General features: G+C 59.0%; 230 protein-coding genes, 13 tRNA genes, 2 pseudogenes and 2 riboswitches (2 of these 247 only partly in view). Of the genes and pseudogenes, 42 read left to right on the top strand and 203 right to left on the bottom strand.

Annotated features, from left to right (window positions below; genetic code table 11):
• The 12 genes from CVV65_RS08245 to glnA form a co-directional block, all read left to right on the top strand.
• Nucleotides 1-587, top strand: partial view of a branched-chain amino acid ABC transporter permease gene (locus CVV65_RS08245; RefSeq protein WP_100667715.1) — the 3' portion only. Its footprint begins 409 nt before the window's first position; only the last 587 of its 996 coding nucleotides appear in the window; its start codon lies off the left edge, out of view; the stop codon is at nt 585-587.
• The gene (locus CVV65_RS08240) at nt 557-2107 is read left to right on the top strand and encodes an ATP-binding cassette domain-containing protein (RefSeq protein ID WP_100667714.1); all 1551 of its coding nucleotides are present in this window, start codon (nt 557-559) and stop codon (nt 2105-2107) included. The genes CVV65_RS08245 and CVV65_RS08240 overlap by 31 nt, the downstream gene beginning before the upstream one ends.
• 179 nt (nt 2108-2286) lie before the next feature.
• Nucleotides 2287-3282: an LLM class flavin-dependent oxidoreductase gene (locus CVV65_RS08235; RefSeq protein WP_100669316.1), complete on the top strand. Its 996-nt coding sequence runs from the start codon at nt 2287-2289 to the stop codon at nt 3280-3282.
• Between the two features lie 26 nt (nt 3283-3308).
• Complete coding sequence (locus CVV65_RS08230) at nt 3309-3941, top strand: flavin reductase family protein (protein WP_100667713.1); 633 nt, start codon at nt 3309-3311, stop codon at nt 3939-3941.
• The gene (locus CVV65_RS08225) at nt 3938-4951 is read left to right on the top strand and encodes a fumarylacetoacetate hydrolase family protein (protein ID WP_198592175.1); all 1014 of its coding nucleotides are present in this window, start codon (nt 3938-3940) and stop codon (nt 4949-4951) included. Before CVV65_RS08230 ends, CVV65_RS08225 begins: the two co-directional genes overlap by 4 nt.
• 37 nt (nt 4952-4988) lie before the next feature.
• Nucleotides 4989-6146, top strand: a complete 1158-nt coding sequence (locus CVV65_RS08220; RefSeq protein WP_100667712.1) for a homogentisate 1,2-dioxygenase — start codon at nt 4989-4991, stop codon at nt 6144-6146.
• 95 nt (nt 6147-6241) lie between these two features.
• Nucleotides 6242-7030, top strand: coding sequence for a metal-dependent hydrolase (locus CVV65_RS08215; protein ID WP_157935440.1), 789 nt, complete (start codon nt 6242-6244; stop codon nt 7028-7030).
• 116 nt (nt 7031-7146) lie between these two features.
• The gene (locus tag CVV65_RS08210; protein WP_198592174.1) at nt 7147-8220 is read left to right on the top strand and encodes an AAA family ATPase; all 1074 of its coding nucleotides are present in this window, start codon (nt 7147-7149) and stop codon (nt 8218-8220) included.
• Nucleotides 8217-8834 carry a GTPase domain-containing protein gene (locus tag CVV65_RS08205; RefSeq protein ID WP_100667710.1) on the top strand — a complete coding sequence of 206 codons (618 nt, stop codon included), beginning with the start codon at nt 8217-8219 and terminating at the stop codon, nt 8832-8834. Before CVV65_RS08210 ends, CVV65_RS08205 begins: the two co-directional genes overlap by 4 nt.
• Before the next feature lie 53 nt (nt 8835-8887).
• Nucleotides 8888-10240, top strand: coding sequence for a methionine gamma-lyase family protein (locus CVV65_RS08200; protein WP_232796737.1), 1353 nt, complete (start codon nt 8888-8890; stop codon nt 10238-10240).
• A 137-nt stretch (nt 10241-10377) separates the two neighbouring features.
• On the top strand, nt 10378-10797 hold the full coding sequence (locus tag CVV65_RS08195; protein WP_013075637.1) for a MerR family transcriptional regulator: 420 nt from the start codon (nt 10378-10380) through the stop codon (nt 10795-10797).
• Between the two features lie 77 nt (nt 10798-10874).
• Nucleotides 10875-12215, top strand: a complete 1341-nt coding sequence (gene glnA / locus CVV65_RS08190; RefSeq protein WP_100667708.1) for a type I glutamate--ammonia ligase — start codon at nt 10875-10877, stop codon at nt 12213-12215.
• A gap of 113 nt (nt 12216-12328) precedes the next feature.
• Here glnA and CVV65_RS08185 read toward each other — a convergent pair whose 3' ends face one another.
• The 3 genes from CVV65_RS08185 to CVV65_RS08175 form a co-directional block, all read right to left on the bottom strand.
• Entirely contained in the window at nt 12329-12736 is a 408-nt protein-coding gene (locus CVV65_RS08185; RefSeq protein WP_232059657.1) for a c-type cytochrome, read from the bottom strand.
• Between the two features lie 57 nt (nt 12737-12793).
• Nucleotides 12794-13408 (bottom strand): transcriptional repressor LexA, encoded by a 615-nt coding sequence (lexA, locus tag CVV65_RS08180; RefSeq protein WP_100667707.1) that lies wholly within the window; start codon nt 13406-13408, stop codon nt 12794-12796.
• Between the two features lie 212 nt (nt 13409-13620).
• Nucleotides 13621-13923, bottom strand: coding sequence for a helix-turn-helix domain-containing protein (locus tag CVV65_RS08175; protein WP_232796736.1), 303 nt, complete (start codon nt 13921-13923; stop codon nt 13621-13623).
• Nucleotides 13924-14238: 315 nt separating this feature from the next.
• Between CVV65_RS08175 and CVV65_RS17150 the strand changes: the two genes are divergently transcribed.
• Entirely contained in the window at nt 14239-14649 is a 411-nt protein-coding gene (locus CVV65_RS17150; RefSeq protein ID WP_100667706.1) for a LysM peptidoglycan-binding domain-containing protein, read from the top strand.
• Nucleotides 14650-14710: 61 nt separating this feature from the next.
• Here the strand turns inward: CVV65_RS17150 and CVV65_RS08165 are convergent, their stop codons facing one another.
• The 15 genes from CVV65_RS08165 to nifB form a co-directional block, all read right to left on the bottom strand.
• Nucleotides 14711-15316, bottom strand: coding sequence for a DsbA family oxidoreductase (locus CVV65_RS08165; RefSeq protein WP_100667705.1), 606 nt, complete (start codon nt 15314-15316; stop codon nt 14711-14713).
• Nucleotides 15317-16385: 1069 nt separating this feature from the next.
• Nucleotides 16386-16640, bottom strand: a complete 255-nt coding sequence (locus CVV65_RS08155; protein WP_100667703.1) for a nitrogen fixation protein NifZ — start codon at nt 16638-16640, stop codon at nt 16386-16388.
• 97 nt (nt 16641-16737) lie between these two features.
• Complete coding sequence (locus tag CVV65_RS08150; RefSeq protein ID WP_100667702.1) at nt 16738-17082, bottom strand: nitrogenase-stabilizing/protective protein NifW; 345 nt, start codon at nt 17080-17082, stop codon at nt 16738-16740.
• 137 nt (nt 17083-17219) lie between these two features.
• On the bottom strand, nt 17220-18023 hold the full coding sequence (locus CVV65_RS08145) for a HesA/MoeB/ThiF family protein (RefSeq protein WP_100667701.1): 804 nt from the start codon (nt 18021-18023) through the stop codon (nt 17220-17222).
• On the bottom strand, nt 17981-18451 hold the full coding sequence (locus CVV65_RS08140) for a DUF269 domain-containing protein (protein WP_100667700.1): 471 nt from the start codon (nt 18449-18451) through the stop codon (nt 17981-17983). The genes CVV65_RS08145 and CVV65_RS08140 overlap by 43 nt, the downstream gene beginning before the upstream one ends.
• Nucleotides 18452-18558: 107 nt before the next feature.
• Nucleotides 18559-18945 carry a nitrogen fixation protein NifX gene (nifX, locus tag CVV65_RS08135; RefSeq protein WP_100669310.1) on the bottom strand — a complete coding sequence of 129 codons (387 nt, stop codon included), beginning with the start codon at nt 18943-18945 and terminating at the stop codon, nt 18559-18561.
• A gap of 44 nt (nt 18946-18989) precedes the next feature.
• The gene (gene nifN / locus CVV65_RS08130; RefSeq protein ID WP_157935439.1) at nt 18990-20318 is read right to left on the bottom strand and encodes a nitrogenase iron-molybdenum cofactor biosynthesis protein NifN; all 1329 of its coding nucleotides are present in this window, start codon (nt 20316-20318) and stop codon (nt 18990-18992) included.
• Nucleotides 20306-21709 carry a nitrogenase iron-molybdenum cofactor biosynthesis protein NifE gene (nifE, locus tag CVV65_RS08125; RefSeq protein WP_100667698.1) on the bottom strand — a complete coding sequence of 468 codons (1404 nt, stop codon included), beginning with the start codon at nt 21707-21709 and terminating at the stop codon, nt 20306-20308. Before nifE ends, nifN begins: the two co-directional genes overlap by 13 nt.
• A 33-nt stretch (nt 21710-21742) precedes the next feature.
• Nucleotides 21743-23314, bottom strand: coding sequence for a nitrogenase molybdenum-iron protein subunit beta (gene nifK / locus CVV65_RS08120; RefSeq protein ID WP_100667697.1), 1572 nt, complete (start codon nt 23312-23314; stop codon nt 21743-21745).
• A gap of 11 nt (nt 23315-23325) precedes the next feature.
• A complete protein-coding gene (gene nifD / locus CVV65_RS08115; protein ID WP_100667696.1) occupies nt 23326-24765 on the bottom strand; it encodes a nitrogenase molybdenum-iron protein alpha chain in 1440 nt (479 codons plus the stop codon).
• Nucleotides 24766-24815: 50 nt separating this feature from the next.
• Nucleotides 24816-25727 (bottom strand): nitrogenase iron protein, encoded by a 912-nt coding sequence (gene nifH, locus CVV65_RS08110; protein WP_100667695.1) that lies wholly within the window; start codon nt 25725-25727, stop codon nt 24816-24818.
• Nucleotides 25728-25851: 124 nt separating this feature from the next.
• Nucleotides 25852-26604, bottom strand: coding sequence for a winged helix family transcriptional regulator (locus tag CVV65_RS08105; protein WP_133121263.1), 753 nt, complete (start codon nt 26602-26604; stop codon nt 25852-25854).
• Between the two features lie 46 nt (nt 26605-26650).
• Nucleotides 26651-27817, bottom strand: a complete 1167-nt coding sequence (locus CVV65_RS08100) for a cysteine desulfurase family protein (protein ID WP_100667693.1) — start codon at nt 27815-27817, stop codon at nt 26651-26653.
• A 26-nt stretch (nt 27818-27843) separates the two neighbouring features.
• A complete protein-coding gene (locus tag CVV65_RS08095; protein ID WP_157935438.1) occupies nt 27844-29019 on the bottom strand; it encodes a homocitrate synthase/isopropylmalate synthase family protein in 1176 nt (391 codons plus the stop codon).
• 62 nt (nt 29020-29081) lie between these two features.
• Nucleotides 29082-30509, bottom strand: a complete 1428-nt coding sequence (gene nifB / locus CVV65_RS08090; RefSeq protein ID WP_198592173.1) for a nitrogenase cofactor biosynthesis protein NifB — start codon at nt 30507-30509, stop codon at nt 29082-29084.
• Between the two features lie 364 nt (nt 30510-30873).
• Here nifB and CVV65_RS08085 point away from each other — a divergent pair, with 364 nt between their 5' ends.
• Together CVV65_RS08085 and CVV65_RS16945 are read left to right on the top strand one after the other, a co-directional pair.
• Complete coding sequence (locus tag CVV65_RS08085) at nt 30874-32295, top strand: NAD(P)/FAD-dependent oxidoreductase (RefSeq protein ID WP_100667691.1); 1422 nt, start codon at nt 30874-30876, stop codon at nt 32293-32295.
• 36 nt (nt 32296-32331) lie between these two features.
• Nucleotides 32332-32469, top strand: a complete 138-nt coding sequence (locus tag CVV65_RS16945; RefSeq protein WP_198592172.1) for a hypothetical protein — start codon at nt 32332-32334, stop codon at nt 32467-32469.
• A 13-nt stretch (nt 32470-32482) separates the two neighbouring features.
• On the opposite strand, the gene CVV65_RS08080 is transcribed toward CVV65_RS16945, so the two are convergent.
• From CVV65_RS08080 to CVV65_RS08065, 4 genes are read right to left on the bottom strand one after another with little or no spacing between them, the layout of a single operon-like run.
• Entirely contained in the window at nt 32483-33187 is a 705-nt protein-coding gene (locus CVV65_RS08080; protein WP_100667690.1) for an ATP-binding cassette domain-containing protein, read from the bottom strand.
• 48 nt (nt 33188-33235) lie between these two features.
• Nucleotides 33236-34123: an ABC transporter permease gene (locus CVV65_RS08075; protein WP_100667689.1), complete on the bottom strand. Its 888-nt coding sequence runs from the start codon at nt 34121-34123 to the stop codon at nt 33236-33238.
• A 35-nt stretch (nt 34124-34158) separates the two neighbouring features.
• Nucleotides 34159-35001, bottom strand: a complete 843-nt coding sequence (gene modA, locus CVV65_RS08070) for a molybdate ABC transporter substrate-binding protein (RefSeq protein ID WP_100667688.1) — start codon at nt 34999-35001, stop codon at nt 34159-34161.
• Nucleotides 34998-36176: an XRE family transcriptional regulator gene (locus CVV65_RS08065; protein ID WP_198592171.1), complete on the bottom strand. Its 1179-nt coding sequence runs from the start codon at nt 36174-36176 to the stop codon at nt 34998-35000. The genes modA and CVV65_RS08065 overlap by 4 nt, the downstream gene beginning before the upstream one ends.
• A gap of 265 nt (nt 36177-36441) precedes the next feature.
• On the opposite strand from CVV65_RS08065, the gene CVV65_RS08060 reads away from it, so the two are divergent.
• Nucleotides 36442-36678 carry a ferredoxin family protein gene (locus CVV65_RS08060; RefSeq protein ID WP_013075670.1) on the top strand — a complete coding sequence of 79 codons (237 nt, stop codon included), beginning with the start codon at nt 36442-36444 and terminating at the stop codon, nt 36676-36678.
• Between the two features lie 208 nt (nt 36679-36886).
• On the opposite strand, the gene CVV65_RS08055 is transcribed toward CVV65_RS08060, so the two are convergent.
• The 19 genes from CVV65_RS08055 to CVV65_RS07965 form a co-directional block, all read right to left on the bottom strand.
• Nucleotides 36887-37684, bottom strand: a complete 798-nt coding sequence (locus tag CVV65_RS08055; protein ID WP_157935436.1) for a DnaD domain-containing protein — start codon at nt 37682-37684, stop codon at nt 36887-36889.
• A 175-nt stretch (nt 37685-37859) separates the two neighbouring features.
• Nucleotides 37860-39341, bottom strand: a complete 1482-nt coding sequence (locus tag CVV65_RS08050; RefSeq protein WP_100669306.1) for an AAA family ATPase — start codon at nt 39339-39341, stop codon at nt 37860-37862.
• Nucleotides 39342-39350: 9 nt separating this feature from the next.
• On the bottom strand, nt 39351-39890 hold the full coding sequence (locus CVV65_RS08045) for a molecular chaperone TorD family protein (RefSeq protein ID WP_100667685.1): 540 nt from the start codon (nt 39888-39890) through the stop codon (nt 39351-39353).
• A 135-nt stretch (nt 39891-40025) separates the two neighbouring features.
• Nucleotides 40026-40556 carry a hypothetical protein gene (locus tag CVV65_RS08040; RefSeq protein ID WP_100667684.1) on the bottom strand — a complete coding sequence of 177 codons (531 nt, stop codon included), beginning with the start codon at nt 40554-40556 and terminating at the stop codon, nt 40026-40028.
• Nucleotides 40553-40726, bottom strand: a complete 174-nt coding sequence (locus tag CVV65_RS08035; protein ID WP_100667683.1) for a YpmA family protein — start codon at nt 40724-40726, stop codon at nt 40553-40555. The genes CVV65_RS08040 and CVV65_RS08035 overlap by 4 nt, the downstream gene beginning before the upstream one ends.
• A gap of 341 nt (nt 40727-41067) precedes the next feature.
• Nucleotides 41068-42366 carry an amidohydrolase gene (locus tag CVV65_RS08030; RefSeq protein ID WP_232796735.1) on the bottom strand — a complete coding sequence of 433 codons (1299 nt, stop codon included), beginning with the start codon at nt 42364-42366 and terminating at the stop codon, nt 41068-41070.
• Between the two features lie 72 nt (nt 42367-42438).
• Nucleotides 42439-43470 carry an S-methyl-5-thioribose-1-phosphate isomerase gene (gene mtnA / locus CVV65_RS08025; RefSeq protein ID WP_100667682.1) on the bottom strand — a complete coding sequence of 344 codons (1032 nt, stop codon included), beginning with the start codon at nt 43468-43470 and terminating at the stop codon, nt 42439-42441.
• A 91-nt stretch (nt 43471-43561) separates the two neighbouring features.
• The gene (locus CVV65_RS08020) at nt 43562-44452 is read right to left on the bottom strand and encodes a beta-1,2-mannobiose phosphorylase (protein ID WP_100667681.1); all 891 of its coding nucleotides are present in this window, start codon (nt 44450-44452) and stop codon (nt 43562-43564) included.
• Nucleotides 44453-44524: 72 nt separating this feature from the next.
• A complete protein-coding gene (gene ligD, locus CVV65_RS08015) occupies nt 44525-45403 on the bottom strand; it encodes a non-homologous end-joining DNA ligase (RefSeq protein ID WP_157935435.1) in 879 nt (292 codons plus the stop codon).
• 45 nt (nt 45404-45448) lie between these two features.
• A complete protein-coding gene (locus CVV65_RS08010; RefSeq protein ID WP_198592169.1) occupies nt 45449-46345 on the bottom strand; it encodes an ATP-dependent DNA ligase in 897 nt (298 codons plus the stop codon).
• Between the two features lie 77 nt (nt 46346-46422).
• On the bottom strand, nt 46423-47052 hold the full coding sequence (locus CVV65_RS08005; RefSeq protein ID WP_100667678.1) for a redox-sensing transcriptional repressor Rex: 630 nt from the start codon (nt 47050-47052) through the stop codon (nt 46423-46425).
• Nucleotides 47053-47191: 139 nt separating this feature from the next.
• The gene (locus CVV65_RS08000; protein WP_100667677.1) at nt 47192-48499 is read right to left on the bottom strand and encodes a tetratricopeptide repeat protein; all 1308 of its coding nucleotides are present in this window, start codon (nt 48497-48499) and stop codon (nt 47192-47194) included.
• A 74-nt stretch (nt 48500-48573) separates the two neighbouring features.
• Nucleotides 48574-48969, bottom strand: coding sequence for an aspartate 1-decarboxylase (panD, locus tag CVV65_RS07995; RefSeq protein WP_100667676.1), 396 nt, complete (start codon nt 48967-48969; stop codon nt 48574-48576).
• Nucleotides 48944-49825: a pantoate--beta-alanine ligase gene (gene panC, locus CVV65_RS07990; protein ID WP_100667675.1), complete on the bottom strand. Its 882-nt coding sequence runs from the start codon at nt 49823-49825 to the stop codon at nt 48944-48946. Before panC ends, panD begins: the two co-directional genes overlap by 26 nt.
• On the bottom strand, nt 49822-50640 hold the full coding sequence (panB, locus tag CVV65_RS07985) for a 3-methyl-2-oxobutanoate hydroxymethyltransferase (RefSeq protein WP_100667674.1): 819 nt from the start codon (nt 50638-50640) through the stop codon (nt 49822-49824). The genes panC and panB overlap by 4 nt, the downstream gene beginning before the upstream one ends.
• A gap of 247 nt (nt 50641-50887) precedes the next feature.
• Nucleotides 50888-51874, bottom strand: coding sequence for a biotin--[acetyl-CoA-carboxylase] ligase (locus tag CVV65_RS07980; protein ID WP_198592168.1), 987 nt, complete (start codon nt 51872-51874; stop codon nt 50888-50890).
• Nucleotides 51871-53139, bottom strand: coding sequence for a CCA tRNA nucleotidyltransferase (locus CVV65_RS07975; protein ID WP_157935434.1), 1269 nt, complete (start codon nt 53137-53139; stop codon nt 51871-51873). The genes CVV65_RS07980 and CVV65_RS07975 overlap by 4 nt, the downstream gene beginning before the upstream one ends.
• Nucleotides 53140-53209: 70 nt before the next feature.
• A complete protein-coding gene (gene dapB, locus CVV65_RS07970) occupies nt 53210-54013 on the bottom strand; it encodes a 4-hydroxy-tetrahydrodipicolinate reductase (protein WP_100667671.1) in 804 nt (267 codons plus the stop codon).
• Nucleotides 54010-54360 (bottom strand): nucleotide pyrophosphohydrolase, encoded by a 351-nt coding sequence (locus CVV65_RS07965; RefSeq protein WP_170086863.1) that lies wholly within the window; start codon nt 54358-54360, stop codon nt 54010-54012. Before CVV65_RS07965 ends, dapB begins: the two co-directional genes overlap by 4 nt.
• Nucleotides 54361-54515: 155 nt before the next feature.
• Here CVV65_RS07965 and ylbJ point away from each other — a divergent pair, with 155 nt between their 5' ends.
• Nucleotides 54516-55772, top strand: coding sequence for a sporulation integral membrane protein YlbJ (gene ylbJ / locus CVV65_RS07960; RefSeq protein WP_100667669.1), 1257 nt, complete (start codon nt 54516-54518; stop codon nt 55770-55772).
• A gap of 47 nt (nt 55773-55819) precedes the next feature.
• On the opposite strand, the gene CVV65_RS07955 is transcribed toward ylbJ, so the two are convergent.
• Nucleotides 55820-56584, bottom strand: a complete 765-nt coding sequence (locus CVV65_RS07955) for an undecaprenyl-diphosphate phosphatase (RefSeq protein ID WP_232059831.1) — start codon at nt 56582-56584, stop codon at nt 55820-55822.
• A 148-nt stretch (nt 56585-56732) separates the two neighbouring features.
• Between CVV65_RS07955 and CVV65_RS07950 the strand changes: the two genes are divergently transcribed.
• Nucleotides 56733-57773 (top strand): YkvI family membrane protein, encoded by a 1041-nt coding sequence (locus tag CVV65_RS07950; RefSeq protein ID WP_100667667.1) that lies wholly within the window; start codon nt 56733-56735, stop codon nt 57771-57773.
• Nucleotides 57774-57858: 85 nt separating this feature from the next.
• On the top strand, nt 57859-58686 hold the full coding sequence (locus CVV65_RS07945; protein ID WP_232070064.1) for a YitT family protein: 828 nt from the start codon (nt 57859-57861) through the stop codon (nt 58684-58686).
• An 82-nt stretch (nt 58687-58768) separates the two neighbouring features.
• On the opposite strand, the gene CVV65_RS07940 is transcribed toward CVV65_RS07945, so the two are convergent.
• The 7 genes from CVV65_RS07940 to CVV65_RS07910 all read right to left on the bottom strand — a co-directional run bounded on the left by CVV65_RS07940 (nt 58769) and on the right by CVV65_RS07910 (nt 65416).
• Entirely contained in the window at nt 58769-59548 is a 780-nt protein-coding gene (locus tag CVV65_RS07940) for a c-type cytochrome (RefSeq protein ID WP_100667665.1), read from the bottom strand.
• 42 nt (nt 59549-59590) lie between these two features.
• Nucleotides 59591-60262 (bottom strand): menaquinol-cytochrome c reductase cytochrome b subunit, encoded by a 672-nt coding sequence (gene qcrB / locus CVV65_RS07935; RefSeq protein ID WP_013075693.1) that lies wholly within the window; start codon nt 60260-60262, stop codon nt 59591-59593.
• 3 nt (nt 60263-60265) lie between these two features.
• Nucleotides 60266-60811, bottom strand: coding sequence for a Rieske (2Fe-2S) protein (locus tag CVV65_RS07930; protein ID WP_100667664.1), 546 nt, complete (start codon nt 60809-60811; stop codon nt 60266-60268).
• 247 nt (nt 60812-61058) lie between these two features.
• Nucleotides 61059-61535 carry a hypothetical protein gene (locus CVV65_RS07925; RefSeq protein ID WP_133121258.1) on the bottom strand — a complete coding sequence of 159 codons (477 nt, stop codon included), beginning with the start codon at nt 61533-61535 and terminating at the stop codon, nt 61059-61061.
• A 173-nt stretch (nt 61536-61708) separates the two neighbouring features.
• Nucleotides 61709-62290, bottom strand: a complete 582-nt coding sequence (locus tag CVV65_RS07920; protein ID WP_157935433.1) for a YpiB family protein — start codon at nt 62288-62290, stop codon at nt 61709-61711.
• 134 nt (nt 62291-62424) lie between these two features.
• Nucleotides 62425-63780, bottom strand: a complete 1356-nt coding sequence (locus CVV65_RS07915; RefSeq protein ID WP_157935432.1) for a helicase-associated domain-containing protein — start codon at nt 63778-63780, stop codon at nt 62425-62427.
• Nucleotides 63755-65416, bottom strand: coding sequence for a DNA repair helicase XPB (locus tag CVV65_RS07910; protein ID WP_100667660.1), 1662 nt, complete (start codon nt 65414-65416; stop codon nt 63755-63757). The genes CVV65_RS07915 and CVV65_RS07910 overlap by 26 nt, the downstream gene beginning before the upstream one ends.
• A gap of 230 nt (nt 65417-65646) precedes the next feature.
• Between CVV65_RS07910 and CVV65_RS07905 the strand changes: the two genes are divergently transcribed.
• The 5 genes from CVV65_RS07905 (at nt 65647) to CVV65_RS07885 (ending at nt 70224) form a co-directional block, all read left to right on the top strand.
• The gene (locus CVV65_RS07905) at nt 65647-66822 is read left to right on the top strand and encodes an ABC transporter substrate-binding protein (RefSeq protein ID WP_100667659.1); all 1176 of its coding nucleotides are present in this window, start codon (nt 65647-65649) and stop codon (nt 66820-66822) included.
• Nucleotides 66823-66906: 84 nt separating this feature from the next.
• Complete coding sequence (locus CVV65_RS07900) at nt 66907-67785, top strand: branched-chain amino acid ABC transporter permease (RefSeq protein WP_100667658.1); 879 nt, start codon at nt 66907-66909, stop codon at nt 67783-67785.
• A 9-nt stretch (nt 67786-67794) separates the two neighbouring features.
• Nucleotides 67795-68766: a branched-chain amino acid ABC transporter permease gene (locus CVV65_RS07895; RefSeq protein WP_100669302.1), complete on the top strand. Its 972-nt coding sequence runs from the start codon at nt 67795-67797 to the stop codon at nt 68764-68766.
• Nucleotides 68753-69520, top strand: coding sequence for an ABC transporter ATP-binding protein (locus tag CVV65_RS07890; protein ID WP_100667657.1), 768 nt, complete (start codon nt 68753-68755; stop codon nt 69518-69520). Before CVV65_RS07895 ends, CVV65_RS07890 begins: the two co-directional genes overlap by 14 nt.
• Nucleotides 69520-70224, top strand: coding sequence for an ABC transporter ATP-binding protein (locus CVV65_RS07885; RefSeq protein WP_100667656.1), 705 nt, complete (start codon nt 69520-69522; stop codon nt 70222-70224). Before CVV65_RS07890 ends, CVV65_RS07885 begins: the two co-directional genes overlap by 1 nt.
• Before the next feature lie 58 nt (nt 70225-70282).
• On the opposite strand, the gene aroA is transcribed toward CVV65_RS07885, so the two are convergent.
• From aroA to aroC, 9 genes are all read right to left on the bottom strand, one after another.
• The gene (gene aroA / locus CVV65_RS07880) at nt 70283-71584 is read right to left on the bottom strand and encodes a 3-phosphoshikimate 1-carboxyvinyltransferase (RefSeq protein ID WP_100667655.1); all 1302 of its coding nucleotides are present in this window, start codon (nt 71582-71584) and stop codon (nt 70283-70285) included.
• 66 nt (nt 71585-71650) lie between these two features.
• Nucleotides 71651-72769: a prephenate dehydrogenase gene (locus tag CVV65_RS07875; RefSeq protein WP_100667654.1), complete on the bottom strand. Its 1119-nt coding sequence runs from the start codon at nt 72767-72769 to the stop codon at nt 71651-71653.
• Nucleotides 72770-72782: 13 nt separating this feature from the next.
• Nucleotides 72783-73604: a tryptophan synthase subunit alpha gene (gene trpA, locus CVV65_RS07870; RefSeq protein WP_100667653.1), complete on the bottom strand. Its 822-nt coding sequence runs from the start codon at nt 73602-73604 to the stop codon at nt 72783-72785.
• Nucleotides 73601-74803: a tryptophan synthase subunit beta gene (trpB, locus tag CVV65_RS07865; protein ID WP_100667652.1), complete on the bottom strand. Its 1203-nt coding sequence runs from the start codon at nt 74801-74803 to the stop codon at nt 73601-73603. The genes trpA and trpB overlap by 4 nt, the downstream gene beginning before the upstream one ends.
• The gene (locus CVV65_RS07860; RefSeq protein ID WP_100667651.1) at nt 74787-75428 is read right to left on the bottom strand and encodes a phosphoribosylanthranilate isomerase; all 642 of its coding nucleotides are present in this window, start codon (nt 75426-75428) and stop codon (nt 74787-74789) included. The genes trpB and CVV65_RS07860 overlap by 17 nt, the downstream gene beginning before the upstream one ends.
• Complete coding sequence (gene trpC / locus CVV65_RS07855; protein ID WP_100667650.1) at nt 75425-76222, bottom strand: indole-3-glycerol phosphate synthase TrpC; 798 nt, start codon at nt 76220-76222, stop codon at nt 75425-75427. Before trpC ends, CVV65_RS07860 begins: the two co-directional genes overlap by 4 nt.
• Nucleotides 76219-77283, bottom strand: a complete 1065-nt coding sequence (trpD, locus tag CVV65_RS07850; RefSeq protein WP_100667649.1) for an anthranilate phosphoribosyltransferase — start codon at nt 77281-77283, stop codon at nt 76219-76221. Before trpD ends, trpC begins: the two co-directional genes overlap by 4 nt.
• 136 nt (nt 77284-77419) lie before the next feature.
• The gene (gene aroB / locus CVV65_RS07845; RefSeq protein ID WP_100667648.1) at nt 77420-78553 is read right to left on the bottom strand and encodes a 3-dehydroquinate synthase; all 1134 of its coding nucleotides are present in this window, start codon (nt 78551-78553) and stop codon (nt 77420-77422) included.
• Nucleotides 78550-79710 (bottom strand): chorismate synthase, encoded by a 1161-nt coding sequence (gene aroC / locus CVV65_RS07840; protein ID WP_100667647.1) that lies wholly within the window; start codon nt 79708-79710, stop codon nt 78550-78552. The genes aroB and aroC overlap by 4 nt, the downstream gene beginning before the upstream one ends.
• 466 nt (nt 79711-80176) lie before the next feature.
• Between aroC and CVV65_RS07835 the strand changes: the two genes are divergently transcribed.
• Entirely contained in the window at nt 80177-81595 is a 1419-nt protein-coding gene (locus tag CVV65_RS07835) for an RluA family pseudouridine synthase (protein WP_133121257.1), read from the top strand.
• Here CVV65_RS07835 and CVV65_RS07830 read toward each other — a convergent pair.
• From CVV65_RS07830 to CVV65_RS07785, 10 genes are all read right to left on the bottom strand, one after another.
• The gene (locus CVV65_RS07830) at nt 81555-82700 is read right to left on the bottom strand and encodes an acyl-CoA dehydrogenase family protein (protein ID WP_100669298.1); all 1146 of its coding nucleotides are present in this window, start codon (nt 82698-82700) and stop codon (nt 81555-81557) included. The genes CVV65_RS07835 and CVV65_RS07830 overlap by 41 nt on opposite strands.
• A gap of 23 nt (nt 82701-82723) precedes the next feature.
• Complete coding sequence (locus CVV65_RS07825; RefSeq protein ID WP_232796734.1) at nt 82724-83881, bottom strand: acyl-CoA dehydrogenase family protein; 1158 nt, start codon at nt 83879-83881, stop codon at nt 82724-82726.
• Between the two features lie 232 nt (nt 83882-84113).
• On the bottom strand, nt 84114-85700 hold the full coding sequence (locus CVV65_RS07820) for an AMP-binding protein (protein ID WP_100667645.1): 1587 nt from the start codon (nt 85698-85700) through the stop codon (nt 84114-84116).
• Nucleotide 85701: 1 nt separating this feature from the next.
• Complete coding sequence (locus CVV65_RS07815; protein WP_198592167.1) at nt 85702-86496, bottom strand: class I adenylate-forming enzyme family protein; 795 nt, start codon at nt 86494-86496, stop codon at nt 85702-85704.
• Nucleotides 86497-86545: 49 nt separating this feature from the next.
• Entirely contained in the window at nt 86546-88075 is a 1530-nt protein-coding gene (locus CVV65_RS07810) for an acyl-CoA carboxylase subunit beta (protein WP_100667643.1), read from the bottom strand.
• Between the two features lie 124 nt (nt 88076-88199).
• Nucleotides 88200-88634 (bottom strand): MaoC/PaaZ C-terminal domain-containing protein, encoded by a 435-nt coding sequence (locus CVV65_RS07805; protein ID WP_170085532.1) that lies wholly within the window; start codon nt 88632-88634, stop codon nt 88200-88202.
• Complete coding sequence (locus CVV65_RS07800; protein ID WP_100667642.1) at nt 88621-88983, bottom strand: AtuA-related protein; 363 nt, start codon at nt 88981-88983, stop codon at nt 88621-88623. Before CVV65_RS07800 ends, CVV65_RS07805 begins: the two co-directional genes overlap by 14 nt.
• A gap of 3 nt (nt 88984-88986) precedes the next feature.
• Entirely contained in the window at nt 88987-90345 is a 1359-nt protein-coding gene (locus tag CVV65_RS07795; RefSeq protein WP_232796773.1) for an acyclic terpene utilization AtuA family protein, read from the bottom strand.
• A gap of 25 nt (nt 90346-90370) precedes the next feature.
• A complete protein-coding gene (locus CVV65_RS07790; protein WP_100667640.1) occupies nt 90371-91156 on the bottom strand; it encodes an enoyl-CoA hydratase/isomerase family protein in 786 nt (261 codons plus the stop codon).
• 268 nt (nt 91157-91424) lie between these two features.
• The gene (locus tag CVV65_RS07785) at nt 91425-92057 is read right to left on the bottom strand and encodes a stalk domain-containing protein (RefSeq protein ID WP_157935431.1); all 633 of its coding nucleotides are present in this window, start codon (nt 92055-92057) and stop codon (nt 91425-91427) included.
• A 241-nt stretch (nt 92058-92298) separates the two neighbouring features.
• Here CVV65_RS07785 and CVV65_RS07780 point away from each other — a divergent pair, with 241 nt between their 5' ends.
• Nucleotides 92299-92901 (top strand): MFS transporter, encoded by a 603-nt coding sequence (locus tag CVV65_RS07780; protein WP_157935430.1) that lies wholly within the window; start codon nt 92299-92301, stop codon nt 92899-92901.
• On the opposite strand, the gene CVV65_RS07775 is transcribed toward CVV65_RS07780, so the two are convergent.
• Nucleotides 92835-93731, bottom strand: a complete 897-nt coding sequence (locus tag CVV65_RS07775; RefSeq protein ID WP_133121255.1) for a thermonuclease family protein — start codon at nt 93729-93731, stop codon at nt 92835-92837. The genes CVV65_RS07780 and CVV65_RS07775 overlap by 67 nt on opposite strands.
• A gap of 292 nt (nt 93732-94023) precedes the next feature.
• On the opposite strand from CVV65_RS07775, the gene CVV65_RS07770 reads away from it, so the two are divergent.
• Nucleotides 94024-94395 carry a DUF1664 domain-containing protein gene (locus CVV65_RS07770; RefSeq protein WP_100667636.1) on the top strand — a complete coding sequence of 124 codons (372 nt, stop codon included), beginning with the start codon at nt 94024-94026 and terminating at the stop codon, nt 94393-94395.
• Nucleotides 94396-94633: 238 nt separating this feature from the next.
• Here CVV65_RS07770 and CVV65_RS07765 read toward each other — a convergent pair.
• Together CVV65_RS07765 and CVV65_RS07760 are read right to left on the bottom strand one after the other, a co-directional pair.
• Nucleotides 94634-94709 (bottom strand) — tRNA-Gly (locus CVV65_RS07765).
• Between the two features lie 47 nt (nt 94710-94756).
• Nucleotides 94757-95554, bottom strand: a pseudogene (locus CVV65_RS07760) (CheR family methyltransferase); the annotation flags it as partial.
• Between the two features lie 64 nt (nt 95555-95618).
• Here CVV65_RS07760 and CVV65_RS07755 point away from each other — a divergent pair.
• Nucleotides 95619-96554: a patatin-like phospholipase family protein gene (locus tag CVV65_RS07755; protein WP_100667634.1), complete on the top strand. Its 936-nt coding sequence runs from the start codon at nt 95619-95621 to the stop codon at nt 96552-96554.
• A 2-nt stretch (nt 96555-96556) separates the two neighbouring features.
• On the opposite strand, the gene ndk is transcribed toward CVV65_RS07755, so the two are convergent.
• The 24 genes from ndk to CVV65_RS07635 form a co-directional block, all read right to left on the bottom strand.
• Complete coding sequence (gene ndk / locus CVV65_RS07750) at nt 96557-97000, bottom strand: nucleoside-diphosphate kinase (RefSeq protein WP_100669294.1); 444 nt, start codon at nt 96998-97000, stop codon at nt 96557-96559.
• A 176-nt stretch (nt 97001-97176) separates the two neighbouring features.
• A complete protein-coding gene (locus CVV65_RS07745; protein WP_013075740.1) occupies nt 97177-98160 on the bottom strand; it encodes a polyprenyl synthetase family protein in 984 nt (327 codons plus the stop codon).
• An 81-nt stretch (nt 98161-98241) separates the two neighbouring features.
• Complete coding sequence (gene mqnC / locus CVV65_RS07740; protein WP_100667633.1) at nt 98242-99321, bottom strand: cyclic dehypoxanthinyl futalosine synthase; 1080 nt, start codon at nt 99319-99321, stop codon at nt 98242-98244.
• A complete protein-coding gene (locus tag CVV65_RS07735) occupies nt 99321-100139 on the bottom strand; it encodes a menaquinone biosynthetic enzyme MqnA/MqnD family protein (RefSeq protein WP_100667632.1) in 819 nt (272 codons plus the stop codon). The genes mqnC and CVV65_RS07735 overlap by 1 nt, the downstream gene beginning before the upstream one ends.
• A complete protein-coding gene (locus tag CVV65_RS07730) occupies nt 100139-101107 on the bottom strand; it encodes a hypothetical protein (RefSeq protein ID WP_100667631.1) in 969 nt (322 codons plus the stop codon). The genes CVV65_RS07735 and CVV65_RS07730 overlap by 1 nt, the downstream gene beginning before the upstream one ends.
• Nucleotides 101094-101741, bottom strand: coding sequence for a UbiX family flavin prenyltransferase (locus CVV65_RS07725; protein ID WP_100669292.1), 648 nt, complete (start codon nt 101739-101741; stop codon nt 101094-101096). The genes CVV65_RS07730 and CVV65_RS07725 overlap by 14 nt, the downstream gene beginning before the upstream one ends.
• 70 nt (nt 101742-101811) lie before the next feature.
• Nucleotides 101812-102597, bottom strand: a complete 786-nt coding sequence (locus tag CVV65_RS07720; protein ID WP_100667630.1) for a demethylmenaquinone methyltransferase — start codon at nt 102595-102597, stop codon at nt 101812-101814.
• Between the two features lie 3 nt (nt 102598-102600).
• Entirely contained in the window at nt 102601-103440 is an 840-nt protein-coding gene (locus CVV65_RS07715; protein ID WP_133121253.1) for a heptaprenyl diphosphate synthase component 1, read from the bottom strand.
• A gap of 169 nt (nt 103441-103609) precedes the next feature.
• Nucleotides 103610-104071 (bottom strand): hypothetical protein, encoded by a 462-nt coding sequence (locus tag CVV65_RS07710; RefSeq protein ID WP_100667628.1) that lies wholly within the window; start codon nt 104069-104071, stop codon nt 103610-103612.
• Between the two features lie 63 nt (nt 104072-104134).
• Nucleotides 104135-104380 (bottom strand): trp RNA-binding attenuation protein MtrB, encoded by a 246-nt coding sequence (mtrB, locus tag CVV65_RS07705; RefSeq protein ID WP_100667627.1) that lies wholly within the window; start codon nt 104378-104380, stop codon nt 104135-104137.
• A 147-nt stretch (nt 104381-104527) separates the two neighbouring features.
• Nucleotides 104528-106111 (bottom strand): acetate--CoA ligase, encoded by a 1584-nt coding sequence (locus CVV65_RS07700; protein ID WP_100667626.1) that lies wholly within the window; start codon nt 106109-106111, stop codon nt 104528-104530.
• 162 nt (nt 106112-106273) lie between these two features.
• Nucleotides 106274-107752, bottom strand: coding sequence for a stage IV sporulation protein A (gene spoIVA, locus CVV65_RS07695; RefSeq protein ID WP_100667625.1), 1479 nt, complete (start codon nt 107750-107752; stop codon nt 106274-106276).
• Between the two features lie 141 nt (nt 107753-107893).
• A complete protein-coding gene (locus CVV65_RS07690; protein ID WP_157935429.1) occupies nt 107894-108724 on the bottom strand; it encodes a lipoate--protein ligase family protein in 831 nt (276 codons plus the stop codon).
• Between the two features lie 7 nt (nt 108725-108731).
• On the bottom strand, nt 108732-109115 hold the full coding sequence (gcvH, locus tag CVV65_RS07685) for a glycine cleavage system protein GcvH (protein ID WP_100667623.1): 384 nt from the start codon (nt 109113-109115) through the stop codon (nt 108732-108734).
• Nucleotides 109116-109175: 60 nt separating this feature from the next.
• Nucleotides 109176-110225 carry an NAD(P)H-dependent glycerol-3-phosphate dehydrogenase gene (locus CVV65_RS07680; protein ID WP_100667622.1) on the bottom strand — a complete coding sequence of 350 codons (1050 nt, stop codon included), beginning with the start codon at nt 110223-110225 and terminating at the stop codon, nt 109176-109178.
• Nucleotides 110226-110237: 12 nt separating this feature from the next.
• Nucleotides 110238-110846, bottom strand: coding sequence for a glycerol-3-phosphate 1-O-acyltransferase PlsY (gene plsY / locus CVV65_RS07675; RefSeq protein WP_100667621.1), 609 nt, complete (start codon nt 110844-110846; stop codon nt 110238-110240).
• A 39-nt stretch (nt 110847-110885) separates the two neighbouring features.
• Nucleotides 110886-112220, bottom strand: coding sequence for a ribosome biogenesis GTPase Der (gene der / locus CVV65_RS07670; protein ID WP_100669290.1), 1335 nt, complete (start codon nt 112218-112220; stop codon nt 110886-110888).
• Between the two features lie 36 nt (nt 112221-112256).
• Nucleotides 112257-112799, bottom strand: coding sequence for a DUF3189 family protein (locus CVV65_RS07665; protein WP_100667620.1), 543 nt, complete (start codon nt 112797-112799; stop codon nt 112257-112259).
• Nucleotides 112753-113235: a hypothetical protein gene (locus tag CVV65_RS07660; RefSeq protein WP_133121252.1), complete on the bottom strand. Its 483-nt coding sequence runs from the start codon at nt 113233-113235 to the stop codon at nt 112753-112755. Before CVV65_RS07660 ends, CVV65_RS07665 begins: the two co-directional genes overlap by 47 nt.
• Nucleotides 113192-113824, bottom strand: coding sequence for a hypothetical protein (locus CVV65_RS07655; protein WP_100667618.1), 633 nt, complete (start codon nt 113822-113824; stop codon nt 113192-113194). Before CVV65_RS07655 ends, CVV65_RS07660 begins: the two co-directional genes overlap by 44 nt.
• Before the next feature lie 150 nt (nt 113825-113974).
• Nucleotides 113975-115126 (bottom strand): 30S ribosomal protein S1, encoded by a 1152-nt coding sequence (rpsA, locus tag CVV65_RS07650; RefSeq protein ID WP_100667617.1) that lies wholly within the window; start codon nt 115124-115126, stop codon nt 113975-113977.
• Nucleotides 115127-115303: 177 nt separating this feature from the next.
• Nucleotides 115304-115927, bottom strand: coding sequence for a lysophospholipid acyltransferase family protein (locus CVV65_RS07645; protein ID WP_100667616.1), 624 nt, complete (start codon nt 115925-115927; stop codon nt 115304-115306).
• A gap of 3 nt (nt 115928-115930) precedes the next feature.
• Nucleotides 115931-116614, bottom strand: a complete 684-nt coding sequence (gene cmk / locus CVV65_RS07640; protein WP_100667615.1) for a (d)CMP kinase — start codon at nt 116612-116614, stop codon at nt 115931-115933.
• Between the two features lie 239 nt (nt 116615-116853).
• Nucleotides 116854-117342, bottom strand: a complete 489-nt coding sequence (locus tag CVV65_RS07635) for a hypothetical protein (RefSeq protein WP_100667614.1) — start codon at nt 117340-117342, stop codon at nt 116854-116856.
• A 126-nt stretch (nt 117343-117468) separates the two neighbouring features.
• On the opposite strand from CVV65_RS07635, the gene CVV65_RS07630 reads away from it, so the two are divergent.
• A complete protein-coding gene (locus CVV65_RS07630; RefSeq protein ID WP_100667613.1) occupies nt 117469-118203 on the top strand; it encodes an N-acetylmuramoyl-L-alanine amidase family protein in 735 nt (244 codons plus the stop codon).
• A gap of 26 nt (nt 118204-118229) precedes the next feature.
• Here CVV65_RS07630 and ypeB read toward each other — a convergent pair whose 3' ends face one another.
• The 3 genes from ypeB to CVV65_RS07610 all read right to left on the bottom strand — a co-directional run bounded on the left by ypeB (nt 118230) and on the right by CVV65_RS07610 (nt 121997).
• Nucleotides 118230-119585 (bottom strand): germination protein YpeB, encoded by a 1356-nt coding sequence (gene ypeB / locus CVV65_RS07625; RefSeq protein WP_100667612.1) that lies wholly within the window; start codon nt 119583-119585, stop codon nt 118230-118232.
• A 27-nt stretch (nt 119586-119612) separates the two neighbouring features.
• Nucleotides 119613-120338, bottom strand: coding sequence for a spore cortex-lytic enzyme (gene sleB, locus CVV65_RS07620; protein WP_100667611.1), 726 nt, complete (start codon nt 120336-120338; stop codon nt 119613-119615).
• Nucleotides 120339-120767: 429 nt separating this feature from the next.
• The gene (locus CVV65_RS07610) at nt 120768-121997 is read right to left on the bottom strand and encodes a Glu/Leu/Phe/Val family dehydrogenase (protein ID WP_100667609.1); all 1230 of its coding nucleotides are present in this window, start codon (nt 121995-121997) and stop codon (nt 120768-120770) included.
• Nucleotides 121998-122204: 207 nt separating this feature from the next.
• Here CVV65_RS07610 and CVV65_RS07605 point away from each other — a divergent pair, with 207 nt between their 5' ends.
• The 3 genes from CVV65_RS07605 (at nt 122205) to CVV65_RS07595 (ending at nt 124953) form a co-directional block, all read left to right on the top strand.
• Nucleotides 122205-123464 carry an MFS transporter gene (locus tag CVV65_RS07605; protein ID WP_100667608.1) on the top strand — a complete coding sequence of 420 codons (1260 nt, stop codon included), beginning with the start codon at nt 122205-122207 and terminating at the stop codon, nt 123462-123464.
• A gap of 52 nt (nt 123465-123516) precedes the next feature.
• Nucleotides 123517-124347: a phosphosulfolactate synthase gene (comA, locus tag CVV65_RS07600; protein WP_198592166.1), complete on the top strand. Its 831-nt coding sequence runs from the start codon at nt 123517-123519 to the stop codon at nt 124345-124347.
• A 138-nt stretch (nt 124348-124485) separates the two neighbouring features.
• Entirely contained in the window at nt 124486-124953 is a 468-nt protein-coding gene (locus tag CVV65_RS07595; RefSeq protein WP_100667607.1) for a DUF441 domain-containing protein, read from the top strand.
• A 60-nt stretch (nt 124954-125013) separates the two neighbouring features.
• Here CVV65_RS07595 and CVV65_RS07590 read toward each other — a convergent pair whose 3' ends face one another.
• From CVV65_RS07590 to CVV65_RS07525, 13 genes are all read right to left on the bottom strand, one after another.
• Nucleotides 125014-125610 carry an adaptor protein MecA gene (locus CVV65_RS07590; RefSeq protein WP_100667606.1) on the bottom strand — a complete coding sequence of 199 codons (597 nt, stop codon included), beginning with the start codon at nt 125608-125610 and terminating at the stop codon, nt 125014-125016.
• Between the two features lie 176 nt (nt 125611-125786).
• Nucleotides 125787-125861, bottom strand: a tRNA-Gly gene (locus CVV65_RS07585).
• 71 nt (nt 125862-125932) lie between these two features.
• A tRNA-Thr gene (locus CVV65_RS07580) sits at nt 125933-126008 on the bottom strand.
• 3 nt (nt 126009-126011) lie between these two features.
• Nucleotides 126012-126087 (bottom strand) — tRNA-Ala (locus CVV65_RS07575).
• 13 nt (nt 126088-126100) lie between these two features.
• A tRNA-Pro gene (locus CVV65_RS07570) sits at nt 126101-126177 on the bottom strand.
• Nucleotides 126178-126180: 3 nt separating this feature from the next.
• Nucleotides 126181-126257 (bottom strand) — tRNA-Arg (locus CVV65_RS07565).
• 1205 nt (nt 126258-127462) lie between these two features.
• Nucleotides 127463-128014, bottom strand: coding sequence for a hypothetical protein (locus CVV65_RS07555; protein WP_133121251.1), 552 nt, complete (start codon nt 128012-128014; stop codon nt 127463-127465).
• 111 nt (nt 128015-128125) lie between these two features.
• A complete protein-coding gene (locus CVV65_RS07550; RefSeq protein ID WP_100667603.1) occupies nt 128126-128752 on the bottom strand; it encodes a hypothetical protein in 627 nt (208 codons plus the stop codon).
• A 376-nt stretch (nt 128753-129128) separates the two neighbouring features.
• Nucleotides 129129-130610, bottom strand: coding sequence for an IS5 family transposase (locus CVV65_RS07545; RefSeq protein WP_100667602.1), 1482 nt, complete (start codon nt 130608-130610; stop codon nt 129129-129131).
• A 226-nt stretch (nt 130611-130836) separates the two neighbouring features.
• Nucleotides 130837-132951 carry a phage/plasmid primase, P4 family gene (locus CVV65_RS07540; RefSeq protein WP_198592165.1) on the bottom strand — a complete coding sequence of 705 codons (2115 nt, stop codon included), beginning with the start codon at nt 132949-132951 and terminating at the stop codon, nt 130837-130839.
• Nucleotides 132952-132980: 29 nt separating this feature from the next.
• On the bottom strand, nt 132981-133325 hold the full coding sequence (locus CVV65_RS07535) for a hypothetical protein (protein ID WP_100667600.1): 345 nt from the start codon (nt 133323-133325) through the stop codon (nt 132981-132983).
• Nucleotides 133326-133418: 93 nt separating this feature from the next.
• Nucleotides 133419-133655 carry a helix-turn-helix domain-containing protein gene (locus tag CVV65_RS17440; protein ID WP_100667599.1) on the bottom strand — a complete coding sequence of 79 codons (237 nt, stop codon included), beginning with the start codon at nt 133653-133655 and terminating at the stop codon, nt 133419-133421.
• An 817-nt stretch (nt 133656-134472) separates the two neighbouring features.
• Nucleotides 134473-134694, bottom strand: coding sequence for a hypothetical protein (locus tag CVV65_RS07525; protein WP_100667598.1), 222 nt, complete (start codon nt 134692-134694; stop codon nt 134473-134475).
• Between the two features lie 432 nt (nt 134695-135126).
• Here CVV65_RS07525 and istA point away from each other — a divergent pair, with 432 nt between their 5' ends.
• The gene (gene istA, locus CVV65_RS07520) at nt 135127-136581 is read left to right on the top strand and encodes an IS21 family transposase (RefSeq protein WP_157935348.1); all 1455 of its coding nucleotides are present in this window, start codon (nt 135127-135129) and stop codon (nt 136579-136581) included.
• A 15-nt stretch (nt 136582-136596) separates the two neighbouring features.
• Entirely contained in the window at nt 136597-137355 is a 759-nt protein-coding gene (gene istB, locus CVV65_RS07515; protein WP_100666831.1) for an IS21-like element helper ATPase IstB, read from the top strand.
• 257 nt (nt 137356-137612) lie between these two features.
• On the opposite strand, the gene CVV65_RS07510 is transcribed toward istB, so the two are convergent.
• From CVV65_RS07510 to CVV65_RS07460, 11 genes are all read right to left on the bottom strand, one after another.
• Nucleotides 137613-138455 carry a tyrosine-type recombinase/integrase gene (locus CVV65_RS07510; RefSeq protein ID WP_100667597.1) on the bottom strand — a complete coding sequence of 281 codons (843 nt, stop codon included), beginning with the start codon at nt 138453-138455 and terminating at the stop codon, nt 137613-137615.
• Nucleotides 138456-138601: 146 nt separating this feature from the next.
• Nucleotides 138602-138684, bottom strand: a tRNA-Leu gene (locus tag CVV65_RS07505).
• 7 nt (nt 138685-138691) lie between these two features.
• A tRNA-Lys gene (locus CVV65_RS07500) sits at nt 138692-138767 on the bottom strand.
• Between the two features lie 3 nt (nt 138768-138770).
• Nucleotides 138771-138845 (bottom strand) — tRNA-Gln (locus CVV65_RS07495).
• 4 nt (nt 138846-138849) lie between these two features.
• A tRNA-His gene (locus CVV65_RS07490) sits at nt 138850-138925 on the bottom strand.
• 5 nt (nt 138926-138930) lie between these two features.
• Nucleotides 138931-139006 (bottom strand) — tRNA-Trp (locus tag CVV65_RS07485).
• A 48-nt stretch (nt 139007-139054) separates the two neighbouring features.
• A tRNA-Tyr gene (locus CVV65_RS07480) sits at nt 139055-139139 on the bottom strand.
• 6 nt (nt 139140-139145) lie between these two features.
• Nucleotides 139146-139221 (bottom strand) — tRNA-Thr (locus tag CVV65_RS07475).
• A 141-nt stretch (nt 139222-139362) separates the two neighbouring features.
• Nucleotides 139363-140775, bottom strand: a complete 1413-nt coding sequence (locus CVV65_RS07470) for a UvrD-helicase domain-containing protein (RefSeq protein WP_100667596.1) — start codon at nt 140773-140775, stop codon at nt 139363-139365.
• Nucleotides 140768-141004, bottom strand: a complete 237-nt coding sequence (locus CVV65_RS07465) for a hypothetical protein (RefSeq protein ID WP_100667595.1) — start codon at nt 141002-141004, stop codon at nt 140768-140770. Before CVV65_RS07465 ends, CVV65_RS07470 begins: the two co-directional genes overlap by 8 nt.
• Before the next feature lie 15 nt (nt 141005-141019).
• Nucleotides 141020-141766, bottom strand: a complete 747-nt coding sequence (locus CVV65_RS07460) for a hypothetical protein (protein WP_100667594.1) — start codon at nt 141764-141766, stop codon at nt 141020-141022.
• Between the two features lie 145 nt (nt 141767-141911).
• Between CVV65_RS07460 and CVV65_RS07455 the strand changes: the two genes are divergently transcribed.
• Nucleotides 141912-142607, top strand: coding sequence for a metallophosphoesterase (locus CVV65_RS07455; protein WP_100667593.1), 696 nt, complete (start codon nt 141912-141914; stop codon nt 142605-142607).
• 47 nt (nt 142608-142654) lie between these two features.
• Here the strand turns inward: CVV65_RS07455 and folE are convergent, their stop codons facing one another.
• From folE to CVV65_RS07410, 9 genes are all read right to left on the bottom strand, one after another.
• Nucleotides 142655-143221 (bottom strand): GTP cyclohydrolase I FolE, encoded by a 567-nt coding sequence (gene folE, locus CVV65_RS07450; protein WP_100667592.1) that lies wholly within the window; start codon nt 143219-143221, stop codon nt 142655-142657.
• 185 nt (nt 143222-143406) lie between these two features.
• The gene (locus CVV65_RS07445; RefSeq protein ID WP_100667591.1) at nt 143407-145836 is read right to left on the bottom strand and encodes a transglycosylase domain-containing protein; all 2430 of its coding nucleotides are present in this window, start codon (nt 145834-145836) and stop codon (nt 143407-143409) included.
• Nucleotides 145837-146141: 305 nt separating this feature from the next.
• Nucleotides 146142-146339 carry a cold shock domain-containing protein gene (locus CVV65_RS07440; RefSeq protein WP_100667590.1) on the bottom strand — a complete coding sequence of 66 codons (198 nt, stop codon included), beginning with the start codon at nt 146337-146339 and terminating at the stop codon, nt 146142-146144.
• Nucleotides 146340-146474: 135 nt separating this feature from the next.
• Nucleotides 146475-151043 (bottom strand): glutamate synthase-related protein, encoded by a 4569-nt coding sequence (locus tag CVV65_RS07435; protein WP_100667589.1) that lies wholly within the window; start codon nt 151041-151043, stop codon nt 146475-146477.
• A gap of 454 nt (nt 151044-151497) precedes the next feature.
• Nucleotides 151498-152208 carry a S1C family serine protease gene (locus CVV65_RS07430; protein ID WP_232059650.1) on the bottom strand — a complete coding sequence of 237 codons (711 nt, stop codon included), beginning with the start codon at nt 152206-152208 and terminating at the stop codon, nt 151498-151500.
• A gap of 132 nt (nt 152209-152340) precedes the next feature.
• Complete coding sequence (locus tag CVV65_RS07425; protein WP_100669286.1) at nt 152341-152652, bottom strand: YuzB family protein; 312 nt, start codon at nt 152650-152652, stop codon at nt 152341-152343.
• Between the two features lie 53 nt (nt 152653-152705).
• Nucleotides 152706-153098 (bottom strand): sirohydrochlorin chelatase, encoded by a 393-nt coding sequence (locus tag CVV65_RS07420; protein WP_100667587.1) that lies wholly within the window; start codon nt 153096-153098, stop codon nt 152706-152708.
• 33 nt (nt 153099-153131) lie between these two features.
• On the bottom strand, nt 153132-153485 hold the full coding sequence (locus CVV65_RS07415) for a hypothetical protein (RefSeq protein ID WP_100667586.1): 354 nt from the start codon (nt 153483-153485) through the stop codon (nt 153132-153134).
• 70 nt (nt 153486-153555) lie between these two features.
• Nucleotides 153556-154986 (bottom strand): leucyl aminopeptidase, encoded by a 1431-nt coding sequence (locus CVV65_RS07410; RefSeq protein ID WP_100667585.1) that lies wholly within the window; start codon nt 154984-154986, stop codon nt 153556-153558.
• A gap of 206 nt (nt 154987-155192) precedes the next feature.
• Here CVV65_RS07410 and CVV65_RS16940 point away from each other — a divergent pair, with 206 nt between their 5' ends.
• Nucleotides 155193-155360, top strand: a complete 168-nt coding sequence (locus CVV65_RS16940; protein ID WP_013075787.1) for a hypothetical protein — start codon at nt 155193-155195, stop codon at nt 155358-155360.
• Nucleotides 155361-155394: 34 nt separating this feature from the next.
• Here CVV65_RS16940 and CVV65_RS07405 read toward each other — a convergent pair whose 3' ends face one another.
• The 3 genes from CVV65_RS07405 to CVV65_RS07395 all read right to left on the bottom strand — a co-directional run bounded on the left by CVV65_RS07405 (nt 155395) and on the right by CVV65_RS07395 (nt 158505).
• Nucleotides 155395-156078 (bottom strand): SIR2 family NAD-dependent protein deacylase, encoded by a 684-nt coding sequence (locus CVV65_RS07405; RefSeq protein WP_157935428.1) that lies wholly within the window; start codon nt 156076-156078, stop codon nt 155395-155397.
• A 105-nt stretch (nt 156079-156183) separates the two neighbouring features.
• A complete protein-coding gene (locus tag CVV65_RS07400) occupies nt 156184-156381 on the bottom strand; it encodes a YbdD/YjiX family protein (RefSeq protein WP_100667583.1) in 198 nt (65 codons plus the stop codon).
• Between the two features lie 66 nt (nt 156382-156447).
• Complete coding sequence (locus tag CVV65_RS07395; protein ID WP_100667582.1) at nt 156448-158505, bottom strand: carbon starvation CstA family protein; 2058 nt, start codon at nt 158503-158505, stop codon at nt 156448-156450.
• Nucleotides 158506-159056: 551 nt separating this feature from the next.
• Between CVV65_RS07395 and serA the strand changes: the two genes are divergently transcribed.
• Entirely contained in the window at nt 159057-160640 is a 1584-nt protein-coding gene (gene serA / locus CVV65_RS07385) for a phosphoglycerate dehydrogenase (protein ID WP_100667580.1), read from the top strand.
• Nucleotides 160641-160706: 66 nt separating this feature from the next.
• Here the strand turns inward: serA and CVV65_RS07380 are convergent, their stop codons facing one another.
• The 4 genes from CVV65_RS07380 to CVV65_RS07365 form a co-directional block, all read right to left on the bottom strand.
• The gene (locus CVV65_RS07380) at nt 160707-161498 is read right to left on the bottom strand and encodes a thiazole synthase (RefSeq protein ID WP_100667579.1); all 792 of its coding nucleotides are present in this window, start codon (nt 161496-161498) and stop codon (nt 160707-160709) included.
• 20 nt (nt 161499-161518) lie between these two features.
• Nucleotides 161519-161719: a sulfur carrier protein ThiS gene (gene thiS, locus CVV65_RS07375; protein WP_100667578.1), complete on the bottom strand. Its 201-nt coding sequence runs from the start codon at nt 161717-161719 to the stop codon at nt 161519-161521.
• Entirely contained in the window at nt 161716-162366 is a 651-nt protein-coding gene (thiE, locus tag CVV65_RS07370; RefSeq protein ID WP_100667577.1) for a thiamine phosphate synthase, read from the bottom strand. Before thiE ends, thiS begins: the two co-directional genes overlap by 4 nt.
• 263 nt (nt 162367-162629) lie before the next feature.
• Nucleotides 162630-163055 carry a CoA-binding protein gene (locus CVV65_RS07365; RefSeq protein WP_100667576.1) on the bottom strand — a complete coding sequence of 142 codons (426 nt, stop codon included), beginning with the start codon at nt 163053-163055 and terminating at the stop codon, nt 162630-162632.
• 401 nt (nt 163056-163456) lie between these two features.
• On the opposite strand from CVV65_RS07365, the gene CVV65_RS07355 reads away from it, so the two are divergent.
• Complete coding sequence (locus CVV65_RS07355) at nt 163457-164032, top strand: YhcN/YlaJ family sporulation lipoprotein (RefSeq protein WP_100667575.1); 576 nt, start codon at nt 163457-163459, stop codon at nt 164030-164032.
• On the opposite strand, the gene CVV65_RS07350 is transcribed toward CVV65_RS07355, so the two are convergent.
• From CVV65_RS07350 to ribD, 15 genes are all read right to left on the bottom strand, one after another.
• Entirely contained in the window at nt 164029-165801 is a 1773-nt protein-coding gene (locus CVV65_RS07350) for a sensor histidine kinase (protein WP_100667574.1), read from the bottom strand. The genes CVV65_RS07355 and CVV65_RS07350 overlap by 4 nt on opposite strands.
• Nucleotides 165798-166499 carry a response regulator transcription factor gene (locus CVV65_RS07345; RefSeq protein ID WP_013075799.1) on the bottom strand — a complete coding sequence of 234 codons (702 nt, stop codon included), beginning with the start codon at nt 166497-166499 and terminating at the stop codon, nt 165798-165800. The genes CVV65_RS07350 and CVV65_RS07345 overlap by 4 nt, the downstream gene beginning before the upstream one ends.
• A 158-nt stretch (nt 166500-166657) precedes the next feature.
• Entirely contained in the window at nt 166658-167395 is a 738-nt protein-coding gene (locus CVV65_RS07340; protein WP_100667573.1) for a pseudouridine synthase, read from the bottom strand.
• Nucleotides 167396-167495: 100 nt separating this feature from the next.
• The gene (locus CVV65_RS07335) at nt 167496-168002 is read right to left on the bottom strand and encodes a spore maturation protein (protein WP_133121353.1); all 507 of its coding nucleotides are present in this window, start codon (nt 168000-168002) and stop codon (nt 167496-167498) included.
• 26 nt (nt 168003-168028) lie between these two features.
• Nucleotides 168029-168631 carry a nucleoside recognition domain-containing protein gene (locus tag CVV65_RS07330; RefSeq protein ID WP_100667571.1) on the bottom strand — a complete coding sequence of 201 codons (603 nt, stop codon included), beginning with the start codon at nt 168629-168631 and terminating at the stop codon, nt 168029-168031.
• 87 nt (nt 168632-168718) lie between these two features.
• Nucleotides 168719-169819 (bottom strand): D-alanyl-D-alanine carboxypeptidase family protein, encoded by a 1101-nt coding sequence (locus tag CVV65_RS07325; protein ID WP_100667570.1) that lies wholly within the window; start codon nt 169817-169819, stop codon nt 168719-168721.
• 93 nt (nt 169820-169912) lie between these two features.
• Entirely contained in the window at nt 169913-170368 is a 456-nt protein-coding gene (ytfJ, locus tag CVV65_RS07320; protein ID WP_100667569.1) for a GerW family sporulation protein, read from the bottom strand.
• Nucleotides 170341-171030, bottom strand: coding sequence for a DUF2953 domain-containing protein (locus CVV65_RS07315; RefSeq protein ID WP_100667568.1), 690 nt, complete (start codon nt 171028-171030; stop codon nt 170341-170343). Before CVV65_RS07315 ends, ytfJ begins: the two co-directional genes overlap by 28 nt.
• Nucleotides 171031-171076: 46 nt before the next feature.
• Nucleotides 171077-171646, bottom strand: coding sequence for an SMC-Scp complex subunit ScpB (gene scpB, locus CVV65_RS07310; RefSeq protein ID WP_100667567.1), 570 nt, complete (start codon nt 171644-171646; stop codon nt 171077-171079).
• Nucleotides 171639-172397 carry a segregation and condensation protein A gene (locus tag CVV65_RS07305; RefSeq protein ID WP_157935426.1) on the bottom strand — a complete coding sequence of 253 codons (759 nt, stop codon included), beginning with the start codon at nt 172395-172397 and terminating at the stop codon, nt 171639-171641. Before CVV65_RS07305 ends, scpB begins: the two co-directional genes overlap by 8 nt.
• A gap of 25 nt (nt 172398-172422) precedes the next feature.
• A complete protein-coding gene (locus CVV65_RS07300; protein WP_197945582.1) occupies nt 172423-173058 on the bottom strand; it encodes a site-2 protease family protein in 636 nt (211 codons plus the stop codon).
• On the bottom strand, nt 173042-173548 hold the full coding sequence (ribH, locus tag CVV65_RS07295) for a 6,7-dimethyl-8-ribityllumazine synthase (protein ID WP_100669280.1): 507 nt from the start codon (nt 173546-173548) through the stop codon (nt 173042-173044). Before ribH ends, CVV65_RS07300 begins: the two co-directional genes overlap by 17 nt.
• A gap of 74 nt (nt 173549-173622) precedes the next feature.
• Nucleotides 173623-174834, bottom strand: coding sequence for a bifunctional 3,4-dihydroxy-2-butanone-4-phosphate synthase/GTP cyclohydrolase II (locus CVV65_RS07290; RefSeq protein ID WP_269148844.1), 1212 nt, complete (start codon nt 174832-174834; stop codon nt 173623-173625).
• 42 nt (nt 174835-174876) lie between these two features.
• Nucleotides 174877-175479, bottom strand: coding sequence for a riboflavin synthase (locus CVV65_RS07285; protein WP_100667564.1), 603 nt, complete (start codon nt 175477-175479; stop codon nt 174877-174879).
• Between the two features lie 6 nt (nt 175480-175485).
• Entirely contained in the window at nt 175486-176607 is a 1122-nt protein-coding gene (gene ribD / locus CVV65_RS07280; RefSeq protein ID WP_407928396.1) for a bifunctional diaminohydroxyphosphoribosylaminopyrimidine deaminase/5-amino-6-(5-phosphoribosylamino)uracil reductase RibD, read from the bottom strand.
• Between the two features lie 95 nt (nt 176608-176702).
• Nucleotides 176703-176845, bottom strand: a riboswitch (FMN riboswitch).
• A gap of 210 nt (nt 176846-177055) precedes the next feature.
• On the opposite strand from ribD, the gene CVV65_RS07275 reads away from it, so the two are divergent.
• On the top strand, nt 177056-178267 hold the full coding sequence (locus CVV65_RS07275; protein ID WP_100667563.1) for a D-alanyl-D-alanine carboxypeptidase family protein: 1212 nt from the start codon (nt 177056-177058) through the stop codon (nt 178265-178267).
• An 83-nt stretch (nt 178268-178350) separates the two neighbouring features.
• Here the strand turns inward: CVV65_RS07275 and lysA are convergent, their stop codons facing one another.
• The 43 genes from lysA to CVV65_RS07060 form a co-directional block, all read right to left on the bottom strand.
• A complete protein-coding gene (gene lysA, locus CVV65_RS07270) occupies nt 178351-179685 on the bottom strand; it encodes a diaminopimelate decarboxylase (protein WP_100669276.1) in 1335 nt (444 codons plus the stop codon).
• A 167-nt stretch (nt 179686-179852) separates the two neighbouring features.
• Nucleotides 179853-180203, bottom strand: a complete 351-nt coding sequence (gene spoVAE / locus CVV65_RS07265; protein WP_100667562.1) for a stage V sporulation protein AE — start codon at nt 180201-180203, stop codon at nt 179853-179855.
• Nucleotides 180204-180264: 61 nt separating this feature from the next.
• Nucleotides 180265-181287 (bottom strand): stage V sporulation protein AD, encoded by a 1023-nt coding sequence (locus CVV65_RS07260; protein WP_100667561.1) that lies wholly within the window; start codon nt 181285-181287, stop codon nt 180265-180267.
• Between the two features lie 93 nt (nt 181288-181380).
• Nucleotides 181381-181854 carry a stage V sporulation protein AC gene (spoVAC, locus tag CVV65_RS07255; protein WP_100669274.1) on the bottom strand — a complete coding sequence of 158 codons (474 nt, stop codon included), beginning with the start codon at nt 181852-181854 and terminating at the stop codon, nt 181381-181383.
• Nucleotides 181855-181924: 70 nt separating this feature from the next.
• Complete coding sequence (locus tag CVV65_RS07250) at nt 181925-182347, bottom strand: stage V sporulation protein AB (protein ID WP_133121249.1); 423 nt, start codon at nt 182345-182347, stop codon at nt 181925-181927.
• Nucleotides 182337-183002: a stage V sporulation protein AA gene (locus tag CVV65_RS07245; protein ID WP_100667559.1), complete on the bottom strand. Its 666-nt coding sequence runs from the start codon at nt 183000-183002 to the stop codon at nt 182337-182339. The genes CVV65_RS07250 and CVV65_RS07245 overlap by 11 nt, the downstream gene beginning before the upstream one ends.
• A 130-nt stretch (nt 183003-183132) precedes the next feature.
• The gene (sigF, locus tag CVV65_RS07240; protein ID WP_100667558.1) at nt 183133-183903 is read right to left on the bottom strand and encodes an RNA polymerase sporulation sigma factor SigF; all 771 of its coding nucleotides are present in this window, start codon (nt 183901-183903) and stop codon (nt 183133-183135) included.
• Between the two features lie 8 nt (nt 183904-183911).
• Nucleotides 183912-184358: an anti-sigma F factor gene (gene spoIIAB, locus CVV65_RS07235; RefSeq protein ID WP_100667557.1), complete on the bottom strand. Its 447-nt coding sequence runs from the start codon at nt 184356-184358 to the stop codon at nt 183912-183914.
• A 1-nt stretch (nt 184359) separates the two neighbouring features.
• Entirely contained in the window at nt 184360-184710 is a 351-nt protein-coding gene (spoIIAA, locus tag CVV65_RS07230) for an anti-sigma F factor antagonist (protein WP_100667556.1), read from the bottom strand.
• 108 nt (nt 184711-184818) lie between these two features.
• Nucleotides 184819-186102, bottom strand: a complete 1284-nt coding sequence (locus CVV65_RS07225; RefSeq protein WP_100667555.1) for an ABC transporter ATP-binding protein — start codon at nt 186100-186102, stop codon at nt 184819-184821.
• Nucleotides 186103-186116: 14 nt separating this feature from the next.
• On the bottom strand, nt 186117-187826 hold the full coding sequence (locus CVV65_RS07220; RefSeq protein WP_100667554.1) for an ABC transporter permease: 1710 nt from the start codon (nt 187824-187826) through the stop codon (nt 186117-186119).
• 85 nt (nt 187827-187911) lie between these two features.
• Nucleotides 187912-188079: riboswitch (M-box (ykoK) riboswitch) on the bottom strand.
• Nucleotides 188080-188115: 36 nt separating this feature from the next.
• Nucleotides 188116-190902 carry an isoleucine--tRNA ligase gene (gene ileS / locus CVV65_RS07215; RefSeq protein ID WP_100667553.1) on the bottom strand — a complete coding sequence of 929 codons (2787 nt, stop codon included), beginning with the start codon at nt 190900-190902 and terminating at the stop codon, nt 188116-188118.
• A gap of 180 nt (nt 190903-191082) precedes the next feature.
• Nucleotides 191083-191589, bottom strand: a complete 507-nt coding sequence (locus CVV65_RS07210) for a DivIVA domain-containing protein (protein ID WP_013075826.1) — start codon at nt 191587-191589, stop codon at nt 191083-191085.
• 75 nt (nt 191590-191664) lie between these two features.
• Complete coding sequence (locus CVV65_RS07205; RefSeq protein WP_100667552.1) at nt 191665-192438, bottom strand: YlmH family RNA-binding protein; 774 nt, start codon at nt 192436-192438, stop codon at nt 191665-191667.
• A complete protein-coding gene (locus CVV65_RS07200; protein WP_232059649.1) occupies nt 192439-192741 on the bottom strand; it encodes a YggT family protein in 303 nt (100 codons plus the stop codon). It abuts the gene before it with no gap.
• Between the two features lie 9 nt (nt 192742-192750).
• Nucleotides 192751-193176: a cell division protein SepF gene (locus CVV65_RS07195; RefSeq protein WP_100667551.1), complete on the bottom strand. Its 426-nt coding sequence runs from the start codon at nt 193174-193176 to the stop codon at nt 192751-192753.
• Nucleotides 193177-193926, bottom strand: a complete 750-nt coding sequence (locus CVV65_RS07190; protein ID WP_100667550.1) for a YggS family pyridoxal phosphate-dependent enzyme — start codon at nt 193924-193926, stop codon at nt 193177-193179. It lies immediately after the preceding gene.
• Nucleotides 193913-194770 carry a peptidoglycan editing factor PgeF gene (gene pgeF / locus CVV65_RS07185; RefSeq protein ID WP_100667549.1) on the bottom strand — a complete coding sequence of 286 codons (858 nt, stop codon included), beginning with the start codon at nt 194768-194770 and terminating at the stop codon, nt 193913-193915. Before pgeF ends, CVV65_RS07190 begins: the two co-directional genes overlap by 14 nt.
• Nucleotides 194771-194817: 47 nt before the next feature.
• On the bottom strand, nt 194818-195108 hold the full coding sequence (locus CVV65_RS07180; RefSeq protein ID WP_100667548.1) for a YlmC/YmxH family sporulation protein: 291 nt from the start codon (nt 195106-195108) through the stop codon (nt 194818-194820).
• Between the two features lie 130 nt (nt 195109-195238).
• Nucleotides 195239-196024 carry an RNA polymerase sporulation sigma factor SigG gene (gene sigG / locus CVV65_RS07175; protein WP_100667547.1) on the bottom strand — a complete coding sequence of 262 codons (786 nt, stop codon included), beginning with the start codon at nt 196022-196024 and terminating at the stop codon, nt 195239-195241.
• Between the two features lie 75 nt (nt 196025-196099).
• Entirely contained in the window at nt 196100-196828 is a 729-nt protein-coding gene (gene sigE, locus CVV65_RS07170) for an RNA polymerase sporulation sigma factor SigE (protein WP_100667546.1), read from the bottom strand.
• Nucleotides 196829-196841: 13 nt separating this feature from the next.
• Nucleotides 196842-197783, bottom strand: a complete 942-nt coding sequence (locus CVV65_RS07165) for a sigma-E processing peptidase SpoIIGA (protein WP_232059827.1) — start codon at nt 197781-197783, stop codon at nt 196842-196844.
• A 186-nt stretch (nt 197784-197969) separates the two neighbouring features.
• The gene (gene ftsZ, locus CVV65_RS07160) at nt 197970-199043 is read right to left on the bottom strand and encodes a cell division protein FtsZ (protein WP_100667544.1); all 1074 of its coding nucleotides are present in this window, start codon (nt 199041-199043) and stop codon (nt 197970-197972) included.
• Nucleotides 199044-199059: 16 nt separating this feature from the next.
• Entirely contained in the window at nt 199060-200280 is a 1221-nt protein-coding gene (gene ftsA / locus CVV65_RS07155) for a cell division protein FtsA (RefSeq protein ID WP_100669270.1), read from the bottom strand.
• 135 nt (nt 200281-200415) lie between these two features.
• Entirely contained in the window at nt 200416-200769 is a 354-nt protein-coding gene (locus CVV65_RS07150) for a small basic family protein (protein ID WP_100667543.1), read from the bottom strand.
• Nucleotides 200766-201515: a DUF881 domain-containing protein gene (locus CVV65_RS07145; RefSeq protein ID WP_100667542.1), complete on the bottom strand. Its 750-nt coding sequence runs from the start codon at nt 201513-201515 to the stop codon at nt 200766-200768. The genes CVV65_RS07150 and CVV65_RS07145 overlap by 4 nt, the downstream gene beginning before the upstream one ends.
• Nucleotides 201516-201612: 97 nt before the next feature.
• On the bottom strand, nt 201613-202317 hold the full coding sequence (locus CVV65_RS07140) for a DUF881 domain-containing protein (protein WP_100667541.1): 705 nt from the start codon (nt 202315-202317) through the stop codon (nt 201613-201615).
• Nucleotides 202317-203072, bottom strand: coding sequence for a cell division protein FtsQ/DivIB (locus CVV65_RS07135; RefSeq protein ID WP_100667540.1), 756 nt, complete (start codon nt 203070-203072; stop codon nt 202317-202319). Before CVV65_RS07135 ends, CVV65_RS07140 begins: the two co-directional genes overlap by 1 nt.
• A 77-nt stretch (nt 203073-203149) precedes the next feature.
• Entirely contained in the window at nt 203150-204409 is a 1260-nt protein-coding gene (gene murA, locus CVV65_RS07130; protein ID WP_100669268.1) for a UDP-N-acetylglucosamine 1-carboxyvinyltransferase, read from the bottom strand.
• A gap of 5 nt (nt 204410-204414) precedes the next feature.
• Entirely contained in the window at nt 204415-205338 is a 924-nt protein-coding gene (murB, locus tag CVV65_RS07125; protein ID WP_100667539.1) for a UDP-N-acetylmuramate dehydrogenase, read from the bottom strand.
• 165 nt (nt 205339-205503) lie between these two features.
• Complete coding sequence (gene murG, locus CVV65_RS07120) at nt 205504-206634, bottom strand: undecaprenyldiphospho-muramoylpentapeptide beta-N-acetylglucosaminyltransferase (protein ID WP_100667538.1); 1131 nt, start codon at nt 206632-206634, stop codon at nt 205504-205506.
• Nucleotides 206635-206696: 62 nt separating this feature from the next.
• On the bottom strand, nt 206697-207797 hold the full coding sequence (gene spoVE, locus CVV65_RS07115) for a stage V sporulation protein E (protein ID WP_100667537.1): 1101 nt from the start codon (nt 207795-207797) through the stop codon (nt 206697-206699).
• 35 nt (nt 207798-207832) lie between these two features.
• Nucleotides 207833-209197, bottom strand: a complete 1365-nt coding sequence (gene murD / locus CVV65_RS07110) for a UDP-N-acetylmuramoyl-L-alanine--D-glutamate ligase (RefSeq protein WP_100667536.1) — start codon at nt 209195-209197, stop codon at nt 207833-207835.
• Between the two features lie 40 nt (nt 209198-209237).
• Complete coding sequence (gene mraY / locus CVV65_RS07105; protein ID WP_100667535.1) at nt 209238-210200, bottom strand: phospho-N-acetylmuramoyl-pentapeptide-transferase; 963 nt, start codon at nt 210198-210200, stop codon at nt 209238-209240.
• 17 nt (nt 210201-210217) lie between these two features.
• Nucleotides 210218-211720, bottom strand: coding sequence for a UDP-N-acetylmuramoyl-L-alanyl-D-glutamate--2,6-diaminopimelate ligase (locus CVV65_RS07100; RefSeq protein WP_100669266.1), 1503 nt, complete (start codon nt 211718-211720; stop codon nt 210218-210220).
• A gap of 95 nt (nt 211721-211815) precedes the next feature.
• Entirely contained in the window at nt 211816-213795 is a 1980-nt protein-coding gene (locus CVV65_RS07095) for a stage V sporulation protein D (protein WP_407928395.1), read from the bottom strand.
• Between the two features lie 46 nt (nt 213796-213841).
• The gene (locus CVV65_RS07090; protein ID WP_100667534.1) at nt 213842-215998 is read right to left on the bottom strand and encodes a PASTA domain-containing penicillin-binding protein; all 2157 of its coding nucleotides are present in this window, start codon (nt 215996-215998) and stop codon (nt 213842-213844) included.
• On the bottom strand, nt 215995-216375 hold the full coding sequence (locus tag CVV65_RS07085; protein WP_100667533.1) for an FtsB/FtsL family cell division protein: 381 nt from the start codon (nt 216373-216375) through the stop codon (nt 215995-215997). The genes CVV65_RS07090 and CVV65_RS07085 overlap by 4 nt, the downstream gene beginning before the upstream one ends.
• Before the next feature lie 13 nt (nt 216376-216388).
• A complete protein-coding gene (rsmH, locus tag CVV65_RS07080; protein ID WP_100667532.1) occupies nt 216389-217336 on the bottom strand; it encodes a 16S rRNA (cytosine(1402)-N(4))-methyltransferase RsmH in 948 nt (315 codons plus the stop codon).
• Nucleotides 217337-217352: 16 nt separating this feature from the next.
• On the bottom strand, nt 217353-217784 hold the full coding sequence (mraZ, locus tag CVV65_RS07075; RefSeq protein ID WP_100667531.1) for a division/cell wall cluster transcriptional repressor MraZ: 432 nt from the start codon (nt 217782-217784) through the stop codon (nt 217353-217355).
• 129 nt (nt 217785-217913) lie between these two features.
• Nucleotides 217914-218342 carry a hypothetical protein gene (locus CVV65_RS07070; RefSeq protein WP_100667530.1) on the bottom strand — a complete coding sequence of 143 codons (429 nt, stop codon included), beginning with the start codon at nt 218340-218342 and terminating at the stop codon, nt 217914-217916.
• A gap of 74 nt (nt 218343-218416) precedes the next feature.
• The gene (locus CVV65_RS07065; RefSeq protein WP_198592162.1) at nt 218417-219937 is read right to left on the bottom strand and encodes an acyl-CoA carboxylase subunit beta; all 1521 of its coding nucleotides are present in this window, start codon (nt 219935-219937) and stop codon (nt 218417-218419) included.
• Nucleotides 219938-219954: 17 nt separating this feature from the next.
• Nucleotides 219955-220899 (bottom strand): hydroxymethylglutaryl-CoA lyase, encoded by a 945-nt coding sequence (locus CVV65_RS07060; protein ID WP_100667528.1) that lies wholly within the window; start codon nt 220897-220899, stop codon nt 219955-219957.
• Between the two features lie 211 nt (nt 220900-221110).
• On the opposite strand from CVV65_RS07060, the gene ymfI reads away from it, so the two are divergent.
• Nucleotides 221111-221872: an elongation factor P 5-aminopentanone reductase gene (gene ymfI, locus CVV65_RS07055; protein ID WP_100669262.1), complete on the top strand. Its 762-nt coding sequence runs from the start codon at nt 221111-221113 to the stop codon at nt 221870-221872.
• 103 nt (nt 221873-221975) lie between these two features.
• Here ymfI and erpA read toward each other — a convergent pair whose 3' ends face one another.
• From erpA to CVV65_RS07020, 7 genes are all read right to left on the bottom strand, one after another.
• Nucleotides 221976-222332 (bottom strand): iron-sulfur cluster insertion protein ErpA, encoded by a 357-nt coding sequence (gene erpA / locus CVV65_RS07050; RefSeq protein WP_100667527.1) that lies wholly within the window; start codon nt 222330-222332, stop codon nt 221976-221978.
• An 86-nt stretch (nt 222333-222418) separates the two neighbouring features.
• Nucleotides 222419-222886, bottom strand: a complete 468-nt coding sequence (locus CVV65_RS07045) for a hypothetical protein (RefSeq protein WP_100667526.1) — start codon at nt 222884-222886, stop codon at nt 222419-222421.
• A 137-nt stretch (nt 222887-223023) separates the two neighbouring features.
• Entirely contained in the window at nt 223024-224856 is a 1833-nt protein-coding gene (gene typA / locus CVV65_RS07040) for a translational GTPase TypA (protein WP_100667525.1), read from the bottom strand.
• Nucleotides 224853-225602: an HAD family hydrolase gene (locus CVV65_RS07035; RefSeq protein WP_157935424.1), complete on the bottom strand. Its 750-nt coding sequence runs from the start codon at nt 225600-225602 to the stop codon at nt 224853-224855. Before CVV65_RS07035 ends, typA begins: the two co-directional genes overlap by 4 nt.
• 39 nt (nt 225603-225641) lie before the next feature.
• On the bottom strand, nt 225642-225878 hold the full coding sequence (locus CVV65_RS07030; protein ID WP_100667523.1) for a hypothetical protein: 237 nt from the start codon (nt 225876-225878) through the stop codon (nt 225642-225644).
• A 57-nt stretch (nt 225879-225935) separates the two neighbouring features.
• A complete protein-coding gene (locus tag CVV65_RS07025; RefSeq protein ID WP_013075862.1) occupies nt 225936-226238 on the bottom strand; it encodes a winged helix-turn-helix transcriptional regulator in 303 nt (100 codons plus the stop codon).
• Nucleotides 226239-226432: 194 nt separating this feature from the next.
• Nucleotides 226433-229249 (bottom strand): S-layer homology domain-containing protein, encoded by a 2817-nt coding sequence (locus CVV65_RS07020; RefSeq protein ID WP_198592161.1) that lies wholly within the window; start codon nt 229247-229249, stop codon nt 226433-226435.
• 536 nt (nt 229250-229785) lie between these two features.
• Between CVV65_RS07020 and CVV65_RS07015 the strand changes: the two are divergent.
• Both CVV65_RS07015 and CVV65_RS07010 read left to right on the top strand, forming a co-directional pair.
• A pseudogene (locus tag CVV65_RS07015) lies at nt 229786-230037 on the top strand (reverse transcriptase domain-containing protein); the annotation flags it as partial.
• 248 nt (nt 230038-230285) lie between these two features.
• Nucleotides 230286-230686: the 5' portion of a M48 family metalloprotease gene (locus tag CVV65_RS07010; protein WP_157935423.1), read on the top strand. The gene runs 535 nt beyond the window's last position; the window shows 401 of its 936 coding nt (coding positions 1-401); its start codon is at nt 230286-230288; the stop codon falls past the right edge of the window.

The following is a 230686-nucleotide window of genomic DNA, read 5'->3' as shown; positions in this document are numbered from 1 at the left end:
TCAGCGGAATTCCTCACCTATCTCTGGGGTCTTGGGTGATCGATTCGGACCTGCGAATGTATTATCTGGTGTGGGGAATCCTCGGGCTTGTCATGGTATTGATTTGGAACCTCCTCCATTCGCCGTGGGGGCGCACCCTTCAGGCTACCAGGGATAGTAGTACCGCAGCGTCCGCGACCGGAGTGGATGTCGGACGATTCAAGGTCCAGGCCTTCGTGGCCAGTGGTGTCCTAGCGGCTTTGTCCGGAGCCCTCTACGCTCACTACATGACCTTCGTCAGTCCAGAGTTGTTTAGTTTTAAGCAATCGATCCTCTTTCTTCTCATGGCCGTCGTGGGCGGCCCTCTCTCAATATGGGGACCGATTATTGGTGCATTGGTTCTGACCGGTCTAACCGAAGCCTTGCGCAGCGTCATGCCGATGTTCGGCACGGATGCTGTGGGACCGTTGGAAACGCTGATCTTCGGGGTGCTTCTGCTGGTGGTTATTCTGTTTCTGCCTAGCGGGGTCATGTCTCTTCCGGCCAAAGCAAAGATCGTAAGGGGGGAAGGTAAACCGTGGCGCCGATACTCGTGGCCGAGAACCTGACCAAGCGATATGGCGGGATTTACGCCCTTCGCAAGTGCAGTTTCGAGGTAAACCATGGGGAAATCATCGCGGTGATCGGACCAAACGGCTCCGGCAAATCCACCCTATTTAATTGTATTACCGGGCTTACTCGACCCGACGAGGGTGAGATCTTGTTCAACGGCCAATCGCTCATAAATATGCCACCGCATCGAATTGCCGAGCTCGGCGTTGGCCGTACCTTTCAGAACATCAATCTATTTTCAGAACTTACGGTACTTCAGAATGTCCAGATCGGGATCGCTTCATTCCGCAAGGTAAAATTCTGGAAGGCCCTTCTCACAGGTGGAAGGGGAATCAGTCGTCGAGCCGAATCTGATGCCCGATCAACTCTTCAACACTTCGAGTTAGAGTCGCTAGCCGATATACCGGCCAGGGAGTTATCGTTCGGGCAGCAGCGATTGGTGGAACTGGCGCGCGCCCTAAGCCAGAAACCAAAGTTACTGCTTTTAGACGAGCCGGCTTCCGGATTGAATCAGAGCGAACGTGAACGACTACTGGAACTGTTGGTCGACATCAGTCGTCAAGGTATCGCCGTGATTTGGATTGAACATGACCTGGGTAGCGTCATGAAAGTGGCTCACAAAGTGGTGGTTCTCGAATTCGGCGAGCAAATTTGTTACGGAGCCCCGGAAGAGGTGCAAAAGGACCCGAAGTTCATTAAGGCGTATGTAGGCACAGAAAAGGAGCCCTATTTCAATCGAACGATTGAACGTAGTTTACAACAAAAAGAACCTCTGTTGACCGCCCAAGATCTTCACACCTCCCGGGGCACGGTGCGTGCACTGAATGGGGTGAGCCTGAGGATCGGTCAAAGTGAATTGGTCGCTATCATCGGCCCAAATGGAGCCGGGAAATCCACGCTCTTAGGTACCTTGGCGGGTCAGTTTCGTCCTCATCAAGGGCAGGTTCAGTTTCGGAACATGTTGATTACCGGTCTTGCTCCGGAGTCGGTGCACCGTTTAGGAATCACCCTGGTTCCCGAACGGCGTGGCTTGTTCCCGACCATGACTGTAGAAGAAAACTTAATGCTTGGCGCTTATGTAGAAGTTGCATTTATGAGATCGCTGGGTTTGCCGCCGAAGGAGGTGATGCAACGATGTGAGAAGATATACGCGCTGTTCCCTCGATTGAAGGAACGAAGAGAACAACTGGCAGGCACCTTGAGTGGAGGGGAACAACAGATGTTGGCCGTTGGCAGAGGTCTGATGGCCGAGCCCGTGTTGCTGATGCTAGACGAACCATCTTTAGGATTGGCGGAAAAGCTTGTGGAGCAACTGTTTGAAGCCCTGCGTCGACTAGCGGACCAAGGGACAACCGTCCTTTTGGTCGAGCAGAATGCCCGAGCGGCGCTGTCTATCGCGGACCGGGTCGTCGCCCTTGATCGGGGAACCGTTCGTTTTGAGGGCTTACCGGATGAATTCGGGGAAAAGGAGATTCTCCACCTCTATAATGCACGACCGATGGAAATCGGCCTATAAACGAAATGAAGTCGCCGAAGCCGGCGATCTTAAGCTGTCTACCCACGGGGGAAGGGGGAACACCCCGACCTCGGGAAGTGGGTCGGGCGCAGCCATGGATGTTCAGACAAGGCTGTGCTTTTTTGTCGATAAAAATGAAGATCTCGCAGACTTTTGTCCGCGATTCGGGAGGGATCACTGTGAAGTTCAGTTTGTTTACCGTCTTTGACAACTATTCGGAACTTGTTCCCCGGTCGGCGGGTCAATTTTTCGACGAGGTTTTGGAACAAACCATGCAGGCGGAGCAGCTAGGATTTGATGGCGTCTGGTATGCGGAACACCATTTTTCCGAGTACGGGGTCAGCCCCTCGCCGCCCGTCCTCCTAGCTGCTGCTGCCAAAATGACCGATCGGATCCGATTGGGAGTGGCGGTATCCGTCCTGCCGCTGCGGGATCCGGTTCAAGTCGCCGAAGATTATGCGGTGGTGGATGTCCTGTCCGGGGGACGCTTGAACATGGGCCTGGGAAGCGGATATCTGACTCATGAGTTCCACGGGTTCAAGGTACCGATGGGAGACAAGGCGCTGCGGTTCAACGATGCACTGGATGTGCTGCTGAAAGCATGGAGAGGGGAGACTTTCTCCCATGAGGGGCCTTATTTCCAATATCCGGAGATCCGGTTAAACGTGGTCCCGGTTCAACGTCCGCACCCGGAATTGTGGGTGGCATCTCTTCGCCAAGAGGGAGTCAAACACATCGCTCGCATGGGACACCGGATCATGGGCATCGCGTACGTGAACAGCAATTCCCGGGAAGAGCTGGCCGAGGTCATTCGGACGTACAAAGAACATTTTCGATCCCATGGACACGGAGACCCCGAGCAATTGGAACTTCCGGTGGCCTTTCATGTCCATGTCGCGCCATCCCTGGCCGAAGCAGAAGCTAACGCAAAAGAAGCCATCAATCTGTATTTGCGCACCCGCAAATACGGAAAGAACATCCAGTACGAAGATTTGCGGGCCAGGGAACAGGCGATCTTCGGCAGCCCCGATGAAGTCGTTGAACAGATTCAGCGCTATCGGGCAATTGGGGTAAACCACTTTATGGCCCTCATGAATTTCGGCGCCCTGGAACATCGAAAAGTCATGCAATCCCTCGAATTGTTCGCAAAGCACGTCATTCCTGCCCTGCGTTAGAAGACCGTGCAGGAGGAGGTGCAGTGATGGAACTGGATCCCGCGAGGTTCGATCGCCAACACAATTACAAGCTCCTGATCGGAGCGGTGCTGCCCCGCCCGATCGCATTCGTGACCACCAGGGGAAGAGACGGCTTGGTCAACGCGGCACCGTTCAGCTTTTTCAACGTGGCAGCCTCGGATCCGCCCATGATCACCCTTTCGATCATGCGGCGGGGCGGGGTCATGAAAGATAGCGCGCGCAACATTTCAGAGACCGGAGAGTTCGTGGTCAATGCCGTACACCGGGATCTCGTCGCCGTGGCCAACGCCTGCTCCGCGGACTACCCGCCGAACGTCAGCGAGGTGGAGGTGGTGGGAATCGATCTCGTCCCGAGCCGAAAAATCAACGTGCCGGGGATTGCAAAGGCCCGAATCCGCATGGAGTGTCGATTGGAAACCATGATTCCCTTGGGGCGCGGTCCGAATGCCGATTTGATCGTGGGGGAAGTGATCCACCTCTTTGTCGACGATGCGCTGTATCGGGACGGAAAAATCGACCTGCACCGATTTGATCCCGTGGGACGCCTTGCTGGCGCTGACTATTGCCGGGTGGAATCGATTTTCTCGCTGGTGCGGCCGACTCCCCCGCAGGCTGGTGAAGGAGGTAAAGCCCGGTGAAGTTTGTCTCCTATCAAACGGCTCATTTTGCCCCCCTCCGGCCCGGGTGGATACTATCAGACCGGTGGGTGGTGGACATGGAGTTGTCCCTTTACTGGGGCAGGGAGGAAGGTATTGTGGATATTTCCCCGACCATCTTTCCGAAAACCATGTATCAGGTGCTCCAACGTTGGGACCTGTGGCTGCCGATGATCCGGACGATCGACACCCTCATGCGGGAACGCATGGCAAACTGGGGGGCGCAAGCGGAACCGGGAGAGCAGGCGCATCAGTTCCTTGGACCGCTTTTGCATTCTGCGGACACCGTCCACCTCGGCCCTCCGGTGCAACCTTCGACATTTCGCGATTTTTACGCGTTTGAAGAGCACGTGCGAAACGCCCGGGCTCGTCGGGGTCTGGACGTCGTTCCGGAGTGGTACGAATTCCCTGTCTTTTACTTCTCCAATCCGAATACCTTACTCGGGCCGGGAGAACCCGTTCGGCGTCCGCCTTATACAACCATGCTGGACTATGAACTGGAGACGGCCTGCGTCCTGGGGAAAGGGGGGATCGACGTATCTCCGGAAGAAGCCGAATCCATGATCGCGGGCTACATGATTCTCAACGATTGGAGCGCCAGAGACGTCCAGCGGGCGGAGATGAAGGTGGGGCTGGGTCCGGCCAAAGGGAAAGATTTTGCTACGTCTCTAGGCCCGTGGTTAGTCACCCCCGATGAGCTCGAACCATACCGAATCGGCGATCGCTATGATTTGGAAATGACAGCCACGGTCAACGGGGAAGTCTACTCAAAAGGGAATTTGAAAGATATTTACTTCACGTTTCCGCAAATGATTTCTCGGGCCTCGCAGGGCGTGCGCCTGGAGCCCGGAGAACTGATCGGATCGGGCACTGTAGGCTCTGGATGCATCCTGGAACTGGGTCCAGAAACGCATCCGTGGCTGCAAGTGGGGGACACCGTAATGTTGACAATTACCGGACTGGGGTCGCTGAGTAACACCGTTGTTGAATGACGGTTGATTGAAATGAAAGGAAAAGGGGAGAGCCGTGATGCCCTTTTATCACAAACTCGGTATTGTGCCGAAGAAACGCCACATCCAGTTTCGCAATCCCAAAGGAGGTCTGTACCTCGAAGAGGTGTTTGGCACCCAGGGATTTTCGGGGATTCAATCGATTCTCTATCATCTGCACACACCATCGGCAGCGAGAGATTATGAGATGATTGGCCAAGTCCCGATGGATGAAGAGGGCAGCGATCAGCCCGGACACCACCGCCATTTTCGAACGTCGGCGCTGAAACCATCGGGGGATCCGGTTGCAAGCAGGCTACCTCTGTTGTTCAACGATGATGTACGAATTTGCCTGGCGAAGCCCACCGAGCCGATGAACTATTTCTACCGGAATGCCGAAGGCGATGAACTGATCTTTGTTCACCAGGGCACCGGGGTGCTGGAATCCGTATTCGGGGAGTTGCGATTCGGCCCCGGAGACTATCTGGTCATTCCTGTCGGCACCACGTATCGGCTCAACTTGGGCGAGGGCGATAACGTACATTATGTGATCGAGGCCAAGGGTCCCATCGCACCTCCGTCGAGGTACTTGAATCAATACGGGCAGTTTATGGAAGACGCACCCTTCTGCGAAAGGGATATCCGGGTGCCGGATCGGTTGGTGACCCATGATGAGCAGAGGGATCACGAGATCCGCATTCGGCAGAAAGGGAAGATTTTCCGCGCTGTGGTACCCCATCATCCTTTGGACGTTGTCGGCTGGGACGGCTATGTGTACCCTTGGGCATTCCACATTGAAGACTTCGAACCACGAGTAGGGAAAATCCATCTTCCGCCACCGGTTCATCAGACATTTCAAGGGCCGGGCTTTGTGGTCTGTTCATTTGTCCCTCGACTGTACGACTTTCACCCCGAGGCCATTCCGGCGCCGTATTATCACAGCAACATCGACTCGGACGAGGTGTTGTATTATGTGCACGGCGAATTCATGAGCCGTAAAGGCATTGAACCCGGATCCCTAACACTCCATCCCCGGGGGGTGGTTCACGGACCCCAACCCGGAAAAATCGAGGCGAGTATTGGTCAGCGGGAAACGAACGAGCTGGCAGTCATGGTCGACACCTTCCGGCCATTGACCGTCTCTACGCATGCCCGGGAATGCGAAGATTCAGGCTATCCCTTCAGCTGGTTGGCCTGAGAAGACGTCCGACCATCTTGCTCCAGCGGGGTTATACCCCGCTTTTTGCTCTAATCATAAATGAACAGATCAACTGCGTTTTAGGAGGGGTGGTTATGAAAATCTTGCGTCTTGGCCACGCGATGTATGCCTTCGCTACACGAGGCGGAAAGCGGTATCTCATTGATCCGTTCTTCGATTTGAATCCGGGTTGCCCGGAGAAGTACACACAAACGGAATTCTTGCAAAGTGTCGATGGCGTCTTACTCACGCATGGTCACTTCGACCACGTGAGCGGATTGTCGTTACTAAAGCAGGCAAACCCCGAAGTACTTGTGGTGTGCCAATATGAACTCGGGATGATTTTGATACGGGAAGGATTTCAGAACGTTTACCCGATTAATCTTGGAGGCAGTGTGGCGTTGGAGGGTGTAACGGCAACAATGGTTCCGGCTCGCCATACCTCGTCTTACCGAGAAACGGAAGGGAACCCAATTTACGCTGGAGAGTCAGCCGGCTACGTGTTGGAATTCACCGGTGATCATACAGTCTATCATTCCGGTGACACCGCGATTACAATGGACATGAAGCTCATCCAGGATTTATACGAACCGAAAATCGCCATTCTTTCTGCATCCGGGCATTTTACGATGGGACCGAGAGAGGCCGCCTATGCGGTGCGAAACCTTTTGCGGGTCCGATACGTCATACCGAGCCACACGTTTCCGACGGAAGCAACTGCCGCCCGGAAGGACGTGTGGCAGAACCTGGTGCAAAATGTGCCGGCGGTTAACGCGATGATGGGCCGGGACGAGGAGCTCGCCGAACTCCTGCAGGATGACCCCCATACCCGGGTAGTGATTCTGGGCTACGGGGAAGAACGAGATTTCGACATGTCAGACTGACCTGCTGTCGGATCCTCTTCCGACTTCCGTCCGCGGTCCGCGACGGTGGATCTAGGCATTCACCCATCTCCAGCCTCGCGCATACACTGCAGCAACACGCGCGAGGAGGAGTTGCCGTGAACAAGACGGGAAAACGACCGAGTCCTGCCGCGGAACGAATCCTTCATCGGTATGTCCAGGGGGAGTTGGCGCTTGCCGAAGCCCTGCGACAGCTCTATGCGTTCCCGTCCCGTACCCCTGAGCACTTTCGGCCGGCCAAATCGACGACACAGGTCGTCGACCTGGGGCATTCCCGGCTTCAAACGGTGAAAACTGCGGAAGACGGGGCCAAGAGGACATCAGCGGATTCCTACGAAGATCTTTTCCGCGAGATGCTCGACGAGTTAAACCGGTTTATCGGCCTTCACCGCCTCAAAAATGTCCTTCACGAGGCCTTTGCTTTCGCCGAAATTCAAAGGCGCCGGGAGGAGCTGAACCTCAAGGCGGAACCCGTGGTCTGGCACATGATTTTCCAGGGCAATCCCGGGACGGGAAAAACGACCATGGCCAGGTTTATGGCCAAATGGCTGCATCGTTTCGGAATCCTCAGCAAGGGACAACTGGTCGAGGTAGAGCGCGCCGACTTAGTGGGTGAGTATATCGGCCACACGGCCCAAAAGACCCGGGAACAAATCCAGCGCGCCCTGGGAGGGGTACTGTTCGTGGATGAAGCCTATTCCCTGGGCCGGGGAGGCTCTAAAGATTTTGGCCGAGAGGCGGTCGACACGCTGGTGAAGGCCGCGGAGGACAACCGGACTGACCTGGTCGTGGTGCTCGCCGGATACCCTCGGGAAATGGAGGCATTCTTACGCCTGAATCCTGGGCTCCCTTCCAGGTTTCCGATCCAATTGCATTTCGACGATTACTCGGCCGACGAACTTCTCGCCATCGCCGACCGCATGTTGGCCGAACGGGAGTATCGGCTCTCTCCTGACGCCCGGCGCCGGCTCAGCGCCTGGTTGAGCGAACAAACCGCCGTCGGAACGTGTTTTGGCAACGCCCGCTTTGGCAACGCCCGCCTGGTCCGCAACGTGTTAGAACGCGCCCAGCGCCGCCAGGCCCGCCGCCTCCTCCGAGAAGGAATCCCGGACCGGGAGGCGTTGATGACTCTTCAGGCCGAGGATTTCACCTGGGAGGTGGGGGAGAGGTGAGGATACAGGGGACGGTGGTCGGCATCACTGCCGCTGGAAAAACCATGTTCTGGCTACAACTGGGGGCTCTGCTCGCCGGCCGCAAGCTGCCCATTCGCCGGATGGATCAGCAGGGACGCACCGTCAAGGAGCGGTTAGCCGCGGAAGAAGCCCGCCGGCGGCTGTGCGCCTTCGGGCGGCACAAGACCCAAGAACCGCAATGGGTGGACGCCGCGGTACGGCGCTGGCACCCTTGGATCAAATTGCGGCTTGTCGATACGGCGGGTTTGGTGGCGGATATCCATCCCGACACACAACTTCGACAACATATGGGAGAGTCTCTTCGGTGTCTGTCGGAGAGCAGGATCTGGTTTCACGTCGTCGACCTCGGGCGCACCGCGGCCCAGGGCTTTCAACTGAGTGATGTCGATCGTACGCTGATGGAAGTGGGCAGGCAAACGTCCCATTACGTCGTCATCGGGAACAAAATCGACTTGCCTGGCGCGGCCCGGGCGGCGGAGATGCTTCTGAAACACGGGGAAGATATTCCGATCTTCGTGGTGTCGTCTCTTTATCGCACGGGCTTTACACCGGTGGTACAATGGCTGCGAGAGGTCTGTAAACATTCCGCTTGACGGGCGCGAAATGCGAAGACACCTCGTCACCCGTTTATGATAGAATCCGGAACATGGGGCCCGGAATTGCGGAGTTCACGGGCCGCGTTATCAGCAATGAGGTGAGCACCATTCACACAGAAGGTCCACACAGCGATCGCCAGGAGGATTTCACGCGGATCGCAGAAGCAATCGAAGACCGGATTGCCCGGCGCCGCCGCGCCATTGAACGCACGGCCATGATGAATCAAGAGCGGGTACTGGAAGCCTTTCGGCACTACCGCGTCGCCGATGTGCACCTGCGGGGATCGACGGGATATGGGTACAACGACCGGGGTCGCGAAATCCTCGATGGCATTTATGCCCGGGTCTTCGGGGCGGAGGCCGCTTTGGTGCGCCCTCAGATCGTGTCCGGGACCCATGCGCTGGCCCTGGCACTGTATGGCGTTCTTCGCCCCGGGGATCGGTTGGTCTATGCAACCGGAGAGCCGTATGACACGTTGCGCACCGTGATCGGGGAGGAAACCGGTCAAAGTGAGGGTACATTGCTGGAGTGGGGGATAACCTATACACAGGTGGATTTGACATCGGATAACCGGGTGGACCTGGAAGCGTTAGAGAAGGTACTGTCCGCGGCCCCCGTTCGTATGGTGGTGTTGCAGCGCTCCGGGGGTTATTCGGGTCGCCGGGCGCTTTCGGTGGACGAGCTCGAACAGGCCATCTCCTTGGTCAAGAAAATCCAAGCGGATGCGGTGGTTCTCGTGGACAACTGCTACGGAGAGTTCACCGAAACCCGGGAACCCACTGAAGTTGGGGCAGACTTGGCCGCGGGCTCGTTGATCAAAAATCCTGGAGGGGGATTGGCGCCCACCGGCGGGTACGTGGTCGGGCGAAAAGATCTCGTCCATGCGGCCGCTTGCCGCTTGACAGCCCCGGGAGTGGGGGAAGAGGCCGGGCCGACGGGCGTGGAATGGCGCCTGTTTTACCAGGGATTTTTCCTCGCCCCTCACGTGGTTTCCCAGGCGCTGCAATCCGCGGTGTTCGGTGCCGCCCTTTTTGAAACTTTGGGCTTTCCAACCCGGCCCCGGTGGAATGATCCCCGAAGCGATCTGGTCCAGCAGTTCGATCTGCCCTCGGCGGAGGCCGTGCTGACGTTCTGCCAGGCCATCCAGTCCGCATCTCCGGTGGATTCCTACGTCGTCCCCGAGCCCTGGGCCATGCCCGGGTATCCCGACCCAGTGGTCATGGCCGCGGGGACCTTCGTCCAAGGCGGATCCCTGGAACTGTCTGCGGATGCCCCGATGCGCCCCCCGTACCGGGTTTTTGTCCAGGGTGGTTTAACCTACGAACACGGTAAACTTGCTTATCTGCATGCGGCTCAGGCCTTGCGTTCCTCCGGCTTTCTCCCTAAAAGTGAGCGGGCCTAACAGTTACGTTAACTCACATCGAGTTGACAACTTTGCGCCCCTGGGGGTATAATGAATAGGAAAATGAGTGCATTCCCCGTCCGTGAACCCCGTGATCAGTGGTGATCAGTATCGGAAGCCAAAGGGGATGATCGCGTATGTCAGATGATGTGCGGCGCAATTTGGCCCTCTTTCCCATCGGGATCGTACAGAAGTTGACCGAGTTGAGCGCTCGGCAGATTCGGTATTACGAACAGCAGGGATTGATTCAACCCATTCGCACCAAGGGCAATCAGCGCCTTTTTTCTTTCCGGGACGTCGAACGCCTGCTCGAGATCAAGAAACTGATCGATCAAGGTCTGAATATCGCGGGGATTAAAAAGGCCTTGGGACCGGCCGAAAAACCCACTGATGTCGAAGACCTTCCGAAGGAAGAGCGACTTGCGGTGGAAGGGAATCGCAACCTCACGGACCGGGACTTGCACGAGTTGCTGAAAAAAGAGCTCATCGCCCAATTGGAGCGACCGGGTAGGCCGGCGTCGCTGATCCAAGGCGAGCTCTCCCGGTTTTTCCGTTAAAGAGCGAGACGATTCCCTGTCAGAGGGCGGGGAATCGTTTTGTTACATATCTGTGAAGAGAAGAAAGGAGTCCATCGATGCCACGCCAGTACACACGTGAAGACATTATGCGAATGGTCAAAGAAGAGAACGTCCGTTATATTCGCCTCCAATTTACTGACTTGCTCGGTATTATCAAAAACGTCGAAATCCCGGTGAGTCAGTTGCCCAAAGCCCTGGACAACAAGATCATGTTCGACGGTTCTTCGATCGAAGGTTTCGTCCGCATCGAGGAATCGGACATGTATTTGTATCCGGATCTCAACACTTGGCTAATATTTCCCTGGATCGGGGGAGACGGAGGGCGAGTGGCCCGGCTGATTTGCGATATTTACCTTCCGGACGGCACTCCCTTCCCCGGAGATCCCCGGGGAATTCTCAAACGAGTCCTGCGCCAAGCCCAGGACATGGGTTTCTCCACCATGAACGTCGGGCCGGAACCGGAGTTTTTCTTATTTAAGATGGACGAGTCCGGAAATCCCACCACCGAAGTGAACGATCAAGGGGGATACTTTGATCTGGCTCCGGTAGACTTGGGGGAAAACTGCCGCCGGGAGATCGTATTGGCCTTGGAACAGATGGGCTTTGAAATCGAGGCCTCCCATCACGAGGTGGCGCCTGGCCAGCATGAAATCGATTTTAAATATGCCGATGCCGTATCGGCGGCGGACAATATCATGACCTTTAAGTTGGTGGTCAAGACGATCGCCCGGCAGCTCGGTCTGCACGCCACCTTCATGCCAAAACCGGTGTTCGGGATTAACGGATCCGGCATGCACACCCATCAATCCCTGTTCCAGGGGAGCGAGAATGCGTTCTACGATGAACGGGACGAGTTTGGCTTGAGTGAAACGGCGAAACAGTACCTGGCCGGAATCCTCGCCCATGCTCGGGCGTTCACCGCCATCGCCAACCCTACGGTGAACTCTTACAAGCGTTTGGTGCCAGGATACGAGGCGCCGGTTTACATCGCGTGGTCCTTCCAGAATCGGAGTCCCTTGGTGCGAGTGCCCGCTTCCCGGGGCTTGAGCACCCGGATCGAAGTGCGCAGCCCAGACCCGTCGGCCAATCCGTACCTCGCCTTGGCGGCCATGCTGGCTGCGGGACTGGATGGAATCCGCAACCGCATGCCCTTGCCGGAGCCGGTCAATCGCAACATTTACGTTATGACGGAAAGCGAACGCGTGCAGGCTGGGATTTTGACGCTGCCTGCCAGTTTGAAAGAAGCTCTGGATGAGCTGAGCCGGGATGAAGTCATCGTCAATGCCCTGGGGGAACACGCGTTTACACATTTTGTCGAGGCGAAATTGATTGAGTGGGATATGTTCCGCACCGCCGTCCATCCCTGGGAGCGGGACCAGTACTTGAACCTGTATTGATCGGTGCCGTAAAACAAAAGACGTGGAAGCTCGCCCTAAAGGAGGCGAGCCGATGGATTAAACAACCCCTGCAGCACTCTGCAGGGGTTGTTGCCTGTTGATGAAGTTCTGCGTTACTTTTGCTTCGCCAACCATGCAGCCACTTGCTTGACTTGGTCATCGGACTGGAGTCCGCCCTTGGGAGGCATAATCGGTGGATAACCGGCTACCGGCTTCGGATTGTTGATATACTCCACCAGTTGCGCCTCGTTCATCTTGCTCCCGATGCCAAGAAGCTTGGGCCCAGTCTGACCTTCCAAATTCGCTCCGTGGCAACTCGCGCAGGATTGAGAGAAAATCTGTGCGCCCGGGTCGCTCGTATCAACGGGTCCGGAGCTACCCCCTGACCCCGAACCGCTCGCCGTGGCCTCGGTCGACCGTCCCGTTTGAATGGGGAACCAGTTGGCAAATACTCCGATGATAAAAACGAGGCCGAGAACCACCGGTAGGGCAGCCAGAGTCATGCCTTGCCATCTCTTCACACTGACGTCCTCCTGTTCTTAGACTGAGCTGAAACCATCTCTCTTCATTCTACTACTTCATCGAATCGAACGGTAGAGACCGATCACGAGGCCGAGAATTGTCACATTCTTGTAATAGAGTGGGGCCATGGTGGAATTCTCCGGCTGAAGGCGAATGCGATCTTTCTCCTGGTAGAATCGCTTCACCGTGGCTTCGCCTTCATCTGTCATCGCCACAACAATATCGCCGTTTTCGGCGGTGGGTTGCTGGCGAACCACCACCAAGTCCCCGTCAAAAATCCCGGCCTCAATCATGCTGTCGCCGACCACTCGGAGCAAGAAGACGGGGTCTCCCCCGGTCCAAGACGCAGGGAGGGGAAAATAATCTTCGATGTTTTCGACAGCGGTGATCGGCAACCCCGCGGTAACCCGGCCCACCACTGGAGCCATGGTGACCGGCCCGACCGTTTGTGCATCCTCCTCCAGAATTTCAATGGCTCTGGGTTTCGTCGGATCCCGGCGGATGTACCCCATCTGCTCTAGCCGACCCAAGTGACGATGGACGGTGGCACTGGAAGACAAGTTCACTGCCTCGCCGATCTCCCGAACGGAAGGAGGATAGCCTTTCTCTCTCACTTCTTTCTTGATGAAATCGAGGATATCCTGCTGCCTTCTTGACAATTTCACGAACATCACCTCTTCTCATGGGTGGATCCTGCACGGATCTCGCAAACTGGACTCGGAACCAACGCTCACCTTTTGGGGCATGAGCTTTACAGAGTCACGGCGCCCATCTCTCAGCTGTCCCACGATCTTCGGAGGAAGATCCGTTCTGTTTCCGGGTCTCCCACCATCAAAGCGCTGCTCTCCCGTACCTGCACACCGTCGAGACGGATAATCGCGGGTCAAGCGCCTTCGTTCCAGGAACCCCGTCCCGAACCATCGGCCGGTGAATCGATGCCAGCGCGTTGCAAGGGATGTACGGGTGCACTGGCCAAAAACCCGTATTCCTCGCTGTGCCTCCACAGCGTCAGGAGTCTGGCCAACTCTCCATACGACAACAGGGGGTACCCGGCTTTCAGCCGCCTCTTCTGCAAAGTGAGCGCCTTGTTCCAGACAAACCGCGCACATTCCCGGTATCGAGTGAGACACTGGGCCTGTTCTCTTGTCGGTTCCAGTCGACAGTAAAAGGGCTTGAGAATTTTCATGTTTCTATGATACACCCAATCTGCCAAGAAAACAAACGTATATTTGCCGAAAAAAGGAGCGGTCCTGTCTCCTTGATCTGACAGATTATCGAGAGTCAGAGAACACCTGAATGCCGCGCCTTATTCTCTTCCCGACATGATTCGAAAACCCTTGACACAAACGTTTGTTCCATCTACACTAAATACGAACATTCGTTTCGTTCTCGCTGCCGCATTCGAAGCATAGAGATGAGGGGACGAGCTGGCTCTCTGGGCGATTGTCGTCCCAATATGCTGACAGAGACAACAGATACCTAGGGAGAGGGGGGCGAGGGGATGGGTACGCCTCTGAGGAGATCGGCCGAAAACGAGAAGGCGCAAGCGATCCGTTTCAGGGTGGATCAACGGAAGGCCGGGGTGCGAGCCTACCCAAGCCGCCACCGGGGCAGATTGGCGCGGGCAAACCGGGCGTGGAATCGGGCCGTGTTTGTGACGGGGCTTCTTGTTGTCATGGGGCTGGGGACAGCGGGAGGAGTTTTGCTGCACCACCATCCCAGGGCCGAAGAGGGAGAGGACAGAACCATCATGGTATACGAAGGCGACACCCTATGGAGCATCGCGTCACAGTATGCGGGACCCGATGTGGATGTGAGGGAGTGGATCTATCAGTTGCGCCAGCTCAACCACTTGACGAGGGAGGGCACCCTTTATCCGGGCATGATTCTTCACTTGCCCGCCTCGCAATGAAGAACCCGAATCGGTATCTAGGGGCCGTTGAGCGCCAAAGGCGCGGACGCCGCTGACAAAATCAACCTTCCGCTTTCGTTCCGATGAGTTGGATCCATTCGGTCAGCCCATCGGCGGTGGGCAACTGATCAAAGTGATGAACCTCCAACCGGCGGTGATCCGCTTCATAAACCGGGATGGTCCAGATTCGCGCATGTGCCGCGCGCTGGAAATCCGCCTGTAACTGTATGCGATACTTCTCATGATCTAAAGCATTCAAATAGCCATCCCCGGACAGCCCGGCGGCTTCGGCACATTCTGTCAGAACTTTGCGGTCCGACACATCCAATCCTTTCAAAAACCGGGCATCAAAGACCTGCTGGTGATACGGCTCCTCAACGCCCTGTTCCCGGGCGTAATACATACCGGTGAGGGCATCTTGGGTGTCAACTGCCCTCATGAGGCGGATGTCGAGGCCCAAATCTTCAGAAGCCGCCTGGACATAGCGCTTCACGCCCTCCCGGTAGTCATCCGGTTTTGGCGGGGGAGAAGCATCCTCGGGCATTGCCCAGGCCACCCATTCGATGGACACACCGGCCCTGTTTGCGGCCTCCCGCAGACGATATCGACCGATATAACAAAACACGCAATTATAATCGAAATAAGAAGTGATTCGCATGGTGAACATCGCACCCCCGTTTCTGGCTATGCCCCGGGTATACTTAGGGCACTTTCTTCTCGATAGCTTCACTTTACCCAAATTGCGGACGGGTGGCAAGATGGAGCGCAGTTGCCCGACAATAACAACCGGATTGGCAATCCTTGTTCTCTGGCTATTGATCCAGCGGGGGAGGGAAAGGTGAGGCTTTTTTGAAGGCCCATTTTGAGTCCGATAATGTACATTATGTAAACTAAAAAAGCGGGGCAATACGTTTCAAGGTCTTTCACCCATTTTTCGGGTGAAGCGTAAACGCGGCAGATTCGGTTGTTTGACCTTTCACCCAGGTTACATTGACCGGCACTGACCTTGTTTCCAGCGGGAAAACGAGGTCCGGTAATTTCAGCACAACCGGGGAATTGGCGCCGGCGCCTGAAGAGACTGTTAAAGAGTTATCGAAAGTCACCGTGACACCGTGAATAGCCTCGTGACCCGTATACTGGACTTGAAGATCATACCGGCCGTATTTTCCCGGTCGTTGGTCCGGGGAAACGGTCAGCTTCCATTCCGCGTTCTGGACCGTCTGCTCCCAGTCCACCCACGCTTGAGGCCCGCCTAAGAGATTGACGACCGCGGGTACGTCATGCAGCATCATCGTGAAGCAATGTACAGCCCGCTCTGGTCGATCTCACTAACGATATGCCGAACCATATTTGGATCCGTCACTTTTTTCGCACTGACCGTAGGTGAGTGGATATCATATTTTGTCACGACTACGAAAGATGGATGAGAGGGCAACGGCGTGAACGTCGGCTGAGGCCGGGGCTCTTTGATTGTTGAACACCCGGTAAACAGCGAAGCGCTAAGTACCGATAGAATTGCGTGGGCTATGCGTATAAATATTTTCAACTCAACTCCCCCCTCTTGGTCCGTTATACCGAACAACTGAATACGTCGCAACCTTTAAATCCCCCAAATATGGGGTCTGCGTATTTATTCAGAAAACTGTTTCACCGAGATCTATACCACATTTTCATCAAAACATAATGACGCGCCGCCCATCCCCTTCCTTCAGGCGAGGCCGGCGGCGCGCCGTTCTTCATGTTTGGGCTGACTCGTCGACAGCATCGATTTTCTTCAACTCCGACTCCAGGCACCCGACGATGCGTCCGGTGGATAAAAAATAAACCGCATAAACGAGTCGATCCTGCAAAAACCATCCCCGGTCCACCACCACGCCGCGGTCGCCGCGCCGGGCGAGGATCGCTCCCCGGGACTCCATGGGGTACGTCCCGTCATTCCGGATATCCCTTACGCATTCCACGACGTCTTCCAAATTCAAAACCGATCCCATGTTCCATCCCACTCCCTTTCACAGGACCGGCGTGTGATTGCCGTCATCGAATGTGTTCCCAGCGGTGGACGGAGTTCATGGGGCCTGCCCCTGGCGTCTACCGATAACACGCATTTACCGAGGAAGTGGAGCACATCTGAGAGCAGCCGGCGCAACCGGTCCCGGCCTGGGCATCTTTGAACACCGAAAAAAGCCCCGCCTCCTGGGGGGTGCGCATCTGGAGTTCCCGGTAAGCCCGGATCAATGCTTCCCGGTACACCGGCCACCTTTCTTCCCAGCAAAGCGCCGCACACTCCTTCCCCATCTCGTTGAGAAGCTCCCCGTATCGCCGAAGGATGTGCAGTCGCTTCGCCCCAAGTACATTCCGGTCGTAGGCCACATCAAAAAAGGCAAAATAGTCCTCGGCGTCTGTCAGCTGCAAAAACTCCTCTTCGGTCTTCATGGCGTCCTCCCACCTTTGCCTTCAGCTGAAACTTGGTACCTTCCACGTGTGGGGTACCTGCGGGCGTCTAAGGGGCAGAACCGCGGCCACAACGAGGTGTCCATTTTAGTCCTTCTGTTTGGGCCGCGCCTTGAGGCCTAGACCCGCACATGAGGCCGGTCCCCGCATACCGGGCAATGGGGGTTTCTGGCCACCTGGATCGCGTGGGTATCCATATAGAGTAGATGCAAGGAGAACAGCGTTCCCATAGAGAGCCCTCTCCCCCCGCCCGCCACCCGCTTTTGTGTGATCCATTTGACAGCTTCGGAAGCCGCCATGGCTCCGGCTGCCCCGGCTACCGCGCCCAGCACCGGAAACCCAAGGGGCTGCCACGCCTCGGCTGCGTCCCTCGCATGAAGGCACTCCAAACACGGTCCGAGTTTGGGAATGACCCAAAACAGGAAAATCTCCCACCCGTACATGGCCGCTTCCATCATGGGCACGCCCTGGCGGACACAAAGTTCGTTGAGTTTAAACCGTTCTTCCATATCGTACCGGGCATCGATGACCAGATCGGCCTGTTTCAACCAGGGGTCGAGACTCACCTCCCCGACCTTGCCCTGAATGGTCGTCACTTTCAAGTCGGGGTCAAAGGCTCTCAGCGTTTTCTCTGCCTCCTCCACCCTCGGCCGGCCGAGGCTTTCCCAATTCATCAAGGTCTGCCGATTCAGATCGGGCAACTGGACCACGCCATCGTGCAGGAGAATGAGATGTCCAACCCCGGCGGCCGCCAGATACAAGGCGCAGGCGCCCCCGAGCCCCCCGATCCCCGCCACGAGCACCGTACTCTCCTTCAACCTTTGTTGGCCGTCTTCACCGATCAAGGGCAACTGACGGGCGTATCGGGAAGAGGACGACGTCAGGACGGTAACAGATGAGCGATCTTCGAGCACGTCTCCCATCGCGCCAACCCCTCCTTCACGATGGACTGCCCCAAAGCTTCTAACTGGTCCAGATTGTCAAACAGGTACCTTCGCGGGACATCCCTCAACCCTTCGCTCCACACGACAAACCAATCGGTGTAGAGCACGACTTGGCCGAATCCCTCGGGATCCAACTCCATGGCTACATTGATCACCTGGCCATTCTCGATCAATCGCTCCAACCGGCTGGCCACGGCCTCATAAAACAGATGCACCCTCTGGCGAACCGCGTCCGTCGTCTCCAACGCCAATTCTGCCATCAGATCCCTTTTCCCGCCTTTTCGCACATAATCTTGCAGAATATCCGCATCGGGCTTCCCGTCCAGTACCCCGTACGTGTCCCGGGCTCGAACCAACCGAGCCAATTCCGTCACAAATGAGCCCCGCTGCTCTCTCACCACCGCCACACTCCGTCCTCCTTCCTCCTCGCCGCGTGCCGCTACACCCGTTCCCCGCGTGGATAAAGGGGCTTCTCCTCCTGGACGCGGGCAACGAAGGCTTCACTCTTGAATGCTCACGGACCGGACGAATTCGCAGCACCGGCTTCACTCATCAGGATTTTCCGCAACCAAGGCGGAGGGTTGTGGGTGAGAACCCGGTGCATGTCTGCGAGGATCGACACCAAGGGCTCGCCTTCCCGCACCTTGACCGGGTGAATCCGTGCCCGGGTCACCCGGGCTGCCGCCGCCGCCCCGATGGCGTTGACATAGAGGATTGCGCAATCCCGGATGGCCTCGATCCGTCCATCGATTCGCTGCACCTCCTCCTCCCCGTCTTCGATCATCCGCCTTTCCAAAAACCGCGAACCCTCCGTGCCGATTTCGTAAATATCAAAAGACTGTGCATGGCCAAAATGACAATTGACCGTCACGCCATCCTCGGTGGCAAAAGCCACTTTCACGTCCATCACCCCCAAAAGACCCGTTATGCCCTCTGACCCAGGCATCACTCGCTCGGATGCACTTCTTCCCTCTGCATCAACCGGGAACCGACCCGGGCGAGCCACTCCCACAGCCCTCGATACCCCACCGATGCTTCATTTGGAACTCCGAGTCGGTCCCATACCGGCAAACCGCCGGAAAGAAACGGCACCCCCGTCCTCCGGGCAACCCTGGCGCCGTGGGAATTGCTCACCCAAAGATCCACCGAACATCCTTCCCAACGGGCCACACACTCTTCCAAATCCCCGTAATCCCCCTCTGGCCACCATGCTGAATACCCAAAGGCCTTCGGATCGTCCGCCGCCACGGCGGCGACCACCGACGCCCCCATCCCGACAAAGGCCGCTTCGGTCATGCAGAGCCAATCGGGTTCTCCTGCGAGCACCACCCGGATCCCCGAAAATAGCGCGTGCACATCAAGCATGCGGTCCATCAGGCGATCCCGCTGGATCCGCATCGACTCAGGGACCTTGCCGCCGCCAATTCGCAACAGCAACTCCAAGAAATCGTCCACCGCGTCCAGAGTGTTGAGATGCGGGATATTCACATGCCTGCCCTTGGCCCGGGCCGCCACGTCCTCCCCTGCCCGCTGGGCGGTGCGGCCAAAAGAGAACGTATACGCCGACCAACTCATCCGGGCCAGGTCGGACAACGAAGTCCCCCCGTCCAGTCCGTCCAGCTCGCCATCGCCCAAATGTCCGTCCATGGACGTGGAGAGATCCGGCAGAGCGAGGGGCGAAAGCCCCATCGCCGCCACCATGTTCTTAACCTCCTCCACATCTCCCGGCCCATAGCCCGGCCCAAAAATCAAATTGACCTGTCCGGGTATCCAAGGCTGTCCGTCTCCCCGGGGCGGGACACATGCCTTTACCACCGCTTCCACCGCCGCGCGGTACCCCGTACTGAGTCCTCCGCGAAAATCCGGCGCGTGCACCACGACCACCGGCGGACCGCCCGGGCGGCTGACTCCGTATTCGATCACCGCGCCTTCCACGTCGTCCCCCGAGGTTTCCGTCAGTGCGGTGGTGATCATGCCGATCACCGAAGGGTTTTGTTTGCGAATCGTATTGTCCAGAGCTTTAAAGACCGCATCCTGGGCTCCGAGAATCACCGTCTCCTGGGACAGTGCCGTTGTCCCCAGGGGAATCGGCTCCCGAAAATGCCGGGTGAGCACATTTTTTGCAAAAGCTGCACACCCCTGAGACCCGTGCAAGATGGGCACCGCCCGGTCCATGCCGAGAAACACCAGCGCCGCTCCCAGGGGGGCGCTCATTTTCAGGGGGTCGATGGACAGCGGCTTTTTCTTCGCCTGTCCTGGACTCAAACCTTGCATATCGCCCATTCCTCCGCAGCCGATTCCGCCTCCATGCCGCCCTTGCCGAACCGCCCGTCTCCCTCGGCAATTTGACGGTACACCGGGTGGGTCAACTCCAACGCGAGATCCTGGGCGAGCCGGCGCATCCCCTCGTAACCCGCGTAGGGACGGTGGCGCTCTTGATTCACATCGATAAACGGTACCCTTCCCTTCACAGCCGTATACTGATTGCGCCCCCCGGCCAGGAGGATATGGGCCCCGCGTTCCCGCATGGTCTTCAAAATCACCTTGGGGCCACCTTCTTCCATGATCACGCCACTCTCGCCGAGGAGACTTTTCATCTTCGCCACATCGTCCATCGTACTTTTCCGGCTGGATGTGGCCACCACTTCCATCCCCAAATCCTGAAGAGCAGAAATAAACGCCCAGGATTTTACCCCACCCGTGTACAGCAGCGCTTTTTTCCCCTTCAAAATCTCCCGGTACGGCCGCAGGTCATGGTCTAGCCTCGCTTCTTCCCGCTTGATCAAGGCCTCCACCCGTTCAGGAACCTCACCGCCGAGAATCCTCCCGAAATTGCGGAGCGCCTCCCCGGTTTCCCGAATCCCATAGAAGGAGCCTTCAAAATACGGGATTCCATAGCGATCCAACAACCCCTGGGCCAGGTTGATCAGGGCCCGGCCGCAGACCACCATTGTCGCTTTGGCCCGGTGGGCAGTGCGGATGTCCCCAAACCGCCCGTCGCCGGTGATAGAGGCGAGAATCCGGATCCCCGCTTCCTCAAAAAGCGGCTTCACCTGCCAGAGTTCTCCGGCGATGTTATATTCCCCCACGAGATTGACGTCATACGGCGTGGAAACCTCCGGCTCCCGGGTGCCGATCACATACTCCAACAGCGCTTCCCCCGCCATGCGATTGCCGAGATTCTTGCTTCCAATAAAACCGGGGCTGTTCACCGGGACCACCGGGAGATCGAGCTCCCGGGACGCTTTGGCGCACACCGCTTCCAAGTCCTCTCCGATCAGCGCCGTCACGCAGGTACTGTATACAAAGACCGCCGGGGGCGCAAACTTGCGAACCGCTTCGTGAATGGCCGCCTCGAGTTTTTTCTCCCCGCCGAAAATGATCTCTTGTTCCGACAGATCGGTCATGAACCCTCTCCAGGTCATCTCCGGGCCTGCGCTCAGGCTGCCCCGGGCCTCCCAGCTGTTGGCCAGGCAGGCGGACGGCCCGTGAACCAAGTGCAAGACATCGGCGATGGGCAAAAGGGTGATTTGCGCGCCGTCAAAGGCGCACCCTCCCATGGCGCTGCCCGGTTCGGGCTTGGGACAGCCGGCATTGCGCTTTTTCCCCTTCGCCCGGTTGTGCTCACAAGCCGGCTGATCAAAAATCTCGTGAAGCGGTTTCATCCCTCTCCCTCCCCCCGGCGAAGATGTCGGTCTTCAGCGGATTACGTCAAAACTGTGGGCCGGGGCCTTGCGGTCCAACTCTTCCAGGACGGTGTTCACGATCATCTGCAGCAGATTCAAGGCCCCCCGATACCCGACGATGGGATTTCGGTGCAGATGATGCCGGTCAAAGATCGGAAACCCGACGCGCACGAGCGGAATATCGGCCTCTCTTGAGATCAGCTTGAGATAGGAATTGCCAATTAACAAATCCACGGGTTCTGTGAAAACGAGAGAGCGAAGGTGCCACATATCGTACCCGACCCACACTTTGGCGGACTGGCCGTAAGGACTCCCGGCTAAAAGACTCTCCATCTCTTCCTTAAAATCGTTGTCCCCGTTGGTACACACGATGTGAACCGGTTCTGCACCCACCTCCAACAAGAACGCCGTCACACCCAGCAACATATCCGGATCCCCGATCAAGGCCACCCGCCGCCCGTGGGTGTACGCGTGGGAATCGAGCATGGCATCCACCACGCGCCCCCGCTCTTCTTGAATCTGTTTCGGCACCCGTTTTCCGGTCAGCCGGCTCACCGTCTGCAAAAAGGCATCCGTACCCCGAACCCCGATGGGAGAACTGACCACCGCCTCCTGTTTCCAGCGGCTGCTGACCAGTTGCATCGTCCGACGGGTGCTGTATCGTTGGAGGGCAATGGTCGCTCTGGCCCTCGCAGCATTTCGCAGCTCCGGTAGCGGCGTCCCGCCGGGATACATGTGGTATTCTCCAAGGGCCGGAGAATCCAGGGCGTCCGACGTATCTCCCAGGAGCGTGTAGGGAACCTCCATGAGGTCCAGCAGACGCTTGATTTCCCGGAGATTTCCGGTATACGTGTCAAAGCCGGGTATAATATTGATCCGCTCACTGGTCTCGTCCCGTTTTCCTTTCGCTTGGTCGGCCAGAATCGCCCTCATCATGTTGTCGTACCCGATGATGTGAGAGCCCACAAAACTCGGCGTATTGGCCCAGGGCAGCGGCAGGTCTTCGGAGATCACCCCCTCTTCCCGGAAGTCCTGAATAAACGACCCCAAATCATCACCGATCACTTCTGCCATACAAGTGGTACAGATGGCGATCATGTCCGGGCGATAGAGAGCCAACGCGTTTTGCAGCGCTTCCCGCAGATTTTTCATCCCGCCGAACACCGCTGCGTCTTCCGTCATGGAAGACGAAACGGCGGGAAAGGGCTCTTTATAGTGCCTGGAAAAATGGCTTCGAAAGTACGCCACGCATCCCTGGGAGCCGTGCACCAAGGGCAAAGTGTTGCGAAAACCAAACGCCGCCAAGATTCCCCCCAGAGGCTGGCACGCCTTTGCCGGGTTAATGAGAAAATCCTTTCGCTCAAGATTCAGCTCCCGATATTCCCAACTCTTCGTCCATTCCAAAACTTCTTTGACGCGCTCCTCGGGGGTTGCATCTTCAAAATACTTTTTGTCCTCGAACAGTTGCCGGTAGTCCTCGCAACTGAACAGGGTGTTATGATCCCGCACCGCCACTGTGCCCGTTCCCGCCGGGGGAACTCCCCCGGCGGCTGAACGTTCCTGGGCCGCCTTATCTTCGTGCATTTTCGATCACCTCACGACTCAAAGGGCGTTTGGATGAGATCCCAGCTGGGATTGTTGATCGCCATGTCCATGTCCCTCGCAAAAACCGGGAAACCGTCAAATCCATGGTACGGACCGCTGTAATCCCAGGAATGCATTTGACGGAAGGGCAGGCCCATTTTGTGATAAACGTACTTTTCCTTGATGCCCGACCCCACGAGATCGATATCCAGGCGTGAAGCGAATTGTTCCAACTCGTAGGCGGTGGGATCGTCGTAGATGATGGTGGCTTCCTGAACCTCCCGGGCCGTCCGCTCGTAATCGTCTTCATGGGCGAACTCATACCCGGTGGCCACCACTTCCATCCCCAGGTCTTCGTAAGCACCGATCGTATGCCTGGGCCGGAGGCCGCCCACCAGTAACATGACTTTTTTGCCTTCCAAACGAGGACGGTATTTCTCGATGGTCGCTTGCATCATCGGTTCATAGGCTTCAATCACTTTTTCCGTCTGCTCCTGGATCTTATCGTCGAAATACGAAGCGATTTTTCGCATACTTTCCTTGATCTTGGTCGGCCCAAAGAAGTTGTACTCCACCCACGGGATGCCGTATTTTTCCTCCATGTGGCGGCAAATATAGTTCATCGACCGATAACAGTGGATGAGATTCAATTTTGCCCTGGGAGTATGAGCCAACTCCTGCATCGTCCCGTCCCCGGACCACAATGCCACCACCCGCAGACCCATTTCCCGGAAAATTTTGAGCGTCGACCACGCGTCGCCGCCAATGTTGTAATCTCCGATCACCGCCACATCGTAGGGCGTTCCTTCATCGGGAATATCCCGGGAACCGAGCACCCAGTCGCGAATCGAATCGTTTGCGATGTGGTGTCCGAGAGACTGGCTCACTCCACGAAATCCTTCGCAGCGCACGGGGACCACGGGCTTCCCGATCTGGGCGGAGGTCTCCCGGGCCACAGCCTCGATATCGTCGCCGATCAGGCCGATGGGACATTCAGACTGGATCGTAATGCCCTTGTTCAGCGGGAACAGTCGATCGAGATCCTGGATCATCTTTGTCAATTTTTTGTCGCCGCCAAACACCACATCCCGTTCTTGAAAATCGCTGGTGAACTGCATGCTGACAAAGGATGTCACGCCCAGGATCCCGTTGTAATAATTCCTTCGGGACCACCAGCTGTATTGACCGCAGCCGACTGGGCCGTGAGAAATGTGGATCACATCTTTGACCGGGCCCCATACAACCCCTTTGGATCCCGCATAAGCACACCCGCGAATGGTCATGACGCCAGGGCGCGACTTCACATTATTGGCCACGGCACAGGATCCCGCATCTTCCGGATCACTGACACCGATGTGCTTGGCTCGCTCTTCCCGCGTTTTCTTTGGATAAACCGTCAGCACTTCGTCGACGATTTTGCGCTTTTCTTCAATCGTTGTTCCACTGCTCACACTCCGCGCCCCCTTTCCCCTGCGCCTTTAGCTCCATATGGCCCGCATCGTCAGTTGGCCGCGAGTTTTTCCGCCTCTTGTTCTTCCTTCGCCGCTTGCTCCTGCTCCATCTGCTCGAGTTTGCGCAGCTGGGTCTCTTCGTCTTCGATGACGCCGAACTCCAGCAACAGTTCCTCCAGCTCATCCATGCCAATGGGTGTCGGAATCGACAGTTGACGGTTTTTGTCGATTTTCGAAGCCAACTCTTCATACACTTTTGCCTGAGGATGATCCGGCGCGTATTCCACCACCGTCATCCGGCGCAACTCGGCGTGCTGGACGATGTTGTCCCGGGGGATGAAGTGGATGACCTGGGTGTTCAGCCGACGGGCCAACTCCTCAATCAACTCCAGTTCCCGGTCGACTTTTCGGCTGTTGCAGATCAGTCCTCCCACGCGCACCCCGCCGCTGTGGGCGTATTTCAGAACGCCTTTGCAGATGTTGTTGGCGGCGTACATGGCCATCATCTCGCCGGAGGTCACGATGTAGATCTCCCGGGCTTTGTTTTGCCGGATCGGCATCGCAAACCCGCCGCACACCACGTCGCCCAACACGTCGTAGACCACGTAGTCGAGACCTTCATAGGCTCCTTGCTCTTCGAGGAAAGTGATTGACGTAATAATGCCCCGTCCGGCACATCCGACCCCGGGCTCCGGTCCGCCGGACTCCACACATTTGATATCCCGAAACCCCGTCTGCAGCACATCGTCCAGGACCAGGTCTTCCACCGAACCCCGGGCCGCCGCCAGATGCAACACCGTCTCCTGAGATTTTTGATGAAGAATCAGCCGCGTGGCGTCCGCTTTGGGGTCACATCCCACGATCATGATCTTTTTGCCCATCCCCGCCAGAGCAGCGATGGTATTCTGGGAGGTGGTGGACTTCCCGATTCCACCCTTGCCGTAAAATGCAATCTGCCTCATGGATACGACTCCTTTCCTTTCCACCCGGTGTGGTGGTTTTTCGGTCATATGATATCACCATAGTCGTTATATATCATTACATATGAGAACCTGTTTTGTCAGATTTCTATCCTTGTGCAAACAATCACGTGCCTGAAGAATGGCAGTTCTCTCGTTCCAAGACCGATCGACTGAACAGATAGCCGTGGCCATACTTGTTCTCAATCGTACAGGCCCGACCAGGATGTACATGCAATTTTTTTCTCAAGGAGCGGACCACCACGTACAGACCGTCGTATCCCCCCTTGTCGGCACCCCAAATCTCCGTCAACAACGTGTCATAATCCACGACTTGGCCCTCTCGCGCCAGGAGGCATTCCATCAACCGGTACTCCCGGGGAGAGAGATCGATCCGCAACCCGCCCGACCAGAGGCACCGGAAAGACTTGTCGAGGAGCAGCCCGGGGGACAGTTCCACCAACGTGCCCTGCACGCCCATCGCATGAGAAGTATCCGGGGAGGGTCGGCAGGACGGGGGGACAACTTTGACGTTTTCCGCGACGTGACGAACCATATCGAGAAGCTCCTGCGGATAAAACGGATCGGGCAGTACCTGCGAGCCTTGCCGGTTCAGATGCTTCCCCATCCGGGACTCCCGGGAGGGCCCGATGACCACGGTGGGAATTTTTTTCGATCGGGTCAAGATCAGGCAGCGGATGTCCGGAAAAGGACATGTCCCCGGACAGTCAAAAATCAACAAATCAAACAAGCCGTTTCGGGCACTCTTTTCAAAGACGGACCAATACCGGCTGTTGAACACCATGTGCCCGTCTTCCTCTGCCACTGCTGTTACAATCCGGGTGAGAAGACCTCTCGCGCTCAGCAATCCCACATTCACGACCGTCACCCTCGCTTCCGCAGAGATGAACCGAAGAAGGACAGGGTTAAACCCGAACGGCGTGCAAAGTGGCTGCAAATCGTTCTGCGATATCCTCTACAGCGTGACTAGATAGCTCCTGTCCGAAACTGAAGCGAATCATGCCCATCGCCGCATCTTCCGGGAACCCCATCGCCAGGAGCACCGGGGAGGGTTGCCCTTCCCCGGAGCGGCAGGCGGATCCCGAGGACACCTGTAGGCCCCTCTGACTCAAAGCGACCACCAGCCCGTCCCCATTTTCGCCGGGAACCCCCACCGCCAGGATGCCGGGATGGCTCTCCTGCTGGGGAGTGAAGCGCACCAGCCCGAGTTTGCGGATTTTCAGGGCCGACCATAGGCGTCTCCGCGTCTGTTCCAGGTGCACACCCCTGAGTTGGTATTCTCTTCGAAGTCCCCGAACGGCTTCCGCCAACCCCGCAATCCCCGGGACATTCTCGGTGCCCGGCCGTCTCCCGCGCTCTTGCCTCCCAGGACCAAAAGGAAATCGGAACGGCGTGCCCCGCCTCAGAAAGAGGATCCCTGTCCCTTGGGGGCCGTACACTTTGTGGCCAGAAATCGACAGAAGGTCAACCTCCGAACACGCGGCGGCGACATCGAAGACTGACGCGGCCGCGACGGCATCTGTGTGAAACAGCGCCCCCGCCTCTCGGGAAAGGCGTGCCAACTCCTTGATCGGTTGAACGGTTCCCACCTCGCTGTTCACCCACTGCACACTGACCAAAAACGTGTACTCAGACAGGGCTTGCGCCAACACATCGGGGGATACCCGGCCCTGGCGGTCCACCGGGAGAAACTGCACCTCATACCCTTGTTGGCGGAGGGCAGCCGCACAGGCGATGACCGAGTGGTGCTCGACGGCTGACAGCAAAATCTGTCGCCGCCGAGGGTACGCCTCCCGGGCCCGCATTCCCGACACCGTCCCCCACAGGGCCAATTGGTTAGACTCGGTTCCGCCAGATGTAAAGATCACTTCAGAGGGGCGACAGGACAACCAGCCCGCCACCTCTTCCCGGGCTTCCTCGACGATCTTTCGCGCCAGGGCACCTCGCCCGTGCTGGGAAGAGGGGTTGCCCCAGTAAGATTCCATAACCTGTGTCATTCTCTGGATCGCCGAATCGGAGGGAGGCGTGGTCGCCGCATAGTCGAGATAATAGAATACCGACGTTTCCGACATCGTCGTCACGCTCCTTCCGCCCGGGTTCACCCGGCCGTTTTTTCTTCATTCCGAAGCCGGTCGGCCACCGCTTGCCCGTCCTTGGAAGACTTGCACAGTTCGCGGTATAACCGGCACACTGCCTCTTCGCTGAGAAATCGCTTTTGGACGACGGCCAGAAGGCGGATTTCCTCAAGAAGAGCGTCGAGTTGGTCGGCGGTGGGGAGGTACCCGCGCCCTTCCAGAATTCGGCGCAGCCCATTTCGTCCCGAATGTTTCCCGAACACCACCGAGTGCGCCCGCCCGACCCACTCCGGAGGGTAGGGTTCGTAGGTTTCCGGGGATTTGAGTACGCCATCGACGTGAATGCCCGACTCGTGGGTGAATACTCGGTCACCCACCACCGGGGCCTGGAGGGGGATGTGCATCCCGGATGCTGCGGACACCTGTTCGGCCAGGCGGCGCAACAGAGGCAGCCGGATGTGCACCTCTTTGCCCAACAACCGCCGGACGGCCACAGCCACCACCTCAAAAGCCGCATTACCCGCCCTCTCCCCCAACCCGAGCACGGTGGTGCCCACCCAATCAGCCCCGGCTTCTACAGCCGCCAGGGTATTGGCCACTGCCAATCCCAAGTCGTTGTGGCCGTGAAACTCAAGGCTTTTCGCCCCTGCGTCTTTCAACCGCAAAATCAACTCCCGGGTCGAAAAGGGAGTCAGCACTCCCAAGGTGTCGGCCACCCGAAATCGAAGGATGGGGTAGGGCTCCAGGGCCCTGACTACCCGGGACAAAAACAGGGGGTCGGCCCGGGAGGCGTCTTCAAACCCCACCGAAATCTGGCTGTCCCTTGAACAAGCTTCCTCGACGACCGCCAGGAGCTGAAACAGGGCTTCCTCCCGGGACACGGACAGTTTTTTGTGCAGCATGACATCGGAGACCGGCATAGCCATATGGAGGCGGGAGGCCCCGCATCGAAGGGAAGCGGCAATATCCTCCCACCTGATCCGGTTCCAAGCCACCCGCCGCGCTCTGATGGGCAGAGAGATCAATTCTGCCAGGTCCTCTTCCTCCCGTCCGCCCATGGCGGGGACGCCCACCTCAATTTCGTCGACCCCCACTTCATCTAAAAGCTGTGCCAGGGCGATTTTTTCCGCCCGGCGAAAAGCGACTCCCGGGGCCTGTTCTCCGTCGCGCAATGTAGAGTCGCAGAAGTACACTCTCACGATACAACCCCGCCTTTCCCCTATGGCCGTCACCCGGCACCCCTTCAACAGGCCGCCGCATGCTACGCTTCTATCCCAACCTGATCCTGGGCATGCAGATCGGCCAACCGAAAGAGCTCTTGTTCCACCGGCCCGTAGCCCGTAACCACCTGAATCCCCATCTCTTCCAGAGCCGACTTCGGCCCGGGCCCGATTCGGGTACACAACACATATCGGCAATCTGCAATCATGCGAGCGATCTCGTCGATCCGCCCTTCTCCTTCCCCACAGGTTTCGATGCCCGAACAATAATTCCCGACTTTGCGAGCCGTGAGAAACTTGAGCCCCGTAGGCGAGACTTCATAAATTTGAAATTCCTTGGTATGACCGAAGTGCAGATTCACCTTGTTCCCTCCGGAGGTGGACACCGCCACCCGAAACGGCAGAAATTCATCCGTTCTGGAAATCCGCAAATTGGCAGCCGCTGCCCTGCGTGCGGCGGACATCCTTTCAATCCGGCGATCCAGCTCCATGTGCAGTTTTTTACGTTGTTCCGGATCATATTGAGCAGACATCTGACGGAATTTTTCCTTTGTAAATTCGCCGCTGAGGTCTTCTCCCAACAGCCCGACAGCATCCGCCCGGCATTGCCGGCAGTGGCGCATGAGACGATCACCGGCGCCACTCCGTTCCTGGGCCGCTGCCACATCCTCCGGCAGTGCCGCCCTGCGGCCTTCTTTTTGAAAATCGGACCCGTCAGCGATGATCAACGGCATAATGTTGTGCAGAAAAGCTCCGCGTTTCCTGACCTCCGCGGAAATGTCCGCCATATGGACATCGTTCAAACCCGGAATTAACACAGAGTTAACTTTAATGAGAATTCCGGCTTTCACCAGTTCCCTCATGCCCTCCATCTGCCGCTCCAACAGAAGCCGGGCCGCCTCAATACCTGTCAACAACTTGCCCTGCCAGGTTACGTATCGATAGATATGCTGGCCCACTTCAGGATCTACAGCATTAATGGTGATGGTCACGTGGTCGATCCCCAGCTCTCGGATGGTGTCCACGTGGTCGGGGAGCGCCAGACCGTTGGTACTGAGACACAACTTCATGTCCGGCGCCGCTTGGCGGATCAACTCGAAGGTGCGGAACGTCTGTCGGGGATTCGCCAGAGGATCCCCGGGTCCTGCAATGCCCACGACGGTGGTATTGCGGATGACCGATCCCACCGCCAATACTTTTTGCGTCGCCTCTTCCGGAGTAAGAAGTTCACTGGTGACACCCGGCCGGCTTTCGTTCATACAATCGTATTTCCTGTTGCAATATTTGCACTGAATATTGCACGCCGGAGCCACCGCCACGTGCATCCGGGCGAAAAAGTGGTGAGCTTCCTCGCTGTAACACGGGTGGCGTTTAACTTTCTCGATTATCGATTCAGACAGCCCTTCCACCGATCTCCCCCGGGACGCGCTCCCTTCCACGCCGCAGGTTGCCGAGACTGAGCTCCCCACCCTTTCGCACCCTTTCAACGTCATCACTCCCCTGAGATTGGTCTTTTCCACACCTAGTGTTATGTTCACGTTAATTATAATTACTATATCGGGAAAAATCCTTACGTTTTTATTGGCTTATGATCAGACTTACAGTACGATCGCACCAGAGGACCATGATTGTAGGAAAACATGCCAATTTCCTTCCGCCACGGCTCTGTCTCCCGGCGTGGCGGATGAGATTTTTGCTGGAGACGACACAAAAATGGGGATAATCCCTGATTTCTTTTGCCACTGCCAGAGGCTATCATCAAGTTGATGTAAAAACGTTGTTGCTGCCCGAGAGGATACATCACAGACGACAATAGGAGAGGAGGCGTTCAACATGGCCAAAGTCGTGATCCTCGGCGCGGGGTTCTCGGGTCAAACGGCCGCATTGTACCTCAAAAAAGAACTGGGCCACGAACACGACGTCACCGTGGTCAGCCCATGGCCGCGGTTCACGTATATCCCTTCCCTGGTTTGGGTGGGCATTGGACGGATGGCTCCCGAGAAAACAATGTTTGAACTCGCGCCCATGTACGACAAGCACGGCATCCATTTTCTTCAAGCCTGGGCGCGGGAGATCCATCCCGACGAACAGTACGTGCTAACCGAAGACAAGGAGGGAAACCTCGAGAAAGTCCCTTATGATTACCTGATCAATGCCACCGGCCCCCACCTTAATTTTGAAGGTACCCCGGGATTGGGACCGGACCAGGGCACCACCCAGTCTATTTGCAACATTCATCATGCCAAGCTCGCCCGGGACGCCTACCTCGAGACGGTGCAGCGGATGGAGAAAGGCGATCGGGTCAAGATTCTGGTGGGGACGGGCCACGGGACCGCCACCTGTCAGGGCGCGGCACTGGAGTATATCACGAACATTCACAATGACTTGGTCAAACGGGGTTTGCGTGATAAAGCGAAGATCATGTGGATCAGCAATGAACCCAAGCTGGGGGATCTGGGCGTAGGCGGAATCACCGCCCGAAAATACGGCTACATCATGGACTCGGAAACCTTCGCCCGCTCGCTATTTGCTGAACAAGAAATTTACTACCAGGTGCAAACCGCGGTCACCCACGTGGAGAAGGGGAAAGTTTACTGGGAGAATTACGAAGGAGAACAAGGAGAAACGGAATACGATTTTGCCATGCTGATCCCCCAGTTTCAGGGGACCAAGGTCAAATATATCGACAAAGACGGCCAAGACATCACAGCGAAGATGACCAATCCCGGCGGATTCATGTTAGTCGACGGGAACTACGGCAAGAACCCCGCCGAAGTCACCGCCGACGATTGGCCTGGCACGTATCAGTCGCCCTTGTACAAGAATGTCTTCGCCGCCGGCATCGCCTTTGCCCCTCCCGGACCGATCTCAAAGCCCTATGTCAATCGCAACGGCGTTCAGATCACCGCCTCACCGCCGCGCACGGGAATGGCGTCGGGCATCATCGGCCGGGTGGCGGCCGAGAACGTCATCGACCTCATCCGGGGCAAGGAACCTTCCCATCACGAATCAATGGCCGAGATGCCCGGGGCCTGCATCGCTTCCATCGGCAAATCCCTGTGGGACGGGTCGGCGGCCTCCATCGTGATGTATCCGGTGGTTCCCGATTACAAGCGCTACCCGGAATACGGTCGGGACCTGGACGTGAGTGTCATGGAAATCGGTTTGGCCGGCGCCTGGATCAAGCGGACTCTTCATACCCTGTTTCTCTATAAAATGAAAGGAAATCCGGGATGGAGCCTGATTCCCGAATAACAAAGGTCGGCCCACCCCGAAAGGAGACGGGCAACCATGGAACTGATCAAAACCATGAAACCGACACGACGAACCCTCTTCCTGCGAAAATGCAAGATCGTGCAGTTCATCCGATTCATCGCCCTGAACCTGCGTATTCTCAAAACGGCGTGGTTCCCGCCCCGGCGGCGGTAACCCCTCTCTGTGCTCACTCCACTCGGCGGGTAGAGGCAGGGATCCCCTGCCTCTCCCATTGTTCAACCCCACCATAAAAAATGATTCGCCCTTCATGGATCACCATCACCCGGTCCGCCAGCCGGCGCACGTCTTCCACATCGTGAGTAACCAACAAGACGGGGCAAGACGCATCACTCAACACGCCGCGAAGGAACTTCCGAACCGCCTCCCGGGTCTCTGGATCCAGGGCTGCCAAAGGTTCATCCAACAAGATATAATCGGGATCGATGACCAGTGCCCGGGCCAGGGCGACCCTCTGGGCCTCCCCGCCGGACAGGTGAGCCGGGAGGCGCCTGGCCAGATGTCCGATGCCCAGCCTGCGAAGTATCTCTTCCACCTTCACCTCTCGCCGGGCCTTGGGGACCCGCCGGGCTCGAAGCCCGTATTCGACATTGCGAAACACTGTCATTTTGGGAAAAAGGGCGTACTGCTGAGGAACATAGCCCACTCCCCGGTGTTCGGGTGGGACGAAAATCCGCCCGTTCGAAGAATACAGAATCCGCTCTCCCAAGCGAATGCGCCCCGAAACCGGGTGAGCCAGACCCGCTAAACATTGCAGCAACGTGCTTTTCCCCGCCCCGCTCGGCCCGAGGACGGCCGTGATCCCGGGATCCACCCGCCCCTCCGCGTGGAGCGTAAAGGAGGCCAACGGCATCTCCAATTCGAATTCCAACATCGTCGTCCCTCCCCTGTCTCCGGGCAATCTGGGTTCCCCGATCCCCCGTCAGGCCATTCGCTGTCCCAACCGAAACAACATCCACAACAACCCGAAGCCCACGATGACCAGAACGATCGCCATCGCCACCGCCGCGTCCATGTCTTTCTCCATCACCGTATAGATCGCCAATGGCATCGTCTGCGTCAATCCTTGCATATTGCCAGCGAATAGCATCGTGGCCCCGAACTCGCCCAAAGCCCGGGCCCAGGCCATCGCCGCCCCGGCGACCAAACCCGGCAGCGCCATGGGCAACTCCAGACGCAGCCAAGTCCTCCAAGGCCCCGCCCCCAAAGTTCGAGACACCTCCGCCAGCTGCCGATCCACTCCGGTGAAGGCCTGCCGGGCGCTCTGTACATAGAAGGCCGATCCCTCAAAAGCCTGGGCCACCACTACAGCCGCGGTGGTAAAAGGCAGTGCGATTCCCCAGTCTGCCAGCAGTCTGCCGACAAGGCCCTCCCGGCCAAAGGCCATGAGCAAGGCCAACCCCGCCACGGCAGGCGGTGTAATCCAAGGCAGTTGCAACAAAGCCTCCACTATGGCCTGGCCGAAAAACTTCCTTCCCGTCGCCAGACGATGCGCCAAGGGAGTACCAAAGAGCACTACGAGAAACAGGGCGATCACGCTGGTGCGGAAACTTAGCCCTAAAGCGTCCCTGACCACCTCCTGCCCCAAGGCGGACACAAACCGGGAAGGCGTCACAGAAAGAAACAGGCTCAGGACCGGAAGGAATAAGAACAAGACCAGGACGAGACCAAAACTGCTCTGGACTGCGGTGAGAGAAGAGATAAGCTGCGGGTTCCAGCGTCGTTTCTCCCCACCGTCCGGGGAGGCGCGCAACTGGGAGTCCGGCCCTTGTGGAGCCGAACCGCTCGACATGAATGGACTGAATTTCATCCCTTGCCCCCCTCCCCTTTTCGCACTCCATCGCGTTATGAGGCCGGAAGAAAATGATGGTTTTGCAGACTGGCCTGTCCTTCTTTCGACAAGACAAAATTGACAAATTCACCGGCCAGATCCGGGTGGGCAGACCGGGTCACCACCGCCATGGGGTAAGTGGCCGTCACGTTCACCGGGTTCGGTACCGGGATAATCTGGACCTTGGAGCCCGCCGACCCATCGACATCTGTGGCGTACACAAAAGCCGCGTCCCCCTCCCCGAGGGCAATCTTGTTCACGATTTGTTTGACATCCGTCTCTTCAGAAACGACGTGCCCAAGCACCGCATTGGAAAATCCCGGCCCGTATACCTTATCCGCTTTTTGTAAAGATTGGCGGCCATAACTCCCGGCAGGCAGATCTTTTACACCCAAAACAACACGTTTGGCTTTGGTGAGATCTTGATACTGATGGATACCGGCAGGATTTGATTTTGGCGTGATCAAGACCAAAGAATTCTTGGCGAAGATTTTGTCCCCCTGCACCAAGCCCTTGCTCTTGGCTTTTTCCATGTTCGCCATGTCTGCGCTCGCGAACACGTCCGCCGGCGCCCCTTGGGCAATCTGGGTCAACAGCGTGGGGCTGCCCCCGAAGTTGAAGTGAACCCGGGTGCCGGGATGAAGTTCTTCGAAGCGCTTTCCGATATCTTGAAACGCCGCCGTCAACGAAGCCGCGGCAAAGACGTTGAGAGCTGCGGCCTGGTTCGAACCGCTCTCCGCCGAACCCGCGGAACTGCCAGCCGGTTGCGCCGAACCGCACCCGGCTACACCGACCCATCCTAAGAGGAGAAGCACCCCTAAGACAAGGCGAATGCCCCCTCTGCCAATTCTCATCATGGACGTTCCTCCCCTGCCTCCATTTCATCCATGTCTCCCAAGTGGGAGACATCATATCCCCACAACGCTTCCATCTGCTGGCGGAACCCGCCACTGCGCAACACATCGACGAGAACGCCGATCAGTGGGTCCCGCAGCCTCGGCCGAGGTACAAGTAAATCGAAATGGTGGACCTCCACGGGGACGAAGGAAAGTCCGAAGACGTGAGCCGCAAAGGAGGTGGTGAGACCGGCATCGGCCATCCCGAAGAAGATCATTTCCGCCACCCGGAGGTGGTCTTCTGCGACCGCCGCCGTCCAGGTCACCGGCTCCCGCCGATCCTCTGTCACCCGGGCGTATACCCGTGCCACAGCAGTTCCCGCCGGCCGCCGCACCCAGCGCAGCTCCGGTCGGAACAAGTCCTCCAGCCCTTTCACCCCGCGAGGATTACCGGGTAATACTGCAATCCCAACCTCCCAGGCTGCAAATCGAATCCGGGCCCACTGACGTGTTGTTCGTAACTCGCCTCTGTGAGCTTCGGCCGATCCCGCATCCAACCCTCCTCCCGGTAAACCGACCTCATCCTGCATGCCCGGCAAGGAAAGGAGATTCCCGGTCCCGTGGGCGCCCGCCACATGCACGCGACCCCCGATAAGCGCTTGCATCGAAGGCTCGCTCCCCCAGGGCAAAGTCGCCACCCTGAGCGGGCGACCGCGATGGGCCACCCAATCCCGGAGCACGGTTAATGCCGGATCACACCCCGCTACGGCCACAGTGTGGTCCGCCGCCTCCACCCACTCCGGAGAAAACGCCTCCGCCCGGCCCGCCGGACTGATGGTGCCGTCCGCCGAAGACGCGGCCTCTCTCCCGTAAAGGGGATAGGCCACGACACGTTCATCGACCCGGGCGAACCGCACCCGGGTTCCCACAGTTGCCCGAACCTCCGGATCGCCCCACACGATATCCCCCGCCTCCTGGGGATCAAACAATGCCTCCACACTCGTGCCCAGAACCCTGGCCAACTCCAGGGCCACGGGCACAGAGGGCCAGCTTCGCCCCGCTTCCAGCGCGCCGATGAACTGGCGGCTCACCCCGAGCCGGTCCGCAAGGAATTCCTGGCTCCACCCCAAGGCTTTACGCCGCTCAGAAATTCGGCGTCCCACCCGCTCCAAATCCCAACGTTCCCTTTCCCTCACCTTTTCCCTCCCCTCCCTTCGATGCAACTATTCCTAGCATCATGGCTACCAATAATAGCATCGCCGTAATTATACTTCAACAATTCGGAGATATTCAAGGGTCCCGGTGAATTTTTGTGCTACCGTTCGGCAGTCTTCCTCAGCGAGGGCATGGGTACATGTTTCTGCAAACCCCGCGCGATAATACAGAGGAAACCCGTCGATATTCAGTCCCATTTTGCTATAATGAAGGTTGCAGTCCACTATAGATCAGGAGGGAACAGCGTTGGCATTCGTCATCACATCACCTTGCATCGACGAAAAGGCCGCCGAGTGCGTGGAGGTTTGTCCGGTGGACGCCATCCACGAAGGGGAAGATCAATATTACATCGATCCCGACACCTGCATTGACTGTGGAGCCTGTGAGCCGGTCTGCCCGGTCTCGGCGATTTATCAAGAGGACTTCGTTCCGGATGATCAGAAAGAGTTCATCCAAAAGAATCGGGATTTCTTTAAGAAGTAAGGGGTCATTGGGCAGCACCAAGAGGGTCTGGCGGGCCTTGGGATGAGGGACTGCCGTGCAGCCATAGCCGGCTCTCGGACAAGGGCATAAGGAGCGGGGAGCGGGCGAAAGGGCACGGGCAGGGGCAACCTGCCGTCACCTGTCGCCCGTTCCGATTCCGCATAAAAAAGTAGCGGCCCTTCGGCCGCCTCGTTTCTTCCCATCATCCCTACGGAGTGGAATCATGGGTATCTCGTTTATACAGCTTGTAAAACGCCTCGTATTTCGACTGATTGCTGTCTGCCCCCGGGCCGAATCCCGGTTCCGCTTTTCGCGCCGCCTTGCCCCCTTCTCTCCCGGGGCGCCGGCGCTGTTGAAACTGCTGGCGATGCAGATGCAAATCCCGGGGTGAGCGTATGTTTTTTTTCTGCCACTCTAAAAGGATCCGGTCAATGTAGCGCAGACTCAGCGTCCCCGACAACACCGCCTCCCTCAAGGCCTCCTGAATCATCCATTCCGGGTAAGCGTCCTGATCGATCCACTGGATCAATTGTTCAATTTCGATCGCAGACAACGGGCGCCCGAACTCCTCCTCAAACAGCCGGAACAATCGGCTGGCCACATCCGCCGTCGCCCACGGCCGGGGCAACTGCTCGACATGGCGCTCCAGCCACAAGCGAGCCAGGCGCATAAAGAGCGGCGACAGGTCATAACTGTCCTGCCACGTACCGGTATGCTCGTCCAGACGGTGCTGCAGATCCAACAGACCGTGACCGATCAACCGCTGCACCATCCCGGCGATCTCGTCCTCCGTGGCGGTCATGCGCCTGGCGAGTTCCGCATAAGTGGGAAATATCGTGTTCTCCCGCTCCTTCATGTAGACCAGGTGCAGGATGAGCGCCAGCTCTTGGTCGTACATGCCGATCTCTTTGTACCACGCCAGTAGATAAACGGGGATAGCCATTGCCGACTCTTGGAGCAACCGAGCGACAGCTCCTACCCCTGTTGGATCACCGCTTTGTGACACGCTGCTTGACCCCCTCTTTGTTCCGCCGCACACTCGTCGCCACTTCAGCATACGACGAAGGAAGGGGGACTGCAAAGTCGTCCCGGAGGACTGGCGGCCTCCGAACGCGGCCTACGTTGACGAATTCTGTCGAAAGGGCGCCCGTCCTCCCATTTCTCCCGGCGCCCGCCAGATGTCAGCCGACATTCGACAGATTCCCTTTTACCTCGGACAAACGTCGCCGGAACAGCTCTCCGTCCAAGTTTTCCTCCTGAACCAGGACTGTGCTCATCTCTTCCAGGATCGTTCGATAGGTCTTTAGAATCTCCCGGGTCTTTTGTTCCCTTTCCGCCAAAATCCGGCGAACTTCCTCATCCAGCAGGTTCTGGGGCAAATTCTCGGCATCCACGATCCCCAGTCCGGACAACCCGCACTCCACTTCGGTTCTTGCCAATCGGGAGGCCTGCTCGAAGTCGTTTTGCGCCCCAGTACTGCGGTTTCCGTACACCAATTCCTCCGCCACCGCCCCGGCGAGGGCCACCATGATCTGTCCATCCAGTTGATCCTTCGTATACAGATACGTATCTCCTTCCGGCACCTGACGCACATAACCCAGAGCATTTCCCCGGGGAGAAATGGTGATGTGGGACACCGAGCCCGGCCGCACCGTTTCACTGACGATGGCATGTCCCAATTCGTGTACCGACACCCGGACCAATTCCTCTCGGCTGGGAATGCGTCCCGTTCTTTCCCCCATTAACACTTTGTCTACGGCATCGCGAAAATGGCGCTGTTCCACCTCATCCCGCCCTTCTCGCAATGCCATGATCGCCGCCTCATTGGCCAAACTTTCCAACTGGGCCCCGCTGAACCCGAAGGTCTCCCGGGCCACCTGTTCGAGGTCCACCGACTTAGCGAGGGGCTTATTGCGCGTCTGAATCCGGAGAATATGCAAGCGTCCTTCTTTATCGGGCATGTCGACCTTGATGATCCGGTCAAACCGCCCGGGCCGAAGCAAAGCGGGATCGAGAATATCCACCCGGTTGGTGGCCGCCATGACCAAGACCAAAGGGTGGGCCGTCGTTTGCATCCCGTCCATCTCCGTGAGCAGTTGATTCAGGGTCTGGTCATACTCCTGGTGGCTGTGATTTCCTCGCCGACCCCCGATCACATCGATTTCGTCGATAAACACAATGGCGCTATCCTTTCCTTCCTTTCGCGCCGACTGCCGGGCCCGCCGGAACAGATCCCGAACCCGTTGTGCCCCTACACCCACGTACATTTCTACGAACTCACTTCCGGAGGCGGACACAAAGGACGAATCGGTATAAGTGGCCGCTGCCTTGGCCATCAAAGTTTTTCCTGTTCCTGGCGGACCGGTGAGCAGAATTCCCTTAAGGGGGCGAATTCCCAGTTGTCGGATCTTGTCCCGGTAGCGAAGAAAATCCAAAGCCTCCATCAGTTCCCGTTTCGCGTGCTCCTGACCGCCGATCTCATCAAAATTCACAGTATGCCGCACCGGGGCCTCCACCCGTCCTGCGGCGGTAGGCCCACGCCGATCCCACAGCAAATACGCCACACTGAGAAACACGCCCAACAGAATGATGGGCAGCACATTCACGCCCAAATACCCGAGAAAGAGAAGAAAGGCAACGCCCGCCCCAATCGCGATTTCCACCAATGTCCCTCACCCCTTTTGCACCGTAGACGGGAGAGCGGTGCCCATCATTCGGTACGGCACCACCTGATAGAGGAACGACCGCTGATCACTGACCTGCACATAAATGCGGTTCGCGTCCATCGTGACCCGGCACTGATAATGACGCCTGGCCGCACTATCCTCAAGGGCCTTTACCAGGTCCCGAAAACTCGATTTTTCGAGATCTTCGTACAGGAGGGGCTGTTGCTCGTCCCACCAACGGTCCAAGGCCGGGCTAGAATGACCCCGCACCTCCACCGTCGTCTGAACTCCGAGACGATCTGTCGCCGTCTGTTCGATCGCCCGGTACGTGGACTTTAAATCGTCCACCGCTCCCAAGGTCACCCGAACCACGGCCCCCTTCCCCTCCAGCAACACCGTCACCTGCTCCACCCCCGGAATTTCTTGCACCTGCTGTTCAACGGGTCGAATCAATCCGTAGGTTCGGTACAGATTCCACCCGGTAATAAAGATCCCGAGGGTCACGACAAAAGCAAGGCCGGCCACAAGAAAGCGAAATCTCGACATTCAGCCGTCTCCCTCATGATGGGTTCCTGGAAATCAACATAGTTAACATAAACAGTATGCCCAATTAGTATATCATATTTAGCCCGCCGCTTCATTACCAATTCGTTACATTCCAGTCCCTGTGATCGCGGCTTTCTACGATTCCAACAAATAGGTCCGCACCACGGCTCCAGTATAAAAATCCACATAAACGTACTCGTAGGCCCCTTGGCGGGTCAGGCCGAACAATTCCCAGAGCACCCGTCGCTGGGAGCTGGTTCCAGGCGGATCCCCCGGTCCAGAAGCTCCCGGCTCCGTCAGGCCAGGCACCGCATGGATCAACTGCACCAAAGGCGGTTGGGCCGCTGCGGCAGCTCGCATCGCCTGGGTCGCACTCAGCCCGTCGTTGGCGTATTGCTTCATCACCGGCTGCCCGCCTTGAACCCAGACGTAGGCCACCCGACCGCTGTCGTCAACGCCGGTATACACGTAAAAGACCGGACCCGCCGAATAATAATCCACGCGATCAATTCGAGAAAGAAGTCCTCTTTTCACCAACATGTCCCCTGCGGCGTGCACGTCGGGCTTGGCAGCCAGGGACTGCCGCTCCGCATACCACAGACCGCTCCCGATCGCCCCGGCTGCGACAATCCCCAAGGCCAGAATCACCACAACCGAGCGTTTCACGTCTCATACACCGTGATGACGAATTGTCCCGGGTGATCCCCCCGGGCCATGCCGAACACCAGTCCGCGCTCCTTAAGGGTGCGGTTGAGAAAATCCACGAATTTATACAGTTCCTCGCCCCCCTCGGTGCGAAACACCCCGATCACCTTCAGTTGGTCTTGATCCCCCATGCTTTCCGCCTCACCATCCAAGCCTGGAAATCAAAATCGACATATCCGCGTCCCAACGAGTGATACTAAACCCACCGGGAGGGGGGATGAAGAAGTGGTCCAATCACCCGTTCCGTCCTCTGAGCCGAGTGGCGCCCCTCCGGCGACCCGGGAATCCTCACAAGAGGGAACACCGGACGCCTTTGACACGTTGTCGTTACACCCGATTTATCACGGGTGGTCCTCGATCTTCGAGGTCAGCCTCCGGCCCCCGGTGCCGGGCACCGCACACCCCCATCGTTCCGATCGCGTATGACCCGCGGGTTCAACCGGGCCGCCACAAGCGGTCCGGCCCCCGTCCTTCAGCGGGTAAATCCTTCAACAATCCGACTTACATGAAACAGGATTTTATCCCGGTCCAAGGTTTGATGCTGGCGGTCGCGCAACAGCCAACGGCCGTCGCACATCACATCTGTGACATCCCCGGACTTGGCCGCGTAGACGACCTGGCTGATAGGATTGTACAGCGGCAACAGATGGGGGCCGGACCCGTCCATGAAGATCAGATCGGCCGGCGCGCCGGGTGCCAAGGTGCCCGCACCCTCTTCCAGAAATAGCGCCCGAGCCCCTTCCCGGGTCCCCAAGGCGAGAGCGGTATCTGCGTCCACCGCAATCGGATCTTCCCCGACCCCCTTATGTATCAACGCCGCCAAACGGATTTCTTCCAGGAGATCGAGATTGTTGTTGCTCGCCGCCCCATCCGTCCCCAGTCCCACCACAACGCCTCGTTGTAACAACTTCGGCAAAGGAGCCACACCGCTCCCCAATTTTAGATTCGAACCCGGGTTGTGGGCCACCCGGACATCAAAGCGCGCCATAAGGTCGATGTCCGCCTCCGTCAGATGCACGGCATGGGCCACCACGGTGGGCCGCTCGAAAAGACCGGCTTCCGCACATACGTCCACCGGGGATTTTCCATGGGAGGCCGCGATCTGCTCCACTTCCGAACGGGTCTCAGAAAGGTGAATTTGGATCCCGACACCCAGTTCCGCCGATACTTCGGCGACCTGGCGCAACACCGCCGGAGGACACGTGTAGGGAGCATGGGGACCCAGCGTCACGGTGATCCGCCCTCCCTCAGCCCCGTGCCAGCGGCTTGCAAACTCCCGGCTTTCCCGGATGGCTCCCCGACCTTCATCGGGACCGGTCCCGATAATTCCCCGGGATAACACCCCCCGAACCCCGGCTTGGGCCACGGCCTCCGCCACTCGATCCATATGAAAATACATGTCCGCAAAAGTGGTAATTCCGCCCTCAATCATCTCCAACAGTGCCAACATGGTCCCCCAGTAGATGTCTTCCCCCGTCAATCGATCCTCGATGGGCCACACCTTTTTCTGGAGCCAGTCCATGAGGGGCAAGTCATCCGCATAACCCCGCAACAACGCCATGGCGGCGTGACCGTGAGCATTCACAAAGCCTGGCAAAACGTACTTCCCCGCCGCGTTTACCACTGCCTCCCCCGGCACCGGAGAACCCTCCCCAGGGCCGACAGCTACAATTCGCCCATCCTCCACCACCACGTGCCCATTCTCATACCACAATCCCGATTCCGTGACGGGGATCACCACCCCGCCTATGATCCGGGTGCGCACCACCATTCCACCCCTTTGTCACCGATGCCCGGCGTACCGTTCACCACCATTGTACGCCCATCGCTGTTCAAATATCTATCACGTTCCGCCCCGCAACAAGCCTTGAACGGCATCAGGAATGGGTGGACGAAGCACTCCCTTTTCTGTGATCAGTGCGTCTATTAACGAATGCGGGGTCACATCGAAAGCCAAGTGCAAAGCCGACGCCCCTGGCGGAGCCATGCGGACTCCAGCCACCTGAAGGACTTCATCCGGATTCCGCTCCTCGATGGGGATGGCCCGTCCATCGGCTAGTGACCCGTCGAAAGTCGACGTCGGGGCAGCGACATAAAAGGGGATCCCATGATACCGGGCCGCGATTGCCAACCCGTAAGTCCCGATCTTATTCGCGACGTCACCGTTGGCCGCCACCCTGTCGGCCCCCACAATCACGAGATCCACCCAGCCTTTTGCCATGAGGGCTGCCGCCGTGGAGTCCGTAATGATCGTCCCTTCAATTCCTTCTTGGACTAACTCATAAGCCGTCAGCCGGGCGCCCTGAAAAAAGGGTCTCGTTTCGTCCACCCAAACCTGGACCTCTTTTCCCTCTTCTCGGGCGGCCCGAATTACCCCCAAAGCTGTTCCGTAGGCGGCCGTCGCCAAAGCTCCGGTGTTACAATGCGTCAGAATACGGGCCCGTTGGGGGATCAACTCCGCCCCCCAGCGGCCAATCCTTCGATTCACCCGCTCGTCCTCACGCATGACCGCTTCGGCCTCGCGCTCAAGCCGAGCCACGGCCTCTCGGCCTTCCCCGGCCACCTCGGCCACTTTCTCCATGCGGCTCAGGGCCCAAAAAAGATTGACAGCCGTCGGCCGGGTGGCGGCGAGCCGCGCCACCGCCTCGCGAACCGCTGCCGAGATCCTGCGACCTTGTTCCACGGCCCTTTGTGCCCCCAGCACCACGCCGAACGCCGCCGCCACTCCGATTGCCGGCGCCCCTCGAACCCGCATCCTTTCAATCGCTTCCGCCACTTCTTCGACGGTGCGACAGTGCACCCAGCGTTCCTCGAGCGGCAAGCGGGTTTGATCGAGAATCAACAGTTCTCCGTCATTCCATCCCAATGCTCGCAACCCCGGTCCCACCTATCTATGGGCATCGCCGATCAGATCCGCCTGTCGAACACATTTAATCAAGGCCACCTATAAAAGTCAAGGACGTCCCTCACGAAAAGCGGACGTCCTTCTTCGCCAATTTCGCAACCCCGATCACCGTATCCGCTCCGCCGTAATAGAAATAGTAGTCATCCGGCATCTCGGCGTGGCCACAGCTAAATACCACATTCGGTATCCATCCCCTGCATTCCCAATCCAACTCCGGTTCAAGAAGGGGGCCGTCCTGGCGGGCAATCACCCGGGTCGGATCTTTTAAATCCAACAACGCCGCCCCCAGTCGATAAACGTTTTGGTCATCCGCCGCATGGTACACCAGGAGCCATCCATGAACCGTTTTGATGGGCGGGCCCGCGACGCCCAATCGGGCCGATTCCCAGGTATGTGAAATCGGAGATAGGATCGAGACATGATCCGTCCAGTGAACCATGTCGTCCGAAAAGGCCAGCCAGATATCCGGAAAACGCCGGTGCAGCATCACATAACGGCCACCGATGCGCTCGGGAAACAAGGAAGCGTCTTTATTGGGCTCATCAAGTACCACCCCGTGGCGCTCCCAATCAATGAGATTCCGGGAAGTGGCGAGGCAGATGCGATAATCCCCTGGAAAACGCCCGCCATACCCGGTGTACATCATGTAAAATCGATCATCGAGCTTGACGATCCTCGGATCTTCCAGCCCGCGCTGCTCTTGCCCCTCTTGAGGATCCAAAATGGGTCGGTCGAACCGCCAAAATGCCAGTCCATCCCGGCTGACCGCATAACCGAGACGAGAAACGTAATCCCCATATTTTTGATGACAGGGCAGGTCTGTGGCACGATAAATGAGATGAATCAGCCCTCGGTCCACCACCACCGCGCAGTTAAACACCGCCGACCGTTCCCAGTCATGATGGGGATTCGGTTTGAGCACCGGTTCTTTGGTCAGGCGTTCGAGCTTCATCGCCATCGCCCCTCAGCTTCCACTCCCATCTCTGTTTCACCTATCATTTGTATGCAGGAGTGACGAGGTTTGTCAAGGACTTCTTTTTGATGATAACTCGTCTAAATGTTGGAGCAACGGCCGAATATCCACTCCAGGATCGAGAACCGGGGCGAATAAATCTCCCATTTTTTGTAGCCGTTTGGCCATGGTCGCGATTGTCCAGTTTTCGGGTGCCATCCCTCGTTCTACCTCTTCCCACTGAAGAGGGGCAGAAACTGCCGCAGTCGGTACGGCCCGGGGGGAATACGGAGCGATCAATGTCTTGTTCGGCGCGTGTTGAAGATAGTCGATATACACTCGATTCCCCCGTGCTCGCACCCGACGTTCTGTCGTGATCAACTCTGGGGCCCGGTGTTCGCAGTACTTGGCAATGGTTCTCATCAGTGGCCGTGTCTGCTCAAAAGTGACGGACCCGTGGATGGGAACGTATACTTGAATTCCCGTGGCTCCGGAGGTCTTGGGGTACGATGGGAGCCCGAGCCGGGTTAGAACATCCCGGATCATCAAGGCCACCCGGCAGACGGCGGCAAATCCTTCCACACTCGGGTCCAAATCAAACACCAAATAAGTCGGCCGGTCTACGGCGGGGAACCGGCTAAAGGTCACGTGGTATTCGATCGCACCGAGCTGCCCCAGCCATAGCAACGTTTCCAGGCGGTCGATAACGATGGCCTCCCCTTCCCCTATCGTTACCCGCGTCACCCAGTCCGGTGTTCCGGGGGGAGGATGTTTCTGAAAAAAACCTTCTTCTTCAATTCCATCCGGGTAGCGAATGACCGTGACCGGCCGATCCTTGAGGTGCGGGATCATAACAGTTCCCACGGTCGCCAAATATTCGAGAAGGTCCCCTTTGGTGAACACACCGGGCCACAGAACCTTGCCCAGGTTTTGAGGCAGAACCGTTTTCACGCCCGTCCACCACACCTTCTCAACATCTGTACAGATCTCCTTGAGTCAGTGACCCGACACAAACCCCTTTAAGGAGGGTTGACGCAGCCGCCCTTCCGGGGTCCATTCTGCATACTCGACGTCCGCCTGAAGCTCCGGCTCCCAAAAAATAATCCCCGGAAGATCCTTTTGGTTCACAAAAGGGGAATCCTTGCGCCACAGATGCCGGGATCCCTGGATCACCACATCGGCGTCCAAGGCCGCCAGCCCGGAGCCTACGTTGCCGATGTAATACAACCGGCCTTGCTCGTCTTTGCGTCCGATACAAAGACTGCGCACCTGTCCCTCGCGGATCACCACTCCCCCTACCCAAACCCGCAGGGTTCGCCGATGTTTCACCTTTTGCCACAAGGGGGATGCCCGGCCGGGCACATACGGACTGCCCTCTCGTTTCACGACGATGCCTTCCAATTCCCTTTGCTTCACCTCGGCCCACAGAAGCTCTGCCCCGTTCAGCCACGCCTGAGCCGGAACCACCCATGGTGACGCGGGAATATTTCTTAAATATTCAAACCTCTCTTCAATGGGTCGGTCCAACAGCCATTGACCTTCCCATCCCAGGACATCAAAAGGGATGTACTGAATCGGAATCACCGGCGCCAAGCCAGCCGCCCGTCGGGGATCCGCCAGGTCCCGGCGGATCAAAGTCGGAAAATCCGGCCGACCCGAACCGTCCGGGGCGATCAATTCCCCATCGAGGTAAAAATCCTGTGCAATCTCTTTCATGCTTTGTAGTTCCGGATAATGGGCGGTTCGATCGCACCCCTTGCGGTTATAGAGGATGACCCGGCCCTCTCGGCTGGCGGCCATGAGACGAACCCCATCGAACTTCACTTGTGCCCAGTATCCTTTCTCCTCCACCCGCGTCCTGTGAACCGGTTCCATCGGCTTGATCCAGGCCACCTGCCCCTCACCTCGTCGGCGATTCCTTGCTTTTAGTCTCGCCGACAGGCACCCAGCCATGCCTAGAAACATATGGCTCAACGAACATAATATGCGAGAGCTTGAAGCTCACTGGTCACGTCTGAATAGCGCACATGTACCGTGGGAGGAGTGCGCAATGTTGCGGGTGCAAAATTCAGAATGCCCACAATACCGGCCTCCACCATGCGGTTTGCCACAGCCTGGGCTTCCGGCGCAGGAACCGCCACGATCCCGATCCGAATCCCTTGCTCTCGAACCCGGGTTTCAAAATCGTCCATCCCCTGAACGGTCAGCCCCGCCACCGCCAGGCCGATCTTGCGGGGGTCTTTGTCAAAAATCGCAGCAATAGCAAGCTCACTCCGCCGGAGTCGGCTATAATTACTCAAAGCAATTCCAAGATGTCCGGCGCCCACCAAAGCCACCGGGAGGTTGCGATCCAACTTTAGGATCTGGCGAATCTTCTCAATCAAATAAGGAACGTGATAACCGATGCCCTTCCGTCCAAACTCGCCGAAATATGCGAGATCTTTGCGGATCTGAGCGGGATTGATATCAAGGTCCCGGCCCATTTCCTGGGAAGACACCGTATCCACTTCACGAGCCTGCAATTGTTGCAAATAACGCAAATAAATTGGCAATCTCCTGACGACTGCTTGGGATACAACCGGAGTCTTCCCTTGCAACACGTCTTTCCCTCCGATATATTGAGCAGTTTTGTGCTTTATTGTATCACAAGCTCCGAGATCTGGAATGAGCAGATTGAACCGGTGGGGGTAAAGCCCCACCGCCGTTCGAATCGGTTTGGTTTACATAATATATATTCTGTTAATACCCGTGTCCACTGGGTTTACTGTCCAGCTCCTGTGGGCCGACTTCCGCCGGCTCGTTCCGACAACTCAGAGAACCCGCCCCCTGGCCTTTGGCCTTTGCGATCCACCCCATCGCAGCATGGGCCGCATTTTTCACCGTCTCATCTTGTTCCGCTCGTTCCAGGTATCGCCAGGCTCCGATCCGGTCCCCGACTTCCAGGGCAGCCCAGCCCAAGTACAGCAAAACCTGACCCGCTTTTCCGTCCAGGGAGGCAGCTTTTTTCCAAGCCCCCCGGGCGCTGAGTCGGTCCCCTTGGCGCCAGCGGGTCCACCCCCAACCGCTCCACAAATCCGGATCCCGGGGTTGAAGCCGCAACAAACGCTTCCATATGCGGGCAGCTTCTTCCAAGCGACCAAAGTAGTCCAACAGGATCGCCAACTCTTTTCCAATTCTCCAGGAATCCGGCAACAACCGATATCCGTGAAGAGCCCAGGAGATCGCTAAGCGGAATCTCCCCAACCGTTTTAGAACGGCGATTCCCACCAACCACGCCTCTTCGTCTCGGGAATCCACTTCCAACACATTGATCAGTTCCTCAATGGCCCTCTCCCAATCGCCCACGCGAATCAAGGCCACAGCCAGATTGTAATGAAGGATCGGGACTCCCCGGCCTCCTTCCACCGCCAGAACCAGATCCTCGGCCGCTTCCCGCCACCGCCCTTGCTCGGCATACACATGAGCTCGGGCGTGACGGACGCTCGTTAGGATCCAAGGACTTTGTTCTGTGGAGAGCAGGATTTGCAAGTGAGGCTCTGCTTCGCGACCCCTCCCCCGAGCGATGTAAGCGAGGGCGAGGTACAGTCGCGCCACGGGAAAATCCCCGGTCTGCTTGAGCACTTTCTCCAGTTCTTCCGCAGCCTCCTGGTACATCCATAGATCAAAAAACCCGATTCCCTTGCGGAAAGTGCGCACGAGAGCCTCGCTGTCCAAGTGAGGTGGGATGTGCCAAACCATGGAAATCCCGTCGCTCCCCTCCGGCTTAGGGGGGTACGGTGCGGGTGAAATGGGTCCTGTCTCCGGTGCCACATTCGAAGGGACGTTCTCGTGGTTGATCGGGCTGGAATCGAGATCCAGATCGAGACCAAACCGTTCGCAGAGCTCGGCAATCCGATCTTCCAAAACGAGCCAGTTTTCCATCCACTCGTCCGCCTGGGCCCGGAGAGCCCCGAGTTCCTCGACCAACTCTGGACCCGGCCCCTCATCGGACAAACGTTGTTCGATGCGCCCTAATTCATCAAAGAGTTCCGAAAAAGACTCGGACATCACAAACCCTCCCCCGGGTGACCATGGTTCCGTAAACCTTAGTGTCGCCCGGGGGGAGGAATTTATCCGAGTCCTTATCCAAACTTCACCGGTATTTCCCCGCCCGCCTCTTCGGCGATCCGCCCCAACACCCGGTTCTCCTCGTCCAAAACGACAACCTTCGGCCGGTGCCGAGCTGCCTCTTGTTCGTCCATCCATCCGTACGCCATGATAATCACCACATCCCCGGGTTGGGCCCACCTAGCGGCGGCACCGTTCAGGCAGATATCTCCCTGGCCTCGGGGACCTGGAATGACATAAGTCTCCAAACGGGCTCCGTTGTGGTTGTTGACCACTTGGACCCTCTCTCCCGGAAGGATTCCCGCCGCGTCCATTAAATCCTCATCGATGGTGATGCTCCCCACATAGTTCAAATTCGCTTCGGTCACCCGGGCTCGGTGAAGTTTACCGATCAACATATGCCGCAACATGCTTCATCCCCTTCCCGGCCTCCAAAGCCACATTGTCGATCAGGCGGGTGTCACCTACCCGGACCGCCGCCAAGAGCCGACATGGTTCATCGATCTGATCCACCTGCCCGAGATCTTCCTCGCGCACCGCGGAGACGTACTCCACTTCCAGCCCAGCCGACGACAATTGCTGCGTCACGGATTGCACCAGTTCAGCAGCCCGGGTCGTCCCTTCCCGGCAACGACGGGCGGCATCGAACAAAGCCCTGGATAAAACGGCCGCTCTCCGACGCTCCTCCGGGCTCAAATACCGGTTGCGCGAACTCATGGCCAAGCCGTCGGCTTCCCGGACCGTGGGACAACCGATGACCTTGACCGGCAGATTCAAATCCTCCACCATGGTCTGGATGATCCTCAGTTGCTGATAATCCTTTTCCCCGAAAAAGGCTTCGTCCGGCTCAACAATGTGAAACAATTTCGCAACTACGGTCGCCACGCCGTCAAAGTGCCCAGGGCGCGACAGTCCGCACAATCGGTTGGCCAAATCCCCCACCCGAAGGGTCACCTGCAAAGCGCGGGGGTACATTTCCTCCACGGAAGGTGTGAATAAAAGATCCACCCCGGTCCCCTCAGCCAGCGCCCGGTCCCGGGCCATGTCCCTTGGGTAGCGATCATAATCTTCCCCGGGTCCGAACTGCAGCGGGTTGACAAAGATGCTCATCACCACCGCGTGGCCGGCCGCCTTCGCCTGTTTCACCAGGGACAAGTGGCCATCGTGCAGAAATCCCATGGTGGGCACCAGCCCAATGGTTCTCCCTTCGCCCCGCCGCTGATTCACCCAGGTCCTCACTTCTGAAACAGACTCCGCCACCTTCACCTGACCGTCGCCCCGCTTTCGGGATCGTAGACGTGGGCGGGATCCGGAAACTGCCTTTCCCGAACTTCTGTCGCATACTGACGCACAGCCCCCACTGCCGCTTCGGCAAAATGAGCGTAGCGCTTCACAAACTTCGGTTTCGGCCCGTAGGACCACCCCAACAGATCATGAATCACCAATACCTGTCCGTCGCAGTACGCCCCCGCTCCGATCCCGATCACCGGTATGGAGAGGGCCCGGCTAATTTTAGCCCCGAGTCCCTCGGGGACGCCTTCCACCACTAACGAAAAGCATCCCGCCTCCTCCAGACGCCGGCCATCCTCGAGCAGCTTTTCCGCGGCCGCCGGCTCCCTGCCCTGCACTTTATACCCACCTAGCTGCTGCACCGATTGGGGAGTCAGTCCAATATGGCCCATGACGGGAATGCCCGCCTCGGTCAGGGCGGCCACCCGATCCGTCACTTCACGTCCGCCCTCGAGCTTCACCGCGTCTGCCCCACCTTCCTGCAGCAGGCGCCCGGCATTGCGCAGCGTCTCTTCCAGGCTCAGCCGGTGGGCCAAAAAAGGCATGTCCACCACCAAAAGCGTATTTTGCAGCCCCCGCCTCACCGCCCGGGCGTGGTGAACCATATCGTCCATTGTCACCGGAATGGTGGACGTATACCCCAGCACTGTCATGCCGAGAGAATCGCCCACCAGGACGGCATCGACACCGGCCTCCTCCGCCACCCGGGCTGTCGGGTAGTCATAAGCTGTCACCATCACCAGGGGAACACCGCCTTTGCGTTTGCGAAATGCCATGGCCAAACCTTCCATACCTGTTCCTCCTCACCTCCGGCCGCCGACGGATCCCCCGGAACACCTCCATAAAAAAACCTTTCGGCCGAGGGCGCGAAAGGTCGTGGATCGGGAATGCCTTTGACACTTTCATCTGTCTCGGTCCGTCTCACGGCTCAGAGCAGATTATTCAGAACACACCATTGCACCGGGAAAGTACAGCCCTTTGGGGTGCCGCCTTTCCACACCCAGTATACCGGTTTACAACGAGGAAATCTATATGCTCCTACGATCCGGGATCAAAAATCACTTCTGCGCTGATAATCTTCTCCAGGTGCCCTTCATCGGTCTCCACCCACAACGCCCCGTCATCGTCAATGCGCCGGGCCCAGCCAATTTTTTGCCCGGACTGTGTCTGCACGGCGATTCTCCGGCCGAGGGAAACGTTCAGCCTCTCCCATCTTTCGCGAAAAGCACGAAAACCTTCATTTTGGTAAATCCGATAATCCGTCTCCAGCCGCCCCAGAAGTCCTTGGATGAGCGCCGTCCGGGAGATCGGGCTGCCAGGCTCTGCGAGGGACCCGGCTACCCCTCGCAGTTCTGGTGGAAAATCTTCCACCCGGCCGAAGACGTTTACTCCAATGCCGAGTACGATAAACCGGATCTCCTCGGCTTCGGCGCTCATTTCGCTCAGGATTCCGCACACCTTCCTCCCGTCCGGCAAAAGAAGATCATTGGGCCATTTGATTCCCACGGATACCCCCGCCCTTTCCCGAATCACTTCGGCGACGGACACCGCTGCCATCAAGGTCAACTGAGGGGCTCGAAAAACTGGAAAAGTCGGCCTCAGAACGACGGACATCCAGATGCCATGGCCTGGGGGAGAAAACCATGGACGTCCTCGTCGGCCCCTCCCGGCCGTTTGCCGCTCGGCCAGCACCGTATAGCCTTCCGGGGCCCCGCCCTCCGCCTCGGCGAAAGCGTAGCGGTTGGTGGAATCCACCGTTTCCAAGACCGTCATGTGCCGCCCGAAAACGTTCGTCGCCAACCCCGCCTGAATCGCCTCCGGCCGGAGCTCCTCTCCTTCTTCCCGCAATCTGTAGCCCCTGTTGCGAACCGCCTCGATCGGATATCCGACTCCCTGTAGCGCCTGAATGTGTTTCCAGACTGCGGTGCGAGAGATGCCGAATCGCTGGCCAAGCTCTTCGCCGGAAACAAAGCGGTCCCCGGCCTGGCGTAATGCCTGCAAAATCTCCCCGCGAATCTCCGTCACTGCCCACCCTCCATCTTCCGGCGCCCCCGGACCCAATGTGCGAGGTACTCCCCGAGGGCCCGGGGGTCATTCGCCACCTGACCGTTCAACAGAGCTTCTCGCAAAGCCCGCTCGGCCTCCCCCCACAGCGGACCAGGGGGGATGTGAGCCGCTCGGCACAATGTCTCGAATTCCGTTGCGAAATCCCGGCGGTCCCAAAGGGGCTGCGCCTCTACAGCCCGGCGAAACGCCTCCCGGCTCGCCATCTCTTCTTCTTCCCCGTATCCCCGAACCGCCTGCACCACCCGCAATCCCATCTCCGCTCGCTCCCGCCCGAGGTGGTACAGCCACCGGGCCCAATCCCCGGGCTCCGCCCGAAGGGGATCAAAATGGCACGCTTCCCACCACGTGATCACATCCCGTTGAAACAGGCGGCTCGCTCTCCAAGCCTTTGTCATCGCGGCCGCATGTTGCCGGGTGCAGCCCAACATCCACAGCAGCACCCCCGTCCGAAGGGCCGAATCCCGGGGGAGTCGGCGGCACGCCCGACCCCACACCGCCGCGACCTGGAGACCCCGATCCCGACCCACCGGCATTCCCGTCCACCACTCCAGAAAGCCGCACGCCGCCAACTCCCGGGCCACCTTGTCCACGTCACCCACCACCAGGCGCCGCCACTCCCCCAGCACCCGTTCCACCGCGACATAGCGAACGTCCTTCACCTGTTTGTTCAGGGCCAAAACCACCGAAGGATCGAGATCGAAAGACAACTCTGCCGCCAACCGCAGGGCCCGGACCATGCGAAGGGCGTCTTCGGCAAAACGCTGGGCAGGATCTCCCACCGCACGGATCTGTCCGGCCAATAGATCTTCGAGGCCGCCAAAGGGATCGATCAGGCGAAACCCCCGACTCATCGCCATGGCGTTAATCGTGAAATCCCGGCGACCCAAATCCTCTTCAAGTTTTGGTGTATACTCCACCTGGGACGGCCGTCGCCGATCCCGATACCCGCCTTCCCGGCGGTAGGTCGTCACTTCTACGCCAATGCCCTGTCGGGGAATGGTCACTGTCCCAAAAGCCAAACCCGTCGGAACCGCTTCCGGGAAAACCTTCATGACAGCCTCGGGCGGAGCGGCTGTGGCGATGTCCACATCCTTGGCCCCCCGTCCGAGCAAAAGATCCCGCACTCCGCCCCCGACGTAAACCGCTTCCCATCCAGCGTCGGTCAAGGCGGCGATCACCTCCTCCGCCGCCCGCCATACCCGGATCCCCGCCACGGACTGCATGTCCTTTCCTCCCCGGATCCCGGCCTCGCCGAGGCTTTCCCCAGATCCCTGGCCGCCTCCCAGCTTTTCTTCAGCCGAGCAATTGTTCCAGCCCATACATCATTCCTACATAACCCATCACACCCCGCACCGCCAGTACCACCCCGGGCATAAAGGAGACCCGATCCAAGGAATCGTGCCGCACCGTCAAGATCTGCCCCGGCCCTCCGAGGATCACCTCCTGGTGCGCCACGAGCCCCGGTAAACGCACCGAATGGACCCTCACCCCCCCGATGGCCGCCCCCCGGGCACCGGGGAAAAGCTCCCGCTCATCCGGCCTGCCGGACGACAAATCGAGCCCGGCTTCCACCAGCTCCTCCGCCGTCTTCACCGCCGTGCCCGACGGGGCATCTAACTTCCCGTCGTGGTGCATTTCTATAATCTCTACGTGGTGAAGATACCGGGCCGCCTCCCGGACAAACCGCATCATCAACACCGCGCCCACGGCAAAGTTCGGCGCGACAATGCCCCCCACGCCCCTCTCTCGGCACAACCCATCCCAGCGCTGCACCTGCTCCCGGGTGACGCCACTCGTCCCCACCACGGGACGAACCCCGAGTTCCAAAGCCTCCTGAACGTGACGCTCCACCGCATCGGGAGTTGTAAAATCCACCAGCACGTCCGGTTCCGCGCTCACGAGCGTCTCGCGTAGATTCGCCGACACCGGGATCCCCAGGGGTTCCATACCCGCCGCCACCCCGGCGTCCTCCCGGGCCCGGGAGGCCACCGCTCCCACCAAACGCAAGCCGGTCTCAGCCACCATCGTGCGGATCACTTCCCGCCCCATTTTTCCCGTAGCCCCGGATACCACCACCCGAATCTCTCCTTCGGTCATTGCGCCATCCCCTCCGATTCCGCCGTCCCCCGATCCACAGGGGTCCACCGATCTTTGTCCCGGGTCCGAAATTTTTCCATCACCGCTCTGTGGACTTCCTCCAGATCGATCTGAAGCGAATTCGCCAAACAGGTCACGACAAACAAGATATCCCCGAGCTCCAAAGCCACACTGCCATCGGCCTCCCCGGGTTTTTTGGGCTTTTGCCCAAACCGGTGATTGACCTCCCGGGCCAACTCCCCTAACTCTTCCGCCAACCGAACCACTAAAGTCATCGGATGAAAATACCCTTCTTGATACTGCGATATGTACCGATCCACATCCTCCTGCATCTCCCGCAGGGTCATCCCGGCCAAGCCGCCTCGCTCCTTCCATCGATAAGCTTGTCTCCCTCGAGGGTACCACAGGCTCTCTCCCTTTGCCCAGGGCCCGGCTCATATTCGGACAACGGCCTCATATGAATGATGGTTGAGGACGCCGGTCGAAGGAGTGAGTTGCGCGTATGGGTAAATGGTCTCCCAATCGAACCCTAACGATCATCCTGGCCATCGTGGTGATCGCTTTAACCCTGGCCCTTGTCGTGTACCCGGAACAGGGATTCAACGCCGGTGTACATGGCATGAAAATTTTCTGGGACGTTGTCTTCCCCTCCCTTCTCCCATTTTTCATCCTGTCCGAAGTCATGTTAGGCCTTGGCGTCGTCCACGCCCTAGGGGTGCTTCTTGAACCCCTCATGCGACCGCTGTTCAGCGTTCCAGGGGTGGGAGCCTTCGCCCTCTCCATGGGGTTGGCCGCAGGTTATCCGATGGACGCGGTCATTACCGCAAAATTTCGGAAGACCGGCATGTGCAGCCGAGTCGAAGGGGAGCGCCTCCTCGCCTTCACCAACACGGCGGATCCCCTGTTTATGTTCGGCGCCGTAGCCGTCGGCATGTTCCACAAACCCGCCGTCGGCGTCCTCATCGCCTTGGCTCATTACGTCGCCTCTTTTCTGGTGGGCGTATCCTTTAAATTCTACGGATTGCGGGAGGAGCGTCTCGGACCGCGGCAAATCGAACCCGCCAAGGGCAAATTGTTTCGACGGGCATTTCAGGAACTGATGCGCGCCCGCAAAGAAGACGGCCGACCGTTGGGACAGTTGCTCGGCGACGCGGTGAATGACTCCATACGCACCCTGCTGATGATTTGCGGATTCATTATTTTCTTCTCCGTTCTTTTGGAAGTGATGAAACTAGCTCAGCTGACGGCAATTCTGGCTTTGCCCATTCGAGGTCTTCTCGCCTTGCTCGGTATCGACCCGGGTCTCGTGGGCCCGGCGCTCAGCGGACTGTTCGAAATCGATATCGGAACGGCTCAGGTGGCGGCTGCCAAAGCGCCGCTCATCGACCAACTGGTGATGGCCAGCGCCATTATTGCCTGGAGCGGCTTTTCGGTTCACGCCCAGGTCGCCAGCGTGGTCACAGGTACCGATATCCGCATCGGGCCGTATTTTGCCGCCCGGGGACTCCACGCCGGTTTGGCCGCTTTGTTCACAGCGGTGTTCTGGCAGATGGGCGTCGGCCGAACCGCCGCCGCGGAATCGAACCCCGTACTTCCCGCCTTCCTCCGCACTTCCGGCAGTGCCAGGGACACCCTCCAGTTGTCATTGGAATCTATCGCCCTCTGGGTTCTCCTGATTGCGGCCGCCATCGCCCTCTCCTTGTTGATCGATTTGCTTCGGCGGATTCGGGTCGTTCTCTGGACTGCGCGTATCAAATAAAAATAAAAAGCCGCGGGGATGGCCGTGCCAACCCGCAGCTTTTTTTGTCACAAGCGGCCGTTCCACTGCAGAGCGAGGACCACCGCCCCGAGAATCCACACATACCAGGCAAAGGGTTTAAGCGATCGGGTGGCGAGAATTTTAAGCATCCAGAAAATCGCCAGGTATCCCGCGATGGCGGCTGTTCCTGCCCCCAGCACCTCCGGCAAGCCGGGCGCGTGCCCCCCCGCCGAGCTGCTCACCCACTGCTGGAGAGCCGCCCCGGCAATGGCGGGAACAGATAACAAAAAGGAGTATTTTGCCGCCTCAGTCCGATCCATTCCCCGCCAAAGGGCTCCGGCCAAGGTCAGCCCGGATCTGGACAAGGCCGGCATGACGGCAAGCCCCTGGCACACCCCCACCCACAGGGCGTCCGAAGTTCGCAGGTTTTCGATCCGCTTGTTGCCCCGGGGCAAAGATTCCGCCAAGTACAACACAATGCCCGTGATAGCAAATTCCCAGGGCAGGGAAGACCCGCTTTGAAAGAGGCTTTCCACGGGATCGTGGAGCAGGTACCCCAACACTCCGGTGGGAATCGTTCCAATGATCAACCATTTCCACACCAGGGACGTCGGATGTGCCAATAAGCTTCGTAAATCCTTCCGGTACGCGATCAGCACCGCGAGCAGAGTTCCCACGTGAAGCCAGATGTCGAAGGTCAGGTTGTCCTCCTCCACACCGAGGACCCGATGAGCCAGCACCAGATGTCCGGAACTGCTGATCGGCAGAAATTCGGTCAAACCCTGAATCGCCCCGAGAATCACGGCCTCCATGCCAGTCACTCTCATCCCTCCCTCTCTACAAACATATTGGGACAGGCAACCCGCTTATGCCCGGTCATGCCAACCGAGCTCGGCCCATAAAGTGAAGTAGGGCGTTGTCCAGACGGACGTGCGGACTTACCATCGAAGGAGCTGTCCCATGAACAGAACACAATGGCGAATGGCCCTGAGTGTGGGGTTTACCTTTATGGGCACCATCGTAGGTGCCGGATTTGCTTCGGGACAAGAAATCCTTGCATTTTTTACTCGTTTTGGGAAGGCGTCTTACGCAGCCATCGCATTGGCAATGGTCCTGTTCGGCGTCGTGGGCAGCCGGATTCTACTCCTTGGGGCCGCCCTGGACGGCCGTTCCTCCCGAAGCTTGACCCTTCATCTCCTCGGCCCCCGAATCGCCCCGGTGGTGGATGCGACCATGGGGCTCATGTTGTTCGGCGTAACAGTGGCAATGCTGGCCGGGGCCGGCGCCCTTTTTGAGGAGCGCCTTCGGCTGCCTTTTTCCCTGGGCGTCATCGTCACTGCCGTTCTGTGCTACTTGACGGTGTTATTTGGTCTCGGCGGCATCATGAAAGCGAACGATATCATCGTTCCCCTGATGATGCTCACCAGCGCATGGATCTCCTTCCATCACTTCGGCCCCCGCTCCATTGCTTTTGACCTGATCCCGCTGTCGCCCTGGTCTTCAGCGACCTCCGCCGTATCTTACGCCGCTTTTAACATCGGCCTGTCCGCCTCAGTCTTTATTCCTTTAGGGCGACAAATCCGGGATCCCCGGGTCCTTCGGGCCGGCGCGTGGATCGGCGCGGTGGGGATGGGGTTTATGCTCCTGTGCGCCAACGCCGCCTTGTCACGATACTGGCCGGGCATCGCGGATCTGGAGTTGCCCATGGGGCGATTGGCCAGTGAGCTGCACCCCGGGGTCCACGCATTTTTCATCGCGGTCCTCTGGGGTGAGATCTACTCCACCCTCATCGCCAACGTGTTTGGACTGATCCACCTGGTACAAGATTTGGGACGGCGGATCCACCCCGGAACCATCGCTGTGCTTTTGCTGGTGGCAGCCTTTTTCGTCAGCCGCGTTGGATTTTCGAATCTCGTGCACGCCTTGTACCCCTTCTTTGGCTATGTCAGTCTCCTGCTCCTGTTCCTCCTCCTCTGGCCGAGGCGATTGCCCAATTCCTGAGGGATCACACCCCCTGACGCCCGGAAACCGGCGCCCTTGTGAGGCCCCCTCCCGCTGTGATACGCTGATCCCGGGTGAGACGAGTATGCAAGCAATGACGTTCAAGTTTGCCGGCATCGCCGCGGGGGCACTGATCTTCTCCATCGGACTCAATAACTTTCTCATCGCCAACCACCTTTCCGAAGGCGGGTTCGTCGGTTTGGCCGTGATCGGCTGGTACCTCTTTCACATCCCGGTGGGGGTGACGTTTTTTCTCCTCAACGGCCCACTGCTGTGGCTGGGGGGAAGGTTGTTCGGCCGGGAATTCGTCCTCAAAACCCTTTGGGGGGTGGCCGCGGTTTCGATTTTTTCAGAACTCACCAAAGGACTTCAAACCCCGGTGGATGATAAGCTCCTCGCCGCCCTGTACGGAGGCGTACTCTCGGGGATCGGCCTGGGGATCGTCTTTCGCTTCGGTGCCACCACCGGGGGCGCCGATGTTATTGCCCGGGTTGTCAAGCATTTTTGGGGAATCAGCATGGGGAAAGTTCTTTTTTCCATCGACCTGGTGGTCATCGCCATGATCGCCGCCCTCATTGGTCGGCAAACAGCGATGTACTCCCTCGTCGCCCTTTTCGTTTCCGCCAGGGTCGTGGACTTCGTCCTGGAAGGCGTATCCGCCGCCCGGGCCGCCACCATTATTTCAAACCACAGTGACGAGATCGCTAAGCGGATTCATCGGGAACTCGAACGCGGCACCACCCTGATCCCTTCAGTCGGCGGCTTCACTGGAACCCACCGAACCATGATTTATACGGTGGTCAACCGAGATGAAGTCATCCGATTGCACCGGATTGTGAAAAGTGTAGACCCCGAAGCGTTCGTCGTCGTCAACAACGTCCACGACGTGCTCGGCGAAGGATTCACCCGCTGACACAAAAAGGCCCGGCGGACGCCGGACCTTCATACCTTTTGCCCTGGGCGGCGCCGACCGAGCCTCCTGACTGCACCTGCCATTACTTCTGCTTTTGTTTCGCCAGCCACGCTGCGACCTGCTTGACCTGATCGTCCGACTGCAAGCCACCCTTTGGCGGCATGATCTGTGGATAACCCGCCACCGGTTTCGGGTTATTGATGTAATCCACCAGTTGGGTCTCGTTCATCTTATTGCCGATTCCCAGCAATTTTGGCCCTACAGCTCCTTCGAGATTCGCTCCGTGACAGCTGGCGCAACTCTGGGAGAAGATCTGGGCACCGGGATCGTTGGGATCGACTAAGGGACCCGCCGTACCGCCGGATTGGCTGCCCGGCGTCTGGGCTTGGGGTCCTTGTTTCGCCAACTCCGCTTGATGCTCCGCTTCAGCTACGTATGTAAGCCAGATCATGAAAAATACCGTCAACACCATCGTTGCTGTGGTGATGGGCCGCTGGAACGGCCGGCGGGTTTTTCTCCGGTCCAGCCAAGGTAGCAACAACAAGCCGATGGTCGCAATGGCGGGGATCACCACCGTACCCATCACCACATATTTGCCGGGAAAATATTTTAATAGTTGGTACAGAAATAGAAAATACCAGTCGGGAACCGGGATATACGAGGTATCCTCGGGATTCGCCACCTTCTCCAACCCCACCGGGTTAAACACCACCCAGAGGATGAAAGCAACGATGAACATGGCGCCGACAATCCATTCCTTGAGGAGGAAGTTCGGAAAAAAGGGCTCCGTCCCCGTGGGAATGTCTTTGTCGCGCTTAAATCTGGGGGTTCCCGGGATGCGTTCCCGATAATTCTCTGCCATATCTGAGACCTCCTTCTTTGCAATCCCCCGCCGCGCCACTCATTATAGCGGACCGGAAATCCCCTGTTTACGGATCATGTAAAAATGGGCCGCCAACAGGATCAGCAAGAACGCCGGGAGGAAAAACACGTGAATCGCAAAGAACCGCGTCAACGTCAACGCGCCGAGGGTGTCGCCCCCCACCAAAAGCGTCCGGATATACGGCCCTAGAATCGGGACAGTAGAGGCGATGTTGGTACCGACCGCCGTCGCCCAATACGCCTTTTGGTCCCAGGGAAGCAGATAACCGGTGAACCCAAACATCATCACCACGAGAAAAATCAGGACGCCGACGATCCAGTTCAGTTCCCGCGGCGCTTTGTAGGATCCGGTGAAGAACACCCGGAGCATGTGCAGGAACATCATGATAATCACGAGGCTGGCGCCCCAGAAGTGCATGCCGCGCACAATATTGCCGAGGAGGACGTCGTTGGTTATGTAATCGACACTCTTGTACGCGTTGACGATATCGGGCACATAGTACATGGCCAGAAACATTCCAGACAGGATCTGGGTTACGATGATCAGAAAGGTGAGTCCGCCAAAGCAATACACGAACGCTGACATCTTGTTCGCCGGATTGACGTGAGCCGGTACGTCGTAATCGGCGATGTCCCGCCAAATCGGCGTCACGTTTAGGCGCTCGTCGATCCAGTCATACAGCTTTTCGAACATGCATTACACCGTCCTCTGATGGATAGGTCCCAACAAGACCTTCCCATTGTCCACTTTAACCTCATATACGTCGAGAGGTCTCTGGGGCGGCGTCGTAGGATCGTTGATCCCGTATTTTGTATAGCGGCCGCCGTGACACGGGCAGTGAAACCACCACTGGCCGTCGGTGGAAGGGACCGGATTGCCTGCGGCATCCACCGTCCCGTTTACTTGGCACCCTAAGTGGGTGCACCTCGGGGACATGGCCAAAACTTCTTGCCCTTTGAGGATCACCCAGGCCGTCATTGTCGCCTCCCCCTGGATCCAGCCATCCGCCTGGGCTACCTTAAAATGAATCTGTTTCGGCAAATCCTGGTTAAATTCCCCGATGCTACCGACCTCCACGAATCGGGAACCAGTGCTTCTGCGCAAGGGATCGAGGGAAAACGTCACCAGCGGAGCGAGAATCGAGGCCCCGATGAACGCACCCGTCCCCCCCAGGGCATAGGTCAGGAACTGGCGCCGGGTCCACTCTCGGCCCCGGTGCGAGTGCACAGCTTCATCCCGCATGCTTCTCGAACCTCCTCAGGATTCGATCCGCACGCGCAGGCTTTCCGGCACACCCACAGAAATGGTGCAATCTCCCTTTCCCATGTTACCGCCGCCGTAATCTGGGTGTCAACGCACCCTCCGGATCCACCCGACTCCTCCCTCGTCCATTATCATTGTAAACGGCGTGTTTCAATACGGGAAACAGGAGGCCGCCACAAGAATATGAACACTTTGTGCCAATCCGCCTGGCGCGCATCTGCTGTTTTCAGGATGTCAGAAACTGCCCCCATCTATGCACCACCGCCTCTGCCAAGCGGCCCTGCCACATTCCCACGGCGTGGTCGAGGCCCCCCGGAGCAGCCGTCTGGGCCAGGACCTGCTCTCCAGTCAAGGAAAGGAGAACCAGATCCCCCTCGTCCTCGGCGTTCACCCCCTCAAACCCCGGAATCTCCACCCCCACCGCCACCAAGGGGCCCGTGCAGCCGAGCCGCTGTTTCCACATTCGGGCCCGCCGCAAAAACTCGCCGCCGTGGACACCGTCTTCGAGCAACATGACCGGGAGCCGGAGCACGCGACCGGACAGACGTTGTTCCAACGCGATGACAATCTCCGACGCCACCCGGGCATAAAGCCCCACCTGCCCACGGGGATCGGTACATAGGGGAGCCCCGCCCACAGCCAGGGTATCGACGAGAGTTTTCATCTCTTCCCAACGCGCCACCTCGATGTCGCCTAAAAGCATCCCTTCCGCCTCCTTGAGTAACCTTGCTCCTTCCTCGCAGTGTACAGAAAAAAAGAGCTCGACAAAAGTCGAGCCCAAACGTTGTCCCGGCACCGGGGTCATCCCTTCTCGGTTCCCGTGGATCTTTAGGCTTCACTCGGTTGCATCACGTCCGCTTCAACCCAGTGAATCGCTCAAATGTTCTCCTCCGTCCCCACTGATCTGATGACCGCGTCCGGGTCTCCGAGGCGGCGCAACTCCCGAGCCGCCTTTTCAAACAGTTCCCGATCACCCAGCTCCAAAGCCCGATCAGCCGCCTCCATCCAGTGCCGATACAAGACCTCCCGATGGATAGCATCAAGAATCCAATAAGCCTGAAGTTCCAGAAAAAACACACTCTGCCGTTGGGTCGGTCGGATCTGTCGTTCCAACACCGCTGCGTATTCCGCGCAGGCGGAGCGATTGCGGAAAAACAGGCTGATGTAAATGTCTTCATTGGGAAACTGCCGAATGTCCCGGAACGCATCGGCGACACTGGTGGTCACCCTTCCATTCTTACAAAACCGAAAAGGGGCCGTGTCCACGCAGGTGGCGGAAATGAGCAACGTTTTCGGCAGGTTTCTCAGGTCGTCCGCAAAATGAACCCGCTGCAAAATGTGTTCCTGGTTAGACAAATACCGAAGAAGCCGCCCCGCCTCTGGACTTCGCAGTTCATAGCGTTGCAGAAACCATTGAAGAAACTGTTTTTTATCGGAGACCCGGATGACTTCCCCCATGCCGATCCCCTCCAATCCCACGGAATCCCCAGAGGACCTTGCCCCTAACACCCCGTGCCGTCCTGTCTCAAAAAGATCAAATATTCGCGCCTTGTATGAACCATTATATTCGACGAAGGCCGTCGATTTTCCTTCTACGACGGCCCTTTCGCCCATTGCAAAATTTGTGTTTCGACGTTGCCCGGAACCTCGTGGCGGCAGTGCCGCCGCAACCAGTTCACCATATCGGCCCCGCTCCACCCGCGATCAACCGCCCCCCGCACACTGCGGCGGGTCAGACGGTACACCGGAAACCCTTCTCCGCTCACGGGCTCGGCAAAGGTACCTAGATCAAGGGCCAGGCGCGCCACCCAGCGAGGCTCGACGAGGATTTCAAAATGCGGCTGAACGACGATACCCCGGCTTTCCTCCGAAACCCTTGGCTCGTCGCCGACCGTCCAGGGGCCCCCGGCCATCTCGCTTCTCCGATACACCCGCCTCCCGTCTTCCCCGGTCCCGCACTGCAAAAGTCCGAAGTGAACGAGCATGGCGTAAATCCTCCGGTGTTTCACAGTCTCGGCATCCTCATAGTAATAACCCTGTACATAAGGAACCAAAAGGGCATCGAGACGATCCTCCCGGACCCACCCCTGGGCGCAAGCTTCGGACAACCAGATCAGTGCCATAGGCAACTCCGGAATCGCCCGGCGATACAAGTGTCGCCAGAAAGAGAACATTTCTTTCCATTTTTCCCCGTCCGACCGGGCCAGCCATTCCCGGGCCCGGGCTCCCAGGGCCAAGCGCTCCGGGCCTTCTTCCACATAGCCCTTCGCGTAGCAGAAATCATAAATCATTGCAAATCGGTCGGGATAGTCGTAAAACCGCCGCCCGTATCCAAAGCGCCATGTGACCGGGGCGAGAGGTTCCTCCCGAATCTCCATCAACTGAAAGATCTGTTGTTGGTGTCTCCGGTACAGCACGCCCTCCCCGGTCAACTCTGGTTCCCGCCGGCCGACATAGGCCAAAAAGACTGCCGTATCCCGAACAATGGCCAAGCTTTCATCCTTCCACACCAGCGGTTCCGGGACATGCTCCGCTCCTTTTCGGCTCTTCTCCCGAAGCCACTGCCTCACCCCGTCCCGCACCTCATCCGGCAGATGGTACAAGACTTGAGAACGCGACGACCGCAGGGGAAACATCCAACCCCTCTCCATCACTCGGTCCGCCACTTCCCGCCATTCCACTCCTTGGCCGAATACCCGGCCCACTAGGGCCCGGAGGTCCTCCGCACTCCATACCTCCCGCTCGCAGGCCAGGGCGACCACCACGTCTTTCATCAACGGGGGAAAATCCTCAATCCGCCGGCAAATCTCTGTCCGGCGACCCATTCCGGCCACAATCCCTTGGATTAGGGACATTTTGGAGCTCGAATGAAAATCCTCTTCGTAATGCGCCGCGATCCGCTGTAACGCCCGGACATCCGATTCATTGAGACACTCCGTCAAACGCATGCTCCACCCCTGCCCGCACCGCGAAGATTCGATATTCATACCCTTGCTCTGCCAAAAACTGCTGCCGGCGAACCGCCGTTTCCACCTCCTCGGTGCCCTCGGTCACCAACATGTACAACCGCGCTTCCCCTCCGTCTTTTTTCGGACGAAGAAGGCGCCCGAGGCGTTGGGCCTCTTCCTGCCGGGAGCCAAAATTCCCGGACAACTCCACCGCCACCCGGGCATCCGGGAGGTCCACCGCCGTGTTGGCCACTCGGGACAAACAAAGGACGGGGATTTCGCCCCGGCGAAAAGCGTCATAAGTCTCCCGGCGCACCCGCTCGGGTGTATCCCCGGTGATATCTGGCGCACCGAGCCGATGGGCCAGTTCCCGGAGCTGGTCGAGATAATGTCCGATCACCAGCACCGGCGTACCCCGGTGCCGGGCCACCAACTCGGCGGCCACCTCAAGTTTTCGAGGGTTTGTCGCAGCAATTCGCCACCGTTCCCGGGATTCGGCCTGGCGGTACGCTTCCTCCGCCGCGGGGTCCAGGGGGACCCGCAATTCGTAACACTCCGCCCTGGCGATCCACCCCTCCTCTTCCACGGTGCGCCACGGCAAGTCAAAACATTTCGGGCCAATCAGGCTGAACACGTCGGCCTCCCGGCCGTCTTCCCGCACCAGGGTAGCGGTGAGCCCCAGTCGCCGGCAGTTTTGAATTCCGGCGGAAAAACGAAAGATCGGGGCGGGAACCAGATGCACCTCATCATAAATCACCAACCCCCAGGGGTGACGGGCGAGTTCCCGAAGATGCGGCATGGCCCCCCTGGGATTCTTCCACGTCATCATCGCGTAAGTGGAAATGGTCACAGGCTTGATCACCCGTTCATCCCCGGCGTAAACGCCGATCGAATCGGGGGCGATCTCACATTTGTCTTCGATCTCGCGCTTCCATTGATAAGCCGCGGTGGTGGTGGAGGTGAGAACGAGGGTCTGCTGGCGATACCGGGCCATCACCGCCAGTCCCACGATCGTTTTCCCGGACCCGCAGGGCAGGACCACGACCCCACTGCCCCCATGGCGACCCTCGTCAAAAAAGGCCTGCACCGCCTCGTCTTGATAGGGGCGAAGAATCACGGTCCCCTTCAGATCAATGTCGAGGGGTTCCCCCGGCGCGTGACCCGCCATGTCCAGCACGGGATAGCCCAGGGATAGAAGCTGCCGCTTGATTTCGCCCCTTTGTCGCGCGGGCACCATCCAGCGGCCGCCCCGCTCCAGGAGGCCGGACTGCTGAAGGGCTTGGCGCACGCCCTCGGACAGGGGTTGGCGAGCCACCAATTGATACCTGCGCCCGGATTTTTCGAGAACGAGCCCTCCCCATCGATTCATGGTGAGTACAATCCACTCCTGCACCGGATAGGGGATGGGCCCCATGGCTAAATCCCGAAGCGTGTCCAGCACTTCCCGGGACCCCCATCCCAAGGCGCAGGCGTGCCAAAGGCTGAGTTCGGTGATCCGGTACTCCCGAACCTGCAGTGGACTTTTGATCAGGTCGGCGAAAATGGCGAGGGCGTGGACAGCTTCTTTCGCCCGGGGGTGATCCATGTAACACCACACCCTGCGTTCGGTCCCAACGACCAAAGGACCCCTCCGCACCCTGATCCCCCCTCACAGTTCCCGTCTTAGGATGGCCCATCCCCGTATGGGTTATTCGAAAATGCCGAATATGGGCGTGATCCGCCGATATGGGACATAAGGCCTACCCCTTGTCTAAATTCGCCCTTTTTCTTATTCTTTCAGCCTCTTACAATGCCTGCACTTTCATCTCCTAGTGCTGTATGATTAGAAATGGTATATGTCAGTATTTCCTTCAAGGGGGTCTCATGATGAAAAAGCCATGGTCAGTGGTCACGGCGCTGCTGTTGGGCAGTGCGCTGCTGACGGCCTGCGGTTCGGGATCGGGCACGACGGGTGCCGAAAGTGGCACCATCAATCTCGGCGCCAATCTCGAACTTTCCGGCCAAGTCTCAGCCTACGGGAGCTCGGCCAAAGATGGCATGCAGTTGGCCGTAGACGAAATCAACCAGGCCGGCGGCGTCCTCGGAAAAAAGTTGAACTTGATCGCGTTGGACAACCAGTCTGACACCACCCAGTCGACCACTATTGCGCAAAAATTAATCGAACAAAAAGTCGTCGCAATCTTGGGCCCGGCCACAACGGGCAACACCATGGCGGAATTGAACGTCGCCACCGACGCCAAGATTCCGATCATCACACCGACCGGAACGGCGGCCAAGATCACCGTGGATCCGAATACGGGAAAGGTGAACGAGTACGCCTTCCGCACCTGCTTTATTGATCCTTTCCAAGGCACGGTGGGCGCTGATTTTGCGAGAAAAGACCTGAACGCGAAAACAGCCGTCCTCTATGTGGCCCAAGACAGCGATTATGCCAAAGGTCTGGCGGACGCCTTTAAGAAAGAGTTCGAGAAGCAGGGCGGCAAGGTGATCGACTCCGAGCAGTATACCTCCACCGACTCTGATTTTCGGGCGACCCTCACCCGGATCAAGAGCATGAATCCAGATCTGTTGTATATTCCAAACTATTACCAAGACGTCGGCAAGATCATCAAACAGGCCCGGGAGCTGGGCATGAACCAGCCGATCCTGGGCGGTGATGGGTATGATTCCGACACCTTGGTCCAGATCGCCGGCGCGAAAAACACCAACAACGTATTTTTCACCAACCATTACTCCTCCGATGATCCGGACCAGAAGATCCAGGATTTCGTAAAGAAATTCCAGGCTAAGTATAATCGGAAGCCGGACGGATTCGCGGCTCTGGGCTATGATACTGTGCGCCTTGTGGCAGACGCCATCAAACGGGCGGGTTCGACCGATCCCGTGAAGATTAAAGACGCCCTGGCTCAGACCAAGAATTTCGATGCCGTGACCGGCACGATGAGCATCGACGCCCAGCACAATCCGGTAAAGGCTGCGGTGGTCATTGAGATGAAAGACGGCAAACAAGTTTTCCGGACCAAGATTCAACCCACTACCTGACCAAGGCACAGCCGGTGGGCGGAATGATCGATCTCGCGCGAGGGGGGGCAATCCCCCCTTTGCCGTGTGAAGAGGGAGGGCAGTATGACCACATTTATCCAACAACTTGTCAACGGTTTATCGGTGGGTAGCATCTACGCCCTCATCGCCCTGGGATACACCATGGTCTACGGGATTATCAAGCTGATCAATTTTGCCCATGGTGACGTGTTTATGGTCGGGGCCTTTGTGGCGTATTTTTCCTATACCGTGTTGCATCTTGGATTCTTGGGGTCTCTCATCGTCTCCATGGCCGCTTGTGCCGTCCTCGGCGTGGTGATCGAGCGGTTTGCATACCGGCCGCTCCGCAAATCGACGAGAATTGCGGCGCTGATCACCGCCATCGGGGTTTCCCTGTTTCTCGAAAATGCTGGGATCATCGCGGTGGGCGCCCAGGCCCGGGGTTATCCCAGCATGTTGCCGAGTCGTTCGATCAACGTCGGCGGGGTCACGATCAGCGTGCAGCAAATCGGCATCATCGTTCTCAGCGTGGTGCTCATGGTGATTCTTCAATACATCGTGCACCGGACGAAGATGGGCAAGGCGATGCGGGCCGTCGCCTACGATGCCGAAGCTGCCCAATTGATGGGGATCGACGTCGACCGCACGATCTCTTTTACTTTCGCCATCGGTTCAGCCCTGGCGGCGGCTGCCGGGGTGATCTATGGGGCTTACTACAGTGCCATTGATCCGTTGATGGGCATCATGCCCGGACTGAAAGCGTTCATTGCCGCGGTGCTGGGCGGGATCGGCATCATCCCCGGAGCGATGGTGGGCGGCCTGGTGTTAGGGATGATCGAGACCCTGGTTCAGTCCCTGGGCTTTTCTCTGTGGCGGGACGCGGTGGCCTTTGCCCTCCTGATCCTGATCCTGCTGATCAAACCCGAAGGTCTTTTCGGCAAACACGCCAGGGAGAAAGTGTAGGTGACGCCGATGCAGGAGAAAAAACGAGGCGCTCTGGCGGGACGATGGTCGTTTTGGGCGTGGATCGGCGTCGGCCTCGTCTTGTACGCAATCATCGGCCTTCTGATCGATAACGGCATCATCGACTCGTATATGGCGCTGATCGTTTACCAGATGTGTTTGAACGTCATTCTGGCGGTCAGCCTCAATCTCATCAACGGATTTACTGGCCAATTCTCCATTGGACATGCCGGGTTTGCCGCCGTGGGCGCTTACGTGTCGGCGGTCCTGACGGCGAAGATGCAACTGCCCTTTTTCCCGGCACTCATCATCGCCGCCCTGGCCGCTGCAGTGGCGGGGCTGCTCATCGGCATCCCAACCCTTCGCCTGAAAGGCGACTACCTGGCGATCACGACCCTGGGGTTCGGACAGATCATCCAGGTTATTCTGATCAACCTGCAGTACGTGGGCGGGGCCGCGGGAATGACGGTGCACAAAGAAACGAATTTCACGTGGCTGTACTTCGCCGCGTTGATCACGGTGGTCGTCATCGCCAATTTTGTCCATTCCAGACATGGACGGGCCTGTATCGCTGTGCGGGAAAACGAAGTCGCCGCCGAAATGATGGGGATCAACGTCACGTATTATAAAGTGCTGGCGTTCTCCATCGGCGCGCTTTTCGCCGGAGTCGCCGGCGCATTGTCCGCCCACACGTTTTACTTTATTAAACCGACGTCTTATGGGTTTTTACAGAGTTTCAACATCCTGGTCATCGTGGTGCTCGGGGGCCTGGGGAGTATCACCGGATCGATCCTGGGCGCCGTGGTGTTGACGCTCATCACCGCGTTCTTACAGGACTACCCTCAATGGCAAATGGTCATTTACTCCCTGATCCTCGTCCTGATCATGATTTTCCGGCCCCAGGGGCTCATGGGAACCAAGGAATTTAGACTCTCCGCCATCGGGCTCGGACGAAGGAGGGACGAACATGCCGCTCCTTGAGCTGGACAAAGTGACGTGCGAATTCGGAGGGTTGCGGGCGGTTTCCGAGGTTTCACTGCACCTGGAGACCGGGGAATTGGTGGGACTGATCGGTCCCAATGGAGCGGGGAAAACCACGGTCTTCAATCTGTTGACAGGGGTCTATGCCCCCAGCGAAGGGCGGATCCTGTTTGACGGTGCATCTCTTGTCGGGTGGGCGCCCTGGCGGATCAATCGGGCGGGGATCGCCCGGACCTTCCAAAATATCCGCCTGTTCAGCGACATGACGGTTTTGGACAACGTCAAAATCGCCTACCACAACCACGTGCGGCACGGGGTGATGTCTTCCATTCTTCGCCTGCCCACGTATTTTCGCGGGGAGCAGGAGATCGAAGAGAAAGCGCTGGCCTTTCTGAGCTTGTTTCATTTGGAAGAGAAAAAGGACGAATTGGCCCGGAACTTGCCGTACGGGGAGCAGAGGCGGCTGGAGATCGCCCGGGCCCTGGCCACGGAACCGAGGCTCTTGCTCCTGGACGAGCCCGCAGCGGGGATGAACCCCCAGGAAACCCGGGAATTGATGGATCTCATCGCCTTTATCCGGGAGCGGTTTTCCCTGACGATCCTCTTGATCGAGCACGACATGTCCTTGGTGATGGGAATCTGCGAACGGATCTACGTCCTCGACCACGGCATGGTGATTGCCCAGGGCAGCCCCAAGGAAATCCGGTCGAATCCCAAAGTGATTGAAGCCTATCTCGGGGAGGTGACCTCGTGATGTTGATGATCCGGGATCTGAACGTGTATTACGGGGTCATTCACGCCTTGAAAAATGTGTCGCTCACCGTGGATCAAGGGGAGATCGTCACCTTGATCGGGGCGAACGGCGCCGGCAAAACGACTCTTTTGCGCACCATTTCCGGGCTCATCACCCCCAGGAGCGGAGAGGTGCTTTTTGAAGGCCGATCCCTGGTCAAGACGCCGGCGAAAGAAATCGTCCGAATGGGCGTTTCTCAAGTGCCCGAAGGCCGACGGGTATTCGCCACCATGACGGTGGAAGAGAATCTCGAGATGGGGGCGTATCTGCGCAAGGACAAAGACGGGGTTCAGAAGGACCTGGAGATGGTTTACAGCCGCTTTCCCCGCCTTCAGGAGCGGCGTCGCCAGTCTGCGGGCACTCTTTCCGGAGGCGAGCAACAGATGCTGGCCCTCGGTCGGGCGCTCATGGCTCGGCCGCGGTTGTTGCTCTTGGACGAGCCTTCAATGGGGCTGGCACCGATCCTGGTCCAGGAGATTTTCTCCATCATCCAGGAAATCAACCAAGCGGGCACGACCATCCTTCTCGTGGAACAAAACGCCCACATGGCCCTTTCCATTGCCAAGCGGGCGTATGTGCTGGAGACCGGACAGATTAAACACAGCGGACCCGCCGCTGAACTCGCCCAGAGCGACGAGGTGAAAAAAGCGTACCTCGGGGGTTAGATCCCCGGGGTACGCGGCACCTGCCCTCTCCCTTTCCAGCCGTCCCCCTCTTCGCTGCTCACTCCTCGACCCGGACCCGGGCTCCCAGTTCCCGAAGTAAATCAACGAATCCGGGGAAGGACACGTCCGCCGCCTCCCAGCCTTCCACCACCGTCTCCCCTTCGGCCACCAGGCCCGCCACGGCCATCGCCATGGCGATTCGGTGATCGCCATGACTGCGGCAGTGGGCGCCCTTCAGCGCCCGCCCCCCCTCAATAATGAGGCCGTCTTCCAATTCCGCCACCTGGACGCCGAATTTGCGGAGTTCTTCAGCCACGGTGCGAATGCGGTCCGTCTCTTTGACCCGTAGTTCCCGAGCGTCCCGAATCTCCGTGGTTCCCTCGGCCGCGGCCGCCGCCACGGCGAGAATGGGAATCTCATCAATCAGCCGCGGGATCAAAGAACCGCCGACCGTCGTCCCGACCAGGGACCCGGACCTGGCGGCGAGGCGGGCGGTGGGTTCACCGGCCTGGGGTTCCCCTTCCTCGATGTCAAACTGGGCACCCATGGCGCCAAGGACGTCGAGAATGCCCGTGCGGGTCGGGTTCACACCGACGTCTTCCAGGATCAACTCGCTCCCTGGAACGATCAGTGTCGCCACCAAGAGAAAAGCTGCGGATGATAGGTCCCCCGGGACCCGCATGTCCATCGCCTTCAACCGCGCCGGCCGACCGATCTCGGTGTAGCCGCTCCTTCTGGAAATCGGCGCCCCGAGGGCCTTGAGCATGCGCTCGGTATGGTCCCGGGATGGTGAGGGCTCTCGTACGCCGGTCACCCCGGAGGCAAACAGCCCGGCGAGGAGAATGGCCGATTTCACTTGGGCACTGGCGACGGGCATTTGATATTTAATCGAATGCAGATCTGCTCCTCGCACCGACAGGGGAGCCAGATCCCCGTCTCGGCGGCCGTCGATCCGGGCACCCATACTGAGCAATGGCCTGGCCACCCGGCCCATGGGCCTCCTGCGGATCGACGCATCACCGGTCAGGCAACTATGAAATGTCTGTCCAGACAATAGGCCCAGCAAAAGCCGAATGGTGGTACCTGAGTTGCCCACATCGAGGACATCGTCGGGCTCCTGGAGTCCATGCATGCCCACCCCGTGCACAATCACAGTCCCATCCTCTATATCCACAGGGACGCCGAGAGCGCGCATGCAAGCCACCGTACTTAAACAGTCCGCGCCGAACAAAAATCCCTCCACCCGGGACACCCCATCGGCCAGAGAGGTAAACATCACCGCCCGGTGAGAAATCGACTTGTCCCCCGGCACCCGGACTTGTCCCTTCAGCGCCCCGGCCGTTTCAACGATCAATTTCATCTAAGCCACCCCCCGTGCCGGTCCCGCCGCCCCGCCGGGGGAGGAACCTCTCATGGCTGTGCTCTCTCACATGCGCGGATCGACTTTGAATCCATGCTCTGCGAGTAGCCGAGCCGCCTGGTCCCGGCCGGCCTCGGTATCGAAGGTCAAACTGAGTTGGCCGTCCTCGTCTTCCCGGCTCTCGAGGATGGCAATGTTTCGAAGGTTAATCCCCGCCTCGCCAAGCAGGGTGGCCACCGTGCCGATGATCCCCGGCTGGTCGGGCACGTCCACCGTACATTGAAAAGCCGGCCGAATCGCCCCCCGCCCCCGCACGGGAAGGGCATCTCGCCACTGGGCGGCCTGGCGGAAAAATGTCTCTAAGGCCTCGCCGTCCCGGCGGTTGATCCATCCGAGAAGCTCCTCAATCTGATCCTTCCACCGCTCAAACAGCGGTCTAAGACGATCCCCGTTTGTCAATAGGATATCTCGCCACATCACCGGATGTCCAGACGCAATCCGCGTAACGTCCCGGAAGCCCCCGGCCGCCAGAACGGCATATAGGGGATCGTCTTCTCCCAACTCGGCTACTTGATGGACCAATTGCGCCGCCACAACGTGGGGGAGGTGACTCACCGCCGCCACCAAACTGTCGTGGTGTTCGGGATCGAGGATCAAGACCTGGGCTCCCGCTGCCTGGACCAGATCCCGAAGTCGCTGAATCATCTCCGGTTTTTCCCCCGGGTTCGGAGTGAGTACGTAAACGGCATTCTCGTACAGCCGGGGCGACGCCGCCCGGATCCCCGATTTCTCGGAACCCGCCATGGGATGGCCCCCGATGAACGATACGCCTTCTGGCAACACCCGGGTCGCTTCTTGGCAGATCGCCCGCTTTGTGCTTCCCACATCGGTGATGAGCGTCCCCGCAGCCGGACGAAAGGCGGCGATCTCCCGCAGTAGGGCCATCGATTCCTTGACCGGAGCCGCCAACACCACCAGGTCGGCCTCTTGCATGGCAGACCGAAGGGTCAGCGCCCGATCGATCGCCCCGATCTCCAAGGCGATGTCCAGGTGCTCGGCCGATACGTCCACCCCGACAATCTCCCGAGCCACCCCGGCTCGCTGCCAAGCCAACGCCAGGGAGCCCCCGATCAAACCACATCCCACCACGGCAATTCGATGAAGCGCCGGCCCCTTTTCCGTCACCGTTTCAATCCCCTCATTTCTCGGCCCTTCGCAAGGGAGCCACCAGTGTTCGGGCAAAAGTCTCCAGATCGTCCAGCACGTCGCCAGCATCTCTTCCTTCTTCGGTGATGGCGGCCAAGATGCGCACCAAGGCGCTTCCCACAATTACCGCGTCGGCCGCCTCGGCCACCGCAGCCGCCGCCTCCGGGGTTCCGATCCCGAATCCCACCCCGATCGGCAAATCGGTGCACCGCCGGATGTCGTCAATGAACCTGGAAAGGTGCTCGGGCATCCGTTTGCGGACACCCGTGACCCCCGTTGAGGACACGGCATATACGAATCCCCTGGCCGTTCTGCAAATCCGTTCGATTCGCCCGTGGCTGGTAGGTGCGACAAGCGGCACCAGTGCCACCCCCGCCCGGTCGGCGGCCTCCCGTAAAGGAGTCGCCTCTTCCATGGGCAGATCCGGCACGATCACCCCGGCATATCCCGCCTTCGCCAGGTCTTCCGCGAAGGTCTGCCATCCCCAGCGGTAGACGGGGTTTGCATAGGTAAAAGCCACCAAAGGCACCTCCCCCGCCGCCTCCCGAAGGATCGGTCCCAGCCGAAACAAATCGGGCATCTGAAACCCGCCGCGCAAAGCCCGCTCGGAAGCCGCCTGAATGGTGGGACCGTCGGCCAGGGGATCGGAATAAGGCATCCCGATCTCCACAGCGTCCGCCCCGGCCCGGACCAATCTCCGCACCGCCTCCACGGTGACCTCCATCGTGGGGTCCCCGGCGGTGATAAAGGGAATGAACCCGGTTTCCCCTCCGCGCCGTCGTCTCTCCAAGGCAACCTGCAAGGAGGTGCTCATTTCGAATCACCTCCAAGGCCGGACTGTTGCCGCATGAGGGTTTCCACATCTTTATCCCCGCGCCCGGACAGGCTGATCACAACCACCTGATCCGGATCCATCTTTCTGGCCAATTCCAGCGTATAGGCCACGGCGTGGGCGCTCTCCAGGGCAGGCAGAATCCCCTCCAACTCCGCCAATCGGTGAAAGGCATCCAGGGCCTGATCGTCTGTCACGCCCACGTACTTCACCCGGCCGGTTTCATAGAGGTAGGCGTGCTCAGGACCCACGCCGGGATAATCTAGACCCGCCGAGATGGAATGGGCCGGTTTAACCTGACCGTAGCGATCCTGCAAGAGGTACGTGAAGCACCCGTGCAGAATCCCGGGCTCCCCCCCCTCCAAAGCCGCCGCGTGAAGACCGGTGGACAACCCCTTGCCCGCCGCCTCGACGCCGAACAAACGCACACCCTCGTCTTCGAGAAACGGATAGAAAATCCCCATGGCGTTGCTACCGCCTCCGACGCAGGCGACGATGGCGTCAGGCAGGCGCCCGACCTTCTCCAGGATCTGGGCCTTGGTTTCGTCCCCGATGACCCGCTGGAAATTCCGCACCATCACCGGATACGGATGGGGCCCGCCCACGGTGCCGAGCACGTAAAAGCTGTCCTCCACATGCTCCACCCAGTGCCGGATCGCCTCGTTCATCGCGTCTTTCAGGGTGCCAGTCCCCGACGAGACCGACACCACCTCCGCCCCTAAAAGGCGCATGCGAAACACATTCAACGCCTGACGCCGGATATCCTCTTCCCCCATGAACACGGTACAAGACAAACCGAGCCGGGCCGCCACCGTCGCCGTGGCCACCCCGTGCTGACCCGCCCCGGTTTCGGCGATGACCCGCCGTTTTCCCGTATAATGGGCCAAGAGTCCTTGACCGATGGTATTGTTGATCTTGTGGGCGCCGGTGTGGGTCAAGTCTTCCCGCTTCAGCCAAATCTGCGCCCCTCCAACATGATTGGTCAACCGCTCCGCAAAATACAGCGGCGTCGGCCGTCCGGCATAATCGGTCAAGAACCGGTGCAGGTCGTTGCGAAACCGTTCGTCATCCTTCCACTTGAGATAATCTTTTTCCAGCGCCTCCAGGGCGGACATCAACGTTTCCGGGACGTACTGCCCCCCAAACCGGCCGAACCGTCCCCGCTCACCGGGTTCCGTCATCCCATTCCCTCACCTTTCGAACAAACTCTTCCATTCTCGCCACATCTTTGACACCGGGGACCCCCGTCTCGATCCCCGAGGAAACATCCACGCCATCCGGGCGGTATCCCCGAAGCAATTCCTGAACATTCTCCGGGCGTAACCCCCCGGCGATCCATAAAAAAAACCCTTCGGCACCCTTGCGCCATTCGGGAATGTCTTGCCACCGAAACGTTTGCCCCCGCCCTCCCCGCTCCCCCGGAACCCCGGCATCGACGAGCACGGCATCGACGGCGCCCTTGTACGCCGCTGCCGCCCCGGGTCTCTCCATCAGAGCCGAGAAGGCCTTGACCACAAACAATCCCTCATCCCGCAACCGCCGGCAATCCTCAGGGGATTCCACCCCGTGCAACTGCACCCCGTCAAGACCCACCCGCCGGGCCGTCTCCCTCACTTTTTCAATCCCGGCGTCGACGAACACCCCCATGCACCGCAGACGGGTGCCAGCCCGCAAACGGGCTGCCTGTTCTACCTCGACCCGTCGCTTACTCGGCGCGAACACCAAGCCAATCCAATCTACGCCCAGCCGTTCCGCCGCCGCCACATCCTCTGCCCGGGTAAATCCGCAGGCCTTGACTGTCGTCACCGGGAACCCACCAGGAACTCAATCCCTTCGATGACATCATGCCGGCGCATCAAACTCTCGCCCACGAGAATCGCCCGGGCCCCGGCTTCTCGAACCCGGCGCACGTCCTCGGGCGCCGAAATCCCGCTCTCACTTATAACGAAGGCCCCTTTCGGTGCCCGGGGCACCAACCGCTCCGTCACGCCGAGATCGACCTGAAAGGTCCGCAAATCCCGGTTGTTCACCCCGATCACATCGGCCCCCGCACCAGCTGCCCGATCCATCTCTTCCTCGGAATGCACCTCCACCAAAGGCGTCATGCCCCACCGACGGACCTCGGCAATCAACCGTTCCAACTGATCATTCGGGAGAATCGCGGTGATCAAGAGAACAGCATCAGCACCGAGGCAACGAGCCTCCCAGACCTGTCGCTCATCGATAATAAAATCTTTTCTCAGGAGGGGAACATCCGCATGTTTGCGGATCTGTTCCAAATACCCCGGGTCGCCCTGGAAAAAGGTCCGGTCAGTGAGGACGGACATACAGTCCGCCCCTCCGCGCACATAATCCTCCGCGATGGCGAGGGGATCGAAATCCTGGCGGATCACCCCTTTGGAAGGCGAGGCTTTCTTGACCTCGGCAATCAGCCCGACTCCGGCCCCCGCCACCCGGCGCATCGCCCCTTGCTCCAGTGCGGCGCGAAAATCCCTCACCGGCGGCGCGGCCGCCAAACGGGGCTCCCAGGCCGCCACGTTTGCCTCCAGGGCCGGGACCTCCTGTTTCTTTTCCTCGACAATCCGCTCGAGGATGGTCACCCCACCACCCCACCTTTCACCGCTGGGGCGCTCTCGTTCCGCCGTCCGGCCAAAGCTTTCGTGACTTCCACCAGCCGATCGAGCGTTTCCTTCGCCCGGCCTTCGTCCAACATCCGCTGGGCTAGAGTCACTCCCGCTTCCAAGGTCGGGGCAATCCCCGCCACGTGAAGGCCGGCCGCCGCGTTCAGAACAACGATGTCCCGGGCTCCACCACGTTTTCCACTCAGCACGTCCAGAATGATGGCTGCGTTTTCCCGGGCGTCGCCTCCCGCCACTTCACTGAGGGGCGACCGGTTCAATCCTGCGTCTTCGGGATTCAAGACAAAGGTGCGCACTGTCCCGTCCTTCACTTCAGCCACGAGGCTCGGCCCGCTCACGCTCAGCTCATCCAGGTGATCTTCCATCCCGTGCACCACCCAAGCGTGGTTCGCACCGAGCCGCAACAGCACCCTGGCCGTCTTTTCCACGAGATCCTGTGCAAAAGTCCCCATCACCTGCCGCCGGGCCCCGGCGGGATTCGTCAGTGGACCCAAAATGTTAAACACCGTCCGGAAACCCAATTCCTTGCGCGGCGCCATGGCGTGGCGCATCGCCCCGTGATAACTGGGCGCGAAAAGAAAACACAACCCCACTTCCTCCAGACACTGGGCCGCTTCCTCCGGGGAGAGGTCCACCTCCACCCCCAAAGCCGCCAAGACGTCCGCACTCCCGCTTCGACTGGACACGCTCCGGTTGCCGTGCTTGGCCACTTTGGCCCCGGCTGCCGCAGCCACCAACGCCGCCGCCGTCGATACGTTGAAAGTCCGGGCTCCGTCGCCGCCGGTACCGCAGGTGTCAATGACCTTATCCCCATCCACGGGAAGGGGCTGGGCAAACTTTCGCATGGCTTTGGCAAAACCTGCTATCTCTTCCACCCGTTCTCCTTTGATTCTCAGGGCAGTAAGAAACGCCCCGACCTGGGCGTTGGTCGCCTTTCCGCTCATGACCTGTTCCATGGCCGCCTGGGCCTCGGCCTCGGACAAGTCCTCCCCGCGGATCAACTGTTCGAGCACATCCCTCATCTCGTCTCCACTCTCCTTCACTTATCTCTGCTGCTCTCCCTCGGCTCACAGACGGCTCGAATCTCACGAACCTCCTGAACTTGGTTGCATTCTACTACGCCCGGGAAACCGCGTCAACCCCGGGAAAAATCCCGGTTCACCCCCGAGGGGGAAACTGCCGCCGATGCCGGTCCAGCACCTTCCGCACCGCCTCTTCCGGAATCCGGGTCACGGCCCGGGCCCGGCCCAGGGTTTCTAGCAAGACGAAAGTCAAGTGCCCCCCGATCATCTTCTTGTCCTTGTACATGGGGCCGATCAGATCATCATCGGTAAATTCAGCGGGGATCCTCACGGGCAGGCCGATTTCTTCCAATAAACAGGCAATCCTTTCGGCGGTCCCGGGTGGGGCTCCCAGCCACTCCTCAGACAGGAGGGCGGCAAACACCATGCCTACCGCCACCGCTTCACCGTGGCGATAACGGCGGTAATCTCCCAATGTCTCCAGGGAGTGCCCCAGCGTGTGGCCAAAATTCAAATGAGCCCGGACGCCGCTCTCCTTCTCGTCTTCTTCCACCACCCGGGCTTTAATCGCACAAGACCGGGCCAAGAGCCGTCCACGGTCCGAACCCGCAAGGTGCAGTAACTCTTTCCCCCGCTCCGCCAGCTCATAAAACAATTCGGCATCTCGGATGCAGGCGTGTTTCACCACTTCCGCCAATCCCGAGGCTACATCCCGAGCGGAAAGACTGTCCAGGGCCGTGGGATCGTAAAGCACCAGCCGGGGCTGGTGAAAAGCACCCACCACATTTTTCGCCTCGGGGAGATTGATCGCCACTTTCCCCCCCACCGCGGCATCGTGGGCGAGCCACGTGGTGGGCACCTGGACAAAAGCGATCCCCCGCATGTAGGTTGCAGCCACAAACCCCGCCAGATCCCCGACCATCCCGCCTCCCACGGCCCAGATGGCCGACCGCCGGTCCAATCCCGCCGCCAGGGCCGCCTCCCACAACCGGGATGCCCATTCCAAGGATTTTGTCGGCTCCCCGGCGGGGACGACCGCCGTCTCCACCCGAACCCCCTCGGCGGTCAAAGCCGCGGCCACCCGCCGGGCGTATCCCGCCCGGTCCACCGTTTCATCGGTCACAATGAGATGAACCGACCCCGGGGATAACCCCACCTCGCGCATCCATTTTCCCGCCTGGTCCATGGCACCGTCCGCAACCACGATGGGGTACCGCCGGTCCCCGAGCTCAACCCACACCACGTCCCATACGTCATCCCAAAGGCTCATCGGCGACTCACCATCTCCATGTACGCGCGGTACTGGGCTTCGACCTCTTCAAAAGAGTCCCCGGAGAACTTCTCCCGAAAGCACAAGGCCAGCACCCAGGCGACCATCGCCTCGCCCACCACCGCAGCCGCCGGCACGGCACAGGTGTCCGAGCGCTCCACACTGGCTTGAAACGACTCTTTACTGTGAATATCCACACTCCGCAGAGGCTTGTACAAAGTCGGGATCGGCTTCATCGCCGCCCGGACCACCACGGGTTGGCCATTGCTGACCCCGCCCTCAATCCCCCCCGCGTGGTTGGTGTCCCGGGTATACCCCTTCTCCGGATCGTACCCGATCTCATCGTGCACCTCGGACCCCGGCAGCCGGGCCGCCGTAAATCCCAATCCCACTTCGACGCCTTTGATCGCCTGAATGCTCATCAGTGCACCAGCCAGACGGCCATCCAACCGCCGATCCGGGTGGGCGTAACTCCCCAGCCCCGGGGGCACTCCCAAAGCCACCACCTCAAACACGCCACCCAGGGTGTTGCCCTCCCGCCGGGCTTGGTCGATGGCCTCCACCATCTTCTCCGCAGCCTCGGAGTCGGCACACCGCACTGTGGACGACTCCGCCGCATCGGGAATCTGCTCCAGGGTTTTCGGAAACTTTTTGGCTTCCACCCCGCCGATCTCCACCACATGGCTAAAAATCCGGATGCCAAAAGGCGCGAGCAATTGCCGGGCCACCGACCCCACCGCCACCAACGTTGCGGTATTGCGGGCACTGGAGCGCTCCAACACATTGCGCACGTCATCGTGGTTGTATTTGAGCACCCCGGCCAAATCCGCGTGGCCGGGCCGGGGTTTGGTGACGGGTTTCGCCTCTGGGGGCGGATCCCCTTCCACCGCCATTTTCGTTTTCCAATTCTCCCAATCTCGGTTTCGGATCCGCATCGTCAGCGGCGTGCCGAGGGTCAGGCCGAAGCGCAGACCACTGGTGATCTCCACCCGGTCGCTTTCAATGCGCATCCGTCCCCCCCGGCCATGCCCTTGCTGACGTCTTCGCAATTGTTCGTCAATCAGCGCCGACCGGATCGGCAGCCGGCTGGGTAACCCTTCAACAATCGCCGTGAGCTCCGGCCCGTGGGATTCCCCCGCCGTCAAAAAACGCAGCATCCTCAAAATCCTCTCCTTCGCGTCGGCGCGGTGGCGCGCAAACTCGTCATCGTCTCGTTTATTATATGTCGAGCTCCATAGGGCCGCAATGGCACTCCAGGACCTATCTCTCGCCAGTGTCCGGGACAAACATCGGACGCAACCGCAGGGCAGCCACCGGGTTGCCCTGGCGCCGCCGGCGTGTATATAATCCGTTACAGAATCTTTTGCAGCAAACGGAGATTTTGCGGCACTTGCCTGGGAACGCGTTCAGGCGCTCATCGGTCCGCATTTTTCCCGACCCTCGTCGACGGAGCCTTTCTACACGGGCTAGACTGGACTTTTACCGCATCGTTTTGGATGTCGCTCATCGCCGCCGTCGTTTCCTTCTTTTTGGGGAAAACCCTATGTGCATGGGGAGAAACGCCCGCGCCGGGAGACGAATTCGCCCGTCCACCCGGTTTCCCGCAGAGGCGCCACGTCAAAGGTGCAAACACAAAGGAGGGAAGCGGCACGCGACCCGCAGCTCGGACCGGTCTTCTTCGGTTTTTACCGCGGGAATCGCTGCCGCCACACAATGCTCGGGAATGATCACCCGAACATATTCCGGTACACCGCGGGTCCTGAAGACCGCGGCCACACTTTAGAAGAAGTTTTGCGCCGGGCGGGGCTGTCCGGCCGCCGGATCCGCCGGTTGGCCCGGGAACGCAAAATTCGGGTCAACGGACGCCCGAGTTTTCTCGCCAAGCCCATGAAGCCCGGGGACCGGGTGGAGGTGGATTTGCGCGAGGCGGTCCGCCGGGTCCCGGGCGGCTCGCCCGGCCCTTCCGGGGTGTCCGGCATCCACACGAAGGCATCCGGCGCCCCCGCGGGCGGGAACCAGGTCTCAGCAGGGACGCATCAAGTCTCGACTGGGACACCACAGCTCCCGGCGGGGACACCCCCCGTCCCGATCCTGTACGAAGACGAGTGGCTCCTTGTCGTGAATAAACCCGCGGGGATCGCCGTTCACCTCCCGGACAAACCGGGCCTTGCGGGTCGCGTTCCCGCCCTTACCTTGGCGGACCTCCTTCGCCGATGGGGGGCGGAGGCCAGCCCTCCTTGGGTCCCCCATTTGGTGCACCGACTGGACCGCGACACCGCCGGCGTGCTTCTCGTGGCCAAAAGCGCCCATGTCCATGCCCGGCTGGACGCGGCCCTGCGGGAGGGGCGCATTCATCGAACCTATGCGGCTTTAGTAGAAGGAGACGCCCGGGACCTGCCGGAGTACATCGACCTCCCCCTCGCCCCGGACCCCCGCCGGCCGGGACGTTTCTTGGCGGCGTCAAGATACCTTTCCCCCCAGGCCGGATCGCGAGCGGTGCCCGTATCCATCCGGGACCCCGCCCAGGAGCCCGGTCCTGGCTCAGGCCTTGGCGCCGGGGGAACTTTGAGTCAGGAACCCAACAGGCAAACCGAATCGGCCGGCGGGAACCCCCAAGCTGCAAAACCCGCGGCGACCCGGATCCTGAGAACCGTTTTCATCCCCGATGGCCGGCCAACCATGGGGTCCAGATCCACGTCGCCCGTTCCCGAGTCCTCTCCCCCGAACAGCCCCCGGGGGGTAACCTTTGTGGAGATGGAGCTCGAAACCGGGCGCACCCATCAAATCCGGGTCCACCTGTCGGCCCTCGGCCACCCGGTTCTCGGCGACCGCTGGTACCGCAGCCGCCACCCCGGGCTTTCCCTGATGCTCTTCGCCCGCCGAATCGTCTTTCCGCACCCTTCGGACGGCCGGCTGGCAGAAGTTTCGGCCCCCTTTCCCGAGGCCTGGAGGCCCTGGCTGGCCAGCGTCCCGGGGGAGAGCGACGAACGGAGGCCCGGGATCACACAATTCCCAGCCGTTTGGTCAAAATCTCATACATAATCTGGGTGGTCCCCCCGCCGATGGACATGATCCTCGCATCCCGCCAGTAGCGCTGGGCGGGATATTCCATCATGTAGCCGTTGCCCCCGTGGATCTGCAAGGCGGCGTCCGTCACCCGGTTGACCATCTCCCCGGCGTAGGCCTTGGCCATGCTGGCCGCCACCGTCACATCCTCCCCCCGGGCGCACAGATAAAGCGCCCGATAGGTCAGGCTCCTGGCCTTTTCAATATCCACCGCCATGTCCACCATTTTGTGCCGCAGCGCCTGAAACGTGCCGATGGGCCTGCCGAACTGGGTACGCTCGCGGCTGTAGCGCAAGGCGTCCTCCAGGGCTTTTTCCGCCGCCGCCACGCTGGAGAGGGCCAACATGATCCGCTCCCATTGAAAATTGATCATAATGTAGCGAAATCCTTGGTTTTCTTCGCCGATGAGGTTCTCCGCGGGCACCTGCACCCCATCCAGGACCAACTCCGCCGTGTCTGACGCCCGCCAGCCGAGTTTTTTCAGCGTCCGCCCGACGGAAAATCCGGGCGTCCCCGCCTCGACGATGAACATACTCACGCCCTGATGCCCCGCCGAGGGATCCGTTTTTGCCGCCACGCACACATAATCGGCCGACGCCCCGCCGGTGATGAACATTTTGCTGCCGGTCAAAACATAGTGATCCCCCTCCCGCCGGGCCACGGTGCGCATCGAGGCCACATCCGACCCCGCCTCGGGTTCCGTGATCCCCAAGGCGGCGATTTTCTCCCCCCGAATCGCCGGAACCAGATAACGGCGCTTCTGTTCCTCATTTCCAAACCGCCAAATAGGCGTCGCCCCGATCCCCGTCGTCGCCGTCAAAGCCGCCGCCACGCCCCCGGACCCGCAGCGGGCGATCTCCTCCACGAAGATGGCGTCGGCCAACAGGTCGTCACTGCCGCCGTACGCTTCCGGAAACTTCAGCCCGAGATACCCCAGTTCCCCGGCCCGGCGGTACATCTCCCGGGGAACCCGGCCCTCCCGCTCCCACTCCTCCACCCGGGGGGCGATTTCCTTTTCCACCCAGCGTCGGACCGCCGGCCGGAACTGCTCGTGCTCCTTGGTGAACAGCCAGTGCTCCATCTCCCATCCCTCCGGTTCAGCCGTCACAGACCCATTTCCTTGCTGATGATCTCTTTCATGATCTCGTCCGTTCCGGCCCCGATGCGATTCAGCCTCACGTCCCGCCACAGGCGCTCGATGGGATACTCGGCCATGTAGCCATTGCCCCCGAAAATCTGCAGGGCCCGGTCCACCACCCAAAAGGCTGTCTGACTGGCCGCCAGTTTGGCCATGGAGATCTCCTTGCTCGGGACCTCGCCCCGGGCAAACCGCCAGGCGACAGAATAGGTCAACTGCCGGCAGGCCTCGATCTCCACCGCCATCTCCACCAGAAGGTGCGACACCACCTGGAACCCGGCTATGGGCCGGCCGAATTGCCTACGTTCCTTCGCATAGGCCAGCGCCAGCTCATACGCGTACTGGGCGGTGGCCACGGCCCCGGCCGCGGCGATCATCCGCTCTCCCTGCAACTCCCACATGATCTGGTAAAAGCCTTTTCCTTCCTCCCCCAGCAAACGGTCCGCCGGCACCCAGACATCGTCGAACACCAACTCCGCCGTGTCCGAGGAGCGCATGCCGACTTTATCAAGCCTTCGACCCACCGAGACCCCGGGCCGGTCCATCTCCACCAAGAAGAGACTTATCCCCCGATACCCAGGCTCATCCGAGGTCCTGGCCACTAATGTGATAAAATCCGCCCGGGGGCCATTGGTGATAAACAGTTTGCGCCCCCGGATCACCCAACCGTCCCCCTCCCGGCGGGCCCGGGTCTCGATCCCCGCCACGTCCGAACCGTGGTCGGGTTCGGTGATGCCGAGGCAGGCCAGCTTCTCCCCCCGCAGGGCGGGCTCCAGAAACTGTTTTTTCTGCTCCGGGGTTCCAAACTGCAGGATCGGCGGCGTCGCCATCTCCGTCTGGACGGCGACAGCCATGGGGAACCCTCCCGCTCCGCACCGGGCCAACTCTTCGGCCATGACGATACTGGAAAAATAATCTCCCCCTTGCCCGCCCACCTCTTCGGGGTACCGCAGGCCCAGGAATCCGAGTTCCCCCATGCGGCGCAGGATCGACTTCGGGAACTCCCCCTGCTCCTCCCATTGGTCCACATAAGGTTTTACTTCTTTTTCGACAAATCGGCGCACCGATTCCCGCAGCCGGTCGTGTTCTTCTGTAAAATAGGGCGGATACGGCATCCTGTCCATCTCCTTCTCCTCGTTGCCCTGCGGCGGGGTGACCTCATCCCCGGCGCAGGATGTTCTTCAGCTCCATCTGTGATCCCCGCACACGATGGCCACTTTTTCGCCGCTGAGTTCCTCCCGCCGGGTCAACCATCGGCCGATTCCCATTGACGCCACAGTCTTTCACCCCCATCACCCGGGTGTGCCACCGCACAACCAGCACCCGGCATATGGCCCAGTTCTCATGAGGATGTTCTCACCCCTGCCCGTGAGACGGGCCTTCGGCGTACAGGTCCCGATACTGTTCCCGCAGCACGTGCTTCTGCACTTTACCGGTGGTGGTCAGCGGCAATTGGTCCACAAGGCGAATCACTTTTGGCACCTCGAAGCCACCGAGATGTTCCCGGCAGTGGGCGAGGAGTGCCTCTTCCGTCACCTGCGACCCCGGCTTTCGCACCACAAAAGCTGTTACCGCCTCGGCCCATTTCGGGTGGGGCAAACCCACCACCGCGGCGTTGGCCACCCCGGGGTGCGCCAAAAGAACGGCCTCCACCTTGATCGACGGTACATTTTCCCCGCCGGTTTTCACCATGTCTTTCTTGCGGTCGACAAAAATGAGCTGGCCGTCGGGATCCCACATGCCGAGATCCCCGGTGTGATGCCATCCGAACTTTCGACTTTCCTCCGTGGCATCGGGCTGTTTATAGTAGCCCATCATCACATTCGGTCCGCGGTGGACCACCTCCCCCACCTGTCCGGGCCCGAGAATTCGGCCCTCGTCGTCCATCACCGCCGTATCGTTGATGATGGTGGACGCTCCCCAGTACGGGCCGAACCGGCGGAGCTGTTCTTCCGGCGCGAAAATCATCGTGCCGGGGTAGATCTCGGTCTGTCCCGTTCCCAGGGCGAAATTCGGGCACAACTCTCCGATGGCCCGGCGGAGAGTCCGCTCATCCATCGGCGCCATGGCGTACAGGCAATAACGGAGGGATGACAGGTCAAACCGATTGCGCTCCGGATGATCAAGCAAGGCCCGGTACATCATGGGCAGGGCAAACACCCAGGTGATTCTCTCTCGCTGCACCGCCTCCATAAACCCCACCGGATCGAAACGCCGGATGATCACGTTGGTGGTGCCGATGTGCAAAAAGCCTGTGGTCATGACGTGCTGGGCACAGTGGAAGAGCGGCATCATCGCCGTGGCGACATCGTCCCGGCGCACGTCCATTTCTACGAGATTGCTCAATGTCGCCACGAACACCGACAGGTGCGAATGCATGACCCCTTTGGGCCGGCCGGTGGTGCCGCTGGTGTACATGATCTGGGCCAGATCCCGGTCCGCAATGTCCACGTCCGGTTCTTTGCCGGGCTGGCCGTCCAGGGTCGACTCGAAGGAAATCCCCGCTCCGCCCGGGTCCAACCCCTCGTAAGGAATCACCAGCAGCCGTTCCACATTCCCGGCGATGGCCTCCCGCCGCCGGGGGTCCGCAAGAATGAGATCATCTGCCACCGCCACCCGGGCTTCGGAGTGTTCCAGGATATACCGAAGGTCTTCCGGCCCGAGACCGGGATTGATGGGCACCCACACCATCCCCGCTTTTTGAATCCCCGAATAAGCCATCACAAAGAGATGGGAATTCTGACAAATCGTCGCCACCCGGTCCCCGGGGGACAGACCGGACGACAACAAATAATGGGCGAATTGGTTGGTCCTCTCGTCCAACTCCCGATACGTCACCCGGGTCTGCCCGTCCACCAGGGCCGCTTTGTCCGGAAACCGCCGGGCGCTCCGCCGCAGGATATCCCCCAGGGCCACCCGATTGACCACCGATACCGCGTCCATCTCACGCACCTCCCGAGTGTTCTTTCAGGAACTGCTCCTTGAGAAGGGCTTTGTGAACTTTTCCGGCCGGGGTGAGGGGAAGCTCTCTTACAAAGACAAATTGTTTGGGTACTTTAAAATCAGCCAGCCGTTCCCGACAAAACCCTATCAATTCCTCCTCATCCACACCGATGCCCGGCTTTGGTATAATGTAATACCGCCCCACCTCACCGAACACCGGATCCGGTACGCCAATCCCCGCTGCCACCAACACGCCCGGGTGAGAGGTCAATACATTTTCCACCTCGACCGGATAGACATTAAAACCGCCCTGAACGTACATTTCTTTCTTGCGACCCATGACGTAGAGGTACCCGTCCGAATCGACATACGCCATGTCACCGGTCCGCACCCATCCCGGACTCGGGAACGCCTGGCGGGTTTCCTCTTCCATCCCGTAATATCCTTTGGCCACACAGGCCCCTCCGATCATCAATTCACCGACCTGGCCTTCGGGCAGTTCATTGCCGTCGTCGTCCACGATCCGGGCCTGGAAATCCCCAATGGCCACCCCGATGCTTTTTGCAACCTTTTCCGCCCCATCTCCCAATCGGGTCAGCACACACGCCCCCGAGGTCTCACTGAGACCGTACAGGTTCGCAACCTCACATCCGGAAAACTGTAGCAGCCCGGCCGCCACCCGGTCGGACCGCTCGTCGACCTCCCGGTAGGAGATGGCTTCATCGCCGAAATATAAAAAGGTCTTGTCCGGCCACTCCGTGGCCGCATCGTGCAGTACCCCGCCTACTGTTAGCATTTTCATCCCCCCTTTCCGTCTTCGGCCCCGGTTGGTTTTTACGTCGGTCTCAAAGAATTGTCGCGTGTTTTCGGGGAGGCAGTGAAATTTTCTTGTCGGTGTAGATTTCAAAATACCGCAACAGCTCGTTCCGCAACTCCCGGGGTGGGATCAGTTCATCCACCACCATCTGCCCCGCCAGTTTGAAAATGTCATATCCCGCCCGGTATTCCTCCCGCAGACGAGCAACTAAGCGCTCCCGTTCAACCGGGTCTTCGACGGCCTGCAACTTATTGAAATAGACCGCGTTGATCGCCGCCTCGGGCCCCATGACCGCGATCTCCGCCGAGGGCAGAGCCAAAGTCAGCTCCGGATCGTAGGCCGGCCCGGACATGGCATAGATCCCCGCCCCGTAGGCCTTGCGAACCACCACGCAGATCCTGGGGACCGTGGCGCAGGACGTGGCAAAAATGAACTTGCGTCCCCGCCGGAGGATCGCATTTTTCTCCACCGCCGTTCCCACCATGAATCCCGGGGTGTCGACGAGAAACAGGAGCGGGATGTTATAAGCGTCGCACATCCACACGAATTCCGCCCCTTTATCCGAGCTCTCCGGAAAGAGCGTCCCCCCTTTCACCGCCGGCTGGTTGGCCACCACCCCGATCACCCGCCCCCCCAGGCGGGCAAAGCCCGTCACCAGTTCATCGGCGTACCCGGCCTTGACTTCAAGAAAACTGTCCTGGTCCACGACAGCATCGATCAGGCGGTGTACGTCGTAGGGGCGGTTCGGGTCGGCGGGAATGATCTCGTCAATATCTGCCGGATCGAGTGCCGGCTCCCGGAACTCCCCTGGAGGAGGCGAATTTTCACTCGAATCCGGAAGATAGGAAAAAATCCGCCGAACCAAGACCCCGGCCTCTTCTTCGCTGTCCACCACAAAATGGGCCGATCCGTTTTTCAGATGAACCTGGGCTCCACCGAGTTCCCGAGGTCCAACCTTTTGTCCGATCGCCATCTCGACCATCCGGGGCGATGCAATGGCCATGGCCGAATCGCTCATCATCACCAAAAGATCGGTGAACACCGGAGTGTACGCGGTACCCGCAAAACACGTTCCGTAGAGGACGCCTACCTGGGGCACCGATCCAGACATGATGCTGTGCATATAAAAAAGCTTCCCCGCGCTGCCCTTATCCACGTGATGGCCACCGGTCTCATCGATCCGGGCCCCGGAAGAATCCACCAAGTATAACATGGGCTTTCGCGCCCGCAGGGCCGCCTCCTGGGCGCGGACCAGTTTTTCCCCGTGGTACCGGCCGATGGACCCGGCCTTGACAGTAAAATCATTCGCGGCAAAAAAGACGGTCCGCCCGTCGATCCGGCCGGTTCCCGTGACCACCCCATCCCCCGGCAGCTCTTCGTCCGGCCAGCGGGCGAATTGACCGAACTCCGTATACGGCCCCCCGTCGTCGAAAAACAGGGCTAGCCGATCCCGAACAAACTTTTTGCCCGCTTCGGCCTGTTTCTGATGCCCCCTGGGGGGACCGCCCCGCTGGATTCGCCGCCTCTCTCGAATCACTCGCTGCTCCCGTTCACCCATGCCCTTGCTCCTTTCTCCTCCCATCTTGCCGGCAAAACTCACCTGCCAGCTCGCCGCATACTACGGGATATCAGCCGGATCCATCTCGCCCCCGGAACCCGGGGGTTCACCGGCCCAATGATCGTCACCCTTTTGCCACCAACACTTTCATCACTGCGCTCGCCACCACGTCCCCGGTCTGTTTTTTCACCTCCTGCCGGAATGTCACCACCCCGCCCCTCGCCCCTTTGTCCTCTTTTTCCACCACTTCGGCTTCCACGTGGATCGTGTCCCCGATGAAGGTCGGGTTCACGAATCTTACCCGGTCCATCCCATAAAACGCCACCACCCAACCCGGCTCAAGCCTCGCCAAGCCCGTGGCCACCGACAACACGAGCATGCCGTGGGCGATGCGCTGCTTGAAAGGCGTCTGCTTCACATATTCCACATCGGTGTGCAGGGGATACCAATCTCCCGTAAAGGCCGCAAACATCACCAGATCCGCCTCGGTAATCGTCCGGGCCCGGGACACAAAGCGCTCCCCGATTTCGAAAGCATCAAAGGGTTTATCGATCACCATTCCCCACCCCTCCGATCTCTTGCAGCATCTCGTCTTCCACCTCAATCTCCATCCGCTGGAGGTTCGTGCCAAAACACTTGCCGAGATTGTCCACCCGAATCGACCCCGCCCCCCCGCCGCCCAGAGCCTCCCGGCACACAAAATTCAGAGCCAAGAGGTTGGGCACTTCGTAACGGATTACCTCCCCCTCGATCCACCCGCGAAAATGCGCTTTGACTCGCTCGGGAGTCACTTCCCGGAGAAAGACGCGATACAGAGATTCACTCGGCGCAAATAGCGCAATATTGACGGTGTTGCCCTTATCTCCACACCGCACCTGGGAGACAGCTCTCAGCCTCACCCGGGCCATCTGTCACACCTCCTCGATACGGATCTCCACCCGGTCTTCCACCAGGTTCCGGGGTACAAGACAAGACCACATCCCGAGAAGCTCCCGGGGCGGCATCATGCCCCCGAGGCCCGCCACCGAAGGCGGTCCATCGAGGCCGAGGGGTGGAAACAGCCGCCCAAACTGCGCCGCGTCCCTCAGGGTCTTTGCCCGCACCGCCATGCGCAGGTACACTTCGTTCAATTCTTCTTTGGGTTCAGGGACTGTCGGGCCGTGAAGGGAGTTGTACCCCAGGTAATCCGCCCGCACTTCATCATAGGTCAGACCCCGGCGCTCGATCTGTTTGCGGATGATCTCCTCGGCTTTTCGGGCCTTTCTCAGGGCATCCGGCCAGGAGTACCCGAGAATCGCCTGGCCCATATAGCCGTCCCGGTAACCCATCACCACCTTGAGCGTCTCCGGCCGGGGACGCCCGGTGGCCCCGGCCACCCGCACCCGGTCCTCACCGTCAGTCTCCAGCCGGGCGGTGGTGAAATCCGCCACCACATCCGGCGTGACATAGGCGGCGGGGTCGTGAATCTCGTAAAGCATCTGCTCTTTGACCGTATCCACGCTCACCCGGCCCCCGCTGGTGGGAGTCTTGGTCAGCACGAACTCCCCGTCTTCCCGCACCTCGGCAATGGGATAGCCGATCCGGTCCATGTCGGGAATCTCCCACCATTTGCCGCTAAAATTCCCCCCTGTGGACTGGGCGGAGCATTCCATGAGATGGCCCATGAGGATCCCCTGGGCCAGCGCGTCCCACTCGTCCTCCTTCCATCCGAATTCATAGACGAGGGGGGCGAGAAACTGGGCCGTATCCGTGGTGCGTCCCGTGATCACGATGTCCGCCCCCATCTGCAGCGCCCGAACGATGGGCCGCACCCCGAGGTAGGCGTTGGCGAAAAGCAGCCGGTCGCGCACCGTCTCTAGAGCGGCCCCGGTATCCATGTGATCCAGGGACACCCCGGCGGTCCGCAGTTCGTCGATGCGATCGATCAGGTTGTCGCCGGTGACCACCGCCACCCGGATCCCCGTGACCCCCTTTTCCCGGGCCACCCGGATGACCTCCTGGGCCGCGCCTTCAGGATGGATGCCCCCCGCGTTCGTCAGGATCTTGATGCCCCTTGACTGGACATAGGGAAGAAGGGCGTTCATGTAGAGGGTGATGTCCTTGCACCACCCTTTCGAGGGATCTTTTTGCTTGTCCTTGACGAGAATGGCCATGGTGAGTTCCGCCAGACAATCAAAACAGAGATACTGAACATCCCCGTTTTTCGCAATATCCACCGACGGCTCCACCGCGTCGCCGTAAAACCCTTCCGCCGCGCCGATCCGCACCATTTTCACCGGCGTCCCCTCCCTTCTCTTACCGGCCCTTCCACTCGGGAGGCCGGCGCTCGAGAAAAGCCGTCGCTCCTTCCCTCAGATCCTCACTGAGGAACGAGACAATGCGCTGGGTGCTGAGCACATCAAAAGATTTCAGCAAGTCGATCTGCTCGGTGGTGTAAAAGGCATCCAACCCCAGCCGCACGGCCAGAGGGCTCAGGGAAGCAATCCGCCGGGCCAAGGTCAGCGCTTCTTCTTCCAGTTGATCGTGGGGGACCACCCGGTGCACGAGGCCGATCCGCTCGGCCTGTTCGGCTGTCAACACCTCCGCGGACAGCATCATCTCCAAAGCTTTGCGATGGCCCACCGCCCGCCGGACCCACGGTAGAATCACATAGGGCACCAGACCGAGCCTGAGCTCGGTGGTCCCCAGCGCCGCCCGGTCCGAGGCCAAGGCGATGTGGCACATAGCTACCAACCCGCATCCGCCCCCCAAAGCCGGACCGTTCACTGCGGCGATCAGCGGGGTCCGCACCACCGCCCCCAGTTTGAACAACTCGGTGGACCACAGGCCTTCTTCGTACAACTGAGGAGCCGATTTGTCGAGATTCGTCTTGAATTCGTTCAAATCTCCGCCGGCGCAGAACGCTTTACCCATGCCCGTCAGGACCATGGCACCCACGTCGGGATCTTCGTCCATCCGGCGGATAGCGTCGATCAGCTCCCGGGTGAGGTCCTCCGTCAGGGCATTTCGCATCTCCGGTTTATTCAGCCGGATGACCGCCACCCGGTCTTTGACCTCCGCAAGGATCGATTGATTGTCCAATTCACTCCCCCCTCTGCCCTTTCAATGCGATCAGAGAAAGCAAGTTCTATGCCAACCTCCGCCGGGACCGAAAAATCCGGTCAAGGTCGATGGCCCGGGGAAGGCTGCAACATCATCGAAGCCTCACGGACGTCGAAATCTTAGTCAATATGTACGATAATTACACATATGTTCAGTTATTCGGACACAAGGTCATACAGTGAGCAACCGGTACAGTGTGCGGCCGCACTGTCCCGCTCCCGCCGGCGGCCGCCCGACCCGTTTGCCGTTACCTCGGTGCGTTGACGACATACCAGTGTTGGTCCACCTGCTGCACCGTCACCGGGATCGAAGGGATTTTACTCCAGTCAACGGGGTTTTGAATGTCCACCGAGGTGCGCCAGTCAAATTGAACGGGGAAGGTCCGGGTGCCATCTGCGTTTTGTGTACCTTGGTCGATGCGGAACTCCTTCACCCAGGGGCTGGAGACGCCGGTGACCCAACCCACCTGTTCGAATTCAGCTTTTCTCTGCTCTCTCAGGGCCGGGGCCAGAACAGCATATTGCAGGGCGCCGTTTCGGGTTTGTACCCCCCTCGCCCAGGTTTGCACGGCCTGCTCCGCAGTGTCGGGCGCCAGGGCTTGTTCGAGGAGAGCGATCCTACGGTTCGACGCATCGGATTGAGGAGCGTCGAGGCGGACAGTCTGGGTTTGGTCGTCCCAGGTGACGGTGGCGCCGAGCACCTCGGCGACATCCCGGACCGGGGCCACCACCCGCCCATCCACCATCTGGGGAGACACGGATGGAGAGAGCACTCGGTGATTGACGATGATATGTACGCCTGATCCCGCCAGAGCCGCACCTGTAGACACACTGCTCCCGACAAACAAGGTGAAACTTAAAAGGATGAGTTTTCGATTCATTCCGACATCACACTCCATATTTCGTGTAGGTACAGCTCTAGTATACAGTGGATCGTGAACCCCCGCCACGGGGTTTCCACCTCCGCGCCTGAGGCAGACCGCACCTTATCAGATTGAGCAGAAAATTGTATCTGTCCTCCGCGCGATGATTCGGCTTGTGATTCTCCTTCGTGCCGGCCCGTGTGCTATTCTGGAATTAATCGCTGCCCGGCAGGCCGGGCGGAAAGGAGAGAAAGGCCGTGTGGGGTGGTTCTGTTTTCCAATATGGGATGTGGCGGGCCACCACGTTTGGCAACTCGTACGCTCTCTCCCGGCATGTCCAGCGATTCTCGCTTATTCTCTCGTGTTCTCCGGCGCCCTCTTGATCTTCCTTCCGTTGACCGGGCGGCTCTACGACCGGCGGGGACTCGCCGCGGTGCTCGTCCCCGTCTTGGTGATCCTGGCCGCCGGGTTCGGGGTGCTGGCGGCAGCCAAGGATTTGACGATGTTTCTCGTCGCGGCGTCGCTGACCGGCGTGGGGTATGGGGCCGTCCAACCGAGTCTACAAGCCATGGCCGTGCAGGATGTGGCCCCTGACCGCCGGGGCGCCGCCAATGCCACATTTTATACCGCCTTTGACCTCGGCATCGGGATCGGGGCCATGGGTCTCGGGCAGTTGGTGGGGCGGTTCAGTTATCCGTCGATTTATCTCGTTTCCGCCATCTTGACGCTGGTCGCCCTGGGGATCTGTGCGGTCTCCTTCAAGAGGACGCCGGGCCCCGCAGTAAAGGGCCCGGCTCATTCGCAGGCGATCCCGTCCCCATCGCGATCCAGCTGGGTCCGATACCCCGGATCCCCGCGATGAAGCGGGGCCTTCCCCGCCGCCCTCACCTGGGCGCAGTTGCGGTAGTAGACCGAGGCTGTATTGTCGTTCGGCGCTGGGGCACTGCTTCCCGCAGTGTTCCCCATTGATCCCACAGCGGCGGGATTATAACCCTCATCCGTCACATAGCCCGGAATCGACCAAATGCCGATGCCAGCGCTTTTCGCCTTTTGTTCCGCCGCCAGCAGTTCATCGTAATGTTTGTACGGCGGGTCGTATACATAGGCCACCCGGGCATAGCCCTTCTCGATCTGCATTTTGTTGAACAGTTGGTCCCCAACCCACAGATAGCAGAGGAGCCGGCCGTATTTGTCCCGCTGGGGGCCGTCGAGTTCGAGCTTCACGTCTCGACCGGCGAGAACCTGCTCGGCGTAGGCGGACGCCTCGGGACCAAAGGGCTCCACAGGAGTGTCCGGTTTGTGCGTTTCCGGCGTGTCAATCAAAAGCAAGCGGATCGTATCCTGTTTTCCGTTATACGACACATCCATGGTGTCGCCGTCCACCACTTTGGTGACATGGGCCGTGATCCATCCCTGGGCTGCCCCCGACTGCGGCGACGGAGCCGAAGTGGTCGGCGCGGCAGGTCTCGGGACGGTCGCGGCGGCAACGGGTGTCGAAGAGGTCGAAGGGGCGGAGTTGCCGGCGGCCTTCTCGGTAGACTGGGTGCCCGAGGGCGCTGCCGCGGCGCTGGGTGGTACTGTCGCAGATGGCTCGGCAGCCGGAGCGCCACAGCCGATCAAACCAATGGAAACGAATAAGGCCAACAGGGCGGAGACGAGAGCGGGATACCGTTTTTGCCACCTGTGAACCATGCTCATCCCCCACGTCCACATTTGGTCCTGCGATGATGGTTTTATTTTATTATAAAATCAAGCCTCATTAAACCCTTTAAATCTGACTGAAAGGTAAAATATGCGAGGGGAATGTCTGCCCTCGCCAGGCATTTCCTTGTACAATGGATCCGAAACGGGAGGTGTACCCCGCAGTGCATTTCGTTGTACAATGAGTCCAAGGACAGGCGGAAGGCCCGTTACCGAGGCGTTGGCATGTTCATACATCGGCCGCTGCCTGCACCCAGATGATTACGAAAGGCGGGATGGGGTCGTGGCCGATCGAACGTTGGATATGTTGTTCGACACGGTGAGGGACCTGGCAACAGCGGTGTACAATCTACGACAAGAAGTCAATGCCGGCTTCCAGCGGATGCAGGGGGAATTTGAGAACGTCAATGGAGAATTGGCACAAGTCAAAGGGGAATTGACACAATTCAAAGAAGAACTGGAACAACTCAAAAGAGAATTGGCACAACTCAAAGGAGAGTTTCAGGAAATGCGCAGCGAGCTTCGGCAAATGAACGAACGTCTCGACCGGATCGAGAAGCGGCTGGCCAAACTCGAAGGCGAGTCCAACCACGCGAAGATCCGGCTGTTCGACGTGGAACGCGAGTTGGAGGAAATCAAACGGCTGCACCTCTAACGTTCCCGACGCTATGCACGACACACCCGAGTCGGCGCGGGCCACGGTGCCACCCGCATTCCCTCATTCTTTCTTTAGACTTCCGCCGGGCTCCGCGCCGCGCTCCGCATGCCGTTCTCTCCGAGTATTGACCGATTGCGCCCGGTAGCCATGAAACGGTCAAAGGGTACACCCCTTGGCCCTCCGGCATCCCACCTCTACATACGCCTGAACGACCTTGGAGCATACCCTTCTTTTTTGGAGCGGATGACGGGACTCGAACCCGCAACATTCAGCTTGGGAAGCTGACGCTCTACCAATTGAACTACATCCGCACAGTTCCTTTACGCATTGTTTATGATACACGACTCGCCCGCCCTTGTCAACGGCCGGGCGAGGGTGAGATTTTTTCGTAAAAAAACGTATCGAACACCCGGAACCCGAACCGTTCGGGTTGAAAAATCGGCTCGGTGCTGCCCACAAACAGCACGCCCCCCGGCGCTAGGGCGTCCCGGAACTTTGGGTAGATCCGCATTTTCGCCTCTTCGGTAAAATAGATCATCACGTTCCGGCATACAATGAGGTCAAAGCCGTGATCATAAGGGTCTGCGAGGAGATTGTGCCGCCGGAATCGCACCGATTGTTTCACGATGGGCCGGATCGCCCATCGATCCTCGCCCAATTGTTCAAAATATTTGGCGGCGGTGCCCGACGGAGCGTGCTCCAGGGAGGCAGTGCGGTAAATCCCTTGTTTCGCCCGCTCCATGGCGCTCTCGTCGATGTCGGTGGCCAGGATTTCAAACCGGTTGGGGGAAAGGCCGCTCTCCATCAGCACCATGGCCAGGGTATAGGGTTCTTCTCCGGTGGAACAAGCGGCGCTCCAGCACCGCACCGGGCGGGACAGTTTGAGATACCTGGGCGCCAGCCGACGGCCCACCACCTCCCAACGCCCGGGATTGCGATAAAACTCCGAGACATTAATGGTCATTTTATCGAGGAACTCCTGGTACACCCGGGGATCCCGACGTATGAGCGCAAAAAAATCCGCCCAGTTGTCGCAGTTCCACCTCTGCCTGAGCGACGTCAGCCGCCTCTCCATCTGGGGGCGTTTGTATTCGGTCAAATCCACCCCGATCCACCGCAACACCTGAGCCGCAAACCATAGATATTCGTCTTTCTCTCTCTACCCGATGATCCTCCCCATTGCTTTCCGCCCGGTGCGATGACTGAAGGGAGGGGTGCTCATGAAGGGATACCGGCCGGTCCACCGTCCTTTTCGCCTGGGCTTGGCCTTGAGCGGTGGCAGCCTCCGTGGGGCCGGCCACCTGGGGGTATTGCAAGTCCTTGAGGAACACGGCATCGTCCCGGATATCGTTGCCGGCGTCAGCGCCGGGGCGGTGGTGGCCGCCCTGTACGCCCGGGGTATGCCCGTGGCTGAGATGATTGAAGAAGCCAAACACCTGGCCAAAGCCCGTCTCATCGACTGGGACGTCCCCCTCCGCACCGTTCTGCGTTTTCTCCTCCGATACCCGTTTTACCGCTTGGGACTCTCTCGGAACCCGAAAACCCTTCTGCCCCCGGGCTTGATCCAAGGCGCCCGCCTGGAGGCCTACCTGCACCGCCTGTTCCTTATGTATCCGCGCCGATCCCTGCCCTGCCTGATCTCCGCCACCGACCTGTACCATACCGAGACGGTGGTCCTCGGCTCCCTCCCGTCCCTCTCCCTCTCCCCGGCACATCGGTACATCCGGCTGGGGGAGCACGAATGGCCCCGGGCTGTTCGGGCCAGCTGCGCCCTTCCCGGCGTCTTTCAGCCCGCCCGCCTGCGGGAACGCCACCTGGTGGACGGCGCCGTGCGCAACACCCTGCCCGCCGACCTTTTATTCCAGGCAGGCGCCCGGCGAGTCATCGCCGTCGACCTGCACCTCGGGGAGTTGGTGGACCGGAACATGAAGACCTTTATCGACGTCATCGACCGGTCCCTCACCCTGATGTTCGCCGACCTGGCTGCCCTGCGCCTCTCCAGCTACCCGGAACTCCGGCTGGCGCCCCCCATCCCCGACATTGGGTGGACCGATTTTGCCCGCATTCCGGAATGTATCGAGGTTGGCCGCGCTTACGCTCTTCACCAATTGCCCCTTATCCGCGAGTACCTCCAGAGGCCCCGGACCCCGGCGTAACCTCAAATCCAGCGATCCATGGACCGTTCGTACTTCAGCGGGGTTTCCCCGCCGAACCACAGGGCAATCTCCCTGGCCGCGCTCTCCGGGGAGTCCGAGCCGTGCACCACGTTCATCCCGATGGACAGCGCCAGATCTCCCCGAATCGTCCCCGGCGCCGCCTCCTGGGGATTGGTTTTTCCCATCATCTGCCGGACCACGGCGATGGCTCCCTGTCCTTCCCACACCATGGCGAATACCGGCCCCGATGTGATGAAGGACACCAGTTCGCCGAAAAATGGTTTGTCCCGGTGTTCTTCATAATGTTTCTCCGCCAACTGCCGGGACACCTGCATCAATTTCGCAGCTACCAACCGCAGGCCCCGCCGCTCCAACCGATACACGATATCGCCGATGAGGCCCCGTTGGACGCCGTCGGGTTTAATCATCACAAAGGTCTGTTCCAGTGCCATGACGTTCACTCCTCATCCTGGGTTGAATATCCCCATCTTGTCCAATCTTCTGGAGTACCGCATTATGATACCAAATCGCCTCAGCGGCGGACAAGACGCACCCTCGCCCGCCGCATCCCGGATCACCAAAGGGCCCCCGCCTGAGAAGGTAGCGCCCCGTGGACCACTCCCTACCGGTCTCGGGCGGTCACAAACCCCAGCACCGCCTCCAGCGCCTCCCGTGCCCATCCATCGGGAAGAGCCGCCAAATCCCGCCGGGCCCAGGTCACGTATCGCTCCGCCACCCGCCGGGCCTCGTCGATCCCCCCGGACTCCGCCACCGCTCGCACGACCTCCGCCGCATCCTCCTGGGACATGCCGGGGTGAATCCGACCCGCCAAACGCCGACTGGCCGCCTCGTCCCCCGAGGTCCTCCCGCGCAGCGCGAAAAGTACCGGCAGCGTCAGATTTCCCTGCAGGAGATCACTCCCCACGGGTTTCCCCATAACGGCCTCATCGCCCACTAAATCCAGCACATCGTCGACAATCTGAAAGGCCATGCCCAGATGCCCCCCAAAGCGCCACAGCGCCCGGGCCGTCTCCTCGTCAGCCTCCGCCGCCCGGGCGCCCACCAGGCAGCTGACCGCCATCAGGAGGGCCGTCTTTTGCCGGATGCGACGATAATACCGGAAGAGCGGCTGGTCAATCCGGTACAAGTCGTGCATCTGTTCGAGCTCCCCTTGGCACATCCGGGCGATGGCCCAAGCCGTCACCTCGTGCAACCGCCGGTCTTCCATCTCGGACAAAAGTTCCAGAGCCCGGGCAAACAAAAAATCCCCGGTGTAAAGGGCCAACTGATCCCCCCATGCCGCTTTCACCGTGGGCCGGCCCCGTCGGGTGTCCGACCGGTCGATCACGTCGTCGTGCACCAAGGTGGCCATATGAATCATCTCCAGGGCGGCCGCCGCCCGGACCAGGGCCTCGGTGTCCCTTCGGGGGCCAAACCGGCCGGAGACCAGCACCACCAGGGGCCGCAGGCGCTTTCCCCCCGCCCGAAGAAGATACAAAGAGGCTTCCTGGAGCGCCGGTTCCCGGCTGGCCACTTCCTCTTCCAACAGGTCTTCCACCCGGCGAAGTTCACCCCGCATCGCTCCGTACAATTCCGTTACTCTCATCCCGCTCCCCTCTGTGCCAGGCCCCGCCACCCGCGGACCTTTGTTGTTCTCGCGCGGGAAGTCCCGGCCGATCCAGTCCCATCAAAAATACCGAAGGATATCGTAATAGGTATTGCGCTGGGCCGCCGTCCGCCCGGCGTCCCGGATAAGCCGCACGATGTCCTCCCGGGTCATGCGATAATGCGCTCCCGCCGCCCGTACGACATTCTCCTCAATCATGGTGCTGCCGAAATCGTTTACCCCGAATTCCAGCGACAACTGCCCGATCTTCGGCCCCATGGTCACCCAGGACGCCTGGAGGTTCGGGATATTGTCGATCACCAGCCGGGCAATCGCCACGGTCTTCAAGTATTCCGCCGCCGTGGCCCGGGTCCCCCGGAGCGCCGTGTTATCGGGCTGGTACGTCCAGGCGATAAAAGCCGTGAATCCCCCGGTTCGATCCTGGGCCTCCCGCACCCGGAGCATGTGCAACACCCGCTCCTCGTCGCTCTCCCCGAAACCCACCACCATCGTCGCCGTGGAGGGCATACCCAGCCGGTGCGCCGTGAGGTGCACCTCCATCCAGTCTTCCCAGGTTCCCTTCAATCGGCTAATCCGACGCCGGGTCCGGTTGTCCAGGATCTCCGCCCCGCCCCCGGGCAGAGAGTCCAGCCCCGCATCCCGGAGGGCCCGCACCACATCCTCCAGGGACAACCCAGAGATCTTTTTCAGATTCTGGATCTCCGCCGAGGAGAAAGAATGCATATGCACCGGGAACCTCGCCTTGATCTTCCGCAACAACTCCGTGTACCACTCCAGGGGCAGATCCGGGTGAGTTCCGCCTTGCATCAGGATCTCCGTGCCCCCGAGGCGCACCGTCTCTTCGATCTTTTGAAAAATCACCTCGTCCGGCAGGACATAGGCTTCGGGATGGCCCGGCCGCCGGTAAAAAGCGCAAAAGGTACAATACGTATCGCACACATTGGAATAATTGATGTTGCGATTCACCACAAAGGTCACGACGCCCTCCGGGTGTAGCCTCCGGGACACCTCTCGGGCCGCCCGGCCCAGGGCCACGATGTCCGCCGATTCATACAGCTGAACCCCGTCCTCCAGGGTCAACCGCTCCCCGGAAAGCGCTTTGTTCAGAATCTCCTCCGCCGCCCCCGTCCGCACCAACATCAGAGATCCCCCCATAACTGAACCCGGGCGGCTGTTGGCAAAAGCCCCAGGTCGTGCGCTTCTTGGTAGTACCGATGAAGTCCGTCCAAAAGATCCTCCCCCAGATCATAGGACAGACACCGATAATAGTCCCGCCAAAACTGCTCCTCCCCGCCGCAGCAATCGGCGGCAGCCCGGATCACCGCGTCAATCTCCCGCAGACCCCGATCCCGGGCCTCCCGAAAGGTCCGGTGCACCGAATGGAGCAACTCCGGAGCTTCCTCCGCCACCGCCCTGCGCACCGCCCACACTGCGAACACCATGCCAAGCCCTGTCCATTCCCACCACGCTTCGCCGAGATCCAACATCATCAGACCCCGGGGGTTCAAGGCTGCCTCCAGGGCATCGTCTCCGATCAAAAGAGCGGCGTCCGCCCGCTCCAACATTCGGTCTAAATCTGGATCCATCGTAACATATTTGGGAGCAATCTCAAACCGCCGGGCAAACAAGATCTTAAGTAACCGCACCGACGTGGCAGAACTGGAAGTCAGTGCCACCGTCCGGCCGTGAAGGGACGGAATCGGCAGGGTCGACACGAGAAAAATCGAACCCACCGGCCCCCGGCTGCTCACCGACAAATCCCTCAGCACCACGTAGCGCTCCGGGTGCAGCCCGTAGGCAAAACTGGACACCGGGCCCAGATCCACGGCTCCTTCTTCCAACCAAGCGTTGAGCTGACTGGGGACAGCCGGTTTAAACTCCACCCGATCATGCTCAAAGAAGTGATACACTGGCAAAATGTTCGCATACTGGATGCGACCGATCCGCAGGACCTCCATCACGCCGCCCCCTGTTTTGGACCTTTTAGGTCCCCATCTCCTGCCCACACCGGCAAAAGACCCGTCTCCCGGACCAGCCGTTCCGCCTGGCCGGGATCGCCGATCTCCGGCCCGGATAGGGGTGATGGTTCATCCCAGCACCGCCACGGGGCCCCCGACAGACTGTCCGCGCCAAAGCGCAGGGCCGTTTGGGCGAGTTTCTCATCCCCCGCTCTCCAGGACACCTCAAGATGCACGGTGGGAAAAACGAGCCGGGCTGCGGCCAACGTCAACAAATCCTCCAAACCGGTGGTCGGAGGCAGGTCCAACCGATCGCCCAAGGGCCAACGCACCGGATCCCAAGGCTCTAACCGGACCAACGCTAAGCGCCCTTCCGAAGCCCACTGCCGAAGCCGAGGCCAGGCGCGCACCCGGGCCTCCCGGGTCTCTCCAGCCCCGTAGCGTAGAACCACGTGACTTGCCATTCCCCGTTCGTGCGCCCTTCGGTGCACCTCAAACCAGTCGTCCAACGGGAGGACCCGCCGGCTCCGGCGCCAACCCTCGTCGAGGACCTCGGCATCCTCTCCCCGAAGGAAATCGATCCCCGCCTCTTTCAGGCGGCCGAGCACCTCCGTCACCCGCTGCAGATTCCCTTGTGCCCATCGCCAAACATCCCCGGCCGACGGCCCGCTGAGACTTCCCCGAAACCCAGCCATCCGAACCTCCGCCGAGCGCTTAAGAATCGCAGCCTCTTCTTCCCCGACCGAGTCGAGAACCACGCTCCTGGGGAACTCCTCCCGGCCTTCCGCCGGCACGTACCGGTTCAGTGCCGGTGTCGCTGCCGGTTCGCGCCCCGGTCCTGTGGATATCCAAAAGCGTTCCATGAGGAACACCTGGTCCCCAAATCCCTCGGTTTTGACCCGGTGGGCCTCCGCCCCGAGATCCAGGACATCCCCGTCGAAAAGTGACCATAATTCACGTTCTGTCAACTTCCCCCACCTCCTCCCCGGTACTTCCCCAGCGCCGGAACAGCCCATGCGGCAATCGAAGTTGGTCAAGAATCTTCCCCACCACAAAATCCACCAAATCCATCAAAGTTTCCGGACGGTGATAAAACCCGGGCATCGCCGGGACAATTCTGGCCCCGGCCCGGGCCGCCCGGACCATATTTTCCAGGTGGATCAGATGAAGGGGCGTTTCCCGGGGGACCAAGATGAGCGGCCGTCCCTCCTTCAGGTGGGTATCGGCCGCCCTCTCCAACAGGTTGTCCGAAGCCCCGGTGGCCACCGCCGCCAGGGTCCCCATGCTGCACGGGACGATGACCATGGCCCGGGTCAAATAGGAACCGCTCGCCACCGGAGCAGAAAAATCCCCAAGGTCGTGCACGGACACCCGGTCCGAAATAATTCCGGCCTTCTCCCGGAACAGTGGCCAGTCACCGGCTTTGACCGGCCATCCCATCTCCAGGCGCAGGACTTCCCAGGCCGCTGCGGAGATCAGAAGGTGGACCCTTTGGTTCAACCGGACCAGCTCCTGCAGCAAACGAATGGCATACACCGCGCCGCTTGCCCCGGTTATGCCCACCACCACAGGTAGATCTTCTTCCACTCGCTCCCTCGTCATCCGCATCGCTCCGATTCCCGGCTCCCACGGGGCATCTTCCCTGTCCATTCCACCGCCATCGGCGTGAAGCTCATTTCTCGACATCCGCCGCCCGGGATGGAACTGCGTCTCCCTCCGACTCAACACCCTTCGGTTTGCGCCCGATGTGAAGGGCGGCCACGCCTCCGGAGAACCTCCAGAACCGCACATCTTCAAGCCCGACCTCCCGAAACACTTGGGCCAGTTCTTCCGCCCCCGGAAAATGGGTCAGGGAATTGGGCAGGTACTGATAGGCCGGCGCTCCTTCTCCCACGAGCAGCCGGGCCACAAAGGGCATGACCTTGTAAAAATAGAAGTAATACACCGTGCGAAAAGGCTCCCAGGTGGGCTTGGACAGCTCCAAGGACACCACCAGCCCTCCAGGTTTGACCACCCGGGTCATCTCCCGCAGCACCTGGCGATAATCCTTGACATTGCGGAGCGCAAAACCGATCGTGGCAAAATCAAAGGTGTTTTCCGAATAGGGCAGTTCCATGGCGTCTCCTAAGACTAACGACGTCTGCCGGCCGACCCCTTCCCGGCTCACCTTCTCCTTGGCCACATCGAGCATCTCTCGACAAAAATCGAGCCCCACGACCCGGCCTTCGGCTCCCGCCGCTTTCGCCAAGGCCACAGTCCAATCCCCGGTACCCGCCGCCACATCCAGCACCTGGGCCCCGGGGAACACCGCCATCTGTTTCATCGTAAAGGCTCGCCACGCCTTGTGGCGCTGAAAACTGATCAAATCGTTCATCCGGTCATAGTACCGGGCGATCCGGGAAAAGATCGACTGAACCAGTTCGACTTTGCTCGGCTGTTGGTTTGACTGATTCGGCAATCGTTACCTCTCCTTCGCCACGGGCACCCAGGATGCCCAGGCCGCTTCCCACTCGGAACACATCCTCTCCAACCCCTCGGCCCCTAACCGGGGAAGGGATGCAAGCCGACTCCTAATCGAACTGCAAACCTCCGTCAACTGGTCGGTCACCCAATCCCCGGCATTGTATTTTGCGTAGAGCGCCCGTACCCGACCGGACCCCTCCGACTCCTCAAGGGCTCGCCGTTCCTCCGCTGTGGTGGAAGCCCAGACATGCAAGTCCATCAGAGAGGGCAGCGCCCCCCCGTGTCCCCATTCCCCGCCCCGGACCAGAGCAAAGCCGCGCCCGGCGGCCCGTACTATCTCTGGCCAAGGATCCCGCAAGGAAAGCCCCCTCAACAATCCGCGAACAACCCCGGTTTCGATCTCCGCGCACAAGGCCACATACCCCTCGGGATCCTCCTCCCACCGCCAGGACCGACGCCGCACCTTGAGCTCATTCACCCGCCGCACCCCGCCCGAGAGCACGCCGACCAGAGAGACCAACCCGTACTTCGCCAAGAGAAGATAATATTTACTACTGAAAAAGTCCCCTGCCAACACCGCCGTTGCCGACACTCCACCACCGCCCGGCTGAGCGCGCTCCACCTCGTGCACCTCCAGCCCCCGGTGCACCAGATACACCGCTGCGGCCACCGCCGCCCGAAGCGCCGAACCCAGTCCAGCCGACGCCCCCATGCTCCAGATCAACCAAATCAACGAGCGATCCAACGGCTCCGATGACCACTGGCGAAGCTCAGGGTGATTCATCTCCCGGGCGATCATTTTCTCAATACTGCGCATTTCCATTTCCCAGTCTGTCAACAGCACGCTCTATCCCAACTCCCTATGGTGCGGCATCTCCCGGCCGAAAAGAAAGGCCGCCGGCAAACCGGAGACTCCCATGTCCGACGGCTTTAACTTTATCATATTTATGCCCCTAGGGCTATGCATGGGTTTTCAGCGGACATGCCGAATAATTGAAGCTGAAGAATTATTGTTGATGAAAACGATGTTGTACGAAGGCCGGCACGGCGTCGGTTCCGGGCGGAGGTCCGTGGTCCAAGGCGGGGCGGTCGGCCGTATAGGTGCGCACCGTCCGGCCCGATGCGTCGATCAAGTGAATCCTGGCACGATCCACCCCTTCTGCATCCACCAAAAAGGTGTAAGCCAGCGCGTACACATCCTGCATAGCGGACCCATCCCCTCCTCCGCCGGGCTCTGCCAACTCGACGGAAACGGTACCCGGAGACCAATCTACTTTTTCCAGCCGCCCCCGAAGGACGAGCCCATCCAGACGATCCACCGCCGCCGTCAACGAATCCACCCGGCCCGGCCGATGCCACAGCACCGGAAGAGATCCGTCGGCGAATCGATCGAACGCCCGCTGGGGAATCGCCGCCAGCACCCCCGCCACGGCAAACGCCGCCACCGCGATCCACCACCAACTTCTCATCCCCCGCGTCCCTCCACCTGCCGTTTCGGGACCATATCTATGCAGGTTCCAAGAGTTTTACGATCAACCCTCTTCCAAAGGCTCGATGACGCCAAACTTTGTGTAAATCCGACATTTCCCCCTGACTTTAATCGCCGAGGTGTGTTCGGTAAACTGTGCCAGCATGACCTCTCCCCGGTCCAGGCGTTCCGTGTGGTGAAACCTGGTGTCTGTGCCCCGGGTGAGGCCGATGACCGTCACACCGTTTTCCTTTGCCTGGATGGCAAAATAATCCCCCAACACCGACGCCGCTTCATCGCTGATGATCATCCCGCAGACTTCCCTTCTTCGTGTCGATCCGTCGCCCTTCATTGTAACCGAAACGGTCGAATTTCGACACCGTGCGACGCATGTTTCAAGCCCGGGGCGGCGATTTGTCGAAAGAGGCGATTTTTTTCATTTCCGGGGCAATACCGATTACTCGCTCAACTTACGTTCTCTTTCCTGAGCCCGCAGTTCCACCCGGCGGATCTTGCCGGACGTCGTCTTCGGCAGACCGTCCACATATTCAATCTCCCGAGGATATTTATAAGGGGCCGTTGTGTTTTTCACATGCTCCTGCAGCTCCGCCGTCAACTCCGGGGATCCGGTATACCCTTCCCGGAGCACCACGAAAGCTTTGACAATGTGCCCCCGCTCGGGATCCGGGCTGGCCACCGCCGCGCACTCCGCCACCGCCGGGTGTTTCACCAAGGCATCTTCCACCTCAAAGGGCCCGATCGTGTACCCCGCACTGATGATGATGTCGTCCGCCCGCCCTTCAAACCAGAAATATCCGTCCTCGTCCATCTTCGCCTGGTCTCCGGTGATATACCACTCGCCGCGAAACGCCTTCTCCGTGCGTTCGGGATCGTCCAAATATCCCTTGAACAACGTCGCAGCATCCCGGTGAATGGCGATATCCCCCACTTGGCCCGGGGGCACTTCCCGCCCATCTTCGTCCACCACGGCGATGCGATAAGCCGGGAAGGGCCGGCCCATGGAACCCGGGCGCACCGGGGTATCCACCGTAGTCCCCACCATCAGCGAGTTCTCCGTCTGGCCGTATCCGTCCCGAACCAACACGCCGAAATGCCGTTGAAACGTGTCGATCACTTCGCGGTTCAGGGGTTCTCCGGCGCTCACTGCGCTGCGCAGTGCCCGAGGACGATAATTCTCTAGACCCTGGACCTTGGCCATCAATCGGTATTCCGTCGGGGTCGCGCAGAAAAGCCCGATGGGATACTCGGACAAAAGATCGAGATAGACCTTCGGGTCAAACCGCCCCCGGTACACGAAAGCCGTTCCCCCTTTACCGAGAATGGATACGAAGGGACTCCAGACCCACTTCGCCCATCCCGGCCCCGCCGTCGCCCAAGCGATCTCCCCCGGCCGCACGTCGAACCAATAGGTCGCCGCCACTTGTACATGGGCAGCCGGCCAAGAATGGGTATGCATCACCCCTTTTGGCCCCCCCGTGGTTCCCGAGGTGTAGGACAAAAAAGCCAATTCGTCCGACCGGGTGGGTACGGGCTCAAAGTTTCGGTCAGCCTTGACCATCTCAGCCCGAAGGTCCACCCAACCCGGGGCCTGTCCGAAAAGCAGATGCCGCTCCACCGTCGGGCACTGGTCCCGGATGGCTTCAAACTCGTTCCGAATCCCCTCAAAGGCCACCACCGCCTTGGCCCCGGCGTGTCGAATCCGGTAGGCCAGGTCCTTCGCCCGCAACATCTCCGAACCGGGCATGACCACGGCACCGACCTTCAACAACCCCAGGTACACCACGTAGGCATCCACCGAGCGAGGTAATGTCACAATCACCCGGTCCCCGCGACCGATCCCTTGGGCGGTAAGAACGTTGGCGAACCGATTCGACAGATCTTTCAGACGCCAGTACGGGACGTATTCCTCCTTACGGTCCTCGGTGACGGCGACAATGGCGATCCGGCTCCCGTCTTCTGCGTATTCATCCACCACCGCGGCAAAATTATAAATCTCCGGTATCTCGATGGACGGTTGCATCAATAGACCCCCTTCAGAAAACTTGGCCTGCTTAGATGGATTCGACACACCGCGGCCAAATTCCTTTCCTCCGGCGGGTTTGTCGATCAGTTGACATAAAAAACGGAGAAGTCCACAGACCCCCCGTTTTGCCTCTGCCCCCTCTATCCACGAGTGGCCGGCCTATAGAATGATGGCGATCAATCCCCCGCTGCCCTCGTTAATAATCCGCTCTAACGTCTCTTGAAGTTTATATTGGGCGTTTTCCGGCATCATCGCCAATTTGGCCGAAATCCCCTCCCGGACGATGGCCGCCAGGGATTTCCCAAAAATATCCGACTCCCAGATCTTCAGCGGATTCTCTTCAAAATCCTGCATGAGATAACGCACGAGTTCCTCACTTTGTTTCTCGGTTCCGACAATCGGGGCGAACTCCGACTCCACATCTACCCGGATCATGTGGATGGAAGGCGCCGTGGCTTTTAGCCGGACCCCGAATCGCGAACCCTGGCGGATGAGTTCCGGCTCATCCAGGGTCATCTCCTCCAGAATGGGCGAGGCGATCCCGTACCCCGTCGTCTTGACCATTCTCAGGGCATCCGCCACTTTGTCGTATTCCCGTTTCGCGTAAGTAAGATCTTTCATGAGTTTCAGCAGATGGTCCCGCCCCCGGATCTCCGTTCCGACGATCTCCGTCAACACTTGGTCGTACAGCTCATCCGGAGCTTCTAGATCGATATCCGCGACCCCGTGCCCCATATCCATATGGGACAAGGCTGCTCGGGTGACAAATTCGTAATTTTGAAATTGCCCCACCACCCGGTCGATGTCCCGCAGGCGCCGGACATCCCGTACACTCTCCCGAACGGCCTGCTCAAACTGGGAACGAAGCCAGTGGTCCGCATCCAACACCATCACCCAACTGGGCAAATTGACGTTGACTTCGTGGACCGGGAATTCGTACAGGGCCTCCCGAAGGATTCCCAGGATATCCTCCTGGCCCATGGTGGCACAAGAAACGGCCAGGACGGGGATATCGTATTTTTCCGCCAGGGCGGACCGCAGTGCCCCGGTCTCCGGGTGGTAGGGATGGGCGGAATTGAGAATCATCACAAAAGGTTTCCCGAGTTCCTTGAGCTCCCCCACAATGCGCTCTTCCGCTTCAATGTAGGCGCTGCGGGGAATTTCGGCGATGCTGCCGTCCGTGGTGATCACCAGGCCGATGGTAGAATGGTCCGCGATCACCTTCCGCGTCCCGATTTCCGCCGCTTCCTGGAACGGAATGGGCTCCTCAAACCAGGGGGTGCTCACCATCCGAGGGCCGCTTTCGTCCTCATATCCCCGGGCGCCATCCACCGCATATCCCACACAATCCACCAGGCGGACATTGATGTCGAGACCGTCGGCGACGGTGATTTCCACGGCCTGGTTGGGAATGAACTTCGGTTCCGTCGTCATGATCGTGCGTCCGGCGGCGCTCTGGGGCAGCTCGTCGGTGGCCCGGACGCGGTCTGCGTCGTTCTTGATGTTTGGGATGACAATCAATTCCATAAACTTCTTGATGAACGTCGATTTTCCCGTTCGAACCGGGCCGACCACGCCGAGGTAGATATCTCCGCCCGTGCGCTCGGCAATATCTTTGAACACGTCGAACTTTTCCACAGAGGTCCCTCCCTCAGGCTGCCCGTCGATAGCACGGTCTTTGGACGGTACATATTTATGAACCCGAAGGAGAAATATGACCACGAATCCGACCCGGGGCCCAAAGAAGCAAAAAAAACGGCCCGGGCAACCCGAACCGCGTCACTTCCGATAATTCCACTCGTCTCCGAGATATTTGGCCATCAACTGTTCCGCCGTCTCCCGTTCTTGCGCCGTGAGTTCGCCGGGCTCGAGACGGGCGCCCAGCGCCTCCGCAAACCCCTCGGCCAGGGCTTCTTCGACGCGCTCCGCCGAGACCGGCGCCCCTGCAAGATCCCGGAGGGACACCGCGTGCTCCTCGAAGGTCCGCCGCAGCCGTTCCCTGACCCGGTCCGAGGGAAAGCGCAAGACCGCGAAAAGCGCCTCCGGGTCCAGATCCAGAAGAATCGAGCCGTGCTGAAGGATCACTCCTCGCTGGCGAGTTTGCGCACTACCGACCAACTTCTTCCCCTCCACCACGACCTCGTACCAGGACGGGGAATCGAAACAGGCCGCCGAACTGGGAGCTGCCAACCTCTGGCGCCCCTCTTCGTCGGGCCGAGCAAAGTGGGCATCAAAGCCGAGCTTTCGCAAGCCCCGAACCAATCCTTCGCTGATCACCCGGTACGATTCGGTCACCGACCCCGGCATCTCCGGATAAGATTCGGACACGACGACACTGTAGGTGACTTCCTTGTCGTGGAGGACCGCCCGGCCTCCGGTCGGCCGACGCACAAACCCATACCCCCGGGCACTGAGGGCCTCGAAATCCACTTCTTTCCCCGCCCGCTGAAAATATCCGATGGACAAGGTCGGCGGATCCCACCCGTACAGCCGGAGGGTCGGCGGCACCTCCCCTTTGGAATGGGCGATCATCACCGCCTCGTCCACCGCCATGTTGAAAGCCGCCGAACCTTTCCCCGTATGTAGCAGTCGCCAGTTCTGCATCCTCATCGCCCCATCAGGCGTTGATATGGGCGTTGTAACCGTTCGCATCCAATAATGAGGCCACTTCCTGCGGATTCGACATTTCCACGGCGATCATCCACCCATCGCCGTAGGGGTCCTCATTCACTTTTTCCGGGGCATCTCCCAAGTTGCCGTTGACCTCCACGACTTTCCCCGAAACCGGGGCATATAGGTCCGACACGGTCTTCACCGACTCCACCGTACCGAAGGTCTCCCCCGCCTTGACCTCGGCGCCGATCGCGGGCAATTCCACGAACACAATATCCCCCAGTTCCGACTGGGCAAAATCGGTGATCCCGATAACCGCGCGGTTCCCATCAACCCGGACCCATTCGTGCTCCTTACTATACTTTAACTCCTCGGGAATCTGGCTCATTCCGCAACCTCCTCTCGTTGCCCGCACCGCATACGGACGGCGGGGTACGTCTCCATTGTATCAAAGGTCGCCGCCTCGACTCCAGTCCGAAGGTCCTTGCCAGAGGTCGGCCACCCATTCCTGTTTTGGCGTGCGGCCCATGAGTTCCTCCACCGCCCGCCGGGGATTCTCCTTTTCGAAAAGAACCGCGAAAGTGGCCTTTGCGATAGGCATCTCCACCCCGGCCTTTTCACTCAACTCCACCGCCGCCCGGGTGGTATAGACCCCTTCCACCACCATGCCCATGCCCTGCAGCACTTCATCCAAAGGCCGTCCTTCGGCCAGCATTAACCCCGCCCGCCGATTTCGGCTGTGTCGGCTGGTGCAGGTGACGATCAAATCCCCCACCCCGGCAAGTCCGGCAAACGTCAAGGGAACAGCCCCCAGGCGAAACCCGAGCCTTGCAATCTCGTGGAGACCCCGGGTCATCAACGCGGCCTTCGCGTTGTCGCCGAACCCCAGGCCATCGGACAGCCCCACGCCGATCGCGATAATATTTTTCAGACTCCCCCCCAGTTCCACCCCGACAACGTCCGAGTGAGTGTAAACCCGAAACCGTAGATTCATCAAGAGACGCTGCCACACCTCGGCCCCTTGGGGAGAAAACCCTGCCACCACCACCGTGGTCGGCAGCCGGCGGGCCACTTCCTCGGCGTGGCTGGGACCGGAAAGTACCGCCAGACGCCGGTGTTCGAGCCCCGGGCAAGCATCGAGAATCACCTCGGACATCCGCCGTCCGGTCTTGACGTCAATCCCTTTCACGGCATGAAGCACGTAGGCGTCCGGTTCCAACTGACCATTTAACTGGGTGGCGACCTCCCCCACCGTCTGGGAAGGCACCGCCAACACCACGTGGCGAACGCCGTGTACGGCTTCGCCCAGATCCGTATAAGCCTGAACGCTTTCGGGCACCGTACATCCAGGCAGGTACCGTTCGTTGGTGCGGCGCCCATTGATTTCCGCCGCCAGTTCTTTCCGGCGCGCCCACAGGTGGACCCGGTGTCCGTTGTCCGCAAGCACAAAGGACAAGGCCGTACCCCAGCTGCCGGCCCCCAGTACCGCGATGTCCACAAAAAGGCCCCCTTATAATCGACTTTTGCCCTGGCCGAGACGGTGCTCTTCACCCCGGATCAATCGACCGATATTATCCCGGTGGCGCCAGACCGCTAACGCTGCAATGGCGATCGTCAACCAGATTTCAACCGCGGGATAGTGAAACACCACCGCGAACACGGCGGTCAACAGGGTGAAAAGCAGGGAGCCCAGGGAGACATACCGGGTCAAAGCAAGGGCAATCAGGGCAATCCCCCCCGCCACCAGCGCCGGAACCGGCACAAGAGTCAACAAAACCCCAATTGCCGTAGCGATGCCCCGCCCTCCGCGAAACCCGAAAAAAATCGGCCAATTATGTCCAACGATGGCGAATAAACCCGCCACCGCCCACACTCCCGTGCGGTCGGGCGCCAGGGCCATGGCCACGGCGATGGCAATCAACCCCTTTGCAACATCTGCCACCAAAACCGCCGCTGCCGCCCGCTGTCCCAAAACCCGTAAGGTATTCGTCGCGCCGGCGTTCCCGCTCCCGTGTTGGCGAATGTCAATCCCGGCCATCCATCGACCCACCAACACACTTGAGGAGATGGAGCCGAGTAAGTAGCCGATGACCGCAGCGAGAATCCCTTGTCCAATCATATGATCAACCCCTGTATCCCAGACGTGGAGGCAAAACTCTCATCTTGGCGGCCGGGCCCCGGACTTGCGCTGTCGAATGAGGAGGCGAAGCGGTGTGCCTTCAAATCCGAAAGCTGACCTCAGTTGATTCTCCAGGTACCTGACATAGGAAAAATGCATGAGTTCTGGATCATTGACGAAAAATACGAAGGTCGGAGGCTTCACTCCCACCTGGGACGCATAGTACAAACGCAACCGGCGCCCCTTGTCGGAAGGGGGCGGAACTCGCTCGACAGCATCCTCCACCACGCGGTTGACTGTAGCTGTGGACATGCGCATGGCGTGCTGTTCGGCAATCTGTACCACCAAATCCAAGATCCGTCCCACCCGCTGCCCGGTCTTCGCTGAGACAAACACCACCGGGGCCCAGGTCATAAAGGCAAACTCCTGGCGGATCTCCTCTGTCATGCGGACCGCCGTTTTATCGTCCTTCTCCACCAAATCCCATTTGTTCACCACCACCGCCACCGCCCGGCCTGCATCCACCGCATACCCCGCCACGCGTTTGTCTTGCTCGGCGATGCCCTGTTTGCCGTCGATGACCAACAAGCACACGTCACTGCGATCGATGGCCCGCAGCGCCCGAAGAACGCTGTACTTTTCTGTACCTTCCCATACCCGTCCACGTTTTCGCAGCCCGGCGGTGTCAATGAGAATGAACGAATGGCCTTCCCGTTCGAAAAAGGTATCCACCGCATCCCGAGTGGTCCCCGGTATCTCGCTGACCAGAACCCGCTCCTCGCCGAGGAGTCGGTTGACCAGGGAAGACTTGCCCACGTTCGGGCGACCGATCACCGCCACCCGAATCGCATCATGATCCGGTTCCTCAGTATCCTCCGGAGGCAACAGGCGGACAACGGCATCGAGCAGATCGCCAATCCCCAACCCGTGTTCAGCCGAAATCGGGAAGGGCTCGCCCAGGCCCAGCCGAAAAAACTCGTAGTGGGCAGTCATTCGGTCCGGGTTGTCCAACTTGTTGACCGCAAGAACCACCGGTTTCCCGGCCCGGCGTAGCCGCCCGGCGATTTCTTCGTCCGCCGGAGTGACCCCGGAGATTCCATCCACGAGAAAAATCACCGCGTCCGCTTCTTCCAGCGCCAATTCAACTTGGGCGCGAATCGATTCCACGATCGTATCCGAACCGCCGAAGTCCAACCCTCCGGTGTCAATAATGCGAAACCCCCGGCCGTTCCACGACGCCAAAGCGTAGAGCCGATCTCGAGTTACCCCGGGTTTATCTTCGACGATCGCGATCCGCCCGCCCACAATTCGATTAAACAAAGTCGATTTCCCCACATTCGGCCGGCCGACGATCGCAACCAGTCCTCCGGGCATGGCTTTCACACCTTTCGCACCTCTGATCCATCTGGATTATGACAGAAGCGGCGCCGGTGCGTCAATCGCAGCCTGCCGCTCCGTTTCCCGCACCCGGTCGACAAAAGACCGCATCTCATCAATACGTCGGGCAATGGCCCAGGCACTCAGGGGCCGCCCCCACTTGACCATCCCGTACCGCCGGGACAGGGCCCCTCCCATACGAGCCACCGGCCCAATTTGAGACAGGGCCTCTGCAAAGAGGATCGGCACCGTTTGAAACCCCGGGAGCGCCAAAAGAGCAATCACCGCCTCTAGAGCCGCCTTGCGCCGCGGACCCAAACCAAGGGTATACACGGGGTGGCCCAAATCATCCACGCCCTTAAAATAGACCGTTCCAATCGACCAAGGCTCAGTGGCGTCATAGTCAGCAAGTTGGACAATGTCCCGGCCCCGGACCCGGTTCCCGGTTAAGCGCCCCAAATGTATAGCCGCACAGACGATCGAGGAATGAGCACTGCCGTAGCAATAGTAGACCACCCGGAGACCTGGCTCAGCCGGGCCAGACGGATAGACGAGCTTGATGCCAGAGTTCGACATGTCCCACCGCCTCCTTGGCCGCCCGATCGACCTCGGCCCTCTCCCGCCATGCCCGCTCGGCCCGGCGCCACCGCCGCGTACGGGGCACGGAGACGGGAAGAAACACCACGGAATCCTGGGGGCGGGGGGAAAAAGCGAGAAATTGACGCCAAGCCCGCACGATCACCGGGGCATCTGGGCCGAGTCCGCACCAATACGCGACACCCCGGCGTCCCCGAAGGGAAAAAATTCCCGAACCCGGACACAAGGTTTGCAACAGGTCGCGAACCGCCGCCTCGTCCCAGGGAAGATCTTCGGGAAACCGCCCCACGTCCAGCGCCGCCGTCAATGCCGCCCCAAGGCCTGCCCCTTCGTCATAAAAGAGGCGGAAGACCGGCCTGGTTTCCATTCCGTCAGGGGGACCCGTCCACCGTTCCCGGACGCCTACCGGCACCATGTAACAGCCCCCCCACAGCGAGATGGATCGCCAGCGCTATCCACCCGGCCGCCATCATTTCGTCCACGAGGTCGGTATCGAACCACACGATATCCCGCAACACGACATCGTATTGAACCATCAAGACCTCGTAGATCCCGCCCACGACACCCCAACCAGCACAGGCGGCGGCAAACAAGGACGAAGGTGCAACAAGCCCCGCCACCGCCGCCCCGATCCCGGCACAGACCAGATCTCGAAGTGGCCATGTCACCAAAGGGGTATAGGGCATCCCCGCCCAAAGAACGGCCATGGTGGCCGTGGTGAGGACCATGCCCGCAATTTGCCGAATCCACCCTCGCAATCCCAAAGGCGAGGACAAAAGGATCGCCGTCGCCAAAACCATCAAAACCAATCCGCCGGCGTTTGCGCGGATTCCGAACATTCCGATGAGACAGCGATTTAGGAACCAAGCCATCCCCAAGCCAATCACCAAGGCCCGACGACCTGTTCTCGATGGAACAACCCGGCGGTTTCCCCAGCCGGTGGCTAAGAGAATCGCCCCGACCGCCATCAGCACATCCGCCAGAATTCCACTGGCCACGGGCATGAACATCACCTTCCGTGACACTAGTGTCGCCGCCGAGACGGGCCGGTATACCTTGAACCCTTCTCATCAAGGACACAAAAAACAGCGCCCGGGGTCTGTCCCCGGGCACCGATAGACGCGCCGCCTGTCGCCTGCGGCGAGAGAATTCCATTAATGGCGGTTCTTGAACAGATCTCCGAACATCTCCCCAAGCGTCACTCCAGAACCGGTGGACGGCCCCTGGCGCTCGTTGTACCGTTCTACATCCCGACGATTGCGATCTCCCTCGGCCTCGCGGATCGACAGGGAAATCCTCTGGTCCTCCTCGTTGACGTCCAGGATCTTCACGCGAACCTCCTGTCCCGGTTCCAGTACTTCTTGGGGCGTGCCGATTCGCCGGTTGGCGATCTGGGAAATGTGCACCAATCCTTCCACACCTGGCTCTAACTCCACGAATGCCCCGAAGGACACCAAGCGTCGGACGGTACCGGTCACCACGTCACCCACATGATACCGCTCGGACACGCCGGACCATGGACCAGGGGTCGCCTCCTTGATCGAGAGAGACACCCGCTCCCGCTCCGGGTCCACCTTAAGGACCTTGACGGTGACTTCATCCCCTTCTTTGACCACTTCGGAAGGGTGTTCTACCCGGTGCCAAGCCAATTCCGAGATGTGCACGAGCCCGTCGACGCCGCCGACATCCACAAAAGCCCCGAAGTTCGTCAACCTCTGCACTTTCCCCGTGATAATATCCCCGGGTTGCAGGCGATGGAGCACCTCTTCTTTCTTTTGCTGATACTCCTCTTCCAGAACTGCCTTTTGAGACAAAATCACTTTGTTGTCCGAACGGTCGAGCTCCGCCACCTTCACCCGGAGAGTCCGCCCTTTATATCCGGAAAAATCTTCGACAAAATGTCGTTCAACCAAGGAAGCGGGGATAAAAGCTCGCACCCCCACGTCCGCGACGAGCCCGCCTTTGACCACATCGGCGACCTGGACTTCGAAGGTCTCCTGACTTTCAAACAGTTGCTGCAGTCGTTCCCATGCTTTCTCGGCATCCACCGCTTTCTTGGAAAGCACGAGCTTGCCCTCTTCATCGTTGATGCGCTGCACCCGGACCTCCACTTCGTCCCCCACCTGAACGACATCAGAAGGCGATTCTACCCGGAGTGCCGACAATTCGCCGATCGGAATGACCCCGTCGAACTTGTAACCCACGTCGACAAACACTTGGCCATCTTCGATCTTGGTGATTCGGCCCTTCACGACGTCCCCTTTGTGCAACGCCACCAAATCGGTCATGTCGCGCATTTCATCCATAGGAAAAGACCTCCCTGTTCCTCAGACAGCGACCCTGGTCAACCCCAACCGGACGTTAGAACCCTCTATCCTTCACCCGGTTATTCCAACTTTCCGGGGTCCACGTGACTGGCAAATTCTTGCTCATGTTCAGTATGACTACCCAGCATCAAAACCATGCAAAACGGTGGGTTTTGGCTACCCAGACCCCACCTTGGTGACAGGCGGGCCTTCTTCTGGCAACCGGTAGACCGCGTCCATGATCGCCCGGGCCACCTCCGCATACTCCCGAGACGATAGCCGCAGGTGGACCCACGGTGTCAAATCGAGGGGCAGGCCGATGCGAACGACGACAGGCGACCTCCACCGGTAGTCGGCGTCGATATGAACGGGAATGACCGGTACCCCGCTTCGCAAAGCGACCATGCCCGCACCGGGCATCGGGTGAACTTCCCGTCCAGGCCGCCGCCGGGTTCCTTCCGGGAATAATCCCACCACTCGACCTTCCTCCCGGGCCAGATGAACCGCTGTCTTCAGGGCGGCGCGATCCGCCGTACCCCGGCGCACAGGAAAAGCCCCCAAGCCCCGAATCAACCAGGAAAGACCCGGGATCCGAAACAACTCTTCCTTTGCCATAAAGTGAATCGGACGGAGGACACTCAGACCCAACAACACCGGGTCCCAATTACTGCCGTGATTCGCGCAGATTAACACCCCACCCCGTTCCGGTATCCGCTCCCGACCCATGACCTGGAGGGGAAATGCAACCCGCAGAGGCTCCCGGATTAACACCCGCGCCACACGGTATACCCGATCTGCCATCCGCTACTCTTCCCCCTTTAGGAGACGGGTTCGGCACAAGGTCAGCACTTCCTCCACCACACTCTCCACGTCGCGCCCCGTCGTATCGATCACCCGGGCATCCGGGGCCTTCACCAAAGGCGAGAATTCCCTCGCTGCATCGGCCCGGTCCCGTTCTGCCAGTTCCCGCCCGACTTGATCAGGGTCGATGCGGTGACCATATCCCCGAAGCTCCTTCACACGCCGCTTCGCCCGTTCCTCCAAAGACGCTGTCAGGAAAACCTTGACTTCAGCATCGGGCATGATCACCGTCCCGATGTCCCTTCCATCCATCACCACTCCGCCTCGGCGAGCCAAATCCTTCTGCAACTCCATCATGCGCATCCGAACAGCCGGCACCCCGGACACTGCGGGTACCGCCCGGCTCACCCGGGGATCCCGGAGAAAAGGCGTTATATCTTGCCCATCGATCCACACCCGTACCCCGTCTTTCTCCGGACGCAGTTCCACGTGGACATCCCTGGCCAGATTCGCCAAAGCGGCCGCATCCGCCGGATCGATGCCTTTTTGCAAGGCGACCCACGTGATCCCCCGGTACATGGCCCCGGTGTCCACATACAGAAGGCCCAACGCTTCGGCCACTCGCCGCGCAATGGTGCTTTTCCCGGCCCCGGCAGGACCGTCAATCGCTACTCGCAATCCCTTCATTCACGCCCTCCCTCACCGTGCTCCATCATGGCCAAACATATAAAAAGCAGGCAAGAGCCCGCTTTTCCTACGTGCAGATCTATTCAGGCCAGGGAAAAGAGAGGTCGCTCACCGTCGCATCCATCACGCAATCCTGTGACTTCACGTTGTCGGACATCGGCGCATCTTTATCTGTGTCGATCTAGGAACATAGTACCACAACCCTCTAAAACGGCGCAAGGGACGGATTCTGTCGAATCTTAGGGGTTTATGGCGATAAAATGGACCTGAACGGCGGGAGATTTTTTTCCTCCGTCGACATCCCATTCCAGTCCTGCGACTGGAGTCAGCAGACTGGGGGATTCGTGGTCGATCAGAATCCTGCGGCTGCCTTGGGCCTTCGTGGCATCCACCTGCACCGTGTCGCCTTCTCGAACGGCGAGCCATACCTGGGCCTGGCCGAAGGCTTCCACCGGTTTCCCATCCACCGTCACATAGGCCCCTGGCCAAGCATTGGCCCCCTCCAGACTCAACGAAATCTGCGCTTGTTGAACGGGGGGCATCCCTTGTACCGGCACTCCCTCTAGCCGTTCCACCGGTACCAAAACGGCCCTGGCCTGGGGCACTAACAGCAGCGCCTGGACCGCGGTAAGGGCGAACAGCCCGAAGACTGCCATCCGAAACGTCCATTCCGCACTTTTTTCAACAAGATGTGCCAAAGGATTCTCGTTCCGTTCCACCCGGCGCATTCCTTCGCCTCCTCTTCCTCCAGCTTACGCCAATCCTGTCCCATCCATGCCCCACTTCGCGCATGCTGAGTTCTGCCCTCGCATAGACATGGGGGAGAACATGGATGAGGACGGGGATGACGTGCAGTGAGAAAGAGAAGAGCGACTTTGATCGTGATTCGTCCGCCGTGGAGGCGCTGGGCCGCCGCCGTCGCCCTGCTGCTTCTGTGCGCCCTTCTCCTGCTTCCGGCGGCCGGCCTGCCCATTGGCGCCCCCGCCTGGTGGCCCACTCCCGTCGTGGTCATCGATCCGGGACACGGCGGTTACGACCCCGGGGTGGAGACCGACTCGGGAATCTCTGAAAAGGACATCACCCTTCAAATCTCTCAGACCCTGGCCGCTTCCCTGAGGACCCGAGGGTACACTGTCCTTCTGACGCGCACAGACGATCGGGACTATGCCCTTCCGGGACAACGAGGCCGCAACGCTAAACGCACGGACCTCGACGCCCGGATTGCTTTGGCCGAAGCTCACCGAGCGGTGGCGTTTATCAGCATCCATTGCAACAGTTCACCCGAAGCCACCCGGGGCGGAGCAGAGACCTTTTTTAATCCCTCTCTAACCGGGTCGAAGACCCTGGCCCAGGCCATCCAGACCGAGCTTCGGAAGATCCCAGGGATGTCCCTTCGGGAAGCCCACGATGGATCCGCTTACTACCTTTTACAACATCTGACCATGCCCGCCGTCATTGTGGAGGCGGGGTATCTGCTCATCCCCTCGGACCGGGTGAAACTGGTCAACCCCGCTTACCAACGCCAAGTGGCCGAGGCCGTGGCCGCGGGCCTGACCCACTTTTTGAACAGCTGGTCCGGAACTTCGTGACCGGGGCGGCTTCGTCCTCCCCGAAACTACCAACTCTGAGCCGTTCCAGACGGCTCCCGGCGCATTTTTTCTACCCCTTCTTCATCTCCGTTCTGAGCGTTGATGTAGATGCGATAGGTGTCCCGATCGATGGTACCTAGGAATTCGTAGGCCAAAACCTCTTGCTTTTCATCATTTGGAATCAAAGCCAAATGATGTTCATGCACGGTAACATGGGGACTCAACCGTTGTTGAGCCTGGGCCAAGGATAAGGTCGGTACCGGAAGGTTTCGAGGACGGTGGTGATAGACATAATCTTTGGCGGACAAGCCGATCACCTCGCCGTTGTCCAGAGCGACCTTCACGGTCACCTTATCGGGATACAAACGAACCCCGCGCTCCACCGGAATAAACTCATAAACCCCAACATTGTCCGTCTGGTCCGCTTGGATCATCTCCATCACCGGGTACCCGTGGGCCCGAAGCCAACTGGCCGCTCCCGCAGCCCCCGTGGACAAATCCACCTTCTCCCCGTTCACTGCCCGATCATTCATGTACCACAGAACATGGCCACCCTGTTTGGTGACGTCCAAGAACATGTGACTCGCCTGACCGTCCTGGACGGTCACACTATAACTGGGAGTGGGGTTGCCTTTGCCGTTTTCCTGGACCTTGACCGTCTCTTTACCCGCCAAGCCTAAGAACTGCTTCACTTTCGCAGCGACTTGTTGCGGACTAGCTGCAGGGCCAAGGGCTTGCATCGGTTGTTCCTGTATGCGCGATTCCAGTGTCCGGTTGGTCGGGCCAAAGGAGACCTCCGGGAACTCTGTCACCTGCTTCTCTAATTTTTGAAATCCGTCGATGATCTGGTTATCGCCCTTTTTCTGGGTGTCGGATATGGCCATTTCCGCATCCATCCAACGAAGGTTGTGGCTTAACACGTTACTTTGAACCTGGCGCAGGTCCGTTTCCACCTGTGCCGCTTGGCCATAGAGATTTTTCAGCGTCGCCCAATCTTCGGCCCCCAGGGGCTTTTGCGGATCCTTCACACCCAACCGATAGCTGAACTGGCCGATATTGTTCAGGAACTCCTGGGTCTTGTGAAAGGGCATTAAGGTGAGAGGCAACTGACCGACGTCCGACTGAGCCGCGAAAGCGAGGCGCCAAATGTTCGTCATGCAAGGTGTCTGTTGGCGGACACTGTTGATCGCCATCGCTTTGCCCAACTCATCTTGCAGTTGGTCAACGTGGGTCGTCAAATCATGAAAAGCCCGCTGATACTGGTTTTCGGCTTTCAGGAGCACCGCTTGTTTTTGGCGGTGTTCCCGGTATCCCCAAAACCCGGTGACGACGAGGGCCACGGCGAGGATTGGCGTCAGGACTGCAGCCACGCGCGTGTACATCGTGTTTCGACCTCCTCTGACCACGCCTTACCGGCAGAAGATGTGTTTCCCGATCTTTTTAATTTGAGGCCTGGACCAAATCCATTTTGACGTCGCCGTCGCAGGGTTAAAGTAATACACCGCTCCGTCAGTGGGATCCCATCCTTGAATGGCATCCATGACGGCTTTTCTCGCTTCGGGCTTGGGCGTCAGCCAGATTTGGCCGTCCGACACAGCGGTAAAAGCGCCAGGTTGAAAAATGATCGCGGGGATGCTCTTCGGAAATCGCGGATCATCCAATCGGTTCAGGATGACCGCAGCCACCGCAACCTGGCCGATGAGAGGCTCACCCCGAGCCTCTCCGTAAACGGCGTTGGCCATCAGTTTAATGTCGTTAGCCGAGAATTTGCCCATCCCGCCTGCCACGTGGGTGCTACTGTGATGCCGGGGTTTGTACGCTTTTGTCGCTTCCAGCAAAGCCCGGCGCGTACGATCATCCACTTGGCCGGTAGCGGAGAATCCGTGACCGCTCTGAAACGAACGGACTGACCAATAGGTGTTCCAGCCGAAAACACCGTCTACGGCACCGCGATAAAGTCCCAGGAATTTTAAGCGATCCTGTAATTCGTAGACGTCTTCTCCCCGGCTGCCTTTCATCAAAGTCTTATCCGACATCGCCCATACTGCAGTTCCGGGGGCCAGCAATGACCACGCCACCACTGCCGAGAGGATGAGATGCATTAGCCATCTGGCGCTCTGACTCGGCCTTGCCATAAGTGCCCACACCTTCCCCTCAAAAGTCGGTTCTAGTCTGCCTGGGAAGAATGGTTTTTATGTCAAGGCGCACAAAAAACACCGGCCCATGAAGAGCCGGCGCTCGGTCGATCGCCCCCGTGATCAGTCGATCGTTTCAATGTCGAAATCCCGATCGTTGTCGCACAGACAACGTTTAAAGCCCGTATCGATTTCGCCGCTTCGTTTCCGTGAACCTCGAAGGATGAAACTTTCACCGCAGTGGCGACATCGAATGTGCACTTTGATGCGACGGGGTGTCTGCAGCGGCATATGCTCCACTCCTTGTGGATGTCCACTCATGTGTCCGCTCATAATATGCCCCCAAACTACCGTCCATTGTCCCCCAGTATATACCCTCTCGCCTGGGGCTATGCGGCCTTGTCGATCCGCGTGCCCGTACCGGAATCGTTAGAGTAAACCCCGGATGCGAATCGCTTCGGCCGTTGGCTTGAGGCCCACCATGAAGGTGGCCAAGCGAGGATCTCCGCTCGCCTCCGGAAGGGACTCCTTTAGGCGATGGTAAGAGTCGATCATGCGCTCTTGTAGGAGCATAATCAGGTGATCCGGAGCAAAGCGGTATCCCTCCCGGTTTTGCACCCACTCGTAATAGGACAAAATGACCGGGCCGAGGGAACTGAGAACTCCCGGGATCGTCAAAATCCCCTTTTGACGCAGGATGGGATACGCCCCAGGATCCACCGCTCCGGGCACAGCCTCAAACACCAATCGACCGCCCAGGGCCCTTGCCCCCTCTTCCCCCAGGGAAGGGGCGACAGTGGCGCCGATAAACAGGTCGTGGGGATGGTTTAAAATCTCGTCGTGACCCATTCGCGTGCGAAAAAGCCGGGTCACGGTGCCGAAAGAATCCCTGCGGTCCAACAGCGTTTCGACATCCAGGCCCTCCTCCTGGTACAGCGCACCATATCTGTCCGACAGGCCGACAACCACGCCACCGCTTCGGTGAATCTCCCCGGCCAGGTATGCGCCGAGTTCCCCGAACCCCCGAAGGATCACCCTCAGACCCGACATGGATCGACCCGAATCCCGCACCGCCTCCTGGATCAAGATCATGACACTTTGATATAACAGCTTCTCCCGGTCAGAGATGCCACCGAGAACTTCCGGTTTCCCGGTGATCACCGCCCGGGCGTCTGACTCCCGCAGACGGCTATACTCATCGGCCATCCAGGCCATCACCCGGGAATTGGTAAAGCCATCTGCGGAGAGGATGTCTTTCGCTTGTCCCACCGTCTGGCTGACGGCCCGGACATATCCCCGGGCTAACCGTTCCAGTTCTCGGAAGGACAACTCCCGGGGATCACAGACAATCCCACCCTTCGCGCCGCCAAAAGGAACTGCGGCGAGTCCGCACTTCACCGTCATGATCGCGGCTTCCGCCTTCACGTCTTCGAGACCGATCTCGGGATGCAGTCGAACTCCGCCTTGGGTGGGACCCACCGCCATGTGGTGCTGCACCCGATAAGCGGAAAAGATGCGCACGGCGCCGCTGTCCATGGTGACCGGAATCTGTACCGCCAGGCAGAGCTGCGGCTCAATCAATTGCTCAACGATAGCCTCTCCGTACCCCAAACGGCTGAGAGCCGTCCGAATCCAATCTTGTGTCTGTTGTATCTCCATCGCCGCCCCACCTCGTTCGATTCACACACCCTGACTATAACGGTTCGCCGCGTCGGCCGCAAAATCCTTTTTTCGTCCGCCGGCCCCATCCGCCCATGAATTCCCCGCTGATCCCCGCCCATCGTCTTTGGTATGCGAACGTCTATCGCATATTCATAGCACTGCGGGACGACACTACCCAAGGACACGCGAGAGAGGTGAAATTCGGTGGCAGAATCGCGAAGCCCGGGGGCGGGAGCACTGTGGGCGATCAGTTCAGTCCCTTTCATTATGGTTTTGGGGAACTCGATGTTGATCCCGATCTTACCGACAATGCAGTCCGTCTTGGGGATTAGCCAATTCCAGGCCAGTTTGGTGGTAACTCTCTTTTCCGTCCCGGCGGGACTCATTATTCCTCTGGCAGGTTTTCTCTCCGACCGGCTCAAGCGCAAATGGATTATTATCCCGTCTCTCGGCCTCTACGCCCTCGGAGGGCTCGTGGCGGCCATCGGTGCTTGGATCGGCCAACGGGTGTTTCTCGTCATTCTCATCGGACGGGTCATTCAAGGGTTCGGTGCAGCCGGCACCGCGCCCATCGCCATGGCCCTCGTCAGCGACCTCTTCCAAGGCGGGGAACGGAGCCGGGCCCTTGGACTCAATGAGGCGTCCAACGGACTGGGTAAAGTGGTGAGCCCCATTCTCGGAGCCTGGGTGGGCAGCCTCTTGTGGTACGGGGCGTTCCTGTTATTTCCGATTTTGACCATCCCCGTCATGATCGGTTTATGGCTGGCGGTCAAAGAGCCTCCCCTTCGAAAGGGCATGTCTGCGACCCGCTACTGGCAGTCCTTTGTAACAATTTGGAAAAGAGATGCACACTGGCTGTTAGTCGGGTATTTTAGTGGGGCCACGGCTTTGTTTCTTCTTTTTGGCGTCCTTTTTTATGTTTCGGAAACCTTGGAAGCGGTCTACCACCTGGGGGTGTTCGCCCGGGGCACAATCCTGGCCGTCCCACTCACCGGCATGTGCACCGCCTCGTATCTGACTGGGCGCTGGATCAAAAAAAATCGCCCCTTGATGAAGGGAGCGGTGGTCGGTGGGCTCGGGGTTGTAGCTGGGACGTTATTTCTCTTGCCATTTCTTCGCTCCCCGGGGTGGCAGCTCGGTGATCTCGTACTCTCCGGCATCGGCACGGGGGTGGTCCTGCCTTCCCTCAACACCCTGATCACTGGCACCGCCGAGCGGGAAGAACGGGGTATCATCACCTCCTTCTATGGGAGCGTTCGCTTTCTCGGCGTGGCCGCCGGGCCACCGGTTTTCTCTCAACTGATGAAGCTGCCCCCCATCTGGATGTTCGGACTCTGTGCCGGTTTGGCCGCTGTAGCCGGGGGGTTGGCCTTATGGTTTATCCGCGTTTCCGGCCACCCACCCTCCCGCCGGAACACCCCCTTCCCTCGTCCCTGGGGAACCGCCCAAAAGCAGCGGGCATAAAATGATGACCGTGAGGCGGCGATCATGAGGGGAAGGGAGAGATTGCGTCACGATGACACCGTGGATCGACATTGTAAGGGATCCGCTGCCAGGACGACGGGGCAAACCCAGGACCTCCGGCTTGACGATGGTGATCGACACGGGGCTGGCGCCGGGCACAGTCCGGGATATTGTGGAATCGGCGGGCGACTGGATCGATTATTGGAAGTTCGGATTCGGGACATCCGCCCTTTACTCGTTGGATGTGTTACGCTCAAAAATGGATGTTCTTTCCACCAGCGGCATCGTTCCTTATCCCGGGGGAACTCTTTTTGAAATCGCGCTCCACCAGGGACACGCAGACCGGTTGTTAGAGAAAGCCCGGGAACTTGGTTTTAAATGTATTGAAATTTCCGACGGTACCATCGAAATGGATGCTCCCATCCGGCGCAAGTGGATTCGGGAAGCGAAACGCCGGGGTTTTTTGGTTTTGACGGAAACCGGAAAGAAGCGAGCGGGATTGACGATGAGCGTCGAACAGTATGCCACCCAACTGGCGGAAGACTTGGCATGCGGTGCGGATTACGCCATCTTGGAAGGCCGGGAATCCGGTCGCAATGTCGGGTTCTATCGTTCGGACGGCAGTATCCTGGAAGAAGAGATCGGCCGCCTGATGGAGCGTCTTCCTTCCCCAGACCGGGTGATCTGGGAGGCACCGCAGAAATCACAACAGGAATTTTTTCTCCGCAAGCTCGGGGTCAATGTCAACCTCGGGAACATACCTGCCACTGAGGTGATTGCCCTGGAGGCCCTGCGCCGGGGCTTGCGCAGTGACACTCTTCGCCTGGTGTTGGAGCCGGACGGACGCTCGCACAGTCCCCTCATGGCTGGGATTCAGTTCTAAATCCACAGAGGTCCTCCTGCACACGCCTGCGCCCTCCCTCGGGGTTCGCCACATGATAATAACCGACAGCTGGGATAGCGATGTCCTCCCGCCCATAAGCATATACTGTCCTGTCGGACAGGGCGGGGGGAGATCGAGGTGCTAACCGGTGAATTGGTATTGGTGGTCCTGATTGTAATCGGCCTGATCGGGCGTTCCCACGTACTCACCACCGCAGCCTGTTTCTTGCTCATCCTGAAACTCTCTCACTTAGAGCGATATTTTCCCACCCTGGAGCGAAGGGGCCTGGAGTTGGGGCTCCTCTTTCTCATGATTGCCGTGCTCGTTCCGCTCGTGGATGGCACGCTGACCGTTTCAGATCTGGCTCGGGTGTTCATCAGTCCGGCCGGCATCGCCGCGATGATCGGAGGCTTGGTCGCCACCTATCTCAACGGCCAGGGGCTGCATCTGCTGCGCCAGGATCCTTCACTCATGATCGGTCTCGTTCTCGGCTCGATCTTCGGGATCGTCTTCCTCCGCGGCATTCCTGTCGGGCCACTCATGGCTGCAGCTATCGCCGCCATATTGGTGGAAATATGGCAATGGCTGCGGTTTCTCTCCCGCTGAACGTGAAAAACCCCGCCGATGATGGCGGGGCGTTTATAACCTTCTGGCAGGCCCGTTCCTTCACTCTGCGAATGGGAATTTCGAGCACAACTGCCCCACTGCTCTCTCCGAAAAGACCTCAGTTCCATACTCTTCCAGAACTGCCGGCGTCGTTCGAGCGCGTTCTCCGTATTCCTCGGCCAAGGCCGCCACAGATTCTTGTTCCGATTCCGTCAGCTCGTCCGCCGGAAAATAAAAATAGAACCTGGCGTTGTAGGCAAATAAACGCCCTTTCTCTGAAAACTTCGGGCACAGGGCGTGGGCCGCTCGTACCGCGTCTTCAAAATCGTGAAATGCGAAACAGAGTTCGGCTGGTTCGATCTCCTCATCTATCGCGGGTTCGGCTTCATCGTCTTCTTCTTCCTCATCGGTGACCGAGGAGACCTGGCTCACAACCACCACCACGCCCTCAGCGGGCATCGTGAAGGCCTCGACGGCGATGGGCCCAACCACCTCGAAACCCACTTCTACGTAGGCTTTCTCCATCATGTCCCAAAACAGTTCCTGGATCTTGCGGCCGTTTTGCCAAATCTCTTCCCGGCCGATTCCCCTTTCCTCAAGGTCATCGTAACTGATAAAAATGCGTACCTTGGTGTCACTGATCCGCTCAATACGCATGCCCATCACTCCTCAACGGAGAAGGGGAAAGTCGACCACGAACCTCCCCCGAGGTTAAACCTCTATCTCTATCCTAATACGAGACACTCGGCGAAATCAAATCGAATCTCGCAATGAAAAAAGCAGGACAACGGTCCTGCTTGCCACAACCGTGCGGTCTTCCCTTTCAGTGGGTCTGGAGCGGAAGACGGGATTCGAACCCGCGGCCCTCGCCTTGGCAAGGCGATGCTCTACCCCTGAGCTACTTCCGCGAACCATTGCCGACAACCTTTTGCTTGCCGACCTGTCCTTGATCCGGTCTGACAGCTATGGAGAACGCGCATGGAGCTCCCAACCAGGCTCGAACTGGTGACCTCATCCTTACCATGGATGCGCTCTGCCAACTGAGCTATGGGAGCAGATGGTGGAGGTAAGCGGATTCGAACCGCTGGCCTCTAGAGTGCGATTCTAGCGCTCTCCCAACTGAGCTATACCCCCAAACCGCGACCTCTGGTCGGAGCAGGGGGATTTGAACCCCCGACCTCTTGGTCCCAAGCCAAGCGCGCTACCAAGCTGCGCCATGCTCCGCTGTGGCGTGCCCGGAGAGACTCGAACTCCCGACCTTTTGGTTCGAAGCCAAACGCTCTATCCGGCTGAGCTACGGGCACTCGTGTCAGCGGGCCATGATTGGTGCGGGTGGAGGGACTTGAACCCCCACGGTTGCCCGCCAGAACCTAAATCTGTAAATCGCTTCAATCGCCTCAAAATCCGCGCCATTCCTGGACTTTTTCGTTTCCCCGTTGGTCCAGCTAGACCATATTTTTTGCTCAACGCATGACCAATTATAAGCCTGTTTGGTGTGTATCGTCAAGCGATTATACGCAAGCGAGATGAGACCCTCGCTTTTCCAAAAGTTGTAAGAAAGTTTCATAGACCAGTCTCCCGGACACAGTTCAGTCTCTTGGGGGGATTCGGAATAGTCAGATAATTACACTCGGATTTCCATATAACGCCAAACCAAACACAAAAAGCCATGAATACGACGTATATCTATACGCTAATAATGCCTATTTCATGCGCTCCAAACGTCAATGCCTCGAAACCCGCGTCATTACTGGCTTTTCTCCATTTGAAGAGTTTACATAATAGATATTAACGGACTGGTGCCTTTTCCCAGCGTAGAAATTTGTGAAGAGTTGAAATTTTCTCAAGTGTGCACGTATGGCCGGGCCGTGCGGATGTATGATAGCACAGTATTTGACGCTTTGGCAACGTATTTAGATGTTCATCTAATTGTTTTTGTAAATCGTAATAATTCCTACTAATAACTGTTCCGTATCGCGGAACAATAAAGCCCCTAAAAAATTGTTAACCTTTATCTAATTTTAAGTTAACATTTTCTTAAAAAGAAAAAAAACAAAATTAAAACAATTTAATTCAACTCAAACGTCACTCATCCCCTACTGCCGGTAGTACTACTACTAGACGTTTATAAACGTAATACCAAACTATCGTAGGTTTCATACCCGGGAATATTTCGATGGGAAAAACTATTTTTTCAAAAAGTCAAAATCAACTCATCTAATCCACTCAACGCCATATCCTCATCATATGTATTCAGCCACGCTACGATATAGCGTAGCATGGCATTCTGATATGGTATGTCGTGGTAGGGTACGCATAATGTGCGTATCCCCTATGGTCACTCACAATGTGAGTACCCTTTAAAGGGTGTGCGTTGAATACACACCCTTAATAACGCAAAGGGTGTCGCCAATACCTACACCCTTTTTTTCGACCGGAATACTACTCCACTCATCCAACGCCAAGGGTATACACACTGTGTAGGGATGTTCCAACTTGGTACCCCCTTTCACTCCTGCGTACTATTCGCTTGCTGTTGCTGACGTTGATACAGGTTTTTTAAGTTGCTCCAAACCATGAGGTTTTCAGGATTCGGACGTTGTTTCGCTTGTTTCTCTGCGGCCTTAACCTGTTCCAACGTCACTTTTGGCGTTTCAGGCTCCAATAGCTCAGGAGCGTTCTGCATCATCCATGCGTTTTTGAGCTTGCTAAACTCTGCTAGGTTTTCAATCGTCGGATTTTGTCTAACTCTTTCCTGTGCGGCTTTTAGCTCTTCATCAGTCACGCGGATAGGCTCAGGCTCTTTCTGCTGTTCTTTCGTTTCCTGTTGAAATTTCAATTGTCTCAACTGTCCGAACAATAGTCTATGCTCTTCCCTTCCCACAGTCTGAACCAGATGAGCGGCTCTGTCAATGTCTTCCTGTGTGATCGTATCGCCTCGATCAAACTTTTCCTGCAACTCTCGATATTCATACATCCAATGTGCCGTATTCATTTCAATCGCTCCTTTTTTTCTGTTGGTTGGAATATCTAACCAATAAACGTCGATACAACGCCACATTCTCCGGCGTTGGAATCGCTTTTGCCAACTCCAACGCCAAGAGAACGTCCGAATAGTTTACTGTTTTACGCAACTTAGACAAAAGATACTGTTTCACGTCATGAAGCAACGTCACTCACCAGTCTTTCGACGTTCAACACCAGACGGGAGTTCATTTCGTTCAATCAACGCAAGGTCTTGTCCTGAAATATATGGAATCTCACTTTGCCTGTAGTCCACAGGATTCATGACAGCGACATAGGCACCGTCTACCTTCGTCGTCCTGGAAAGATCATACATTTGAGTGCGTAGCGGAGCATATTCGCGCTCTTTTTCGCGTAAATCCATAAGCGAGTTAAGATACTCAGCCCTCGCCTGTGCCATACGGTCTAGGATAGGCTTTACTTCGCCTTCCCAAACACTGGGAACAAACTCGTCTCGATACGACCGTAGAACGTCCTCAGCCGTTACGCCGCTCGATTGACGTTTTTCAGTTGTGTAACGCAGGCATTCCTCATACTCCGCTTTAGCCAACGCAAAATCCTTCTCAGCACTGGAAATATCGTCTTTGAGCTTGTTTTTCGCTGTCGTGGCGTCCTTTCCACTACGGAATTCGTCTGCAATCGTCGCTTGAAGTTGAGCTTTCAAGTCTTCAACGCGCTGTCCGGCGTCATTCATCTTTTGACGGTATTGAGCTTCCATTTTTTGGAGATCAATATCTTGATTCTTGAATTGAGTGAATTTTGCAAACTCTTTCATTTCGTGATTCCTCCCGTTAGTTTTAGTTTTTTGTGACCGAAATAATTTCGGTGGCAAAAGATGGCATAGACATTGTCGATGTCATAAGACGGCCTAGGTTAGGCTTAGGCTCCAAAGTTGATATGCTAGGCTCCAAAGTTGCTCCAAAGTTGGAAATAAACTTTGGAGCCTTTTTTTCCCATAACGACGCGGAATTTTAGACTAGGCTCCAAAGTTGCCAAAGATTTTGCATTAATTATATATATTGATACATCATATACACACTTTTTTATCCTACTCTCTTCCCTCCATCCTCTCACTCTACCATCAAAAATTTCCCGCATTAATAAAAAAAGTTTGGCAAGATTGGAGCCTATGGTAGGGTCTGCTGAACGAATCACGGATCGGCGAATACGGCAAGGGGGCCTAACCGCAAGAGCCATCCGAAAAATGTGTACAAAAGAATGCGCAGCCGGCGCTCCAGATTCATCACCAACAGCTGCAAGGCGATGACCGTCTCGCTGGTGGTCCGCAGGCGTGCTCGAATCAAGCCAAGCCCGTACAAACGCTTGCCTTCGCCGAACTTCCCTTCAATGGCATTGCGTTCGGCAGCGTCCTGCCGTTCCAGCCGTGCCTGCACTGCACGGTCCGCCTGCGACGGACGGCCCAAGGGAGGACCGCTCAGGCGAATCCCGCGTTGCTTGCAGTAACGCAGATTCTCTCGATTTCGGTAGGCCTTATCGGCCAACACAGCCTCCGGATAGCAGCCGTACCGGTCTCGGTAGGCTTCGACCGCGGCCTGCAAGGTATGACCTTCATGGAAGCCGTCCCACCCGAGGTGTTCGATCCGTGCGTACCCATCCACCAGGCTGATCATCACTTTTGCGCCAAACTCCACATTCGCACGAGCCTTGCCACGGACGATGGGACGGACATGAGGTTGTGAGATGCTGACGATTCGGTCGTCGATTCGCCGGGCTCGCTTCCGGTACATCTCTTCCTGCTGACGGTACAATTCGTGAATGACCAACAGATCATGGTATTGTCGCCGGCTGAGCGCTTCCAGACCCACTTCGTCTCTCAGGGAGGCCAGGATCCTGAGATCCCGCGCCACAAAACGCAGTTGCTTCCCAATGGCCTTACGCAGTGCCCGTGGGCTGACCCGGCGCTGTTTGGCCACCGCCAGATATGCCTTTCGTGCTTTCCATCGATAAGTGCGCGGCTTACGTCGGCCTGGCCGGCGCGCGGCATGCAAGACGTCAATCATGGCTTCCAGTTTCTCACGTGCCTCGTTCAACAGCGTGAGATCGGTGGGATAGGCAATGTCGGCCGGGGCACACGTGGCATCAAGCAACAGCTTGCCATGGTTCGAAGGCGTTTCTGGATCCGTCTGCGTCTTTGCAAGGTCGTCCGGCTGAGCCGATCCGGCTCCACCGTGATTGTCCAAGTCCGGATCGTTCGAGTCATCGGGTTTGTCCTTTTCTGCAACAATCCATTCATTGACTTGCTGGATGACGTCTGGGCCGAGCCGCTTACGAAAGTGTGTCATCAGAGATGGATGAAACGGTGGCTCTTCCTGAAAGCGCGGCAACCCAATGAAGTACTGGAGGTACGGGTTCTCGGTGATCTGCCTAACGGTTTCGCGGTCACTCAGACCCAAGCGTTCCTGAATGATCAACGAACCCAGTGCCACCCGAACCGAATAGGCCTTTTGCCCTTTTGTGGCAGACTTGAATCGCTCGCCGTAGTGTTCTTCGACCTTCCACCATGGGATCATCTGAGCCAATTTGACCCAGCGGTTCTCTTTATTCAATTTCCCGCCGAACGGAAGGAAAAAGTCATCGGGCAACAGCATCTGACGCTCAGTCGCTCGGTACACGCCTGTCGACACCTCAAGTGCACGGTTTTTGAAGGGTTTCATGCAAAATCCACGCACTTAATTTCTCTGTTAAGTGCCGAAATCCCTTCCATTACTGGACTTTTTAATCGTTCAGCAGACCCTATGGTAAAAAAGCCAGTAATGGCGCGGTTTTTTAGGCTCCAAAGTAGGCTCCAAAGTTGTTTTTAAGATTGGAGCCTGCGCCTCAAACTTTGGAGCCTGCACCTTAAAACACAGCTGTTGGATCGTCGTCTTGATCCTTCGCTAATCCGACGCCAACCCAGCTTCTGGAATTACTTTTGATACGTTTCTCATACAATCCGGGAATCAAGTCTTGGAGACGTTTGTTAAATCTAATTTTTCCTAATGGTTTTAAGTTAGAATCAGCGCACCACTCCGCATACGTAGAATAGAGTAAGTCTTTTCCGACCGTTTCAGTTGGTTCTATAACGCACATATCGTAAAGGAAAGCGCTTACGTTATCCGAGCTTCGTTTGAACTCGTCCAACGCCTCTTGCATACTCTCACCAATGGTAAAACGTCCGTTGGTCATGAGGCGCTTCAACCCTTCCAACGCCATGTTCAAAAGTCCTGAAAGCTCTTCAGGAGTCGTTAACTTTTGCGTCAAATTCGGATCGGCTTTACCGGCAGGGAATTGGTTCGGGAATCGTACCACAATCCAGCGATCATGATAGGCGTCGTCGCTTTCTAGATTCGTTGGAATGGTATTTGCGCTAAACACTAATTTCGACGTTGGTTTAAGCGTGAAAGGATCACCAAACTTACGTTCAACTTGGACTTGATCATCTCCCGTTATACACTTGAACAGGTTCGACGATGGTACAACTTTGCTGGGCAAGTCTGCGAATGAATTCAACAGCTTTCCGTCTAACTCCGCAAGCTGGAACCTGTTCGTTTCAAGCGCATGTAGACTGACGTGGGAACAGTTACTTTGCCCGACGAAGTGTTCCATTAGACGAATCATGACGGACTTACCATTATTTCCCTTACCAGTGAATATGAGCGCCTTTTTAAATTTCACTGTTGGTAAAAGCATGTAGCCAAACCATTCCTCAATGAATGGAATAGCGTCAGCAGGCAAGACAGCTTGGAAAAACTCCCTTATCCGCTCTCCCTTCGCGTTTGGATCAAACTCCACAGGTATTTGAATCGTCGAAAGACGTTCGGGAGTGTGTGGGTGTAGCTCTCCCGTCGTCCAGTCAAGTAAACCATTCTTGACGTTGATATAGTTGTCCAGACGGTTCACGTCGTCAGGATTAACTTTGCTCCTAATCTTTATATATCTGGTGATTTCGTCCAAATAGTGCGCTCGATAACGTTCCCCCAAGTAGTCCAACGCCAAACGCTGGGCAACGTCTTCACCATCAGGACGATAAACCCCGTCTTTGTAGGCGTACAATCGTCCGTTGAAGTTAATGAACGGTTGAACGTCTAAAATGTCCTGCGCCAACCGCGCCGGGATGAACGTTTTTCCGTCGAAGTATCTAAGCGCAGGCTCAAGCACTCGGACTGTTCCAGCTGGATAACGACAAGCGCTTTTTGCTATCGTCATTAACTCCGAATCGTCCAGCGGAGGATCACACCGTCGTTTATTCTCATCCCTGAGCGCTTCCAGAATGTCCTCAAACTCTAGTCCCTGCGATCTTAAAGACGATGCTAAACGAAATAGATAATCATTTCGCTGCCCCTCTGGAATAGGCTCATCAATACGTTTGACCAGCGAGACAGGCGCGGCTTGACGTTTTTGGCCGTTCGTTATGACGTCAATCAGCCATTGAGGCATTGGAGCTATTGGCGTTTCGTCGGGATGCGCCGATAACTCCCATTCGTAGCGTCGTCCAGACTTATGCCTAGACGGTGGCGCTACTGCATATCCTCCATTGGCTCGAACGTCAATCCCTGGTAAAACGCCTATTTTACTGCGAATGTCAACACCAATAGGATATGCAAAGTATATATGACGCCCACCACTGCCAGTAATCGCCTCGACCGTATCAGGCAACGTCCCATATCGTGAAACCAAGTCCTCAAAGCTTTCATTTCCTCCTTTATCGGGATCAATGTCGATAACGACGATTCCAGACGTTTCACCAGTCGCTAAGCCTACATTGGCGTCCGGCCAACGTTCCCACCATTGGCGAATGGTATCAATGTCGGTTGTGGCGTCCTTTACGCCATGTTTTGTTATCGGATGCTTACCAGCGCTTGAACACTCTTCACGTCCGCATGTGCAACGTCCAGAATCGTCAATACCATAGACAGGAAATACGTGCCAACCTCGATTAGCGTATTGAATGACATATTCTACCATCGGCGTCATTTCGCCTATGTCCCCTTTCATAAATCATATTAAAATACTTGGATTTTAGTATTTTGGTAGTCTAACGCCAAGTTAGCCAAACGTTCACAACCGTTATACAAATATTCTGGCTTGCAACGATAGGAAACGTTTGGCAACTCTTTTTGAGGGAATATTTGGTTATTTCCTTTTATTTGCAGATAGTCGTTAGGGAAATATTGCCTCAACGTTTCTACAACTGTGTAAAGAACCTCTTCTTTTTCCAGTTTTTTAGGAGCGAAGATAGATCCACGAAAGAACAAACGTTTTTCCAACGTTGGCAAATAACCTTCGCAACCAATGCCAGTAGCGTCATTTTGCCAAATAAAGGCAAGTCTAAAACGCCTCGTTTCCATAGTTTTACATGTTTCCTCCCATAGTTTTACTCTGTTCATACGCCACAAGACGAATATCGTCCCATTGGCGGAGTCTCTATATATTACTTTTGGTCAATTGGAATCGCTTGTAACACGTTGGTAAATTTTTTGAATCTCTCGAATCGTCTGATCGTCAATGCCAAGCGCTTGCCTCAGCTTTGGTTCCATTCTCTCTGTTATCCGACATGCGCCTGCCTCGATGTAGGCAACCATTCGTTGGCTAATACCAGCGGTCTTGCCTAACTCCGCTTGCGTCATGCCTTTGAATTGGCGTACGATTCGGACTACTTCAGGCGTCAAATGTGTCATTTAATCACTCCTTTCAATCCATTGAATGAAATTTAAGAGTAAAATAAAATGAGACACTCCCGCCTAAAATTAAAACATCGTCCATATCGGACGACGGTACAACGGGGAGTTGCCTGGTATTCGTTTGTGTGGCGGGAGTGATACTTATGTATTTGACTAATTCTAAATTTTTATCCCTCTATATATAATAAAAGATATTTTCCATAATGCGTTAATAGTTAGATTGTGAATAATTTATGAAAATTACATTCAACAGAATGAAATATGTCCCTCTATATATAGTAATAGTTGAGAAAGGCAAAAATTCACTAGTAAATTTGTGACAATTTTATGACACTTACATTCAACAGAACGAAATAGTCCCTCCATAATATGTAAATCGTGAGCAAGGCAAAAATTAACTAGTAAAATTGTGAATATTTTATGAAATATACGCCAACTGCTCTGCCGCTTTGATTGAAAGTTTTCCTTGGTCTACGAGAGTTTGGAGGGGTTGGATTAGTTCGTTGAGTTTGTCGAGACGACGAATATGTTGCTCGCTAATGTCATAACTCTTCGATATTTGCTCTGACCAACGTCCTTCCAACTTTGGCTCATCATGAGCCGAAGTTAAATCACTTCTTTGTCCTTGTCTGTTCCCAATCAACTCCTTTTCCCTGCGTATTGCTCGTGCCATTTCCATATATGTACTCTCAAACGCTCAAAATCGCCCTCTGAGCGCCCTAAAATCGACGCCAATACATTTATATCCCCCCCAACAAAAAAACGTCTCCTAGAGGCTTCTAGGAGACATATATTTCGTATGCGAATGATTGTCTTAGCTAGTTTTCTCTTTTCTTCGTTTCACTTCCTCCAGCGCTTCTTCCAGCTCTTGAACATGAAAGTTCAGGATACGTATGGCGTATGACAGGAGCGTAGCTATCTCATGAATGGTTAGATCATCATTATTTGAATTTTGAAAGTAGACTTTTTTTAACTTTTTCAGCATAGCGTCTTCATCATCCGACAGGACTAGATGAACGTCATACGTCTTTGTCATGAGTGTATGCCTCCCTTTTGGGTTGAGTCCGTTTTTCGTACGTAACTCCCGACGTTTTTTCGTCGGCAATCCCATCATTGATTTAAGCCCTCATTTCAAATGAGACCCTTTCCTTCTCCCTCTAGGAGAACGCAAGTGATCTGTGTTTAATACAGACCCTAATGGTTCGGTGCAGTACACCTATCCTTCATTTTCGTACCTTCCGCACTCTCTTAGACTGTTGTACAAGTTTCATAGCAGGAGACGCCATGTCATGCTGTTGGCGTAAATCACCATCTGTCAAAGCAACGTAACGTTTGGTCATAGACAGGTCACTGTGTCCCATCTGTTGATATACACTGAAAATGGACCCCAGATCGTCAGTGAAAATTGACCCCCACCAGATAGACTGGTACGCTCCTACTAATCTGAGTGGGAGCGGGGGAGAAAGGGTTGATCTCTATCGAGGATTGGACTGCGATTCGAGCACTCCATGCCCGCGGTGTCAGTATTAAGGCGATTGCGCGGCAACTGGGAATTTCGCGCAACACTGTGCGTCGTGCCTTGCGGGGAGACGATCCACCCAAGTATGTGCGAAAGAAGCCGTCGGCTCGGGCAACAGACCCATTCCTGGAGCACATTCGACAGATGTACGTGGAAAAACAATTGATCGGAACACGAATCTATGCGGAGTTGCAGAAGATGGGGTACCAAGGTTCACTTTCTGCGGTTCACCGGTGTCTGCAGCGGCTGAAGAAAGAACAGCCGCACACCGAAGTGCGGGTTCAGCGGATGGAGACGGCTCCAGGTGAACAAGCCCAGTTCGACTGGTCGGAGTACTCAGTAAAGATAGGAGGCAAGGAGGTCAAGGTATACGCGTACCGTTACATTCTCAGTTATAGTCGAATGCGATACACGCACTTTGCGCTGAATCAAACGCTGGAGACGGTCCTGGAAGCTCTGGAGTGCGGGATTCGCCACTTTGGCGGTGTGCCTGAGAGGGTGCTGATCGACAATGCCGGTCAAATGGTCGTGGATCATCGGCCGGATGGAGCTGTACGGTACCACCCGGAATTTCTCAAGGTCATGGGACTGTACCGGATGGACCCGTATGCATGCGCCCCGTACCGCGCCCAAACGAAGGGGAAAGTGGAACGGGCCTTCTATATGCTGGAACAGCATTTCCTCAAAGGGACGGAGTTCAAAGACTTTGAGGACCTCATTACCCAAGGGAAGTCCTTTGACGAATCGGAGAATCAGCGGGTGCACCGCCGGTTGGGACAAACCCCGTTGGAGCGGTTTGAGGCGGACCGGGCGGCTTTACGGCCCCTCCCCGAGCGCAGGTATGTCGACAGTGTGCGCGTCTTGCGCCGCGTCAGCAGAGACGGATACATCTCCGTCGATCACGTGGAATACTCGGTCCCGCCCTCCTACCTCGGCCGGGAGGTGTGGGTGACGCAACCCAGGGGGGCATATGTCGAGATGTACGGCCCAGACGGCACCTTCTTGTGTCGGCACGTCAAATCGAGAGACACCGGCTCGATCCACACGCTGCCCGAACACCAGGCGCCTCACCGGGAGCGTGTCTCGGTTCGTCAGCGATTCTGCGAGGTGTTTCCCAGCGGTGCGGCATTCTACCAAGGGCTCACCCGTCGGTATGCCCACAACGCTCGGTACCATGCCGCCCGCATCCTGGACATGCGCAGCACCTATAGCGACGAGTCTATTGAAATGGCCCTGAAGGAGGCCTTGGCTTACGGAGCCACGGACGAGAAGGTCGTGTTGAAACTGCTGGCCAACTACCCGACAAAACCGGCCGCCTCTTCGAGAAACGTCGAGGTCCAGGCGTTATCTCGGCGCGCCGACACCATTCGCCCGTTGTCCTACTACAGTCAACTGTTGCATTAACAAGGGGGAGTTCCCGTGACCGAAGATGCGATGGAGACCCTGAAACAACATCTCAAAACGCTCCAACTGCCGTATATGCGGGAGGTGGTGGAACGGGAAATTGAGAACGCGGTGAAAATGAAGCTGACTTACCAAGCTTTTCTCACGCGGCTCGTGGAAGCGGAAGTGTTGCAGAAGACCAACCGGTCCATTGCCACGAAGATTCATCTGGCGCGATTCCCGCGGATCTGTACATTGGAGGAGTTCGATTTCTCGTTTCAACCTTCGCTCCATGCCGCGGAGATTCGGGAATTGGGAGAACTCGGCTTTATCCACCGAAAAGAAAACGTTATTTTCCTAGGTCCTCCAGGGGTTGGAAAAACGCACTTAGCGATTGCCCTTGGGGTCAAAGCGTGCACGGCCAGACTCCGGGTCGCGTTTTTCACCGCCTCTGAACTGGCGGATCTCTTGTATGCCAGTTTAGCGGATCGTTCCACGCCCCAAAAGCTGGCGTCGCTGAGCCGCTACCACCTGCTGATCATCGACGAGTTGGGCTACATGCCCATGGACAAGCAACGGGCGAACCTCTTTTTCCAGCTCGTCAGCAAGCGCTATGAGACGGGATCAATCATCCTGACGACCAACATGCCTTTTGACGAGTGGGACAAGGTGTTTGGCGATACAATTGCTTCTGCCGCCATCATTGATCGTCTGGTGCATCACAGTCACATTTTTCACATTCAGGGTCACAGTTACCGGATGAAGGACAAGCTCAAGGCCGATGCCTCCGCCTAATCACCAGCCCGGCGGACTTGGTACCCCATGTTGTCCGTGCGTGTGCGACACGCACACGTGGCCGTTGTCCCCTAAGGGCCCCCCATCGGCCCGCAGCCGCGAGGTCAAGGGCGCCCTTGGGCGAGCGAAGCGTCCCTTGACGGAGCGGCCAGGGCCGATACACTCGGCCCGTTGGGACAACGGCCGACGACGATGAACCCTGAGTGACGACACGACATGGCAAGCAATGACTTCCGTTTTCTGAGGGGGGTCAAAATTCAGTGCCAAACCGGGGTCAATTCTACTTGACGATCAACACCCATCATCCTTTGCAACGCCAGTGCGTGGCCTCCATTACGCAAGAAGTACAATGCGAACGTATGGCGGAGGTCATAGGGACGGATATGGACGCCTAGACGTTTGGAATACATTTCTAGCCTGTCTCCCCAAGAATTCTTGGTCAGTGGCGTTCCGTCTGCTGAGGTGAATATTGGAACATCATCTTTCCATGCTGGATGTCTTGCGTTTATGAGTTGTCGAATGGCCTTTACGGTCATGGGCGATATAGGCAACGTCCGGCTTATCTTTGTTTTTGATACGTCCGCTCTGACGTATACTTCACAGGAGCGCAGGTTAATGTCGTCTTTGGTCAGTTGGAATGCCTCTCTTGGCCTGATTCCTGTGTCGAGTGTCAATAAAAACAACGCATAATCCCGAAGTCCTGCAAACGTACTTTTATCAGGCAATTGTAATAACTTTGTCATAATCGTCTCGTCAAGTTGAACAATCCGATGGTCAGTTTTGCGCTTTTTGAAGCGTTTTACAGGATTTTCTTGGAAAAAGCCTTGTTCAATGCACCAGTCAAAAAACGATTTCAAATAGGTTAAGCGGTAGTTATATGTGGAGGGTTTGATGTCCTCACTCAAAAACTGTAGGACGGCCTTTTGCGGATCATTCCAGGCTTCAGGATAACGTCGAAAGAACAACGCTAATGTTTCCCTTTGCGCTTTAAGTGTGCTTTCCCGTAGCCCGTCCGCTTTTCGATACAACAGGTATTCCTCGACGGCCTGTTGCCATGCGTTAGCCTGAACAGAATGCTTTGTGGATCGAATACGTGGCAATAGAAAAACCCCTTTCCTGTTTGGAGTAGCTGGACCAACAGGAAAGAGGCCTTTTTCGTCCAAGAATCTTGCGAGTCTGGTGCGGTACTGTAGACGAAAGAAACGTCACTAGACTTGTCTCTTTGCGTATAATTTCAAGGGTTTTTTGGTGCGGGTGGAGGGACTTGAACCCCCACGGTTGCCCGCCAGAACCTAAATCTGGTGCGTCTGCCAATTCCGCCACACCCGCAATTCTATGGTGAGCCATGCAGGACTCGAACCTGCGACACCCTGATTAAAAGTCAGGTGCTCTACCATCTGAGCTAATGGCTCTCATGGCTGGGGAGGAAGGATTCGAACCTTCGCATGACGGAGTCAAAGTCCGCTGCCTTACCGCTTGGCTACTCCCCAATCTTGGGGTGGGTAGAGGGGATCGAACCCTCGAATGCCGGAGCCACAATCCGGTGCGTTAGCCACTTCGCCATACCCACCACATTGGCAGGGGTGGCAGGATTCGAACCCACGACATGCGGTTTTGGAGACCGCCGTTCTACCAGCTGAACTACACCCCTGCGTTATGCGGTTTTACTTGTTCCGGTGGGAACCTCGCTGTGCGGTCGTGGTGGAGGGGGTAGGATTCGAACCTACGAAGGCTACGCCAACGGATTTACAGTCCGCCCCAGTTGACCGCTTTGGTACCCCTCCACACCGTGGAGCCGGCGACAGGAATCGAACCCGCGACCTACTGATTACAAGTCAGTTGCTCTACCTACTGAGCTACGCCGGCAGATTCGGCCACGGAATTCCGGATCCGCTCCGCGCTTCAACCCACCCCTGCTTTACAATGCAATCATCTCTAGTATATACCCTGCGACCCTCTTTTTGCAACCCGCCTCCATGCGGCGGCAAAAGTTACTGTACCACATCCTCACTCCCGGCGCAAGATCTTTCTCAGGCCTCTCCACCGACTACCCGGCAATTTTTGTTCCGCTAAACCCGCCTCGGCCAGAAAGCGACTCATTCGAGTCTCCTTTCCCTCGATACGCGCCGGAACCAAGATCACCAACCGCTCTCTGGCCCGGGTCATGGCCACATAAAACAACCGCCGTTCTTCCTCGACAGCCGAAGCCTCCAGCTCCTGATCCCGTTTTTTGCCCGGGGCGCCGGGATAGTGCGGTGCAGACCCTTCCACGGCATCGAGGATATACACATGGTCGAATTCCCGGCCCTTTGACCCGTGGAAAGTCAACCAACTCACCCCATACCGATGCTCTCCGCCTCCCCGGCCCAACGCCCTCTGCAACTGTTGGTGAGTCCGGGCCAGGACGGCAGCCGTTCCCTGGACGGCTTCCTGAGCCAACACCCGGTTTAACCAACGGTCTTGTTCCCATTCATCGGGAAAAAGCCTGACTTCGGGCCCTGGGCCTTGGCGCAACGCCCGGATCGATTTACCCCGGGCATCCCCGTTGTTGGCGATCAAACGGTTGCAGGGTTCTACGAGTCCCTGATGGGACCGGTGGTTGATGGACAGGTAAAAGACAGCGGTGTCCGGCCGGCTGAGATGGCCTTGAAAATATATTGGAACCGCTCCGCGAAATCTATAGATCGACTGGTCATCGTCGCCGATCATAAAGAGTAGCCCATCTCGCGCCAGCCCTTCCACCAGGATACTCTGTACTTCATTGAGATCCTGGGCTTCGTCCACCAGGACCGCTTTCCAAGGCGGTCTTCGACCTTGTTCGAACAAAAGTTCGTGGACGTGTATGAGAATGTCGTCAAAATCCCATGCGCCGTACCGCCGCAGTTCACTTTCATAGATCTCCCAAAGCATGGTCGGCACCTGGTCCCGACCTGGGCGCCGGGACTTGGCCACTGCCAGGGCCGCTGCGGCCTCCTCCCCGGATGTCCCGCATCTGCGGGCCGCCTTTTCCACTAACCGCCTCTGCTCCTCTGGAGTGAGAAGTCTCGGGACTTGGCCACTCTCCCGAACCCACCACCGCAACATTCGAGAATGGAGGGTTCCCATCTCCATCTCAATCAAACTCCGGCTGGGGAGCCAGGGGCGCAATCTCTCCTTCAGCTCCGCAGCCGCCTCCCGGGTAAAGGTGGTCACCAAAAGATCTGCCGGGCGCATTCCCAGAACCTGGATCAGAAATAAGACCCGGGCGGCCAGGACCGTGGTTTTCCCTGTTCCCGGTCCAGCATACACCGCGATGCGGCGATGGGGGGACTGAACGGCTTTCCACTGCTCCTCCGTCAATGTCCATCCGGCAGCCGCCATGCGCCAGTGCCAACGTTCCAGACCTTCCACCGCTCTGGGTGGGTACACCTCTCTAGCCATCGCCCCCCCTCCCGCCCACGGACCGGGACCCGCCTTCGGCCCACCGCTGCACAAAAGCCTCTAAAGCCCGCCGCCGGCGGCGCAAGGTCTGCATCTCCTCCATGAGCCGACGAATCGCCGATTCGTCTCCCCGTTCGAACAAATCCTGAAACTCTTTTCCCCGTTCCGCCTCCCAGGTTTCCCACGCCTCGATGACGGCGCGAAGTCGGGCAAATCGTTCTTCGATCATGGCCGATCGTCCCCCTCAGGGAGCCGTACCCACCGCCGCTTCGTCGGAGGCGGGGAGATCCTCCGCCACCCCTTCGAGCTTGTCAATTAGATTCTTCAGCGATCGCCGCTCCCTCATCAGCCGCTCGATCCCCGACAAATCTTCTTGATAAAAACAGTCCAGGGCCTCTCGAGAAATCGCCTGCTCCCGTTCCCGAAGCAGCGCCAATTGATCGCGAATCATACGAACGGTTTGTGTCACCAACTCTTCCGTCGCTCCACCGCTCATCGTCGTCCCCTCCCCCTGCGCCATCTCCGCGCCGGCCGCCACTTCATCCTGGCTCTCCATGGTTTCCGGCCAATCGGTCAACACCCATTCTCCAGAATCCAATCTGGCAAAACGCGGATCCCCGTCCAGATCCACCCTGGACATCAGTTCCCCGCGGCTGCGCCGGGTGACCGATTGCAAATGGCGCAGAATATCGCCGAATTTCATCGGGTGCCCCGCCTGGCGAAGAAACTGCAGCGCTAAATCCCCCAGCTCCGACCCGCCGTCCTTTCGCAATCGCCAGGCGCCGTCTTCAAACTCAAAAGCCCCCGCCGCCGTGGTTAAAGCCGCTTGCAATCGGGCCTGCAAATCTTCGTCGGATAATTCACTTCGCCCCAGCGCCTTGACCGCCGCAGATAGTTCACCCATCGTCAGAGGATGTCCGGCCAGAAAGAGGGCCCGCTTGAGGCTGCCCTCAATACTGTAGCGATACGAACGGGCCGCCTTGTCCGCCATCGTTCTTCCTCCTTCCCGCTGGTGACTAGTTCGACATGAATCGCCAAAATCCTGTCGACCGCCGAGGGAATCCTGTGTCTTGCATTTCGGAATGAACTCGTGTACAAATAGAACGTGCCAAAGCCGGGTCCGGAGGATGGAAACCATGCGCATTTACGCGATCGGCGATCTTCACCTTTCTTCACACACTCCCAAGCCCATGACGATTTTCGGGGAAGCCTGGGCAGAACACCCCGACCGCACCCGTCAGGCCTGGCTGAGGTCCGTTGGTCCCCAGGACTGGGTTTTGATCCCTGGGGATATCAGTTGGGGGATGCGCCTGCCCGAGGCCCTTCCGGACCTGTTGTGGATCTCCCGGCTGCCTGGTCGAAAAGTGCTTTTGAGGGGCAATCACGACTACTGGTGGCCGAGCATCTCCCGGCTCCGGGAGGCACTGCCTCCGGATATGTACGCCATTCAGAACGACAGCGTCATCCTCGGGGACAACATCGCCGTCTGCGGCACCCGGGGCTGGACGTGTCCGGGAAGCCGGGATTTTTCCGAACATGACGGGCGGATCTTTCAGCGGGAGATCGCCCGGCTGGAGCTCTCCCTCCGTTCGGCGCCATCAGGCAGTCGGCTGTGGGTGATGATCCATTACCCTCCTGTCAACGAACACCATGAGTCCAACGATCTGATTGACCTCATGGGCGACTACGGTGTTGACAAATGTATCTACGGACACCTTCACGGCCCCGGACACCGCACCGCCCTCACCGGCAGAAAGTTTGGGATCGATTTTCACCTGGTGTCATGGGATTATTTGAGGGGCATTCCCCTCCAGCTGTACCCGGAGCCCTGACCACCACAAAAAAAAGGCGCCTTGAGGCGCCCCCTGCCGATCTGCCCTTACCGATGGCCGATCAGGCGGAAAACCTCTTCCCGGAGCTTTCCGTCTTCCAGAAATACCCCGCGAACGGCGCTGGTCACCGTCTGGCTTCCAGGTTTATTGACTCCACGCATGGTCATGCACATGTGTTCCGCTTCGAGAACCACCACCGCACCCCGGGCTTCCAATTTCTCCATAATCGCGTCGGCCACCGTCGAGGTGATCCTCTCTTGCAGCTGAGGTCTGCGAGCCACCGTCTCCACCAATCTCGCCAGCTTACTCAACCCCGTGACTCTCCCTCCCCGTGGGAGATACGCCACATGGGCTTTGCCGAAAAAAGGGACCAAGTGGTGTTCACACATCGAATAGAACAAAATGTCCCGCACGAGGACCAATTCTTCGTGTTCAATATTGAAAATTGCATTCAGTTCTTCCCGGGGATCCTGGTGCAATCCCCGAAACACTTCCTGATACATCCGCGCCACCCGGCCGGGGGTGTCCTTTAACCCCTCCCGCTCTGGATCCTCCCCGATCGCTTCAAGAATCATGCGGACGGCCGTCTGAATCTTATCTACGTCAAAACCCATCGATGTCGTTCCCTTCCCTTCTCCGACTCCCGCCACCCGCCCCGGTCGTGAACCACTATAACATAAGAAACAGAAAAAATCCAAGCCGTCCAACTCCATGGACCGGCCTGGACTCTCCCGCGGCCCTGAGCGGGGAAGGGGCCGTCGCCCCCACGCCCCAATCCGGCCTACACTCTATGAACATCTCATTGGAAGACGGTGGACGTTTGGGGCGTCCCAGGCTGATTTTCGATCGGATTCGTGGGTTGCCCTCCGGAAGCCCCGCCGCCGTTCTCACCGGTACTCCCGTGATTCTTTTTGTCCTCTTTGGGAGGCTTTTGGGGCTTCCCGCCGTTTCCGGTGTCCGTCTGGGATCGACCCGGGGGCTGCTGGACCGTTTCGGGAATCGAAACCGTCACGGCATTGGACCGGTTCACCTCGTTCCCCGATCCGTCCACCGCTGCCACGACGTACTCGTACTGACCACCTGGCGTGACCTGGTCATCCGTCCAGGACCCGCCTGTCACCGAAGCAACGAGGGCCTGGGTTCCCCCATTCTCCGTCCGGTACACCCGGTAGGAAACATCCCCTTGGATGGGCGTCCAGCGCAGATCCACCTTGCTGCCATCCGAGGACACCGTGGCTGCCAGGTCGGTGATCGCCTGGGAAGGCGGAGTTTGGTCCGGAGGCGGCGTTGGGGTGGATGTCCCTCCGAGGACGGGGAAAGGTTTGGGCGGTAGATGCTCGGTTTGAATAATCCTCGTCATCATCGACTGGAACACCGCCGCCGCCTTTCCACTCCCGTACTCACCTTGCTGACCGGGACTCAGCGGGATATAGTTCATTCCATCGGGAGGACCCATCCAGACCGCCCCGACATAATCCGGAGTGTAACCCACAAACCATAGATCGGTGTTCTGCCCTTTAATGGGCGCATATTCCTGGGTCCCCGTTTTCCCAGCCACGGCGTAGCCCGGAATCCGGGCGGCAGCCCCCAAACCGTGATCCACCACGCTCTTGAGCAAATCGGTCATCGTCGCCGCGGTGCGGGGCTGCATGACCTGGGTGGGCGCGTAATCGGGCTGCACCAGCACCCGGCCGTTGCCGTCCACGATCTTCGTGATGGCGTGGGCCTTGATGAATTGGCCCGCATTGTCAAAAGCGGCATAGGCCTGGGCCATGATCAAGGGCGAAGCCCCCTTGGACGTGGCCCCGAGAGCTACTGCCAAATGGTTGTAATCGTCCGGAGTGACGGGTAGCCCGAGCTTCTTCGCGAAATCGAGACCCGTTTTGATGCCAATTTGATCCAGCAGCCATACCGCCGGAGCATTCTCCGACAGCTCCAGTGCCGCGCGAAGGGTCATCGTGCCGCGGTACCGACCGTCCCAGTTGTGGGGCGTATAAGCCCCGGCACCCGATCCATACGTGATCAGCTGGTCTTTCAACAACGAGTTGGGGCCGTACCGCCCGGTTTCAATGGCCGGCCCGTAATCCACCAAGGGCTTGATCGTCGACCCTGGGCTCTGCCCGTTGCCTCCCGTCATCGTGAAGTTGTTCATGGTGGCGTAGTTGAACCCCCGGAAGGTCTTATACTGCATGCCTCCGATAATCCCGGCGATGCCTCCCGTTTTCGGGTCGAGGACGACGGCTGCACTCCGGGGGAGCTGGCCATTGGGCAATTGGAACAAGGACGTTTTCTCGTAAGTCTGCTGCATCGACTCCTGAACCTGCGGGTCCAGGGTGGTATAAATCCTGTACCCGCCCCGCATGATCTCGTCCGCACTTATGCCGAGATTCTCCGCTTCTTCCAAGACATAATCGAGGAACCACGGATACTTGTTGCTATCATCCACCGGAAGCCCCGTTTTCGGCGGGGAAGTAGGGACCGGTTGCTGTTTGGCGGCGTCCATCTGCTCTTTCGTAATATATCCATTTTTGTACATGTTCTCCAGGACGATGTCTCGGCGTTCCTTGGCCGCCTGGGGATGCACAAAGGGATTGTAGTAAGATGGCGCCTGGGGAAGACCCGCGATCAACGCACATTTTGCCAAGTCGCCGATGGGATCTTTTTGACCGTTTAAGTCTTTAACCGATACGCCAAAATACTGCCGAGCCGCCATCTCCACCCCGTAGGCTTGGCCGCCAAAATAAATTTTGTTGAGATACATTTCCAGGATCTCGTCTTTGGTGTAATGGCGCTCCAACTGAGCAGCAAGAATGATCTCTTCGATCTTGCGTGAAAACGTCTTCTGGTCGTTGAGGAAGACCCACCTGGCCAACTGTTGGGTGATGGTGCTTCCCCCTTCCACCTTGCCTCCCGACAGGATATCCCGGACCAATGCCCGGGCCATGCCCCGTAGGTCGATACCTGGGTGTTCGTAGAAACGACTGTCTTCGGTGGCAATCACCGCATTCCTCAAATTGATCGGAATGTCTTGCAACGGAACTGGAATGGATTTACTCGGCCTGAGGGTGATGGCCGGTTGCCCATATCTGTCATAAATAATCGTTTCTTGGGCGGGATCCAGTTTGCTGGCGTCAAAGGCCGGCACCGTGAGCGTACACCCGACCGCGGCGAACACAAAGCCCGCCAGAATCACAAACAAAAGGATGTACGCTTTGAATCGTTTTCCCATTCACCCACCACCTCTCCTGCATTCTACTTGACCGCCGGCCAATTGACGAGCCACTCCCATTCCCGTAACTAGAATTGAGGGCAAGAAGGTCGCCCGCTGAACTCGCCCAGCGCCGAAGGTCGGCTCTTAAGCCCTCATATGCTTGAATAAGGTTAGAATTCGTTCCTTGGCTCCGTCGCCCATCGGAATAATCCCCTTCACAGCCGGGAAAACCAGCCACCGGCATAACAAAAAACCTCGAGGATATACTCCTCGAGGCCGTATCCGCGTTGAAATCGATCCTGCTTCACTAGGAGATTTCCGCGTTACAGTTTGACGACGTTCGCGGCTTGGGGACCACGAGCACCTTCCACAATGTCAAACTCCACCAACTGTCCTTCTTCGAGGCTTTTAAAGCCCTCCTGCTGGATCGCGGAAAAGTGGACGAACACGTCGCCCCCGTCCTCCCGTTCGATGAACCCGTAGCCCTTTTCCGCGTTAAACCATTTAACCCTTCCTTGCATCGGAAACCTCCTAGAAATCCATTTGGCCATTCAACCGCTTTTATCATACTGCTTTCTGGGCCCAGAGTCAAACGAAAACATTTGCCCTGCGAAAAAATTCTCAGGGGCCCTCCTCGGGCCCCCTTTTGTTCCCACTCATTCTGTGGCGATGTCTTGGTCGGTCTGCTGACGGCTTGGCTTGATCATGACAAAGTGGTTTTCACTGTGGTCGAGTAGCCGGCGCACCGTATCCGCCTCTTCATATTGCTTCGTGCGCATGAGCTCCCGGAGGTACAGATGCAGCAGTTCTTCGACGTCCCGCTTCCCTTCCGGATCTAAGGGCTGCATCGACACCTTGGCGCCCTTGGCAATCCGCCGTTTCAACGCTTCTTCGGTTAGTCCCATCTCCGGCTGTACCCGCAAATACACAACGCCCCCGGTCATCCCCGAACAAATCCACGGCCCTGGGTCGCCGAGAACCAGCGCCCGGCCATTCGTCATATACTCAAAGGCAAACCCTTTCAAATTCGCCCGGGCGCCAATGAGACCCAGGGAATCGTTCACAGGTTCCCGGAGCATGCCCCCGATGATCACGTCAGCGCCGGAAAGGCGAATCCCAGCCCGGGAATCGGCATCTCCCTGGACGATGAACAAGCCCTTTTGAGCCCCGTAGGCCAACCCCTTACCCACAGACCCATCCAGGCGCTCGCCTCGGCGGTTCAGCCCTTTCATCACGACAATCTTACCGCCCACAGCGGTTTTTCCCACCCCGTCCTGGGCGCCGCCTTCAACTCGAATGTGGACGCCCGGGGCATTATACGCACCGAGGCCGTTTCCAGCGATCGATCCGCCGTTGAAATCGAGATTCGCTTTTTTGAAGCGCTTCATCTCGCCCCGGAATCGGCCCCGGGTTACCGAACCTGCCAAGAAACTGCCCAACACCCGATCGTGGGCGGTGACCTGGTCCACCTGCTGGACCACCGTCTCGCTACCCGCCGCCACCTCCAATGTCGCCTGGGCTGCAATCCGCTCGGTCAACGAATCGACGCCAACGCTGCTCAGGCGAACTTTGGGAGCGCTGGCCAGGGCCACCTTCCGGGTGCTCACAATGGTGGGCACCAGGAGCGCTGTCACATCGACCCGATCCAACTCCCGAACCTGTTCTAGAAGGTCCGTTCTGCCAACCAGATCCTGAGTCCGTCTCGCCCCCAGCCGGGCCGTCCATTCCTGAACCTCTCGTCCCATGGCGCGGAACAGGGTCACCAAGTTCGCCACCGCGGTGTCGAACTCCCGGGGCACGAACATCTTCAGCCCCTTTTCCTTCGCCTCTTCTGTCGATTCGATCTGGGTGGCGATCCCGACGTGGCAGGTGTCTTTGTGGCAGGCCCGGCAACTCGTGCACCCCACCGCCACCATGGCCAGGGTTGCAAAACCGCAGCGATTCGCTCCGAGCAGGATCATTTTCACCACATCGAGACCGCTTTTCAGGCCGCCGTCCGCCCAGATCTCCACCTGATCCCGCAACCCCGCCTCTGTCAGCGCCACATGGGCGTGGCGGACGCCGATCTCCACCGGCAAGCCCACATGCTTAAGCGCGTGGGCCCTGGCGGCACCCGTCCCGCCGTCATATCCGCTCAGGGTGATAATATCGGCGCCCGCTTTGGCGATGCCCACAGCAATGGTGCCGATGTTGGGCACCACGGGCACCTTGACCGACACCCGGGCGTTCGGATTGGCCGTTTTCAACTCATCGATCATCTGGGCCAAATCCTCGATCGAATAAATGTCGTGGTTATTCGAAGGAGAGATCAAATCGATTCCCGGTTGCGCATTTCGCGCCGCCGCCACCTTCGCCGAGACCTTGGAGCCGGGCAGGTGACCGCCTTCCCCTGGCTTTGCCCCCTGACCGATCTTGATTTCAAGGATGTTGGCCGCATTGCACAACTCGATGTTCACTCCGAAGCGCCCTGACGCCACTTGCAGCCCCCGGTGTTTCGGGTACTTGCCAATCATGTCTTTGATCTCGCCGCCCTCGCCGTTCATGGCCACCATATCGAGCTGTTTCGCCGCTTCAGCATAAGCCCGGTACGCTGTCTCATTCTGAGATCCGAAGGACATGGAAGAGATGAGAAAGGGCAGGCTGTGTTCCCCTACCGACAGGTCTACCTCGTCCGGGTCAACACCGCTCGCTTCGGATTCTTTCAAATCCATGACGTGCCGCAGGGAAATGGGGTGGCTACGCTCCATCTCCGCCAGCTTTTCCACGTATTCCCGGTATGGTCTCACCCCTTGGGCCGCATCCCCCGCGGCTTTCCAAATCCGGGGATAATAATTGTACTGGCGAACCGGGCGTGCGGCTCCCTCCCCGTTTGCAATCTCATACCGTCGACGAGCCTCGGCTTCGAATTCCCGCCATCCGAATCCCGCCGTTTCAGAACCGCAAAATCCCGGTGTCTCTAACACGGGGTGCAATTCCGGTTTTAACCCGATGGAAGAAAATAGCCGGTCATAGCCCCGCAGCTCGTGAATGCCGAGGGTGGAAATGACTTTCTCCAAGCCCTTCTGAAGCGCCGCGTAGAGATTGCCCACGGACACCGCAGGATCTCCACCGGCGAGTTCCCACATGAGATACGGGTTCAAAGCATCCGCCCCAAGCCCGATGGCGGTTACGAGATCATGAAGATTTCTCAGGGCACCCGAGCGCAAGACCACGCTGACCCGCCGCCGGAGATTGTCCGCCCCGGCTTTGGGCGCCCGATTTTTCAACGCGACATGAACTGCCGATACGGCCAGATGCGGGTCGATCCATTGCCGCCCGTCTCGGAAGGCCCGGTCGTCATCGATCACCAAGAGGCAACCGCCCGCCTCGACAGCATCGGCCGCCTCCCGGCCCAGGCGAGCCACTGCTTCTTTCAGCGTTTCGTCTTCCGCAAAGGTGGCGTCCAACACATAAACCGCTTCGGGTGAAACGTCGAATTCCCGCAACAGGTCTTCGAAAAGGTAAGTCCCCAGCTGGTGCGCCAGCCCCCGGTACTCTTCAGCCGGTAACACCGATCGGGTTCGATGACCTCCGAGAAGAAGCGGCGTCTGGAGTTCCACCCGGCGCCCTGCCCTGGCCGCGCCGCCAGCCAACGACGGCCTGGGGCCCAATACAGTCCGGGTGGAGAAGTGTTCGATCTCCCGTTCTCGGTCGATGGCGGGATTCGTCACCACCGCCACCGTTTCTTTGTAGAAATCAGCCAGGTTTTGGCGTTCCCGGGACAAAGCGGCGAGTGGCCCGTCATAGCCCAGGGAGCGGATTGGTTCCGCCCCGGTGTGAGCCTCGAACTCAAGCAACTTGAGATCGTCCGCATCCCAACCGAAAGCGGCCACCAACCGATCCCGGAGCTCCGGCCGATCGGGAACATTCCGCAGTCCCTCAGACACCCCGGCATCCAGGGCCACCCCCGGCATGCCGAACTGGAGCGATCCCCGGAAGTGATCGAAAGCAAATCGCTCTTTCGCCCGTTCCAAAACCACCCTTTGATATTCGTGGTAGGGATGGATCTTCAGACCCTTGCCCCGAAGAAGCTGCACGCCGATCTTCTCACCGGGTGCCAGTGGTTTGGGATCGGCGACCATATCCGCCAACTCCACAATTCCCTGTTCAGAGGAGAAAAACAAGGCGCTTTCCGTTTGCAACATCCACAAAGGGCGAAGCCCCAAGGCATCTACGCTGAAGACACATTCGTCTCCGTAACGAGAAACGATCCCGGCCGGCCCTTGGGCAAAGGGTCCCCAAGCCGAACGGAAAAACATGTATAAATCCTGCAAATCGGGTGAAAAATTCTTAATTTCATTGATGATCGGTGGGAACACCAATTCCATCGCTTCATACAGTGTCAAACCGAACCGGTGGATCAACCCTTCCAGGGTTCGGTTCAAATCCTGGGAGTCACTCGCCTCCCGAACCAAGGGAATCCCCAACATCTCAGCCTCTTCTCGAAGCTTCGCGATGGTGTTGATTTCCCCGTTGTGACCTAATAATGAAAACGGCTGAACCCGTTCGAACACCGTGGATGTATTGGTAGAATACCGGTTATGTCCAATGCTCACAGCGGATCGCAGATCCCGGCTCGCCAAATCCGGATAATAATCCGGCAGGGTACCGGCTGACCCGCGGACTTTGTACACCACCGTCTCGGTGCTCAGGGACACCACGTGCACCGGGGTCTGGGCTTCGACGGCCAGCTGCAGCTCAAACAAAACCCGCCCCGCCCCTTGGGCATCCTCCACCAGACCAGCCACCTGCCAAAAGACCGGTTCATCCGCCCGGCCCCGGGGCCCCAAGGCCCTGGAATTCACATTCCCTTCTTCCTCGATGAGAATCTCCAGGCGGTGCTCCCCGAACAATCCCCGAACTTTGGCCTTCCACTTCTCCCGCGACTCCTCCGACTCCCGGGGGATGAAAAAATGTCCCACAGCAAACCGGGGATCCTCAGCGAGCGAGCCGGGATGGCCATGATGGACGAGTTTCTTCGACCATAACTTTCGAGGAAGATCCATCAAAATCCCGCACCCGTCTCCCTCCCCGTCGACGAACCCCGCCCGATGCTGCATCTGAATCAGAGCCTTAATGACGCTCTGAACATTCTCGTTGGAGGGAACACCGTTTCTTTGCACGGCGGCGACGATTCCGCACGCATCGTGTTCCGAGCCCTCCCACATGCCCAGCTCGTTCTGCATTCGGTCCACCCCCTGCAAAATCCGCTCCACCGACCGCCCCGGGCCTGTGACGTCCTCTACGGAACGACCCGGCGAGCATCCCTCATGAAACCAGGGAACCTGTCCGCCGGGTCTTTTATCCCTTCGGTGTGGCCCTGAGGCCTGCACCGCTCGGTCCTGTCCATTTACTCTGGCCGGATCCCTAGGTGCACTTCCGCTGTCGCATTATACTATACTACATTGACTCGTGAAACACAACACATAGTTCACCATATGGCATAACGCGAAAAAAGCCATATACCCGACATCATTGAAAGCGGATCGCTTTTGGTAGGGGCACCGCATTCTTCGGACCACGTACCACCGGTGGTAAGGAGGGGACACCAGATTGAATTGGAACCCATTGTGTACAGTCCAATCTGTTATAGCCCACCCTGAAGCATGCGGTGGAACAGCGCGCAAAATCTGCTGCCGCCTACTCGGGTAAGCCGAGGCGCATCTCTCTCAGGGCTTTGCGCACCACATCCACCGCGATAGCAAAGCCGATTCCCTGGGAACTCTGGCTGACCGCCGTGTTGATCCCGACCACTTTCCCCCGCAGATTGATCAGAGGTCCTCCGCTGTTGCCGCGGTTGATCGCCGCATCCGTTTGAATCAGATGGGGATATTTGCGATCTCCGATCGCCATCGGCCGTTCCTTAGCACTAATCACCCCGACGGTGACGGTGTGGTCCAAACCAAGGGGGTTGCCGATGGCCACCACCCACTCACCAACTCGCAGGTCCCGCTTTTTGGCCAATTGTAGAATTGGAAGTCCAGGAGGCTTGGGCACTCGGAGGACCGCCAGATCCAGTTCATAGTGAGCTCCGACCACCTTGGCCTCCACCACCCGGGTACGCCCCAAAAGCCGCACCAAAATTCGAGAAGCGCCGTGAATGACGTGTTCATTGGTTAGGATCAGCCCCCGGCGGTCGAAAAAAAAGCCGGAGCCGATATTGAGCTGATGCAGTTCCCGATCCTCTCCCCCCTCATCTGGCGGGGGCAACGGCCATCCCGGGATCCGAGAGACCGCAGACCGAGGAATATCCTGCACCACCTCGATATTGACCACTGCCCCCTTGTATCGCTCGACAACGTCCGCGATGCGATACACCGATCGGCCGGGTGCTTTGGGTCTTGTCTTCATACCCGTCCCCCCTCGCATCCCATGGGGATGGCGTCTTATAGAATATGACAGGGGAAGAAGACGGGTGAACCCAAAGGAAAAAGGCCGGGAACGATGTGTGCCCATCCCGGCCCTTGAAAGCCTTGGGGAAATTCAGGATTCACCGGACGAGGTGTCGGCAGTCCCACTGTTGAGAGCCATGGCCGCAGCTGTTCCCGGGATGGGCTCCCGGCGGAAGAATGGCTGCATGCCCCGCTCTAATTTCAGGTACAGATCTCGGGCGTTCCGTCCGTGAACAATGGCGTTGTTTCGCAGGACAAAGGGCACGTCGGTACACAGCCCGCAGACATCGAGGCAGTCCGAGACTTCGATTTTTAGGTCGGGGTACCTCTCCTGCAAGGCCCGCAGAACATCTCCGGACTTCTCAAGATTTTTTTTGCAGAATTTCAAGGATAACGAATTCATGCCACTCAATGCACATTCCCCTTTCTCCCGGGGCAACTCACCGGGACATTCCCTCACCCCGCTACGGTGTCCATCTCCGCCAGAGCCTGTTCCGCCCGTTCCTCCACAATGAGAGCCAGCCGGGGATCATAGCCCAGATGCCCTCCGAGGCCGATCTGGATCCCCGGATGCCGGCGTCCAGCTTCCTCAATGATCCGGGGGAGATCGCGAAGGACGTGCTTTCCCAGGTGGAGAAAATACGGTACAATCACCACTCGGCTGGCCCCTTGATTGATGCAGCGTTCTATCCCTTCCGGAATGGACGGCGGGGTGATCTCCAAGAAAGCCGCTTCCACGATGTCCCATCGACCTGATCGCTTCAAATCGTCCATCACCCGATACATATCTTCAGCGGCCGTCTGAAGCTGACTGCCGTGTCCAATCAACAGCACCGCGGTTCCCGCCACATTCGTCGCCCCCTTTCTCCCTAAAACACAACCCTATCGGGGATCAAACCCCGCAGCCCCGAAGGGCTTCGGGGCGGCCTGTACCCCTTCGAACACAAAGAGCCACCCGCGCTCCGCCCGGTAAATTCTCATTTCCACATGCTCATCCAACATCAGCAGATGAAAAAGATTCATATCCGATTTTATATAAGGGCTGAGATGTTCATCGTGGAAACGCATGGCCAACACCCGGCCGCGTTCATGCTCGGGAACTTCCACGCCTGCCCACCCCTCGATCTCGCCTTCGCGAATCGGCGGCAGCAGCCGGGAAGTCCGGGACTTCAACGTCTCATAGAGATCCTTTGCGGCCCGGGCTTTGCGACTGCCCTGGGTGATCATCACGTACATAACCGTGTACACTCCTTCATCGCCTGAAACAAGCGTTGGCCCAAGGCCGAGAATCCGGACTCGCCAGTTGTCATGCGCTTGCCAGCCGGTTCACCGCTTCGGCCAACAAGCGGACGCCGAACCCCGTCGCCCCGGCGGGCAGGTAACCCTTCGTTTTCGGCGTATCCATGGGTCCGGCCATGTCGATGTGCGCCCAAGCGACCCCTGTCGGGACAAAACGCTTCAAAAACAAAGCGGCCGTGATCGCACCGGCGTATGGCCCCTCGCTGATATTTTTGAGATCGGCATAATCACTGTCCAGCAAGGACTCATACTCTTCCACCAGGGGCATGGGCCAAACCCGATCCCCCACCTCTTCCCCGACCTCCTGCAGCAGTTTTCGCAGCCCTTCATCGCCGAAAACACCCGCGATCTTGGGACCCAGGGCCGCAGCGCACGCACCGGTTAAGGTGGCGATATCGATGACCGTGCGCGCCCCGCGTTTTCCCGCCAGAATCAGCCCATCCGCGAGAATCAGACGTCCTTCTGCATCGGTGTTGGCGACCTGAACGGTGGTCCCGTTCGCGTAACGAATAATGTCTCCGGGCAACATGGAATGCGCCCCGGGAAGGTTCTCTGCAGCCGGTACCAGTCCCACCACATGCACCGGAAGACGCAACTTGGCAATCACGTCCAAGGCCCCGATGACCGCAGCTGCACCCGCCATGTCCATCCGCATGTCGCTGATGTCCCGCTGGGTTTTCAAACTGATGCCACCGGAGTCAAAGGTCACGCCTTTACCGACCAGGGCAATCAGCGGTTTGGACGAATCCCCGGTATAGTGCATTTCGATGAGGCGGGGACCATAGCGGCTACCCTTCCCCACGGCCGTCAGACCTTGAAGGTCCATCCGTTCCAATTTCACGCCCCCGTACACCGAGACTTCCACCGGAGTACCTGAAAAATGCTCTTGTACCCGGGAGGCGAGCAGATCGGGCCTCAGGTGATTGGCCGGCTCATTGGCCAAATCCCGCGCCAGACACGTCCCCGCTGCATCCGCCTCACCCCGGCGAATCCCTGCAAAAAGTGATTCGGACTCGCGAGTTCCCCGAAGCACGTCCACCCTCCGCAACCTTTGCGTCTGCGGGTCCGACCGATAGCGATCAAACCGGTAGGTGCCAAGCACGAGGCCTTCAACCACAGCCCGACCCAAGGCGTCGGCCGGAAGCGGAAGCTCAGGAAGGTGTACCGCCACCTCCTCCCATCCTTCTTTCACCGCCATCCGGCCGGCTTCCCCCATCGCCTGCCGAATATGTTCCGGTTGAACTTCCCCTTCAGGACCGATACCCGCCGTCAACCATAGCCGGACCCCGTCCCCATTGCGAAAAAAGGGGGTCACTGTGCCTTTTTTGGCATGGCGTTCGCTCACGGGCAAGCCTAGAGGTGAACCCGCCGCGAACTCCGGGGTCAGGAGTACAATATGGCAACCCAAAGGGGAATCGGACTCTACTCTCCACTCCACCGGGCACTCCTCCATTCCTTCCCTGACGTGCGGGTCGTGCCGCCTTCAGGCTCCATTATACCGAACTGCAGCAGGGCCGACCAAATGGCTTTGAGAAGAACAAGCCAATCACCGGAATTTGACATCTTTGTGAACCCGCATTGCATACTTTTCTGATCCGGTGGTAAGATGACGGAGGAAGAGAGTCGGACAGAGGAGGATCCGCCATGTTTCGCTACTATTTTGGCATTGCCATTATGTGTGCGGTCTTTGCGATTTTTACGCTGTTTCTCGGAGAGCGGGCCCCGGAGGCTTTAGCCACCATTTTCATCGGTTTCGCCGGAGCTTTCGCCGCCATTGCCTTTATTACCTCCGGCCCGGAATCCCGCTGGTAACACTCGCCCCGGTGCCCCGGTGCGCCGCCGGGGCCTAGGCTCTGCCCACCAGAATGGGCACCAACACCTCCGCCCGGCGGTTGATGCGGACAAGTGGAATCCCTTTTCGATGCGCGGCCAAAGGGATCTGATTGATGGGAGAGACGTCGAGGCGGGTGCCGATGGCCACCAACAGGTCCGCATCCCCCACCCAGTCCATCACCGTGGCGAAATGTCGCACCGGTTCCCCGACAAACACCATGTTCGGAGCGAGCAGGCTGTTGCACCCCGGACAGCGCGGCACATCCTCTCGAAACGCCAGCCGCGCCTCCAAGATAAGCCCACACTGCCGGCAGGCCAGTTCAAACAGCCTTCCGTGAAGTTCCACACAACCGCTTGACCCCGCTTTTCGGTGAAGACCGTCAACATTCAAGGTGACCACCCGCCCACCCCAAGCCGCCAAAGCCCGATGGGCCGGATTCGGCTCAGCCCGTCCCCAGTTCCATAACCAATCCCGGTAACAATCGAAAAATTCCTTCGGCCTGCTCTCAAATCTGCGCCGGGTAAACAGCGTACGCAGGGGGATGCCGTTCCACCTCTGGCCCACCGTGGGCAGCCCCGAAGCGACGCTGATCCCCGCTCCGGACAACACGAGAGGGCGCCGGGCGTTGCACCACAATCGCCCCCAAAACTCAAGGTCTTGCCGGTCCTCTTTTGCAACCTGCTCACCCACCGCCACGCCGAGTCCCTCCTTGAGGATTCGTTTTCCCACCCCGGGCCCGTTCCATGCTGACAAAAAAAGCGGGGGTGGGTCCCCCGCCTCGGCACTCGGTGCCTGAGCTTGTCAACAGCAGCGCGTCGGGCTGCCGCTGTCGTACCGATCTTTGAGATATTGGGTGTAGAATTCTTGCCTGGACAGCGGAGGTTTCTCCGGGTGAACGCGCTGATGGCGCTCCAGATACGCCTCGTAGTCCGGCATACCGAAGACTGTTTTCACACTCGTGCGCAGTTTACAGAACCAGCCCTCCACCGAGGATTTCACGACCTCATCGCCTCCTTAAACGCACCCTTTCATCCATTGAGTCCAGGGAAGGAACCGGGACCGGCATCAACCCTGAGTGCTGGAAGGCACAAAGGGCGTTTCCTTTAATTCCGGTTTACGCTTCTCGATCAACACTTGGTACCAAACTCGCAGTGCATCGAGGAGTACGCCCACCACAACGATGATGAATATCGCAGTCATAATCGCGTCCACCCGGTCGTTAAACAGCATTTTGTTCATGTCGGCCATGGACTTCGCGGGTCCGATCAGTTTCCCGGCCGCTATGCCGTCGGCGACCACCTGGGCGTGGGCCAGAAATCCGACCGCTGGTTTGGGGTCAAACAGTTTCTGCCACCCCGCCGTCAGGGTGACCGCCAAGAGCCACGCGAGAGGCAGGAGTGTAATCCAACTGTACCTCGCCTTGCCCATCTTGATCAAGACCGTCGTGGCAACGATGAGGGCGATGCCGGCCAACATCTGGTTCGAGATGCCGAACAGGGGCCACAACGTGTTGATGCCTCCCAGCGGATCCGTCACGCCCTGATAGAGGAAATAGCCCCACCCCAAAGCGATCACGGCGCTGGCAAATACATTGGCGCCAAAAGACTCCGTCCGCCCAAGGGGCTTCCAGACATTGCCCAGCAAATCCTGGAGCATAAACCGTCCAACCCGGGTTCCAGCGTCAATAGTGGTCAGGATAAATACCGCCTCAAACAGGATGGCAAAGTGGTACCAGAATGCCTTGAATCCACCCATAAACTTTGAAAAGATGTCCGCCATGCCCACCGCCAGCGTCGGAGCGCCACCGGTGCGGGACAAGATGGTGTGCTCGCCCACGTCTTTGGCCCACTGGGTGATGGTGGCAGCATCCACGGTAAAGCCCCACTGACTGATCTTCGCCGCTGCGGTGACGGCGTCCGTCCCAATGACCGCAGCCGGCGAGTTCATAGCAAAATAGACCCCCGGGTGCAGCGAGGTCGCCGCCACCATGGCCATGATGGCCACGAAGGACTCCAGCAACATCCCGCCGTAGCCGATCATCCGGGCCTGGGACTCTTTTTGAATCATCTTCGGCGTCGTCCCAGAAGAAACTAAAGAATGGAAGCCGGACACCGCGCCGCAAGCGATGGTGATAAACAGGAATGGGAACAAGTTCCCGCTGAACACCGGCCCCGTCCCGTCCACGAACCGGGTGAGCTTCGGCATGTGGATCGGCGGCAGCACGATGAGGATACCGATGGCGAGAAGAACGATCGTTCCGATCTTCAAAAACGAACTGAGATAGTCCCGGGGCGCCAGCAGCAGCCAAACCGGCAAGATGGAAGCAATAAATCCGTACAAGATCAGCCACTTCGCCAGGGCAGTACCACTGAGGGTGAAGACGCCCGACCAATACGGGTCAGCCGCCACGTACTGCCCGGCCCACAGGGCCAACATCAACAGGAAGATGCCGATAATGCTGCCTTCCAACACCCGGCCGGGCCGGATGAATCGCATATAGATCCCCATGAGCAGCGCGATGGGAATGGTCATTACGATGGTAAAGGTTCCCCACGGCGAACCTTTCAGGGCATTGACCACGACCAACGCCAGCACGGCAATCAAAATGATCATGATGGCGAGCACGCCGATGGAGGCGAGAATTCCGCCAAAGGCGCCGATCTCATCCCGGGCGATCTGCCCCAAAGACCTGCCGTCCCGGCGCATCGAAGCGAACAGGATGACAAAATCCTGAACAGCTCCAGCCAGCACAACTCCGATGATGATCCACAAGGTCCCCGGGAGGTACCCCATCTGGGCGGCGAGAATCGGTCCCACCAAGGGGCCGGCTCCGGCAATCGCCGCAAAATGGTGACCCAGAAGTACCCATTTGTTGGTAGGCACGTAGTCTTTCCCGTCGTTGTGGATTTCCGCCGGCGTCGCCCGGCGATCGTCCAGCCCAAAGGCTTTGTGCGCCATGAATTTACTATAAAAACGGTAGGCAACGGCGTAGGTGGCCACTGCGGCGATGATCAGCCACGCAGCGCTGATCGTCTCCCCGTTACTGATTGCTAATACGGCAAAAGCCGCAGCGCCCACAATGGAGATGAGCGTCCACAACAGAATGGAACCCAGCTTCTTCAAACTCGATCCCCCTTTTGAAATGAATCATTATTTTTTATATATTTCTGACGGGGACCCCGGCCCCGGTCCCCACCCCATTGTACACGATCCCATTCAAGATTTCATCAAGATTTTTCAACACCCAAGATCCTTGACAGGTTGGCCGACCCAGTGCTACAGTTACGACAATGAAGGCATCATTTTATTGGTGAAGGAAAAGCGATGAGGGAGTCCCGACAGACAAAGAGCGGTACAGAGAGCCGGTGGATGGGTGCAAACCGGACCGCGTGTCTAGCCGGCAGCGCTCCCGAGTGCCTGCGTGAAGCGCCGACGAGCGGCGTGGGTAGCGGGGCCGGCTGACTCCCGTTAGTGAGTCGGGTGACATGGTCACCCAGCGAGGGCGATGCTGCGAGGCATTGCTGAAAAAGGGTGGTACCGCGAAAGAGGACCTTTCGCCCCTTGCGCCGCACGCGCAGAGGGTGGAAGGTTTTTTTGTTTGACTCCGCCCGACTCGCCAAGGGAATCATCGCACGCCTAGGCGTGCAACAAGAACATCCGGGAGGTGCCCTACCGTGTTCAAGATTCTTGTCAGTGATGCAATTTCCGAAGAGGGGCTCAAAAAACTGATGGACGCCCCCGATGTGCAAGTGGACATTCGCCCGGGGCTACCCCCGGAAGAACTCAAGGCGCTGATCGGCGAATATGACGCCCTTTTGGTCCGGAGCCAGACCAAAGTCACCGCCGACCTGTTGGCCAGCGCCCGCAATCTCAAGGCTGTGGGCCGGGCCGGAGTGGGAGTGGACAACATTGACATCGAGGCGGCCACCCGCCGGGGGATCATCGTGGTCAACGCCCCGGACGGGAACACGATTTCTACAGCGGAACACACCTTTGCCATGCTGATGGCCTTGGCGCGAAACATCCCTCAGGCCTACGCATCAATCCAATCGGGCAAGTGGGACCGGAAGTCTTTTGTCGGCGTAGAGCTCAGGGGGAAGACCCTGGGGATCGTTGGCCTCGGTCGCATCGGCACCGAAGTGGCCAAGCGGGCCATGGCCTTCGGGATGACGGTGCTGGCCTACGACCCGTTTCTCACCCGGGAGAGGGCCGATCAACTGGGCGTCGAATCGGTCTCGGTAGACGACATCTGCCGCCGGGCGGATTTTATCACCGTCCATACCCCCCTCACCAAAGAAACGAGGCACATGATCTCCGGGCCGCAGTTCGCCTTGATGAAAAAGGGCGTTCGCATCCTCAACTGCGCCCGGGGCGGGATCATCGATGAGAAGGCGCTGCTCGCCGCCTTGGAAGACGGAACCGTGGGAGGTGCCGCCCTGGACGTTTTCGAAGAAGAGCCGCCGAAAGACAATCCGCTTCTGGCGTCAAACCGAGTCATTGCCACCCCTCACCTGGGAGCTTCCACGGTGGAGGCCCAGATCAACGTGGCCATCGACGTCGGGGAAGAAATTTTGAATATCCTGCACGACCGGCCCTTCAAGAACGCGGTGAATCTCCCATCCCTCCCCGCCGAAGTGATGCGGGCCGTTCAACCCTACCTGACCCTAGGGGAAAAACTGGGCCAATTGATCAGCCAGATCGCCGCGGGTCGCCTTTCCGCCATCGAAGTCACCTACGGCGGCGCGGTGGCAGAACGGGAGGTCGCCCCGGTGTCCCGGACGATCCTAAAAGGAATTCTCAGCTATCATCACGGGGACGAAGTCAATTACGTGAATGCCCCCTTTATCGCAGAGACCTTGGGCATCAAGGTGACGGAGACCAAAACCGGCCGGCACAAAGTGTTCAACGACTGGATCTCTGTCCAGCTCACCACAGACGAAGGCACCCACAGTGCCGCCGGGACCTTATTTAACGGACTCGGGCCGCGAATCGTCCAAATCGATGGTTATTCCGTGGACGTAGCGCCCCAGGGAACCCTGCTCATCACCCGGCATATCGACCAACCGGGCATCATCGGCCAAGTCGGCAGCCTTCTCGGCGCCGCCGGCGTCAATATTGCTGCCATGCAAGTCGGGCGCAAAGAGCTCGGCGGACAGGCGGTGATGGTCCTCGCCGTGGACAAACCGGTGGATGCGGAGACCCTGGCGAACATCGGCCAAGTCCCGGGTATTCTGGCGGTGCGGGACGTGTCCTTGTAATACCTTTGATCACCCGTAAAAAAAGCCCCGCCGAATGCGGGGCATTTTTTTACGTGCCGGGCCACCTCACCGGCCCACCATGCCTTCCACTGGACTGCTGGCGCTCGCGTACCGTTTCTTCGCCACTCGACCGGCCAGATACCCCTTCCGGCCGGCTTCCACCGCCAGTCGCATCGCTTCGGCCATCAGGACCGGGTCCTGGGCCCCGGAGACGGCGGTGTTCAACAAAATCCCATCCGCCCCCAGCTCCATCGCCAAGGCCACGTCCGCGGGGGAACCGATTCCGGCGTCCACGATCACCGGGACCTTTGCCTCCTCCACGATGTAGCTCAAGTGATACGGATTCAGAATCCCCAACCCCGTTCCAATCGGGGCCGCGCCGGGCATCACCGCCGCCGCCCCCACTTCCTCCAGGCGCTTGGCCAAGATTGGATCGTCCGATATGTAGGGCAGGACGATAAACCCCTCTTTCACCAGCACTTCGGTCGCCTTAAGTGTCTCCACGGGATCCGGGAGCAAGGTCTTGGGGTTGCCCACCACCTCGACCTTGATCATGTCGCACAGCCCCGACGCCTTCGCAAGCCGGGCGATCCGCACCGCTTCTTCGGCGTCCGAGGCCCCGGCGGTATTGGGCAGCAGGGTGAACCGTTGGAGGTCGAGCCGTTCCAAAAAATTGGGTTCATCCGGGCGATCCAGGTTCAACCGCCGCACCGCGAAAGTCAGGACTTCAGCCCCCGAAACTTCCACCGCCCGACTTTGTACATCTAAGTCCGAAAATTTTCCCGTCCCCAAAAACAGCCGGGAGCGAAAGGTCCGTCCTCCGATGATTAACTCGTCATTCTCCACCTGCGTCTCCATGCCGGCCTCTCCTTTCCCTTTTAACCCCCACCTACAAAATGAACGATTTCCATGTGATCGCCGTCTCGCACCGCCTGGATATCGTACTGTTCCCGGAGGATGATCTCTCGGTTGAGCTCGACCACCACCATGCGGTCAACGAGGTGAAAATGATGCAGCACGTCGGCGACCGTTCTCACCTCGGGGATCTCTTTCCACTGCCCGTTCACATGCAGCCTCATCCTCCCCCCTCCCTCCTTTGTCGGCCCCTGAGGATGGCCTGCACAAACGCTTTGGCTCTTTCCAGAATATCCTCCGCGTCGACAAGCCCTCGGATGACCGCTAAACCATCCGCCCCGGCCGCCGCCAGCTCCTCGGCATCCTCCAGTCGAATGCCGCCGATGGCGATGATGGGAAGATCCACCGCCTGGCGGATACGGCGTAACCCGGCGATCCCCACCACCGGCTTGGTGTCCGTTTTCGTGGCCGTCGCCCGCATCGGACCAACCCCGATGTAGTTCGCCCCCTGAATCGCCGCCTCCCGGGCCTCCTCCACATTGTGAGTGGAGATCCCGATGATGCGGCCCTCCCCCAGAATCTCCCGGGCCGCTCGGATCGGCAAATCCTCCTGGCCGAGGTGGACCCCATCCGCCTCCAGGGCCACGGCCACATCCACCCGGTCATTGACGATCAACAGGGCACCTGCTTCCCGGGTCATCCGCCTCAGCACCCGTCCAGCCTCCAGCAACTCCCGAGTGTTCAGATCTTTTTCCCGCAGCTGAATACAGGTCACTCCGCCGGCCAACCAATCCCCTGTCACTTCTTCCAAGGACCGGCCGCGATAAAATCGCCGATCGGTGATCGCATACAGGCCGTGGATCTGTTTCACCTTCGCTCTCCCCTCACCCGCCCCATTGAGTACCGCCCGCCTATGGGAATGTAACCCTGCATCCGGGTCCCGGGAGGATTCAAAACTGCCGTTCTTGATGTATAGACCGGGTCCATTCCGGTTATGCTGATAACAGAGCCGAGGCGTGCAAACCTCAGCTTCTCCTCTCTCTCTTTTCTTGAGGCGGCCGGTCGATCCGGACGCCTCCTTTTTTGCTGAGTTCGGGTTTTGCTGAGGTCGGGTTTTGTCCCCGTTTCTCGCCTTCAGAGTTCCGCCCCACCTAAAAGTCGCTGGTGTTCGATCTTCATGCAGCGGTCCATGACCACCGTTAAACCCGCGTCCTGAGCCCGCTTCGCCGCCTGCTCATTGACGACTCCGAGCTGCATCCACAGCACTTTTGCGCCGGCCTGCACCGCTTGGTCCACCAGTTCATCCACCTCTTCACCCCGGCGGAATACATCCACAATATCCACCGGACCCTCCACCTCCCGGAGGGAGCGATGGGCTTTCCGCCCCAGACTTTGGCCGATTCGCGGATTAACGGGAATGATCTCATAGCCTTGGGACTGCAGATAAGACGCGACCTCATAACTTGGCCGATCGGGGTTATCGGACAGTCCCACCACTGCCACGGTCTTCGAGGTCTTCAACAAATTCGCCAATTCTTGGTCCGTCGGATTCTGAAACACCGGCCACCCCTCCTAAGAGGATCGATTGTTGGTCTTCGATCTGCCCGGGACGGAGGGTTTCGTGGGGAGGAATTTCACGCCAAAACGCCCCTGGGGTGTGCGAAAAACGGCGACATAATCCGGGTAGTTCCGATCGCCGCGCCACCCTTCTTCTCGCAGGCGGGCTGCATAACAACCTGCCTGAAACTCATTGTCGAACAATCTTGCACAATAGATCCACCCCATGGCGTCCTCCAACCCATCGTCCTCATTTCGCAGTTTATCGCGACACGGCAACCCGCGTTCCCTTTCAGTATATCCCAGTCTGCAGTGACAACCAAGCATGCGGCAACGTTGGATTTTTGACACGGCCTGTATAAATCACCCCGCCCTCCGGCACACTAGGTCCGAGGTGAACCGGAATGCCTTGGAACGCATCCCTGAGAATGTCCTTACCTCTGGCTGTACTCATCGCCAGCGTTGTATCCGGATGTGCACCTTCCGCTGCCCCACCCGAATCCCCTCGGGACACGGGCCCCCGGGTGACAGAGGACGGGACTCAGCGACCCGAAGAGGTACAAACGCCGCCGGGGGAGCAGGTCAATAAAGCCCCTGCTCCGCGACCGCAACAGGCCCCTCAGCAGGCCGGAAAACCCGCGAGCCCCGCACCCCCGGACACGGTGATGCGCCAGATGAACGACGCTGCCCGCCGGGTTCCCGGCGTCGAGGGCTCGACCGTGGTGTTGGTCGGGCGGACAGCCCTGGTTGGCGTCGATCTTGATTACAAAATCACCGGCTCCAAAATCGACTCTATTAAACAGTCCGTCAAAGAAGCCGTGGAACGAACGGACGGCGGCTACCGGGTGGCGGTCACCGCCGACGTTGACTTGGTGGCCCGGCTCCGGGACATAGCGAGCGGTGTCCGACAAGGAAGGCCGGTGTCGACCTTCACGGACGAAATCGCCGACATTCTCAGCCGCCTGCTGCCCGAAACTTAGCCCTGGCGCTGCCCTTGGTAAAGGGGCAACAAAACGGTGAACGTCGTCCCCTTTCCGAGCCGGCTTTCCACCGTAATGTCCCCATCGTGCTGAAGGACGATATTCCGAGCGATCGCAAGCCCCAGGCCCGTGCCTCCTCGATTCCGAGTACGGGCCTTGTCCACTTTGTAAAACCGCTCCCAAATGTAAGGAATGTCCTCAGGGGGGATCCCGGCCCCTTGGTCTTCCACCGCAATCCTCGCCGTGTCCTGGCTCACACTAAAACGAATCGTTACAGAGCCCGGAGGCTGGGTGTGCCGAAAAGCGTTGTCGATGAGGTTGGTCAGGACTTGTTCCAATCGATCCGCATCGGCATCGACAATCACTGGGTCATCCACCTGCATTGCCAATTGAAAGGACAGTTTCCTTTCCTGAGCCAGAGCCGAGAACTTCCGCCAAATCTTTTGGACCAAGGGCCGCACGTCCACGGGTTGTCGTTTCATCACGAACCGCCCGGACTCCAGTTGGGCGAGATCCAGCAAGTCGTTCACCAGTCGGCGCATGCGCAGCGTTTCTTCCAAGATGATTTCCGCCAGTTCCCGGCGTTGCTCCGGGTCGTCGATAAAATCATCCACCAACGCCTCGCTGTAGCCTTGAAGCATCGACAAAGGGGTGCGCAGTTCATGGGAGACATTGGCGACGAAATCCCGGCGCATCCGCTCAATGTTCAATTGCTCGGTGATATCCCGAAGCACCGCCACCACCCCCCGCAATGCGTGGGATCCCGGCTCATACAAAGGGGCCATGGTGACGGCCATCGTTCGGCCTTGTCCCACCACCTCCCGCTGCTGCGCTTCTTTCGTCTCGATCACCTTTTGTTCAACCTCGAACAGTTGACTCGGCAAGCGGTTCTCCGAAGGCTGGCCTTCTTCTGCCATCGATAACGCCCGCAACCACCGCCGGGCTGGGGGATTGGCCAGCAGCACCTTCCCCGTCAGATCGGCCGACACCACCCCATCGGCCAAACTCGCCAGGATATTGGCCAACTGTTCCTTCTCCTTGGACAACGCTTTTATATTTTCTTCCAGATCGTGCGCCAATTTGTTGAGGGTCAGGCCCAAACGGCCGACCTCATCCCCGGTGACAACCCGGACTTTCCCGCGAAAATCCCCCCGGGCCATCCGCTCGGCCACCTCATTCATCTGGACCAGGGGGCGGGAGAGATTTTTCGAGATGACAAAGGCAAAACCCGTGGTCATGACGATGGCCAGACCCCCGGCATAAAAAATCGAATGCTGGATCTGGCTCATCGCCTCCTGGCTGGGGGCCAGAGGCTGGGTGAGAAGCATCAACCGAACCGCATCTCCCTGACGGGCCAAGGGGACGACGATCCACAGATTGTTCGAATGGCCGCGAAACTGCGGAACGTCCTGAAGAAACGATCGGCTCGGGGGGATCACATCCCCTCCGGTCAACAATTTCGACCGCTCATCTACAGTCAAGCGACTCCACACCGCCTCGGCGGCGGGATCTTGATTCGGCGTCCCCAGCACGTACAAGCTGGCCCCCGCCTGTCGGGCCAGGTTTTCGGCCACCACCGATGCTTCGGGACTGCCCGTGCGAAGGGTCGAGGCAATATAATCGGCGCGATTCTGAAAAGCCTGGGCTTGCACCTGGTACAAGTAGGTGTCAATCATCTGTTCCAGGTACATAGACAAGAGCCCCAGCACCACCACCACCAAACCGGCAATGGTGAGCCAGAGCTTGGAAACAATACTGTTGCGGATCACTCTGCCACCTCGAACTTATAGCCTACACCCCACACGGTGACGATCATCGCGGCCGCCGGCTGAGACGCCTTCCCGAGCTTTTCCCGGAGCCGTTTGATATGCGTATCCACAGTGCGTTGGTCCCCGTAGAACTGATAATTCCAGACATCCCGGAGCAGTTCTTCCCGGGTGAACACCTTTTCCGGCCGCTGGGCCAAGTAACACAGAAGCTCGTATTCTTTCGGCGTCAGGCTGACATCCTGCCCGTCTGCCGTCACTTTCCGGGATTCGAGATTGATGGTCAAGTGCGGGAATGTAAACACCTGGGTTAGCTCATGCTCGGCAGGTCCCTGGTGTACCCGCTTGATCAGCGCCTTCACCCGCATGACCAATTCCCTCGGACTGAAGGGCTTGACCACATAATCGTCCGCACCGAGTTCAAAGCCGTGGATGCGATTCATCTCGTCCCCGGCGGCGGTCAGCATGATCACCGGGGTATCCTTTTGTTTGCGAAGTTGCGCGCAGACCTCCCGTCCATCCAACTCCGGCAGCATCAGATCGAGGACAATCACCGCGTAATCGTTGGCCAATGCCATCTCCAGGGCGGTGCGGCCGTCCTCCGCCTCCTCCACTTCGAATCCGTTTCGCTCCAGATACATCCTCACGAGACGACGAATCCGCTCCTCATCGTCCACCACAAGAATCTTGACCGGGTTCATTCACACATCTCCTTCCGACGCCGGCTCCGGCTACCCGCGCATCGCTGCGCCCCCCGCTTGGACAATGACTGTGGCCGCTCGGGTGTACACTCTCATGGTAACCAACGGACAGCCGAGTGACAAGCGATGCGTTACACCGCCGCCGCAGAGATCGAGGATCACCGGGGTTCCCGCCCGTCAGCGACCAATTTCCGCAAAGTCCTCTCTTCCTCCTCGGTCAGCGGACGAATCTCCCCGGGCGCAAGCCCATCTATTGTAAGATTCCCATATTGGACCCGGGTCAACTCCAAAACCGGGTGCCCCACCGCTTTGCACATGCGCCTCACCTGGCGATTTCGCCCTTCATGCAGGGTGATGTCAAACTCCGACCTCTCCCTCCCCCTCCCCCGCAGCCGCACCCGGGCCGGCGCCGTCCTTACCCCATCGAGGACAATGCCTGTCTCGAGCCTCCGTATCCCTGGATTCTCCAGATACCCTCTCACCACCACCCGGTACGTTTTCTCCACCCCGAATCGCGGATGCATCAGACGGTGGGCCAATTCCCCGTCATTCGTCAATAACAAAAGCCCGGAACTGTTGATATCCAGACGCCCGACGGGAAACACCCGTTTGGGAAGATCGCGGACATAATCGGCCACCGCCGGCCGGCCCTGGGGGTCGTGCAAGGTGGTGACCACCCCGATCGGTTTGTAGAACAAAAAACAGACCGTATGGTCGGGGATGGCCACGGAACGCCCATCCACTTCGATGCGGTCCACTTCCGGATCCACCTTGAACCCCTGCTCCACCACGACCCGACCGTTCACCCGCACCCGACCCTGGGCAATCCATTGCTCCGCCTTTCGTCGGGAGGTTAACCCCGCTCCGGCAATCACCTTTTGTAGCCGTTCTTTCACCCATATTCCCCCTGGCCAAGGGCCCGCGATGATTTCGCCATCGATTCTACCTCATGGACGGGACCTCCACCAGTCGAGCGGCCGTTCCCCGACATCCCCGTCATCCCGGCGGTCCAAAAACCAACCAGACGGCCACCGCCGACGCGGCAGCACTGACCAGATCGGACAACAGCCCCACCTTTAGGGCATAGCGAACCTTCCGGATCCCCACGCTGCCAAAATACACGGTGATGACGTACAAAGTGGTATCTGTGCTCCCTTGAATGGTTGAAGCCAACCGGCCTACCCACGAATCCCCGCCATGGGTGCGCAGCACATCAATCATATAGGTGAGGGAACCCGTCCCTGAGATCGGCCGCAACAATACCATCGGTAACACTTCGGCGGGGAAAATTCCCGATATCCACTGGGCCACAAGACCCGTGATCCACTCCAGGGCCCCGGAATCGCGAAACACCCGGATGGCCACCATCATGCCGACGAGATGCGGGATGATGCGAACCGCCGTCTCGAATCCATCTTTTGCGCCCGTCACAAAAGTTTCATACACCGGCACCCGGCGCAGGGCCGCCCACAGGACCGTTCCCACGAAAAAAGTCGGCAACATCCACGCCGAGATAGCGAAAAACACGTTCACTTTTTCGCCCCCCTCCTACCCCGAGCCTCCCGGCGGCGGTAATAGCGATCGAGAAAGATCGCCGCCGCCGTCCCCACAGCGGTGGCGAGAATCGTAGGGGCGACAATATCCGTGGGACTGGTGGCGCCGTACTGCATGCGCAGTGCGATCACCGTCGTGGGCAAAAGGGTCAGGCTGGCGGTGTTGAGGGCCAGCAAGGTGCACATGGCGTCACTCGCCTGCTCCTTGTCGGGATTGAGCTCCTGGAGTTGCCGCATGGCCTTGAGCCCCAAGGGCGTCGCCGCATTGCCCAGACCGAGAATATTCGCACTCATGTTTGACAGGATGGACCCCATAGCCGGGTGATCGGCGGGGACCGAGGGAAACAACCATCCGGCCAAAGGCCGCAGCAGCCGGGCCAGGGCGGCAATTAACCCGGCCTCTTCTGCGACCCGCATCACCCCCAGCCACAGGACGAGGATACTGATGAGGCCCAGGGCGACGGCCACGCCCTCCTCCGCTCCCTTGAGCATACTCTGAGTCACGATGTCGATTTTGCCTTGGAACGCCGCCGCCACAAACCCAGAGATCAACAATCCGAGCCACAGCGCGCTGACCATCCCCATCCCTCTCTCCCAAAGCCCCGAACGATCGGATCTTTGTCTATTTGGCCCGACCGGGGCAGTTTGATGCGGAGGCTCGTGCCGCTACAACCACAAACGGCGAAGGTCCCACCAGGGGCGCCGATCCACGGGTTGCATCGCTACAATTGCATATCGATGAACCTCTTCCCCCACCTGAATCCGCAACAGGCCTGCGGGTTCGCCCCGTGAAACGGGCGCCCGGAGTCTTGGCTTTAGTTCCCAGTCCACGTGAAACTTTTCGTCAGCCCGGATGGGAAACCGGTCCGGGCCCTGTACCCGCACCGGAACGGTTGGCACCACACCACCCCGAACCGGCACCGAGGCCGGTCCCCCTGGAACCGGCACCCACTCGTAGGTCTGAAATACATGATCGAACAACCGAGCCGTATCCGCCCAATCGTCCGGATCCTTCAAGACCACCACCACCACCTGATGCCCATCCCGGGTCGCCGAGGACGCCAAGCAACGACCGGCCCGCTTCGTGTAGCCCGTTTTCACGCCGTCTGCTCCCGGGTAGCGCCACAACATCTTGTTCTTATTGCGCATCACCCGGTCCCAGGATTCCCCCGGCCAGGGCATTCGATGGTATTTGGTGCGAACCACCGCCGCGAACTCGGGATTCTGCAAGGCTTTCGCCGTCATCATGGCCAAATCCACCGCAGAAGCCCCATGTCCCGGTGCGTCCAACCCGTGAGGATTCGCAAAATGAACATGCCGCAGCCCCATTTCACGAGCCTTGGCATTCATCAGGGCCGCAAACCGACCTTCAGATCCGGCCAGGTGTTCGGCCACGGCAGTGGCGGCGTCGTTCCCAGAGCGCAGCATCATGGCATACACGAGATCCCGCAACGTGTACGTCTCCCCGGCCCGAAGATACACCGATGACCCTTCTTTCCGGGCGGCATTGGCGCTGATGGTCACCCGCTCGTCCAGGCGTCCCGATTCCACGGCGAGCCACCCGGTGACAATTTTGGTCAAGCTGGCAATGGGCATCATCTGGTTCCCATTTTTCTCGTACAGGACCCGACCACTTCCAACGTCCACCACCGCCGCCCCTTGGGCAGAGATCCCATACACATCCGGGGAGTGCGCCGAGGCACCCCCCACACCTGGAAACAGAACCATCGTTACCGCGACAACCCCTGCCAACACCCGCCCCGCCATAATGACCTCCCGCGTCGTATATGTATGCTCGTCTTCCCGAACTTACGCCGCCCGTCCCCGTGAAAAGCCGAGGCCGGGCAGGCGCTCGGTTGCTCACATCACCGTATTGGCAGAACCCCCAGTCCCAGAAGCGGTGGTGGTTTGCGTATTTTTTCCCATCATCGCTTGAATCCGGTCGAGGACCGAGGGAGCCATTTCCAACAGACGGTCGTACAGTTGCGTGGGGCTTTGGGTGGATAAAATTTTGACCGTACCGTGGCTCACGACCAAAAAACCGATTGGGGTAATGGAAACCCCCCCGCCCGCGCCGCCTCCGAAAGGCAGGTTATTTCCTCCCCCCGAGTCTTTGGCGGCATCCTGCCCTTTTGGACTCACCGCGTCAAACTCGCTCCCTCCGGCGGCGAATCCGAAACCCACTCGGGAGATGGGAAGTATCACCGTACCGTCCGGCGCTTCCACCGGATCCCCGATAATTGTGTTTACGTCCACCATGTCCCGAAGATTCTCCATAGCGGTCTGCATCAAGTTTTGGATTGGGTGATCCGCCACAACAAGCCCTCCTTCCATAAGGCAATGGCCATCGCAACCCCTGCGCGGATAGCCTGCCCCGCCCGGAACTGGGCTATTCCCTCGAACTCTACTTCGATCAGCCGGCGCTGGAAGTCGGGATCCACTCGGGCCTCGGGTGAAACAAGACGCACCCGACGGGCGAGAAGTGCCGCCATCACATAAAAAAAGGACCAGAGAACGCCGACCACCACGCCGGTGGATGCCGCTTCCCCAGTACCTATCCGCACATTTGCCCGCCAAGTTTTAATATGCACCCTCTTTAAAAAATTCGTCAGTGCGTGTCGGGCCCCTTCCTGGGTCCTCCAAAGCCGGGCGATCCGCTTTCCAGTGTCAGCATATCTCCTCCAAGCCCACAACCCTTCTTCAGGGCCCGCCTTTGCCGGCTCGGAGGCTCCGGGCCCTTCGTCCAGCTTTCGGGCTCCTTCCACCGCCCGTTCCACCACGGTCTGGAGGGCTTCTTCACCTCCCAGCACCCAATGTTTCGTGATGATTCCCCACAATCCTTGAAAATCGACGGTCACTCGATCTGCTCCCTGATGGTGCACGTAGTGGAGCTGTACGACAACCGGCGAAATGGCAGCCAGCCCAACGACGACGCCTATAATGAAGAATGCCCCGAGGATCCAAATCCACGCCGACATGAAAAGTGTTCCTCCATCACCCGAAATTCACAGGATAATATCCCCTTCAAGTTCCGGTTTCATCCGGATCATCGGGTGATTCTTCGTCCTCGGCAAACAGTGGAAACCCTTCTTCTTCTTGTGTCGTCGCCAACTCTGGAAACGGCAGATCTCCCAGTTCTTGCAAACCGAAATACTCCAGGAAGTACGGGGTGGTGCCGTAGAGGATTGGGCGTCCCGGGGCATCGGCCCGCCCCGTCTCCCGGATCAATCCACGACCCAACAGCGTTGCCAGCGCCCGCTCGGACTTGACCCCCCGAATCTCTTCGATGTCGATTCGGGTCACCGGCTGACGATACGCGATGATGGCGAGTGTCTCCAGGGCGGCCTGGGAGAGGGGGGGCAGGCGCGGACTCTCACTCAACTGTTCGAGGAACGGGGCGTGCTCGGGCCGGGTCGTCAACTGGTAGAGATCGTCCAGTCTCCGGAGCTGAATGCCCCGTCCCGCCTCATCCAGGCGTTTTCGTAACTCCTCGCACCGATTCCGGACCTCCTGGGCCGAGAGCCCGGTGTACTGGGACAACTGCCGCTCATTCAGTCCTTCCTCACCGGCGGCGAACAACAGCCCTTCAATCACCGACGTCCAATCGAGTTCCGTCCTTTTCTACCCCCTCATCGATCCAGGCGATCCAGATGTCGCCAAACACCACTTCCTGAACACATCGTACCCGGCGCTCTTTCATGAGTTCGAGAAGAGCCAACAAGGTCACCACGACCCGGGCGCGGTTCCGCTTCTCACCAACAAGATCAGCAAAAGTGAGGGCCCTCGCCCGACGGAGCCTGGCTGTAACCGCCCGCACCCAATCTTCAATCCGCAGTTCGTCCCGGTCCACCGTCGCCGGTCGGTTTTCGGCGAAAGCCCTCCACAGCACCCGTTGCCAGGCCTCGATCAGTGCGTCCACCGACGAGACGGGGCCGGCTGGCCGCAGGATTTCCGGGGATTTCACCGATCGAGGTCGGGTCCAGACCGGTTTCCGTCTTTCTTCGAGTTCAGACAAATGACCGGCTAGATATTTGAAGGCTCGATAAACCGCCAAGCGCTGGGAAAGGGCCAGCCGGGGGTCGGCTTCTTCCGCCTCCGCTTCCCCGGGTTTCGGAGAACGGGGCAGCAGCATGCGGCTCTTGATTTCCAGGAGCCTGGCGGCCATCACCACGAATTCGCTGGCCACCTCCAGAGATAACTTCTGCATTTGCCGAAGATAGTCTAAATACTGTTCCGTAATCTCCGCAACCGGAATATCCCATATATTGAATTTTCTCGTCTCCACAAGATGCAGTAAAAGGTCTAGGGGCCCCTCAAAAGACCCCACCCGCACGTCATAGGCCACCCTTCCCCCTCCCCGTCGCCCGCACCTAAAACGTGTAACCCGTCCAGGCCGCGAACAAACGCAGTCCTCCAAACACCCACGGAACAATCACGTATTGGCTCAGAGGTGTGATGACCACCAACAGAAGGACAAAAGGCCCGATTGTCGCAAAGGTATGCCAGGCCCTCCCGAGCCGCCTGGCCACCGCCAACTCCAGCAGCCGGCCGCCGTCAAGAGGTGGTACGGGGATCAGATTAAAGAGGGCCAAGACCACGTTGATCAGTACCGAATATCCGAAAACCCCGGTCAAAAATGTCCCCCATAATCCCGGCAGGGACGCGGCCGCCCCGCCGGTCATGTTCCACACGAGGGCCAGTGCAACGGCGATAACCAAGTTTGCTGCCGGGCCGGCGGCGTACACCGCAGCCAAAGCCCATTTGCGATCCCGAAAGACCAGGGGGTTGATGGGGACGGGTTTGGCCCAGCCAAAGGGTCCGAACAGAATCAACAACAACCCGATGGGATCAATGTGAGACACCGGATTTAACGTCAAACGGCCGGCCCGGCGGGGCGTGGAGTCCCCGAACCGATCGGCGACATAACCGTGGGCGAGCTCGTGAAACACGATCCCGATCAGAAAAGCGATCAGCCGAAAGATGAGATCCTCACTGTTCCACAACACGGTGCCCGTCCTCCTCGACGGCCCGGGATAATCGGCGCATCAGGTCGGCCATCTCCACCGCAGACACCGCCGCATCCCAACCTTTGTTGCCTCCCTTGGTTCCCGCCCGTTCCACCGCCTGCTCAATGGTGTCGGTGGTGAGAATGCCGAAAATCACCGGCACCCCGGTTTTCAAGGCGGCCGCGGCCACCCCTTTCGCCGCCTCCCCGGCCACGTAATCAAAATGCGGGGTGGCGCCGCGGATCACCGCCCCCAAAGCCACCACCGCATCGTAACGCCCGGATTCCGCCATCTTCTGGGCTACAACGGGGATTTCAAAGGCCCCCGGTACCCAGGCCACATCCACGTCTTCCTCCCGCACGCCGTGTCGCCGCAGAGCTCCGAGCGCGCCTTCCAGCAGTGGCCGGGTGATCAGTTCATTAAACCGCGAAACCACCAATCCGAACCGAGCTCCTTCGCCGGACAATCCACCTTCGAAAATTCGTGCCACCCCTACGCCTCCCCGCCCGTGATCACCGGCCCGGGTCCGGGGTATGGGACCAACCCGGCCCGGCACCAGGAAGCTCACACGTTTAAATAATGGCCGAGCTTAATCTTCTTGGTTCGCAGATAATCGATGTTTTCTTCTGTGGGCGGGACCTGGATCGGCACCACCTCCACCACTTCCAGGCCATGACCTTCGAGCCCCCGAATCTTTCGCGGGTTATTGGTCAACAACCGCAACTTGGTCACCCCCAGATCGCGCAAGATCTGGGCGCCGATCCCGTAATCCCGGAGATCCGGGGGGAATCCGAGCTTTTCATTGGCCTCCACGGTGTCGTAGCCCTGATCCTGAAGCGCATAAGCCCGGATCTTGTTCACGAGGCCGATTCCCCGCCCCTCCTGACGCATGTACAATAGCACACCCCGGCCTTCGGCTTCAATCCGTTTCATTGCCGCGGCCAATTGTGAGCCGCAGTCACAACGATGGGAACCGAACACATCGCCAGTCAAACATTCGGAATGGACGCGTACCAGAGTGGGCTCTTCGGGGTGGATCTCCCCTTTCACCAGGGCGACGTGCGCTTTGTCGTCCAACGTACTCGTGTAAACCACGGCGCGAAACACCCCGTAGTCCGTGGGCAGATCCGCCTCAGCCCGGCGCTGAATCAACCGCTCCCGGGCCTTTCGGTAACGGATCAGATCGGCGATGGTGATCATCAGCAAGCCGTGCCGCTGGGCCACTTTTTCCAAATCCGGCACCCGGGCCATCGTCCCGTCCTCTTTCAGCACCTCACAAATCACTCCCGCGGGGTACGCCCCCGCCAATCGGGCCAGATCCACCGCCGCCTCGGTGTGTCCCGCCCGGCGCAAGACGCCTCCAGGCTTGGCGATCAACGGAAAAATATGCCCCGGCCGTCGAAAGTCCCCCGGGGTACTTTGGGGATCGATGAGGGTCTTGACGGTCACCGCCCGTTCCACCGCTGAGATCCCCGTCGTGGTGCCGTTGCGGGCGTCCACGGATACCGTAAAAGCCGTTTCGTGGTTGTCGGTGTTGTTCCATACCATGGGGTCGAGATCCAACTCCCGAGCCCGTTCTTCGGTCAGAGGGACACACACCAACCCCCGGCCATGAGTAATCATGAAATTGATCACTTCCGGGGTAGCGCGCTCAGCCAGGGCCACAAAATCCCCTTCGTTTTCTCGGTTCTCATCATCGACGACAATGACGACATGACCTTTTTTCAGTTCTTCGATGGCCTGCTCGATGGACGCAAACATAGCCGTCTCCTCCATTTCTTCCTCGCTGCGCGCCACGCGCTGTCCTGTCCCGACCGATCACTTCACTTCGTGGCCTCCTCGCAACAATCGCTCCACATACCGCGCCACCACGTCCACTTCCAGATTCACCCGGCTGCCGCTCCTCAGTTCGCCGAGAGTGGTCTCTTTTTGCGTGTGGGGGATCAGGGCCACGCGAAAACCTTTCTCGGTCACACCCATCACCGTCAAGCTCACTCCGTCCACCGCTACTGACCCCTTTTCGGCGATATATTTTTGAAGGGGTGCCGGAACGCGCACCTCGACCACCGCCGAGTCACCTTCAAATCCCACCTCCTCCACGGTGCCGACCCCATCCACGTGCCCGGACACCAGGTGGCCGCCCAGCCGAGTCTGCAGTGTCACAGCCCGCTCCAGATTGAGTCTCGCCCCGGGAGAAACCGCCCCCAAGGTGGTGCGGCGAAGCGTTTCCGCCACCACGTCCACACGAAAAGCCTCCGAAACCAGATCCACGACCGTGAGACAAACACCGGAAACGGCGATACTGTCCCCGATCTTCGCATCCTCCAGAACCCGGTGCGCTTGCACCGTGAGTTCAACCCCTTGATCCGTGGGACGAACTTCGCGAAGGATCCCGATTTCCTCTACAATTCCGGTAAACATGCCTCGTCACCTGCCTTTTTCCGCCCTCCGGACCAAGGCGGTCACTTTCAAATCCTCCCCTACCGCCTCCACCCCAGTGATCTCCAGTTGGGCGCTCTGGGCCAGCCGTTCGACGCCCTCCCCGGCGAGGGCGGGGATTCCACTCCCCATCAACAGCTTCGGCGCCAAGAAAAACACCACTTCATCCACCAAGCCGCTGCGAAATACGCTGCCTTGCAGCTGCCCGCCGGCCTCCACCAGCACGGTGTTCACCCCGGCTTCACCCAGACGCCCGAATACCTGGTGCAGATCCAAACCCCCTTCGGAATCCGGATCGATCAGCCAGACATCCACCCCTCTCGCGGCAAGTTCAGCGATGCGCTCGGCCGGCGCCAACCCTCGGCCAGCGCACACCACCGTCTGCGCTGAAACAGTGCTCAGGATCCGCGCATCCCCGGGGATCCGGAGCCGACTGTCCAGCACCACCCGCAGGGGTTGCCGTGAGAGTCCCCCACCTGGAGGGCGGGCGGTCAATTGCGGATCATCCGCAATCACCGTGCCGACCCCCGTCACCACGGCGTCCACCCAGGACCGAAGCTCATGCACCTTCTCCCGGGCCTTCTCCCCGGTAATCCACCGACTCTCACCAGTCCGGGTCGCAATCTGAGCATCCAACGTCATGGCGATCTTGGCGATCACCCAAGGCCGGCCACTGGTCATCCGTTGAATAAACCCCCGATTCAGGGCTCTTGCATCCTTCTCCAAAAGGCCGACTTCAACCTTCACTCCGGCTTGCCGGAGACGCCGGATACCCCCTCCCGCCACCAACGGATTCGGGTCCACCATCGCCACCACCACCCGGGCCACGCCGTGCTCAATCAGCGCCCGGCTACAGGGTGGCGTACGCCCGTGGTGATCACAGGGTTCTAGGGTCACGTAAACCGTGGCCCCCCGGGCCTTCTCCCCGGCCATGCGCAAGGCATGCACCTCTGCGTGAGGACCGCCAGCCTTGAGATGGGCCCCTTGGCCCACGAGTTCTCCGTCCTTCACGATCACCGCGCCGACCAAGGGGTTGGGGCTGGTCTGTCCCCGGGCAGAGGCGGCTAACTGCAGAGCCCACCGCATCCAGTCTTCATCTTTCAACCCCATCCCCCCAAATGAAAAAACCCCGGAATTCCTCCAGGGCTAAGAGGGAACGGCGAAAAAAGCCTTACCGTTTTCACGGTCTGACCCACCCGTTCATCCTGTTCCTTCTCCCATCCGGACTATACCGTCGGTACCGGACTTTCACCGGTTCCTGCGGACTCAACCGCTCGTGGACTTCGCCTTGTCGACGTCACCACCGGTCGGGAATTGGGTTGCCCCTCACCCTGCCCTGAAGGAATTCGATGTCCAATTGTGGTTTCAGTATACGCCCTTCGCCTATTTCTGTAAAGGCTAGGGAGCGGCGCCGGCCGGCGATGCCAATGCCCGCCAGGCGTCTACTGACGGAGCTTGGGACTTTCGGCCGTTGCACCGAGGTTGGCCTGTACATTAGAATGAGTAGCGTATGTGTGCCTATGACAGATAGCGCTTGAGAACAGGGGAGATACGAGGCATGCGCATCGCCGTTCGATGGATGACGATCCTAGCATTGGTCATATGGGTATGGAGCTGTCCCCGAGGCGCAGTGCCGGCCAGGGCAGATCAGGCCGACGGTCCTCCAGATCTCGCGGTGCGTTCCGCTGTTTTGATGGACATGAAAACCGGCCAGGTTCTTTATGCCAAGAACCCCGACGAACCCCATTATCCAGCCAGCATCACCAAAATCCTCACCGCCATCGTCGCCCTGGAACGGGGGCGCCTGAACGACCGAATCACCACCAGCCGTCTGGCCACCCTACAGGATGGCAATCGGATTTATTTAGTTGAAGGGGAAGAGCACAGCCTCGAAGAACTGCTGTACGGCATGATGCTCAACTCCGGCAATGATGCCGCTGTGGCCATTGCCGAACACTACGGTGGCTCCGTGGCGGACTTCGCCGCGATGATGAACGCCAAAGCTAAAGAAATCGGCGCTCTCCACACCCATTTTACCAATCCCAACGGTCTCCATGACCCGAATCACGTCACCACGGCCTATGATATGTGCCTCATCGGGCGGTATGCGATGCAGAACCCGATCTTCCGCCAAATCGTGGCCACCAAGACCTATCCGTGGCACGGCAAGGAATGGGAATCGGAACTGGTCAATATTAACCGAATGCTGTGGACATACCCCGGGGCTACAGGAATCAAAACGGGGTATACCGACCAGGCCCAACAAACCATGGTGGTGAGTGCCACTCGGGGCAACGAGTCCTTGATCGCCACCCTGATGGACATCCCCGGACAGGAAGCTATGCGTGAAGAGGCCACCAAACTGCTCGACTGGGGTTTTCAACACTTTGCCACCCAGCGGTTGGCGTCCGCCGGAGAAACCGCTGAAACCGTGCAATTGCCGGGTCATCAGACCGCCAACGCTCTCCTATCGCGCAGCGTATGGTACACTTTCGCTCAAGGGACATCCCCTCAGGTCACCCGCAACATTGAGCTCATTAAACCGAAGCTCCCCTTGCAAAAAGGTGCCATCTTGGGACAAGCTGTTTTCTCGGTAGACGGACGGACCATCGCCACCGTTCCTCTGGTGAGTGACCGCGCCGTCAATCCGCCGCCCTGGTCCTGGTGGTGGCTGTTGGGGGCCGTTCCCGGGATACTCTTGATGATCCCCCTGTGGAGACTCCGGAGCCGCCAACGAAAACCTCTTGCCCGTCCGTACCGCCACCTGTGAAGGTTACCTCCATCGGGTCTGAGGCCCTCGGCCTTCCCTCCGGACCGGGAAGGCCGAGGGGAACCCCACCAACGCGAAGCCCGTCAAGACACCGGATGCTGTTCCTTTCTCATCCGTTCGGGGATCTGGTCGAGCCGAATGAGATCATCCAAAGTCTCCCGGCGCACCACCACGTCCGCCCGCCCGTCTCGCACGAACACCACCGCCGGCCGGGGGGCGCGATTATAGTTACTCGCCATAGAATACGTGTACGCTCCGGTGCCGAAAACCGCCAGGATATCCCCGGGCACCGCGCGCGCCAGGGGCGTGTCCCAGATCAGCATGTCGCCGGTTTCGCAGAACTTCCCCGCCACCGCCGCCAACTCCTCAACGGGTTCCCCGGCCCGGTTGGCCACCACAGCCTCGTAACGAGCTTGATAGATAATGGGACGCGGGTTATCCGCCATCCCTCCGTCCACGGCGATATACCGGCGCACCCCGGGGATCTCTTTCCGCGCCCCCACTGTGTACAACGTGGTGCCCGCCGGCCCCGCAATCCGCCGCCCGGGCTCCACCCACACCTCGGGGACCGCCACCCCGCGCCTCAGGGCCTCCCTTTTCACGGCATCGGCGATCGCCGCAACGTACGCCTCCACCGGAAGGGGCCGATCCTCTTCCACATACCGAATCCCGAATCCGCCCCCGACATTCAGGATTCGCAGCGACGCGTCCCACTCATTGACGGCCCGGGCGTAGAACTCCATCATCCGCTCAACAGCGAGAACGAATCCTTCAGTCTCAAAAATCTGTGAGCCGATATGACAATGAAGGCCTACCAAGTTCAACCCCCGCGCCCTCTGGGCGCGGCGGACCGCCGCTTCAGCTTGTCCGCTCGCCAGGTCAAAGCCGAATTTCGTATCCTGCTGTCCCGTCTGGATGTACTCGTGGGTGTGGGCCTCGACGCCCGGGGTCACCCGCAACAGGATGTTCGGGCGCTTCCCCTGGCGCTCTGCCAATTCCGCCAAAAGATCGAGCTCATAAAAATTATCCACCACAAATCCGCCAATCCCGGCCTTGAGGCCGTAGATCAGTTCATCCCGGCTCTTGTTGTTCCCGTGCAGATGAATCTTCTCCGGGGGGAACCCCGCGGTCAGCGCCGTATGCAACTCCCCGGCCGACACCACATCGAGGTGAAGGCCTTCTTCCTCCACGAGCCTGCACATGGCCTGGGTACAAAAAGCCTTCCCCGCGTAAGCCACCTGATAGCGCAATCCCGCCTTGCGAAAAGCCGCGTGAAACTCCCGACACGTCTCTCTCAGCAGCGCCTCATCAAAAACATATAACGGGGTTCCAAAGCGCTCGGCCAATTCTACCGTATCGCACCCGCCGATCTCCAGGTGTCCCCGATCGTTTACCCGACGCGTACCCAAAGAAGGCACCAATGCTTTCTTCCCCTCTCCGAATCACAAAGGCAACCGGTTTATGGCCGGCGCCGGTTAGGCCGATTATATCACGGGTCACTACGAGGTACAACGATCGGTATGGGGAAAAACCCCGCCTCACCGGGTCTTTTCCAAAGGACAGATTCGTTTCCGCCGGGTGGCCACTAACCTTTCGGCTTAAACACCAAGGCCGCAAGGAAACTGAAAACAATGGCGGCGGAAATGCCGGCGCTGGTCACCTCGAAGATTCCCGTGATGACCCCGACGATCCCGTGTTGTCCCGCTTCCATCAACGCTCCGTGGGTGAGGGCGTGACCAAAGCTTGTGATGGGGACCGTGGCCCCGGCCCCGGCGAGCTGGATCAGCGGATCGTACAGGTTCAACCCGTCCAAGATAGCTCCACTGACCACCAGGATTGTCATGGTGTGGGCCGGAGTCAGCCGGCCCACGTCCATCAGCAGTTGTCCGATCACGCAGATCAGGCCGCCCACCACGAATGCCCAGACATAAATCATCGGTCTCCCGCCTTTCGCTATCACCTGAACCCGTCCGTTTCCGGACCCGGGACGTTACGGATCAATCCTCCCGCTCCAAAACGACCGCGTGACAGATCGTCGGAATCGTTTCCCCCTGCTGGGCCGATACCGTCGAATGAAGGGCTCCGGTGGCGGCAACGAGCACCCGCCGCAGTTCCCCCCGACGAAGCCGACGGACCAGGTGGCCAAAGGTCACCACTGCACAACAGGCCGATCCGCTGCCCCCATTAAACACTTCGGGCTGGGTCGGTGAGTAAATCAGGGCGCCGCAATCGGCGTACCGATCCCCGAGATCGTAACCGTACCGGCCGAACCATTCCCGAAGCACCGGCATGCCATGAAATCCCAGGTCCCCGGTGACGATGAGATCATAATCCGAAGGCCGGCGGTTCAGGTCCGAGAAATGTGCAGCTAACGTATCGGCGGCCGCCGGGACCATGGCCGCGGCCATGTCCGTCGGATCCTTCGCGCCCAAATCGATCACTTTACCGAGGGTAGCGAAAGTCAATCGAACCCTGCCGGGACCGCCCGCCGAGTTCCGGGCCAGGAGTGCCACTCCGCCGCCGGATACCGTACAGGGGGCAGCGTCATTTTTCTGGGCTCCGTATTCAGTCGGATACCGGTACTGCCGCTCCGCCGTGGCGTTATGGCTGGCCGTACCCGCGGCCACCAGAGTTTCCGTCTCGCTATCCACCGCCAAAGCGGCCACCGCCAAAGCCTCGCCGATGGTCGCACAGGCGCTGAACACCCCAAGATAGGGTATGGCAAGGGAACGGGCTACAAAAGTGGAAGTGGTGATCTGATTCATGAGGTCTCCGGCAACGAACAATCCCACATCTTTTTTGCGCTTCCCGGCCTTCTCCAAGGCTTGGTCGAAGGCGTATTGGAGAAAAGTTTGCTCGGCTTTCTCCCAATTCGGCTGCCCGGCATGGGGGGTGGGAAAAATCCCGTCAAAATCGTCCCTCAGCGGCCCCTCGCCTTCCTTCGGCCCCACCGCCGCCGCTTCCCCGGCCAGGAACACCCGATCAAACTGCCACGTCTGACTCCCCACCGACCGGGCCACGGTTCCCGCCCCCTTTACTCGAAAATCGGTGAACGGACCCGCCTCCTGAAACTCGTCACCCGAAACGGCGGACCCACTGCCTGACTCGGTGGCCTATCCCAGGATCCGGGGAAGCACCGCGCGAATCAAGGTGACAAAAAACGCCGCCACCACGCCAAAAACGATCACAGGCCCCGCCACTTTGAACATGTTTGCCCCTACTCCGAGCACCAACCCTTCACTTTTCGCTTCAATCGCCGACGAGGACATGGCATTGGCAAACCCCGTGATCGGGACTGCCGAGCCCGCCCCGGCCCATTGGGCAAAGCGATCGTATAACCCTAGGCCGGTCAGTAGAATCGCGACAAAGACCAGAGTCGCCGCTGTGGGATTGGCTGCCGCTTCTCGGTCAAATCCCCCGACGCGCATGTACAAATACTGGATGAACTGGCCAAGATCGCAGACCAATCCCCCCACGACGAAAGCCCGAAGGGCATTGCGCGCCGCCGGTACAGGAGGGCGGTGCCGTTTGACGACCATTTGATACTCTTTCTGCAATCGCTTATCATCCGGCGTTCCGACGCTCATCCAGATCTCCTCCATCCCCTGGTACCCCATGTAGCATGCACAGACCCAAGCGGCACTATGCCTCGTCGCCCTAGGGCGACAACTCCGGAAATAGAAAATTCACAAGGCACCCCATCATCTTGCCGATGACCATGGCCGAGACCAGAAGCGGCAAAACCGGCTCCAGGCGAAGTCTCCTGGCCAGGATCGGAAGCACATTCAACACCTCGGTCAGCGCCCCGGCCACCATCCCCACGAATACCCCGGCAAAAAGACCCCATGCCGCGGCCATCCACCGGGATAGGCTCATGGGCATGGGGAAAATTTCCGATAACGTGCTAATAAAGGCACCGGCGATCAGTGCCCACTGATAGGCCAACAATCCCCCCTTAAACCGGGTTAACTGAACGAGCCTCGGCACCACGTCCAATACGGACAACAGCGCCAGAAACCCACTCCCCACCGTCACGCCCCAGGCCAACCCCACCGCTGCCGCCATCCCCTCACGAACCATGGGCCTCACGCGGGTCCGGCACCCGTTCCTGACGACTCCCCTCCCGGGTGATCACATACTGATTGATCATCTGCTCGTACTGAAAAACCTCCACCTCGAGAGGGCTGGGTTCATTTTCGTTGATTTTCCGCCGGAGCAGATGGTTAAAGAACAGGGCCATCCCCAGTCCAACCCCAAAGGCATAGGGGATTTGTAAAATATAAGGATGGGCCTTGTATTCACCGGTGATCAGGTGATATACCCGCTGGTGGACCCGGACCATGCTCACGTCGGCGTGGAAGTTCATGATCGTCAATCCGGAACCCACGAAAAGCAGGAGCCACACCGCCGCCACTTTGAGCCATGACGGCTTCGAGCCGCCAGGCTCCTCCAGATCGACAATCGTTTCCGTCGGCCCGATCAAGTGGACATTGACGTGGGGCAGGCGCCGCTTGATGGCCGCCACCAGGTCAATCGCCTGAACCACCCGCACACCCCCCTGCCGGGGACTCCAATCCGAAACGGGGATCCCCACAACAACCCGCCTCAGGTCTCCCCCGCCGGAATCCACCGCCACCACCTCCGCCGCCTGGCCGACGGTCAGGTGCTCCCCGGGCCGCAGACTCAACCGTTCCTTCGGGCGAATGTAGACATCAACCTCCGGCGCAAACTCCAAGGGAATCCGCCTCCTCCCGGTTCCCCGTTAGTATGCCCAATTTTTCCCGCCCGTCCAAAGTCCTTCATCCCCGCCGGTGCCCCCGGCCCAGAAGGCCAAAAAAAGCTCCGCCCTCCCTTCGGGCGAAGCCCTACTCCTCATCCTCGCCGAGAAGCTGCCGGCGGATCCGGTTCAAGATCTTTTTCTCCAAGCGACTGACCTGAACTTGAGAAATCCCCAACACTTCCGCCACTTCCGATTGGGTTTTGTCCCTGAAAAACCGAAGGAACACGATCAGCCTCTCCCGTTCGGGGAGCCGGTTTAACGCATCGGTGAGCGCCAGACGATCAAACCATTTCTCTTGTTCCTCGTCGGCGATCTGGTCCATCAGTAAAATCGGGTCCCCGTCGTTCTCAAACACCGTCTCGTGAATCGAAGCCGGAGCCCTCATGGCGTCCTGGGTGAACACCACTTCCGCCGGGTCCATCCCCAGTTCCTCGGCAAGCTCATTGATATGGGGTTGCCGCCCCAAACGTTTCGCCAACTCGTCCCGGGCCCTGCGGATATGCCGGGCGGTCTCCTTGACCGATCGGCTCACTTTGACGGTGCCGTCATCCCGCAAAAAGCGCTGAATTTCACCGATGATCATCGGAACGGCGTAAGTGGAGAATTTTACGTCATAACTGAGATCAAACTTGTCGATCGCTTTCATCAGCCCGATACACCCGATCTGGAACAGATCCTCCGGCTCATAACCCCGACCCAAAAAGCGCTGAACCACCGACCAGACCAGCCGCTGGTTAAAGAGAACCAGCGTCTCCCGAGCCCCCGCATCCCCGGATTGACTTTGCGCGATCAGTTCCCTGACCTGTTCATCGGTCAGTTTCGCCTTTGTCGAACCAAAATCCCTCTCCGGTTGCATGATCTCACCTAGTGTTCCGACGTCGTCCGGCTCTTCAACCGCTTGACCAGGCGCACCCGGGTACCTTGGCGGGGGCGGGACGTGATTTCGACTTTGTCCACGAAATTTTCCATGATCGTAAAGCCCATGCCCGACCGCTCCAAATCTGGGCGAGAGGTATACATGGGCTGGCGGGCCAACTCGATATCCTCGATGCCCACTCCTTGGTCGTCTATCATAATCTCCACCGTGTCTCCCTCAAGGGTGCAGGTGATGCTCACCATCCCTTCCTGGTCCCCGTATCCGTGAATGATGGCATTCGTCACCGCTTCCGAGACGGCGGTCTTAATCTCGGTGAGTTCCTCCACGGTCGGATCAAGCTGAGCGACGAATGCGGCAACGGCCACCCGAGCGAAGGATTCGTTTTCCGATCGACTGGAGAATTCCAATCGCATCACATTCCGTGTCGCGCTCATCCTAGGCCTCCCTCAATGCGGCGATGCCGCTGGACTCGTCCTCATACACCGGCACGATACGCAGCACCCCGGACAACTCCAACAGTTTCCGCACGGGTGCTGTCAAACCGCAGCAGGCCATCTTCCCGCCACCCTGGCTAATCCTGCGATACCGGCCCAGCAGCACCCCGAGACCTGAACTGTCCATGAAGGACAAATCCGACAGGTTCCACAGCAACCGAATCGAACCGGTCTCTTCCAAAAGTGCGTCTACCTTGGTCCGCACCGCATCCGACGTATGATGGTCCAACTCCCCCCGCAACCGGGCCACCACGACCCCCGACCGATGCACCGCCTCCACCTCCAGAGACATGCCCTTCCCTCCTCCCGATCTTCACCAGCAATTCGCGATGCGGGCCGGGAAATCCTGCCCATCGACAAAAGAACAGGAAAATCGAGGGAATCCGCCACGGTTCGACCCTTACGGCGCATCCTCTTCCCCTTCAAGATACAGGCGCCCTCCCTGCTCATCATAGCCGAACAGTTCCGCGTAGCGCCCCCAGTCGATGAGAATATCCAGTTGCTTGGCCGCCTCTTCCGGACTGAACCTCCGCTCGAAAATCTGCAGGAAAAATTCCCGGGCAATCTGCTTATTCCGTTTTGACTGAAGCACCCATAACATTTTCTCCATGGTCGGGACCTTTTTTAACACCAGATCGCGAAAAATTTCCTTTCTCTCCAGCACGCTGGCGTCGGCAAACCGCCGCCCGACGTCGGTCAGTTCAATGTCGCCGTGCTCCACCTTGACCAACCCCAAAAGTTCGGCCCCTTCTACAATGGGCAGAAAATCTTCCACATCCAGCATCAGGTTGTCCGCCAATTTATACAAATCCGTGCGGCTTTCCAGATCATCCAAAAGCTCCAGCAGTCCCGTGAGGGCACCCGAGCGCACCTCCGGCACCCGGGTCATCGATTTTGCCGCCGCAGGCACCGCTTCTGCCACGGGGGTTCGTCGGGTGATAATGGCATAGAGTTGATCGACCAACGAAAGAAAAGTCGGGGACTGTTTATCCCGCCAGTGCGGCAGAGTGATTCGGATGTCCGTCACCACCTGGGCCGGGTCCCGGGAAAGCACGACGGCCCGGCTGGCCAGGTACACCGCCTCCTCAATACTGTGGGTAACGAGGACGATGGCCTTGGTCCGAATCTTTTTCTCAAGCCACAATTCCAACAGATCCCGGCGCAGATTCTCAGCGGTCAACACGTCCAGGGCCGAAAAGGGTTCATCCATGAGGAGGATATCGGGTTCGGCCACCAGTGCCCGGCCAAAACCCACCCGCTGTCTCATGCCACCGGACAACTCCTTCGGAAACGCCGTCTCAAAGCCGTCCAAGCCCACCATATCGATGACTTGCAAAGCCCGCTGCCTTTTTTCCGCAGGTGGCATGTCAGTCCGCTCTAACCCGAGCTCGACATTCTCCAACACCGTCAGCCACGGAAACAGGGCAAAGTTTTGAAAAATCATCGCCACTCCTGGCGCCACCCCATCCACCGGCCGGCCGTGGTACAAGACCTGACCCTCGGTGGGGGGAATCAACCCGGCGATAATCCGCAATAAGGTCGATTTGCCCGATCCCGAAGGGCCGAGGAGGGCGACAAAATCCCCCTCTTCCACTTTGAGCGAGACATCTTTGAGGATCGTCGTTGTAGTACCCGGACCCACTTCCCAGTCCTTGGACACGTGGCGCAATTCTAGAAGAGCCATCCCTGCCCCCCCTCTCACACTTCCAACCGGTACCGGTTTTCAGCCAACCGATACAAACGCCTCCACAACAGGCGGTTTACCGCGACGACAAAAGCGGCCATCACGACAATACCCCAGACAATCGCCGGCCAATCGCCATTGGTGGTCGCCCGGGTGATGTACGCCCCGAGCCCGGTGGCCGCCAGCTGGGTCCCCTTCCAGGAAACCACCTCGGCGACGATGCTCGCGTTCCAAGCCCCTCCGGCCGCCGTCACCAGCCCGGTGACCAAAGACGGAAAAATCACGGGCAGAATGAGCAGCCTCCATCGGCGCCATCCGCCAAGGCGCATCAAATCGCTCGCTTCCCGGAGGTCGCCCGGAATGGCTGACGCCCCGGCGATCACATTGAATAAGATATACCACTGGGTTCCCAGCATCATCAGTACCACCGATCCCCACTCAAGGCTTACGTGCAAGGACAAAAAAGCCGCGGTAATCAGCGGAAAAAACATATTGGCCGGAAACGAAGCCGCCACCAGAACCGCCGGTTGGGCCACCCGGGACCATTTCGGGTGCGTGCCGATCCACACGCCCACGGGGATCGTCCACAGCGCTCCGAGCAGCACCGCCGCCGCCACCCGGAGAAGAGTGAGTACGCCATAAAGCACCGGGGAAAGGAGTTCTCTCCACCCCAGTTCCCTCAGCATCAGCCCGCCCCGGATGATCCAGTACACCACGACCACAAACACCGCGGCCCAGATCATTGCGGAGACGACTTTTTTGGCCACCGAAGGCTTCCGGATCCGAGGCGCCCGAGGGGGCCGCCCCGCAATCATCCACGACCAGGCCGGTTCAAAAAACACCCGGCGGGCCCACTCGGCAATGTGGGAACGCCGCAATAGCGTTAACATCCACGAAGTGGGCAGATCCAGACCCGCCGTCTGCTCCACTTTGAAGCGCTGGGTCCATGCGACCAGGGGACGCCAGAACAGTTGATCCACGACAATAATGACGATGACCATGGTGACCATGGCATACAAAAGAGCTCGGACATCTCCCTCATCCATCGCCGCCGCCATGTACGATCCGATCCCGGGTAAGCGGATATCCCGGTGCAACACGGTGATGGACTCGCTGACGGCGAGAAAAAACCATCCTCCCCCAAAGGACATCATGCTGTTCCAAACCAACGGCACCGCCCCGTACGCAAAATCCAACACGAAAAACCGGCGGATCCCGCCGAGCCCGTATAGCCGACTCGCCTCCCGGAGTTCCTTCGGGACTCCTGTAATCGATTGATAAAACCCAAAGGTCATGTTCCACACTTGACCGGTAAATATCGCAAAAATCGAAGCCAATTCCGGTCCCAACAAACTCCCCGGAAACAGTGCCATAAACCCGACCACCGTCACTGACAAGAACCCGAGCACCGGGACCGATTGCAGAATATCGAGCAGAGGGATCAGAATGCGTTCCCCCAGCCGGCTCCGGGAAGCCAGGCGGGCATACAAAACCGTAAACACCACCGAAGCCCCGAGAGCCAAAAACATCCGCATTAAGCTCCGTCCGGCGTAGTATGGGAGGGCCGCAGGGTCGAGGGAAACGGTCATCGACTGGGGCGCATAAGGTTCTACCATCCCCTTCCCCACCTGCACGATGCCGTACAGGAGCCCCAGCACCCCGGCCAATAACGCCGCATCCACCCACCAAGCCGTCTTTTTTCGGACCTGTCCGTAGGCGGGCATCTCCGTCTCCCCCTTTCTTCCCACAGGATGGTCTTTACTCCACAAAAAAACCCCCGAAGCCGGGGGAAACCATGCGCAAAACGCACACCTTCCCCCTGGTTGAGCTTCGGCAGTGTACAACGTAGAGCCCGGATGCTCAGCCACCTTAGGGAAAGCCTTAATCCGGCAATCCCTGGTCTACCCATTGGCGTCTTTCGACGTTTCCGGGCAGTGGCCTGTGTTTGTACACACGCCTCACCTAACGAGGATGGTGAAATCTTCTTGTTTGGCCATGGCGATTGTAGCACGTTCAGGATCGGTCATCAAGGGGAAGCCCATCGACCACCTCGGCGCACCGCCGACACAGGTCCGGGTGACCCTCCACCGTCCCGACCTCAGGCAACACCATCCAGCAACGCTGACATTTTTCACCTTGAGCGGGGGTGACTCTGACGCTGACTCCTTCAAATTCCAAGGCGTCCGAAGGGACCGTCTCTTCCGGTCCGTGAACCGACACTTGGGAAACGATGAGAATCTGGGGCAGCTCCTCGGCCATTTCCCGGATGTCTTCAAATCTCGGACCGAGCCACACCTCCACCGCCGCCCCGAGGCTATTGCCGATCACCTTCTGTTGTCGGGCTGTCTCCAACCCCTTGGCCACCTCGTACCGGAACTCCAGAATCCGTTCCCACTTGCGCATCAGGGCGTCATCTTTCCACTCGGACCGCACCTGGGGCCAGTCCTCCAACTGGGCGCTCGGCCCTTTTACCCCCGGAATGTAACTCCACACTTCATCAGCGGTGTGACTGATGATGGGAGCCACCAATTTCACCAGAGTCACCAGGATCTCGTACATGGCCGTCTGGGCCGACCGCCGAATCGGATCCGCCTCACGGCTACAATACAACCGGTCCTTGAGCACATCGAGGTAAAAAGCGCTCATCTGAACGGCGCAAAAATTGTGCACGGCGTGAAACACCAGGTGAAACTCGTAATTCCGATACGCGGCACTCGTCCGTTCTACCAGCCGTTGGAGTTGATCCAGGGCCCAGCGGTCGAGTTCTGTCATATTTTCGTAAGATGTGCGGTGGGCGGCCGGATCAAAATCGTTCAAGTTCCCAAGCAAAAACCGGAAAGTATTCCGGATCTTGCGATAGACCTCGGCGACTTGCTTCAGGATGGCGTCGGACACCCGGGCATCCGAGCGGTAATCCACCGACGCCACCCAGAGCCTCAAGATATCCGCCCCCAGGCGATCCATCACCTCCAGGGGATCCACCACATTCCCTAGACTCTTGGACATCTTGCGCCCTTCGCCGTCCAACAGGAATCCATGGGTCAGCACCGCCCGGTAAGGAGCTTGTCCCTTTACCGCCACAGCCGTAGAAAGGGATGAATTGAACCATCCCCGATGCTGGTCCGATCCTTCCAGGTACATGTCGGCGGGCCAGCGAAGCTCCGGCCTCCGCTCCAACACCGCCATATGGCTCGACCCCGAGTCAAACCACACGTCCATGATGTCCGTTTCCTTGCGGAACGAATCGCCGCCGCATCGGCACCGATAGCCCTCCGGGAGCAAGTCTTTGGCCTCCCGGGCAAACCACACCTGCGAGCCGTGCTGCTCAAACAACCGAGCCACATGGTCGATGGTCTGGTCGTCGATCACCGTTTCCCCACAGGTTTCACAATAAAAAATCGGGATCGGCACCCCCCAGACCCGCTGGCGGGAGATGCACCAATCCTGGCGTTCGGCCACCATGTTGTGAATCCGCTGTTTGCCCCAGGAGGGAATCCACTGGACCTTCTCGATCTCGTCCAGCATCTCCTGACGAAACTTGTCGATGGAGGCAAACCACTGTTCCGTGGCCCGAAAGATAACCGGATTTTTGCACCGCCAGCAGTGCGGGTACTGGTGGCGGATTTCCCCCTCGGCCACCATGGCCCCTTCCCGGCGCAAAAGATCGCACAAAACATCGTTGGCCTTCGCGTAGAATTGTCCCGCCACCGGCTGACCGGCCTCGGTAAAACGGCCTCGGTCATCAATCGGAGCTTCTAACGGGAGGTGGTACTTGAGGCCGACCAGATAGTCCTCCATGCCGTGGCCCGGAGCCGTATGAACGGCGCCGGTACCTGCATCCAGGGTGACATGATCGCCCAGCACCACCGGAACCTGCCGACCCTTATGGAAAGGATGCTGGAGAATCGCCCCCTCTAGCACCCTGCCGTCGAATTCCTTGATGACCCGCCCTGCTCCGGGATCCCGCCCCGCGGCTTTCAGCACGTCTGACAACCGGTCTTTGGCCACCACCCATCGCTCACTGCCCACTTCCACCAAAATATAGCGAAAATCCGGGCCCAGAGCCACAGCTTGGTTCGCCACCAGCGTCCAGGGCGTCGTCGTCCAAATGACCACCGAGGTCCCCGCTGCATCCACGACCCCCTGACCGTCCACAACGGGAAATTTTACATAGATACTCGGTGACACCTTGTCGCGGTATTCAATCTCCGCCTCGGCCAGGGCCGTTTCACAGGACGGACACCAGTAGACGGGCTTGAGGCCTTGGTAGATATAACCTTTTTTGGCCATCTCGCCAAAAATGCGGATCTGAACGGCCTCATAACCCGGCTCCAGGGTCATATACGGATGATCCCAATCCCCTCGTACCCCCAGACGCTTAAATTGCCCCTTTTGCCGGTCGATGTACTCCAAAGCGTATTGCCGGCACATCTCCCGGAACTCCAACACGTCAATTTCGTGGCGATTGAGGTTCTTGGATTTGATAATCGCGTGTTCAATGGGCAGACCGTGAGTATCCCACCCGGGTACATAGGGGGCTTCAAAGCCGTCCATCGTTTTGAATTTCACGATCATATCCTTCAAAATCTTGTTCAAGGCGTGGCCAACGTGGATGTTCCCATTCGCATAAGGCGGACCATCGTGAAGAATGAACTTCGGCCGTCCCCGCCGCATCTCCACCGATCGGCGGTACAGACCGATCTCTTCCCAACGCCGCTGGATCTCCGGCTCCCGCTTTGGCAAATTCCCCTTCATGGGAAAATCGGTCTTCGGCAGATGTAACGTATGGCTGTAGTCCATGAGGCGTCCTCCTTTCCACCCGACAAACAAAAAGCCCCCATCCCCGCGCAGGGACGAGAGGCCGTCACCTTTCGCCGCACAACCCTCTCCTGACTCCCGCGGCGCCGCACCCACCGCCCGGCGACGCCAATCCGCACCACCAGTATAGAGATTGCCAGAAAGCCTGTCAAATCGGGCTCATCACCGACTTCCGGTCCCGGACTCCAGTTGCCCCGCCTGCTGCAGGTCTTCTGCCAGGTCATCCCAGTCCCGGGCTTCGATCATCTCCAATTGGGCCTGAACCAAAGAGCGCAGGCGAGTGCGGAACACGGAGACCTGTTTTTGGATTTCTTCCATCTCCATCAGGATCTTTCGAGATTTCATCAACGCTTCGTTGACAATCCGGTCGGCGTTTTTTTCCGCTTCCCGCACGATCAACTGGGCCTCTTTGCGGGCGTTGGCCTTGACCTCCTCCGCCGCTTCCTGGGCTACGACGATGGACTTGCTCAAGCTCTCCTCCAGATTTGAGAAGTGCGCCAGGCGTTCTTCCAAGAGTCGGCTCTGCTCGGCCAGTTGCTTGTTCTCCCGGATCAATCCTTCGAACTCTTGGATGACCTGCCGTAAGAATTCATTCACTTCATCTTGATTATAGCCACGAAAGGATACGCTAAACTCCTTATTGTGAATATCCAACGGCGTTAATGACACGCCGTCCACCTCCCCCGAATCGGCATCCCTGCTGTCCCTAGAATTCGACGCCCGGCGGGGAAATCCTGCACCCGCTCACTCCAGGTGTCCCACCCGCACAATCTGCCTTCCGCGTCGGCTCTCCCCCTCCAGCGCGAGGATTTTCAGCCTGCCCACCCCGCGCACCGAGATGACGTCCCCTTCCGCAAGCGGCCGGGCGCCGTCCTGGCACACCGCCCAATTCACTTGCACCATCCCTTTCTTGATCCACTCCGCCGCCTTTGCCCGCGACCAGTGCAACGCCTCGTGCAACACCGCGTCCAGGCGCAGGGAGGCCACTGTAACACGCTCTTGCCGCCACGATTGCCGCGGCGGCACGAACTCGCCCGGAGAAACGACGCGGGGATGCACCGAATATCGCCCCACCCTCTGCCAATGCACGCACAAAAACGAAGCAATCTCTCGGTCTGTCACACACCAGGCCGCCCCCGGAACCACCGAAATATCTCCGATCTTCTCCCGCCGCACCCCGAGTCCGAGAATCGACCCCAGCACGTCCCCGTGCGTCCACTCGGCTCCAGGGACCTCCACCTTCACAAATCCCAATTGCCAGTCGCTTTCCCCCGGTTCCCACCCCTCCGGCCCAATCCACAGCCGGACCCGCTCGGCATCGGGATACCCGCCCCAGGACTTGAGCTCGATCTCGCTGACCGAAGCCACCACCACCCTGGCAATCCACTGGCGGCGAAGATCATAAAAGTCGGTGAGCACCGGTCGCCACCGCCGCCCGGCCTCCTCTGCCCAGTGTGCCAGTTGGCGGGCAAAGGGGCGCTCCGCGGGCAGAAGATGCGTTTCCCACGGCCACGACACCTAGACCATCCCCACCGCGCGAAAAATCCAGAACAGCAGCAGCATGACACCCCGCTCAAGGAAATAATAGACGACAAGGGCCACGATGTAGGAAAGGTCCAAGGAAATGGCTCCAAGGGGCAAACTTGGGATGAAGCGGCGGAAGGGAGCCAAATACGGCTCCGTCAGGCGAATGAGCCACCTGCCGAGGGACGTGTCCCAGACGTCGGGAAAGAACGATAGGAATGCTCGGGCGACCAGCAGGTACCAGTAGACTTGGAGAAGGATGCCAACCACCTGGCTAACTGTGATGTACAGATTCAATGCGTCCACTCACCTCGTTTTGTCCTGAGATTCCTGGCCGCTGAGATATTCCGAGATCGCCCCCTGAACGTCTACATTGTCCGGGGCGCACAGGATGATCTGGGGCCCGATCTTTTGCATCGTCCCCCCCAGCGCATACAGGACGCCGCTGAGAAAATCCATGATCCGCAAGCCCTCTTCATAAGGGACTTTTTGCAGATTGATCACCGCAGCCCGGCGGTTGCGGAGGTGGTCGGCGATCCCTTGCCCTTCTTCAAACCGGGCGGGTTCGCAGAGAACCAATTTGACCGACTTCGCTTGGTGAAGGCTGACCACCGCCCCTTTCTTCCCGGGGCCCGGCGCCGGCCCGGGGATCTCCTCCTCCCGGGGTTCCTCTACCCACTCCTCATCCCCGAACCCCAGGAACTGAAAGAAACGACGCATCCGGTCGCCCATTCATCCCACTCCCCTCTCTCCGTTTGACTCGGCCTCAGGGCCTGTCCTCTCGTTGTCTAACAAAATTCTCCCGAGGCGAACGATGGTGGCCCCTTCTTCCACCGCCACCTCGAAGTCTCTGGACATGCCCATCGAAAGCTCCAGCTTATCCCGATTCCGCCACACCGGGTGATGGACAAAGCGGTCCCGGAGTTGTCGCAGCTCCCGGAACACTCCGCGCACCTCTTCGGGGTCGTTGACCACTGGGGCCATGGTCATAAACCCGGCCATGATCCATCGGGAAAATCGATTTTTGGTCTGTATGTAATCGAGAAAATCCCCGACTTCTTCCGGGGCCACTCCGCTTTTTTGTTCTTCCCCGGCGACGTTCACCTGGGCCAAAACTTTCAGCGGCGGCCCCTCGAGCGGCCCTTCCGCAAACCGCCTGGCCAAGGCGTCCACCAAGGAAGGCCTGTCCAAAGAGTGAAGCCACGCGAAATGTTGAATGACCGCCTTGACCTTATTGGTCTGTAGATGACCGATAAAATGCCAGGTCACCCCAGAGCCCAATGCCTCCAACTTCTCCCGCGCCACCTGCAGACGGTTCTCTCCGAGGTCCGTCAGCCCGGCCTCAACCCACTCCCTGGCCCGGGCTGCATCAATGTATTTACTCACCGCCACAAGGCGCACGCCCGAAGGATCTCTGCCCACCCGGGCGCACGCCCGGGCGATGCGCATTTTCACCTCAGCAATGCGCTCACCCGTGCTCACGCCGATCGTCCTCCTCCACCCCGCCATCATCCACCAGGGCCACGGCGGCGGCCATCCGGCCTGTGACCCCTTTGTCTCTTCGATGGGAATAACACAAGTCCGGCCGGCAGGATGTGCACACCCCGAGAACTGCCACCCGATCCTCAGACACCCCCGCATCCAGGAGAACCTCCCGGTTGGCCCGCCACAGGTCCAGGAAATAATGTCCCGGGTGCCTCGGAGCGAAAACGCCCTCGGGGACGACCTTCCACCCCTGATGGAACACCTCCCGCACCTTCTCATCCACCTCATAGCAACAGGGTCCGATGGAAGGACCGATGGCGGCGTAAAGCCGCGTCGGATCCGCCCCCCACCCTGCCAGCTTCCGAACCGCCGCCTCCACCGTCCGGATCGCGGTGCCCCGCCACCCCGAATGCACGGCAGCCACGGCGGGGACATCGGGCGCGTACAACAGAATCGGCACGCAATCTGCCGCAAGGACCGCCAAAACCACGCCGGGATCCCGGGTGGCCAGACCATCCGCTTCCCCCAACAAGTTCTCCGGGCTCAGGGCCCCCCGGCCGGCGTCGGCTGAGGAGACCGTGAGGATGTGATCCCCGTGAACCTGCCGGCAGAAGGTCCAGCGTTCCAGGGGCATTCCGAAGGCTTCCGCCGCCCGGCGGCGGTTCTCCAGCACAGCCCCCGCCTCGTCCCTGGTCGAGAAGCCAACATTCAAACCATCATAGGGCGGACGGCTCACCCCGCCCACCCGGGTGAAAAAACGGGCTCTCACCCGGCCCTGTTCCTCCCAAGCCGGAACCCGCCAATAGGTCACGCCCGCTTCGCGGGCCAATTCCCACTCCATGCCCCCGCTCCCCCAGCCGCTGCGTTCTCGCCACCAGTGTACCACATCTAGTAGCCCTCGGACACACCCGGTCCATCCGCCGGGCGATAACTCCCGCCTTCGGTAGCCGGTCGCAACTCCACGAGGATCACATCCGTGCCGATTTTGACAATTTGGTCCCACGGGATCACATGCTCCTGGCCGTTTCGCCACAACCCGAACCAGCGAGAAGTCCCTGGCACGACGATGGCCCGGACCACCCCTTGTTCCAGGTCGATTTCCAAATCGCCCACCATGCCAAGACGGGCGCCGTCCCGGATATTCACCACATCTTTCGCCTGGAGTTCCGACGCTTTCATCCCTTGTATCGCCTCATCCCTGCTTCCGCAGTCGTCGCCCTCACCCTTCTTATCCTTTTATATATGCGGACACCCCGGGAAAGTGCCCAACAAAAAAGCGCCCGGGGGGGCGCCGAGGGCCGGGTGGGGCTCAGCCCTGGATTTTAATGAACTTTTGCATATGCTGAATGGCCGACTTTTCGAGACGGGAGACTTGGGCCTGGGAGATGCCGATCTCCTCAGCCACCTCCATCTGGGTCTTGCCTTCAAAAAATCGCATCGCCAAAATCTTTTGTTCTCGCTGGCCCAGTTTGTTCATCGCTTCCCGAAGGGCGATCTCTTCGACCCAGAGTACGTCTTGATTGCGGTCATCCCGGATCTGATCCATGACATAGATCGGGTCGCCCCCGTCGTGATAGATCGGCTCGAACAGGGAAACGGGATCTTGGATGGCGTCCAGGGCAAAAACCACGTCCTCTTTGGGCAGGTTGAGCTGCTCGGAGATCTCAGTGATCGTCGGTTCCCGCAGCCGTTCGTTTGTTAACTGATCCCGAACCTGTAGAGCTTTGTAGGCGATGTCCCGCAACGATCGACTGACCCGAATCGGATTGTTGTCCCGCAGATACCGCCGAATCTCCCCAATGATCATCGGTACGGCGTAGGTCGAGAATTTCACATTCTGACCGAGATCAAAGTTATCAATGGCTTTCATCAATCCGATGCACCCGACCTGAAACAGGTCGTCCACGTTCTCCCCCCGGTTGTTGAAACGCTGGATCACGGAGAGCACCAGGCGCAGGTTTCCGTGGATGAGACGCTCCCGAGCCGAAAGATCTCCAGCCTGAAGTTCGGCAAACAGCTTCCGCATCTCGGCGTTGGTCAGCACGGGCAACTGCGAGGTATTCACTCCGCAAATTTCCACCTTATTGCGTTTCATAGTGTCCCTCCCGCGTCGATGGGGTGGGCCGACGGCTCGGTCATCAGTATCCCCTGAGCGGGAAGAAATATGCAGTTATAGCATTCGATTGAACTCCTTGCGGAGGCGTTTAATGATACGTTTCTCCAGCCTGGAAATGTAGGATTGCGAGATTCCCAGGAGATCGGCTACATCTTTTTGCGTCATTTCCTGACCGCCGGTGAGGCCGAAACGCAATTCCATGATCTTTCGTTCCCGTTCGGTCAGCTTCCCCAGAGCGTCATACAGCAGATGTTTGTCGATCTGCTCTTCGATATTTCGGTAGATCGTGTCGTTCTCCGTCCCCAGGACGTCGGACAAAAGCAGTTCATTTCCGTCCCAATCGACATTCAGGGGTTCATCAAAGGAGACTTCGGCCCGGACTTTATTGTTCCGGCGCAAAAACATCAGGATTTCATTCTCAATACAACGGGAGGCGTAAGTAGCGAGCTTGATTCGCTTCTGGGGGTCGAAGGTGTTCACCGCTTTGATCAGACCAATGGTGCCGATGGAAACTAAATCCTCGATATAAATCCCGGTATTCTCGAATTTCCGGGCGATGTACACGACCAGCCGCAGGTTGCGCTCGATCAGGGTGGAGCGCACGGATTCGTCTCCCTCAGTCAAGCGAAGCAAGAGAGCCTCCTCCTCTTCCCGGGTTAAGGGAGGCGGCAAGGCTTCGCCCCCGCCGACGTAATCCACCTCTTCCCCTGGGAATAAGCGCCCGGCAACCCGCCACCACCACAGCCGCAAACGCCGTTTCCAATTCGCCCAGTGTTCGCCCATCTCGCGTCCTCCTTCACTGACCGGCCCACCCGGCGATGATCCCCGCCGAATCGAGCACTGATGTGGGTACAATGGCTGCGTATCGCCGGCGCCGATCTACGGGCTCCGCCTGGATCGCCACATAAACCTGGCCGACCGTCCAGACCCGGGATCCCTGCCGGATTTGAACGCCGTCCGGTCGAAAGGCTGGCAGTAACCCGCCGCGGCCGTGAACGCCACGCCAGGCGACCACCCGAAGTCGGGACGACCATTCCTCGCCTAGATCCGCGGTCGGTGCAATCGGTGGATCCCTGCCCGGCCCCCGGGCATTGCGAAGCCACTCGAACAAGGAGGACGGGAGAATGCCCCGCAGGCCTTCAGCTTCTGCGACGATCACCGGCCAGCCGCTGAGAGGCTCCCGCAATTGATTACCGGAGTCGAGCAGGACCGGCACCTCCCGGCTGCCCAGGGGGGTGACGACCTTCATGCGAGCCGTATAATCCACCAGTTGCTCATTGCGCCGCTTGACCCGGTACAACCCCGCCAACAGCAACAGGCCGAAGGGGATGCCTAGGGCTAAGACCCCGGTTCTCCATCGCCACAGCCAGGCGGGGGTTCCACTCATGACCACAAGACCCGCGCCGATCCCGGCGGTACCGCCGACGCCCCATTGCAAGGCGATCATCGCGCCGGCGAATACAAAATTCGCCAGATAAAAGAAAGCAATAGCTTGAATCCAATAGCCTATGCCCCGCAGGGGCAGGGCCAAGCGAACCATCGCCGCGGAAACGACAATGCGCGCCCACCACCCGCCCAGAGCAGGCAGAAACAGTTCCGCCATGGCATAACCCGCCCCAAAACAAGCGGCTGCGAGAACCCGCAGGGGCCGGGGGGGAATGCGAAGGATCCAAGCTGTCCCCCATAGGGCCAAGGCGTCCATCCCCGCGTTCACCGCCGCCACCAAGTCCCCGTACATCACCGGCACCGGTTCCACCTTCTTCCCACACGGGGCACCGTACAAATCAGTATAGTACATGTCTATGACAAACTTTGTCATACCTTGACGAAGGCATAAAAAAAGCCCTCGGTCCCTCCGAAGGCTTGCGCTGTCTGGGTTTTATCGCCCGATACCGGGGCGCCCCAGCTCTTTGGCTTTAACCACTTATCCTCGCCGATGTCGAAGAAAGGCGGGGATATGGTAGTCTTCCGATTGAGACGGCGCCTGGACATTCTGAAAAGGTCGGATCTCCACTTTGTTGACGGGCTTTGCTGTTTGCTGGGCTTTGTGTTCAAAACCGGTGGCAATCACCGTCACGACGATCTCGTCCTTCAAATCCTGGTTGATCACCGCACCAAAAATCATGTTCACTTCGGGGTCGGCCGCAGAGGAAACGATATCTGCGGCTTCGTTCACTTCGAACAGGCTGAGATTGTTGCCGCCAGCAATATGCATGAGCACTCCCCGAGCCCCGTCGATGGAGGTTTCCAATAGTGGGCTGCAGATCGCTTTTTTGGCCGCCTCCGCGGCTCGGTTTTCCCCACTTGACACTCCGATGCCCATCAGGGCCGAACCCCGCTCGGTCATGATGGTCTTCACATCCGCGAAATCCACGTTGATCAATCCGGGGACGGCGATCAGATCGGAGATCCCCGACACGCCTTGGCGCAGCACATTGTCCGCTTCCCGGAACGCCTCGAGCATGGGCGTATTGCGATCGACGATCTCCAACAACCGATCGTTGGGGATGACGATCAGTGTATCCACCTTTTCTTTCAAATGCTGGATTCCCTGTTCTGCTTGGTTCATCCGACGCCGCCCTTCAAAACTGAAAGGCTTAGTCACCACGCCCACCGTCAGGGACCCGAGTTCTTTGGCGATCTCGGCGATCACCGGCGCCGCTCCGGTGCCCGTACCGCCCCCCATCCCGGCGGTTACGAATACCATATCCGCTCCCCGCAGGGCGTTCATGATCTGCTCCCGGCTCTCATCGGCAGCCTTCTTCCCAATCTCCGGATTCGCCCCGGCCCCAAGGCCCCGGGTGAGTTTCTCCCCGATCTGCAGACGGTTTTCGGCCTTGGACAACTGCAGAGCCTGGGCATCGGTGTTCACCGCAATGAATTCCACGCCTTTGATCCCGGACTCAATCATCCGGTTGACCGCGTTACAGCCTCCTCCTCCCACGCCGATCACCTTGATCTGTGCGAGGTGCTCCGTGTCGAATTCGAACTCGAGCATCACCGTGTCCCTCCGCTCACATAAAATCGGCAAACCAACTCTTTATTCGTCGAATCAATCCGGGGGACGCCCCTTTGCGAGCGGGCTGGTGATCCACAGCCCGGCGGTAGCTATGGTTGGCCACATATCGGATAATGCCCACCCCATTGACAAACGAAGTATCCCGCACACCCAAAAACTCGGGCACAGCGACCCGCACCGGAGCGGCCAACTCATGTTCGGCCAGCTTGTCGATCCCGCGGGTGGCGGACACGCCGCCGTAGAGGACATAGCCTCCGGGAATCTCCCCCGCCACCCCCATACGCTCAATCTCTCGGCGAACGAGGAAGAACATCTCCTGCAGCCGCGGTTCGATGATCGTCGCCAACTCCTGCGCCGACACATCTTTTTCATCCTGGTTGCCAATCCTTGGGACTTTAAACCGCTCGTCCCCGGGTGCCAAAGCCACCATCGCCCAGCCGTGTTTGGATTTAATCTTCTCGGCCACGTCCGTTTGCGTCCGCAGACCGATGGCAATATCGTTCGTCACGTAGTCTCCGCCGACCGGAAGCACACTGACCCCGGCGAGGGCACCCCGCTCGAACACCGAGATGGTCGTGGCCCCGGCACCCAGATCGACCAGCACGACGCCGAGCTTCTTTTCATCCGGGGAGAGGGCGACGGACCCGGCTGCCAAAGGGAGGAGGACAAGACCCGCAATCTCCATCTCGGCGCGCTCCACACATCGCACCAAATTGTGAATAACCGTCCGGGATCCCGTAATGATATGGGCGTCCACCTCCAGCCGGACTCCGATCATACCACGGGGGTCGGTGATCCCTTCCAACCCGTCGACGATATATTCCTTTGGAACGACATCCACGATCTCCCGTTCGGGAGGCAGGGCCATGACCCGGGCGGCCTGAAGAACGCGATCGACGTCATCTTCGGTGATCTCGCGGTCCGGTGACGAGACCGCCACCACTCCATGGCTGGATTGCAAGGCGATGTGGCTGCCGGATACCCCGACGTAGGCCGACTGGATATGCACGCCGACCATCCGTTCAGCATGTTCCACCGCTTCTCGAATCGCCTGGACCGTTTTGTCGATATCGACAATGGCTCCCTGGCGGATCCCGTCACCCGGTGCCGTCCCGACGCCGATCACGTTCAAGTTGCTGCCTGTTACTTCTCCGATGATGATCCGGATCTTGGATGTCCCAACGTCCAGACTGACGATGATGTCGCCCTTGGTCAAACAACGGCACCCCCAAACCCACTCCCTTAGATGCTCTCCTAGAAAATTCGACGCCACGCAGGGAATCCCTTTTTTTTCGGAGGCATCTTCACAAAAAAGAAGCGCCGGATATCCCGGCATCCGGCGAAAAATCGATTACGGAGAGGAAGATGGCCACCTGCGGTCCATCAGGATGCGCCGAATCGTCGCGATATTTTGAAACAATCGCACTCCAAAGGCAAAAACCGCTGCCAAGTAAAGATCAACGCCCAATTGCACGCCGATAAAGGCGAGAAAAGCTGCCAGCAACGTATTAAAAAAGAACCCGCTGATAAAGACGCGACTGTCGAAATTTCCCTCTAACCCTGCCCGTATCCCCCCGAACACCGTATCTAGCGCCGCCAAAACGGCAATAGAGAGATAACTGGAGAATTGAGGGGGAATGGTAACATTAAACGCCAAGCCGAGCAACACTCCGAGGATCAACCCCACAATGGACAACCAGATCATGATCCCCCGGTCACCTCTTTCTTTGCAAAACGGAATTCCACTGGATCATGGTAGGCGGGCAGATTGACCACCTCACCGCCCTTGCGCACCTCGATGGTCACTTCTTTTCCAATCTGACGGTAGTCCTGAACAATCGGATTGATGGTGAGGGCCGCTTTCATCCGGTCGGGATCTCCCACCGCCTCAATCACGTAAGGCATGGAAATGGGGTGGGTGTCAACCTGCATCACCCCATTCACCTCGCGAATAAATGACGTGGTGATCAAACGCTGGCCATTGAGGGCGATCCCCTCAGCCCCGTTGCCATACAGAAGATTGACGATCATCTGTAACATCCAATCGTATACGTGCGTGTCCTGCCCAGTAATCGCGGGGCCTGGAAGATCCCGGATGGTGACAATCACCCCCGGGCCGCTGGCGGGTTCAAGACCCGCTTGGCGCCTGGCATCCTGAACCTCTTGCACCAAGGCTTCCGCCATTCCGGCGCGATTTCCTCCTGTGGCCTGGTATTTCTCCAGTTGATGCTGTAAATCGTCCAAGGTTTTGAGCAACCCTTCCTGTTTCGCCTGCTGCTGGGCTAATTCGCTTCGCAGTTCCACGATGTCGCTCCGCGCCGTCGCCGGCTGCCGAACCGTGGAGATCTGCACCGCAGCCATAAATCCGACGATCAGAGAGGCCGCAAACAAGATGATATACAGCGTCCGTTTCGAACGACCCGTTACTTGGGGTCCCTGTGTATCTGCCACCCTTTTCGCCCCTTTGTCATCTATGCGATCGGCTCCCCGCACGCCCCGCTTTGCGCCTCCGATAAAACCGCACCCGCATCTTCCCAACGGCCCGCGATCACCCCGTCAACCCCGTGGCCGATTTTAGGTGCAAATCCGCCTGGACCACCGGGCCTGTCACCGTCACCGTCCGACTTCGCAGTAAATCCAGAATTCCTCCCGGCCGGTTCAGTTGGCTGGTCATTTTTTGCGGATCACCGATGGCTTCAATTGTGAAAGGAGGAACGAGTCGCGCCAGCCCCACCCGGATCGTCGGCCCGATACAGACCACCCCGCTGTTCACCGCCATCCGCTCCCCGTTGATCGACACCGCCTCAGCCCCGCCCGCGTACAGTTCGTTGACCACCCGCCTAAGATCAAAATCGTGGACAATCGCGTAACGCGGGTCAACCCCCACCGGAATCGGGCCGTGGTGGTCGTCGATGATCACTTTCACCCCGGGGCCGTGTACCGGCACGGTACCCGCCAGGATCTGATAATCCTCTAACTTCTGTCGATCCGGGGCCATCGCTCCCATATCGCCATCCACCTGTTTCTCGTACCGGTCCACTTGGGCCTGAAGGTCGGAGATCTTCGCCTCAAGCGCCTCATTGGTGTGTTTCGCCGAAGCAAGGGAATCCAGGAGTTTTGAGCTTTCATCGATGCGCAGCGGGGGTGGGGGCCACCGGACCGCATGGGTGCTCCGCAACTGCACCGTGAGCATGAATCCCAATAACACGCCGATGAGTGTTAACAAAAAAGCCGTCTCTATCCGCTTGATCATTATTGCCCCCCCTTTCCGCCGGGAAAGGGACTGTAGCGGAACGGATCCGTCAGCCAAATCTCACCGGGCCCCCGGTCTTTGACCTGATCCCGAATCTGAGGGAACCATTGCATGCGCTGGGCGAATTCCTGGGCAGGCACGTGCAACTCATAATGATCCACCGTATACACCGTCCACATCGTGGAATCGCCGACGTGCACTTCCGCTAGCTGGGCCCGGAGTTCCGGCGACAGTAAAGCGAGTTGGCGGCAGGCCGCAACCACCGGCACCACGGGTTTTCCAAGGGTAACTTGGGGGGGTGCTCCCACGGTGATCAAAGGCATACCGATGGTCTCCCCGGGCCTCACCACATCCAGCGCCGTCCCGTCCTCAAGAAGCCGGTACCAAGCACCCCCCGAAGGAAACACCGCCACTACTCCTTTTTCCCTCACCGAGATATCCAAGGAGCCTGTCCAGCTGAAGTGCACGCGGACATCTGCCACCAGGGGAAAAGCCTTTTGAATTCGGGCGGCCACATCGGCGGGTTTTACCTCAAACCACCAGGTGCCGAGGGGAACCTCTGCCGCCTGTTCCACCTCGGCTGGTGTTAAACTATGCGTCCCTTCTACCTGAATATGCCTCACTCGGGAGAGGGGAGACCCAAAAAACAGGGCTACGGCGGAACCGAGGAGAAACGCGATCAACAAAATCCGCGCCCGCAGCCGCCGCCCGCCCTCGGCCTTTCCTTTCGCCCCCGGGGTGCCACCAGTATTCAAAATTGCCGAACCCCCGTCATATTGAAAAAAAGAGCGGCATATCTATGTGCCGTAGTACGCCGCTCCTCCGGTATGGTTTATGATTGGGACAAGCGCCGCACCCGGGCTCCAAGCCCCCGCAGCATCTCGTCGAATTGTTGGTATCCTCGGTCAATATGGTGAGCCTGCTCCACCACCGTTGTACCTTCTGCCACAAGACCCGCCAATACCAAAGCCGCACCTGCCCGCAGATCGCTCGCCTGCACCACCGCCCCGGTCAGGCGCGGCACCCCTTGCACAAAGGCGGTGCGCAGATCCACTCGAATATTGGCCCCCATGCGGCACAGTTCACTGACGTGTTTGAACCGCTCTTCAAAAACCGTCTCCGCCACAATGGACATCCCTGGAGCCACGCTCAACAAGGCCATAAAAGGAGCTTGAAGATCCGTGGGAAACCCTGGATAGGGCGCGGTGCGCACCTGCTCCACCGCCCGCAGCTTCCCGTCCGAACGCACCCTCATTATATCACGGCCGGTTTCGATTTCAACACCGCCCTCGCGCAATTTTGTCAATACAGCCCCCAAATGATTCGGACGGACGTTCTCCAGGGTCACATCGCCGCCGGTCATACTGACGGCGATGGCCAGCGTCCCCGCCACAATGCGATCGGGTATGATCGCATACCGTCCTCCAATGAGCCCTTGAACCCCGGAAATGACCAGGGTATCTTCCCCCGCCCCCTCAACGCGCGCTCCAAGTCGGTTGAGAAAATTGGCCAGATCGACGATTTCCGGTTCCCGAGCGGCGTTGCCGATCACCGTGGTCCCCTCGGCGAGGACCGCGGCCATCATCAGGTTTTCCGTCGCCCCGACACTCGGGGTATCCAAATAAATCGCTGCGCCATGTAACCGCCGGGTCTGGCAATCGATGTAGCCATGCACTTCGTCGATGGACGCCCCCAACGCCGCAAGTCCCTTCAAATGAAGATCAATCGGACGTGAACCGATTGTACACCCGCCAGGGCGGGAGACCCGTGCGTGGCAATATCGAGCAAGGAGAGGACCCATGAGGAAAATGGACGAACGCATTTGCCGCATCAATTCCTCCGGCACTTCCGTTCGGGAGATCCGCCGGGCGTCCACCCGGACTACGGGAGGCGAATAATCCACCGATGCCCCGAGGGCCCGCAGAATGTCGACCATGACGCGAATGTCCTGAAGATCCGGCACGTCTTCGACAACACAGACCCCTTCGGCCAGCAGAGTGGCTGCGAGAATCGGCAACGCCGCATTTTTGGCGCCGTGTACCCTCACCGTACCTTCCAGCGGCGTGCCCCCTTCAACGGCGATTCGATCCAAGGCCTTCACCCCCCGGTTTCAACATCCTCCCCGACAATTCGCACCTCGGGCATCAGCCGGACGGCGAACTTTCGATAAACCTCCTCTTGGGCCAAATGGATCAACGCCAACACATCTCCGGCCGTGGCCCCGCCCAGATTCACGATGAAATTGGCGTGAACCGGAGAGATTTGGGCCCCTCCCACGCGTCTCCCCTTTAATCCCGCTTCTTCGATCAACCGGGCGGCGTAGTGGTTCACCGGATTGCGAAAGACACTGCCGGCGCTCGCCTGGGCCAGGGGCTGGGTCTGCCGCCGACGCTGGGTCCAGGCTTTTACTCGACTCATCATCTCCGCCGTATCTCCAGGCGCCAAGCCGAACGCCGCCCGGACCACCAGAGCGCCCCACTCGGCCACCCGGCTCGTGCGGTATCCGAACCCCAACTCATCATTGGATTTTCGGATGAGGGAGCCATCTGGAAACACGAGGTCGGCCCACGTCAGGACGTCCTTGATCTCACCACCGTGGGCGCCGGCATTCATGCGAACGGCACCGCCCACACTGCCGGGAATACCCGTGGCGAACTCCAACCCGGCGAGACCCCAGTGGATGGCGTGGTTGGCAGCGGAGACGATCAACCGCCCGGATTGAGCCACCAGGGTCGTTCCTTCCAGCTCCATCTGCGACCAGTTATCGGCCAATTTCACGACCACGCCCCGGATTCCGCCGTCCCGGACCAGGAGGTTGGAACCTTTCCCGATCACCAGCCACGGCCAACCCCGCTCGCCGACCAGCGCCATCAGGCGGCGGATCTGATCCTGCTCCTCCGGCAATACCAAGACGTCGGCGGGCCCTCCAATGCGCCAGGTGGTATGGCGAGCCATCGGTTCATCTCGAAGTACCCGACCGACATCGACACGGCTTAGAATCGACCAAATTTCTTCTTTCACCGGTGAACCTCCTCGCCGGCTGGCCAAGGCGGGACCTTTGCCAACCATCGCATCCCTATACTATGGATCGGTGCCCCCCGGTGTGACAAACGCCCACCGTGGAAGGCCTGGCGGCATCTGGACACGAAAAACCCCCGGGACCGTTCCCCGGGGCCTCTCCGGCCGTCACTGCCGCCCCTTGGCAGACGCCAATGATACCACTAACAGTGAAAGGGTTCGAGCCGCATCCACCAGTCCCAATTCCCGGGATCGGCGGCTCATCTCCTTCGCCTCATTGCGCCCAAGAATATGTATGATTCGTCGAAAGAGTTCATCGGGCGTCAACTGGTCTTCCGGAAGAACCACCGCCGCTTCCCTCTCGGCCAGCCACCGGGCATTTCGCTCCTGATGGCGACCGGCGACATAAGGGGATGGAATGAGAATAGCCGGTGTGCCCGCCGCCGTCAACTCCGCCACCGTCGACGCCCCGGCCCGGCACACGACGCAGTCCACCGCGTGCAGCAAGGCCGGCATGTCGTGGCAAAAAGGCACGATTGTAACACCCTCGACCCTCTCCTTCCCGAACTGGCGTTCCACGTCTCTTTCAATATCCTCAAAATGGGCGCGCCCCGTGACCCATACCAATTGAAACGGGGCCCCTTTAAGCTTCGGCAACAGCCCTTGGGCCGCCCGATTAATGGGCGCTGCCCCCCGGCTCCCAGAGACGATCACCACCGCCGGGCGATCGGTCTTCAAACCGTACTCCCGACGAATCGCTTCCACCCGGTCCTCTTGCACCTCCACCAATTCGCTCGCCCGGGGGTTGCCGGTGATCACTACCCGCTTGGCTTTTGGGAACGCGGAGGTATCAGGAAAAGACACGGCCACGGCATCCACCACCCGGGACAAAAGGCGGTTGGTTAAACCCGGTACCACATTCTGCTCGTGAATCAGCGTGGGAATGCCCATGCGGTGGGCCATGAAGACCACCGGGCCGCTCACGTACCCCCCGGTGCCCACCACCACATTCGGACGAAACCTTCGCAACACGCCCTTGGCTTGGCCCAGACTGCGCCAAGCCTGCCACAGGGCCCTCACCTGTTCCAGGCCCGGCCGCCTGGGTAATCCCCGGACGTCAATGGCGGTAAACGGAATTCCTTCCCGAGGCACCAACTCCTTCTCCATGCCCCCGGGCGTGCCGACGTACAGCAATTCCAGGTCCTCCACCCTCCGCCTCAAATCCCTCGCCAGGGCCAGGGCCGGATAAATGTGTCCCCCGGTGCCGCCCCCGGTTAAAAGCACCCGCATAAGCCCCATCCCTCTCTTTTGACCCGCCGCCCGGAAGCCCCCTCCCGCTCTGGCCCCGGGCTTGGAACAGCTCAGCTTCTCACCGCATGCCTTGAGATATTTAACAGAATCCCGATTCCTGTCAACATGAGCACCAAAGAGGACCCCCCATAACTGATCAGGGGCAAGGTGATGCCGGTTACCGGCATGGAGCCCGTGACCACACCGACATTGATCAACACCTGAACCCCGATCATCGCCACGATCCCGGTAGCCAATAGGCTGCCAAACCCATCCGGGGCCCGCATCGCCACGTAGATCCCCCGCCAGACCAGGGCGGCAAAAAGTAGAAGAACGGTGGCCGCCCCGATAAAACCCAGTTCCTCAGCCAGGATGGCAAAAATAAAATCGGTCTGCGGTTCGGGCAGGTAAAGAAACTTCTGCCGGCTCCTCCCGAGGCCCAGCCCAAACAACCCGCCGGGCCCCAAAGCATATAGAGACTGAATAATATGATAGCCCTCGGTCAAAGGATATTTCCACGGATCGAGGAAGGCCACCACCCGTCCCAACCGGTAGGGCGCCACCGCCACCAGGGCTGCAAACACCGGCACCGCCGACATCCCGAGTGCCACCAAGTGCCGGACCCGGGCACCGGCCACGAAAATCAGCACCCCCATAGTCCCCACGAGAACCACCGTCTGGCCGAGGTCCGGTTCCAACATGATCAGTCCTACGGCCACCGCCACCAGGCCCAGCGCCGGCGCTAAACCCCTCCAAAAAGACTCGATCTTCGTCGCGGGCCTGGCCAACCAATCGGCAAAAAACAAAATAAACCCCAGTTTCGCAAATTCACTGGGCTGAATGCCGAGGGTACCCACCCCGAGCCATGCCCTGGCTCCCCCCCGCACTGCACCGATGGGGGTGAGAACGATCACCAGCATGAGGAGGCACAGCCAGAGCACTGGTTTGGCCAGAGGCCTTAGCCTCCGATAATCCAGGCGCATCATGACAAACATCATCACGACCCCGAGGGCGGCCCACATCAATTGGCGCTTCGCATAATAGAAAGGGTCGCCGTACCGCTGATCGGCTAAGACGGCGCTGGCGCTGTACACCATCACCACGCCGAGGCCGAGCAAAAGAAGGGTGACCGTCAACAGCAGCAGATCCGGCGCGCGGTCCCGGTCGGGCATTGAACCACCCCCTGTATCCGGTCTCGTCCAGTCTGCTACAGTTTATTCACCGCCTCTTTGAACATGCGGCCACGCTCTTCAAAAGATCGATACTGATCCCAACTGGCCGCCGCCGGGGACAGCAGCACCACATCCCCTCCCCGAGCCAAAGAGGCCGCTATCCGCACCGCTTCTTCGACATCCGAAACCTTGCGGAAGGGTATCTCCACCTCTTCCGCCAAGGCGGCGATCCGCGGCCCCGATTGCCCCATCGTCAGCACCGTTTTTACCCTGCCCTCTTGGAGCAGGGGCAAGAGTCGGCGATAATCGTCTCCACGATCCAGCCCCCCGGCAATCCAGATCACATTCTTCGGAAAGGCTCCGAGCGCCCGGAATGCCGCCTCGGGGTTCGTCGCCTTCGAATCGTTGTAAAAGGTCACTCCTTGCCATTGGCGCACGAACTCCATCCGGTGTTCGACGCCGCGAAAAGTACGACCCGAGGCAGCCACCGCCGACAACGAGGCCCCGGCCAACACGGCCAAGGTCCCCGCGGCCAAGAAGTTCTCTAAATTGTGTTCTCCGGGAAGCGCCACGTCGCTCACGGCGCAGACCGGTTCTGTCCGAAAGCCGTCCCACCAGAGGACGCGGTCGCCCTCCACCGCCATGCCCGGAACCCCCGGCCGCCGCGGCCCGCCAAACTGGGCGGGCCGTGCCCGAACGCCCGCCATCAAGTGGTGCTCGTCTTTCCGGCCGCCGTTCAGGACCGCGTAATCCTCCGGTCCCTGGTTGACAAACATGTTCTTTTTGGCTGCCGCGTAGGCTTCGAGACTTCCATGATAATCCAGGTGAGCGGGATAGATGTTGAGAATCGCACCGATGTGCGGGCGAAACCGAAGGGTCCCCTGCAGCTGGAAACTGGACAACTCCGCCACAAGCCATTCTTTCGAATCGATGGCCTCCACCACATCGCACAGCGGCACACCGATATTCCCGGCCACCCGGTGAGGCACCCCGGCCGCCTCCAGCATATGGCCGACCCAGGACGTGGTGGTGGTTTTGCCGTTGGTGCCCGTAATCGCGAGCCAATTCTCTGGACGAATGCGCCAGGCCACTTCCAGTTCTGTCACCACCGGGATGCCCCGGCGGATCGCCTCGGTCACCGGATAGGCACTGTAGGGAACCCCCGGATTTTTCACCACCTCGTCCCATGGTTGGTCAAAGAGGCTCTCCGGATGACCCCCCACCACCAACCGAGCCCCAATCTGCGCCAGCTCGTTGGCCTCTTCCCCCAACTCCTCCGCCCGCCGTCGGTCCGTAATCGTGACTTGTGCGCCATGCCGAAGGAGGAGGCGGGCCACCGCTGCCCCGCTTCGAGCCAAACCAACCACCAACACCCGTGCCCCGGCCCACTCATTTACCACATCCTGTCACCTCTTCCGATCCACAGGCGGCGCCCGCCGCCTAGCCCCTGGCGTACAAAACCAACGCCCCGGCCGATAGACACAGTCCGACCGCCCAAAAGGTGCTCACCACCCGCCACTCGGACCAGCCGCCGAGCTCAAAATGGTGGTGCAACGGGCTCATTCGAAACACCCTTCGGCCAAAAGTCTGAAAGGCAAACACTTGAATCATCACGGACAGGGCCTCAGCCACGAATACCCCGCCGATCAGGATCAGCCAAAACTCCGTTTTCGTCAAGACCGCCGCTGACGCCAGAGCCGCTCCGATGGCGAGAGACCCCGTATCCCCCATAAACACCCGGGCCGGGTGGGCGTTGAAGACGAGAAATCCGAGCAGCGCCCCCATCATCGCCGCGCAGAACACCACCAAGTCATACTGACTGTTCCACCATGCCACCACCACATAGGTTCCCAAGGCGATGGCCGCGGTCCCGGCAGCCAAGCCATCCAGTCCATCGGTTAGATTCACTGCATTGGAGGTCCCGATGAGCACCAGGGCCAGGAAGGGAAGATACAGTCCCCCGAGATGCCACGTCACACCGACCAGCGGAATATACACGTCAAAAGAAAAGCCGTGGAATCTCGCCAGGGCTAGAAAAAAGAGCACCGCCACCGTCCCTTGAGCGAGCAGTTTTTGCCGGGCAGTCAGGCCGAGATTCCTCCGTTTCACCACTTTGATATAGTCATCGATAAAACCGATGAGTCCAAAGGCGAGGGTGGCCCCAATCGCCAATAACGCCGCAGGCGAACGACCGGCGAACTGCCATACCGTGACCGCCGTCGCCAAAAGAATAATCGTCCCCCCCATGGTCGGAGTCCCGGATTTTTTCTTGTGGGACACCGGCCCCTCCTCGCGGATGCTCTGGCCGATCTTGAGTCGGCGCAGCACGGGAATAAACAGAGGCCCGAGGAGAACGGCCACCACAAAAGCCGTTCCCGCTGTCAACCAGACCGCCTGCATCATAAGGCCCTCCTTCTTTCCTACCGACCGCCGGGAGTATAAAGAGCATCCAAGGCTTTTCGAGCCTCCACCCGGTCATCAAAGGGAAACTTGCGTCTGCCAATGATTTGGTACGTCTCGTGCCCCTTGCCTGCGATGAGCACCACATCCTTCTCCCCGGCCAAGTGGATCGCCCGGCGAATCGCCTCGGTCCGATCGGAAATCCGTTCATACCGGGAGGTGTCCGCGCCGATTTCCCGAAGGCCCGCCTCAATGTCATCCAAGATTCGCTCCGGATCCTCGGTGCGGGGATTATCGGACGTTAAAATGGCATAATCCGCCCTGGTGTAGGCGATGCGCCCCATCAGCGGTCGCTTGGTCCGATCCCGGTCACCGCCGCAGCCGAACACGACGATCAACCGCCCTGACGTAACCTCCCGAAGGGCCTGCAGGACATTGTCCAAGCTGTCGGGCGTATGGGCATAATCCACCACCACCCCGAAGGGCTGCCCGGCATCCACCCGTTCCATCCGCCCTGGAACTCCGCTGACCCGAGCCAATTGGTCCGCCATCCAGTCCAGGTCGAGCCCCTGGATCCAACCCGCCCCCATGGCCGCCAAGGTGTTGTAAACGCTGAACCTGCCGGGCAGCGGCACTTGCACCCGAGTCCGCCGGCCCTCGATCTCCGCCACAAACCGTACGCCCCGGGTGTCGACCTCCACCTCCCGGGCGCGCAGATCGGCGGGGCGGTCCACCCCGTAGGTTACGGTCTGAGCCGTGGTTTGCCGGGCCATCCATTTTCCCACCGGGTCGTCGAGGTTCACCACGGCAAAGGCTTGATCCGCCCGGGTATCGCCATACTCATTCCCCAGCCGGGCGAACAGTTTCCCCTTCGCCTCCCGGTACGCCTCCATCGATCCGTGAAAATCCAGGTGGTCCTGGGTGAGGTTGGTGAAAACGGCGGTGTGAAAACGTGTCCCGGCAACCCGGTCCAACTCCAGGGCGTGGGAGGAGACTTCCATCACCGCGTGGCTCACCCCCGCGTCTCTCATCTGCGCGAAGAGGCGTTGCAACTCCACCGCTTCCGGGGTAGTGTTGACCGCTTCTGAGCTCCAGTCGCCGATCCGGGTCTGGATGGTGCCGATCAGTCCCGTCCGGGCTCCGCTGCCCCGAAGGAGATGATCAATCAAATGGGTCACACTGGTTTTCCCGTTCGTCCCGGTCACGCCGATCACCCGCATGGCCCTGGAGGGGTGTCGGAAAAATACCGCCGCCAGTACAGCGGCCGCCCGGCGGGTGTCGGGCACCACGATCTGGGGCAGAGGTGTGTCCAGGCAATCCTCCACCACCGCCGCCACCGCGCCGGACCGGCGCGCCTCGTCTACGAAAGCATGCCCATCCACCGTGTGGCCCCGGAGAGCAATAAACAGACTGCCCGGCCCGGCGGTGCGGGAATCGGCGGTGACATCGGTCACCTCCACCGCCGAGATCTCCCCCACCACCCGCACATGCAATAAAGCGCCCACCAAATCTTGCAATCTCACGACCATCCCTCGTTTCACACATTCCAGTATGGACCGATTCCGAAGAACGCAGACGGGTTCGGGTCTTCCCCGGGGCCGCCCTCCTGCCCATGTCTTTACGGCGCCCCGGCTGGCTTTGGACCCAAATAAATCCGCACCATGGTACCCGGGGGCACCTTCGTGCCGGCCTCGGGCGCCTGGGCGATCACATAATCCCCTTGGCCGGCGGTCGCCACGTTGAGCTGGGCGCTGCTCTCCAGCATCGTCCTCCGGGCCTCGTCCAAGGACCGGCCGGAAACGTCCGGCACTTCCACCGGCTTCGTGTCCAGGTACCCGTACTCCCGCGGAATCCCCTGGGAACTCGGCGGGACACCGAGGTACTGCAGGCTGTCCGCCAGGATGTGACCCACCACCGGCGCCGCGATCACCCCGCCGAATATCACCGGCGCCTTGGGGTTATCCACGGCGACGTAAGCCACCAATCTCGGATGGTCCGCCGGGGCCATGCCGATGAAAGACACGATGTAATGGTTGCGCATGTAGTGGCCGTCCGGCCCCACAACCTGGGCGGTACCCGTTTTGCCCGCCACCCGATACCCTTCCGAATAGGCGTTTTTTCCGGTTCCCCGGGCGACCACGCTTTCCAGGGCCCCTCGAACCAATTCCGCCGTTTGGGGAGAAATCACCCGGCGGACCGGAGTGGGCTGGCGTTCGCTAATCACCTGCCCCGTCTCGTGATCCACCCATTTAGCCGCAACATAAGGCTTCATCAAAGCCCCGCCGTTAGCTACGGCGCTCACCGCCACGACCTGTTGGATGGGCGTCACAGAAACGCCCTGGCCGAAGGAAGTCGTGGCCAACTCCAAAGGCCCCACCCGGGACAGTTTGAATAGAATCCCGGAACCCTCCCCCGGGAGGTCAATGCCCGTTTTCGACCCAAAACCGAACGCCCGGATGTAATGGAAGAGGGCATCCTTCCCCAAGCGCTGTCCCATCAGCATGAAACCGGGGTTGCACGAGTTCTCCACCACTTCCAGGAATGATTCAGACCCATGCCCCCCGGCTTTCCAGCACCGGATCCGATGCCCGGCGACTTCAAAATACCCCGGGTCGAAAAACCGCTCATCGAGCCGAATCTTGTTCTCCTGCAAAGCGGCGGAGAGCGTCACAATCTTAAAGGTCGAACCCGGTTCAAAAGTTTTCCAGATCGCCAAATTTCGATCATACACCTGATGAGAATAATCCTGGTAGTTGGCGGGATTAAAAGTCGGGGCGTTTTCCATGGCCAGGATTTCTCCGGTACCCGGGTCGGCCACCACCGCCGTCACGCTATCCGGATGATACTCCGCCACCACCCGGTCGATTTCCCGCCGCACAAAGGAGGAAATCTGCTCGTCCAGGGTGAGGTACACATCTTCGCCGGGCTGGGGCGGTATGTAGGTGCTCTCTGTCCCCGGCATAGCTTCCCCTTTGGCATTGGCAAAAAAGGAAATCGCTCCCGGAAAACCCCGCAACCGGGCATCATACTCCGCTTCCAAGCCGGCTAAACCCTGGTTATCGATGCCGACGAAGCCCAGGACATGGGCGGCCAGCTCCCCAAAGGGATAATACCGCCGGCCTTCTTCCGTAATGTACACGCCGGGCAGGTGCAAATCCCGCACCGCCTTCGCTTTCGCGTCGTCGATCTTTCTTCCCCCCGCTACGTACACCATCAGAGTGCGCTTCGAAATCAGGCTCAGGATCCGCTGTTCCGACACGTTCAAGACGGGGGCAAGCCGGGCGGCCGTCGCCGCTTTATCCCGGATCTGGGCCGGCACCGCCACCACCGTCGGAGCGCTGACGTTGTAGGCCAATACATGGCCGTTTCGATCATACACCGTTCCCCTTTTCGGCTCAACCGGAATATCGCGCCGCCACGAATCCATCGCCCGCTGGGTGAGCCAGGGCGATTGCACGAGTTGGATGTACCCGAGGCGCCCGATCAACAGCGCGAACGTCAGAAGGGCGGCGAGGCTCACCCACGCCAGTCGCCGCCTTCTGGTCCAATCCCGGTCTCCCACATGGCCCCCTCCCTTCACGGCCTCTGTGGGAACCATATGCACGGTTCGGACGAACTAGAAGACCCTGTCCGCCACCCGGGCCCTACGACCCAGGTGACCGGCTTTTGAATGTCACTTGAACCGACGATCCGGCCGGGACAAGCCCGCCGGCGGGCACGCTCTGGGAGATCGCCCAGCCATCGCCGGTGGGACTCAGTTTCAGACCCACCGCTGCGCACAGATCTGCGGCGTCCCGCATCGTGAGCCCGGTGAAATCCGGAACAGCCACCTTCCCGTCATCCCTGGCCGGAGTCTGTAGCACCACCCCCGCCCCCTTGGCCACCTGAACGCCGGGAGCCGGCCACTGGTGCGCCACAGGACCCGGCTTGCCGGTCAGCCACGCCTTCAGGCCAGCAGCCCGGAGAATTTGCTGGGCTTGCCCGCTGTCCTTCCCCTGCACCGAAGGCACGGTCACGAGATTCTGCGGAGCGGGCGGGGCCGGGTTCGGCGCGCCTTTGGGAGGATTCGCCGCCAGATCCTTGGGATCCGGGGCCACCCCGAGATAGGGCAACACCTGTTCCAGGATCCTTTTTGCCACCGGCGAAGCCACGGTATTTCCGAACTGGAGGGCCACCTTTGGCGCTTCGGCCGTGACGTAGATCAGGACCCGGGGATCATGTGCCGGGGCGAAACCGATAAAAGACGTCCGGTAGCGATCCGGGTAGTATCCCGTATGATTCGGCAAAGGAATCTGGGCGGTGCCCGTCTTCCCGGCTACATGATACCCCGGGATATACGCCGCTTTTGATGTATCTTTGCTCACGACATCCTCCATAATCTGCCGAACCGTGTTCAACACATCCGGGGGAGCCACCCCGTCTCGAATCACCTCGGTCCCTTGGTTCCGCAAGACTGCTCCAGTCTTGGGATCGACCACCTCTTTTAACACATGGGGGCGAACCAGCTTTCCCCCGTCGGCGATTGCCATCACCTCTTCCACTTGCTGGATCGGCGTCACCGCAATGCCTTGCCCAAAAGCGGTCGTCGCCAAATCGATGGGCCGAATGGTCGCGGGATCGAACAACTGGGCCCCGCTTTCACCGGGGAGATCGATCCCGGTCTTGGAATTAAAACCGAATCGATCGATATACTCGTACAGTTTTTCGGCCCCGACCCGTTGCCCCAGGATGACGAATCCCACATTGCTGGAGACGATGACCGCCTGCCGGAAGCTGATGGTTCCGAACCCCGTCCAATTCCAGTCGTGGATCGGCACCCCTTGAACCACGATCTTTCCGGATTGAAAGGTGTCGTTGAGATTCACCTTATGCTCCGCCAGGGCGGCCGTCAAGGTGACCAGCTTAAAAGTTGAACCCGGCTCAAAAGGGTCGGAGATGGCGATGTTCCGGTCCAACACCGATGAACTGGATTTCCAGTACTGATTCGGGTCGAAGGTCGGGCGGTTTGCCATGGCCAGGATTTCCCCGGTGCGGGGGTCGGCCACGATGACCGAGGCCGTTTGCGGATGTGCATCGGCCATGAGCCGGTCGAGTTCCCGTTCGACGATGGCCTGAATGGCGCTGTCGATGGTGAGCACCACATTTTTCCCGTCCACCGGCGGGTCAATCTGCTCCTTCCCGAAGGGGAGCGGATACCCGTTCCGGTCTTTCAGGTACCGGGCGTGACCGGGCTGCCCTTTGAGAATGTTATTGTACTCCAGTTCTACCCCGGCCTGGCCCTCCCCGGTCTCCACGTTCGTGAACCCCAGAACATGGGCCGCCAAACTTCCGCCAGGGTAAACGCGCTTTGTGGTGTCCGTCAAAAATACCCCCGGCAACTTAAGACTGCGAATTTTCTGAGCTACGTCTTCATCCAGGCGCATTCCCCCGGGGCGCAGTTCGGTCCATTCCCCGGCGGCAGACACCACCTGGTCGATCTGGGCGGGGGTCATGTGCACCAGGGGAGCCAGTTTCGCGACGGCAGCTTCACCGACCACGGGAATGTCCGGAAACTGTCCCGCTTTCGTGTGGAGGACCACGTTGTACGCAGGCACCGTCTCCGCCAGCACCCGGCCGTTGCGGTCTAGGATCTCCCCTCGATTGGCGGGGAGATCCTCATTGGCCACCCACACGTTTTCCGCCTGGGCGGCCCAAGCCGGGGTATCCACCACCTGGATCCAGCCCAGCCGCAATGTGACGGCCGCAAGGGTCGCCACCAATCCCCCGAGTAGCCACACATGCCTTCGGCGTCCGCGTCTCATCGGCTCGCCCCACCTCCCGAGGCCGAGAGCACCCGCCACTGATCCGGGGAAACAGGCACCAGCCCCATCTTTTTCGCCACATCCACCACCCGGGAAGGCGCGGAGAGCCGGCTGACCTCGCCCTGCAGCACGTTATTCTGCTGTTCGAGATCAGCCACCTGGCCCTGAACCTCCTGGACATGATAGTTGCGGGCTGTGATCGCCGCGTCCCGGGAAATCACCCAGCTTACCACCGCGACGGCCAACAGCACCACGGCGACCAGCGAAACCCGGTCGCGCACCACCTCCGGCGATAGGCGGGGAAGCCGCCTTTCTCCACGGCGGGGTTTGACACTCGGTTTTGTCACGACCTGTTTCAATGGTTTCACAGCCGCCATCCCATACACTCCCTTATTCCTGCGCAAGGCGCTCGGCCCCGCGAAGTTTGGCTGAACGGGCCCGGGGATTGCGCGCAAGTTCCTCGGGACCGGGAACGATCGGCCGGCGGCCGATCAGCCGGACCCGAGGCCGACGTCCACAGGTGCACACTGGCGCTTCCGGGGGGCAAATGCAGGACCTGGCCTCCTCAGCGAGAATCCGCTTGACGATACGATCCTCCAGGGAATGGAAGGCAATCACCGCCAACCGCCCGCCCGGGCGAAGGACATCCAGGGCCCCCTTCACCCCCTCCTCCAGCGCTCCCAACTCATCATTCACCGCAATACGCAAGGCTTGAAAGGTCCTTCGCGCGGGATGAGGTCCATGCCGTCGGGAGGCAGCCGGAATGGCCTCCTTGACCAGTTCCGCCAACTCCCCAGTGGTCTCGATGGCCTGGCGTTGTCTCCGCCTCACAATGGCTTTGGCGATGCGGCCCGCCCATCGTTCTTCCCCATAATCCCGGACCACCCGGGCAAGCTCCGCCTCGGGCCAACTGTTGACGATGTCCCGGGCGGTCAGCGTTCCGGAAAGATCCATTCGCATGTCGAGAGGGGCGTCCAAGCGATAGCTAAATCCTCGCTCCGCCTCGTCCACCTGAGGGGAGGACAGCCCCACGTCGAGAAGGATCCCGTCCACGCCCTCGATCACACCGAGACTCCAAAGAATCTCCTTGATGTGACGAAAATTCCCCTTGACGGTCGTCACCCGTCCTCCATAACGGGTCAGACGCTCCTTCGAGGCGGTCAAGGCTTCATCGTCCTGGTCGATACCGATCAGCCGGCCGTCCGGTGCCGAAGCCTCAAGGATCGCCTGGGCGTGCCCTCCCCCTCCCACGGTGCCGTCCACGTACAATCCGCCCGGGCGAGGCTGGAGTATCGCGAGGACCTCGTTAAGCAAAACCGGTTCGTGGCGGAACGCCAACGCACTCCCCCCGATCTTAAAATCCCAGCTCTGCCAGGCTTTCCGCTATGCCGGCAAAAGATTCCTGGGCCTTGTCAAAATACGCATCCCACGCCTCCTTGGCCCACACTTCCACCCGGCTAGAAACCCCGATAATCACGCAATCCTTCTCCAGGGACGCATACTCGCGAAGGGACCCGGGAATCAGAATCCGCCCCTGTCGATCAAATTCGCACTCCGTCGCCCCAGAAAAGAAAAATCGCATGAACGCCCGAGCCTCTGGTCGGGCCACAGGTAGGGTCTTCAACTTTGCTTCGACGCTCTCCCATTCTTTTCGCGGGTAAGCGAAAAGGCAGCGGTCCAACCCCCGGGTTAGAATAAAACCCGGACCGAGGCCTTCCCGAAATTTGGCGGGCATGGTGAGCCGACCTTTGTCATCCACGGTATGACTGAACTCCCCGATGAACAAGGTCGCTCACCACCCTTCCCCCTAACTCCCCACTTACCCCCACTTTCCACCACACTCTTCATATTCTCCTCGGCAGCAAAAAAATCCTGCCCGAATCGGCAGGATTCCATGTAGTCCTTTTTTTCCTCGTCATGATTCCCTTTCATCTCCGGTGCCGGCGGGCTTCGTCACCCACCAGACGACCTGACCTTCGGCGGTTTCCGCATCCCGGCTCCCCGTGGCCCGTTCTCCATCACCGCGGGTCTGTTCGAACTTGGATTCTTTCGAAAGCCCGCGCCTCTCTACACCCCGGGCCCCGGGATTCAGTCGGCTCCCTTGATCCGCCTTCGGCGGCCCGGACTGCAATTCGGACTCCCGGGATGAGTGCCCCTTTTCGCCCCGGGAATGCTGCGACCCACCAAGGCCCCGGGTCTTACCGCCGTGTTCCATCCCTTCCAACCACTCCGCCGCCGTTCGGGCCCAGCGAGCCACCGCCTTTCGCCCTTGGGGGCTCGCCAACAGCACCGCCCCGGCAACTGCCAACCATATCCAAGACGGATTTCGCGCCTGCCGCCACATATGCTCCCGGCCCCCCTCCATCTGCTGAGGCTAGGATGCCCAAGGCGGTCGGCGCTCATTCTGGGATCGCTCTGTTAAACCGGGTAGACCGCGTGTTTGCGCCGAGCAAAGGTCAACTCCTTCGTTTCATAGGCCGCGAATCTCTTGATGAGTTCCTCCCGCAGTCGATCCGGCTCCACGATCTCATCCACCACGAGCTCCCCAGCCAAGCGGTAGATGTCGATATCCCGGCGGTACTCTTCCCGCTTCTCCTCGATAAAACCGGGTCTTTCTGCCTCGGGCAGAGACTGGATCTTGTTACTGTACACGGCGTTCACCGCCGCCTCGGGTCCCATCACTGCGATTTGCGCCCCGGGGAGAGCAATGCAGGCATCGGGTTCAAAGGCCGGACCCGCCATGGCATAAAGCCCGGCTCCGTAGGCTTTGCGGACGATCACCGAAATCTTTGGCACCGTGGCCTCGGAAACGGCGGCGATCATTTTGGCGCCGTGCCGAATAATCCCTTGGCGTTCAACTTTCGTCCCAATCATGAAACCCGGCACGTCCGCCAAAAACAGAAGGGGAATGGAAAAAGCGTCGCAAAGCATGACAAACCGGGCCGCTTTGTCCGCGGAGTCCACAAACAGAACCCCGCCCTTGACCCGGGGTTGATTGGCGACGATCCCCACCGGCCGTCCGTCGATCCGGGCGAGCCCCGTGATCAACTCCTGGGCGAAGAGGCGCTTGATTTCAAAGAATGATCCTTCGTCCACCAGGCGATCGATGACATCGTACATGTTAAAAGGCACATTTTGATTCTCGGGGATAATCGCCGAAAGAGGGCGCTCGCTGGCTTTAGGGGGCCGGCGTTCAGCCCGGGACGGCTTCTCCTGCCAGTTGTTCGGCATGAATCTCAAGTACTCCCGGGCTGCGGCGATCGCCTCTTGTTCATCCTTGGCCAACACATCCCCACAGCCGCTCACCGAGCAGTGCATCCGGGCGCCGCCCATCTCCTCCAAAGTTACCTTCTCCCCGATCACCATCTCCGCCATCCGGGGGGAGCCAAGATACATGCTGGCGTTTCCCTCCACCATAATCACCAGGTCGCAGAAAGCTGGAATATAGGCGCCTCCAGCCGCGGAAGGGCCAAACAACAAACAGATCTGGGGGATCACCCCGGAAAGGCGCACTTGATGGTAAAAAATCCGCCCGGCCCCCCGGCGGCCCGGGAACATCTCCACCTGATCGGTGATCCGGGCGCCCGCCGAATCCACGAGATACAACAGGGGGACGCGCATTTTCTCGGCGAGTTCCTGGATCCGCAGGATCTTTTCCACCGTCCGGGCTCCCCAGGACCCGGCCTTCACCGTGGAATCATTGGCCATAAAGCAGACTGTGCGCCCGTGGATGCGGCCGACTCCCGTCACCACCCCGTCCGCCGGCAACCCCTCCGCCTGGCAATTGGCAAACAACCCCTCTTCAAAAGAAATATCATCGTCCAACAGCAGACGCAATCGGTCACGCACGAACAATTTCCCGTCCCGGCGAAGTTTCTCATGATACTTTTCCTCGCCGCCCCCCAGGATCTTGTTTCGAATGTCTTCGTACCCACTCATGAATCGGACGTCCCCCTTTACCGTGAACATTGGTGCAAATCGGCGTGATCGTTACTGCACGAAGCGCCCCGCCGGGCCCGGAGGTTATGGGCGGGCAAGGTCCGGCCCAAGGCACCTTCGATAAATTCCGCCGCTCCCAGAGCCGCTTCAAAGGAAACCCCGGTCTCCACCCCGCACCCTCGCATGAGGTACAGGACGTCCTCGGTGGCCACGTTCCCCGTGGCCCCGGGGGCGTATGGACAGCCGCCCAGCCCGCCTAAGGAGGCATCGAAAATGTAGACCCCGTGCTCCATGGCCGCATAAATATTCGCAATGGCCATGCCATACGTATCGTGAAAATGCAGCGCCAACCGGTCGATCGACACGTCTTTTAACAGGAGGTCCACCAATCGATGAACATCCGCCGGCGTCGCCACGCCGATGGTATCTCCCACCGATAGCTCGTCGATTCCCATCTCCAAGAGACGCAGGGAGACCTCTCGAACCTGTTCCACGGGTACCCTGCCTTCAAAGGGGCACCCAAAGGCCGTGGAAACGTAACCCCGGACAAACATTCCTCCGGCCTTCGCCTCTTGAACCGCCTCGGCCAGCACCGGGTACGTGTCGGCGATTGACTTGTTGATATTCTTTCGGTTATGGGTCTCACTGGCGGACATGAACACCGCCACGGCCTCCACCCCGATGGCTGCGGCCCGCTCCAGTCCCTTCACATTGGGAACCAGGGCACTGTACTGCACCCCCTCTGCTCGCCGAATCCGCCGCATCACCTCTTCGGCATCCGCCAAAGCCGGAATCCAGCGCGGGTTGACGAAAGATGTTACTTCGATGCGCTTTAGTCCGGTCTCGCTGAGTCGGTCGATCCACGCCACCTTCACGTCCGTCGGAACCACATCCGGCTCATTTTGCAGCCCGTCTCTCGGGCCGACTTCCACGATTTGCACCCGCTGAGGTTGTGTCCCCACTCTCTCGTCACCTCACCTCTCCATGTTCGCTCCATAAAGGCGCTCCTACCCATTTACCATTTTCGACACATCGGGGCAAAATCCTGTCGCTGACCGATCGCTCGTTCAGGTTCCGCAGCGTCTGTTCTGTCGCCCCCCAGGGCTTGCCCTTTTACGCCTTCGGGTATACGCTTATTGTCGAAACAATGACAGAGGAACCGGGGTGAAATCGATGGCAGCATCCACCGGGCGGCCACTGGCCGATCACGTGGCATTGATCACCGGGGCATCCGGGAACATCGGCGCAGCCATCGCCAAGGAGCTCGCCGATGCCGGGGCCCATGTGGCCCTGCATTACCACCGTCGTCTGGAGGCCGCCCTTCTCACCGCCTCCGCTTGCCGGGCATCCGGAGTGGAAGCCGTCGTCCTCGAAGCGGATCTCACCCGTAGTGACGAAGCCCGGGATCTCGTCCGCCGGGCCGCCGACTCCCTGGGCCCTCTCCGCATTCTGGTCAACGCGGCGGGTAACACTGCGTACAAGCTCCTCATCGACACCGAAGAGGAAGAATGGGACCACCTCCTCGCCCTGAACCTAAAGGCGGTCTACGCCACCTGCCGGGCGGCTCTCCCAGCCATGATCCGCCGGGGATACGGGCGGATCATCAACATCGCCTCGATCTGGGGGGAAACGGGAGGGGCGGGGGAAGTGGCGTACTCCGCTGCCAAGGGCGGGCTCATCGCCTTCACCCGGGCCCTGGCCAAAGAAGTGGCCCGAACGGGGGTAACGGTCAACGCCGTCTCCCCGGGGCCTGTGGATACGGGCATGCTGGGCCCCTTTTCTCCCGAAGAGCGCGCCCAGATCGCCGATCAGATCCCGATCGGACGCCTCGGCACCCCCCAGGACGTGGCTCGGGCGGTTTTGTTTCTCTCCCGGCCGGACAGCGACTGGATCACGGGGCAAACCCTTCGGCCGAACGGTGGACAATACCCTTGAAGGCCCTTGAGCTGAAAACCCAGGATCAGTAGCCCCCTGCGGACATAAAAAACCCGCGGTTCTCGCCGCGGGTGACGGGATCATGGAAAACCCTTCAGGTCGCTCAATGATCGCAACAACCGGGCTCATCGGCCCCGTCCGCCGTACGGAACGAATGACCGCATCCGCAGGTGGAGACCGCGTTGGGGTTGTGAATCTTAAACCCCGCCCCGGTGAGGGTATCCACGTAATCGATCTCCGCCCCGGTGAGGTACGGAGCGCTCATCGGGTCGATCACCACCCGGACACCTTCGGACTCCACGACATTGTCCTCATTCTTCGGCTCATCCAGGGCCATGCCGTAGCTGAAACCGCTGCAGCCCCCGGCTTTGATGAACACCCGAACCGCCAGATCCTCGCGCCCTTTGTCGGCAATGAGCTCCTTGAGCTTCCCGGCCGCTTCCTGGGTCAGCGTTATCATCCACTCAACACCTCCCGGTAAGATCGATTGCCTACACGACCAGTGTATCCCCTTTGCCCTTTGAAAAGCAAGTCTTTTCGCGACAATTATACGGCCGGATCCCACAAATCCCGAATTAGATAAAAAGCCGCTTCGCGATTGTCCCAAATCGCTTCCGCCACCGCCGTGGAAAACATGCCCGATCGGGCCATGCGGTACAGTTCCGCCAGGCTTTCGATCGGGTACAGGGCCCGGTTCACTTTGTCCAAAAACAGCCGACCTTTGTCATCTTCGTGAACGCGCTCGGCGTACGCAAGATTGAGTCGTTCTGACAAATCATCCCCCGCAAAAGTCTCCACCACCGCGCAGTATCGAAAAGCGGTGTCCACGTAAAGAAGGTGCTGGGTCGGAGTCCCCTCGGCTTTTTTCTGCTGCAGGATCTCCAAGGCACGCAACATCCGCTCCGCAGCCTCCGCTTGCTTGACCCGCTGGTACTGTTCTGTGACATCCTGCCCCAAGGCATCGAACACCTTGCCATCTTTCATGGTCAACGGATAGACGAATTCTTGATCCACCGGAATCCCCCCTGGCGGAAACAGGCCCCGTCATCCGGTGTGGAGCGGCCTTAACCCGATCTTTACTCCACAGTATACCACATGTGGGGCAATATGCGCGAATTTTGATGCGCAGAAATAAAAAGAAGGGCGGGAGCCTAGGTCCGGGCCCCCGCCTTCCCCCGGTTTGCCCGCTCCCGCTCGGATTTCGACAAAATCCGCTTCCGGAGCCGCACCGCTTTCGGGGTGATTTCGCAGTACTCGTCGTCGGCCAGATACTCCAGGGCGGCTTCTAAGGACATTTTGCGCGGCGTCTTCAGCCGGATGCCTTCTTCTTTTGTTGAAGCCCGCATATTGGTGACGTGTTTCGCCTTGCACACGTTGACAGTGATATCCTGTTCCCGGGAATGCTCGCCGACGATCATGCCCTCGTACACCTCGACGCCGGGCTCGATAAACATGACGCCCCGGTCCTGGACGGACTCAATGCCATAGGCGGTGGCTGTCCCCTCCACCGCGGCGATCAACACCCCTTGACTGCGGCCGGGGAGCCCCTCCTCCCGGGGGCGGTAATCGTAGAACCGGTGGTGCATCACCCCGTTCCCCCGGGTTTCAGTGAGAAAGCGGCTGCGGTAGCCGATCAACCCCCGGGTGGGAACGATGAATTCCAATCGGCTCGTCCCTTGGCCGGTCGGTTCCATATTTTGGAGTTCACCCTTGCGCGCGCCGATCTGTTCCATGACCACGCCCACAAACTCCTCGGGTACATCCACGGTCAACCACTCGTAAGGTTCGTAGACCCGGCCATCCCGCTCTTTCAGGATCACCCGGGGCCTGGACACCTGAAGCTCGTACCCTTCCCGGCGCATCGTCTCGATCAGAATCGATAAGTGCAGCTCGCCCCTCCCGGCCACCCGCCAGGCGTCCGGACTGTCCGTGTCTTCCACCCGCAAGCTCACGTCCCGCTCGGTCTCCCGGTAGAGCCGCTCCCGCAGCTGGCGGGAGGTCACAAAGGTCCCTTCCCGGCCGGCGAAGGGGCTGTCGTTAATGAGAAACGTCATCTCGATCGTGGGCTCCTCCACCTCAATAGCCGGCAGGGGCTCCGGCTGATCGGGGTCGGCCAGGGTTTCACCGACGGTGATATCCGGGATCCCCGCCACCCCCACGAGATCACCGGTCCCGGCGTTCTCCAACTCCACCCGGGAGAGGCCGACAAAGCCGTACAATTTTTGCACCCGGACCGAGCGGGGTTCCGTCCCGGGAGAAACCAGCGCCAGCCTCTGTCCTGAAGTCAGCGTCCCCCGGTAGATCCGGCCCACGCCGATGCGCCCCAGGTACTCATCATAATCCAGCCGGGTGACCTGAAACTGCAGGGGACCGGAAGGATCTCCCCCGGGGGCCGGAATCCGATGGATGATCGCTTCAAAGAGTGGCCCCAGGTCCTTGCCCGGAACCGCCGGGTCCAAGGTGGCCGTTCCTTGCACGGCCGAGGCGTAGAGGACGGGAAAATCCAATTGTTCATCCGAGGCCTCAAGGGTCAGAAACAGATCGTACACCTGCTCCAGGACCTCCTCGGGCCGTGCCTGGGGGCGATCCATCTTGTTCAACACCACGATGGGCGCCAACCCGGCCGCCAAGGCTTTGCGCAGGACGAATTTGGTCTGGGGCATCACCCCTTCAAAAGCGTCCACCACCAAAAGCACGCCGTCCACCATGCGGATAATCCGCTCCACCTCGCCGCTAAAATCCGCGTGTCCCGGGGTGTCGACGATGTTGATCACGTACTCCCCGTAGCGAATGGAGGTGTTTTTGGCGAGAATGGTGATGCCCCGCTCCCGCTCCAATTCTCCCTGATCCATGACCCGTTCTTCTACCCGGGCCCCTTCGCGAAACGAGCCGGATTGCCGCAGCATCTGGTCCACCAGGGTCGTCTTGCCGTGATCCACGTGGGCCACGATGGCCACATTGCGCAGATGCCTCTGTTCGGTCATCCGGCCACACCTCTCTCTCCAATGATGACGGCGGGGACCTCCCGCAACCCGGATACGTGATGCAACCGCGAATAGTACGACTCCGGGATCACCGCGTGGTCGAACTCCCAGGGTTGCTCTTCCGGCACGTGAATCGCCGTCAAACCCAGCTCCAGGGCCGGCAGAATATCGCTTCGCAAAGAGTTCCCCACCATCCACGCGCCTCCGGCGGGAAGGTCAAACTGATGGAGCAGCTCGCCCAATCGGACGCGGTCTTTAAAGGGAGTGACAAACCGCCTCTCCGGATCGAAAAATCGGCTCAGCCCGGACTGTTCCAGTTTCCGGAGCTGAACCTCGGGATCCCCGCCGGTATAAAGATATAGGACATGTCCCCGATCCCGCAACTCCTCGAGGCTTTCCCGGGCATAGGGGTAGAGAATGACCGGCGACTCGTAGACCCGGTAACCCAGGGCGAGCAAAGACCGTTCCTCCTCGGGCTCCGCTTTGCGCCCGAACCGCTTACAAAATATGCGGTAGGTTTCCACCAAGGACTGGGGAAAATGATCTTTCTGCAAGCCGCCCTTCTCCACCTGCTCCAGATCGATCCGGGACTGTGTCGCCCAAATCTCCCGGCCCGTCACCCCGCCCCGCCCGAACCAACTCAGCATTTGCTCTACAAAATTCCTGCGGACACGAAGAAAGTGCACATTACAGTGCACCAAGGTATCATCCAGATCAAAGATAATGTGCTCTTTGTCCTTCTTCACTGGTATCCACCCGTTCGGGGCAGACCAAAGCGGCCGGTTCTAGCGACTGAACAGCGCGACGACCACCCATACCGCCACCGCCGCCAACACCCCGAGCAGCGCCCAAAAGCCGAAGCCTCCACCGTAGGGGCCAAACAAACCGGTCAAAAACCCCGTGGTCCAGGGCATGGGTTTCCCGGGGTAGGCGTGGTATTCCTCTTCTCCTCCCGCTGTCACTGCACCTTCCCGCCGCTTTTGATCGCCCGATTCTGTGCGTTTTTCCTCTCGCCTGGGCATCCGTCGTCCACCTTTCCTCGGGGCATTTTGCCCCTAGTATCGGCCGGCCCGACGGACTTATGCGTACTTAGAGCCCCATTCCATCATCGACTCAAGGACAATATTCAATGACCGCCCCTTCTCCGTCAGGGTGTACTCCACCCGGGGTGGAGAAGCGTCCGGATAAACCGTTCGCTCGACAATTCCATGTTCTTCCAGCTCTTTCAGCCGCTCGGACAACACCTTGTCCGTGATCTGCAAGTTTCGCCCGATCTCCGCAAACCGGCGCTTCCCCCGAAACAACTCCCGAATAATCAAGACCATCCATTTCTTGCCGATGACCTGAAGAGTGCGCTCAATTGGGCACGCTGCATCGCCCATATTCCCTCATCCCCTCAACCCCTGCCCATCCCCGGGGTGGCCTCGGGCTTACCGATGGGTAGGATACTTACCCATTTATTATACGGAATCCCCAACCGTCGGTCAACCATAGAAAGTCGAATCCCGTCGAAAACAAAAAGCCGGGGCCGGGTGACACCTCTGTCGCCCGAACCCCAGCTTATAGAATTGGGATGCTATTCAGCAACGGATGGCGCAGACGCCGTTCCGCCGCCAGAATTTTGACCGGCCGCGGCTTTGAGGAGCACCGCCACCGTCTCGGCCCGGGTGGTCAAACCTTCCGGCTCAAACTGGTTGTCACCCCTCCCGACCAACAGTCCGGCCTCTTGGGCCACCGCCACAAACCTCCGAGCCCACTCGGGAATGGCGCTGTCATCGGCAAAGGTGGTGTGGGCGCCGGCCATCACCGGCAACCCCGCCGCTTTGGCGATGATCACCCCAAGTTCCGCCCGGCTGATCAGCCGATCGGGTCGAAAATATCCATCGTCGTACCCTTTGAGGACCCCGAGGACCGTCCCGGCCGCCACCGCATCCCGGGCCCAGTCAGGAATCCCGTCCCGGTCCAGATACGGCAATGACGGTCCTTCCGTGGGCGCCCACCCGAAGGCTTTCATGGCCATGACGGCAAATTCGCCCCGGGTCACCGGCTGGTCGGGCCGAAAGGTGCCGTCGGGAAATCCGGTCACCCATCCCCGGGCCGCCTCCCGGATCAGGGCCTCCGCCCAGTGGCCCTTGATATCGGTGAAATCCGGACCCGGAGGCGTCACGTCCTTTACGGTCACCTTCACCCGGACCGTCTGTCCCTGATAGGACACCCCGATCTCAGCCGTTCCCGGGCTCTTGCCCGTCACCCGGCCCCGGCCGTCCACCTCCGCCACCGCAGAATCGGAACTCTGATAGGTCGCCAGCCCCGTCACGTCCTGTTTCCAGCCTCCCGCGTACTCGGCGTACACTTGGACGGCCCCGGTCTGCCCGACGTTCAGGTCCAGGGACTCGGGCACTGCCACCAGGCGAAGCAGAACAGGACCGGAACCTCCGCCGCCCCCTCCGCCGCCTCCTCCGGAAGACGGCGAAACGACCGTCACCGTCGCCGTCGCCTTGGGCAAATTGGGGACATCGGCCAAATTCGGGAATGATGCCGTCAACGTTGCCGTCCCGGCCTGATTCCCGGTCACTTTCCATACCGGCTCCACTTTTGCCACATCGGCCACGCCGGGATCCGAAGACACGACCGTCGCCCAAGTGGTGACATGCCAACGATTCCCGTCCGAATACTGCGCGGACAATACCGCATCCCGGCTCGCCCCTACATTCATCTCATACTGGGGCGGTTCAAACGCCAGTCCTCCTGAGAACAGGGCCAAGAGAAACGGCCGACTGTTGCCCGGATCGATGCCCCAGATATAGGTAAAATCCCACCCTTCAAAGGTGCTTTGTTGCTTCATTTCGGAGGTGGATTTTCCGGTCACCACCGGTGGGTTGGCATTGTTATCGTTTGTCCCGAATCCATCCTTTTGCCCTGACGGGTCCACGTCCCAGTAGCAACCGTCGGCGGTGCCTACTCCTTCGTTGTATCCGATCAGCCCTCCTACGCACCCGACACTTGCACTTGGCTCCGTCGTCACTTTCCCAAATGCATAACTGTTCACCATGCCTGCCCAATTATCCCCTATCAGACCTCCGACATCAAAATTTGAGCCTCCCCCTTGCACAGCACCCTCCGCATAGCTGTTTTCTATGGTGCCGGGAGAGTCATGAATTCCCACCAAACCGCCCACGGAGGACCTATCACCGGACCCTACGACGACATTTCCCATCGCATAGCTGATTTTCACAGACCCTCGATTATTCCCCACCAGTCCTCCGACTCCAGCATTGTCACTGGATGATACCTCAACTTGACCTTTTGAGTAGCTGTACTCGATGATCGCCGGATTCGGAGCCATTTCTCCTGTGTCATTGAACCCGACAAGCCCTCCGACCAAGGCATTTGGCACATCGGCGACGCCCACCCCTCCTGCGCCATGACTGCGGACAATCGCGCCGTTAAGGTTGTACCCGACCAACCCGCCGTAATTCGCTCGGGAACCGCCCTTTCCGGACACATTTCCCGTTGCGTAACTGTCTTGAACAGAACCCTGATTCTCTCCGACCAAGCCGCCTACATACGAAGATAGACCATCATTGTTCACCACGTCCTCAAGATGAACGTTCCCCGTCGCATAACTGCCGGACACGGAGCCGACATTGTTCCCCACCAGCCCGCCGATCAAGTTTCCTGCACCGTTAACCGTCACCGGCCGTTCGGCGTGGCTGTCTTGAATCGTAGAACCCTCCGTGTTTGTTCCCACAAGTCCGCAGATGGTGGCGTTGGTCGCGGTGGCCGTAATGCTGACCAAAGCCGAGCTGTCCACAATGGATCCGACGTCATCGGTTCTGCGATCGCCGTTCAAGCCGGCCAGACCACCGATAGAGCCATTTCCTGCATTCACAGTCAAGGTCCCCGCCACCCGGCCGTTCCGTACGGTGCCGCGATTTTTCCCCACCAAGGCTCCCACATAAAACTGCCCGTCACCGGTTGTGATCTGTACATTGTCCAGGGTGAGGTTTCTGATCTCCCCTCCGCTGTCCAGGGTCCCGATCAGGCCGACGGTGGCCGCCGTAGTGGACGTGATCGTCAAACCCGTGATCGTGTGCCCTTGTCCGTCTAAATGCCCGCCAAACGAAGGAATCGGCTCCCATTCGTTGCCGCCGAGATCAATATCCTGCCCCAGCACAAAAAATGTTCCGGGAGTCGTGGTCATGTTCCGCAGGGCATCCAATTGATCCCTGTTCGTGACCACGTACGGATTTGTTTGGCTTCCGTCTCCGTCCATACCCGCCGGCCCGTTGCCGGCCCGCACCGTCCCCGGCTGCCACCCCGCGGCACTCACCATCAGCCCGATCAAACCGATTACGGCCATCCGGTGAATCCTCGCTGTCCACCCTTTCATCCGCATTCCCCCTGTCCGCTGTTTCCCGAGTTAAGCTGCACCCGTCGAATCACCACCCTCAGGGGGTCTCGATCCATCAGGTCCCCCGTTTCGCTTCACGCTGTCACACCTGCGGCCTTTACCGGAGCCACGGAGGCCGTGGCCGAAAGGCTTTATACCATCCTCCGCACTGCCCCCTTGCCGTTAGGTACAAGCGCGCATATGATTATAAGAACTGAACCTTAAAACCAATTAAAAATTTATCCAAGTTATTCCTATTCTCCAAGAAAGAGTGGACACTCCAGAGCCGGATTTTTCAGCTATATTCGCAAAAATGCACTGCCGGACCGGACACCCGTCGGCATAAATCCTTGGGATGAATCGAATGCGGCACAGAGTGGATACGGTGGACTTCCAACGGCATCTTGGACAATCCGGAGGCCCGGTCTGCTGTCCACTGCAGGACGGTCTCCATTTGGCACAACGGGAGCCAGGTCATGGCGCTTCTGCCGGATAACATTTAAGCTCGCACACGCACATGATTTACTGGAAATGCGGGGACCTACCGACCGCAGCCCGTGCGCCGGGTCGAAATCCCGAAACCCGGGGGAGGCAAGCGGATGCTGGGGATCCTCACCGTGATGGGCCGCCTGATCCAGCAGGCGCTCCTGCAAGTGCTGACGCCGATCTTTGACCCGCAATTTTCGGAGGCCAGCTATGGGTTCCGCCCCGGAAGAAGGGCTCACGATGCGGGAGGTGTGCGCGGCAGTACGTGGAGGAGGGGATACGAATGGGCCGTGGACATGGACCCAATAGTCGTACCAGGAAATAACCTTAAAGTGGGTTTGGCGAAGAAACATTTGTCGTTTACGATCTTGACTTTCATTCGTCTGCGTTCACGCCACAGACAGGATGAATCCAAATACCGTGCCGCCCATAGCGCTAATTGCATTCGTATGATTTGCCATATCTACAGAAAAATTCCCCTCCATATGTTGAAATGACGACTATTTCATTGAAAAGTATAGATAAAATAACTAACTTTTGGGGTGGGATTATGGAGACTTTTACTGCCCTTCAAGAACGTGTCACGCGGGCTCGCAAATGGAAATGGTTCTGGTTCGCGTTGCTGTGGGGCGTCGTCATTCTTGCTGGGTTTGTTATCGGCGAGAAGTTGCAAGACCCAAAGGATTGGGTTATCACCATGACCGTGATTGTCGTTGGAGCCATCGTGTATGCCATCGTCTTCTCTGGCTGGCATGTGGGACTGATCGCAAGAGCACAACGCGGCCAGTGGGTTGAAGATGAGCGTCGAGTGCTTCGCTTGCTGGAGCCACTGTGTTCAGCAGCGGACATTCCCATGCCGAAGGTGTTCATTATCCCCGCGGAGGCCTGCAACGCCTACGCTGCCGGCGTGCTTAGAGGTCACCAGTATGTCGGTGTCACAAAAGGAATCCT

The organism is Kyrpidia spormannii, from assembly GCF_002804065.1.
GTDB classification, from domain to species: Bacteria; Bacillota; Bacilli; order Kyrpidiales; family Kyrpidiaceae; genus Kyrpidia; species Kyrpidia spormannii.
This window is presented reverse-complemented; position numbering and strand designations above follow the sequence as displayed.

Coding starts and splice junctions, on each gene's coding strand:
- CVV65_RS08045 (WP_100667685.1), bottom strand. CDS start 39,890: ATGTCGAGATTTCGCTTTCTTGTGGCCGGCCTTGCTTTTGTCGTGACC.
- CVV65_RS08000 (WP_100667677.1), bottom strand. CDS start 48,499: ATGTCCGAGTCTTTTTCGGAACTCTTTGATGAATTAGGGCGCATCGAA.
- CVV65_RS07900 (WP_100667658.1), top strand. CDS start 66,907: ATGACCACATTTATCCAACAACTTGTCAACGGTTTATCGGTGGGTAGC.
- CVV65_RS07930 (WP_100667664.1), bottom strand. CDS start 60,811: ATGCGGGATGAAGCTGTGCACTCGCACCGGGGCCGAGAGTGGACCCGG.
- CVV65_RS07225 (WP_100667555.1), bottom strand. CDS start 186,102: ATGGCTCTTCTAGAATTGCGCCACGTGTCCAAGGACTGGGAAGTGGGT.
- CVV65_RS07090 (WP_100667534.1), bottom strand. CDS start 215,998: ATGAGACGCGGACGCCGAAGGCATGTGTGGCTACTCGGGGGATTGGTG.
- ribD (WP_407928396.1), bottom strand. CDS start 176,607: ATGGGGTTGAAAGATGAAGACTGGATGCGGTGGGCTCTGCAGTTAGCC.
- CVV65_RS07275 (WP_100667563.1), top strand. CDS start 177,056: ATGCGCATCGCCGTTCGATGGATGACGATCCTAGCATTGGTCATATGG.
- spoVE (WP_100667537.1), bottom strand. CDS start 207,797: ATGCCCGACCGGGACCGCGCGCCGGATCTGCTGCTGTTGACGGTCACC.
- CVV65_RS08200 (WP_232796737.1), top strand. CDS start 8,888: ATGGGGCCCGGAATTGCGGAGTTCACGGGCCGCGTTATCAGCAATGAG.
- CVV65_RS07325 (WP_100667570.1), bottom strand. CDS start 169,819: ATGGCGGGGCGGGTGTTGGCAGGGGTTGTCGCGGTAACGATGGTTCTG.
- CVV65_RS07430 (WP_232059650.1), bottom strand. CDS start 152,208: ATGAAGACAAGACCCAAAGCACCCGGCCGATCGGTGTATCGCATCGCG.
- CVV65_RS07915 (WP_157935432.1), bottom strand. CDS start 63,780: ATGCGTTTGACGGAGTGTCTCAATGAATCGGATGTCCGGGCGTTACAG.
- ftsZ (WP_100667544.1), bottom strand. CDS start 199,043: ATGCTCGAGTTCGAATTCGACACGGAGCACCTCGCACAGATCAAGGTG.
- CVV65_RS07920 (WP_157935433.1), bottom strand. CDS start 62,290: ATGGGGGAAGTCATCCGGGTCTCCGATAAAAAACAGTTTCTTCAATGG.
- CVV65_RS08155 (WP_100667703.1), bottom strand. CDS start 16,640: ATGGGATCGGTTTTGAATTTGGAAGACGTCGTGGAATGCGTAAGGGAT.
- spoVAC (WP_100669274.1), bottom strand. CDS start 181,854: ATGAGCGTCGGAACGCCGGATGATAAGCGATTGCAGAAAGAGTATCAA.
- typA (WP_100667525.1), bottom strand. CDS start 224,856: ATGACCGAACAGAGGCATCTGCGCAATGTGGCCATCGTGGCCCACGTG.
- CVV65_RS07940 (WP_100667665.1), bottom strand. CDS start 59,548: ATGGCAGAGAATTATCGGGAACGCATCCCGGGAACCCCCAGATTTAAG.
- CVV65_RS07895 (WP_100669302.1), top strand. CDS start 67,795: ATGCAGGAGAAAAAACGAGGCGCTCTGGCGGGACGATGGTCGTTTTGG.
- CVV65_RS07955 (WP_232059831.1), bottom strand. CDS start 56,584: ATGGAGGCCGTGATTCTCGGGGCGATTCAGGGTTTGACCGAATTTCTG.
- CVV65_RS07315 (WP_100667568.1), bottom strand. CDS start 171,030: ATGTCGGCGTGGATTTGGATCCTCGGGGCATTCTTCATTATAGGCGTC.
- CVV65_RS07065 (WP_198592162.1), bottom strand. CDS start 219,937: ATGAGTGGGTACGAAGACATTCGAAACAAGATCCTGGGGGGCGGCGAG.
- modA (WP_100667688.1), bottom strand. CDS start 35,001: ATGATGAGAATTGGCAGAGGGGGCATTCGCCTTGTCTTAGGGGTGCTT.
- folE (WP_100667592.1), bottom strand. CDS start 143,221: ATGGGTTTTGACGTAGATAAGATTCAGACGGCCGTCCGCATGATTCTT.
- panD (WP_100667676.1), bottom strand. CDS start 48,969: ATGTTGCGGCATATGTTGATCGGTAAACTTCACCGAGCCCGGGTGACC.
- CVV65_RS07095 (WP_407928395.1), bottom strand. CDS start 213,795: ATGGTTCCCACAGAGGCCGTGAAGGGAGGGGGCCATGTGGGAGACCGG.
- CVV65_RS08100 (WP_100667693.1), bottom strand. CDS start 27,817: ATGTCGGAAACGTCGGTATTCTATTATCTCGACTATGCGGCGACCACG.
- CVV65_RS07455 (WP_100667593.1), top strand. CDS start 141,912: ATGCGCATTTACGCGATCGGCGATCTTCACCTTTCTTCACACACTCCC.
- CVV65_RS07165 (WP_232059827.1), bottom strand. CDS start 197,783: ATGTACGGGGACTTGGTGGCGGCGGTGAACGCGGGGATGGACGCCTTG.
- CVV65_RS07555 (WP_133121251.1), bottom strand. CDS start 128,014: ATGTGGCGTTGTATCGACGTTTATTGGTTAGATATTCCAACCAACAGA.
- CVV65_RS07195 (WP_100667551.1), bottom strand. CDS start 193,176: ATGGGCGACCGGATGCGTCGTTTCTTTCAGTTCCTGGGGTTCGGGGAT.
- cmk (WP_100667615.1), bottom strand. CDS start 116,614: ATGAAGGGATTGCGAGTAGCGATTGACGGTCCTGCCGGGGCCGGGAAA.
- CVV65_RS07380 (WP_100667579.1), bottom strand. CDS start 161,498: ATGGAGACGCAGGTGGAGAATGACGAGTTAATCATCGGAGGACGGACC.
- der (WP_100669290.1), bottom strand. CDS start 112,220: ATGCCCGGAGGACTGGTTGCGATCGTCGGCCGGCCGAATGTGGGGAAA.
- CVV65_RS08230 (WP_100667713.1), top strand. CDS start 3,309: ATGGAACTGGATCCCGCGAGGTTCGATCGCCAACACAATTACAAGCTC.
- ylbJ (WP_100667669.1), top strand. CDS start 54,516: ATGGGTAAATGGTCTCCCAATCGAACCCTAACGATCATCCTGGCCATC.
- nifN (WP_157935439.1), bottom strand. CDS start 20,318: ATGCAAGGTTTGAGTCCAGGACAGGCGAAGAAAAAGCCGCTGTCCATC.
- ypeB (WP_100667612.1), bottom strand. CDS start 119,585: ATGTACACGCGCGTGGCTGCAGTCCTGACGCCAATCCTCGCCGTGGCC.
- CVV65_RS07690 (WP_157935429.1), bottom strand. CDS start 108,724: ATGAGGATGCAGAACTGGCGACTGCTACATACGGGGAAAGGTTCGGCG.
- nifK (WP_100667697.1), bottom strand. CDS start 23,314: ATGCACGAAGATAAGGCGGCCCAGGAACGTTCAGCCGCCGGGGGAGTT.
- trpA (WP_100667653.1), bottom strand. CDS start 73,604: ATGAGCACCTCCTTGCAGGTTGCCTTGGAGAGACGACGGCGCGGAGGG.
- CVV65_RS07590 (WP_100667606.1), bottom strand. CDS start 125,610: ATGCGTATTGAGCGGATCAGTGACACCAAGGTACGCATTTTTATCAGT.
- CVV65_RS17440 (WP_100667599.1), bottom strand. CDS start 133,655: ATGACACATTTGACGCCTGAAGTAGTCCGAATCGTACGCCAATTCAAA.
- CVV65_RS07025 (WP_013075862.1), bottom strand. CDS start 226,238: ATGGGCGATGCAGCGTGCCCAATTGAGCGCACTCTTCAGGTCATCGGC.
- CVV65_RS08020 (WP_100667681.1), bottom strand. CDS start 44,452: ATGAAGCTCGAACGCCTGACCAAAGAACCGGTGCTCAAACCGAATCCC.
- CVV65_RS08195 (WP_013075637.1), top strand. CDS start 10,378: ATGTCAGATGATGTGCGGCGCAATTTGGCCCTCTTTCCCATCGGGATC.
- CVV65_RS08165 (WP_100667705.1), bottom strand. CDS start 15,316: ATGTTCACCATGCGAATCACTTCTTATTTCGATTATAATTGCGTGTTT.
- CVV65_RS07465 (WP_100667595.1), bottom strand. CDS start 141,004: ATGATCGAAGAACGATTTGCCCGACTTCGCGCCGTCATCGAGGCGTGG.
- CVV65_RS07785 (WP_157935431.1), bottom strand. CDS start 92,057: ATGAATCGAAAACTCATCCTTTTAAGTTTCACCTTGTTTGTCGGGAGC.
- CVV65_RS08150 (WP_100667702.1), bottom strand. CDS start 17,082: ATGAAGACCGAAGAGGAGTTTTTGCAGCTGACAGACGCCGAGGACTAT.
- murG (WP_100667538.1), bottom strand. CDS start 206,634: ATGGGGCTTATGCGGGTGCTTTTAACCGGGGGCGGCACCGGGGGACAC.
- lexA (WP_100667707.1), bottom strand. CDS start 13,408: ATGTTCGTGAAATTGTCAAGAAGGCAGCAGGATATCCTCGATTTCATC.
- CVV65_RS07645 (WP_100667616.1), bottom strand. CDS start 115,927: ATGGCAGATCGGGTATACCGTGTGGCGCGGGTGTTAATCCGGGAGCCT.
- CVV65_RS08175 (WP_232796736.1), bottom strand. CDS start 13,923: ATGAAAATTCTCAAGCCCTTTTACTGTCGACTGGAACCGACAAGAGAA.
- CVV65_RS07285 (WP_100667564.1), bottom strand. CDS start 175,479: ATGTTTACCGGAATTGTAGAGGAAATCGGGATCCTTCGCGAAGTTCGT.
- CVV65_RS08080 (WP_100667690.1), bottom strand. CDS start 33,187: ATGTTGGAATTCGAATTGGAGATGCCGTTGGCCTCCTTTACGCTCCAC.
- CVV65_RS07635 (WP_100667614.1), bottom strand. CDS start 117,342: ATGCGCCGGGTGGAACGGAACGAGAATCCTTTGGCACATCTTGTTGAA.
- aroC (WP_100667647.1), bottom strand. CDS start 79,710: ATGCTGCGTTTTTTGACGGCGGGGGAATCCCACGGGCCGGAGCTCACG.
- ileS (WP_100667553.1), bottom strand. CDS start 190,902: ATGGACTACAGCCATACGTTACATCTGCCGAAGACCGATTTTCCCATG.
- CVV65_RS16945 (WP_198592172.1), top strand. CDS start 32,332: ATGGAACTGATCAAAACCATGAAACCGACACGACGAACCCTCTTCCTG.
- rpsA (WP_100667617.1), bottom strand. CDS start 115,126: ATGGATGAAATGCGCGACATGACCGATTTGGTGGCGTTGCACAAAGGG.
- CVV65_RS07335 (WP_133121353.1), bottom strand. CDS start 168,002: ATGTTGCCGACTTTTTTCGTGGGAACGGTCCTGTGGGCGGCCCTGCGC.
- CVV65_RS07950 (WP_100667667.1), top strand. CDS start 56,733: ATGAACAGAACACAATGGCGAATGGCCCTGAGTGTGGGGTTTACCTTT.
- CVV65_RS07825 (WP_232796734.1), bottom strand. CDS start 83,881: ATGGACAGGATGCCGTATCCGCCCTATTTTACAGAAGAACACGACCGG.
- mqnC (WP_100667633.1), bottom strand. CDS start 99,321: ATGTTGGTGCGGACGGGGGCGGCGGAGGAGATTCTGAACAAAGCGCTT.
- CVV65_RS07180 (WP_100667548.1), bottom strand. CDS start 195,108: ATGAAAGCGTCGGAACTCCAGGCGAAAGATGTGGTGAATATCCGGGAC.
- trpD (WP_100667649.1), bottom strand. CDS start 77,283: ATGAGGGATGTGCTCGAACAGTTGATCCGCGGGGAGGACTTGTCCGAG.
- CVV65_RS07745 (WP_013075740.1), bottom strand. CDS start 98,160: ATGAGAGTAACGGAATTGTACGGAGCGATGCGGGGTGAACTTCGCCGG.
- thiS (WP_100667578.1), bottom strand. CDS start 161,719: ATGAGGCTGCATGTGAACGGGCAGTGGAAAGAGATCCCCGAGGTGAGA.
- CVV65_RS07800 (WP_100667642.1), bottom strand. CDS start 88,983: ATGGCCCGGGTGAGGCTGAGAGCTGTCTCCCAGGTGCGGTGTGGAGAT.
- nifE (WP_100667698.1), bottom strand. CDS start 21,709: ATGAAACCGCTTCACGAGATTTTTGATCAGCCGGCTTGTGAGCACAAC.
- CVV65_RS07925 (WP_133121258.1), bottom strand. CDS start 61,535: ATGCTTTTAGGCGACATCGAGGTGGCGCGTTGGGAAGAGATGAAAACT.
- CVV65_RS08085 (WP_100667691.1), top strand. CDS start 30,874: ATGGCCAAAGTCGTGATCCTCGGCGCGGGGTTCTCGGGTCAAACGGCC.
- sleB (WP_100667611.1), bottom strand. CDS start 120,338: ATGGCAAGGCCGAGTCAGAGCGCCAGATGGCTAATGCATCTCATCCTC.
- glnA (WP_100667708.1), top strand. CDS start 10,875: ATGCCACGCCAGTACACACGTGAAGACATTATGCGAATGGTCAAAGAA.
- CVV65_RS07610 (WP_100667609.1), bottom strand. CDS start 121,997: ATGGAGATACAACAGACACAAGATTGGATTCGGACGGCTCTCAGCCGT.
- CVV65_RS07460 (WP_100667594.1), bottom strand. CDS start 141,766: ATGGCGGACAAGGCGGCCCGTTCGTATCGCTACAGTATTGAGGGCAGC.
- CVV65_RS07150 (WP_100667543.1), bottom strand. CDS start 200,769: ATGATCTGGTTGTCCATTGTGGGGTTGATCCTCGGAGTGTTGCTCGGC.
- CVV65_RS07905 (WP_100667659.1), top strand. CDS start 65,647: ATGAAAAAGCCATGGTCAGTGGTCACGGCGCTGCTGTTGGGCAGTGCG.
- CVV65_RS07660 (WP_133121252.1), bottom strand. CDS start 113,235: ATGGTGCCGGTAGGCGTCCGGGAACGGTGGACGGGTCCCCCTGACGGA.
- CVV65_RS07440 (WP_100667590.1), bottom strand. CDS start 146,339: ATGCAAGGAAGGGTTAAATGGTTTAACGCGGAAAAGGGCTACGGGTTC.
- CVV65_RS07830 (WP_100669298.1), bottom strand. CDS start 82,700: ATGGAGCACTGGCTGTTCACCAAGGAGCACGAGCAGTTCCGGCCGGCG.
- plsY (WP_100667621.1), bottom strand. CDS start 110,846: ATGATTGGACAAGGGATTCTCGCTGCGGTCATCGGCTACTTACTCGGC.
- CVV65_RS17150 (WP_100667706.1), top strand. CDS start 14,239: ATGGGTACGCCTCTGAGGAGATCGGCCGAAAACGAGAAGGCGCAAGCG.
- CVV65_RS07535 (WP_100667600.1), bottom strand. CDS start 133,325: ATGGAAACGAGGCGTTTTAGACTTGCCTTTATTTGGCAAAATGACGCT.
- CVV65_RS07415 (WP_100667586.1), bottom strand. CDS start 153,485: ATGTACGTGATGATCACCCAGGGCAGTCGCAAAGCCCGGGCCGCAAAG.
- sigF (WP_100667558.1), bottom strand. CDS start 183,903: ATGCAACCGGAGAGGGATTTTGGTTCGACAAAGGCGAAACTGACCGAT.
- CVV65_RS08075 (WP_100667689.1), bottom strand. CDS start 34,123: ATGAAATTCAGTCCATTCATGTCGAGCGGTTCGGCTCCACAAGGGCCG.
- CVV65_RS07665 (WP_100667620.1), bottom strand. CDS start 112,799: ATGTCGAACTCTGGCATCAAGCTCGTCTATCCGTCTGGCCCGGCTGAG.
- CVV65_RS07775 (WP_133121255.1), bottom strand. CDS start 93,731: ATGGTTCACAGGTGGCAAAAACGGTATCCCGCTCTCGTCTCCGCCCTG.
- CVV65_RS08215 (WP_157935440.1), top strand. CDS start 6,242: ATGAAAATCTTGCGTCTTGGCCACGCGATGTATGCCTTCGCTACACGA.
- CVV65_RS07810 (WP_100667643.1), bottom strand. CDS start 88,075: ATGGGTGAACGGGAGCAGCGAGTGATTCGAGAGAGGCGGCGAATCCAG.
- CVV65_RS07355 (WP_100667575.1), top strand. CDS start 163,457: ATGCCTTGGAACGCATCCCTGAGAATGTCCTTACCTCTGGCTGTACTC.
- qcrB (WP_013075693.1), bottom strand. CDS start 60,262: ATGTTCGAAAAGCTGTATGACTGGATCGACGAGCGCCTAAACGTGACG.
- spoIIAB (WP_100667557.1), bottom strand. CDS start 184,358: ATGAGCGCGACACGGAATGTGATGCGATTGGAATTCTCCAGTCGATCG.
- nifH (WP_100667695.1), bottom strand. CDS start 25,727: ATGAGGCAGATTGCATTTTACGGCAAGGGTGGAATCGGGAAGTCCACC.
- mtrB (WP_100667627.1), bottom strand. CDS start 104,380: ATGATCATCAGCGATGAAGCGGCGTCGGTGTTGGGGGATTATTTTGCC.
- CVV65_RS08035 (WP_100667683.1), bottom strand. CDS start 40,726: ATGGGGGATCAAGACCAACTGAAGGTGATCGGGGTGTTTCGCACCGAG.
- CVV65_RS07070 (WP_100667530.1), bottom strand. CDS start 218,342: ATGTGGCGGCAGGCGCGAAATCCGTCTTGGATATGGTTGGCAGTTGCC.
- CVV65_RS07795 (WP_232796773.1), bottom strand. CDS start 90,345: ATGGTGCGGATCGGCGCGGCGGAAGGGTTTTACGGCGACGCGGTGGAG.
- pgeF (WP_100667549.1), bottom strand. CDS start 194,770: ATGGAGTGGGAATTGGCCCGCGAAGCGGGCGTGACCTATTGGCGGGTT.
- CVV65_RS07890 (WP_100667657.1), top strand. CDS start 68,753: ATGCCGCTCCTTGAGCTGGACAAAGTGACGTGCGAATTCGGAGGGTTG.
- aroA (WP_100667655.1), bottom strand. CDS start 71,584: ATGAAATTGATCGTTGAAACGGCCGGGGCGCTGAAGGGACAAGTCCGG.
- sigE (WP_100667546.1), bottom strand. CDS start 196,828: ATGGGCGAACACTGGGCGAATTGGAAACGGCGTTTGCGGCTGTGGTGG.
- CVV65_RS07540 (WP_198592165.1), bottom strand. CDS start 132,951: ATGACGCCGATGGTAGAATATGTCATTCAATACGCTAATCGAGGTTGG.
- spoIIAA (WP_100667556.1), bottom strand. CDS start 184,710: ATGTCTCTGGAGGTGGAGGCGGTGCATCGGTCGGGGGTCGTGGTGGCC.
- CVV65_RS07330 (WP_100667571.1), bottom strand. CDS start 168,631: ATGGTCAGCGCGCTGTGGCTCGGATTGTTGATCTCTGGGTTTGTGGCG.
- CVV65_RS07445 (WP_100667591.1), bottom strand. CDS start 145,836: ATGGGAAAACGATTCAAAGCGTACATCCTTTTGTTTGTGATTCTGGCG.
- ymfI (WP_100669262.1), top strand. CDS start 221,111: ATGGCAGCATCCACCGGGCGGCCACTGGCCGATCACGTGGCATTGATC.
- CVV65_RS07020 (WP_198592161.1), bottom strand. CDS start 229,249: ATGAAAGGGTGGACAGCGAGGATTCACCGGATGGCCGTAATCGGTTTG.
- CVV65_RS07700 (WP_100667626.1), bottom strand. CDS start 106,111: ATGCAACCGTCCATCGAGATACCGGAGATTTATAATTTTGCCGCGGTG.
- CVV65_RS07735 (WP_100667632.1), bottom strand. CDS start 100,139: ATGGAGGTCCTGCGGATCGGTCGCATCCAGTATGCGAACATTTTGCCA.
- CVV65_RS07140 (WP_100667541.1), bottom strand. CDS start 202,317: ATGATCAAGCGGATAGAGACGGCTTTTTTGTTAACACTCATCGGCGTG.
- CVV65_RS07655 (WP_100667618.1), bottom strand. CDS start 113,824: ATGCCCGTGGCCAGTGGAATTCTGGCGGATGTGCTGATGGCGGTCGGG.
- CVV65_RS07885 (WP_100667656.1), top strand. CDS start 69,520: ATGTTGATGATCCGGGATCTGAACGTGTATTACGGGGTCATTCACGCC.
- CVV65_RS07250 (WP_133121249.1), bottom strand. CDS start 182,347: ATGGTTCGTGAGGGGATGGCGGCAGCGGTGGGGTTGGCCTGGGGCGTG.
- CVV65_RS08030 (WP_232796735.1), bottom strand. CDS start 42,366: ATGGTGGTGCGCACCCGGATCATAGGCGGGGTGGTGATCCCCGTCACG.
- CVV65_RS07470 (WP_100667596.1), bottom strand. CDS start 140,775: ATGGCTAGAGAGGTGTACCCACCCAGAGCGGTGGAAGGTCTGGAACGT.
- CVV65_RS07975 (WP_157935434.1), bottom strand. CDS start 53,139: ATGCAGTCCGTGGCGGGGATCCGGGTATGGCGGGCGGCGGAGGAGGTG.
- erpA (WP_100667527.1), bottom strand. CDS start 222,332: ATGATAACGCTGACCCAGGAAGCGGCCGGGAAGCTCAAGGAGCTCATT.
- dapB (WP_100667671.1), bottom strand. CDS start 54,013: ATGACCGAAGGAGAGATTCGGGTGGTGGTATCCGGGGCTACGGGAAAA.
- gcvH (WP_100667623.1), bottom strand. CDS start 109,115: ATGAGCCAGATTCCCGAGGAGTTAAAGTATAGTAAGGAGCACGAATGG.
- sigG (WP_100667547.1), bottom strand. CDS start 196,024: ATGAAACGCAATAAGGTGGAAATTTGCGGAGTGAATACCTCGCAGTTG.
- CVV65_RS07755 (WP_100667634.1), top strand. CDS start 95,619: ATGAAGGGATACCGGCCGGTCCACCGTCCTTTTCGCCTGGGCTTGGCC.
- CVV65_RS07820 (WP_100667645.1), bottom strand. CDS start 85,700: ATGGACGCGGTATCGGTGGTCAATCGGGTGGCCCTGGGGGATATCCTG.
- CVV65_RS07805 (WP_170085532.1), bottom strand. CDS start 88,634: ATGGTGATCGATAAACCCTTTGATGCTTTCGAAATCGGGGAGCGCTTT.
- mraY (WP_100667535.1), bottom strand. CDS start 210,200: ATGATGCAGGCGGTCTGGTTGACAGCGGGAACGGCTTTTGTGGTGGCC.
- comA (WP_198592166.1), top strand. CDS start 123,517: ATGACACCGTGGATCGACATTGTAAGGGATCCGCTGCCAGGACGACGG.
- CVV65_RS07290 (WP_269148844.1), bottom strand. CDS start 174,834: ATGGAGGAGACGGCTATGTTTGCGTCCATCGAGCAGGCCATCGAAGAA.
- CVV65_RS07425 (WP_100669286.1), bottom strand. CDS start 152,652: ATGAATTCGTTATCCTTGAAATTCTGCAAAAAAAATCTTGAGAAGTCC.
- CVV65_RS16940 (WP_013075787.1), top strand. CDS start 155,193: ATGTTTCGCTACTATTTTGGCATTGCCATTATGTGTGCGGTCTTTGCG.
- CVV65_RS07710 (WP_100667628.1), bottom strand. CDS start 104,071: ATGAGAAGTTGGTGGTGGATCGCGGTGGCGGCGTTTGCCGTGGCGGGG.
- CVV65_RS07220 (WP_100667554.1), bottom strand. CDS start 187,826: ATGCCCGCCTACGGACAGGTCCGAAAAAAGACGGCTTGGTGGGTGGAT.
- aroB (WP_100667648.1), bottom strand. CDS start 78,553: ATGAGCCTTTGGGATGACGTATGGGACGTGGTGTGGGTTGAGCTCGGG.
- CVV65_RS07965 (WP_170086863.1), bottom strand. CDS start 54,360: ATGACCCTGCGGGAGATGCAGGAGGATGTGGATCGGTACATATCGCAG.
- CVV65_RS07345 (WP_013075799.1), bottom strand. CDS start 166,499: ATGAACCCGGTCAAGATTCTTGTGGTGGACGATGAGGAGCGGATTCGT.
- CVV65_RS07030 (WP_100667523.1), bottom strand. CDS start 225,878: ATGCCCAGGCGAGAGGAAAAACGCACAGAATCGGGCGATCAAAAGCGG.
- CVV65_RS08145 (WP_100667701.1), bottom strand. CDS start 18,023: ATGGGAGACGTGCTCGAAGATCGCTCATCTGTTACCGTCCTGACGTCG.
- CVV65_RS07085 (WP_100667533.1), bottom strand. CDS start 216,375: ATGGCGGCTGTGAAACCATTGAAACAGGTCGTGACAAAACCGAGTGTC.
- CVV65_RS08220 (WP_100667712.1), top strand. CDS start 4,989: ATGCCCTTTTATCACAAACTCGGTATTGTGCCGAAGAAACGCCACATC.
- panB (WP_100667674.1), bottom strand. CDS start 50,640: ATGGAAGGTTTGGCCATGGCATTTCGCAAACGCAAAGGCGGTGTTCCC.
- CVV65_RS07525 (WP_100667598.1), bottom strand. CDS start 134,694: ATGACAAAGACGTATGACGTTCATCTAGTCCTGTCGGATGATGAAGAC.
- trpB (WP_100667652.1), bottom strand. CDS start 74,803: ATGACGGAACCCGGTGAGCGGGGACGGTTCGGCCGGTTTGGGGGGCAG.
- CVV65_RS07725 (WP_100669292.1), bottom strand. CDS start 101,741: ATGACGAGGGAGCGAGTGGAAGAAGATCTACCTGTGGTGGTGGGCATA.
- CVV65_RS07550 (WP_100667603.1), bottom strand. CDS start 128,752: ATGAAAGAGTTTGCAAAATTCACTCAATTCAAGAATCAAGATATTGAT.
- CVV65_RS07435 (WP_100667589.1), bottom strand. CDS start 151,043: ATGCAGAACGAGCTGGGCATGTGGGAGGGCTCGGAACACGATGCGTGC.
- spoVAE (WP_100667562.1), bottom strand. CDS start 180,203: ATGATTTATGTCTGGGCATTCGTGGTGGGCGGCCTGATCTGCGTGATC.
- CVV65_RS07815 (WP_198592167.1), bottom strand. CDS start 86,496: ATGCTAACAGTAGGCGGGGTACTGCACGATGCGGCCACGGAGTGGCCG.
- CVV65_RS07945 (WP_232070064.1), top strand. CDS start 57,859: ATGCAAGCAATGACGTTCAAGTTTGCCGGCATCGCCGCGGGGGCACTG.